Raw genomic sequence first — 229,438 nt, 5'->3', positions numbered from 1 at the left:
TGGCTGTGCAACAAATCCCGCTCGGCGGCATCGGGGTTGCTGAACAGCATCACCTCGGCATCCAGACGTTCTACCGACTGCAGCGCCCCGTTGGCCAGTTGAAAGCTTCTGATCATCGGCCGTTCACCAGGCCTGGCCGCGACGTTTCAGTTCCAGGCGACGGACGAACTCTTCCAGTACCAGCGAATACAAATCGTCCTGCAAGTACGCATCTTCAATGCCGGCGTCCATGTTCGGGTTGTCGTTGACTTCGATCACCACCACCTTGTCGCCAGACTGCTTGAGGTCCACGCCGTAGAGGCCGTCGCCGATCAGGTTGGCGGTTTTCACGGCCAGGTCCACCACGGCGCGCGGGGCTTCATGGACCGCCAGGGTGCGGCATTCGCCGTTGATGTCCTGGCCCTTGGCCTTGTGGTTGTAGATTTGCCAATGGCCCTTGGACATGAAGTATTGGCAGGCGAAGATCGGTTTGCGGTTGAGTACGCCGATGCGCCAGTCGTATTCGGTGTAGAAAAATTCCTGAGCCAGCAACAGCACCGAGTGTTCGAACAGTTCGGCGGTCGCTTCAAGCAAGGCTTGCTGGCTTTCGACCTTGATCACGCCCCGGGAAAAACAGCCGTCGGGGATCTTCAGCACCAAGGGAAAGCCCAGGCGTTCGCCGACCCTTTCGAAATCTTCCGGTCGTTCCTTGTAGAGGATTTCGGTGGCGGGCATGCCGAGTTGATGGCTCTTGAGCAGGTCAGTCAGGTAGACCTTATTGGTACAGCGCAGGATCGACGCCGGGTCGTCCATCACCACCAACCCTTCGCTCTCGGCTTTTTTGGCAAATCGATAGGTGTGGTTGTCGACGCTTGTGGTCTCGCGGATCAGCAGGCCGTCGTATTCGGCAATTCGTGCGTAGTCCTTGCGCTCGATCAGCTCGACGTCAATGCCCAAGGTCTTGCCGACGCGCACGAAATTATCCAGTGCCTTCGCGTTGGAGGGCGGCAAAGCTTCTTGCGGGTCATGCAGGATAGCCAGGTCATAACGGGCCAGCCGTCGGGAGCGCGGCACACGCCAGATCTTGCGACTGAAACTGTCCAGGGAGTTGGCGAATTGATCTTCCTGATCTTCGCGCAACTTATGCAAGGCCCCGGACTTAATGCCTTCGATGTGCCAACCATTTGTTCGGCGGAACTCAACTAACAAGATCGGACATGGAAACACTTCAAACAACTGACGCGCCAGGTCCTGCAAGGGTTCTATATTGGTTTTGCCGAAGTACAACGTCAGGGTAAAGCCTTCGGTGTCGCTGTAGAGGTGGTTGCTGAGGGCTTTTTCCAGCGGTTTATCCAGGTCATCGAGGGCCAGGCCGTACAGGGATTTCTTGGTCAGCTCACTGATGGTCCGCACCGACGGAATGACCTTGTGTCCCCGCGCTTCAGCCAACAACGAGCAGTAATAGCCGTGCCCCAGGTACTTGTAGCTGCGGCACAGGTTGATCACCTGGACCCGCTTGCCCTGTTCGTTGTCCCGCGTCTGCTCGAGGTATTCCTGGGCGGTGACGATGTCCTCGCTGGGGAAATACGAGGCCCAGTCTTCCTTGCGTTCGACGATGATAATCAACTGACTTGAAGTTCTGCCTGCGTCATTTAAATAAGTTGCTGCCGGCAAAGTTTGCTCGGATACTTCGCGCCAATGACCTTGTACCGCTGACATAGTGATTGATCCGTTGGAGAACAAGACCTTTCCTATTAAGCACGAACTTTTTCGAAAGTCCCGTTTCGTTGCGCAACTTTTACGGCGGTCATATGAACACTGTCTTTCGCTTGGCGGTAGTTGACGACTTACCCGCACTGCTGGAACTCGAACAGCAATGTTTCACCACGGACCGGCTCAACAGTCGCAGCTTTCTGTGGATGATCACTCGGGCGCACGGGCAGCTGTTGGTGGCCCAGCATGGAGAGCAATTGGTTGGTTATGCGGTGGTGCTGTTTCACCGGGGCACTTCACTGGCGCGGCTTTACTCGATTGCGATTGCGGCCGAGGTGCGCGGCAGCGGACTGGGTAAACAGTTGCTCGAACGCATCGAATCCTGCGCCCTTGAACATGATTGCGCCTACTTGCGGCTTGAAGTGCGGATCGACAACCCCGCGGCGATTGCCTTGTATGAGCGCAATGGTTACCGGCGTTTCGCGCTGATCCATGATTATTACCAGGACCATGCCGATGCGCTGCGCCTGGAAAAGCGCATTCTTGAACACCGTGATTCGCGCAACATCCAGGTCCCGTGGTACCGGCAGACCACCGATTTCACCTGCGGCCCGGCCTGCCTGTTGATGGCCATGGGGGCGCTGCAAGGTGATCGATGCCTGGAGCGTCGCGAAGAACTGCAAATCTGGCGTGAGGCGACGACGGTGTTCATGACCGCAGGCCATGGCGGCTGCAGCCCTCAAGGCCTGGCGCTGGCGGCATGGCGCCGGGGTTTTCGGGTGCGTCTGCAACTGAGCATGGAAGGGCCGCTGTTTCTCGATGGCGTGCGCGATGAGCATAAAAAAGACGTAATGCGTTTGGTGCACGACGAATTCACCACGCAGCTACTCGAGACGGATGTGGAACGAGTGATCGGCGGCCCGCTGAACCTCCCTCGGCTACTGGACGATGGCGGACAACCGCTGGTGCTGATCAGCAGCTATCGGCTGACCCGCTCCAAGGCGCCGCATTGGGTGATCGTCACCGATTGCGATGACGAATTTGTCTACCTGCACGATCCGGATGTGGACCACAGCCAACATCGCCAGCCGATGGACTGCCAGCATTTGCCGGTCAGCCACGGGGAGTTCGACAAGATGTGCAGCTTTGGCCGGGGCAAGTTGCGGGCAGCGGTGATTATCTACTGCCGAAAATAGACCTGTGGCGAGGGAGCTTGCTCCCGCTGGGTGCGAAGCGCCCCATTCAAGCGACTGCTCCGCAGTCGGACGGGAGCAAGCTCCCTCGCCACAAAATCCCCAGAGAGGTCGAATCGGGTTACTTCAGGCCGATTTTGTACAGCCCGCCGTCGTCCTCATCGGTCAGCACATACAAGTAGCCATCCGGCCCCTGTCGCACATCGCGGATGCGTTTGTTGAGTTCGCCGAGCAAGCGCTCTTCGTGAACCACTTTGTCGCCATCAAACTGTAAGCGGATCAACTCCTGACTCACCAGCGCACCAATGAACACGTTGTGCTGCCAGACCTTGAAGCGATCAGCGTCGTAGAACGCCATGCCGCTTAGGCCGGGGGACTTTTCCCAGACATGGTGCGGCCCCACGGTGCCTTCAGCGGTCTTGCCCATGGCTTCCGGGATCGGTTGGCCGGAATAGTTGATGCCGTGGGTCGCCAGCGGCCAGCCGTAATTCTTGCCGCGTTCGATGATGTTGATTTCATCCCCTCCCTGCGGGCCATGCTCGTTTTCCCAGAGCACGCCAGTCCATGGATTGAGCGCCGCGCCTTGTGGATTGCGCTGACCATAGGACCAGATTTCCGGGCGCACGCCGGACTGACCGACAAAGGGGTTGTCGTCCGGCACCTTGCCGTCAGGGTAGATCCGCACGACCTTGCCTTGCAGCTTGTCGAGGTCCTGAGCCGTCGGCCGATCGTTGTTTTCGCCCAAGGTGATAAACAGGTAGCCGTCTCGATCAAACACCAAGCGTGAGCCGAAGTGGTTGCTGACCGACAGCTTGGGCTCCTGGCGGAAAATCACTTTGAAGTCCTTGAGGGTTTTCAGATCCTCGGACAATTGGCCTCGCCCGACCGCCGTGCCGGCCTTATCGCCCGAACCACCGCCCTCGGCGTAAGCCAGATAAACCGTGCGGTCCTGCTTGAAGTCGGGCGACAGCACCACGTCCAGCAAGCCGCCCTGCCCCTTGGCCCAGACCTTTGGCACGCCATTGATGGGTGCCGAAAGCTTGCCATCGTAATCGACCACCCGCAGGTTGCCGGGCCGTTCGGTGACCAGCATGCCCTTGCGATCGGGCAGGAACGCCAGCGACCACGGATGCTCCAGCCCCTTGGCAACTTGCCAGACCTCAAGGGTGCCCTGCTCGCTTTTCATATCCTGGGGCGGTGCCGCAAGAACGGGTGCCGTGGCGCAGATCAGTGCGCTGGCGCAGAAGGTGGCCAAGAGGGTTTTACGCAACATGCACGATTCCTTTTGTCGTTCGAATGGCTGGCAAGAACGCTGTCCTGCCGTTCAACGGTTGTTGGTGTCTGCATCTCGATGAGGCGGATTGGGAATGAACTTGGGCGGGCTGGCGGGAGCGGTTCGGTCCTGGGGATAGCGATTGCCGATGCCGCCGTTATCAAGGGTCGGTGGACGGGGCACCGGGACAGTATTTGGCCCGCGAATGACCGGGGCTGCGGGTTGTGTGCCTTGCATGCTATTGGGATTGGCCCGGCGGATAGGGCTGTTGTAGGGGTTACTGGAATTGCCCGTGGGGCTCTGGGCCAGCAGCATTAACGAAGGTGGCGATGCCTGGGCCAGCTGACTCATCAGGCCACTGAATGCCAGTACGGTGCAGGCGAGCACGAATCTGTTCATGGGAGGCCTCTGGGCCAGCGTGGATAGAATCTTCGATAGCACGCTACGCCCGGGGTTCGGATTTGTTAACTAAAACCTCTTTCATAAGATGTAACACCAGTTGACGGCCCAGCAGGACCGGGCCGCAGCCCGCTGAAACTTTTGCGCCGCGCGGCGGGTCACCTGATCACATCACTCGCGAGTAGACGACCATGGCACGGGCAATCTGGAAAGGCGCAATCAGTTTCGGGCTGGTGCATATCCCTGTGGCGCTGGTTTCGGCGACGTCTTCTCAAGGGGTGGATTTCGACTGGCTCGACAGTCGCAGCATGGACCCGGTGGGTTACAAGCGCGTCAACAAGGTCACCGGCAAGGAAGTCACCAAGGAGCACATCGTCAAAGGTGTGCAGTACGAAAAAGGCCGTTACGTGGTGCTCAGCGAGGAGGAAATCAAGTCGGCGCACCCGTTGTCCACGCAGACCATCGACATCTTTTCCTTTGTCGACGCCGAACAGATCCCCCTGCAAAACATCGACACGCCCTACTACCTGGCGCCGGATAAACGCGGTGGCAAGGTCTATGCGCTGTTGCGCGAAACCCTCAGCAAAACCAATAAAGTCGCCCTCGCCCACGTTGTACTGCATACCCGCCAGCACCTGGCGGCGCTGATGCCGCTGGAATCGGCGATGGTGCTGGTAATGCTGCGTTGGCCGGCGGAAGTGCGCAGTCTGGATACTCTGGAGTTAGGCACTGAAGTGACCAAACCCGAACTGGCCAAGGGCGAACTCGATATGGCCAAACGTCTGGTGCAGGACATGAGCGCAGACTGGAAACCTGAGGATTACCGCGACAGTTTTGAAGACAAGATCATGGCGCTGGTCGAGAGGAAGGCGAACGAAGGCAAGATCGAGGATGTGGAAACGGCGACGGGTGAAGAGGAACGCAAGACGGCTGATGTGATTGATTTGACTGAGTTGCTTAAACGTAGTCTGGGTGGCAAGAGTGCCGGCAAGGCCAAACCGGCGGCGAACAAAAAAGCCACGAAGACGTCTCGTGGCTGATTGTTGTATTTGCAGTGAGTCTAACGGCCCCTTCGCGAGCAAGCCCGCTCCCACATTAGATCGCGGTCTACTGTGGGAGCGGGCTTGCTCGCGAAGGGACCATACGCTGCAACACACCATTCAGATCAATACAAAGACCGCCAGCAACCCACCAAAAATCGCCCACTTCTCAAGGTAGTAAAGTTTGCGATTACGCTTCTTCAGCGCCTTGCCCCGCAGCCGAATCGAGTAGATTTTGGCAAACAGGCGGTTAATACCACCGGTCTTGTCCCCCGCATCATTCGGCGCGCCCGCCGCTGACATCACGTTACGGCTGAACCAGCCATTGAACGCCGCCGCCCAGCGATACTTCATCGGCCGCTCGACGTCGCAGAACAGAATGATGCGGTTCTGCTGGGTGGTGTTTTCGGCATAGTGAATGAAGGTCTCGTCGAACATCACCGCTTCACCGTCGCGCCAGTGGTAGTTCTCACCATCAACGTTAATGTAGCAACCGGCATCGTTGGGCGTTTCCAGGCCCAGGTGATAACGGTAAGAGCCGGCGTAGGGGTCGCGGTGGCGGACCAGTTTGGAACCCGGTGGCAACTCGGCGAACATCGCGGCTTTGATCGACCCGATGCTTTGCACCAACTCAGTGGTGCGCGGGCAGAGTTTCGTTGCCGAAGGATGGCTGTCGCCGTACCACTTCAGATAGAAACGCTTCCACCCGGTCTTGAAAAATGAATTGAAACCGACGTCATCGTATTGGTTCGAGCGCTTGATCTCCCCGGCCCGGAGCAGGTTCTGGCCTTCCTCGCGAATTTCTTCCCAATGCGCCTGCAACGGACTCAGGTCCGGGAAATCGGCCGGATCGAGATAAGGCTTGTTGGGGATTTTCGAGAACAGATAAAGGAAGCAATTGATCGGCGCCAGAAAAGACGAGTGATCGCTCAGTTGGCGGCCCAACTTGTGGCGCACCCGCCCACGCAGGTGGACGTAGGCAATGGATACAACGTAAATAGCGGCAATGATCAGTTTCACAGAAATCGTCACACGTCAGAAATGAACAAACTGCGTCCCCCGCCCACCCAGCGGCCCAGGGATTTTGCACAGCGTCTGAATACGAAAAAGCGGTCCAGGTGGCGCGTCCTTGAGCCTCTGATGAGGGTCGGCGTCAGGTGAAAAGTGGCATATTAGTCTCATTTTGTAACCAATAGTTAACCTTCAAATGTGAAAATCTGTCCGTTGATGCCACCAAAGCGCCCGTGCGGCCTCAACGCCCTATCGTTTAAAGAGCCAGACCAGTACAATCGCCGCCAAACATTACGCGCCCCCCTTGGTTGATGACGGGAATGAACCCCGTCTCAGCGCACTTCGACTCGGGCCAAGCGCTCCAACTGCTGCTGTCCACTTATTGCCAGATGGACCTTCCGCTTCTGACCGGGATGCATTTCCCGTGGTTCGGATACCGGAAACGGGTACTGAATCGGTACTGCCGCAACCCTAGCTACTCTGAATGCTTCGCAGGAAAAACCTTTGATCTCTACAGCTAACATCACGATGCAGTTCGGCGCCAAGCCGCTATTCGAAAACGTTTCGGTCAAATTCGCCGCGGGCAACCGCTACGGTCTGATCGGCGCCAACGGTTGCGGCAAGTCGACCTTCATGAAAATCCTCGGTGGCGACCTTGAGCCGTCCGGCGGCCAGGTCATGCTCGAACCGAACGTGCGTCTGGGTAAATTGCGCCAGGACCAGTTCGCCTACGAAGAATTCACCGTCATCGATACCGTGATCATGGGTCACGAAGAGCTGTGGAAGGTTAAAGCCGAGCGCGACCGTATCTACTCGCTGCCGGAAATGACTGAAGAAGACGGCATGGCCGTGGCCGAACTGGAAACCGAGTTCGCCGAAATGGACGGCTACACCGCCGAATCCCGTGCCGGTGAATTGCTGCTGGGCCTGGGTATCGGCATCGAGCAGCACTTCGGCCCGATGAGCGAAGTGTCCCCGGGCTGGAAACTGCGCGTATTGCTGGCTCAAGCGCTGTTCTCCGATCCTGAAGTGCTGTTGCTCGACGAACCGACCAACCACCTGGACATCAACACCATCCGCTGGCTGGAAAACATTCTGACCCAGCGCTCCAGCCTGATGATCATCATCTCTCACGACCGTCACTTCCTGAACAGCGTGTGCACTCACATGGCTGACCTCGATTACGGCGAGTTGCGTCTGTTCCCGGGCAACTACGACGAGTACATGACCGTGGCGACCCAGTCCCGCGAGCAACTGCTGTCGGACAACGCTAAGAAGAAAGCGCAGATTTCCGAGCTGCAATCGTTCGTCAGCCGCTTCTCGGCCAACGCCTCGAAAGCCAAGCAGGCTACTTCCCGCGCCAAGGCGATCGACAAGATCCAGCTGGCCGAGGTCAAGCCTTCGAGCCGTGTGAGCCCGTTCATCCGCTTCGAACAAACCAAGAAGCTGCACCGCCAGGCGGTCATCGTCGAGCGCATGGCCAAAGGCTTCGACGGCAAGCCGCTGTTCAAGGACTTCAGCTTCCAGGTTGAAGCTGGCGAACGCGTCGCGATCATCGGCCCGAACGGTATCGGTAAAACCACCCTGCTGCGCACCCTGGTCAACGAACTGACCCCGGATGCCGGCACCGTGAAGTGGACCGACGCCGCAGAACTGGGCTACTACGCCCAGGACCACGCGCACGACTTCGAAGACGACTGCAACCTGTTCGACTGGATGGGCCAGTGGACCCAGGGCGGCGAGCAAATCGTTCGCGGCACCCTCGGCCGCATGCTGTTCTCCAACGACGAGATCCTCAAGTCGGTCAAGGTCATCTCCGGTGGTGAGCAAGGTCGCATGCTGTTCGGCAAGCTGATCCTGCAAAAGCCGAACGTGCTGATCATGGACGAACCGACCAACCACTTGGACATGGAATCCATCGAGGCGCTGAACCTGGCGCTGGAAAACTACCCGGGCACGCTGATCTTCGTCAGCCACGACCGCGAGTTCGTATCGTCCCTGGCCACCCGCATCATCGAGTTGAGCCCTAGCGGCGTGATCGACTTCAGCGGTACTTATGATGACTACCTGCGTAGCCAGGGCGTTGTGTTCTAAGCGTTCGCTATAAATGAAAAGCCCTGTCCTTGTGACGGGGCTTTTTGCATTTCAGGGTTGTAGGAATGCGTTGGTACTGAGGGCCTCTTCGCGAGCAAGCCCGCTCCCACAGGGGACGCATTTCAAGGTGGGAGCGGGCTTGCTCGCGAAGAGGCCCTCAATAGCACAGCAAAATTCGAGGCCCGATATAGTTAGCCTGCTTCCTTTTATTTCCCACCCAAGCCATGATGCAGCTCTCCCACCGCCGCCCGCGAACGAGCCGTCATGTCTGTGCAGCAACTGCCAACGCAAAGCTCCATGGCGATCACCCAGCAGATCGTCTCCATCGTTTTCTATACGTTTATTGCCTTCCTTTGCATCGGCCTGCCGATTGCGGTGATACCTGGCTATGTCCATGAACAGCTGGGTTTCAGCGCGATCATCGCCGGGCTGACCATTGGCTCCCAATACCTGGCCACCCTGCTCAGCCGCCCCATGGCCGGGCGAATGTCAGACACCATCGGCACCAAACGGGCGATTGTTTACGGCCTGTCGGGGATTGTGCTGAGCGGTATGCTGACGTTGATTTCAACCTTGCTGCAAAGCTTTCCACTGCTGAGCCTGTTGATCCTGATCGCCGGACGCTTGTTGCTCGGCATCGCCCAGGGCTTGATTGGCGTGGGCACGATCAGTTGGTGCATGGGCCAGGTCGGTGCGGAGCACACCGCGCGCTCGATTTCGTGGAACGGCATTGCTTCCTATGGCGCCATTGCGATCGGCGCGCCGCTGGGCGTGGTGATGGTCGCCGAGTACGGTTTTGCCAGCCTGGGGATCGCGCTGTCACTGCTGGCCCTGGCCGCCTTGTTGCTGATCCGCAATAAACCCTCGGTGCCGGTGATTCGCGGCGAACGCCTGCCGTTCTGGGCGGTGTTCGGACGCATCGCGCCATTCGGTGCCAGCCTGAGCCTGGCCTCCATCGGTTACGGCACCCTGACGACCTTTATCACCTTGTATTACGTCAGCCGTGGCTGGAGCGGCGCGGCCTATTGTCTGACGGTTTTCGGGATCTGCTTTATTTTGTCGCGCTTGGTGTTTATCTCAGCGATCAGCCGTTTCGGCGGTTTCACCTCGGCGATTGCCTGCATGAGCATTGAAACGGTGGGCCTGGTGATGCTGTGGCTCGCACCCTCCACCGCCTATGCGCTGATCGGCGCGGGCCTGGCCGGTTTCGGCCTGTCGCTGGTGTATCCGGCGCTGGGGGTTGAAGCGATCAAGCAAGTGCCCAACTCCAGTCGTGGCGCAGGTTTGAGTGCTTATGCGGTGTTCTTCGATCTGGCACTGGCGATTGCCGGGCCGTTGATGGGCGCGGTGGCGTTGAACCTGGGGTATTCGTGGATTTTCTTTAGTGCGGCGCTGTTGTCGGTGACCGGGCTCGGCTTGACCTTGCTACTCAAACGCCGCGCAATGGCCTAATCGGGCGCTATCTCTGTAGCAGCTGCCGAGCCTGCGAGGCTGCGTTCGACTGCGCAGCAGTCGTAGAATCTGCACCTACATTTTGTCTGAAACACCGCGAAGCTCGATTTCACGACTGCTGCGCAGTCGAACGCAGCCTCGCAGGCTCGACAGCTGCTACACAGATGGGTGGCGATTACTGATCCGCGGTCTGCATCCCGGCCCGAGTCGGCTTTCCCAGTGCATGCGAGAAGAACCGCCCGGCTTCGGACACCATGTTGCGATGGATGTCTTCGCGGTCGACGCCGTCGGCATCGGTGCACAGCGCCGGCATGGCGGCGATCTGCTCTTCGTTGCACGGCGCCATGAACACGAAGTGCCCTGCCCCCGCCAGCAATTTGAAGTCCGGTGCGATTGGCAGTTTGCGCGCCAGGGCGGCGGCATTTTTGTCGAACGCCACCAGTTTGTCGCCATCGCCGCTGTAGAGCAGCACTGGCACATGTACGTCAGCCAGGGTGTGGCGGCCGAATTTCAGGCTCAGCGGCGCCATCAGCAGCAAGGCATGCACGCGCGGGTCCGCCACGGGTTGCAAGTCATCACGGTCGACAATCAGCTCGCCTTGGGTGTTGCAGGCATCGCGGTCGTCCGGGCGTTCCTGGCAGTAACGGCGCAGACGATCCAGGTCAGGCGTTGCGCCGGACAGGATCAACGCGGTCTCGCCACCCGCCGAATAACCGATCACGCCGACCTGGTCGGCATTGACGAAAGGCGCGAGCATGCGATCGCCCAGGGTCGCGGTAATGGCCTCGGAAATCTGGATGGGCCGGCCGTAAAGGTTACTCAACGTACCAAGACGGCTGTGGTCTTTGGAGTTGTCACCGGGATGGATCACCGCGACCACCACAAACCCTTTGCGCGCCAGCGAGGTGGCGAGGTCGTGCAGCGCCAGAGGGGTTCCGGTGTTGCCGTGAGACAGCATCAGCATCGGGAAACGGCCCATGGCGACGCGGGTGTCCTCGCCTGCCTCGACTGTGTAACCCTCGATTTTGCTGGTATGTTCCCGGTCGCTCGAGGGATAGAACGCGATGGCGCGCATCGGCTGCAAATCCAAGGGGTCGAGAAAACTCATCTCATGGAAGCCGACGCTCCAGTGAGGATGCGGCGCAGGCGCGGCGTGCACTGAATTCAGGCTGCTGAGCAGGCATATCAGAAACGTTGCACAAAGACGCACCATGGGATGCCCCACCTTGTCACTGAACCGGAGTCGGTAACCCTCGACTGCATAACCCGGGCCACAATCTGTAATGACCAGAAACAAAAAACTCCGTATCTGGCACTTGCGTGATCAGAATACAGAGTTTTTGGGGTGGTGCTTGAGCTGTTTGAGCTCTTTACGCAAGTCTTACGCGGCGGCGAACAGTTGCTCGCTGATTTGCGTGTGAGCATCGCTCATGGCTTTGGTGCGCACTTCGTCACCGTAGGCCAGGCCATGGGCGCGAACAAACTCAATGTCGGTAATGCCGATGAAGCCGAACAGCACCTTCAAGTACTCTTCGTGCGCAACGCCAGTCGCCTGACCGGCATGCAGACCGCCGGACGTCGAGACGATCACGACTTTCTTGCCACCGCACAGGCCTTCAGGGCCGGCTTCGGTGTAGCGGAAGGTTTGACCGGCAACGGCGATGCGGTCGATCCAGGCTTTGAGTTGGGTCGGAATGGTGAAGTTGTACATCGGCGCTGCAATAACAACGGCGTCGGCGGCGAGGAATTCGGCCAGGGTGGTGGCGCTCAGTTCGGCTTCGTGCTGTTGCGCGGCGTTGCGCAGTTCAGCGGTGGTGCCGGCGGCAACCAGGGTGGTGGCGGAGAAATGGCTGATGGCATCGGCGGCCAGGTCGCGGTAGGTCACCACCGCGGTTGGCTCAGCGGCTTGCCAGGCTTTGACGACTTCGCTACTCAGCAGACGGGAAGCCGAGTTGTCACCAAGAATGCTCGAATCGATATGCAACAGTTTCATAAGGGATCTCCAGGTGAGGATCGCCACCGGGCGATCTGATGGGGATGATCCTACAGATGAAACCAATAGCTGATTAGCCCGCAACAATGCGATAGTTCGTCCCACTGATAGAACAATCGGATTTCCAATCATGCAAGACCTCAACGACCTCTACTATTTCGCCAAGGTGGTCGAAGCCGGCGGCTTCGCCGCAGCCGGGCGTTTGCTGGGAATTCCCAAGTCCCGGTTGTCGCGACGCATTGCCGAGCTGGAAGAACGCCTCGGCGCACGCCTGCTGCAACGTACCACCCGGCAGCTCAAGTTGACGGCGGTGGGTGAACGTTACCTGCGGCACTGTCAGGCGATGCTGCTGGAAGCCGAGATGGCCGATGAAGCCGTGGCCAGTATGTCCAGCGAACCCCGAGGACGCTTGCGGGTGTCCTGCCCCGTCGGGCTGGCCCACGAAATGCTGCCGACGGTGATCAGTCGATTCCTCGAAAAACACCCCCAGGTACAACTGGAAGTCATGCTGCTCAATCGCCGGGTCGACCTGGTGACCGAAGGCGTCGATGTCGCCCTGCGTGTCCGTGAGTTGGGCGATGAAGATCCGCTGCTGGTGACCCGTCGCTTGCGCCAGGCGCAGATGGCGATGGTCGCCAGCCCGGCCTTCCTGCACGGCCGTGAGATCAACCATCCCGAAGACCTGAAAACCTTGCCGGTGCTCGGCGCGCTGGAAGCCGACCGCATGGTGCACATTCGCATGCTCGATCAGCAGGGCAAAAGCTACGACTTGAGCCTGGAAGCTCGATTGGGCATCGACGATTTCATCGTGCGCAAGGCCTGCACGCTCGCCGGCCAGGGGTTCACCATGCTGCCGATGATGTATTGCGAACAGGAACTGGAAAATGGTTCGCTGGTGCAGCTACTGCCCGACTGGTCGTTGCCTGGCGGCTGGCTGCAAGCGGTCTACCCTCATCGGCGCGGGGTGATGCCGGCCGTGCGGGCCTGGATCGACCATCTGATCGAATCATTCAATGCCTGTGGGGACCGATTGATATGAAGGCTGGACGCATGAGCGAAGAGGACGTCGCGCAATTCTGTCTCGCGCTGCCCGGTGCGCGGGAAGACTACAAATGGGGAGGCGTTCGAGTGTTTTCGATTGCCGGAAACAAGATGTTCGCCTTGCAGAACCTGCGCGGCGACTCCTTGGCGTTCAAGGTCGACAAGGATCTGTTTCTCGGGCATTGCGACCGCCCGGGCATTCACCCGGCGCCGTACCTGGCGCGGGCTCAGTGGATCATCATGCAAACGCCCTACCCGCTGGGCCCCGAGGAACTGCAGGCGTTGCTGAAACGTTCCCACCAATTGGTGGTGAGCAAGCTACCCAAGCGCACCCAGGTCAGCTTGCTGCTTTAAAATCCTTTCTTTTAGAACAATGCAAACAGATGGGCGCCGAGGAACAGCTGGTCGATCCAGAACACCTGGTGCATCAGCACAATGAGCCAGAACACCAGCTGAAACGAGACCTTGCGGGTCTTGTGCCGAAACACTTGCTGGGCCAGCAAGGCACCCGGCCAACCGCCCGCCAGCTCCACCGCGTGCAACACGTTCTCCGGTGTCCGCCAGCTGTCGGCGCGAGCCTTGCGCTTGTCGCTCCAGTACAGAAAGAACGCCAGCACGCTGACGATACCGTAGGCCGCAAGCGGAATCAGCGATACCCCCTGCAGCCACAACGACATCGAGCCCGTCAGCGGCAGCGCGCACAGGATCGCCAACACCAGCAGTTTCAGCCGAGGATGCTGGACCCGCTCGCCCCCAGACCTGCGTCCGGGGTTGTTGCGCGCGCTGGAGTCATTCATGGGCGTGCGGCGGCCCAATCGACCCAACCGAACTGCCAGGTGGCCAGGATGAACAGGCCGAACGCGATGCGATACCAGGCGAACGCCGCGTAGCTGTGAGTGCCGATGAACACCAGCAAGCCTCTGACGGCAATCATCGCGAAGATGAACGCGGTGACGAACCCGATCGCGAACACCGGAAGATCAGCCGGCACGAACAGGTCGCGGTATTTGTAGCCTGAATACACCGCCGCACCGACCATGGTCGGCATCGCCAGGAAGAACGAGAACTCGGTGGCCGTCTTGCGCGACAGCCCGAACAACAAGCCGCCAATGATGGTCGAGCCAGAACGCGAGGTCCCGGGAATCATGGCCAGGCACTGGGCGAAACCGACTTTCAAGGCGTCTTTCCAGGTGATTTCGTCGACCGTGTGGGCATGCACTTCGTGCTGACGCTGCTCCGCCCACAACATCACGACCCCACCCACGACCAAGGCCGTGGCTACGGTGATCGGGTTGAACAGGTATTCGTGGATCAGATCGGCAAAAATCACCCCCAACACCACTGCGGGCAGGAAAGCGATCAACAGGTTTGCGGTAAAACGCCGGGCGTTTGGTTGTGTCGGCAAGCCGACGACCACGTCGAAGATCTTGCGGCGAAACTCCCACACCACCGCAAGGATCGCCCCGAGCTGGATAATGATATTGAAGGCCATGGCGCGCTCGCCACCAAAGTTGAGCAAGTCCGCCACAATGATTTGGTGGCCGGTACTGGAAATGGGCAAAAACTCCGTCAGCCCTTCTACAACGCCTAGAATCAATGCCTGCAAGGCGGTCCAAAGTTCCATCAATCCCCCAAAGGCGATGCGCCAAGGCATGCCCCATTAGTTTTTTTTAAGCGTTCATCGCGCCAAGCGTAGCTGAAGTCCCGCGCGCAAAGGATCCAGACGGAGCGGTAAAAATTCCGTGAAAAATCAACTTGGATTCAGGTTTTTCCGCGCGGGGCCGAAATCCTATCAGACAAGCCCGGATAACGCTGCCGCGTAATGAGACTTGGGTCGCATATGCCCGACCGGCAAAGCATGGTTGGATGCTGGCAATCGTTTATTACAAGAAAAAGAAATCGGAGTGACAGCGTTATGAACAGCTTGCGCAGTGTGTCGATCAGCCGACGCTTGTGGCTCATCTTGGTCGTGTCGGTGGTGATGTTACTGACTTTGGGCGTGTTGATGCTCAAGCAGACCCATAGCGACCTTTACCAAGCAAAAGCCCAGAAAACCCAGCACGTGGTGCAGACCGCCAGCGGCATTCTGACTTACTACCACGGCCTGGAAACCGCCGGCACGCTCACCCGCGATGCCGCTCAGAAGCAGGCCCTGACCACCGTGCGCGGGCTGCGTTATGACCAGAACGACTATTTCTGGATCAACGATCTGACGCCAGTGATGGTGATGCACCCCGCCAACCCAAAACTCGATGGGCAGAACCTCTCGGCAATCCGCGACCCGGACGGTTTTGCACTGTTCAACGAAATGGTGGCCGTCGCCAAGGCGAAAGGCGCTGGCACGGTCAACTACCGCTGGCCTAAGCCGGGCGCCAGCGACCCGGTCGGAAAAACCTCCTACGTCAAATTGTTCGAACCTTGGGGCTGGGTGATCGGCTCCGGCGTGTACATCGATGACATGCAGGCCGAGTTCTATGGCCAGGTCTGGAAAGCGTCTTTTGTCGGCCTGGTGATTGCGCTGATCATGGCGTTGCTGGTGATCATGATCGCTCGCAGCATCGTGCGTCCGCTGCAGGCCACGGTGAACGCCATGGCCAATATCGCCAGCGGTGAAAGCGACCTGACCCGCAACCTCGACACCCATGGCCAGGATGAAGTCACTCAGTTGGCCCGGCATTTCAATGCCTTTACCGCCAAACTGCGCCTGGTCATCAGTGAGTTGCAAGTGTCCGCCAGTGCCCTGGGACAGTCGTCCAGAGAACTGGGCAACGACGCCACCCAGGCCCAGCAACGCAGTCAGCAACAGTCCCAGCAAATGGAGCTGGTGGCGACCGCGATCAACGAAGTGACTTATGGCGTGCAGGACGTGGCCAAGAATGCCGAGCATGCGGCCAGCGAAATGCGCGATGCCGAATCCCAGGCGCAGCAGGGGCAGATCAACATTGATGGCAGCTTGCAGCAGATCGACAAACTGTCCGGCACCATCGATCAAGCCGTGGAAGTGATTCGCACCCTGGCGGCTGAAAGCACCCAGATTGGCAGTGTCCTGGAGGTGATCCGCTCCATCGCCGAGCAAACCAACCTGCTGGCCCTCAACGCCGCCATCGAGGCCGCCCGTGCGGGTGAGCAAGGTCGAGGCTTTGCGGTGGTGGCCGATGAAGTGCGCCTGTTGGCCCAGCGTACCCAGAAGTCCACGGCGGAAATCCAGTCGATGATCGAACGCCTGCAAACGCACTCCGAAGCGGCGGTCAAAGTGATCGGCGACAGCAGCCGAGCCTCGCAACTGACCATCGAACAGGCCGGTCTGGCCGGCGCCAGCCTGAATGCAATCGGCCAGGCGCTGCGCAACCTCAACGGGCTGAACGCATCGATCGCCAGTGCGACCCTGCAACAAGCCCATGTGGTGGAAGACATCAATCAGAACGTCACCCAGGCCGCGGGGTTATCCCACAGCACCGCGCTGGCAGCGGAGCAGTCGAGCGTGGCCAGTGTGCGGCTCAAGGATTTGAGCGAGCAGTTGAACGGCCTGCTCAAACAGTTCCGGGTGTAACAACGCCCTTGTAGCAGCTGCCGAGCAGCGCGAGGCTGCGTTCGGCGACGCAGTCGTCGTAAACCCTGCGAACGCGGTTTTACTGGTAAACCGCGGGGGCTGATTTCACGACGACTGCGTCGCCGAACGCAGCCTCACGCTGCTCGGCAGCTGCTACAGACCGCGTGAGCCGGTTCTACTTGGCGTCGCCTGCCGGTACAATCCGCCACCCTCTTTCGTTTTCCCCAAGGAACCTCCATGTCCGGGCTTGAACTGTTTGCCGCCACCCTCGGCGTGATTGCCGTCTGGTTGACGGTCAAACAGAACCCTTGGTGCTGGCCCATCGGCCTGGTCATGGTGCTGCTTTATAGCTGGATCTTTTTTGAAGTGAAGCTGTATTCGGACATGCTCCTGCAAGTGATCTACGCCGCTCTGCAGCTCTACGGCTGGTGGCAATGGACCCGCGCGGGTGAGGCGAATACCGGCCGGCAGGTCAGCCGGCTCGATGGGAAATCGATAGCATTGGGCCTTGCGGCCGGCGCCCTCGGCAGTCTGCTGCTGGGCGCCGCCATGGCGCACTGGACAGATGCCGCCCAGCCGTGGCTTGACGCCGCGCTGACCGGGTTCAGCCTTGTGGCGCAGTTATGGATGGCGCAAAAACGCGTGCAATGCTGGCCGTTGTGGATCGCCGTCGATGTGATTTTCGTCGGGCTGTTCATTTATAAAGACATGTACTTGACCGCCGCCCTCTATGCACTGTTCCTGCTGCTGGCCGTTCAAGGTTGGCGTGAATGGCGCGCCGACCCGGCCTTGCGCGCATGAAGGTGCTGGTGCTCGCGGGCCCGGAATCCAGCGGTAAAAGCTGGCTTTCAGGCGAGATTCACGCCAATTTTGGCGGCATATTGGTCGGTGAGTACGTTCGGCACTTTATCGAAAGCGAAGCCCGCGAAACCCGCTACGATGACATTTCAGCGATTGCGCATGGCCAGCTGACCTGGGAAGACGAAGCACGTGCCAGGCAACCGTCACTGCTGATTCTCGATACGCACCTCTTGAGTAATATCCTTTGGAGTTGCACCTTGTTTGGCGCTTGCCCGACATGGATAGAGCAAGCATTGCTGGCACGGCACTACGACCTGCATTTGCTGCTGAGCCCTGAAACTGTGCCTTGGCATGACGACGGGCAGCGTTGCCAACCGCAACTGGCAGAGCCAGGCGTTTTTCCAGGCCAGCCGTGAATGGCTTGACCTGCACCGCCAACCTTGTCAGGTATTGCAAGGTGACTGGAAACAGCGCAAGGACGCGGCATTCGAAGCAGTGACGCGCTTGCTCAACGCCTGACCCGCAGAACCCGCCCTGCCGCAACTGTCCACTCCTGAAACACCCATTCCTGCGCAAACCCGCGTGCTAAAGCACCCCGAGTGTTCCAGCCAGAAAGTGTTAAGCCACTGATACAACCAGCCTTCAACGCCCCTGACGAGCAATGCCGCCCGCATCGGCCGCGCTTTGGCGTGGCTCTGTCTCAGTGGCGTTACAAAATTTTTTTGACTACCTCGACAATTAAATCCAACCCACTGTTTATAAAAGAAAACCAGAAAGCGGCACACCTTCTGCTCTCTACCTCGCAACGCTGATAAGGGCCAGCGTTCACTTACAGAAGGAATTGCCGCCGTGGGGAAATTTGATAAGCGCATCTTTAGCTTCCTGCTGATCGGATGCGCACTGGGCTCAAGTGTCTGCCTGCCTGTACAGGCTGAAAACGGCATCATTCTTATCAAACGTGATGTCCAACCGCGCAACGCAACTATTCCACCGTTGATTCCCGACCCTAACCCCACGACCGTCAACGCCAACCCGTCCAGACAAATCCTCCAGCAAACAAACGAATTGAGCGACGGCGACTTTGCCAACGTTGCCAGTGGTGCAGGCATCAACCGCCTGGTCACTCAGAACACCAACAACCTGGGCGGCAACATCAGCAACCAGAGCCAACTTTCCAACCTCCCTGCCGGACGTTCGGGAAATGCGGGCAACGGTATTGCCAATATGGTCAATTCAAACGTCCAGCAAGGCCTGGGTGCTCTGAAAATCATGACGGGAGACCGTTAAGATGAATCGTTCGCTGCTGATGATCGCTATGTTTTGCAGTGCATCGACCTTTGCCCAACCTCCCGTCATCAACAACGCCAGCATCGACGGTTCGGGCATGCAGTACCAAGGCAACCTCACAGTCAACCAGGCGGCGGGCGATTTTCAGCAACAGGCCAACGCCCGGGCGATCGCCATTGGTACCAACGCCAGTGCGACCACTCAGATTCGCCAGCGTTTGCACACACAAGTCGACCCCAGAATTGATGCCCAGTCCAACATACAGGGCGACTCCTTCAGCCACGGCAACGGCGTACTGGGTGTCAACCAGAGCACGGGCGCGAGCAACCAGCAAGCCAACGCACTGCGTATCAGCATCAGTACGCAGCCGCAAAGTATCGACGACAGCGTCCTCATGCAACAGAACGTGGCGCTGCTCAACAACTCCGATCCAACTGACTCTGCACCAGGCTTTCGCCAGGTCACTACCAGTGACCAGGCTTTCACCGGTAGCCGTGGGGTGATCCAGTTGAATCAGAGCGCCGGGGTGGGAAACCGAACGGCCAACACCCTGAGCGTACGGGTCGCGGATTGACCCAAAAAGGTAGGAAACAACACTTAACCTAAAATAAGTACGGAGAATCACCATGAAACCTTCGATGGCACTAAAGCCTCTGGTTTTCGCAATTGCTGCGGTCATGGCTGTTGCTGTACAAGCTGGGCAAAACGATCGGCGTGGCAACCACAATGGTCATCACAACGGCGGCCAACAAACCCCTCCTGCAAGAATGGTCCCAATCAACGCGACTGCCAATGCGAACGACCGGCAGAACAGTACCGGCAATAGCATCTGGAATGAAGGGACAGAAAACTCGGCCGAGATGAGCAGTTCGGCCGCAGGCGCGAGCGGCAACGTCGGCGTCAACGTGGCGGCCGGTGCCGGCAACCAGCAAGACAACGCCGCCGCCATCGCCAACGCAGCCTCTGACAACGCCGCGATCGACAACAGCTTTGTGTTCGGCATGGCCACTGCCACCGCTGACGTGAGGCAAGTCAGCAACAATAACCGCGTCGACAACTTTGGCACGACCAACTCTGCCGTGATGAGCGGATCCGGCGGCGGCAGCAGCGGCAACATGGGTATCAACATTGCTGGCGGCGATCTGAACCAGCAGAAAAACACCATGGCAATTGCCAACGCCAACGCACCACTGGGTAACGCAACCGCCACCGCGTCCGCCGTTCAAAACGGTCCTGGCCTGGTTGTGAACAACAACGCTGATCGGACTTATCGTGTGGATACCATCACCGTTACCAATACGGCGAGCGGCAGTTTCTCTAAAGATAAGTCGTTTGAAGCGAGCGGCAGTCAAAGCGCTTCTTCCAGCTGGAACAAAGCCGGTTCCAAAAGCTATGACGCCAGCGGTTCAAAAAGCGTTGATATAAGCGGTTCTCACAGCAGTAATGCGAGCGGTTCCAACAGCAGCAATGCCAGCGGTTCCAACAGCAGCAGTGCAAGCGGTTCTTCGAGTGCTTCGTTGAATGCTTCGTTGAACGCTACGTTGGACGCTACTGCGGCGGCTTCCAACTCCTCTACCGTCAATAATGGCTGGGGCGACCGCACTCGCAGCAGTTCTTCCGACGCATCGTTTAACGCATCGCTCGACGCAACGCTTGATGCATCGATAGACAAGTCGTATGACAGATCGCACGAATCCTCGTACGACAAATCGCGCGATTCTTCCTACGACAGGTCTCGCGATTCGTCGTTCGAAAAATCCTACGACAAGTCGTACACGAAGTCGTCTGACTCCTCGTACGAAAAATCGGGCAGTAAATCGTCCGAGTCTGAGTACGCAAAAGCGAAAAGCTACAGTGAAAGCAGCTCTTATGATTTGAGCAACACCTACTCTTATCAAGTGCTGACTCCAACTGGCTGGGCCAACCCTGTGACCAACACTGCAACCCTGAGCGGTTCGGTGAATGGCGGCAGTGGCAACCTGGGCGTCAACGTGGCGGCTGGTGTGGGTAACCAACAAAGCAACTCGTTGGCCATCTCCAACCAATCGTTCTAAATGCTGTCTCTGGAGGCCCCCTTACGGGGGCCTTTTTCAACACCACCAGAGGGCGTCCCACCATGCGCATTATCGCCTTGGCAGTTTTGCTTTGCGTGGCCAGCGTGATCGAGGCTGCACAAATGCCGCTGTCCATCCTTCCGGGCGGCGCGTTGGTGTACAAGCCGATCCAGAGCGTTCGCGAGCGCAAATTCGCCGACCTGGTACAACAGAAAACCGACTTCAGTTGCGGCGCTGCTGCGCTGGCGACCATCTTGCGCCAAGCCTATTGGCTGGACGTGAATGAAGAACAGATCATCGAAGGCATGCTGGCTAACTCCGATCAAGACCTTGTCCGTGTCCAGGGCTTCTCCATGCTCGACATGAAGCGTTACGTGGAAAGCATCGGCATGCGAGCCCGAGGCTATCGGGTAGCACCGGAAACGTTGAGTGACATCAGAATTCCGGTGGTGGTCCTCATGGATATCCGTGGCTACAAACACTTTGTGGTCATGCAAAGAGTCCATCAGGGCTGGGTCTACATCGGAGATCCGGTACTCGGCCATAAACGTTACAAAGTCGACGATTTCATCAAAGGCTGGAACGGCATCATCTTTGCCGTCATTGGCCAGGGCTACGACAAAACCAATGCGTTGCTCGACCCGCCCATGCCGCTGACCGCCAGGAACCGCGTCAATGCCTTCAGCCCGGTGCAAGACGCAGAGTTGATGGATTTTGGATTCATCCAAAGCGACTTCTTCTAATAACAAGGGAGCACGACGCTCCGGGAGCATCTTATGAAGACTCCAATCTGGCTGGCCGTGGTCTGCCTGGCCGCCAGCCTGCCGACCCAGGCGCAGACGTTCAAACCCATTGAACTTAAGGATCAGGAGTTGGCAACCCTGCGTGGCCGCTATGTCATGCCGGGACGGATCATCAGTTTCGGCATTGCCATGACCAGCACTTGGCAAAATGCCAATGGTGAAGTGATCGGGGCAACGTCCTCGATGCAAATTCAACAATCGACTATCAAGCCGCAGTTCTATGTGTCGATGATCGATGAAAAAGGTAATGGATCAACGCGTTCGCAAGGCTCCAGTACGGGCACCGGTACCGTCACTGGCGGCAGCGGCCTCAATACCACCGAAGGCGTCACTCAAGTCGTGCGGGCTGCCGGCGACAACAATACGGCCTACAACAACGTTGATATCAACGTCACAAAGGCCAACCAGGCGCCAGCAACGCAACAGCAGGGCCAGGCACTGGCCTCAGGCTCGACGCTGGTCGGCGCCAATGGCGCGGGCTCGCTCAGCGTTTCCTCGACCGGTACGGGTGTGCAATTCAACATCGTCGCCAACAACAACCAGGGCAGTACCGTACAACGCCTGGCCCAGGGTGGGCTGATGCAGAATACGACGTTGCTCGGCAGCAGCAACCAGGTCCGCAACGTCACGTCCTTCAATGTCGTGTTGCGTGACAACGTGCCGACAGCGGGATCGGTGAGCGGCAATCTGGACCAGCTCAAAGGTCTTCGCACTCTCGGATTCTGATCTACGCTCAGTCTCATCAGATGTAGTCAGAAGGGACGGCTAACCAATGCAACGATCTTTAACGTTCAGAGCTTTCGTATGTTTGAGTAGCCTGGCCCCGGCCACAATGCTATACGCAGCACCGGACCCCCAGGTCGAAATCCTAAAACAAGAACTCATGGAGTTGAAACAGCGTTACGAAGCACAACAGAACGCGCTGATGGTACTTGAGCAACGCGTTCGCCAAGTCGAAGAAGCACCGGCGACACCAGCTCCCAAACGCCTGACCAAATCCCCCGCAGAACCGACCAGGGGTGGCCAGGCCGTGGCCGCTGGTGCGCCGGGAACCACAGGCAGTTCATATGGCCAATCGCTCAAGGACGATTCGGAGCCTGCGCAAAGCGTTTCCAACCTGTATGACGAAGCCAGCGGTTTCTTCGGTGGCGGCAAGTTCAGCGTCGAAACCGGCCTGACCTACACGCACTACGATACCCGCGCCTTAACGCTCAACGGCTTCCTTGCACTGGACTCGATTTTTCTCGGCAACATCAACCTCGACCGCATCAAGGCCGACAACTGGACCCTGGACCTGACCGCCCGCTACAACGTGGCACAGCGCTGGCAGTTCGACATTAACGTCCCCGTGGTCTATCGCGAATCGACGTATTCCTCCGGTGGCGCTGGTGGCGCAGGCCCGGTGACGTCTGACGCAACCGTTACTCGCGACCCGACCATCGGCGATGTGAACGTTGGCGTTGCCTACAAGTTTCTGGATGAGTCGGCCAACCTGCCCGACGCGGTCGCAACTCTGCGCGTCAAGGCACCGACCGGGGATGACCCTTACGGCATCAAACTGGTCGAAGATCCGAACAACGACAACCTCGCGGTACCCGAGGACTTGCCTACCGGCAATGGTGTTTGGTCGATCACACCGGGCATCTCGCTGGTCAAGACCTTCGACCCTGCCGTGCTGTTCGGCAGCCTGTCCTACACCTACAACGTGCAGGACTCTTTCAGCGACATCAGCCCTCAGGTCGGCTCCAAGGTGAAAGGGGACGTGAAGCTGGGCGATTCCTGGCAGATCGGCGCCGGCATTGCCTTCGCGCTGAACGAGAAGATGAGTATGTCGTTCTCGTTCACCGATCAGTTCGCCCGCAAGAGCAAGATCAGGCCGGACGGTGGTGATTGGCAGTCGATATCCAACAGTGATTACAACTCGGCCAACTTCAACATCGGCATGACCCTGGCCGCCACCGATAACCTGACGATCGTTCCCAACCTGGCCATCGGCCTGACCGACGACTCGCCAGACTTTTCCTTCAGCCTGAAATTCCCGTACTACTTCTGATCCACAACAACAAAGCCCCGCTGCGACTTCAATCCCAGCGGGGCTTTGTGTATGTGTGTGTTGAACAGCAAAAGATCGCAGCCTCGTTTCACTCGACAGCTCCTACAGGATGAACGCATTCCAATGTAGGAGCTGTCGAGTGAAACGAGGCTGCGAGCTTTTAACCTTGCGTCTAACGGATCTGATGCTTGTGCAACAAACGGTAGAAGGTCGGCCTGGATATCCCCAGCACCTTGGCGGCATTGCTCAAATTATCGCTGTGGCGGTTGAGTACATCGCACAAGGCTTGGCGCTCAGCGCGGGTCTTGTAGTCTTCCAGCGTGCCCATCGGCGCGGGAATGGTGTGCTGGCTGATCAGCCCAAGGTCTCGCGCTTCGATCTGCCGGCCTTCGGCCAGTACCAGCCCGCGACGTACCCGGTTGGCCAACTCGCGAACATTGCCTGGCCAGTCATGCTTGCCCATGGCAATCAAGGCATCGTCGCTGAAGCTGCGGGGGCGTCGGCCGGTTTCATGGCTGTAGAAGTGGGAAAAGTGGTTGGCCAACATCGATAAGTCACCATGGCGCTCACGCAGGGGCGCGGTGACGACTTGCAGTACATTGAGGCGGTAGTACAAATCCTCACGAAAGCTTTTTTTCTCAACCGCAGCTTCAAGGTCGACGTGAGTCGCCGCCAACACCCGCACGTCCACCGGAATCGGCTGGCTGCCGCCGACATGCTCGATGTGTTTTTCCTGCAGGAAACGCAGCAGATTGGCTTGCAACTCGAGTGGCAGGTCACCGATCTCATCGAGAAACAGTGTGCCGCCATTCGCCGCCTCGATTCGACCGACCTTGCGTTGGTGGGCGCCGGTAAAGGCACCTTTCTCGTGGCCGAACAGCTCGGACTGGATCAAGTGTTCGGGAATTGCCCCGCAATTGATCGCCACGAAAGGTTTGCTGTGACGCTGGGATTGTCGATGGAGCGTGCGGGCGACCAGTTCTTTACCAGTGCCGCTTTCACCACGAATCAATACCGGAGACTCCGTGGGCGCCAGCTTGCTCAGTAATTTGCGCAGCTCGCGAATCGGCTTGCTGTCGCCAAGCAGCTCGTGCTCAGGCTGATCGATATGAATCGTGCCCTGCCCACGCAGGCGCGCCATGCCGAACGCCCGGCCCAGCGTGACTTGCACCCGGGAGACGTCAAACGGCAAGGTATGGAAGTCAAAAAACCATTCGCAAACAAAATCCCCGACATTTTGCAGGCGCAGGACTTCCTGGTTGAGTACGGCGATCCACTCGGTACCGCTGCGGCTGATCAGTTCTTTGACGGCTTCCGGGCGTTCCAGATGAAAGGGTTGTAATCGCAGAAGGCCAACGTCGCACGTCCGGTCGGCGGCGTTCTCCAGGGAACAGCTGTCAACATCCCAGCCCACAGAGCGAAGACCCGGCAACAGACGATGGCAGTCGTCACAGGGATCAACTACTAACAGACGTCGTAACGCAGGCGTTTCGATCATGACTGTTCCTTGACGCCAAACTTTAGGAAATAGTATTAAAAACAGTCGTTTGGCGGATCTGGCTGTAACATTAGCAAGAATTTGACGCACCCTTGTACCGTTTGATTATAGGGACGTCGCGTTATTAGTTATAAGAACAAGTTTGTTAGTTACCTAACGAATTCAACCTTTCATTCAGCGTTCAAAAATCGACCCTGCACTGAGTATATGAAAGAAAGTTGAAATTTCTTTTGATTGTGTGTGACCTGACCCCCGGTTGAGGGCATCAGTACAAGTAACCAGCCGAACGGTAAGCCCAACCGACGGCCTGTCACTTGATTGGGCATATAGAGAGAAGATCCCATGACCGCCCCGCTCCGTATCAACGAAGCTCTTTTGATTGCCAACCGCGCATTCCAACCTTTTCAATGCGTGGCCTGGGCCCCACAAGACGGCAATGGCGAACTCTGCCTGACCATCATCGACCGCACCATTACCCACATCGGCCGCGCACAGATTCCGTGCAGTGCCTACACAGACCCGACGCAACTTGAACTTCGACTGGAGCAAGCTCGCGCCGAATTGAGCGAGGAAGGTTACACGCTGCAATCGTGGTCGATGCCGCACTAAGGACGTTGGCGGATGACTTAAGTGTCATCCGCCTGTTCTCCTTTATTTTATCGGACTCCTTTCGGTAGTCACTGCGCCCCCCCATTCCAACTTGACCTCCACGAATTACTTGGCAGGCTTGTCAGTGGTTCGAAAAGACACTGTTCTGGCACAAAGCGACCCTCCACCTGTTACTTGTGACAGTTGTGCAATCGAGCGTTCAGGGATTGAATATTTGCACACGCAGTTGCCCACCCGGCCCCCGGGTTCCGGTCAGCTCGCAAGGAGATGCGCGCATGCCCCACCAGACTGCTTTTGCCCGACCTGCAGCGCAGTACTCGGCGGGCCACCTCGATAAAACCTTCGCCTCCAATGGCAAAACCCAGGTGTATTTCGCCGGCAGTACGTCGAGCATCGCCAACGGCGTGGCGATCGATTCGAGCGGTCGCGTACTGGTGGCGGCGAAAGTCGGCACTCGAAGCGGCCATTGCTTTGGCCTGGCTCGCTTGCTTGAAGACGGTTCGGCAGACCTGGCATTCGGCACTCATGGCAGCGTCATCGGGCAATTTCAACGCGGTCATGAGGCCATGGCGGGTAAAGTCCTCATATTGGACGACGGGAACATCCTGGTCGCCGGCTTGCACTATGAAGACGCTCACCGAACGCTGCCGGCCTTGGCGCTGTTCGACGCGCAAGGTCACCCGGTGAGGGACTTTGGCGACAACGGATACTGCGTCATACGCCTGCCGGGGAATCTGTCGCAGGGCGTGCGCGACGCCTGGCTCCCTCCCGGCGTGCCGGGGGCCGAAGTCTGCGACGTCCAGGTACAGGCTGACGGCCGAATCCTGCTGCTGGCCAATCACCCTTTCGAACTGGCCGATCACGTGGGCCTGCTAATTCGCCTCACCGACACTGGCGAGCTCGATACCTCCTTCAACGGCCGCGGCTTTGTCATGGTCAGGCATTTGCTGATGAACACCTGGCTCAGCAGCCTGATGGTGCAGCGGGATGGTCGGATAATGGTCGGCGGATCGATCAACTTCCCTGAGGAAGGCTTGCTGGCGCGCTACCTCCCCGACGGCAGCCTGGATGACCACTTCGCCGTGGATGGTTTCATGACCTTCAATGTCTCGGGTCACAGCGCTCAGGTCAGCCAGATCGTCGAGCAGCAAAATGGCGATTGGCATTGTTTTGGCAGCAGCCGCGACCCGATGCATTGCCTGGCGCTGACACTGCACAGCAACGGTCGCCCGAACGCTCATTGCAACGGGGGCCAGCCACACCTGCTGAAAATCGGCCGCAGCGGCTGCCAGTGGAACGCCGCCCAACTCCAGCCGGACGGTCGCGTGCTGGCGGTTGGCGCCACGATTGGCGGCGTCGAAACCGACTTTCTGCTGGCCCGGTATTTACCTGGCGGACAACTCGATCCTGGCTTTGCCGAGGGCACTTGCTGGGTTCGCACCCGTCTGGGCCGCAGCCTGGACACAGCCACGTCAGTGGCCGTTCAGGCGGATGGAGGCATTGTCGTAGGCGGTTATTCGCTGGACGGCAACTACCGGGCGGTTGTGGTCCGCTATCTCGGTTAGGCCAACGACTTTTCCCACACTTGATCTTCCCTTCGGCTTACGGCAAGTTGCGCGCTTCTTAATACAAGGAGTAGCCGATGTCCGGTTCAATGGCCCAGGCTTTCACGCACAACTTTCTAGGCCACTCACCCCGCTGGTACAAGGCGAGCATTGTCGGCTTCCTGATTCTCAACGCCCTGGTGTTGTGGACAGTCGGTCCGGTGGCGGCCGGTTGGCTGCTGGTGCTGGAGTTCATCTTCACCCTGGCCATGGCGCTCAAATGTTATCCGCTGATGCCGGGCGGGTTGCTGCTGATTGAAGCGCTACTGCTGAAAATGACCACGCCCCAGGCACTCTATAACGAACTGGTACACAACTTTCCGGTCATCCTGCTGCTGATGTTCATGGTGGCGGGCATCTACTTCATGAAAGACCTGCTGCTGTTTCTGTTCTCGCGCCTATTGCTGGGGGTTCGTTCCAAGCCTCTGCTGGCCTTAATGTTCTGCTTTCTCTCGGCGTTCCTGTCGGCGTTCCTCGATGCTCTGACGGTGACGGCGGTGATCATCAGTGCCGCCGTAGGCTTTTATTCGGTGTATCACCGCGTCGCCTCGGGCAATGATCCGCGTCAGGACAGTGAGTTCAGTGATGACCAGCACCTGCCCAAACTGCACCATGACGACCTCGAACAGTTCCGTGCTTTCCTGCGCAGCCTGCTGATGCACGGCGCCGTGGGCACGGCATTGGGCGGCGTCTGCACGCTGGTCGGCGAGCCGCAGAACCTGTTGATCGGCCATGAAATGGGCTGGCACTTCGCCGAGTTTTTCCTGAAAGTTGCCCCGGTGTCGCTGCCGGTGCTGGCAGCGGGCCTGGTGACGTGCGTGCTGCTGGAGAAACTGCGCTGGTTCGGTTACGGCACGCTGCTGCCGGACAACGTGCGCGCGGTGCTGTCCAACTATGCGGCCGAAGACAACGCTGAACGCACTGCACGCCAACGCGCAGCCTTGCTGGTGCAAGGCGCCGCGGCGTTGATCCTGATTGCAGGGCTGGCGCTTCATATCGCTGAAGTCGGCCTGATCGGCTTGATGGTAATCGTGCTGATCACTTCCTTCACCGGCATTACCGACGAGCACCGCATCGGCAACGCGTTCAAGGACGCCATGCCATTCACAGCGTTGCTGGTGGTGTTTTTTGCGGTGGTGGCGGTTATTCACGATCAGCAGCTGTTCACGCCGCTGATCCAGTGGGTGCTGGCGCTGCCGGCAGATCAGCAGCCGGGCATGTTGTTCATTGCCAACGGTTTGCTGTCGGCCATCAGCGATAACGTGTTTGTGGCGACCATTTACATCACCGAAGTGAAACAGGCGTTCATCTCCGGGCACATGAGCCGTGAGCACTTCGAAACGCTGGCCATTGCGATCAATACCGGCACTAACCTGCCGAGCGTGGCGACGCCTAATGGCCAGGCGGCGTTTCTGTTTTTGCTGACGTCGGCGATTGCGCCGCTGATTCGCCTGTCGTATGGGCGGATGGTGTGGATGGCGTTGCCGTATACGGTGGTAATGGGTGTGCTGGGTTGGTACGCCGTCAGTTTCTGGCTTTGAGTTAGCAGGTTTGACGCCTACGCGGGCAAGCCGCGCTCCTACAGGTCAGCGGTGGATCTGTAGGAGCGAGGCTTGCCCGCGAAGAACGATAACGCGGTTTAACCCGCGTTGAGGATATACCGCTCGATCGCCTGGGCCGCGCCGTCTTCGGTATTGGGACCTGTCATCACGTCGGCCTGGCGCTTCACCGCCTCTTCCGCCTGCCCCATGGCAATCGACAACCCGGCACGATGAAACATCGCCGGGTCATTGCCGCCATCGCCCATCGCGGCAGTCTGCTCCAGCGGCACACCCAGAAACTCCGCCAGTGTCGCCAGTGCGGCGCCCTTGTTGGCCTGCATCGCCGTCACGTCCAGATACACCGGTTGCGACCGAGAGACTTGTGCCTGGCCTTCCACTTTCGGCAGCAACTGCGCTTCCAGTTCGATCAACAGTTGCGTGTTGTTGCTGGTGGCGACGATCTTGTCGATGCGCGTCAGGTACGGCTCGAAACTCTCGACCACCACCGGCGGATAGCCGAGGCCGTGCTGCTCGCGCGGGACCATCGGCCCGTTCGGGTCCTTCAGCAACCAGTCACCGCCACTGAATACCCAGATTTCAACCTCCGGCTGATCGGCAAACAGCGCCAACGCCGTCAGCGCAGCCGTGGCCGGCAAATAATGCGCGACCAGCAAGCTGCCGTCCGGATGGACGATCGTGCCGCCATTGAATGCCGCCGTCGGCAGGTCGACACCGAGGGCTTCGATCTGCTGCAGCATGGCTTTCGGTGGACGCCCAGTAGCCAGGCTGAACAGCACGCCAGCCTCACGTAACGAACGGACAGCCTCGATGGTGCGCTGACTGAGGCTGTGATCGGGCAGCAGCAACGTGCCGTCCATGTCGCTCAATAGAAAACGGATGGGTTGTGGCGTGACGTCACTCATCCGAGGCTGTGCCAGACGCGACCGTCGCGGACCAGCAGTTCATCAGCCGCCTGCGGGCCGTTCTCGCCCGCCGGATAGCGCTGCACGCTCGCGTCCTGCTGCCATGCGTCGAGGAATGGCTGCACGGCGCGCCAGCCGTTCTCGATGTTGTCGGCGCGCTGGAACAGCGTCTGATCACCGGTCAGGCAATCGTAGATCAGCGTTTCGTAGCCGGTGGACGGCTGCATCTCAAAGAAATCCTTGTAGGCAAAACCCAATTCGATGTTGGCCATTTTCAGGGCCGGCCCGGGCCGCTTGGCCAACAGGTCGAACCACATGCCTTCGTTGGGCTGAATCTGAATCCGCAGGTAGGTCGGTTGCAGCTCATCGACCTCGGTATCGCGGAACTGCGCGTAGGGTGCAGGCTTGAAGCAGATGACGATCTCGGTGTCACGCACGCTCATGCGCTTGCCGGTGCGCAGGTAGAACGGCACGCCGACCCAGCGCCAGTTGTCGATCATGACTTTGAGCGCGACATAGGTTTCGGTGTTGCTGTCGGGCGCGACGTTGGCTTCCTCGCGATAACCCGCCAAGGATTTGCCATTGAGTTCGCCGGCCGCGTATTGGCCACGCACCGAGTTGGCCCGCGCCTCCTCCGTGGACCACGGACGTATCGCGCCGACCACTTTGGCTTTCTCGCCACGGACCGCGTCAGCACCAAAGGCTGCCGGCGGTTCCATCGCCACCATCGCCAGCAACTGGAACAGGTGATTGGGCACCATGTCCCGCAAGGCGCCGGTGTGTTCATAAAAACTGCCACGGGTTTCTACGCCGACGGTTTCGGCGGCGGTGATCTGTACGTGGTCGATGTAATGGTTGTTCCAGAACGCTTCGAACAGGCTGTTGGAGAACCGGCTGATCAAAATGTTCTGCACGGTTTCCTTGCCCAGGTAGTGATCGATCCGGTAGATCTGGTTTTCCGACATGACCTTGAGCAAACAGGCGTTCAACGCTTCAGCGGTGTGCAGGTCGGAGCCGAACGGTTTTTCGATCACCACCCTTCTGAACGCTTCGGGCGTCTCTTGCAGCAAGCCGGCGGCGCCGAGGCGGCGCACCACTTCACTGAAGAACCGTGGCGCGGTGGCCAGATAGAACACCGCGTTGCCCGTGCCGCTGGCGGCGATTTTCGCCGCCAGCGCCTGATAAGTGCTGTCGTCCAGGAAATCGCCTTGGACGTAGCTGATGCCTTTGGCCAGTTTGGCCCACAGCGTCGGGTCAAGGGCTTCGTCGCCCTTGCCGACTTTGCTGGCCGCTTCGGTGCGGATGAAATCTTCGAGCTTCTGCGCAAAGGCTTCATCACTGATGGCGTTGTGGTCAACACCGATGATCCGCAGTCCATCGCCAAGCAGACCGTCGCGACTCAGGTTGTACAGCGCCGGCATCAGCAAGCGCTTGACCAGGTCACCATGGGCACCGAACAAAAACAGCGTGGTCGGCGGTGCGGGTTCTGCCTTGGATTTATTGCGGATCAGACGGGTCATTTTTTCGAAGTCTCCACATGGCCGCCGAAGCCGAAGCGCTGGGCCGAGAGAATTTTGTCGCCAAAGGTGCCTTGGCCGCGCGAACGGTAGCGCGAGAACAGCGAGTTCGACAGCACCGGTACGGGCACCGATTGCTCCATGGCGGCTTCGATGGTCCAGCGGCCTTCACCGCTGTCAGCCACTGCACCTTCGTACCCGTCGAGTTTCGGATCGCTGGCCAGTGCGTCGGCGGTCAGGTCGAGCAACCACGACGACACAACGCTGCCACGGCGCCAGACTTCGGCGATGTCGGCCACGTTCAGGTCAAAACGCTGATCTTCCGGCAGGTTGGTGCTGGCCTTGGTCTTGAGGATGTCGAAGCCTTCGGCGAAGGCCTGCATCATTCCGTACTCGATGCCGTTGTGGATCATCTTCACGAAATGGCCAGAGCCTGCAGGGCCGGCGTGGATGTAACCGCGCTCGGCGCGATCATCTTCCGACTTGCGGTCCTTGGTGCGCGGGATATCGCCCATGCCAGGGGCCAGGCTGTCGAACAGCGGGTCAAGGCGTTTCACCACCTCGGCTTCGCCGCCGATCATCATGCAGTACCCGCGCTCCAGGCCCCAGACGCCGCCGGACGTGCCGACGTCGATGTAGTGCAGGCCTTTCTCCGACAGGGTTTTCGCCCGGCGGATGTCGTCCTTATAGAAGGTGTTGCCGCCGTCGATGATGGTGTCGCCGGCTTCGAGCAAGGTGCTCAGGGTGTCGATGGTGTCTTCGGTCGGTGCGCCGGCCGGCAGCATGACCCACACCGCACGTGGCTTGGCCAGGCCTGCGACCAGCGCCGGCAGGTCGATGACGCCCTTGGCGCCTTCTGCGGCCAAGGTGTCGACGAAGGCGGTATTACGGTCGTAAACAACGGTGGTATGCCCGTTGAGCATCAGGCGACGCGCAATATTTCCGCCCATGCGGCCCAGTCCAATAATCCCGAGTTGCATGTGCTGATGCTCCCTACTACAAATAATGTGTGTCAAAGGTTATAGCCCAACGCGACTAATGTGGGTTAGTCCAGAGCGTTGGCGTGAAGTTTCCGGGCATTGTGCCCGATCCTGACTGATAACGTCGAAAATCGAACCCAAGACACAACGACCATGAAAAATAAAAAAGTTCCCTTCGGGGGCAAAAGAAATCAAAATCGGCGCCGATAGTAATTCAGCACCCGATGTCGGGGCGGTTTTACAGTTGATGCACGCCATTTGCGAGGTGAGCAATGGGCACAGTACAAGCAGCACGGCCAGCACAAACCCTTTACGTCACGATCCGTCGTGATGAATTGCGCCAGTTGAAAGAAGAGCGCGACCTGTTGAAGCAGGAGCTCGCGCAGCTGCGCTTACTCACACAAAGCTCTTCGGCTCAGCCCTTGCCCGTCACTGCGCGCGCGCCTCACGCCTGATCTCTACGCTTGATTCGGAAACAGCCCCCTGCTGTTTCCGACACCGCCTCCCCGCCTTGCCGTTTGCGGCAACTCACAAAGTTTTCACATCGAAGTGTTGATACTCCGGCTCATTATGGCCGCTCGGTATCCGCGCGGCTTTCGTTCGTCGGCAACATGGAAGACTCCCGACGGGTCGACGTGATTTCCTGGCTGGAGCGATGAATGACTGTGTTTAAACGCAGCACTACGACTGCGAAAGGTTTCGATTGGGCAGGATTTCTCTGGTTGTTCCTGTTCTTCTGGTATTTTTCCGGCATTACCCAACTGCTGATCCAACTGACGGGCACCTCGGGTTTCACCGGGTTCCGCCAGGCCTTTGTAATGAGCGCCATCTGGCTCGCGCCGATGCTGCTGTTCCCTAAACAGACACGCGTCATGGCCGCGTTGATCGGCGTGGTGCTGTGGGCCTGTTCGATGGCCAGCCTGGGTTACTTCTTCATCTATCAGCAGGAATTCTCCCAAAGCGTCATCTTCATCATGTTCGAATCGAACATCTCTGAAGCGGGCGAGTACATGACCCAGTATTTCGCCTGGTGGATGGTGGCGGCGTTCCTCGCCCACACCCTGTTCGCGTATTTCCTGTGGACGCGCTTGCGCCCGGTGTACATGCCCCGCGGTCGAGCGCTGGTTGCCGCCACCGCCATTCTGGTGGCCGTGGTCGGTTACCCGCTGATCAAGCAGACCGCGCGCACCGGCAGCCTGGCCGGTGGCTTCGAGAAATTCGAAACCCGCATCGAGCCGGCGGTGCCTTGGCAGATGGCGGTGGCGTATCACCGTTACCTCGACACCCTGGCCGGCATGCAAGACATGCTCGACAGCGCGAGCAAGATTCCACCGCTCAAGAACCTCAAGGACACGATGGCCAACCAGCCGGCGACCCTGGTGCTGGTGATCGGCGAGTCCACCAACCGTCAGCGCATGAGCCTCTACGGCTACCCGCGTGAAACCACGCCGGAACTGGACAAGCTCAAGGATCAGATGGCGGTCTTCGACAACGTCATCACCCCGCGCCCTTACACCATCGAGGCGTTGCAGCAGGTGCTGACTTTCGCCGACGAAGAAAACCCGGACCTTTACCTGTCCACGCCGTCCCTGGTCAGCATGATGAAACAGGCGGGTTACAAGACCTTCTGGATCACCAACCAGCAAACCATGACCAAGCGCAACACCATGCTCACGACGTTCTCCGAACAGGCCGACGAGCAGGTGTACCTGAACAACAACCGCAACCAGAACGCCGCGCAGTACGACGGCGACGTCATCGCGCCGTTCAACAAGGCCCTGGCAGACGCCGCGCCGCGCAAGCTGATCGTGGTGCATTTGCTCGGTACGCACATGAGCTATCAGTACCGGTACCCGCCGACCTTCAACAAGTTCACCGATCGCAAGGGTGTACCGGACGGCGTGCGTGATGACCAGGTGCCGACGTACAACAGCTATGACAACGCCGTGCTGTACAACGACTTCGTGGTGTCGAGCCTGATCAAGGACTATGCGAAGTCCGATCCGAACGGCTTCCTGATGTACCTTTCGGACCACGGCGAAGATGTCTTCGACTCCGCGGGCCACAGCACGCTGGGGCGCAACGAAGCTAAGCCGACGGCGCCGATGTACACCATTCCGTTCATGGCCTGGGCTTCGCCGAAATGGCGTGAAACCCATGATTGGAGTTTTGCCGGTGACCTGGGGCGGCCTTACAGCAGCTCGCACCTGATCCACACCTGGGCTGACTTGGCGGGCCTGAGTTTCGATGAACTGGACCGCAGCAAGAGTCTGGTCAGCGACAGCTTCACGCCGCGTCCGCTGATGATCGGCAATCCGTATGAGCGTCAGTCGCGTCCGCTGATCGACTTCAGCCTGATGAAACCGAAAAGCACGCCGACCGATCCTGCAGTCGCACAGAAATGATGTCCTGAGAGACCGGCTCCGATCTTTCAATACGGAGAGGAACTTGTGGGAGCGAGCTGTGGCGAGGGGATTTATCGAAACGTCGCACCGCCCCGCTGGGTGGCGCAGCCGCCCCAAAATCCTGGGCCTGCTTCGCAGTCCAGCGGGGATGTATCCCCTCGCCACAGCTCACTCCCACAGGGGATTGCGCCAGCCCGCTGTTCCCGCACGCTAGCTCCCCGAAACATCTTAAAATAACAATAATTCTCGTTTAGACCTAAATCCCCCCTCCACCCTTCGTCTTTGAACAAACGGAATTTTTCCCTCGAAGACAAGGAGTCGGCTGCGATGTTCGCGCCTATCACCCGTTCCATGACCTTTACCTTGGGCCTATGCAGTGCTGCCCTGAGCCCCGACCTGCTGGCTGAAACCGTCCCGGATCAAGAACCGAGCCGCACCCTTGAACTGGGCGCCACCAACGTGACCGCCCAGGGCTTGGGCAGCACCACCGAAAACACCGAGTCGTACACCACCGGTGCCATGAGCACCGCGACGCGGCTGAACCTGTCGATCAAGGAAACGCCGCAATCGGTGTCCGTGGTCACGCGCCAGCAAATGGACGATTTCAAACTCGGCACGCTCTCCGAAGCCATGAGCCAGACCACCGGCGTGGTGGTTCAGCACAACGACTCGGACCGCGTCAGCTATTCGTCCCGCGGTTACTCGATCAACAATTTCCAGATCGACGGGATGCTCAACACCTTCAGCTACATGAAGTCCGATTCCGACACCATCATCTACGACCGTATCGAAGTGGTTCGCGGCGCGACGGGCCTGACCACGGGCGCCGGCGATCCTTCTGCGACGATCAACATGGTGCGCAAACGACCGACCGCACAATGGGCGGCCCAGACCGGTGTCAGCGGCGGCAGCTATGACGATTACTACAGTTATGTCGACGTCGGCGGACCACTGGCCTTCGACGGGCGCCTTCGCGCTCGCGGTGTGCTGGCCTATCGCGACAGCGGTTCCTACCGAGACAAATACGAGCTGCAACGGGAAGTCGGCTACGGGATTGTCGAAGCCGACCTGACCGACGACACCGTGCTGGCCGTGGGTTACGACTATCAGGACAAGCAGGTGCAAGGCACCTCCTGGGGCACCGTGCCCTACTGGAATGCTGACGGCAGCAAAGCCAACCTCGGACGCTCCACCAACATGGCCACACCGTGGAGCTCCTGGCCGCTGAAGGACAAGACCGCGTTTGCCACGCTGGACCAGCAACTGGGCGCCGGCTGGCACCTCAAGGCGGCCTACACCCACCGCGAGAGTGACACCGACGGCAAGATCTACTACGGCGGTGGCGGCTTCCCCGAGGCGGATCGCAGCGGCATGACAGCCAACGTCAGCCACATGGTTGGCACGCAAAAAATGAAGGCCTATGACTTCAACGTGTCGGGGCCTTATTCGCTGTTCGGGCGTGAGCACGAAATGATGATCGGCTATGGCGAAGCCGAACGCGGCGAAGACAACCCTTACACCATTGACGGCGCACGGTCGCCGGATTACGAGAAAGTCCCCGACTGGAAGTACATGGGCGGCATTCCCAAATTCCCGGACACCGTCACCGGCCTGAAAGGCTCCGATGAAAGCACCCGGCAAAAGGCCGGTTACCTGGCCACGCGCTTGACCCTGACCGACGACCTGCACGCGGTACTCGGCAGTCGCTACGGCAGCTGGGAGATCTCGAAAAACACCTACAAATACGACAGCAACCTGCAACGGACCGGTGTCGAAGCCATCAGCCAGCAGCACAACGACATCTGGACGCCGTATGCCGGGCTGCTTTACGACCTCACGCCTGAATACACCGTGTACGTCAGCTACACCGATATTTTCAAGCCACAGGACGACCGCGACAGCAATCGCAAATACCTCGAACCGGTGGTCGGCAGCAACTATGAACTGGGGCTCAAGGGCAGCCTGCTGGAAGAGCGACTTAACCTCGCCACCGCGGTGTTCTGGAGCAAGCAGGACAACGTCGCCGAACGCGACGACTCGGTGCCACCGGACCCGGTCACCGGTGAAGAGTTCTTCAAATCAGGGGGTAAAGGCAACAAGGTCCAGGGCTTCGAAGCCGAGGTCTCCGGCGAGGTCATGGCAGGCTGGAACATGACGGCCGGCTACACCTACACCCACTCGGCCAATGGCGAGAAGCAGCGCAACAACACCGCCCAGCCGTTGAACATGTTCCGCTTCTCCACGGCTTATCGCTTGCCCGGCGACTGGCAGGCACTGACCGTGGGCGGCGCCGTGAACTGGCAAAGCGATGTCTACCGCGCCGCCAGACGCCCGGTCGGCCGTGGCGCCGATGGCGAGATCATCACCGCCAGCACCAACATCCGCCAGGAGGCGTACACCGTGGTCAAGCTGATGTCGCGGTATGAGTTCGACAAGCACCTGTCCGCTTCTCTGAACGTCGACAACCTGTTCGACAAAAAGTATTACGACAACGTCGGGTTCTATAACGGCGTCTATTGGGGCGACCCTCGCACAGTCACGCTGAGCCTGGACTGGAAGCTCTGACGCGGTTAATTCCCAATTGACGGAATCGGCGGATAATGGCTCGGCAACATTGCTTCATGGACGAAAGAGCACCCTATATCCGTAGTGGGAGGCACACCATGAAACGTACCGCGTTGATCCTCGCCAGTCTGATGATGTTCGGTTCGACCGCAGCCTTTGCCGAAGGCGGCGCCGAGCGAATGAGGTATTACTTCGAAACCCTGCACCTCAAACAACAGCAAGCTAACGGCATCGAAACCAGGACTATTGAACTAAGGGTTCCGAACGATCAAACCGCACAAGTGACCGAAACCTATCGGCCGAAATAAACGATGGCAAACGGGCGTCCGGACGGACGCCCTTTTTTATGCCTGTTCGATAGGGTTCACGCGCCCAGCAGCACACCGCAAATCCCGCCCAGCAGCACCAGCAACCATGGCGGGCATCGCCAGAACAGCAGCGCCATCAATGCCAGAAACGCCAACAGAACATCCAGCGGGCTGAGGATCGAAGTGGTCCACAATGGCTGATACAACGCGGCCAACAATAACCCGACCACCCCGGCATTCACCCCGGACAGCGCCGCTTGCACCCGGCCATTACCGCGCAAGCGCTGCCAGAACGGCAGGACGCCGATCACCAACAGCAGCGACGGCAGGAAAATCGCCAAGACGCCCACCAGCGCACCACTCCAGCCGCTGATGGACGCACCGAGAAAAGCCGCAAACGTGAACAGCGGCCCCGGCATCGCTTGCGCGGCGGCGTAACCGGCGAGAAACACGTCATTGCCCAGCAATCCCGTGCTCACCACCTGACTTTGCAACAGCGGCAATACGACATGACCGCCGCCGAACACTAGCGCCCCCGTGCGGTAGAAGCTGTCGAACAAGCGGGTCAGCGAGTCCGGCCAGTGATGCGCGATTAGCGGTAAACCCAGCAGCAAAGCCACGAACAATCCAATCGCCAGCCAGCTTGCCCGTCGACTGACCCGAATCGACAGGCCCTCCCTTTGCGCTGCATTTGTGTTGTTCAGCAAAGCCAGGCCGATCACCGCGGCCACGACCATCACCGTCAACTGCCCGCCAGTCGTTGGCCAGAGCAACACCCCGGCAGTCGCCACCAGCATGATGCCCACTTGCACCGGACCTCGGCATAACGTGCGGGCCATTCCCCACACGGCCTGGGCAACCACGGCGACGGCGACAATTTTCAGCCCGTGAATCAAACCTGCCGGCAACGCCCAGCCACCGTGGGAGATGCCCAATGCCAGCAGCGTCAGGATCAGCGCCGAGGGCAAGGTAAACCCTACCCACGCCGCCAATGCCCCCGAATAGCCGGCACGGGACAAACCCAGCGCCATGCCCACCTGACTGCTCGCCGGGCCCGGCAAAAACTGGCACAGGGCAATCAATTCGGCGTAAGCGGCTTCGCTCAACCAGCGCCGACGCGCCACGAACTCGCTACGAAAATAGCCCAGATGCGCGACAGGACCGCCAAACGAGGTCAGCCCCAGGCGCAGGAAGATCAGGAAAATCACCCACGGTTTGTCTGTTGTCACGGGTGCCCTGCCCTGCGCGTCATCGAGGCTGTTCATGTGGCGTTAAAGGTCCTTGGTCCAGAACAGCATTCGGCCATGGGCCGGGTCGAACATGCCGGGGGCAAATCCGAACTTGCCATAAGACGCCTGCGCGACGGCATTGCCCTCGAGGACTTCCAGAGTGATCTTGCAGCAGCCGCGTTGACGGGCAATATCTTCAACCTTTTGCAGCATTTTCTGACTCAGCCCCAGACCGCGAAACTTGGGCACCACCGACACATCGTGCACGTTGACCAGCGGCCGACAGGCAAACGTCGAGAAACCTTCAAAGCAATTGACCAGCCCGGCCGGCGCGCCCCCGACAAACGCCAGTACGCTGAACGCATGAGGACGCTTGGCCAGTTCCCCCGGCAGTTGTCGCAGGATGTCTTCGGGCAATGGCTGCCCGCCGCCCATCGGGTCTTCGGCGTAGGCATTGAGCACCACACCGATCGCCTCGGCATGCAGCGCATTGGTGTAGCTGGCCTGAAGTACCAGAATTTCTGCGGATTCCATTCCCATCGTCAACGTCCCGTCAAGTTGTCTCGGCGCGTCGCTCGCGCCGGGAGGTCGACGGACATTATCGCGAGGCGCAATCGGCGACAACCCGAACCTCTCTCAAACACCCCAAATCAGCGTTTCGGTCCAGCCCAATTCAGCAAAATCCCCGGCCCTCAGGTGCGATTCACCAACGCAGAAAAACTCGTCCAGTTGCGGCGGCTTGACCGAGGTGTCGCTGAGCATCGCGTGAACCTGACCGCGATGATGAATCTGGTGCTCGAACAGATGCGACAGCAGGCGCAAACGGCTGTCATGTTGCGGCGTGTCCCGGGCAATGGTCACGATTCGCCCCAGGTCGGCGTCGCGCAATTGTTCGCAGTAGGCAATCAGGCGACGGTCGACATGCGCTTGTTCACGTTGCAGGTCGGCGGCCGCCGCGAACGGTACGTCCTCGGTGAAAAACACATAACAATCAGGATGCGGATCGTCCCCGCGCAGTTCCCGCTCCAGCGCATCCACGTAAAACCAGTCGCAGGTCAGGATGTGGTTGAGGGTGGCGATGAGGCTGGGAAAGAAGCTTACTCGCGGTGCTGCCAGTTCCGCCGGGCTCAACTGATTCCAGGCTTTGGCGAGTCGGTAATTGGCCCAGGCATTCTGATACGCCATGGTCAGCAAATGATGAGACAGGGGCTGATTCATGTTCGCGGCTCCCGACAATTAGGCTTCGGCGAAACGTTGCAGCTGCATTTCCTGTAAACGGCTTAACGTGCGGCGGAACGGGAATTCCAGGTAACCCTCGGTGTACAACGCCGTCATCGGCACCTGCGCTTCGAGGTACAGCGGCACCTTGCGGTCGTAGCACTCGTCCACCAGCGCAATGAAACGCCGGACACCGTCGTCATGCACCGACAATTGCGGCAGCTCGCGATCACCGGCGGCGACCCGTTCGGCACCGTCTTCCGTGCCTCGGGCGATGCGTCCTTCGCGTTTCTGTGCGCTCAAATTTGGCACGTCGCTCAACAGAATAGCGCTGAAGGTGTCGCACAGCGCCATGAAGTCCATCGCGGCGAACGGTTGCTCGCACAGGTCGGCATAGCGACACCAGAGTACTGTCGAACTGGCCTGCACCACATTGATCGAGCGGAAACCGACCGTGATCGGATCGCTGGACGTGGGCTGGCCTGCGGTCAACGCGTTGAACACTTCAGCGAGCGCGCTGGGCTGCCCGGGCGCCGCTACCCAATACCGTTGCAGACCCGCCCCGGGATGCAGGCGATGGTCTTCGCCGCCGTCCACCGCGATTACTTGCATGTGCTTTTTGATCGCCTCGATGGCGGGCACGAAGCGGTCGCGGTTGAAGCCATCGGCGTACAGCTGGTCCGGCGGTTGATTGGAGGTGCAGACCACCACCACGCCCTGCTCGAACATCACCTGAAACAAACGCCCGAGAATGATCGCGTCACCGATGTCGTTGACGAACAACTCATCGAAACACAGCACCCGCACTTCGTGGCTCAACTCACGGGCCAGCGCCTGCAACGGGTCGGCAGTGCCGGTCAGCTGGAACGAGCGCTGATGCACCCAACCCATAAAGTGGTGAAAGTGTTGGCGTCGGGCCGGGACCTTGAGGTTTTGGTAGAACTGATCCATCAACCAGGTCTTGCCCCGTCCGACCGGGCCCCAGAGGTAAACGCCAGTGATCGGCGTGCGCCCTTCATGCAAGGCTTCGTGGCATTTTTGCAGCGCCCACACGGCATGTTCCTGGGCTTCGTCCTGGACGAAGCCCTTCTGTTCGATGGCGTGTTGCCAGGCGCTTAAGGGAGAGTCGACATTCATGCGCGAGAGTATACGTTTTCCTGTAGCAGCTGGCGGAGCCTGCGTTCGGCTGCGCAGCAATCGTAAATCCTGCGCCCTCGGATTATCTGATAGACCGCAGTGCCTGAATTCACGGCTGCTGCGCAGCCGAACGCAGGCTTTGCCAGCTGCTACAGGATCGCGTTCGGTTTACAGAGAGATGTCCAGTCGGGCGATCTTGCCCTGCTCGTTGAGGCGGAACATGTAGCGCAGTTCCAGCGGACTGCCGGGAAAGGTTCCGGAAATCAGGTTGTGCACCAGCACTTTGCCGGTGCGCAATTGAACGTCGAGCACTTCGACCCGTGGTTCATACCGTTGCGCGGTGTCTTGCATCCATTGGGCGATGGCTTGCGTGCCGATCCGGTGCTGGCCCTCATCGAACACGTTGGCATCCTCGGCAAAAAAGCTGCCGACCCGCGAGGTGTCGCGGGCGTTGGCGGCTGCAATGTAGGCGGCGATGGCGGGCGCCAGTGAAGAGGCTGGATTGGACATGGGTGCGGCTCCTTGTTGATTGATTCTGGAGCCATGCTAGAACAGGTCTGTGTCAGTTCTTGTCAGGAGTGAAACGCCCGGCTTCATCCAGTTGCATGTGCTTGCGCCAGGTACGCAACAGGTCGCTGCGCCGCCCCGGATAGCGCTCGCCCTGCTCATGGGCGGCGGAGATGCGGTCGGTGCGAAAGGTGCGGTAGGCACTGCGTAACTCACACCAGGCGACAATGATCCGCACCTCATTGAGAAAACCCAGCGCCAGTGGCCAGATCAGCCGCTGACTGGGCACCTGCTGAGCGTCCGCATAATCGATGTTCAGCTTGGACTGATCGCGGATGGCCTGGCGAAACACGTTCAACGGCACGGCATTTTGCGGATATCCATAGCCGCGCGGGCCAGGCAGCACCGTCGGGTTGCGCAAGGCATCCTGAGCTTCAGGCGCCAACACGGCAGCAATCTTGGCCAGGGCATCGGCCGCCGCTTTGCTCAAGACCTCGTCGCCACGCTGATCGACGTATCGCAATCCGAGCACGATGGCTTCGGTTTCGTCGGCATTGAGCATCAAGGGCGGCAGGAACAATCCGCTGCGCAACACGTAACCGACACCGGCTTCGCCGAAGATCGGTGCGCCCAGCGCCGTCAACTCGGCGATGTCGCGGTACAGCGTGCGTTCGGAAATCTGCAATTCACCGGCGAGCGTCGCGGCCGTGGCCGGACGACTTTTGCCTCGCAGCACTTGCAGCAACGTGAGTAAACGAGTGGTACGCGACACGATCGGCAGGCTCTTTCCTGAAAAGTCGTCGGAGCTTAGCAGAGGCTGCTGTCAGAAACTGGCAGGAGCTCATTGCCCGGCGGTCGGCCCTTTTGCCCTGAATGGAAAAGCGTCTTGACGGACAATATTACTCGCATCATATTAAATACATGTTGCTAGACATTTAAATCACCCCCGGCGTCGTTCTTTAGGAGTTACCTCATGCATTACAAAGTCTTCGGCCGCAAAACCGGCTTGCGGGTTTCGGAATTGGCGCTGGGCGCCGGTAACTTCGGCACTGGCTGGGGGCATGGCGCCGAGCGTGACGAAGCCAAGCGCATTTTCGACGGTTACCTGGAAGCCGGCGGCAACTTTATCGACACCGCCAACGGTTATCAGGCCGGCCAGTCGGAAGCCATGCTCAGCGAATTCATCGCGCCGGAACGCGATCGCCTGGTCATCGCCACCAAATACACCATGGGCACCACACCGGCCGCAGGCATTTCCCACACCGGCAACAACCGCAAGAACATGGTCCGCGCCGTGGAAGAAAGCCTTAAACGGCTCAACACCGATCACATCGACCTGTTTTGGGCGCACATCAGTGACGGCGTGACGCCGATGGAAGAGATCCTGCGTGGCTTCGACGACCTGGTGCGTGCCGGCAAGATTCACTACGCCGGGCTGTCGAACTTCCCGGCCTGGCGCATTGCTCGCGCCGATGTCTTGGCCGAAGTCCTTGGCTTTGCGCCGATTGCAGCGATTCAGGCCGAATACAGCCTGGCCGAACGCACCGCCGAACGTGAGTTGTTGCCGATGGCCGAAGCGCTCGGGCTGGCGGCTACGATTTGGTCGCCGTTGGGTGGCGGGTTTCTCACGGGCAAGTACCGCAGCAATGATGACAATAACCGCGCCGCTAAACTCGGCATGCTGATCCACACCGAGAAAAGCGCCCACGAAACAGCCCTGCTCGACACCTTGCTCGCGGTGGCGGCAGAGCTTAACGCCACGCCGACCCACGTGGCCATTGCCTGGCTGCGGGAGAAGGCCACGCGTTCGACGACGGCGCTGATTCCGATTCTCGGTTCGCGGACTCGTGAGCAACTGGATGCGACATTGGGCGCGTTGACCGTGCAATTGAGCCCGGATCAATTGTCGCGGCTTGATGGGGTCAGCGACGTGCCGAAGGGTGTGCCACATGAAACGATTGCCGGTTCGGCGGCGCGGTTTACCGGCGGTGAAACCCTCGACCTGCCAATCATTCCTGTGGCCTGAAAAAGCTTCGCGGGCAAGCCTCGCTCCTACAGAATTGCGGCGAACACAAAGTCTGTGAACGCCACAAATCTGTAGGAGCGAGGCTTGCCCGCGAAGACGTCTTACCGGTCTATTTTGTGCCTGGCCGCATACAGGCACAGCATCTCCATCGCCAATGTCGCCGCTGCCAGTGAGGTAATGTCCGCGTGGTCGTAGGCCGGCGCCACTTCCACCACGTCCATCCCCACCAGATTGATCCCGCGCAACCCGCCGAGAATCTCCAGCGCCTGCACCGTGCTCAAACCACCACACACCGGCGTTCCGGTGCCCGGTGCAAACGCCGGGTCGAGGCAATCGATATCGAACGTCAGGTACACCGGGTTATCCCCCACCCGCGCACGGATCGCCTCGACAATCGCCTCACACCCTTGCCGATGCACCTGCCGCGCATCCAGCACCGCAAAGCCCTGGTGATCATCATTGGTGGTGCGCAAACCGATCTGCACCGAACGTGCCGGATCCACCAGGCCTTCCTTGGCCGCGTGCCAGAACATCGTCCCGTGGTCGACGCGCTTGCCCTCTTCGTCCGGCCAAGTGTCGCTGTGGGCGTCGAAGTGAATCAGCGACAGCGGACCATGTTTGCGCGCATGGGCCTTGAGCAGCGGGTAACTGATGAAATGGTCACCGCCGAACGTCAGCATCGCGCAACCGCCGTTCAGGATGTGCTCGGCGTGGGCCTCGATGCTTTCCGGCACCGAGTGCGGCGAGCCGTAATCGAAGGCGCAATCACCGTAGTCAATGACCGCCAGATGATCGAACGGGTCAAACGTCCATGGCCAGTGACGTTCCCAGGCGATGCCGGTCGACGCAGCGCGAATGCCGCGCGGGCCGAAACGCGCGCCGGGGCGGTTGCTGGTGGCGGTGTCGAACGGCACACCGCTGACCACTACGTCGACGCCGCGCAAATCACGGCTGTAGCGACGACGCATGAAACTGGTGATACCGGCGTAGGTACTTTCGGCGGCAGTACCAAAGAGGCTGTCGCGGGTCATGGCCTGATCGTTTTGCATCGGGACGTCCATGGTGATCTCCTATTATTTATTGGCGGCTACGGAAAGTGGTCCACAGGCGAGTGCGCGAGCGCATGTCCTTGAGGCTCATGCTGCGGTCGGCGTACAGCCGTTCGCGGGTGTCGGCCAGGGGGTAGATGTCCGGGTCGGTCCGCACGGCTTCGTCCACCAGCGGCGTCGCTGCCTGGTTGGCCGTGGCAAAGAACAGCGTGTTGGTCAGCGCCGCCACGGATTCGGGGCGCAACATGAATTCGATGAACGCCCGAGCTGCCTCGGGGTGCGGCGCGTCCTTGGGAATCGCCAGGTTGTCCTGCCAGACCAGCGTGCCTTCCTTCGGAATCCGGTAGGCCACCTCGAACGGTTTGTTGGCCTTGCGCGCCTGATCAGCGGCCATGCTGGCGTCGCCGTTGTAGGTCAAGGCCAGGCACACGCTGCCATTGGCCAGGTCGCTGATCTGCCGCCCGGTGGCGACGTACAGCACATTGGGCTGCAGCTGATGCAACAACGCCTCGGCGGCTGTCAGATCTGCCTTGTCGGTGCTGTAGGGATCTTTACCGAGATAGTGCAACGCCAGGCCAATCACTTCCTGTGGTGAGTCGAGAATCGCAATCCCGCAGTCCTTCAGCTTGCTGGCGTATTGCGGCTTGAACAGCAGATCAAGGCTGTTGAGCGGCGCATCCGGCAAACGTTTTTGCACCGCTTCGACGTTAAGCCCCAACCCCAGCGTGCCCCAGGTATAGGGCACGCCATAACGATTGCCGGGGTCGACGGCCGCCAGTTTTTCCAGCAGGTCCGGATCGAGGTTGGCGTAGCCCTTGAGCCCTTCGTGAGGAATTTCCTTCAGCGCACCGGCCGCCAGCCCACGGGCCAACACGCTGGAGGACGGCACCACCACGTCATAACCGCTGCCGCCGGTGAGCAGTTTGGTTTCCAGCACTTCCGAAGAATCGAACGTGTCGTAACGCACGTGGATGCCGGTTTCCTTTTCGAAGCGCTGCAAGGTTTCAGGCGCCACGTAATCGGCCCAACTATAGAGGTTGAGGGTCTTCTCCTCAGCCTGGGCCGACGCGGCCATGGCGAGAAACAGCGCGGGTAAACACAGCTTGGATAGAGGAGCCATGACAAACACCTGACCAGAGGAAGTGGTTGCAGCGTGCGCGCTCGGATACATTGGCGAAATATCAAGTTTGTTAACCTGACTTTATTGCGGAGTAATGTTTGATGCTTGGTCAACTCCACGACCTCGACCTGCAACTGCTGCGCTTGTTTGTCCGCGTGGTCGAGTGCGGCGGTTTCAGCGCGGCGCAAGGTGAATTGGGTTTGAGCCAGTCGAGCATCAGCCAGCAAATGGCCAAACTCGAAACCCGGCTCGGCTATCGCTTGTGCAGTCGCGGCAAGGGTGGATTCCGGATCACGCCCAAGGGCGAACAGTTGCTGAGCGCAACGCGCGGGCTGTTTGAATCCATCGAAGCGTTCCGTCATCAATCCAACGGCGTGGCGGGTCGCTTGATCGGTGAAGTGCGTCTGGGCTTGTCGGAAGCCCTTGATCAATCGGTGCTGAAAAAAGTCGCCGATGCGATCCGGCGGTTTCGCGAGCGGGACGAATCGGTGCGCATCGAGTTGATGAGCGCCATGCCCGGCGACATGGAACGCTTGCTCCTGCAACAACGGCTGGACCTGGCGATCGGCTATTTCTCCCAAGTGCAAAGCGCGTTTGACTACCGCGAACTGTTTACCGAAACCCAACACTTGTATTGCGCCCCCGGGCATCCGCTGTTCACCGACGATGCGCCAGACGATCGGGCGTTGCAGGCGTGCGACCGGGTCGATCATCCCTATCGTTTTCTGCGCAGTGACGAGCCGTTTCAAGGCAAATTATGTTCGGCACGGTCCGAGCAGGTCGAAGGCACCCTCGCCTTCATCCTGTCCGGCAAGCATGTCGGCTATTTACCCGAACACTTTGCCCGCAGCTGGGAAGACAAAGACTTGCTGCGCGCCGTGCGCCGGGATGACATGAGTTTTGATGTGGCGTTTCATCTGGCGCGTCATCGCGCCCAGGTGCCGGGGGATGCACAGAAAGCCTTTGAAGAGGATCTGCTCGCCGCGTTTGCATGAAAACGCACGGACCTGTGGCGAGGGAGCTTGCTCCCGCTGGGCCGCGAAGCGGACCCCAAATCGGCTGACGCGGTGTTGAGTCTGTATTGCGACTGCTGCGCGGCCGAGCGGGAGCAAGCTCCCTCGCCACATCTCCGTGCGTATCGTTTGCCCTCGGTGCGCGCTGCTGGCATCCTGCGCCTCCATTTTTTGACCTGGCCCCTGGCGCTTTCCTCGTGACCTCATCCGAACACGCAAAACCCCAGCCCCGCTCCGATCTGATCTACGGCCTTAACGATCGCCCACACCTTAGCGCCACGGTCTTCGCCGCCCTGCAACATGTACTGGCCAGTTTTGTCGGCATCATCACGCCCACCCTGATCATGGGCGGTGCCCTTGGCCTGCAAAGCGAAATCCCGTACCTGATCAGCATGGCGCTGTTTGTCTCGGGCCTGGGCACGTTTGTTCAGGCGCGTCGGTTTGGCCCGATCGGTTCCGGCCTGTTGTGCCTGCAAGGCACCAGTTTCTCGTTCATCAGCGTGATTCTCAGCGCCGGGTTCATGGTCAAGGCCCGGGGTGGCGGCACCGATGAAATCCTCTCGACGATCTTCGGTGTGTGCTTTTTCGCCGCGTTTATCGAGGTGGTGTTGAGCCAGTTCATCGGCAAGCTGCGGATGCTGATCACCCCCGTGGTGACCGGCACCATCATTACCCTCATGGGCCTGTCGCTGATCAAAGTCGCCATGACCGACATCGCTGGCGGCTTCGGCGCAGCGGACCTTGGCGCGGCCAGTCATCTGGCGTTGGCGGCTCTGGTGCTCGGCACGATTGTGGTGTTGAACCGGGTCGATGTGCCGTTCTTGCGCCTCGGCGCGATTGTCATCGGCCTGACCCTCGGTTATGTCGTGGCGTGGTTGATGGGCGATGTCAATTTCGCCAGCCTGCCTGACGTACCGCTGATGAGCGTGCCGGTGCCGTTCAAGTACGGCTTCAATTTCGATTGGGTGGCGTTTGTGCCGGTGGCCGTGATTTTCCTGGTGTCGCCGCTGGAAGCCGCCGGGGACCTGACCGCCAACTCGATGATTTCCCGGCAACCGGTCAAGGGGCCGATCTACATCCGCCGGATCAAGTCCGGCCTGCTGGCTGATGGCCTCAACTCAGCCATGGCGGCGGTGTTCAACAGCATGCCGATGGTGACCTTTGCACAAAACAACGGCGTGATTCAGCTCACCGGCGTGGCCAGCCGCTACGTGGCTTTTTTCATTGCGGGCCTGCTGGTGCTGCTGGGGTTGTTCCCGATGATCGGCGCGGTGCTGCAATTGATGCCCAAACCGGTGCTCGGCGGCGCAGAGCTGGTGATGTTCGGCACCGTGGCGGTGGCCGGCATCAAGATCCTCGCCGAAGCCGGTCTGCATCGGCGCAACATGCTGATCGTGGCAATTTCCATCGGCATGGGGCTGGGGGTCGCAGCGGTGCCGGAAGTGCTGCGCGAGCTGCCAAAGGCGCTGCACAACATCTTCGAATCACCGATTACCGTCGGTGCGTTGTGCGCTATCGTGCTGAACATCTTCCTGCCCGAGGAGTTCATCGAGCTGGAAGAGGATGATTTCGATCCGGAAGCTTCGATCTTGCAGGTCATGGAAAACCCCGATGTCCCGGCCAAGGGTGAACCTGCACGGCCTGCGGCGGTCGCACACAGTTGAACCGCTAGAAAGGCTCGAGGGCTGAGCCGGTGGCGGGTCAGCCCTTTTCTTTATGAGAGCGTTTACATGCGCAGCGTCCACGCCATCATCCTTTCCCTGCTGTTGCTCTCCCTGAGCGCCTGCGCCCTCTTCCCCCATCGCGACCCGTTGAACATCAATGTCGTCGGGATCGAGCCGCTGCAAAGCCAGGACATGGAAGTGCGCTTTGCCGTGAAAATCCGCGTGCAGAACCCCAACGAAACGGCGATCGACTACAGCGGCGTGGCGCTGGATCTGGAGGTCAATGGCCAACCGCTGGCGTCCGGTGTCAGCGATCAGTCGGGCACGATTGCACGCTTTTCCGAAACCGTGCTGAGCGTGCCGGTGAGCGTTTCGGCGTTCTCGGTATTACGCCAGACCCTGGGGCTGAGCCAGACACAAACGCTGAACAACCTGCCTTACGTGCTGCGCGGCAAATTGGCCGGCGGCTTGTTTGGCACGATGCGTTTCGTGGACACCGGCAAACTGAGCTTGCCGGGGACAGCCGGAACTCGGTAGTACCGACAATGAGTATCCCCTGTAGGAGCGAGCCTGCTCGCGAAGACGGAGTGTCAGTCAATACATGTGTTTTCTGACACACCGCATTCGCGAGCAGGCTCGCTCCTACAGGGGTGATGCTGTTCAACCAGTGACGGTTATGCAGTGAAGCGAACGCCAGGCCTGGCGCGTTCATCGACGGTCAGCTCGAACACATCCGGGCGCGCGTAGTGACCGACGACATCGAAGTCATACCGCGCGCGGACCAAATCGTCGGTGTCTATTTCAGCGGTGAGCAACCCGACCCCGTCACGCAACGGACCCGCCAGAATGTCACCCATGGGCCCGACGATCACACTGCCGCCCGCAATCAGCGGCCGATCCGCCGGCCAGTTGGCGATCTCCACGCCCAAGGCTTGCGGTGAGTCCTGAACCTGGCAAGCGCTGACCACAAAACAACGGCCTTCATGGGCGATGTGGCGCATGCTGACCTGCCACATCTCCCGCTCGTCCACCGTCGGCGCGCACCAGACCTCGATGCCTTTGGCGTACATCGCAGTGCGCAGCAGCGGCATCATGTTTTCCCAGCACACCAGCGCGCCAATCCGCCCGACCTGGCTGTCGATCACCGGCAACGTCGAGCCATCGCCCTTGCCCCAGATCAATCGCTCGGTGCCGGTCGGCATCAGTTTGCGGTGTTTGGCGACCAGCCCGGCCTGCGGATCAAACAACAGCGCCGTGCAATGCAACGTGCTCCCGGCGCGCTCAATGACGCCGATCACCAGGTTGGCCCCGGTGCGGGCCGACAATCCGGCCAGTGCTTCAGTTTCGGCGCCGGGCACGTCGATGGCGTTGGCAAAATACCGGGCAAACGCTTCACGGCCTGCTGGCAACCGGTAGCCCAGTTGAGTGCCAAACGCCTCGCCCTTGGGGTAACCACCCAACAACGCTTCCGGCATGACCACCAGCGCGGCACCGGATTCGATAATCGCGTTTTCCCACGCAAGAATCTGTTCAAGGGTTTCGGCCTTGCCGCCGGGCGAGGCGCCGATTTGCAACGCTGCAACAATAGACTTGGGCATGGCGGTCACTCCGAAAGCAATGAGGTGTTGCTCATTCTGATGCGTCACCGGATCATGAATAAAGCCCGATTCACTGCTGAATGATATGAGCCAAATGAATATCACCACCGTTGACCTCAACCTGCTCAAAGTCTTCGAAGCGCTGCATGAAGAGTCCAGCGCCAGCCGTGCGGCGTTGCGCCTGGGCGTGACGCAATCGGCCGTCAGCGCGGCACTGCGGCGGCTGCGCGAGTTGTACGGCGATCAATTGTTCGTGCGCACCGGCCGTGGCCTGGCCCCGACGCTCAAGGCCAATCAGTTGAAACCGGTGGTGAGCGATGCGCTGAACAAATGCCGTCAGAGCCTGGCAATGGTCGATCCGGCGGCCAATCATTACGACGGACGTTCGGTCACGGTGGGTTTGTCGGATGATTTCGAGGTGGCCTACGGTCGGCGATTGATCGAAGCCATTGCGCGCAGTGCGCCGAAATTGCGCCTGATCTTTCGGCAAACCCACAGCCAGATCGTCGCCCAGGCATTGATGGAGCGCAGCATTGATCTGGCGATCACCGCGGGCGGGTTCAGCGAGCGGTTGCTCAGTCGCCAGGTGCTGGGTGAAGGCGGTTATCTGTGCCTGGTGGACCCACTTAGCCTGGCCCCAGGGCAACAGACCCACACGCTTGGGGAGTTCGTCGCCCGCGAGCACATCCTGGTGTCATCCGGCGGTTTCATCGGGATCACCGATGAGGGGCTGGCGGCGCTGGGACTGAGTCGGCGAGTGTGTGCCTCGACGACGCACTTTGCGGCGTTGCCACACTTGCTCAAGGGCAGTCAGGCGGTGGCGACCATTCCGGCCCACGCTGCTCAAAGCATTGCGGCGCTCTGCGGTCTGGCGCTGCTGCCCTGCCCTTTGGCGTTACCGCGCTACCCGATCGAACTGGGCTGGCGCACCAGCACGCAGCTCGATCCGGTGGTGTTGAAAGTACGCGAAGCCATTGTCGCAAGTTTTTCCTGAGGCGGGCCTTACTTGGCGGCCATCAAACGGTTCACTTCGCTGCGCACCATGTTGGCGAATTCCGGGGGCGACATACCATCGAGTTCGGCGCGGACCCATTCAGCCCATTTGCCTTTGCGCTTGGCACGCTCGCCAAACAACCGCGCGGCTTCGCCCTTGGATTTGCCAAGGTTGCTTTGCCAGAGGTCGAACAGACGGGATTTCTCATCTTCAAGCGCGGCGCGCTCAGCCAGGGGTTTGTCGGCCAGATTGAAGCTCATGGGAGTTACCTGCTGCGTAAAATAGGCGACATCTTACACTGTAGGACGAAATGTCCGACTCGGGATTTTTCCTCGGCGTACAGTCAATGCGCAAATTCGCTGCAACTTTTTCAGTCGCCGCAGACTCCATTGTTCACTGCCCATTTACCTGCAAGGAGTACCCAATGGCCCGGAAAACTGCCGCACAAGTTGCCGAAGACCAGATCAAGGATCAGGCATTCAGCGAACTTCAAGCCCTGATCGAAGAGTCGGAAAAACTGCTCAAAAGCAGCGCTTCACTGGTGGGTGAGGAAGCAGAGACCCTTCGCGGGCAAATCGCCCAGAAACTTCAGCAGGCCCGGGACTCGGTCAGCAGTGTGCGTGACCGCACCAAACCGGTGGTCGACGCGACCGAGACCTACATCGGTGGCCATCCATGGCAAACCGTGGCCATCTCAGCCGGGTTCGGCCTGGTGGTCGGGTTGTTGCTGGGCCGCCGTTAAACAGAATAACATCGAACCTGTAGGAGCCAGGCTTGCCGGCGAAGGCGTATTTGAAATCGTCTTCGCCGGAAAGCCTGGCGCCTACAAAAAATCGTTTCAGAGCCCTGCCAGTTCTCGCAGGTTTTCCAGCGTCTGCGCATTCAGCTGGATGCCTTGAGCGTTGGACTGAGCTCGCTGGTGATGACGTCGATCACCCGGCAGGCGCTTGAGCCCCACGCCGTGCATCTGACGGACCAGTTCCTGGCTGCGTTCGGCGAAATTCTGCCCGGCCGCCTTGCTCGGGTCGATCACGATCAACAGTTGGCCGGTCCACGGTGTTTTGGCCCCGGGATGATTCTTCCAATCGAACTCGAAGGAAAAATTGCCGCCGGTCAGGGCCGCTGCCAACAGCTCTACCATCATCGACAACGCTGAACCCTTGTGCCCACCAAACGGCAGCAATGCGCCACCCTCAAGGATCGCCTTCGGGTCCTGGGTCGGCTGGCCAAGGCTGTCCACGCCCATGCCCGCCGGCAAGCGTTCACCTTTTTGCGCGGCAATCTGCACATCGCCATGGGCAATGGCGCTGGTCGCCAGGTCAAAGACAATCGGATCACCGTCAGCCCGGGGCGCGGCGAAGGCAATCGGGTTAGTGCCGAACAGCGGCCGATCGGCGCCGTGGGGCACCACGCACGTCATGCTGTTCACTACGCTCAACGCCACTAGCCCTTCATAGGCAAACGGCTCGACATCCGGCCACAGTGCCGCGAAATGATGGGAATTGCGGATCGCCAGCACCGCAATCCCGGCGCTGCGGGCTTTTTCCACCAGCAGAGCCCGGGCGGCCGCAAGCGCGGGTTGGGCAAAACCGTTAGCCGCGTCGACCCGGACAAACCCCGAGGCAACGTCCTCGACCACGGGCACGGCCTGGCCATTGACCCAACCGCTCTTGAGTGTCGAGACATAACCTGGAATACGAAACACGCCATGGCTGTGGGCGCCATCGCGTTCAGCGCCGGCGCAGTTCAGCGCCAGGGTCTTGGCGACATCGGCGGAGGTACCGTGACGCAGGAAAATTTGCTCAAGCAATACAACGAGCGCGTCGAAATCGAGCGATGGGGTGGTCGAACTGACGGCCACTTCGGGCGTTGCGGTCATCTGAAGCTCCAGTTTTATTATTGAATACGGGCACCAGGGGAAACGAGGTTGCTCGGCAACCAACAGCAGACGTCGATTAAGCGCTGTTTTACCGGCGTTCTGTCAAGTCTCGAGCGCCTGTTCCGCTCAAGCAATATGTACCGCACCGAAGCACTCCGCTGACCTTAGTGTTTTTCCTCAACCAATAGCCTGCGATGGCCGCTGATTGCAGCCAATGAGGAAAAACCATGACTGAACCCGTAGAGCCCTATTTTTTCGAAGAAGCAGAACGCGCAGCCAATGCCAGGCAACGCGGCGAGCGCGAAAACGCGCTGAACTTCACCCTCGATGACCTTAAATGGTTGAAGCACGTCTATCTGGCCACCAACGCTGCCCGTATCGCGCAAAAAGATTCCATGCACGTCTGCCAACTGTTGCTGAAGGTGACGGGCAAAACGGATATTCCATTGGCCGGCGCCTTTGCCATGAGTCGGCCCAATGAGGGAGAGGTCACGCTCTACACACCGTGGAAGGGCTTGATCAAGTTGGCGGACATGGCCAGCCTCAAAAGCAAACTCAAACAATGGCTGGTGCAGGCCGATGGCAAGCGCGAGCTATTGCGCTTTCTCTCCATCGAACAACGCAGTGCTCTTCCCGTCGCCACCGCGCCCGACATTGCCACGAAAGACATCGAAGGCGCGGTGTTCCAGGACCAGCAACTGACCCTCGATAACAATCAGGAACAGAACATCAAGGCGATGAAGGCTGAGCTGCTGAAGACGCCAACCCTGCAATCGATGCTGGACGACACCCTCAAGCACGCGTTGCACAAGGCATTCCCCACGCTGGACCAGCGCCTGACCCGGCTCAAGAGTTTCGTGAAGACAATTTCCGCCTTCGACGGCAACGAAGACCTGCACACGATTTCCTCGATCCCCCTGAGCGATGCACTTCTGCACGTTTACCTGACCAATCAGTGGCCAGCCGGCGATTCAAGGGTCTTCGCCAATCCCGAGCACAGCGTGAGCAGCGACGCGGATAACCGGGCGTGGGCAAGCGCGGTGAAAGAAATCGCGCAGAGCTTCACGCCGCATTTGCACAGCCTGCTCGCCTTGTTCTGGAACACGCCCATGAGCACAGGCCTCTCCCGCTTGGCGTTTTTCACCGAGGGTTTGCGGGACACCTTTCACCTGAAGCTCCTGCTCCAGCGCCAGAACGGCATTTTAACCACGCAGGAATACCTGCGACTGATGAACGTCAGCCTCCCGCCTGACGCGCACGATCAACTTCGCATCGAGAAAATACGGGTGACCGGCCCCTTCAAGCATTTTGCGGAGCTGGCCTCGATCTTGATGATCGGGGGCACCAACACCCTGAGCTTTCTGTACTCCCCTTCCCGAGGCATCGAAGCGACGAGCAATCTGCCGGAGGTCAAGAAAATCGTGCTGGAAATGATGAAAACCGAAGGGCATGAAGACACCTTGCTCAATTTCATGTCGCTGGATGAACGCGCCACCTTTCTTGCATTGGAGCCGGTTGAGCGCCTGATTGATGGCAAACCGGTGATCGGCCCGGTGTTCAAACAGTTGATGGCCGACATCGTTGGCAAGCAACGGGACAACCTGTCCCATGCGCTGAGCCGCTTGCGCGAAAGTGAAGGTACGCTCGACCCCCATGCCTTGCTCGACAGCGCATTGGATATCCGGGGATTGATCGATCACCGTCTTCTCGCTCCCGACCCTTCAGGGCGCTGGAGTACACGCGTGGATCGGCGCGGCGGCGCGCAACCAGCCATCGTGCGCGCCGAGTCGGCCAAAGAGGAGCTGTCGCTGCTCAACTCCGTCGAGCAGGCGCTCGATCAACTCCTGGAAAAACACCCGGGCATCTCCACGGCAACTCGCACGATCGCGGACGCGGAGCGCGTCCTTGGGTCCTCAGTGGCGAGTTTGCAATCGACATTTACTCACACGCTGTCAACCGCATTGCGCAGTGAACTGAAGCTGCGGGCCGTGTCGCGCACGTTGGGTACGACGGAACAGGCGATCATCAAAACCGTGCTCGATAGCCCGATACACCTGCAAAGAGCGGCATTGAACGGTTTTTTGCCGGATGTATTTTCCCTGGCGCTGAAAGCCGGCGAGGCGACGGAGCCGTTGAAACTGGCCAGTTGTTTTGTGCTGACTGAACGAGGCGGCCTGGACCCTGTGCATTCGGGCAAGGCGATTTTGTGGACACCCGCGTTGGGCTTTGAAGCCTTCAAGGGGTTGACGCCGTTGCTGACCGAATTCGGTGAACGCCTTGCCGACGTCAACCATCGCTCAATGCTGCTGGAGAACCTTGGCCGCACCGAGCGTTTGCCTGGCCAGACTTACACGCTGGCGCCGCTGCAGCGGGTCTACGGGCACTTCCTTGATTATCTGCAAAAGCCGTATGTGCACCTGGACCAGGCGTGCCTGACCGATGCGCTGGCAACAAAGCTCTCCGCGACGCCTCTGACCAGCCTCCTGGATCTCGTTTCGCTGCGTAAGCCAATGACAGGGCTCGACCGTGCCATCGACATAGCGCGGTCACTGACGACCCGACAAAAGCTGCCAGCATGGCTGGCCCACGCGTCCGTGAAAGACCTGATAGTGCACGCCGAACTGCTTCAGCAATACCTCGACAACGTTAAAGACGACCAGGATTACCTGACCGGCATACGGTCACTGCAACGCACGGCACACCATGAACTTGAAAAACAACTCAAGGCAGACACCTTCAACATCGACCCAGACAACGTCCAGGTGCAAATCAGTGCGCGCCCGACATCAGCGGCCCGCACTCAAACACTGACCGACTTTGCCTTGACTCACCTCAAGCAGCTGGATCAGCTCCATTTCAAACTGGTATCGCTTGATAGCACCGTGATTCCCGAGGGCATGGACGAACGCTACATCAAAGATCTGATACGAGACCTCAATCCGGGTGAGCATCAGCAGAAAATAGTGAGCGAGGCCCTGGCTGACACCCCGGGGAACGCAGACCGCAGGAGGCGCTTCTACACACAATTGCCCTGGCAGTTGATGCACTACGCCCACGCGGAAAAACTGCAGGAGCGTCTGAGCGACACCGGGTTTGATCTGATCCGGCAAGTCATGGACATGCCTGACGCCCTCGCCCGTGCAGCGGTCGACGGTGCCCTCGCGTTCATCCGCCCGCTTGAGTTCCTCGGTATCAAGCTGGGCCAATCGATCAAAGTGCCCGGTGTCTATCTGATCGGCTCGACGACGGATCACACCGCCCCCCAGGTGCTGATTGCGCCTCACAGCCCCCTGCACGGAGTGAAAGAATATGAAAATGAAGCCCAACTGCTCACAGAACTGAAGACCCGCGGACCGTTGCTCGACTGGTTACTCCTGAATCTGCAGAACCCTGACCGGACGCTGCTGGAAACCCGGATGGCGACCACCCATCAACGCGTTGCCAGAGCCTCGTCGTCGAGCACCACCACGCTGGCCTCCAATCCGATCAAGGGGAACCTGTTCAAACACCTGCTAAATGACAACGCCGCCTTGCTGGGCCGTTTGCTCGGTTGCCAGTCCGATGACCGAAAACAGAGCGAATGGGCAACCATCAAGCAGGTGCTGGGCGAAGACCTGCACGAAGCCTGGTCGTTTTTCATGGGCAAACTCGCCTACCCGGAAACGGTGTGGCGCAGTTACCGCGACATCAAACAATCCGCCGAAGACCTTCAAACCCATAAATGGGGCGCCGCCATAAAAGCGTTCATCAGCGGCATGGCCGAACTCTCCACACTGCGCCAAACACTGGGGGATCAAACCCTGCTGTCTTCGACACCCGCCCCGCCGGCGCCGGAAAACCCCGATAACCGGCTCAAATGGCAGGACATCGATGTCACCGGCCCCGAGCGCACGAAACTCAAGCGCCACGAAAGCATCAATGTCGACCTGGGTTCGCTGACATCAGACGCAACGCTTGGGCTTTACACCCACCCGTCGACAAAACAGCACTACGGGCCGGTTGAAGGAAAGGTGTTTCCGGTCATCAAGCGCGGCAACCACTGGCGCATCGGCGACACACACACGCTGGGCCCTCGTCTGCGCCAGAACGAATCGAAGCAATGGCTGCTTGATGAGCGAGAGGCGCTTCGCTTCAGTCTGTTCGGACGATTGAAGACCGCAAGATCGGTTTTTGAAGGCATGAACGTCGATGCCGTAGGCATGTCGCGTATCCGTCGACTGTTTCCGCAGAAGGCCCGTCAGATTAACGAAGCGCTGGACCTGGCAACGACCTATGCCTGGAACAGCTATCGAAACCTGCAACTGCTCAAGTCCTCCGACGACACCGTCACGCCCGTGCACCAACTCATCATGGCTTTCCTCGGTGTGCAGCTCGTGCTGCCCGCCCATGTCGAGCAGATTGAAAAAGTCATCGGCGACGTTTTCGCAGCACTGCTGGAGCCATCACTGAGAAAACCGAAGTCCAGCCGATTTGCCGTCGGCAGGGTGACCGAAGGCGCACAAAACACATTTGCCTTCATCGTGGCGAGAGACACAAACCGAAGAATTCACCTTGCAGAAAAATTCTTCAATCCCCAATTCGACCACTACCGCCAACACCTGACCGACACGGCCTTCCCTATCCACACCCATGCCCGAGCAGTGACCTTGATTCATGAGCTGTCGCACATGGCCTGTAAAACCGAGGACATTTCTTATCTCGATCCCGGCAGACCGTTCACCGACTTGATCGGAACAGCCACTCCGCTCGCCACTGAACTCAAAAGCGCCTTGTCCGACATGCAGAAAACGGCACTTTCGATCCAGACCCCGTATACCCGGCTGTTCATGACCCTGGATCCTGATACCGGTGCGTGGGAAGATCCGGGCAGTACTTCTTTTGAAGAATCCGATCGGGTAAAGGACCATATTCTGGCGTTGACCGGCGCAGAAAACCTGAGCGGAGCCCGCGAAACGTTCAAGAAAAACCCACTGATCAGGCTGGACGTACAGTTGAGTAACGCCGACAGCGTGGCCTGGCTGGTCAGTCATTTGGGCCGTGAACTGCACGTCAGCACGCCCTGACGTCAAAAATAATTCTCATTTGATGGTTAATTGCCATGACGGCTGTTCTCGCAGACTTCCCCTCAAGGTTAGAATGCACGAAATCAGGATGAGTCAATGACCGACAATTCTCTCTCGCAAGCCGAATATGACGCCATCACCGATGCCGCTGCGCACTGGTGCATGCGTCTGCACGCCGTCGACTGCACCGCCGAAGAGCGGATCGCCTTCGAACATTGGCGTGATGTTCATCCGCTGCATGCGTTCGAGTACGAAGCCATGCTGGAGATCTGGGAAGTCGCGGGGGATTTGCCGCGTCCCGAAGCCGTCACATCGGTGGCTCGCTTCAAACCGGCCACGCCTTGGCGCACGGTCGGCATCGCCGCCGCCGTGTGCGCCCTGGCGTTGCCGCTGGCGGCTTACAGTGGCTGGAACATGGGCTGGCTACCGAATTCGTATCAGCATTTCGAAGCGAGTGACACGGTCCGCCAGGTCACCCTGAGCGATGGCAGCCAGGTGGAACTGAACCTGGGCAGCGAGCTGACCTTCAGCAACTACAAGGATCAGCGCCGGGTCACGCTGGAGAAAGGCGAGGCCTTCTTCAGCGTCAGCCACGACCTGGCTCATCCTTTTATTGTCAGGGCTGCGGACGGCAGGATTCGCGTCACCGGGACCAAATTCAACGTCTGGATGTATGAGGATCAGGTACGAGTGAACCTGATTGAAGGCTCGGTGCTGGTCAGCAGCAACAATGACCTTTCGGGTGATGGCTTGCGCCTGGAACCGGCGATGCAGGCGCGCTATAAACATGGCGACTTCACCCCGCAAATCAATCAGACCTACCCCAACGACAATGCCTTGGCCTGGCGCAGTGGCAAACTGGTGCTCGATGATCTGGCTCTGAACGACGCCCTGCCGTTGATCAACCGTTACCTGAGCAAACCGATCATGGTCGCTGATCACAGCACCGGCTCGATTCGTGTGGGCGGCATCTACAACATCAAGGAACTGAACAACCTGGTGGCTTCCCTGCCCAAGGTGCTGCCGGTCTACCTGACCCGTAACAAGGAAGGTAATACGGTGCTCAATTCGATCCCGCAACAAACCCCTAAAAGCTGAAAAGGCCGCACCCCTCAAGGGGATGCGGCCTTCTTTATTGCTTGAACCGCCCTCTTCTTACTGAGCGGCCACCTTCCCGGCTTTTTCATCCTGCTCGCGGATCGTCTGCGCCTGGTACTGTGGATCTGCCGTGATCTGCTGCTCGGTAAACGGCAACAGGCTCAGTTGCTTCTTCGAAAAGGCAACGGTCTGATCCCGTGAATACTTCGACGTCGGGTCGCTGGACAATGAGAACGCCAGCAGCCCCTGGGCGTGCGGCCCTTTGTCATCAAAGGTCACCACTTGCAAATAGCTGGTGCCGCTGATGACTTCGAGTTTGCCATCACTTCTCGGCACACTCTGGATGGCGTTGTACACGCCCAGCGTGCCTGGCCCGCCATGGATCGGTGTCTGTTGGCCGCCGCTGCTGACCACCTGAATATCGCCCCAGCGGCTGTCGTCCTTGAGCCGCAGTTTTTTGACCTGTTCCACCGACGCCAGCATCGCCTCGCGAATCGCTTTGGTGGCCTGCGGATTGTCGAGCGCCAAGCCACGGGGCGTGTGCTGCGGATCTTTCGGATCGAACGCCACTCGCCAGATGTCCGGGACTTGCTGCAACGGCTCCATCACGTTCTGGAAGTGTACAAACCCGAGCCCGCTGTCCAGATTCGCACTGCGGTCCCACACCTTGAGACTGGCACACAACGGTGCGAGCGTTGCCGCATCGGCGCCCAGATCGCTGGCGCAAAACTGCAGCAAGTCCGGCATCACCTGCCCGGCCTGGTAAACCTGATCGTCCATCACCATCCGTTGCAGATCCGCCGCCGAGACCGGGCCGGACTTGCTCAGCGTGCTCAAGCGGTCCAGGGCGAACCGCGAGCGCAGCCCCAGCGGCTGGCCTTCCTGGCTGATCAGGGGCGAGAAACCGGTGAGCGGTTGCGCCGGGTTGGCCATCCACGCTGAATCGTTGGAGTGTTGTACGTAGTCTTTACGCAGCAGTTGCGGCAACTTGTCCGCCGCATAAATACCTTTTTGCGCCGCGTTCGGGTCGATGTCCCAGGCACAGGCGCTGTTGGAACCGTCGAGCACGATCATCTGCAACCCGACGCGCGGATCGCTGCACTTGGCCAGTTTGTCGGCACTGACGTTCGGCACCACCGACAGGTTCATGTACAGCGTCTGCCCCTGACTATCCACCGCCAAGGTGTTGACCCACGGGATGCCCTGAAGCGTGTGCACCGAGGCCTGCAAATCCTTGAGGCTGGTGGCCTGATTCATGGCGAACCACTGCTGCAACACCCGGTCATTTTCCAGGTTGGCATCGCGCAGGCTGTAGGCGTACTGATTGTCCCAGTCGAGTTTGCCGGGCCACTGCACGATCGGACCGAACTGCGAGCTGTAGACCACATGGGACACTGCTTGGGTCTGGCCGTCGGGCTGTTTCACGTTCACCGTCACGGTCTGCTTGTTCATCGGCAGCGACTGGCCGTCGAGCAGATAACGGGTCGAATCCTTGGGATCAAGTTGCAGGCGATACAGGGTGAAGTGCTTGGACGTGTCCACCGTATGGGTCCACGCCAGGTGCTGGTTGAAACCGATATTGATCATCGGCAGCCCCGGCAACGCCGCGCCCATCACATCCAGCTTGCCGGGAATGGTCAGGTGCATCTGGTAGAAGCGCATCCCGCCGAGCCACGGGAAATGCGGGTTGGCCAGCAGCATGCCGCGACCATTGAACGAACGCTCGCTGCCGACTGCCACTGCATTGCTGCCACGATCCAGCGCGAACCGCTGCATGCGCGTGGCCGCCAGTTGAAACGACGACCCTTCGCCCACTGCCTGAGCAACGGCCTTGGGTGGCGCAGCCCCCGCCAGCGCTTCGGCGAACTGCCCTACTCCACCTTCGACTAACAGGCGGCGGGTCAACTTGACCAGGTCCTGCGAGGTGATGTCACGTACCCATTCACCCTGGCACTGCTGCGGCAAACCTTGTGCACGGCGCTCGGCCAGCGCGCGGTTGTACCCGGCGACATAACCTTCGACCAGATCACGCACTGGCGGGGTTTGCGCCTTCCAGAACCCGGCAACGGCTTCAGGGGTATTGAGCCAGGTGAAAAACAGGTCGCTGACCTGATTTTCGCGTTCCTCGACCGTCAACTGGTCCGGGCCGAAATAGCGTGAGCGCTCGCCATTGACGGTGACAATCTCATTGGCCAGCAAGCACAGGTTGTCCTGAGCGTAGGCGTAACCGATGCCATAGCCGAGCCCACGCTCGTTTTCGGCACGAATATGCGGCACACCAAAACTGGTGCGGCGAATGTCGGCGCTGGCCTGCTCCGGCGCACTGCGTGCATTTGCCGCAAGACTCAGTCCCACCAACATGCCCGCAAGGCTCAACCTGGTTAATTGCCTGGAAATAATCACGCTCGCTCCTGATCGAAAAGACAAACACCCTGCGTCAAACACGCATCGCGCCTTCCCCTAGGAACGAAACCCACAACAAAAATTTAGGCCGCAAAAGGCACTTTATCCCGCCTTCTCACAGGGCGATGACATGACGGTGACGAATTTTCTACATTCGAGCCTTCATTATTTGCGGTGCTCATACGTCTTATTGAATGAGAGCACCCATCACATTTCCTGGCCGGCTCGGAAAAGGAGTTTTTGCATGTACAACTCGCAACTGCCAATGGACGGTAGTCACGCGCCAAAAGGCTCAGCCATGGGCTCTGGTGTTTTCAGTCAACGAGGCGAGCGCAATGGCAACGAGCGGATCAGATTGCTGCTCAAGAGCTATGGTCTGCGAACCAGCCTGATTCGCCTCAAGGTTATCGACGCCTTGCTGACCGCCGCCGAAAGTGAGCGCAGCCTGGGTGTTCGCGGCGTGCACAGCCATTTGCTGGACCTGGATATTCCCCTGTCCTTCCTCAGTGTGCGAGAAGTGTTGAAACGCCTGTGCAGTGAAGGCGTGATCACGCTCAATGCGGACAAAAGCTACAGCCTGCATCCGCACGCTGTAACCCTGCTTCACCGCGACTGATCAGCTCCAGGTGCGTCGTTCAAGGCTTGACCTTGCGACGCATCACGCCATTGATCACCACCACGATCACCGCCACGCCGATGGCGATGTACTGAAACAGCTTCTCACTGATGACGCCTGCGTTTTGCAGATACGAAAGGCCGAACATGATCCCCAATACCACCAGGGAGATCAGAATCGAGTATTTCAAACGTTGCGACTGAGTCATTGCGAATTCCTGAACCTGAAAAATGTGTCCGGTTTGTATCCAAAAGCATGCCAAGCCCCTACCTTTGTGCGGGAATTGGACGCTGCAAACGGGGTCTCATGTTACAGCCGATGAAGAGATTTGGCTTTATTGCGGCGATAACCATGAGGATCTTCAAATGTTCCGTCGAATCACACGGTTGATTCCCTTGCTCGCGCTGCTGACGCTGAGCGGCTGCATCGTTTTCCCCCACGGCGGCTGGCACGGCGACCACCATTATGATCGCGGCGGACCGGGTTATTACCAGCATCGATAACGTATGACGCGTAAGTAATTGAACATCCACTTGTAGGAAAACGCATATCCCGTTCACGACTTAACCAATGCCCGCCCCGTCGCGGGCATTTTTCGTACATACACTTTCACTTATTTTTTACTGCCCGTACCCCATCGAAACCTGACGAAAACTATTGAAGCTTTCAGTCTTAATAGACCGTTTGAGGTATTCATACTTGCTTGATTAAGCTTGGCGCATCGCAATAAGACCCGCTATTTAACTTCACGAAGAAGAACAGGGATGCCATGCACCAACCGCTCATAAACATCAGCCCCTATCAGGTATTAGGCTTTTGCCTTGCCATCACTTTTTTTGAACTTCTGACGTATATGGCCAGCGACATGATCATGCCGGCCATGTTGACCGTCACTCATGATTTGAATGCCAGCGGAAGACATGTCCCCTACGCCTTCAATCTCTATCTGGCGGGCGGCATACTTCTGCAATGGCTTATTGGTCCGCTGTCGGATCAGTTCGGTCGCCGGCCGATGTTGCTCATGGGTTGTGCGGTATTCTCCCTGGCCTGTGCCGCCATGTTCAGCGTGCAAAGCATCTATGCGTTCAACGGCTTGCGGCTGATTCAGGGCATGGGGCTGGGGTTTGTCATCGCGGTCAGCTATCCAGCCTTGCAAGAAGTGTTCTGCGAAGCCGACGCGGTAAAAATCATGGCGTTGCTGGGCAACGTTGCATTGCTCTCTCCACTGCTGGGGCCGCTGCTCGGCAGTCTGCTGCTGGAATGGCTCACCTGGCGGGAGCTGTTTTTACTGCTGGGCATTAGCGGTCTGTTGGTGTGGCTCGGGCTTTACCTGTTCATGCCGGAAACCGTGGGCACCTTGCGTCATGACGGCCAGCGACTGGCGGCGGTGCCGTTCGAATGGCGCGGCACCGTGCGCCGTTATGCCGCGTTGCTCGGCAACCCGCGATTCCTCAGCGCCTCTGTCGCGCTGGGGGTCATGAGCCTGCCATTGATTGCCTGGATCGGGCTGGCGCCGCTCCTGCTGATTCACAATCAGGGGCTTTCACCCTTGCAGTACGGCCTGTGGCAGATCCCGGTGTTTGCGGCCGTCATTCTCGGCAACCTGATACTCAATCGATTGATCGCCGACACTGAATTGCCGCAACTGATTCGATACGCGTTGTGGCCATTTTGCGGTGGGCTCATCGCCTTGCTCGCCAGCAGTTTCTACGGTGCGCCCACGCCTTTGCTGATCAGCGTCCTGGCCCTTTACGCCATTGGCCTTGGCATGAGCAACGCCGCACTGTACCGGCTTGCGCTGTTTTCAAGCGACGACAGCAAAGGCCTGGTCTCAGCCATGATCGGCATGATTTCAATCGCTGTCATGGGCGGTGGCGGCTCACTGATTGCGGCGGCTGGCGCCGGTGAAAGCCACGAATCCTTCGCCCTGATGGCGGGTATCGCAGGGCTCATGTGCCTGCTGCCCCTGCGCCTGTTTCTGCGGCGCTCCCACCTCCCGCTTGCTGCCTGACTCCACCCGATAGGTCCATTGATGATCCATTTACCCCACACCGATGCGCTTTGCGCGTTAACGCAACCCTATTGCCTGGATTCCGTGCCTGAAGGCCTGTTCGACAGGGCCATGGGGGAAATCAGCCTGTTTCATTGTCAGCACACGCCTGGCTACGAGCGCTGGCTCAACAGCAACGGGCTCGTCGCACAAGACCTGGAGACGCTGGATGACTGGTCAAGACTGCCACCGATTTTCGCTCACTATTTCAAACGTCACCCGTTGTTCGGCTCCACAGGTGAAGGTGCGCTGGAACTGACATCGTCCGGCACCAGCGGCCAGAAAAGTCGCCTGCGTTATGACCAACGCAGCATGGCCGCCGCCCAAGGCATGGTGAGCCACATTTTTCGCCATTACGGCTGGGACACTCCGGACAGTCCCTGCAACTACTTGCTGCTGAGCTATGAACCCAAGGCTGCGATCACCTTGGGCACCGCCTACACCGACCAGTTTCTGTGCAGCTATGCGCCGGTCAACCGCATCGCCTATGGATTACGCCTGACGGGCAACGGTCACGCGTTCGATGTGTTTGGGGTGATCCGCGCCTTGCAGGAATTCGCCGAAGAAGGTTTTCCGGTGCGAATTCTCGGCTTCCCGGCGTTCCTCTCCCACGCGTTGCAGCACATGGAAGACACCGGCGTCGCGAATCTCAAGCTACCGGTCGAGTCACTGGTGTTTCTCGGGGGCGGTTGGAAAACCCAGGCCGCACAGGAAATTCCTTTGTCGCAACTGTATGAACGCATCCACCGTCAATTGGGCATCGATCTATCCCGCTGCCGGGACGGTTACGGCGCTGTCGAGCATGCCGTGCCCTACATCCAGTGTGCCCGGCAGCATTTCCATGTGCCGGTTTACTCGAAGGTCTTCGTGCGCAATCCGTCCGATTTCTCTGTCCAGCCCTACGGCCGACGCGGCTTGCTGGAGTTCGTGTCGCCGTACATTTCTTCCAGTCCTGCGCACGCCGTGGTCATGGGGGACCTGGCAACGCTGCACCCCGGTGCCAGCTGCGGATGCGGCTTGCAGACTGACTGGTTTGAACTGCATGGACGCGCCGGTACGACCGCCAGCCGAAGCTGCGCAATGGCCGCGTCTGAACTGATTGGAGGAGCCTGATATGTACTTGATCAATGGTGAACTGCGAGACGATGTCACTCTCGAGACAGCCCTCGAGCAACTGCACCCACAATTGCCACGGCTGCTGAATGCACCGATCGACAGCGACACCGTCATCGACGCAGCGGCCCGATTTGCCCTGCAATTACAAGCTGGCAGGCTGGAGGTGCCCCTCGACAACGATCAACGATTGGGGCTTGTGGACTTCTGCCAGCGCAGCAACCTCATCACCAAACTTGAACGTGAGCTGGGTGTGCAGCCGCGTTCGTTGCGGCGTATCGATTACCGGCAAGCCTGTTTTGAAAGCTGGCATCCGCTGGGGCTGGTGGTACACATCACGCCGGGCAATGCGCCGATGCTCGCGTTCTGCGCGGTCCTGGAAAGCCTGTTGGCCGGCAACATCAACTGGTTGCGCCCCAGTTCCAGCGATGAAGGATTGACCGCCCGGTTACTCGCGGCGCTGGTGCATTGCGACACCAGTGGCAAGCTGACTGATTACATCGCGGTGCTGCCGGTCAGCACGGCTCAGATAGCGCAACTTTGCACCCGCGCAGATGGCGTCGCCGCTTGGGGCGGTGAACAAGCACTCAAGGCGATTCGTCAGCAGATCCCGGCCGGGTGTCGCTGGATCGATTGGGGCCACAGGATCAGCTTCGCCTACCTGTCGCCCGACGCGGCGAGTGCGTCGACGCTGGACTCTTTGGTGGATGAAGTGTGCAGTCTGGATCAACAAGCGTGTTCCAGCCCGCAATGGCTGTTGGTGGACAGCAACGATCCGGCGGTTTTGCTGGACCTGGGTGAACGTCTGGCCGAAGCCTTTACACGTCGCGCCTCACATTGGCCGGCGCTGGTTCCTACAGACCAGGAGGCTTCGGAAATCACCACCCGCACCGCCATGGCGAGGCTGGAACACAGCTTTGCACAGCAGACCGGTCAAGTCTGGACCGGCCCGGGATGGCGCGTCATCTGGGATCACCACCAGACGCTCGCGCCCTCGCCGCTGTTTCGTACACTGCTGCTCAAACCGGTGCCGCAACACCTGATCACCGAGACGCTATTGCCTTGGCGCACCGTCCTGCAAAGCTGCGCGTTGATGTGTTCTCCAGCGCAGACACCCGGGCTGGTGCGCACACTGGTCAATGCCGGCGTCACGCGTATTGCCCCGTGCGGGCTGATTCATGACGGCTACCCCGGGGAACCCCATGACGGCGTCTACGCGCTGTCGCGCTTCAGTCGCCGCCTCTCGGTGAGTCTGTCGCCTGAGGCAGTGCCTGGCCGGGCAACGCTCGACGCGCTGCCAACCGCTGCGGATACATGCCATGAGCCGATCATGGACAAAAACACCTTCATGACCCAGCCGATCAACGCCATGGCACAGCTGTTTTTCCGCTCTGGGGGAAGCAGTGGCACGCCGGCCCTGGCGGGGTTCAGCTATCAGGACTTTCAACGGCAGATGCGCGCGGCGGCTGACGGCCTGTTCGCCGCCGGTCTCGACCCGTCAACGGATCGGGTGATGAACCTGTTTTACGGCGGCAGCCTGTATGGGGGCTTCTCCAGCTTCACCAAGGTCCTGGAATTGATGGGCGTTACGCATTTCCCCATGGGGGCGCCGCACGATGATGACTTCAGCGAAATGGCCCGAATGATCGTGGATCATCGCGTCACCGTGCTAATCGGCATGCCGAGTACGTTGCATCGCTTGTTTTCCAACGAACAGAGCCAGCTTCGCGCGTACTCGGGCATCAGCAAAGTGTTCCTCGGCGGTGAGCACCCGGGCCAGGCCAGCCTGCGCCTGATGGAAAGCTGCGGAGTCTCGACGATTCGCTCCGCGATTTATGGTTCGGTGGACGCCGGCCCGCTGGGGCATGCCTGCACGGCAACGGCAGACGGCATCTTTCATTTGATGTGCGATACCCAGCATCTGGAAATCGTGCATCTCGAACACGATTTCCCGGTGCAAGCCAATGAGATCGGCCGGCTGCTGTTCACCTCCCGGGCCCGGCAAGGCCAGGCCGTGCGCCGGTATGACGTTGGAGACACCGGTCGCTGGATAACCGGAGCCTGCCCTTGCGGGCTCGACTCGCCGCGATTCGAATTGCTGCAGCGCCACGGCAAGTTGATACGGATGGGCACGGAATTCATTTCACCGTCGTCGCTGCGGGACAGCCTCGGCCTGCCTGTTCAATTTGTGCTGGACCACGCCTGTGATGGCAGCGAGCGGCTGAAGGTTTTAGTGAACCTGGAGGCCGAAAAGGCTTATGAAAAGTTATTGACCCACGCCGCACTGACCAATGCCGTGAACGCCGCGCTTATCACGGTAGAAGTTCACGAGTGTGCTGAATCCCGATTCACTAGAAACAAACACAGCGGAAAAATACCATTGGTTATCGACAACAGAAAATAAACATATCGATAGTCTTCAAACCGTAGAAACACCTGATAAAAAAGAGAACCCAGTGAACACAACTTATTCGCTTGAACAACTCTTGCCTTACATAAGGCAACACTCAAACTTCTATCGCAAACTCCTGCAACGCTTACCGGCCGAAGGTATTACTTTAAAAGACCTGCCGCTGACCAACGCGGCCGACTATTGGGCTGACAGTAACGACCTGACTGAATGGCCCGTGCTGACGGGCCAGATCAATAACGGATTGGTGTTCAAGACCGGGGGATCGACCAGCCACGGCAAACTGTCGGTTTACTCCCAGAATGAATGGCAAACGCTGGTCAGTACCTTTGGAGCCAGTATTTCCTCTCAACTGGAGAACGGCGACCGCGTCGCCAACCTGTTCTTTTCAGGCGATCTCTATGCCAGCTTTCTGTTCATTCACGACTCGTTGGCGCACGTCAACCGGTCCATCTGTGAGTTTCCGTTCACCGGCGAAGTCAGCATGGATGTCCTGGCGGATGCGCTGGATCAACACCGGATCAACGTGCTGGTCGGCGTACCCGCGCAGTTGCTGCGCTTTGCAGCTTACCTGGCCCAGCATCGACGAGTGCTGTGTGGGGTTGATACGTTGCTGTACGGAGGCGAAAGCCTGTTCGGCCAGCAGTTGGCCATCCTTACGCAGGTATTTCCCAACGTGCGCATCGCCTCAATCGGCTACGCCAGTGTCGATGCGGGCTTGATCGGAGCCACCTGCCGAGACTGTGCCCTGGGAGAGCATCGGGTGTTTGAACCCCAAACCGTGCTGGAAATCGTCGATGAACTGACCGGTGAAGTCATCGAAGAGTGCGATCGCACCGGATTGTTGGTGGTGACCAACCTGACACGCCGTCTCATGCCACTGCTGCGCTATCCCGTAGGCGACCGCGCCTGCTGGCGTGAGCCGGGCACAACCCCGATGCGCAAATTCGCCCTCAAGGGACGTAGTGCCCATAGTCAGCGGGTTCGTGTGGGGTCGGCGTCGTTGTTGATCGATGAAATGCTGCAAATCGTCCAGCGCGTTGCGGGCACCGACCAATGGCAATTGCGCATCGAACATGACGGATACAAGGACATCGTCAGTGTTAAATGGGTGCCTGACGCTAACGCCGTGGCCACCGCACCGCTATGCCAGGCGCTGTATAAAGCGCTTGTGGCCCATTACCCTGAGCTCGAGCATCTGAATCGCGAAGGGCTGCTGGAGTTGCGAGTGCTGTCCTGCGCCGTTACCGACCTGAAGCTGCACCCGCGCTCTGGCAAACAGATGCGGGTCCTGGATTTGCGCACTTATGACGCGCAATCGCCGGAGACTGCGTGATGTCTCATCTTATTTTTCGTCGCTACCGCCCTTCCGACGCCCGCGCCGTGAGCCAGTTGTTTCGCGAGGTTTATGGCGATCATTACGTTCAACCGGATGTTTACCTGCCGCACATGATCAGCCAGCACACCGCCGACGGCCGCTGGAAGTCGATGCTGGCGGTGGATGATGTGCGCGTTCTGGGGCATGCCGCGTTGTGCCATGAATCGTCCTCGCAGAACGCGGAACTGGCCCTCAGCGTGGTGCATCCCGCCGCGCAGGGGCAAAGTATCGCTACCCGCCTGGGCCGGGAGTTACTGTTGCAGGCCGGGCCACTGGGCTTCAACAGCGTCTTGATCAAGCAAGTGACCCACCATCCGTACACGCAACGCATGGCCGCAAATATCGGCTTCCACAGCACGGGGGTGCTGCCCGACTACGTTCCTTCGCCCTTCGCCGAACCGCACCCGGAAACCATTGTGATGGGTTGCCACGTTGTCGAAGGGCATGCGCGCCCTCTCCCCGACATTCCCTGGCCCGAACGCTACCGGGGGTTTATGCAGCACCTGAGTTGGCTGTTTGGAACCCATCCGGAAATGGCCACACAACCGTCGATACCCTTGCAGATCAAGCAACACCATCACCGCTTCGACATGGTCATTCACCGCTTGACCAAACGTCTGCTCGAGCAGATCCGGCAATTGCCCGGTCACTGGATGATCTCTGCCCAACTTGCGTTGTCGCGAGACTTCGCCGAGGACTTGCGCAGTTTGACGACGCTTGGCTTCACCTTCACCGGGTTGATGCCCGCTCCCGGCAGTCATGGATGGTTCGCCCTGTTTCATCGAGGGGTGCGGCCTCGGTCTCTCAATCTGCATTGCCCCTACATGCAACAGTTGCACGACGACTTGCAGCGAAACACCGAAGTACTGGGCAACGCTCGCTCAGCCGCTTGAGTCTTTTCGGTAAAACTCATTGCCCGGCTGCGCGCAAAGCTCCACCAGCCAGTCGACAAATACCCTCACCCGCCGGGACAACTGGCGGTGTGGGGGATAGAGCGCCGTCAGCGGCATCCCGGGGGGCGGCGTCGCTTTCAATACTTCGCACAAACGCCCTTCCTTCAATTGGCGGGCGACGTGGTAGTACGGCGTCTGGATCAGTCCGTAACCCGCCTCACAAGCGGCCAGGTAACCGTCGGCACTGTTGACGGACACGTGCTTGGGCAGATCGATCAGTTGGACCTGCCCGTCGACCACGCACTCCAGCCCGTAGCGCTTACCGGTGGTGCTGGAGAAATACTCCACCATTTGATGGCTCTCAAGGTCAGCCAGATTTTGCGGGGTTCCATGACGCGCCAAGTATTCGGCGCTGGCGCAGGTGATCTGGTCGAGCATGACCAGCGGCCGCGCCACCAGTGAATCATCCAGCGCCGCCCCCCCGCGCAGCACACAATCGACGCCTTCACGAATCAGGTCGACAGGTCGGTCATTCAAACCGATATCCAGTTCGATCAACGGATAGCGGCGGGTGAACTGCGGCAATGCCGGGATCACGATCAAACGCCCGATCCCGGACGGCATGTCCACTCGCAGCAGGCCTTTGGGGTTGTGGCGGGCGGCGGAAAACACCGCTTCGGTTTCCTCCAGATCGGCCAGCAACCGCACGCAACGTGGGTAATAGGCTGCGCCGTCGAGGGTCAGGCTGATCTGCCGCGTGGTCCGTTGCAGCAGTTGCACGCCAAGGTGAGCATCAAGTTGCTTGATCAGGATGGTCACCGAAGCGCGGGGCAATTGCAGGCTGTCCGCCGCTTTGGCAAAGCCGCCCAGTTCGACGATTCGGGTGAACACGCGCATGGCGTTAAAACGGTCCATTGTTAGGCGTTCCGGTTAATTATTTAGAAATTGCAAACAGTGATAGCAGTTTTAGCCGGTTTATCTTGGTTCTGTCGAGGTCAACACTAGGGCTTACACCACAGGGAGTTGATTTCATGCAAACACGTCAATTGGGCAAAAACGGTCCGCAGGTTTCTGCCATCGGTCTGGGCTGCATGGGCATGACCGATTTCTATACGACCGGTGTCGATACCCGCGAAGCCACCGCCACCCTGCATCGGGCGCTGGAGTTGGGGATCAACCTGCTCGACACTGCTGACATGTACGGTCCGCACACCAATGAAGAGCTGATCGGCAAGGCCATCGTCGGCAAGCGCAATCAGGTGTTCCTGGCCAGTAAATTCGGCATCGTCCGCGATCCGTCCAACCCCGGCGCCCGGGGCGTCAACGGCCGACCGGAGTACATTCGCGCGTCTATCGACGGCACGCTCAAGCGCCTGGGCGTTGAAACACTGGACTTGTATTACCAGCACCGGATCGATCCGCAGGTGGCCATCGAGGAAACCGTCGGCGCCATGGCCGAGTTGGTCAAAGCCGGCAAGGTGCGTTACCTGGGGCTGAGTGAGGCATCAGTGGCCACGCTGGAACGGGCGCACAAGGTTCATCCGATCAGCGCCCTGCAAAGTGAGTATTCGCTGTGGAGCCGCGACCAGGAAGAGAACGGTTGCCTGGCCGCGTGCCAGCGTCTGGGCATTGCCTTCGTCCCTTACAGCCCATTGGGTCGGGGCTTTCTGACGGGTGCACTGAAAAGCCCGGATGACTTTGCCGCCGACGATTACCGTCGCTTCAGCCCGCGCTTTGAAGGGGAAAATTTCGCGAAAAATCTGTTACTGGTGCAGCAGGTACAAGCCTTGGCAGCCGACAAAGGTGTGACGGCGGGCCAATTGGCGTTGGCCTGGGTGTTGACGCAAGGTGACTACCTGATCCCGATTCCTGGGACCAAACAGCGTAAATACCTTGAAGAGAACGTTGCTGCACTGGAGGTCAAGCTGAGCCGCGACGAATTGCACACCCTGGAAGCGATCTTCCCGGCCAATGCGACCGCAGGCTTGCGTTACCCGGAGGAAGTCATGAAGTTGCTTGACCGGTAACCGAAGCCGGCCCACTCGGGACGTGAGTGGGCCAGCTAAAAACGTCAGGCCTTGGCGTTGACGCCCTTGTCGGTAGGCACCGACGTGCCATTGCCCTTGCCGTAAGTGTGCAGGTTCTGCAGAACGTAAATCGCCGTCTTGTATTCCGGGATCAGCCCTATGGCGTACTTGTCGCCCTTGATGCTGTTGTTCTGGATGGTGTCGAGTTGCGTGGCGAAATACTCCAGCGCATTGAATTTTGCATCCGGGTCGTTCTGCACCCCGAACCGGTTAAATTTGTCACCGGCATTCATCAGTGTCATCGCCGTAATATCGGAAATCAGACCTCGACCTCTGAGGAAGGCACTGAGATTGCCCAATTGTTTGGCCGAGACATTTTCCGGATCGAAACCTTTTACGTTTCGGTGGATTTTCTGCTCATCCATTTTCGCAGTATTAAGCGCGTTTGGATTGGTCCCCACCAGTGCCAGCATCTGCTTGACCCTGGCGCTGTGGGTGACAGGTTTGCCCCCGCCCGTATCCTGAACCAGCAACCCTGCCTTGGGCGTCCAGGCCCCTGTATAGCCGATAGTCATGAATGAACTCCCGACTGCGTGACCATAAAAAATTCCTTGTTTAGTCCAGTTTTAGAGCGGGCAAGTATCAGCGTGGCAACTAGCCATACCAACAATTATTTCCAGTTTTTACAATTTTTGTACATATTAGATACAAAGCACCAAGTGCCTTGTTTCATGGGTCTACACAGACTTTTTAAAAGTGGTCTAGACAACTAATCAGCCTCTTTGTACGTCTTGGTTAGTTTATTTGTATCAACATCGACACTGTTCGCCCCCTGACCGCTCGTCACCCCGCCCCTTTCTAGCACGCCAGTACCTAAAGCTCGCCCCTTGCAAGCCGATAGCTCTTCGAAGCGCCGATTTTCATACAGAAAAACCACAATAAGAACGCTGCACAAGGACCGGTACCATGCCCGCATTCCGCACCATCCAGGCTCGCTACACGCTGTTTCTGGTCCTGTTCATCCTGCTGTTATTCGTCCTGACAGTCGTCGGCATCAGCCAGTTGGTCGCCCCCAAGCTTCGTCACACCGAAGAACAGGTGGCCCTCAACCGCATCGCCGAAGTGGCCGAGCAAATTCAGGGCGAACTGAACAAGGTTCAGGCGCAACAGCGCAGCATCACCCAGACCATTCCGTTGCTCGACAGCGCCGCCATCGACACGGTGCTGCCAGGCCTGGTCGATCAGTACGGCGAGTTGAAAGTGTTCGGTGGCGGTATCTGGCCGTTACCCGGCCAGCGTGAGGCCGGACGCAACAAATTCAGCACCTTCTGGCACCGCGACGCCTCGGGCAAGCTGGCGGTCAATACGTTCTGGAACAGCGATGCCGCCCCCAACTATTACGACCAGACCTGGTACAAGGGCGGCATGCAAACCCCGCGCGGCCAATGCGCCTGGGCGCCAGCCTATAAAGATGACGCCAGCGCCGAGCCACGGACCAACTGCGCCATGGCCATTCAGAAAAATGGCGCGGCGTATGGCGTCTCGACCATCGACGTGACGCTGGGCTTCTTCAATGACTTGATCGCGCGCAAGGAAAAAGACCTCGGCGCCGAAATGCTGATCGTTGAAGCCGACGGCAAGATCATCAGCAACAGCTCGCGGATCAGTGGGCCGATCGTGCTGAAGAACATCAGTGAACTGGCCGGCAACTCGCCATTCGCCAGTCAAGTGAAGGCCGGCCTGCAAAACCGTGATCAGTCGCAGCGGGTCGAGTTCGACAACAACGGTGAAGCCAACACCTTCTTCATGCGCCCGATCGAAGGCACACCGTGGTTCCTCGCCACGGCCCTTCCGACCAAGCTGATCACCGCCCAGCGTGACGATGTGCTCAGCACACTGAGCCTGCTGCAAATCCCGATGGTGATCCTGCTGGTGTTGCTGCAGATCTACGCGATTCGCCAATTGATTCAGCGGATGAAAATCCTCAAAGCCAACATCGACGCCCTGTCCGCGGGCGATGCCGACCTGACCAAGCGCATCACCATCCGCGCCGAAGACGAACTGGGCGCCATCGGGCACTCGGTCAACGCCTTCATCATTTACTTGCAGAACATGATCGGCGAAGTCACCCAGGCCACCGGCGCCATGGCATCCAGCCTGGACAACCTGCAACGGACCTCCGCCCACACCAGCCAGATTCTGGTGCGTCATGCGTCTGAAACCGATCAGACGGTCACGGCGATCACCGAGATGAGTTCGACCGCCGAAAGCGTCGCACAGAACGCCGCCGAAACGGCGGCCTTCACCCAGCGCGCCAACGAGAACGCCGACCGTTCACGGGTCGTGGTCGGTGAAGCGTCCAGCAGCGTGATCGCCCTGATCGATGAAGTGGCAAGCGCCACCCATAAGGTCGAAAGCATGCAGGAGGATGCGCAACGCATCACCGAGATTCTCGGGGTGATTGGCGCCATTGCCGGGCAAACCAACTTGCTGGCGCTCAACGCCGCGATCGAAGCGGCCCGGGCCGGTGAGCAAGGTCGCGGTTTCGCGGTCGTCGCCGATGAAGTCCGCGCCCTCGCCGCCCGCACGCAAGCCAGCACTTCGCAAATCAATGAAATGCTCAAGCGCCTGACCCAAGGCGTGAGTTCGTCAGTGACCGCCATGGAAAATACCCAGGCCAGTTGCCAGTCTGCCGCCGATGCCACGGCGCGGGTCAACACGGGCCTGGATGAAATGGCCGGCTCGGTCAGCCACATCAACAGCCTGAGCACGCAGATCGCCACCGCCGCCGAGCAGCAAAGTGCGGTGACCGAAGAGATCAACCGCAGCATGGTGCAGATCCGCCACATGGTGGATGAACTGGTGAAAAGCGGCCAGGCCAGCGAGCTCAATACCCAGCAACTGCTGCAAGCCAATGCGCGTGTCAGCTCGATCATGGGGCGGTTCAAGGTTCGTTGACTGTTGCTGAATGACACAAACTCCCTGTGGCCGGGGAGTTTGGTCTGGTGAGGAGCTTTTGTGGCGAGGGGACTTGCCCCGTTCGGCCGCGCAGCAGTCGTCGATTGTTATGGGGCCGCTTCGCAGCCCAACGGGGGCAAGCCCCCTCGCCACAATGGTTCAGCGTTGGCAGTATTACTTCGAAACAATCTCTTGCCTAGACGTTAGCTAAACTGGTCAAAATGCATCTTTTTTTGGCCACAATCCAGAGACGAGCCCCCCATGCGAACCCACCTGCGTCTGGTCGCCCTGAGCGCCCTATTCATCTCTTCCCTGGCACAGGCCGCCGACCTGGTCCCGATCGAAGTCCACCGTGACGCCAACTGCGGTTGCTGCAAAAAATGGATCAGCCACCTGGAGGCCAACGGCTTCAAGGTTGAAGACCGCGTCGAATCCAACATGAGTGAATTCAAGCAACAGCACGGCGTGCCGCCGCGCCTGGCGTCCTGTCACACCGGTCTGATCAACGGCAAGTTCGTCGAAGGCCATGTTCCAGCAGATCAAGTCCTGGCCTTGAGCAAACGCGATGACTTGCTGGGTGTCGCGGCGCCGGGCATGCCCATGGGTTCGCCCGGCATGGAAATGGACGGCATGAGCGATGCCTATCAAGTGATCGGCCTGAAAAAGGACGGCACTGACGTGGTGGTGGCGGACTACCCGGCCCATTGATCGGCGGCGCCTACATCGGGCTGTTTTTCGCGGCATTCGGTGCCGCGACCCTGCTGCCGTTGCAATCCGAAGCACTGCTCGTCGGGCTGTTGCTCAGCGAGCAGTATTGGCTATGGTTGCTGCTGGCCGTCGCAACGCTGGGCAACGTCCTCGGTTCAGTGGTGAATTGGTGGCTTGGCTGTCGCATCGAGCGGTTTCGCGACCGGCGCTGGTTTCCGGTCAGCCCGCGCCATCTGGAACAGGCCCGAAAACACTATCAACGCTATGGTCATTGGTCATTGCTGCTGAGTTGGGTGCCGATCATCGGTGACCCGCTGACGCTGGTGGCCGGCGTCATGCGCGAGCCGCTGGGGCGGTTTTTGCTGATCGTGACCCTCGCCAAAGGTGCCCGTTATGGCGTGCTGGCCCTGGCAACGCTGGGCTGGATCGGTTGAACGATCGGCGGCGGCGATTGCCTGTGTTTAATGTCGCCCTAATCATGTCGATCCAGCATCGGCGGGTTTCCTATGGAGTTCACCCATGTCCCTTGCCCTTTCCCGTTGGCTGTCCTGCCTGTTTCTGACCGCTGCACTGCCTGTTCTGGCGCATGCCGAAGGCCCGGAATACGGACCGGAACTCCAAGGGTTCGAGTACCCCTACACGGTCAAGCACTTCGCGTTCGAGTCCCAGGGCAAATCCCTGCAGATGGGTTACATGGACGTCGCCGCCCACGGCAAGGCCAACGGGCGCAGCGTGGTGTTGATGCACGGCAAAAACTTCTGCGGCGCCACCTGGGACAGTTCGATCAAAGCCCTGAGCGAAGCCGGTTACCGGGTCATCGCGCCGGACCAGATCGGTTTCTGCACCTCCAGTAAACCAGACAACTATCAGTACACGTTCCAGCAACTGGCGACCAATACCCAGCAACTGCTCAAAGCCCTTGGCATCCAGAAGTCCAGCGTGCTCGGGCACTCCACCGGCGGCATGCTTGCCACGCGCTATGCGCTGCAATACCCCGATCAGGTCGAGCAACTGGCGCTGGTCAATCCCATTGGCCTGGAAGACTGGAAAGCCCTCGGCGTGCCGTATCGCACTGTCGATCAATGGTACGAGCGCGAACTGAAGCTCAGCGCCGACGGCATCCGCACCTATGAACGCAACACCTATTACGGTGGCCGCTGGAAGCCTGAATTTGATCGCTGGGTCGATATGCTTGCCGGCCTGAACAAAGGCCCGGGGCACACGCAAGTGGCCTGGAACTCGGCGTTGATCTACGACATGATCTTCACCCAGCCGGTGTATTACGAATTCAAGGACCTGAAGATGCCGACGCTGTTGCTGATCGGCACGTCCGACACCACGGTCATCGGCAGTGACATTGCCTCCCCGGAGGTCAAGGCGAAGCTCGGTCATTACGACGTGCTCGGCAAGCAAGTGGCAAAACTGATTCCGCAGTCCACACTGGTTGAATTTCCCGGCATGGGTCACGCGCCGCAGATGGAAGAACCGGCGAAATTCCACCAGGCATTGCTCGACTGGCTGAACAAAACCAATCCAGTGCGTTAATGAGGTAGCTGATGGCGGTGCAGATTGCGGTAATCGATGATTGGCAGGACGTGGCCCGTGACGTGGTCGACTGGTCCGTGCTGGGCAGCCTCGGCGAGGTGAGTTTTATCCATGACTACCCCGCCGACAACGCAACCCTGGCTGAACGCCTGGGCAAATTCGAAGTGATCTGCGTGATGCGCGAACGCACTCGCTTCGATGAAGACCTCCTGCGCCAGTTGCCAACACTCAAACTGCTGGTCACCGGCGGCATGCGCAATGCTGCGCTGGACCTCAAGGCCGCCACGGCATTGGGCATCCAGGTCAGTGGTACCGACAGCTACAAACACGCCGCTCCGGAACTGACCTGGGCGTTGATTATGGCGTCGACGCGTAACCTCGTGGTCGAAGCCAATGCCTTGCGCGCCGGGAAATGGCAGCAAGGCCTGGGTGGCGACTTGCACGGCAAGACGCTGGCAATCCTCGGCCTTGGCAGCATCGGCAAACGTGTCGCGCAGTTTGGTCAGGTGTTCGGGATGCGGGTGATCGCGTGGAGCGAAAACCTGACAGCTGAACGTGCCGCTGAAGTGGGCGTGACCTATGTCAGCAAGCAGGAACTGTTCGAGCAGGCCGATGTGCTGTCGGTTCATCTGGTGCTCAGTGATCGCAGCCGGGGGCTGGTCGACGCCCGGGCGCTGGACTGGATGAAACCCTCGGCGCTGCTGGTCAACACCGCCCGCGGGCCGATTGTCGATGAAGCTGCGCTGATCAAGGCGTTGCAGAAGAACCGGCTTGCGGGGGCGGCGCTGGATGTGTTCGACGTGGAGCCATTGCCGGTGAATCATCCGTTCAGAACGCTGGACAATGTGTTGGCGACGCCGCATGTCGGGTATGTCAGTCAACAGAACTACCATCAGTTCTTTTCACAGATGATCGAGAACATTCAAGCGTGGTCGGCGGGTGAGCCGATTCGTCTTCTGAGCTAGGACCGCAGCGCCGTTCTCGCACTCGATCGATATTGATCTGTTAGTCAATACTGAACGCGAAAACCACGTATCCTCTGCGCCCGTTTCACGTCCAACCTCGCGAGGGCAGTTTGTCTAAAGGTATCGCTTTATCGGTCTCGGCCTCAGTGCTGTTTGCCGTCATGTATTACTACACCTCGCTGCTCACGCCCTTGAGCGGCGTGGAGATTTTCGGCTGGCGCATGCTGCTGACTGTGCCGTGCATGACCGTGTTCATGGTGGTTTCCGGCGAATGGAAACGAGTGCTCGAGATTTTTCGGCGCATCGCCGGGAATCGGAAACTGATCGCCGGCCTGATCGCCTCCTCGGCCTTGCTCGGCGTGCAGCTTTGGCTGTTCATGTGGGCGCCGCTCAACGGCTACAGCCTGGATGTGTCGCTCGGCTATTTCCTGTTGCCGCTGACCATGGTGCTGACCGGGCGGATCGCCTATGGCGAGCGCCTCTCGTATCTGCAAAAAATCGCCGTGGTGCTGGCCTGCCTCGGTGTGATCAACGAGGTGTATCAGGTCGGGGGTTTTTCCTGGGCAACCTTGCTGGTCTGCATCGGCTATCCCCTGTATTTCATCCTGCGCAAGCGCCTGGCCGCCGACAACCTTGGTGGTTTATGGCTGGACATGGCGTTGACGCTGCCGGTGGCGTTCTGGTTTGTGCAGAGTGGCGAACAGGGTTTCGGCGTGTTTGATCAACACCCGTGGTTGTCGCTGCTGATCCCGATACTCGGGGTGATCAGCGCGTCGGCGCTGGTGGTCTACATCATCGCCAGCCGGTTGTTGCCGTTCAGTCTGTTCGGGCTGTTGAGTTATGTAGAACCGGTGTTGCTGCTGGGCGTTGCGTTGCTGCTTGGGGAAAGCATCAAGCCCGGGGAGTGGCTGACCTACATTCCGATCTGGCTGGCGGTGGTGGTGCTGGTGTTTGAAGGGTTCAAACACCTGGTTCGGCATCGCAAACCTTAAGCCCCACACAAAACCAAATGTAGGAGTGAGCCTGCTCGCGATAGCGCCTTCACATTCAACATCAATGTTGACTGAAAGGTAGCTATCGCGAGCAGGCTCACTCCTACAGGTTTAGCGGTGTAGCGGCTTACTCGGTAGCGAGTACGCCACGACGAACCTGATCCCGCTCGATAGATTCGAACAGTGCCTTGAAGTTGCCTTCGCCGAAACCATCGTCGCCTTTACGCTGGATGAATTCGAAGAATACCGGGCCCATTAGGGTTTCCGAGAAAATCTGCAGCAGCAGACGCTTGTCGCCCGACTCGGACGAACCGTCCAGCAGAATCCCCCGCGATTGCAGTTGATCGACCGGCTCGCCGTGGTTCGGCAGGCGGCCTTCGAGCATTTCGTAGTAGGTTTCCGGTGGCGCGGTCATGAAGCGCATACCGATGCTTTTCAGGTGATCCCAGGTCTTGATCAGGTCATCGCTGAGGAAGGCCACGTGCTGGATGCCCTCACCGTTGAACTGCATCAGGAACTCTTCGATCTGCCCGGCGCCCTTGGACGATTCTTCGTTCAGCGGGATACGGATCATGCCGTCCGGGGCGGTCATGGCCTTGGAGGTCAGGCCGGTGTATTCGCCCTTGATGTCGAAGTAACGGATCTCACGGAAGTTGAACAGCTTCTCGTAGAAGTTGGCCCAGTACGCCATGCGACCGCGATACACGTTGTGGGTCAGGTGATCAATGATTTTCAGACCGGCGCCGACCGGATTGCGGTCAACACCTTCGATGAACACGAAATCGATGTCGTAGATGGAGCTGCCTTCACCAAAACGGTCGATCAGGTACAGCGGTGCGCCACCGATGCCTTTGATCGCCGGCAGGTTCAGTTCCATCGGGCCGGTTTCGATGTGGATCGGCTGGGCACCGATTTCCAGCGCACGCTTGTAGGCCAGTTGCGAATCCTTGACGCGGAACGCCATGCCGCACACCGACGGGCCGTGCTCGGCCGCGAAGTACGAAGCAACACTGTGCGGTTCGTTGTTGAGGATCAGGTTGATCTGGCCCTGGCGATACAGGTGCACATCTTTTGAACGGTGGGTCGCGACCTTGGTGAAGCCCATGATCTCGAAGATCGGCTCCAGGGTGTTCGGGGTCGGCGATGCGAGCTCGATGAACTCAAAGCCCATCAGGCCCATTGGGTTTTCGTATAAATCTGCCATTTTGGCGCCTCATCATTTTTTAGAATTAACGGATCGTTAGTTGCTAAGAATGCTGAAGCCGGCGGGTGGCGCGCAGGAGATGCCCCGCACGCTGCGGGCGAGGAAGTCACCGTAGATCAATTGAAACCCAAAACTTTTCATTGTCGACCCAAGGCTGATGCGGGCGAGGCTTCTGCTGACAGAAGACGATTATTATTGTATGCGTAACCCGATTCTACACAGCGTAAATAGGTTTGTCCGCCTTCTGTATCAAATCCCCTTTTTCCCTGCTCGCGCAAGGGGTTTGTTGCACAGGTAAATCCCTGAAAGAATCAGCCCTCCTCCCAGGCACATCACCAGCGTCAACTGCTCGTCCAACAACAACGCGCCGAGGATCACCGCGGTCAGCGGATTCAGGGCAATAAACACCCCCGAACGCGTTGCCCCGATGCGGCGAATGCCATCGTAATAACCGATGTAGGCCAGCGCCGAGCCCAATACGCCCAGGTACATCAGGCTCAACCATTGCTGCGGACCGAGACTGATGAGCGCGCTGACACTCAGTTCACCCCGTACTGCACTGGTCACCCACAGCATCAGCGTGCCGAGCAGAATCGAATACGTCACGGTCTGCACCGGCCCCAGCGAGTGATTCAGCTCTTTGGAGAATAACGAGTAAATACCCCAGCCGAGCACGCAGCCGAAAATCAGCAGGTCGCCGACCCAGGCGTCGGCATTGTCGGCCAGCAGCTGCGGATTTCGACTGACGATCACCAGACTCGCCCCGACGATGCACACCGCAATTCCGATAACCTTTGCCCGACTCAAGCGCTCCTTGAACAGCAGCCACGACGCCAGTCCGATCACGGCGGGGTTCAGCGCCACAATCAATGACGCACGCGATGCATTGATGTAATGCAGTCCATAAAAGAAGCACAAGTTGTAGAAGAAAATGCCGAAGAACCCCAGCAGCGCCAGTTGCAGCCACTGCCTGGCGCTCGGTTTCGCCAGTGGCACGCGGGCCAGCAGAAAAAACAGCAGCAATGCCACGCTGGCCAGAAGGAATCTCAGGCTGGCGGCGAACAATGGGCTGAGGCTGTCCGCGAGAAACCGGCCGGCCACAAACGTCCCGCCCCAGATCATGGTGACAGCAGCGAGTTTCAGGTAAACCGGCACGTCCGAAGAGGTTGTTTGCGCATAAGCAGTCATAAGGCGTCAGGGCTTCAATCCAGAAAAGATGACGTATCATTCGACTAATGCATGATCATCGTAAAATGAGTAAAGACTCATGACCCTGACACAACTCGAGATTTTCTCGCTGGTCGCCGAACTGCGAGGTTTCACGGCGGCGGCCAACCGGCTGGGGATTACCCAATCGGCGGTGTCTCACGCCCTGAAGTCGCTGGAACAGGAATTGGGTGTCGAGTTATTCCGGCGCCATCAGTCACAAGTCGAACCGAGCGACATCGGTCTACAGCTCTTATCGCGCGCCCGGGCAATGCTCGGGCTGGCCAACACCTTGCGCCAGGAAGCGGCCGATGCTCGCGGGATGAAGCGTGGCACCCTGCGCATCGGCTCGTTCGGCCCGACCTCGTCGATCAAACTGCTGCCACAGATCCTGCAGCACTACCGCGCCACTCACCCCGGTATCGAAGTGCACATCGACGAAGGTCCGGACCGGCAGATTATCCAGTGGCTGGAAGAGCGACGAATCGATATCGGCTTCGTGGTGCTGCCTGAAGAACGCTTCGATACCTTCACGCTGATCGAAGACCGGATGGTCGCGCTGCTGCCCTCCGATCATCTGCTGGCGGGTCGCGACAGCTTGAGCCTGAGCGACTTGTGTCACGACCCGTTCGTGCTGACCGAAGCCGGGTCTTCGGAGCTGGTTTCACGGCTGTTCAGTGCGGCCCGGCTGACACCGAACATCCGTTATCGCTGCTCGCAGTTGCTCAGCACCCTCGACACCGTAGGCCGTGGTGACGCCGTGACCGTGGTCGCCGAAGGCTCATTGCCCGACGACAACGACAGCCGCTATGTGAAAAAACCGCTGTCACCCGCCGTCAATCGGCAGGTCGGTCTGGCAGTGCTCGACCAGCGTCAATCGTCGCCCGCAACGCTGGCGTTTATCCAGCTGGCTACAAGCCTTGATTATCGTTGAGCGGCATAAGTATCAACGGCCATCTATCATGCCCACTACCTGAACTCTTTTTGGGAGGCGTGCCGTTGTCCTCCCAGCATTTGAGAGCCGTATCCCATCGTCACAGGCTTTGCGAATGCCACTGAACGCCAAGACACACAAACGCGGCAAACGAATGACTGTAACCCTTCTGAGCGGGGTGCTCCCGGTGCTGCTGGGGAGCGTCATTCTCTATATGCAGGCTGAGCGCACACTCCAGCAAAGCACCGCGCTGACGGCCGAAGAAGCCATCCGCCAATTTGAATTGATGCTCGACAATAACGCCCAGGCCGCGCGGGAACTGCTGCCGCTGGCCGGCCAAAGCTGCAATGACGTCAAATTGGCCCTGCGCGAACAGGTCACTCGCGGTCCATTCGTGCGCGCGACAAATCTGGTGTGGGACGACAGCATCTATTGCAGTTCTTTGTTCGGTGACTACCAGAAAAAGCTCAGTGCCGGCGACTACTCCAAAGGCCGGTTGCTACTGATGAAAGGCAACCTGGTCACGCCTGACACAGCAGTATTAGTGTATCGAGTCGGTGAAGGAAAACAGGGAGCTTTGAGTACGCTGGACGGTTATCACCTGAGCAACGTGCTGCGCATGATTGGTCGCAAGACGATCCTGTTGCTGCAAGTCGGTCCCAACTGGTTATCCGCCGACGGCAAGGTTCACGAAGATGCCCTGCCCGTCCCGCCCGTGGCCGAAAGCAAACTGACGTCCACGCGCTATGCCTTTACGGTCGCGGCCGGTTTCCCCGAGGGTGAAACCTGGCGCTACATGAGCAGTGAATACCCGTCGCTGTTCAGTTTGCTGATCTTCTTCGGCGTGGTCTCGGGCGCAATCGGACATGTCCTGCAAATGCGCTCGTCGTCCCCCAGCCATGAAATGCAGCGCGCACTGGAGGCCGCCGAGTTCATTCCGTATTTTCAGCCCGTGGTGCACGGCGATACCAAAACGTGGTCCGGGGCCGAGGTGTTGATGCGCTGGAATCATCCAAAGGAAGGCCTGGTGCGCCCGGACCTGTTCATTCCTTTTGCCGAGCATTCCGGGTTGATCGTGCCGATGACCCGCGCCCTGATGCGGCAGACCTCTGCGCTGTTGGCGCCTGCCGCTGCCTCGTTCGACGGACCGTTTCACATCGGCATCAACATCACCGCCAGCCATTGCAAGGACCTGGACCTGGTCCAGGACTGCCGGGAGTTTCTCAGTGCCTTCGCGCCCGGTGCCATCCACCTGGTGCTGGAGTTGACCGAGCGTGAACTGATCGAGCCGACGGCCATCACGCACCAATTGTTCGAGCAGCTCCACGCCTTGGGCGTGATGATCGCTATCGATGACTTTGGCACGGGTCACTCAAGCCTCGGTTACCTGCGCCAGTTCAATGTGGACTTCCTGAAAATCGATCAGAGCTTTGTCGCTATGATCGGCGTTGACGCACTTTCCCGGCACATTCTGGACAGCATTATCGAACTCTCGGCCAAGCTTGATCTGGGGATCGTGGCTGAAGGCGTGGAAACCGAGGAGCAAAGTGACTATCTGGCTGCCCAGGGTGTGAACTTCCTGCAAGGTTATTTATTTGGTCGACCGATGCCCGGCGCAGAGTTCATTAATGCATTAAGGCACCATTAACCAGCGGTTTTAAGCGCCGAGGCAACGAAGCGGCGCACCAAATTGAATCAAAAGACTACTGTAGTTACATGAAGAAAAAGACAGGATTTACTCTTGGCCAATTAACTACTACAATTTTTCATGCCTGTGCACAATTGGCAGGTGAGCCACTATCACCGAGTCGCTTCAAGGCTCTTGGCTTATAGCTTTGTTTGCGGTTGGTATCAGCCAAACACACTATTGGAGTAATGAATTTGTCCAGACTCGCTGAATTTCGTGCCGCTGAAAAGGCCCTTCAAGAACAGCTCAAGCAGCTGGAATCGCTGAAGAATGATGCCGGGCTCAAGAAAGAAATCGAATTCGAAGAAAAGCTCCAGGGGCTGATGAAAACCTACGGCAAAAGCCTACGCGACATCATCGCCATCCTCGATCCGAACCCGGCAAAATCCGGTCTGTCGGCAGCAGCCCCTAAAACCCGCCGCGCTCGCGTGGTCAAGGTTTATCACAACCCACACACTGGTGAACTGATTGAAACCAAGGGCGGCAACCACCGTGGCCTGAAAGCCTGGAAGGAACAGTACGGTGCCGCTACCGTAGATTCCTGGCTGCGAGGCTAAGCACTCGCGGTGATAAAACAAGCCCTGCCAACGCAGGGCTTTTTTATGGACGACCTCTAAATTCTAAATGCGACGAGGAGCGTCGTTTAATTCGCTACTTGTCGACTAAACTTTATGCTTAATCCGTTTGGGTATCTAAAGATTTCAGATCGCGCTGAAATCTGCAGTCACGCAAACCCTCATCTAAAGTTTCAAGCTGTTACGAGCCGCCGCAATTTCATCCTCACTTGCCTTATAAGCCTCAGCCTGCCCCGCGTAGGAAAAAACATAAGCCTTATCGGCGTCCACCGCCGCGACCAATGTTTGCGACAGCACATGTCGACCATTCTGTGTAATCGTGCAGGTAGTTTCCAATCCTGATAAGCGGCTCAAGGTCGCCGGATGAATTTTGTTGCAGACACTTTGATAGCCGCCTTGAAAAAAGTCCTTCTGCACCGACTTGCGCATCTCCAGCAACACGCCCTCCAGATTGACCTGATGACCGCTTTCTACTTGAGTCATGGTCAACTCCATCACCATTACCGGCGTGCCACCCTGGTCGACTTTCACCGCGCGCTGCCGGGATACCCCTGGTTTGGCATCATCTTGCGGAACGGCTTCGACCTCCCAGCCATTCGGCCAGGTCACCACCGGTGCATCAGCATGGGCGCTGGTAACAACTGACAGCAGACAGAACAGCAGGAAAGTCGATTTACAGAATCGGATCATTGCAATGAGCACTCACGGATTGAACCGTAAAGTCTGAGCCTCACCCGCCCGTCAGGCAATAGCCCACTCTTTGCGTTTGGTGATGTCCCAGCCCTTGCGTATCATTGTCGCCATTCGTTAGCCCCACTTATTTTCCGGAGGGCCCATGAGCCTGCACGAATTGAACACTTTCCCCGGCGTGACTGCTCAACCTGACACCGCCACCCAGAAGTTCGTCTTCAACCACACCATGCTGCGGGTCAAGGACATCACCAAGTCCCTGGATTTCTACACGCGCATCCTGGGTTTCTCGCTGGTGGAAAAACGCGACTTCCCGGAAGCTGAATTCAGTCTGTATTTTCTGGCGCTGGTGGATAAAAACCAGATTCCGGCCGATGCTGCCGCCCGTACCGAATGGATGAAATCGATCCCTGGCATTCTCGAACTGACCCACAACCACGGCACCGAAAACGACGCGGATTTCGCCTATCACAACGGCAACACCGACCCGCGCGGCTTCGGCCATATCTGCATCTCCGTGCCGGACATCCGTGCGGCTTGCGAACGTTTCGAAGCGTTGGGCTGCGATTTCCAGAAGCGCCTGAACGACGGGCGCATGAAGAGCCTGGCGTTCATCAAGGACCCGGATGCTTACTGGGTTGAAATCATTCAGCCAGCTCCGCTCTAACTCCACCACTAATCCCCCTTGTGGGAGCGAGCCTGCTCGCGATGGTTTCGGTACATTCAAAATGGATGTGACTGACCGTCCGCTATCGCGAGCAGGCTCGCTCCCACACTGGGAATGTGTGAAGCACAAAAAACCCCATGATCGCTCATGGGGTTTTTGTGTTTTCAGCGTTGGCGTTTAAGCCGGCGCGGAGGTGCGGATCAGGTGATCGAATGCGCTCAGCGAAGCCTTGGCGCCCTCGCCTACTGCAATCACGATCTGCTTGTACGGCACGGTGGTGACGTCACCGGCAGCGAACACGCCCGGCATCGACGTTTCACCCCGGGCATCGACGATGATCTCGCCGCGAGGCGACAGCTCGATGGTGCCTTTGAGCCAATCGGTGTTGGGCAGCAAACCGATCTGCACGAAGATCCCTTCCAGCTCTACGTTACGCAGCTCATCAGACTGACGATCCTTGTAGCGCAGGCCATTGACCTTCTGACCGTCGCCCAACACTTCAGTGGTTTGCGCACTGGCGATCACGGTGACGTTCGGCAGGCTGTGCAACTTGCGTTGCAAGACCGCATCGGCGCGCAACTGCACGTCGAACTCCAGCAGCGTGACGTGGGACACGATGCCCGCCAGATCGATGGCCGCTTCGACGCCGGAGTTGCCACCGCCAATCACCGCCACGCGCTTGCCTTTGAACAGCGGGCCGTCACAGTGCGGGCAGTACGCCACGCCTTTGTTGCGGTATTGCTGCTCGCCCGGGACGTTCATTTCACGCCACCGCGCACCGGTCGCGAGGATCACGGTTTTGGCTTTCAGGGTCGCGCCGCTGGCGAAGTGAATCTCGTGAAGCTCGCCGCGCTTGCCCGGCACCAATTTGTCGGCGCGCTGCAGGTTCATGATGTCGACGTCGTATTGCTTGACGTGTTCTTCCAGCGCCACCGCCAGTTTCGGGCCTTCGGTTTCCTGCACGGAGATGAAGTTCTCGATGGCCATGGTGTCGAGCACCTGCCCACCAAAACGTTCAGCTGCCACACCGGTGCGAATGCCTTTACGAGCAGCGTAGATCGCTGCCGAAGCACCGGCCGGGCCACCACCGACGACCAATACGTCAAAAGCTTCCTTGGCGCTGATTTTCTCGGCTTGACGCTCGATGCCGCTGGTGTCGATCTTGGCGAGGATTTCTTCAAGGCCCATGCGGCCCTGGCCGAAGTTCACGCCGTTAAGGTAAATGCTTGGCACGGCCATGATCTGACGATCATCGACTTCGGCCTGGAACAACGCGCCGTCGATGGCGACGTGGCGGATGTTCGGGTTCAGCACCGCCATCAGGTTCAGCGCCTGGACTACGTCCGGGCAGTTCTGGCAGGACAGCGAGAAGTACGTCTCGAAGCTGAACTCGCCCTTGAGAGAACGGATCTGTTCGATCACTTCAGCACTGGCCTTCGAAGGGTGGCCGCCCACTTGCAGCAGGGCCAGCACCAACGAAGTGAATTCATGGCCCATCGGGATGCCAGCAAAACGCAGGCTGATAGCGGCACCCGGGCGGTTGATCGAGAACGATGGTTTACGTGCATCGTCACCTTTATCGAGCAACGTAATCTGGTTGGAAAGACTGGCAACGTCTTTGAGTAACGCGAGCATTTCCTGGGATTTCGCACCGTCGTCGAGGGAGGCAATGATCTCGATCGGCTGGGTGACCCGTTCCAGGTATGACTTCAACTGGGCTTTAAGATTGGCGTCCAACATACGGGCGATTTCCTTTTTGAATTCGTAAAAAAAACGCCCGAGCGAATCTCGCCCGGGCGTTTTTGAGGGCGGTTGCAGCTTACTGAGGTGCGGAAACCCGCCCTGATGATGCTTTCACAGACTTAGATCTTGCCGACCAGGTCCAGGGACGGAGCCAGAGTGGCCTCGCCTTCTTTCCACTTGGCTGGGCACACCTGGCCTGGGTGAGCAGCGACGTACTGGGCAGCCTTGATTTTGCGCAGCAGCTCGGAAGCGTCACGGCCAACGCCGCCATCGTTCAGTTCAACGATTTTGATCTGGCCTTCTGGGTTGATCACGAAGGTGCCACGGTCTGCCAGGCCAGCGTCTTCAATCAGCACGTCGAAGTTGCGGGAGATCGCGTGAGTCGGGTCGCCGATCATGGTGTACTGGATTTTGCCGATGGCTGGCGAAGTGTTGTGCCAGGCAGCGTGGGCAAAGTGGGTGTCGGTGGAAACGCTGTAGATCTCGACGCCCAGTTTCTGGAACGCGTCGTAGTTGTCAGCCAGGTCTTCCAGTTCGGTCGGGCAAACGAAGGTGAAGTCGGCCGGGTAGAAGAACACGACAGACCACTTGCCTTTCAGATCAGCGTCCGACACTTTTACGAAGTCGCCATTTTTGAAGGCGTCAGCTTTGAACGGTTTAACTTGGCTGTTGATGATAGGCATCGATGACTCTCCGTCAGGGTTGAAAAGTTTGGTTGAGAAGTTGATGGGGTGAATCCTACCCACTCGATCGCCGCCTGGCTCATTGGCAAAGCTCATGCTGCTGATTGGTTTTCGCTATTAGCGGACAGTATTAATAGAAGAAAACGTTATCTAGCGCGCCAAAGGCTTTTCAGCGACTCGGGCCATCCCGAGAAACGGGCTCACTTCAACATAGCGCATGGCAGACTTCACATCCTTCCAACCCACATAACTCATCAACGATTTCAGGTCCCAACCACTCTGATGAGCCCAACTGGCAAAACCGCGTCGCAGGGAATGGCTGGTGTAGTGGTCGGCCGAAATGCCGGCACGTTCCAGGGCCTGGCGCAGCAAAGGGATCACGCTATTGGCATGCAATCCCTCCTCGCTTAAATGACCCCAGCGGTCGATTCCGCGAAACACCGGCCCACGGACCAGCGCAGCTTCCGTGATCCATTGGATGTAGGCGTTCACCGGGCAGAGGCGCTGCAGGGCGGGAGTCTGGTAAGTCTTGCCGAGGTTCTCGCGATCGCTCTTGCTGCGTGGCAGGTAGAGGGTGATGCCCGAGCCGGCGCTCGCCTGCACGTGTTCGATCTGCACGCGACACAACTCATCGCTGCGAAAGCCACGCCAGAAGCCCAGCAAGATGAGCGCAGTGTCACGTCTGGCGCGAAGCAATCCCGGCTGATCGTTTTTCTCCCTGGCTGTTTGCGCCTCCTGCTCCAGCCACGCAACCACTTGCTCCAGATGCTGCAGTTGCAATGGCTCGGCCTGTTTCTCCTGGGCCGGGTGCAGCGCACGGATGCCCTTGAAGACCTTGCGCACCACCGGCGACTTGGTGGGATCGGCGAAACCCTGGCTGTTATGCCACTGCGCCAGCGCTGACAAACGCAGCTTCAGCGTATTGATCGCCAGCACGCCCGCATGGGCCACCAGGTAACGCGCCACGCTGTCACTCGTCGCAGGCAGGAAACCACCCCAATTGACTTCGAAATGCTCGATGGCCGCCCGGTAGCTGCGACGCGTGTTGTCGCGGGTGGCGGCTTGCAGGTAGCGATCCAGATCGGTCATGGGCTTATCTCTCGAAAATGTACCGCTTTGGTGAAGTAAAACCTGTAACACGGCGTATCACGCGGGGTAATACCAGTATATCCCGCATCAACAATTTACATTTTTTATCTTCCTATTCATGATGGTACACTGCGTACTTTTGTGGCATGTACCACAGTACGAAATCGTAGGAGAACACATGGCTCGTGGCGGCGTAAATAAAGCGGTAGTGCAGGCGGCACGTTTGGCAATCCTTGCCCGTGGCGAAAACCCCAGCATCGATGCAGTACGGATCGAGATGGGCAATACCGGCTCAAAAACCACCATTCACCGCTATCTGAAGGAGCTGGATGACGGCAGCGAACGCGCCGAAGCGCCTTCAGAACCCATTGATGACGAGCTGGCAGGCTTGGTCTCGCGTCTGGCGCAGCGCCTCAAGGAGCAAGCGCAAGAACCCATCGACCAGGCACGTGCGCAGTTCGATCAGCAACGAAAGGCGCTGGAAATCCAGCTGACCGAAGCCCGGCAAGCCAACACTGAACTGCACCAGCAATACGAGATTCAAAGCCTGGCACTCACCCAGGAGTCCGAAGCGCTGCAAGAAACTCGCTCCATCCTGCAAGCCGAGCAAACCCGCAACGCCGGACTGAACCAGGCATTGGCCGATTTCGAATTACGCTTGCAAGACAAGGATGAGCAGATACGCTCACTGGAAGAAAAGCACCTGCACGCGCGCGATGCCCTGGAACACTACCGCAACGCAGTCAAAGAACAACGCGAGCAGGAGCACAGCCGCCACGAAGGTCAGGTGCAGCAGATTCAGATGGAATTGCGCCAGGCCCAGCAAAGCGCATTGGTTCGTCAGGACGAAATCACTCAATTGCACCGCGACAACGAGCGCTTGCTCACCGAAAACCGTGGAACACTGCGTGAACTGGGACTATTGCAAGAGCAACTCAAACACACCCACAGCCGCCAGGATCAACTGCTGGAGCAGGTCAACCGCATCGACAGCGAACGCACCCTCCTCCAGGAGCGTTTACGTGCCGCGCTGCTGGAAAGTCAGTCGCTCAAGCAAAGCGTCGACGAGCAGTCGCAGTTAAACAAAGCGCTGGAAATCGATTTGCTCAAGACTCAGGCGAACCTCGATGAAAGCCTGCGCCTGGCCGCTGTCATTGCAACAGCGCCAGACGCATCAGAGAGCGAAAAGAACGATTAACCGGCTACCGGTGTGCGCATGGTGACGAACTCTTCGGCGGCTGTAGGATGCACGCCGATGGTTTCGTCGAAATCGCGCTTGGTCGCGCCAGCCTTCAAGGCAATCGCCAGGCCCTGAACGATCTCACCGGCATCCGGCCCGACCATGTGGCAACCCAAAACCTTGTCGGTCTTCGCATCAACCACGAGCTTCATCAGCGTGCGCTCCTGGCACTCGGTCAGGGTCAGCTTCATCGGGCGGAAACGGCTTTCGAAAATCTGCACCTCGTGGCCAGCTTCGCGCGCCTCTTCCTCGCTCAAACCGACAGTGCCAATGTTCGGCAGGCTGAACACGGCAGTCGGGATCATCTTGTAATCCACCGGACGATATTGCTCCGGCTTGAACAAGCGGCGCGCCACTGCCATACCTTCAGCCAGAGCGACGGGGGTCAGTTGGACACGGCCGATCACATCGCCAAGCGCCAGGATCGACGGCTCCGCAGTCTGATACTGATCATCGACCTCGACGAAACCTTTCTTGTCGAGTTTGACGCCGGTGTTTTCCAGCCCGAGGTTGTCAAGCATCGGCCGGCGCCCGGTGGCGTAGAACACACAATCCGCCTCCAGTTCGCGACCGTCCTTGAGTGTCACCTTCAAGCTGCCATCGGACTGTTTGTCGATACGCTCAATGTCGGCGTTAAATTGCAGGTTCATGCCGCGCTTGGTCAGCTCTTCCTGCAAATGCTTGCGCACCGCACCGTCGAAGCCGCGCAGGAACAGTTCGCCGCGATACAACAGCGTGGTGTCGGCGCCCAGCCCGTGAAAGATCCCGGCGAACTCGACAGCGATGTAACCGCCGCCCACCACCAGAACGCGCTTGGGCAGCTCTTTGAGGAAGAACGCCTGGTTGGAACTGATCGCGTGTTCATGCCCCGGAATCTCCGGAATCTGCGGCCAGCCGCCGGTAGCAATCAGGATGTTCTTGGCTGTGTGGCGCTCGCCATTGATTTCGACCGTGTTCGGGTCGACGATTTTGGCGTGGCCTTCATGCAAGGTCACACCGCTGTTGACCAGCAAGTTGCGGTAAATGCCATTCAGGCGATTGATCTCGCGATCCTTGTTGGCAATCAGCGTTGCCCAATCAAACTTCGCCTCACCCAACGTCCAGCCAAAGCCGGAAGACTGCTCGAAGTCTTCGGCGAAGTGCGCGCCGTAGACCAGCAACTTCTTCGGCACGCAGCCGACGTTCACGCACGTACCACCCAGGTAACGGCTTTCAGCCACAGCCACTTTCGCGCCAAAACCGGCAGCGAAACGCGCAGCCCGTACACCGCCGGAACCGGCGCCAATTACATAAAGGTCAAAATCGTAGGCCATTTTCAATCTCCTCGGCAGGCAACCAGCATACCCGCAGACGCTTATTGAGCAAGCTTCTGCCGTTATACAGATGGACAACACCAACCGTTCGAGCCTTACGCTTTCGATCAATGACATTCTGCCGGCTGAGCTTTTGGTAACCGCAACGTGCGCCAGGCGATGAGAATCGCCATGAACGCCAGGCCGAAAGCGACCCACGAAACCAACGCAATTCCACCTTCAAATGCACCTCCTGCCTGCTGCATCAACTGTTGTGCCTGATCACCCGCCAGACCTGACGCCACATGATGAGCACCAGACAGCGTCTCACTTGCCAGCGTCGTCTGAATGTCGCTCAAAAACGTCGGAAGCTGCAGGCCTGCGCGGTAGTAGGCCGTGACCAGACCGCCAAGCACGGTCGTTCCCAGCACCACGCCTACTTCATAAGCGGTTTCACTGATGGCGGAAGCAGCGCCCGCCTTTGCCGGTGGTGCTGCCGACAAGATCACGTCATTGGAAACCGTCGCGATAGCGCCTACTCCGATGTTCAGCAACGCGAACGCCGCTACCAACACCGCGAGGCTGCTGCCCATGCTGGCCACCAGCAAAAACGCCGCGCCGGCAAAGGCCATCAGAACCGGTATCAACACATGCACGGGTACCCGCTGCGCGACCGGCACGACCGCCATCCCGACCACGATAGCCATGATTTGCCCCGGCACCAACGCCAGACTCGCACTCAAGGGCGACATCTGAAGGACAATCTGCAAGAACTGCGTGGTGAAGAAAACGAAGCCGACGAGGAACGCAAGACTTATCAGGTTGATCAGAACAGACCCGCTGAAGGTGCCGTTGCGAAACAGGGTCATGTCCATCAGGGGTACAGGAAGACGCAACTGCCGCCGAACGAACATCCAGCCCGCCAATGCACCGACCACAAAGGTGCCCAGCATGACCCCGTCAACACCCTCACTGGCGCCATGTTTGATACCGTAAACGATGCCACCCAGTGCGACCATCGACTGGAGAATGCTGATCGGATCCAGTGGACCCGACGCATCACGCTCCGACTCCGGGAGCAATAACGGCCCCAACACCAACAACGGAATCAGGACTGGAACCGCCAACAGAAAAATCGCGCCCCAATCAAAGAACTGCAGCAACACCCCGCCCACCAAAGGCCCGAGTGCCGAGCCGACCGTCAACGTCGTTGCCCAGATCGCGACTGCTACTCTGCGTTCTTCTCGATCCTCGAACACCGAACGTATCAACGCCAACGTTGAGGGCATCAGCATCGCCCCGAAAATCCCCATACAAGCTCGCCCGACAATCAGTTGAGTGGCTGTATCGGAATATGCGGTTAGCACCGACACAATGGCAAAACCCAAGGACCCAGCCAGCAACAACTTACGATGACCAACTCGATCTCCCAGGCTACCCATCGACACCAGCACTCCCGCCAATACCAGCGAATACGCATCGATCATCCACAACTGCTGACTAGCACTCGGACGCAGGGCCTCAGCAATCTTTGGTAACGCGAATCCAAGCACCGTGTTGTCAACGGTTACCAGCAAGACGGGCAGCATCAGCACGCTTAGGCCTAACCAGCGTTTTGATCTTGCTCCGCTATGAATCGCCGCATCTATCGTCATTAGCCCAACTCCCTGTTACCAGCGAAAAATTCACGAAGCGTTCAACAATGCTGCGCGGACTAACCCTTGAACACTCCCTTGCCAAGGTTTAGTCAGTTTCATTAATGACAATGCGTAATCGATCGGGCAACAGGAAAAGTATTTCCTGGCGGAAATGATTTGCTTTTAAGCGATCAAAAAAAACCCCGAACAAGTCGGGGTTTTTCCAATAGAAGTGAGTCAAACGCTATCAGTAAGCCTTGCCAGTCTTGTAGAAGTTCTCGAAGCAGAAGTTGGTCGCGTCGATGTAGCCTTCAGCACCACCGCAGTCGAAACGCTTGCCTTTGAACTTGTAGGCCATGACGCAGCCGTTCTGGGCTTGCTTCATCAGGGCGTCGGTGATCTGGATCTCACCACCTTTGCCTGGCTCGGTTTGTTCGATCAGGTCGAAGATGTCCGGGGTCAGGATGTAACGACCGATGATCGCCAGGTTCGACGGTGCATCTTCAGGTTTTGGCTTCTCGACCATGCTGTGAACACGGTAGATGTCGTCGCGAATCATCTCGCCGGCAATCACGCCGTACTTGTGAGTTTCTTGCGGGTCGACTTCCTGGATGGCAACGATCGAGCAGCGGAACTGCTTGTACAGCTTGACCATCTGGGTCAGGACGCCGTCGCCTTCGAGGTTGACGCACAAGTCATCCGCCAGCACCACGGCGAACGGTTCGTCGCCGATCAGTGGGCGACCGGTCAGAATCGCGTGGCCCAGGCCTTTCATTTCGGTCTGGCGCGTGTACGAGAACGAGCAGTTGTCGAGCAGCTTGCGGATACCGACCAGGTATTTCTCTTTGTCGGTGCCTTTGATCTGGTTTTCCAGCTCGTAGCTGATGTCGAAGTGGTCTTCCAGGGCGCGTTTGCCGCGACCGGTGACGATGGAGATTTCAGTCAAACCAGCGTCCAGTGCTTCTTCGACGCCGTACTGGATCAGTGGCTTGTTTACCACCGGCAGCATTTCTTTGGGCATGGCTTTAGTCGCTGGCAGGAAGCGAGTACCGTAACCGGCTGCTGGGAACAAGCATTTCTTGATCATATAAGTCCTTGAAAGGGCTGTGTGTACGAGTTTCGGCGCAGTCTAATCAGGCGGCGTGCACCTTACAATGCCCCGCGCTGGCTAACCGATGCCATCATAGAGAAATATTCCCGCGGATAGTTCCATCCGCATTTTCACGCGGTCAAATCAGCGTAGCTCAAAGAGGCCGACAAACTGGACCACCATACGCTTATCGCCCCCCAATGCGAGCATTTGCCGGTATCATGGCGACTTTGAACCAGTGAACGAGACAGACTAGATGACCGTAGCAAAAATCATCAACGGGTACACGGTCGACAAAGGAAAAGATGGCCAGTGGCACATTACCGCCGCAAATGGCGAAGATGTTTCCGGGCCGTTACCCAGCGAAGCGATGGCGATTGAAGTGGCGTCGGTGCTCGACTACACCCCCCCCGCGCCGAAGCGACGCGGCAAGAGTCAGGACTGATCTCCTGCGGCATTCGCAGAGCCCTGCCATCCAGCAGGGCTTTTTTGTGGCCGGGTGCAAACAAGTGGCCATTCGCTATAACCTTTTGATGCCAGCGCTGTCACAGCGCTTAGCCCCATCATCCTGACGACGACAACGACATGACTAAATTTTTGCCCCTGATTGCGATCCTGGCTTTGACCGGTTGCGCCACTTCCGAAACGACTTACCTGAACAACGGCGAGCAAGGTCTGGCAATCGACTGCTCCGGCGAAGCCAATTCCTGGGCCACCTGTTACGAAAAAGCCGATGCCTCTTGTGCGGGCACCGGCTACCGGATCGTCGGTACCGACGGAACGCCTTCCACCAAGGAAAGCGACAAGACCCTGGGTGTCGATGTCGGTAACTTCAAGAACCGCAGCGTCGTGGTGGTCTGCAAGTAAGGCGCCCTGCCCTACATGTGAATTTCGGCGAATTTGATCCCGAGGCTGCGCACAGTCTCGATCAAATCGTCGAGACGGCCAAACGATTCGACCTCATCATTATCATCCACCAGGAAATAACTGCGCCCGGCGCTTTTCTTGAAAAACACGATCCACTCCCCGGGGTTCGCCGGATTTTGAATGACGTGGGTGGCAGAGATCAGTCCCTCTGCATGGCGTTCCCGTATCTGCTCTCGCTTCATGCTCGGCTCCAGAAATGACAATGCCGCCAAAGCATCGCTTTGACGGCATCAGTATCGACAGTGACCAGTCTATCAGCCAGAAATACACGCATTGGCGGCTTTCTGAACGTCCTTTGGACGCACCGGCACATTGGACATACGCTCGTGCAGCTTAATACCGCTGCCACCCGAGCGGTCTTCTATGTCGAATACGGCTGCCGGGGCCGACGAAAATTTCGCCGGCACGATGACGCGCATCCCGTCCTTGGTTGACTCCAGTTGCAGGGCGCCACGACTGTCGGCCAGTTTTTCAACCAGGCATTGCGCGTATTCATTGGGCTTTTTGCCTGAGATGACGTTCATGGTTGGCAGCGTCTGGTTGATTTCCGAAACACTCGCACAGCCACTCACTACCAATGCCAACGGCAAGACCCACACACCCCACTTCATACAAAACCTCCGATAAAGACCCTCCGACAGCACAAATGCTGATTTTCTCCGAGGCTCGCAGCGTTTATCGCTCATTAAATTCCGAATAACTGTTTTTAATTGTCAAAGCGAACCTCGACGACCGGATAATAACCTGTTCGGGCTGATAAACTGCGCCAATCGCCCATGCTATCGTTTTGATTTTGTAGAAAAAGCCCTTCTGGAGGCGCCTCATGAAATTTATCCACCAGCGCGAGCACCTCAACGAAGACGACATCGTCGTCATCCAGTGCTCCCAAACATGCAACATCCGCTTGATGAACGACGCCAACTTCCGCAGCTTCAAGAACGGCGGCCGTCACACTTATCACGGCGGTGCGTTCGATACTTTCCCGGCCCGGATTACAGCGCCGAGCACCGGTTTCTGGAACATCACCATCGACACGGTCAACCGCCGGCCGATCAGCGTGACCCGCAAACCGACCCTGACACACTCGATCAAGATCATCCGTCGTTCCAGCACGAAACTGAGCTGAGCCACGTTCCCACACGAATAAAAGCAGGTATGACCGTGGCCCAAACGACCAAGTACGTCATCAAATACAAACTCAACGGCGAACGCCGCTTCGAATTTGCCCAGCTCGAAAAAGGCACTGAAGAAGAAGCCAAGGCCGCGCTGGACGCCATTCATGGTTCGAGCGAAGACGTCATCAGCGACATCGCCGTCAGCAAAGCGCTGTAGCCCGACCCGGCACCCGGAGCGACAACAAGGACGTCATGCTCCGCGCCCGTTTTGAATTCGACCGCAAACGCCGGAGTGTTCACTCCCTTGGCGCTCCCTAGACTGGCCACCTCGACCTTTGGTTAAGGAGTCAGAACATGTCTACTTCCCCGATTCGCTATCTCAGCGGCACTTCCAGCCTTGGCGTCTTGTTGCTGGCGTTCAGCACCGAGGGCCTGTGCGCATTGCTACTCGGCGACGACTTGATCACGCTCGAACGCGATCTGGCGCGGCGTTTCCCTGCCCCGCCACCCCCGCAGCGCGATGAGGGTTTGATGCCAGCCCTGGAGCAAACCCTGCGCCACCTCGAAGACCCACACACCGCACTCAATCTCTCGCTGCACCTGAGCGGCAGCGTATTTCAACGGCGAGTCTGGGAAGTCCTGCGGCAAATCCCTGTCGGCGAAACCGCCAGCTACCGTTATATCGCCCAATGCCTCGGTCAGCCCAGCGCTTGTCGGGCGGTGGCGAACGCCTGTGGAGCCAACCCGGTGGCCGTTATCGTGCCTTGCCATCGGGTGTTGCGCCAGGACGGCAGTCTTGGTGGTTATCGCTGGGGACTGGAGCGCAAACGGCAATTGCTCGATCGTGAGGCTCAACGATGATCGAGCAAACCCTCGATGCGCTGGACTGGGCAACCCTGGAGCAACAGCTCGATCGGGATGGCTGCGCCGTCATCAGGTCGGTGCTGAGTGTGGAGGCCTGCGACGAGGTCAGCGGCCTCTACGCCCAGTCAATGCCCTTTCGCTCTCAAGTGATCATGGCGCGTCACGGTTTTGGCCGTGGCGAATACAAGTATTTCAACTACCCCTTGCCGGACACGGTCGCCCGCTTGCGCAGTGCGCTCTACCCTCGACTGGTGCCGATCGCCAATCGCTGGTACGAATGCATGGACCTGGCGACCCGTTTCCCAGGAACCCACGAAGCATTTCTGCAACGCTGCCATGCCGCCGGTCAGGAGCGCCCGACTCCGTTGTTGCTGCAATATGGCCCGCAGGACTACAACTGTTTGCATCAGGACCTGTACGGCGAACATGTGTTCCCGCTGCAGGTGGCGATTCTTCTGTCAGAACCGGACGAAGATTTTACCGGCGGCGAGTTTGTGCTGACCGAACAACGCCCGCGTATGCAGTCACGCCCGCAGGTGATCGGCCTGAAGAAAGGCGATGGTGTGATCTTTGCCGTGAGCCAACGCCCGGTCAAAGGCATTCGCGGCTATTACCGAGTGACGATGCGTCACGGCGTGAGTCGCCTGCACAGTGGAAAACGGCATACCCTTGGAATCATCTTTCACGATGCGTTATGACCCCATGAGCCCGACCACCTTCGATCTGTTTGCCGATGCCGAACCCGAGCAGGAGCCCAGGCGCGAGCAGATCGGTGAACAGTCCTGCGTCCTGCGCGGCTTTGCCCTGCCCCGGCTGGAGCAGTTGCTGCCGGCACTGGAAGCGGTTCTCGCGGCCGCACCGTTCCGGCAGATGGTCACGCCCGGCGGCTTTACTATGTCGGTGGCCTTGAGCAGTTGCGGCACCTGGGGTTGGACCACTGACCGCAGCGGTTATCAGTACACGCGCAATGACCCACAGACCGGACAACCCTGGCCCGAGATGCCTGACGTGTTTTTCGAATTGGCACAAGCGGCGGCACGGGAAGCGGGGTTTGCAGATTTTATCCCTGATTCCTGCCTGATCAACCGCTATGTTCCCGGCGCCAAGATGTCATTGCACCAGGACAAGAACGAAGGTTCCTACGCCGCACCGATCGTGTCGGTGTCATTGGGACTGTCTGCCATGTTCCTGTTCGGCGGGTTTGAACGTAGCGATAAAAGCCAGCGCATACCGTTGCTGCACGGCGATATCGTGGTCTGGGGCGGCGTCGATCGTTTGCGTTATCACGGCGTCTTGCCGATCAAGGACGGCCATCACCCGCGACTGGGCGAGCAACGGATCAACTTCACCTTTCGCACTGCCGGATGACACCCTCGAATTCAACCGCAAGACTCGGAGTGCGGCGGCGTTGCGGGCTGGTTAATCTGAAAAAAACGGGTCAACGGACATGAAGCCATGACAACTCATTCGACAAACATTGCCGCCGAGGACGATCCTCGCTGGGCCGCCGTCGTTGCACGGGATCCCGCTGCCGACGGGCAGTTTGTCTATGCCGTGAAAACCACCGGAATCTATTGCCGCCCCAGCAGCCTGGCGCGCTTGCCGAAACCGCAGAATGTCGAATTTTTCGACACGGCGGAACAAGCCCGGGCGGCGGGTTATCGTCCGAGCAAACGGGCCACAAAAGATCAAAGCGACGTCGCCGCACAACACGCGGCAACCGTAGCTGCCGCCTGCCGCCACATCGAATCCGCCGAAAATCCGCCTGCGCTAAATGAACTGGCGCAGGCAGCAGGCCTGAGCAGCTTCCACTTCCATCGCGTATTCAAAGCGGTGACTGGGCTGACACCCAAGGGGTACGCCACAGCCCATCGCTCTCGCAAGGTTCGCGAATGCCTGGCCGACGGCGGCTCGGTGACCGATGCCCTGTATGACGCCGGTTTCAACTCCAACAGTCGCTTCTATGAGTCGGCGGACCAGTTGCTGGGCATGAAGCCCGGTGATTACCGCGCGGCGGGCCAGAACAACGACATCCGTTTTGCCGTTGGCCAGTGTTCCCTGGGGGCGATCCTGGTGGCGCAAAGTGAACGCGGCGTTTGCGCGATTCTGTTGGGGGATGATCCGCATCAACTGGTCTGCGATCTACAGGACAAGTTTCGGCGTGCCAATCTGATAGGCGCCGATCACGCGTTCGAGCAGTTGATTGCCAAGGTTGTCGGTTTTATCGAAGCCCCGGCGATTGGTCTGGACTTGCCGCTGGACGTGCGCGGCACCGCTTTTCAAGAGCGGGTCTGGCAGGCGTTGCGGGAGATTCCTGCGGGCGGCACCGCCAGCTACGCCGATATCGCTCAACGTATCGGCGCCCCCAAATCCGTGCGCGCCGTGGCACAGGCCTGCGGCGCGAACAGTATTGCAGTGGCGATCCCGTGCCACCGCGTGGTGCGCAGCGACGGCAACCTCTCAGGCTATCGCTGGGGTGTCGAGCGCAAGCGTCAGTTGCTTGAACGCGAGACCCTGTAATCAGCGATTCACATCGACCACCACCCGCCCGCGCAATTGCCCGGCGAGCAAGCGCGGCGCGGCGTCGATGGCTTCGCTCAAGCCGATTTCATGGCTGATCAGTGGCAGCAACGCAAAGTCCAGGTCCTTGGCCAGCCGATTCCAGGCTTCCACCCGCTTGGCTTTGGGCTGGGTCACGCTGTTGATCCCGGCCAGTGTCACGCCACGCAAAATGAACGGCGCGACGGAGGCCGGAAAGTCCATGCCTTGTGCCAGACCGCAGGCGGCGACTGTGCCGTTGGCCTTGGTGCTGGCACAGGCGTTGGCCAGCGTGTGGCTGCCGACTGAGTCAATCACCGCCGCCCAGCGCTCCTTGGCCAGCGGTTTGCCCGGCTCGGACAGCGTCGCGCGATCAATGATCTCGCTGGCACCCAGTTGCTTGAGGTAATCGTGTTCGGAGGTGCGGCCCGTGGACGCTACGACTTTATAGCCAAGCTTGCTCAGCAGCGCGATGGCGAAACTGCCCACGCCACCGTTGGCACCGGTGACCAGCACTTCGCCCTGCTCAGGCGTTACACCGTTATGTTCCAGCGCCAGGATGCACAGCATCGCCGTGTAACCGGCCGTGCCGATTGCCATGGCTTGAGCCGCGGTGAATTCCTTGGGTAGCGCAATCAGCCAGTCGCCCTTCAGGCGTGCTTTTTGCGCCAATCCGCCCCAGTGCCCTTCGCCGACGCCCCAACCATTGAGCAGGACCTGGTCACCGACCTTATAGTCCGGATGATCACTGACTTCGACCGTACCGGCCAGATCGATCCCCGGCACCATCGGGAATTTCCTGACCACCGGGCTGCTGCCGGTGATCGCCAGGCCATCCTTGAAGTTCAGTGTGCTGTACGCCACGCGCACCGTCACATCGCCTTCGGGCAGTTGATCGTCATTGATCTCTTGCAGTGTGGCCCGGTAACCACTGTCGTCTTTGTCGATCAAAATGCCTTTGAACATCATTGCCTCTCAATGGAATCAATCCGGTTGTGGGGGCATTGAAATACCACAAAGAAACATCTCGCCGTACAAGACTTTAGCCAAACGAACGAAGCGCCGAGCGTTTCCATGACGTGCGGCTATCATTTTTTTTTGGTTCTCCACGGATTACCGGAAAACGTCCCGGATACAAAAGTCGACTGGCCCTGCGTCAGCCATTGCTGGTAAAAAACCGGTTCTACCCGTCGGAGAATCATTGAAATGAGCCAATGGCCAGACACCCGCATTCTTGACCTGCTCGGCATTGAACTGCCGATCATCCAGGCTCCCATGGCCGGCGCTACCGGCTCGGCCATGGTCATCGCCGCGAGTAACGCCGGCGGCCTGGGTTCGATGCCCGCAGCACTGCTGAGCATCGAGCAGTTGCGCGAAGAGGTGAAAGCGATCCGCCAACATAGCCAGCGACCGTTCAACATTAACTATTTTTGCCACCAGACGCCGGCCGCCGATGAGCCGCGGGCTCGGGACTGGAAGCATTTGCTGGAACCGTACTATCGAGAACTGGGCGTCGATTTCGAAGCGCCCACACCGGTATCCAATCGCGCGCCTTTTGATAACGCCGCTTGCGAAGTGCTCGAAGAATTCCGCCCCGAAGTCGTGAGTTTTCACTTCGGCCTGCCGGAAAAATCGCTGCTTGATCGTGTAAAAGCCACCGGGGCGAAAATTCTCTCATCGGCGACCACGGTCGAAGAAGCCATCTGGCTGGAACAACATGGCTGCGACGCGATCATCGCCATGGGATACGAGGCAGGCGGACATCGTGGGATGTTCCTCAGCGATGACTTGAGTAGCCAGGTGGGCACATTCGCCCTCGTGCCTCAGGTCGTCGATGCAGTGAAAGTGCCAGTGATTGCAGCGGGCGGGATCAGTGATGCGCGGGGGGTGGCGGCAGCTTTTCTGCTGGGCGCTTCGGCGGTGCAGGTGGGGACGGCTTACCTGTTCACGCCGGAAGCCAAGGTCAGCGCGTCTCACCACAAGGCGTTGCGCACGGCCAAGGAAAGCGAGACGGCGATGACCAATCTTTTCACCGGCCGCCCGGCACGAGGAATCCTCAATCGGGTGATGCGCGAACTCGGGCCAATGAGCGATAAAGCCCCGGCATTCCCTTTGGCCGGTGGTGCATTGATGCCGTTGCGGGCGAAGGGTGAAGCGGATTTCAGCAATCTCTGGGCTGGGCAGGCATTCACGCTGGGCATTGAAATGAGCACGGCGGAGCTGACTCGGCGTTTGGCGGAGGAAGGTTTGGCCAAGTTGCTTCGTCGGTAAGGCACGCTGTTGTAGCAGCAGCCTTGTGGCGAGCAATCTCAGTACCGACACATTCCGTTTACAGGCATTTCGCTATATATTCCGATATATAGCGTTTCATCCCCTCATTGCATTTGCCTGTCACGGAGCCGTTTCATGACCCTGCGTGCCTCACGTTTTGCCCCGACCTGCCTCGCAAGCCTGCTCGCCGTCTTCGCTTTCGGTTCCGCCCAGGCGGACGAAGTCCAGGTGGCCGTCGCCGCCAACTTCACCGCGCCGATCCAGGCCATCGCCGCCGATTTCGAAAAAGACACCGGACACAAACTGGTCACCTCCTTCGGTGCAACCGGCCAGTTCTACACCCAGATCAAGAATGGCGCGCCGTTCGAAGTGTTCCTCTCGGCCGACGACACCACCCCGCAAAAACTCGAAGCTGAAGGCGACACCGTCAAGGGTTCGCGCTTCACCTACGCCATCGGCACGCTCGCACTGTGGTCAGCCAAGGAGGGTTACGTCGATGCCAAGGGCGAAGTGCTGAAAAAGAACGAATACAAGCACCTCTCCCTCGCCAACCCGAAATCTGCGCCCTATGGCCTGGCAGCCACTCAGGTGCTGGCCAAACTGGGCCTGACTGACAAGGTCAAGGGCAAGATCGTTGAAGGCCAGAACATCACCCAGGCCTATCAGTTCGTTTCCACCGGCAATGCTGAACTGGGCTTCGTGGCCTTGTCGCAGATCTACAAAGACGGCAAAGTCACCGGCGGTTCGGCCTGGATCGTTCCGGCCGACATGCACGACCCGATCAAACAAGACGCGGTGATCCTCAACAAGGGCAAGGACAACCCGGCCGCCAAGGCGCTGGTTGACTACCTCAAGGGGCCGAAAGCCGCCGCCGTTATCAAGTCCTACGGTTATCAACTCTAAATGACGCTGACGAGTGCCGATTTTTCCGCCATCTGGCTGACCCTGAAACTGGCGTCCCTGACGACGGTTATCCTGTTGATCATCGGCACTCCGATTGCGTTATGGCTGTCGCGTACCCGCTCGTGGTTGCGCGGCCCGGTCGGGGCGATCGTCGCCCTGCCTCTGGTCCTGCCGCCCACGGTGATTGGCTTTTATTTGTTGTTGGCGCTCGGCCCTAACGGCTTTGTCGGCCAATTCACCCAGTCACTGGGGCTCGGCACGCTCACCTTCAGTTTTGCGGGTTTGGTGATCGGTTCGGTGCTGTACTCGATGCCGTTTGTTGTCCAGCCGTTGCAAAACGCCTTTTCCGCCATTGGCACTCGCCCACTGGAAGTGGCCGCCACCTTGCGCGCCAATCCCTGGGATACCTTTTTCAGCGTGATTCTGCCGCTGGCCAGGCCCGGCTTCATCACCGCGGCCATTCTCGGTTTCGCCCACACCGTCGGCGAGTTCGGTGTGGTGCTGATGATCGGCGGCAACATTCCAGACAAGACCCGCGTGGTCTCGGTGCAGATCTACGATCACGTGGAAGCCATGGAATATGCCCAGGCCCATTGGCTGGCCGGGGCGATGCTGGTGTTCTCCTTTGCCGTGTTGCTGGCGCTCTATTCCAGCCGTAAAACCAAAATGGGCTGGAGCTGATCGATGATTCATACGCGCCTGAAACTGCGTTATTCGGGATTCGCCCTTGAGGTGGATCTGCAATTGCCCGGCCGCGGGGTGACGGCACTTTACGGTCATTCCGGTTCAGGCAAGACCACGTGCCTGCGCTGTATGGCCGGTCTGGAGCAGGCCGAACAGGGCTTTATTCAGGTCAACGATGAAGTCTGGCAGGACAGTGACAAGAAGATTTTCGTACCGCCGCATAAACGTGCGCTGGGGTATGTTTTTCAGGAGGCCAGCCTGTTTCCTCACCTCTCGGTGCTGGCCAATCTGGAGTTCGGGCTCAAGCGCATCCCCAAGCGGCAACGCCGGGTCGACATGGCGCATGCCACTGAATTGCTGGGCATTGGTCATCTGTTGGACCGCCATCCGCAGCACCTTTCCGGCGGCGAACGGCAACGAATCGGCATCGCTCGTGCGCTGCTCACCAGCCCGAAACTGTTGCTGATGGACGAGCCGTTGGCGGCGCTGGATAGCCAGCGCAAAAACGAAATCCTGCCTTACCTGCAACGCCTGCACGATGAGCTCGATATCCCGGTGCTGTACGTCAGCCACTCACAGGATGAGGTCGCCCGACTGGCCGACCACCTCGTCCTGCTCAGCGACGGCAAGGCGCTGGCCAGCGGACCTATCGGCGAAACCCTGGCGCGTCTCGATTTGCCCCTGGCGCTGGGCGACGATGCGGGCGTGGTGATTGAAGGCCATGTCAGCGCCTATGACCCGCACTATCAGTTGCTGACGCTGCAACTGCCCAATACCGACCTGAGCATTCGGGTGACGCACGCTCCGATGACCCAAGGCCAGGCACTGCGTTGCAAGGTCCAGGCACGGGATGTCAGCCTGAGTCTGCAAGGCGACGAGCACAGCAGCATCCTCAATCGCTTGCCGGTCACGGTGATCAGTGAAATCGGCGCCGATAACGCCGCCCACGTGCTGATCCGACTAAATGCTGCCGGCACGCCGCTGCTGGCACGCATCACCCGCTACTCCCGGGACCAACTGGGCGTGCACCCCGGCCAGCAACTCTGGGCGCAGATCAAAGCGGTGGCCGTGCTGGCGTAAATTCGTCGGCACCACGGCGACCGAGCGTGGTCAATGGCTGTACAGGCCCCCTGACTTCGTCGCCAAGGATTTCTTGCCATGTCCGATACCACGCTGCCCGATGTGCTGCCACCCGACCTGCACTATGTCGATGACACGCAGCCTGGAATCACCCGCAAACTCTTGCGTGGCAAATTCTGCTACTTCGATCCCGCAGGCCAGCGCATTACCGATCCTGACGAAATCAAACGCCTCAACGCCCTTGCCGTGCCGCCGGCCTATACCAATGTGTGGATCTGCGCCGACCCACGTGGCCATTTGCAAGCCACCGGACGTGACGCTCGCGGTCGCAAGCAATACCGTTATCACGCGCGTTGGCGCGAAGTGCGCGATGCCGACAAATACTCGCGCCTGCGGGACTTTGGCCTGGCGCTGCCGAAACTGCGCAAACAGCTTGAAGCACTGCTGGACGCTCCGGGTTTCAGCCGAGATAAAGTCATGGCCACCGTGATTACTTTGCTCGATGCGACGCTGATCCGGGTCGGCAACACGCAGTACGCCCGGGAAAATCGCTCCTATGGCCTGACCACCCTGCGCAGCCGTCACGTCGAGGTCAACGGCAGCGCGATCCTGTTCCAGTTTCGCGGCAAGAGTGGTGTCGAGCACCAGATCACCGTGAAAGACCGACGCCTGGCGCGCATCATCAAGCGCTGCCTGGAGATTCCCGGGCAAGACCTCTTCCAATACCTGGACGAAAATGGCGAGCGACACACCGTCAGCTCCTCAGACGTCAATGCCTACCTGCAAACTCTCACCGGCGCCGACTTCACGGCCAAGGATTACCGCACTTGGGCAGGTAGCGCTCTGGCGTTGTCGGTGTTGCGCGAGTTGCAGTGGGAGCCTGAGTCGGACGCGAAACGGCATGTGGTGGAGATGGTCAAGAACGTTGCCAGGCAACTCGGCAACACCCCGGCGGTGTGCCGCAAGTGCTACATCCACCCGGCTGTGCTCGAAGGTTTTATGCTTGGCGCATTGGCCGAACTGCCTCGGCCGAGGCTGCGAAAAGGCCTCAGGGCGGAGGAAGTCGGACTGGCCATGTTTCTGGAGAAGATGATCGCGGCGGCCGAACCGACGAACTGACTGGCCATTTTTTGCACGATCACAAAGAACTTCTATAGTTGATGTGGACATGAATCAGCTGCGGTGACGCCATGGAAGACATTTTCGTTGTGAAGCGATGCAACAAGATCATCATTCATGGCCGTCGAGCCGGAGAAACCGGCCACCCGCCACCCGACGCGGAAGTCTGGTTTCGAATTGCCGATACCCGCACTCTTGGTTTCATCGGTGATGGCTTCGATCTTGAAGAAGAAGCCCAACGTGAATGCCAGCTGCTCAATGCCAGGTCACAAGTGACGGCCCGACAAGCCTGAAGTCCGGGTCTATACTGAAAACAGCTGACGGACCAGCGACCCCATCGGCAGAAAGCTCGCACCCAGCGGGCTTTTTGCTGCTATTTGTCAGGTTTCTTGAACGGAGGTGTTTGCCATGTCCGAAAAAGAGTCCATCACCACCCTGCTTACCCTGCTCGACTCCCGTCAGGCTCGACTTGCCGCAGCCTGCAAGGAGATTGCCGACTGGGTAGATCATCAAGGAGGGCATCCGACAGCCCTCAGAATTCGTGACCGCCTGAACGACATTGAAAAAGACGCGCCACTGATTCGAAACACCCTGTCTTCGTTAAAACCGGTCGAACCGCCTCTTCCTCGGTTCAGATGATTCGATCTGGACCCGCGATTCGCGAACAGGGCCTGATTCAGGACGCATGAACGGTGACTTCATCGTCGCCGTACCCGTGCCTGTCTGATAATTCTGCGCTTCACACCCCACCCGGCCTGGCGCTGGGCTTTTTTTTGCGACCCTCTTTTCACGTAACGTTCACAACACACGCCTTACAGTGAGCTACTCCTTTGAAGTAATCCCCTGGTCTGCCCGCATGCAGACCTTTTTTTTGCCCGTCGGACAGCCAACGAACGTCGTCGTTAGCTGGAGGTCAAACGATCACACGTCGCGAAGGAGACGCTCCATGGTCACTCACTTCAAAGTCAGCGGGCATCTGGCCTGCGGTCACAAAGGCAGTAATCTCACATCAACCAGCGAATTGACCCGCGTAAAGTGCAGAAGCTGCCGAAACACGGACGCGTTCAAGGACGCGCGCAAAGCCGAACGCAACGCAGCACGCCGTGCTGCACGCAAGGCCAAAGTCACTCACACCGCCAATGACTGGCGAGCAGCCTGGGTAGAACGGCTTACCGCCATGGCCGGGTTGCAACGGTTACCCCGTGGTTTTACCGGCCAGCCTTTTGTTTAGAGGGCTGACTCGATAGCTGGGTCGACTTTGCTCGACCCAGTCCTGTCGATGACTCGGGCGTATTCATGCTCGCGGGCTCCATGATTTCAGCGAGCGACATACGCTTGAACGCTTCAAACAACCGCCGCCCCTCTTCAGGCTCACACGAAATGGCCAGGCGCATGGTCGCCTCACCCAGCTGCCAGATCAGAAAAGCAGAATCAGCAACCCGCCGCGCATCGCTGCCTGGAAACACCCGCAGCATCGCATCGGCCAGCAAGCCGCCCGCCACACGACTCTCCTCCAACTCCAACGCCAGCAGTTGCTTGTCTGCCTGCATGCCTGACCAGATATCACGCATCGCAGGTTCGGCCTGAACGATCTCGTAATACTGATCCAGCAGGTCCGAATAGGCATCCGCCAACCCTTGCGCATCCTGCACCGTCAACAGCGCCTCTTCGATACAACGACGGCTTGCGGCGTTATAGCGCTCGGCTAGCGTGCGAATGACCGAGCTTTTGTCAGGGAAGTACTGATAAAGCGACCCGATCGAGATCTCGGAGCGTTCGGCGATTTCGCTCATTTTTACCTGGTCGCTGCCCTTGGTCGCGATCAGTTGAGTCGCCACCGCCAGGATTCGCTCCTGCCGCTCGCGACTGCGTTGTTGCGTGGGATTGCGGCGGGTCGGCTCTGCAACAGATTGCTCGAGCCCGGAGGCGGCCTTCTTTCGCACTGGCGTGATTCCTGATCAATAACATGACAAGCACTCACCTTAGCACCACCCACGAACGCCCCCAAGTGGTTGCATCCGTATGTCGGATTCCTCTCTAACGTTGGTTGACGGCAAAACATGAGCGATTATCATCTTTTTAACGTGAGCATCACTCACATTAACCCGATGGAGTTGAACGCGATGAAAACCACTCAAGAAACCTTCCTGGTTCTCGGTGCGACCGGCAAAACAGGGCGCAGGATTACCCAGCATCTCAAAGCAGGGGGATTGGCCGTGCGCCTCGGTTCTCGCGAGGCGAATCCACCCTTCGACTGGGAAGACCGGACGACCTGGGATGCAGCACTTGATGGCGTTCACGCTGTTTACATTTCTTATCAACCGGACCTCGCCGTCCCTGGCGCCCTCGAGACAGTCCAGGCGTTTACCGACCAGGCCGTCAAAAGCGGCGTTGGCAAACTGGTTCTGCTGTCCGGGCGCGGGGAGGTTGAAGCGGAGCAAGCCGAAAGCGTCATAAAGAACAGCGGGGTCGACTGGACGATCCTTCGGGCCAGTTGGTTCTTCCAGAACTTCAGCGAGGCGCATTTTCTGGAGCCCATTCTTGAAGGAGAACTGGCCCTCCCCGTCGGCAATATCGCGGAACCCTTCGTCGATGTGGAGGACATTGCCGAAATTGCTGTCAAGGCGCTGACCCAACCGGGGCACTCACGCCAACTCTATGAGTTGACCGGGCCACGGGCACTGACTTTTGCCCAAGCGGTCGATGAGATCGCTCAAGGGACCGGGCGCGAGATCAGTTTCATCGCCGTACCGCCGGATGCCTATCGTCAGGCCCTGGAACAGGCACAACTTCCAGCCGGGTTGATCAACCTGGTGCTGTACCTCTTCACGACGGTACTCGACGGTCGCAACACTCCACTGGCCGATGGCGTTCAGCGCGCACTTGGCCGACCCGCGCGCGACTTTAGCGATTACGTTCGGCGCACCGCTGCTACGGGAGTCTGGCAGAACCAGGTTTGAGGTCGGCGAGGTTCTTCTGTCAAAAATTGCGAAGCAGAAACGACAAAGGCCTGCGTGAGTGTCCTCATGCAGGCCTTTGATAGATATGGTGCCCGAAGCCGGAATCGAACCGGCACGCCCTTACGAGCGGGGGATTTTAAGTCCCATGCGTCTACCAGTTTCGCCATTCGGGCGGTAGCGCGGTGAAGTTGTCTGGCTTGTGCAACAGAGGACGAAATATATACATCCCGTCCCGGTGAAGCAAGTTCGCAGATACCCTTTTCAAGACAAAATCTTGCAAGGCTGCGCAAATAAAAAAGCTCCGTAAATCATAGATCTACGGAGCTTGTTTATAGTGGAGGCCGAGGTCGGAATCGAACCGGCGTAGGTGGATTTGCAATCCACTGCATAACCATTTTGCTACTCGGCCTCAAACATTTGCTGTCATGTAGCGCGACATCAAATGCGTACAAACTTGGAGCGGGAAACGAGACTCGAACTCGCGACCCCGACCTTGGCAAGGTCGTGCTCTACCAACTGAGCTATTCCCGCGTCTTGGTGTGGCGCATTCTATAGAATCCAGAAGCCCCGTCAACCCTTTGATTCAAAAAAGTTTTATTTCTTTTCCACGTCGGTCTTCAGATGCGGCCAGGCAGCCCGCAGGTATTGGACCATGGACCACAATGTCAGGCCGGCAGACACCAACAGCAAGGCATAACCGATCAAGACCCAGAAGGTGAAGTCCGAGGGATTGGCCAGCAGGATCACCAGCGCCAGCATTTGCGCGGCGGTTTTCCATTTGCCCAGGTTCGACACGGCGACGTGAGCGCGTGCACCCAGCTCGGCCATCCATTCACGCAGTGCCGAGACGACTATCTCGCGACCGATGATGACCGCAGCGGGCAGCGTGAGCCAAAGGTTGCCGTGCTCTTGCACCAGCAGCACCAGCGCAACGGCCACCATCAATTTGTCCGCTACGGGATCAAGGAAAGCCCCGAACGGTGTACTTTGTTCCAGACGACGGGCCAGATAACCGTCCAGCCAGTCTGTGGCGGCGGCAAATGCGAAGACCGAGGCGGAGGCCAGGTAGCTCCATTGGTAAGGCAGGTAGAACAGTAAAATGAAGATTGGGATGAGCAGGACGCGTAGAACGGTAATCAGATTAGGGATATTCATCGGCACAACTGGCTACGAGGTGAGGTGGCATTCTACTCGCTGTGCAGATTTGCATAAATCAACTCTGCGAGCTTTTTACTGATCCCGGGTGCTTTGGCGATCTCTTCGATGCTGGCACGAGATAGCTCCTGCAATCCACCAAAATGTTTCAACAAATCGCGACGGCGTGTCGGCCCGACGCCTGCAACACCCTCAAGCGTCGATGTGCGCCGGGTTTTGCCACGGCGCGCACGGTGCCCGGTAATGGCGAAACGGTGGGCTTCATCGCGTATCTGTTGAATCAGATGCAGCGCGGGGGAATCACCGCGCAAGGTAAATTCGTGGGCCGCGTCGTTGAGGTACAGGGTTTCAAAGCCGGCCTTGCGCGTCGCGCCCTTGGCCACGCCCAGCAGAATCAGATCAGGCACCGCCAGCTCATTGAGCACGTCGCGGGCCATCGACAGCTGACCCTTGCCACCGTCCACCAACAGGATGTCCGGCAGCTTGCCCTCACCATCTTTCAGTTTGCTGAAGCGCCGCGTCAGGGCCTGATGCATGGCCGCATAGTCGTCGCCCGGGGTGACGCCTTCGATGTTATAACGACGATAGTCGGACTTGATCGGGCCTTCCGGACCGAACACCACGCACGACGCAACGGTGGCTTCGCCGCTGGAGTGGCTGATGTCGTAGCACTCAAGTCGCTGTGGCGGCTCGTCCAGGTTCAACACTTCTGCCAGTGCATCGAAACGCGCGGCGACGTGTTGACGGTTGGCCAGCCTCGCGCCCAACGCCTGCTCGGCATTGGTGACCGCCAATTGTTGCCAGCGCGCTCGCGTACCGCGCACCCGGTGGCTGATGGTCAACTCGCGACCGCGCAGCTCTTCGATGGCCGCAATCAGGGTCGGAAAGTCTTCGTGAACGACGTTGACGATCAGTTCGCTCGGCAGGTCGCGCTCAGGACTGGTAATGAAGTAGTGGCCGAGAAAGGCAGCCATGACCTCGGAAACGTCTTCGTCGATGCCGACCTGAGGGAAGAAGTTCTTGCTGCCCAGCACCCGCCCACCGCGCACGCTGATCAAGTGAACGCAGGCGCCGCCCGGATTGACGAATGCAGCGATCACATCGATATCACCGGTGCCCCCTTCCATGCTTTGCTGATCCTGAACCCGACGCAGCAGTGAAATCTGGTCACGCAACTCGGCGGCGCGCTCGAACTCGAGGTTGATCGCCGCTTCTTCCATGCCCGCGGACAACTCGTCCGTCAGCGCATTGCTGCGGCCTTCAAGGAACATGACCGAATGACGAACGTCCTCGGCATACACCTCAGGCTCCACCAGCCCGACGCACGGGGCCTTGCAGCGCTTGATCTGGTATTGCAGACAAGGGCGCGTGCGGTTCTTGTAATAGCTGTCTTCGCACTGGCGAACAAAAAACGTTTTTTGCAGCAGACTCAGGCTTTCACGAATGGCGCCCGCGCTGGGATACGGACCGAAATACTTGCCCTTGGCCTTTTTCGCACCACGATGGATGCTCAGGCGAGGGAACTGGCCATCCGAGAGAAAGACGTAAGGGTAGGATTTGTCGTCGCGCAGCAGGATGTTATACGGCGGACGCCACTCCTTGATCAGCGTCTGTTCAAGCAGCAAGGCTTCCGTTTCGTTGGCCGTGATGGTGGTCTCGACCTGGGCAATGCGGGCGACCAACGCAGCTGTCTTGGGCGCGAGACCGGATTTACGGAAGTAGCTCGACAGGCGATTTTTTAGATTCTTGGCCTTGCCGACATACAGCAGGCGAGCATCGCTGTCGAACATGCGGTAGACGCCGGGGCGCCCACTGACGGTCGACAGAAAAGCGCCTGGATCGAAGGCTTCGGTCATTTCAGAGGCTGGCATCGACCATGCCGTGACGCACCGCCAACAGCGTCAACTCGACATCACTGCTGATCGAGAGCTTCTCGAAAATGCGGTAACGGTAAGTGTTGACCGTTTTTGGCGACAGGCAGAGCTTGTCGGAAATGATCTGGACTTTCTGACAGCCGACAATCATTAATGCGATCTGGATCTCGCGTTCCGACAGAGCGTCGAAGGGCGAATCGTTGGTCGGCTGAAAAGACTTGATTGCCAGTTGCTGTGCAATCTGCGGGCTGATGTAGCGTTGCCCGGCAAACACCAGGCGAATGGCCTGGACCATTTCTGGCAACCCGGCGCCCTTGGTCAGATAACCCGCGGCACCGGCCTGCAGCAGCCGCGTAGGAAACGGATCTTCCTCACACACGGTGACCGCGACGACTTTGATATCCGGATGACTGCGCAATAACTTGCGCGTGGCTTCAAGACCGCCGATCCCGGGCATCTTGACATCCATCAGCACCACATCGGGTTTCAACTCACGCGCTTTAAGCAGGGATTCCTCCCCCGACTCAGCCTGGCCGACTACTTGCAGGCCATCGATGTCAGCCAGCATTCGTGTAATGCCTGTACGAACGAGATCATGGTCATCGACTACTAGCACCCTAATCAAGCAGACACCTCGCGATATGGTCTTATTGGGTTGCCGGACACCTTAGCAAAAAGCGACTGGCAGACCTAGCGGCAAGCACTATATAAAAAGTTTCAATACATCTTGAAAGGCTTGGCGCCAGCGTGTTTCAGCGATGGAGCTCATCGACATCGCGCTGCATTCTCAGGAAACACTCGTCTTGGCCGACTACCCTCAGCCCTTTTCTCTCGTACAGCGCTTTGGCCGGATTCGTTTCAAAAACTGTCAGGCGTAAGGCCGGACGCCGTTCCTTGCACGCCATGGCGAATACCTGATCGATCGCCCAGGAACCGGCACCCCGCCCCTGAAACGCTTCCAGCACGTGCAACTCGCGGATATAAAGGGCTTTTGCATCACGACTCAGGCTCACATAGCCCTGCAAGACATCGTCACGAAAGATCAACCAGTTCTCACGCCCCGCCCAGGCAACATCAAAGGCTTCGTCCTGCCATAACAGATCATGCCGAATGTAATAGCCGAGCATGGTTCGGCAGGTCAGGTCGCGCGCGAAATCCAGATCCTGGGAGGTTGCCGGACGCAATTCGAACCCCATCAAGCCTCCACGACCGTCACTACGTGCCCCCTCCAACGGTCAGCGTCTCGGCGCGCAACGACCAACAGACTTCCCGTGCCGGGTGCCGCTGCAATCAGCGAACCGTCCGACGCCCAGATCGCACTGCGCCCTGCCGACACCCAGCCACCGGTCGCACCGCCATGGTTTGCCATTAAAACGGTCATCGAATGGGTACCGGCATAACCTTGCAAGATTTCGGTATCCGGCGCGTAACCGTTTTCGGTGATGAGTACGCCTGCGGCATAAAGGTCAGCGCCTTGTTCCGCCGCCGCTGCCGCGTGACTGGCGTGACAAAAATCCGCGCACACCGCCAACGCGACTGTGTCGGTACCGATCTTCAACGTCGAACCACCCGTTCCCGGCGCAAACGCCACCTCCTCGCCCGGATGCAAATGCTGTTTGCTGTACACCCCGAGCGAACCATCGGCGCGCAGGACCAACGCACCGATCAGAACCGGCGAATCATCCGACAGACGAATCGGCATTCCGACCACACTTGTCACACCCACTTCCCGCGCGAAATCCCGCAGCGGTTTCAGCACCTCGGCATTCGGGTCAATTGCCAGCTCAGCCGCCAGCCCTCGCTCGTACCCGGTCAGCGACAATTCGGGAAAAATGAGCAACTGGACGCCCTGCTCCGCGGCAACCAGCATGAAACGCCGATGCCAGGCCATATTGGCGGCGAGATCACCCGCGATGGAGATCGACTGTGCAGCGGCGATGGTCAGTGTCGTCATGTTTCGTCCTTGTGAGGTGACAGGTTGGGCGGAACACGAAGTGTGTCATAAACCCTGATGCGCTCAAGCGATAGAAAACGCCGCCGGGGCTCGATAGCATTTTCTGATTGAAACCGCGCACCGGCCTCTAGTAAGCTCGGCTCATCCATCGGAGACAGACCATGTTCAACGCCCTCTCACAGCTTCGTACCGCCAGCGCCTCGCGCTCGGTTGCGGCTGCCCGGGCGACTGACGTTTGTGCTCCGGTCAGCTTTTATTTTGGGTATTGGTTTAGCCACTGGCGCGCCTGATACCCACACGGCGCCCACTTTAAACGGGTCGCCACCAGAGAATTCTCAACCCCCGGTCGGCTTCCCGACCGGGGGTTTTGTTTTTTCAGCCCCGGATTTTTTAGCGACACACCAGACAACCAGAGGATTCACGAAATGAACTACGCCACTTATTACCGTTACGACAGTTTTACCGCCTGGCGATTTAGCAGCCTCCGCTCGGGACAGCCTGCCGCCTCCGATCGGTCACCCACAGGTGGCAAGCACACACACGCAGCCAATCCGGCCAATTGTCGAACACCCCAGTAGGGCCGAGCGCGCGGGAACGAACCCGCCGCCAGCCCAGGAAGCCTGAATATGAACTCGTCCGTCTCTGCTCTGCCGCTGTCCACCTTGAGTCCCGCCAATGAAGCGCTGACCCTGCGTCTGCCCAGCTCGTTGCAACTCAAGCAGCAACTGCCCCTCAACAACGCCCTGACCCGACAAGTCGCCGCCCACCGTGACGCGGTCCGCGCGATCCTCAACGGTGAAGATTCCCGTCTGCTGGTCATCGTCGGCCCTTGCTCGATTCACGATCCACAGTCCGCCCTCGAATACGCGACCAACCTCGCTCGCCTCGCCGCCGAAGTCAGCGACGAGATGCTGTTGGTAATGCGCGCCTACGTCGAAAAACCCCGCACAACGGTCGGCTGGAAAGGCCTGGCCTACGACCCGCGGCTTGACGGCAGCGATGACATGGCCGGCGGTTTGACGCTGTCGCGTGAACTGATGCGCGAAATGCTGCGCCTCGGTTTGCCGATTGCCACCGAGCTGTTGCAACCGATGGCGGCCGGCTACTTCGACGACCTGCTGAGCTGGGTTGCCATCGGAGCCCGCACCACCGAGTCACAAATCCATCGGGAAATGGCCAGCGGCCTGGGCATGCCGGTCGGCTTCAAGAACGGCACCGATGGCGGCGTGGCCGTTGCCAGCGACGCCATGCGCTCGGCCGCCCACCCGCATCGCCATTTCGGCGTCGACAGCCAGGGACATCCAGCGGTCATTCAAACCCCAGGCAATCTTGACACCCATCTGGTATTGCGCGGCGGTCATCGCGGACCGAACTATGATCGCGACAGCGTCGCTCAGGTGAACAACGACTTGACCCGACTCAAGATCCCGGCACGGATCATGGTCGACTGCAGTCACGCCAACAGCGGCAAAGACCCGGCCCGCCAGCCAGCCGTGTTCAACGATGTACTTGAGCAACGCCTTCAAGGTGATCGATCGCTTATCGGCATGATGATCGAGAGCCATTTGTTCGAAGGCTGCCAGCCATTGAGTCCATCGCTGCGCTACGGCGTATCGGTAACAGATGGCTGCCTTGGCTGGGCCGCAACCGAACAACTGTTGCGCCAGGCCGCCGACCGGCTTCGGGCACAAAACAGCGTTCAACACCCGGCATAACCACTGCCGACCTTCCAGCCCTCGAATGAGGGCTGGGCGTCTGAAAAGCGAATCAGTTGACAGGTAAACGGCGTAAGTACAGTAGGCCGTTGCATTGATGCGCCTCACAAACGACAAAAAGATGTCCAAATATTCCGAACCGGACCTCACGCTCTTTCGGACTTTCCTACGTTTTCTATACCTTTTTCATCAGCTTACAGCGGATTCCTCATACATCGCCGAGCAGCTGGTGTGCTTTAGAGTGAGCCCATATTCACATCTCTGAACCACAGCGAAAAAGGAATGAACATGCTACGGAATGCAACCACCCAGTATCCAATCCTGCTGATCCACGGGCTCTTCGGCTTTGATCGCATTGGCAAAGTCGAACTTTTCCATGACGTCAAGCAGGCCCTCAGAAGTGCCGGCGCAAGAGTATTTATCCCCCACCTCTCGGCTACCCAAAGCAACGAGGTGCGTGGCGACCAACTGTTGGCACAGATCGAACGGGTGCTGGAAGGAACCGGCGCCCAACAGGTCAACCTGATCGGTCACAGTCAGGGTGCCCTCGCGGCACGTTACGCAGCCGCCATCGCGCCGGAGATCGTCGCGTCGGTGACCTCGGTCAGCGGCCCGAACCACGGCTCGGAACTGGCCGACTTCCTGCGCAAGGCCCTCACGCCAGGACGACTACCGGAACACGTCGCGGCAACGGTTGCGACGCTGTTTGCTGATTTCCTGTCGCTGCTCAGCGGCCACCAGACATTGCCGCAAAATGCCATCGCCGCGCTGAATGCGTTGACCACTGAAGGCGTGGGTGCTTTCAACGACAAATACCCGCAAGGACTGCCGAAAACCTGGGGTGGCAAGGGCCGTGAACTGGTTAACGGCGTGCGTTATTACTCCTGGAGCGGAACATTGCAGGGTGACCTTCTCGATAAAGGGCTGGAGGCGGTCAGTCCGCTGCACGGTTTCCTCCAGGCCTTCTCCCGCTACTTCACCACCGAGGCGGAACAGAATGACGGCATGGTTGGCCGCTATAGCTCCCATTTAGGCAAAGTTATCCGTTCCGACTATCCGCTGGATCATCTGGACAGCCTCAGTCAAACCGCCGGCCCGCTGCGCAAGGGCATCGACCCGATTGCCTTGTATGTGCAGCACGCCGAGCGCCTGAGAAATGCCGGCCTATAATTCGTCCGGAACTTTGACGAGAAATAGGCCACTGAATCCGGTAGGCTCCGCACTTTACTGAACATTGAAAGGAGAATTTTTTCATGGCTAAAGCCACTGCCCGTCACATCCTGGTTGCCTCGGAAGCCAAGTGCAACGAACTCAAAGCGCAGATCGAAGGCGGCGCTGATTTCGCCGAAGTTGCCAAAGCCAACTCCACTTGCCCGTCCAGCCGTCAGGGCGGTGACCTGGGTTCGTTCGGTCCAGGCCAGATGGTCAAGGAGTTCGACGCCGTCGTCTTCAGCGCACCGATCAACGTGGTGCAAGGCCCGGTCAAGACCCAATTTGGTTATCACCTGCTGGAAGTGACCAGCCGTCAGGACTGATCAACGCTCTGATATTCTGCACAGCGGCCCGCCTTTTGGTGGGCCGTTGTGTTTCGGATATGTAATACGGCTGGCGAGGGACGCGCCGCTAGCGTACAAATTGCGGTTATCGACCACCCGGCTCTAAGGCTGACAATGCGACTGGCTTTCCCCACTTTGTTGTTCACTGCCGTGGCCCTGCTATTGGGTGCTGCCGGTGTGAATGCAGCACCGCAACATGCGTTGACCGTGTACGGCGAACCGGCGAAGTACCAAGCCGGCTTCAGTCATTTCGCCTACGCCAACCCGCGAGCCCCCAAGGGCGGCACGATGCGTCGCTCGGCCATCGAAATCGGGCATTTCGACCATATATTGCCGTACATCGACAAAGGCATTGGCGTCACGCAGATCGACGGCTTGCTCTACTCGCCCCTGGCCCAGCGTTCGCTGGACGAACCCTTTACCGTGTACGGCCTGGTGGCACAGAAAATGGAGCGCTCCGACGACGGTATGTCGCTGCGCTTCTACTTGAACCCGAAGGCACGTTTCGCCGACGGCACACCGATTACCGCCCAGGACGTGCGCTACACCTTCGACCTGTTGATGACCCAGGGCAGCCTGCGCTATCGCACCCAGTTCGCCGACGTCAAAGGCGTCGAAGTCGAAGCACCGCTAACGGTCCGGTTCGACTTCAAAAGCAACGAAAACCGCACCCTGCCCCTCGACATCGCCACTTTGCCGGTATTTCCCGAACACTGGTGGAAGACCCGCGACTTCGCCAATGGCGGTGGTTATGAGGCGCCATTGGGCAGCGGCCCTTACAAGGTGGGCAAAGTCGATTCCGGTCGCAGCATCACCTTCGAGCGCAACGCCACCTGGTGGGGCAAGGATTTGCCGGTCAGCCGCGGCCTCTACAACTTCGATCATTTCAGCATTGAGTACTTCGGCGATACCGACGTCGCACGCCAGGTCCTGCGTGGCGGCGCCTACGACTACAACCGCGAATTCTCCGCGACCGGTTACTCCATCGGCTACGAAAGCCCGGCCCTGAGCGACGGCCGCCTGCAAAAAGCGCATCTGGCCACAGAAGCCCCGCAATCGGCCCAGGGTTTTGTCTTCAACCTGCAAAACCCGATGTTCCAGGACCGCCGAGTGCGCCAGGCCCTGGCCATGCTCTGGGATTTCGAGTGGAGCAATCGGCAGATGATGCGCAACCTCTACATCCGCCAGCAGAGCTTCTTTTCCAACAGCGACCTCGCCGCTCGCCACCTGCCGGATGCCGGCGAACTGGCGATTCTCGAACCGCTGCGCGGGCAAATTCCCGACGAGGTCTTCACCCACGTCTTCGAAGCGCCGAAAACCGATGGCAGCGGCGTGATTCGCGACAAACAACTGCAAGCGCTGGGCTTGCTCGAGCAGGCCGGCTGGAAACCCGATGGCGACCATTTGGTCAATGCCGAAGGCACGCCGCTGAGTTTCACCTTCCTGGTCAGCCAGAACGGCATGGACCGGTTGCTGCTGCCTTACAAGCGAACCTTGAAACAGATCGGCATCGACCTGAATATTCGCCGCATCGACTCGTCCCAGTACGTGAATCGCCTGATGAGCCGCGATTACGACATGATCGTCACCGGCTACCCGGTCACTACTTCACCCGGTGGCGAGCTGTTCAACTACTTTGGTTCGACCTCAGCTCACGATCCCGGCGCCAACAACTACATGGTGCTGAAGAACCCGGCGGTCGACACCCTGATCAACGGGCTGGTCCGCGCCGACACCCAGCCGCAAATGCTGCGTTACGCCCACGCACTCGACCGGGTGCTGCAATGGAACTACTACTGGATTCCCAACTATTACCCGCCGGGCACTTCAACGGTGTGGTGGAACCGGTTCGGCATGCCCAACGAGCAGGCCAGCAATGACGAAGCCATCGAAAGCTGGTGGGAAGTGAGCACCACGCCACTGACCAACCAGCAGATGACAGCCGAAAAAATCCGCCGAGGCACACCCGGAGGGCCGCATTGATGTGGGCTTATATACTGCGGCGCCTGCTGCTGATCATCCCGACGCTGGTGATCATTCTTCTGGTCAACTTCATCATCGTCCAGGCCGCGCCCGGCGGTCCGGTGGAACAGGCCATCGCGCACTTGCAAGGCATCGGCGGCGCGAGTGTCGGCGGCGGCTCTGGCGAAACCCTGTCCGGCACGTCCCGGGCCAGTCGCGGCCTCGACCCGCAATTGATCAAGGACATCGAAAAGCAGTACGGCTTTGACAAGCCGGCACCCGAACGCCTGTGGCTGATGCTCACCAGCTACGCGCGCCTGGACTTCGGCAAGAGCTTCTTCCGCGGCGCGACCGTCACCGACCTGATCCTGGAAAAAATGCCGGTGACCATTTCCCTCGGGCTCTGGGCGACGCTGATCACGTACCTGGTGTCGATCCCGCTGGGCATCCGCAAGGCCGTGCATCATGGCAGCCATTTCGACATCTGGAGCAGCACGGCAATCATCATCGGTTACGCGATGCCGGCGTTCCTGTTCGCGATGTTCCTGATCGTGGTCTTCGCCGGTGGCACCTCGCTGAACTGGTTCCCGGTGCGCGGGCTGGTTTCGGACAACTTCGAATCGCTGTCGACCGTGGGCAAGATCGCCGACTACTTCTGGCACCTGGTGTTGCCGGTGACGGCGCTGGTGATTGGAGGTTTCGCCACCCTGACGATCCTCACCAAAAACTCGTTCCTCAATGAAATCACGCGCCAGTACGTGGTCACCGCGCGGGCCAAAGGCTTGAGCGAACGACGCGTGCTGTACGGCCATGTGTTCCGCAATGCGATGTTGCTGGTGGTGTCGGGGATTCCCCAGGCGTTCATCAGCGTGTTCTTCGCCGGCTCGCTGCTGATCGAGGTGATTTTCTCCCTCGATGGCCTGGGGCGCATGAGCTATGAGGCTGCCGTGTCGCGAGATTATCCGGTGGTGTTCGGCTCGCTGTTTATCTTCACGCTGTTCGGGCTTTTGATAAAACTGATCGGCGACCTCTGCTACACCCTGGTCGACCCGCGTATCGACTTCGCCGCGAGGAACGCCTGATGTTCAAGCTCTCGCCATTAGGCCGTCGCCGCTTTGAACGCTTCAAGAAAAACCGCCGGGGCTGGTGGTCGCTGTGGCTGTTCATCGGTCTGTTTTTGCTGACGTTAGGCGGCGAGTTGATCGCCAACGACAAACCGCTGATGGTCAGTTATCAGGGCCAGTGGTACTTCCCGGTATTCAAGCGCCACACCGAGCAGGAGTTTGGCGGGCAACTGCCGTTTCAGGCTGATTATCGCAGCGACTATGTGCAGAAGCTGATTCACAAGGACGGCGGCTGGATGCTGTTCCCACCGATTCCGTTCAGCGATGACACGCCCAACTATGAACTCAATAAACCGGCACCGAGCCCGCCCTCGAGTGTCAATTGGCTAGGCACCGACGACCAGTCCCGGGACGTCATGGCCCGGGTGATTTTCGGTGCACGGGTGTCGATCCTGTTTGCGTTGATGCTGACCTTTGTCAGTGCGCTGATCGGCATCGCCGCCGGCGCCCTGCAAGGCTATTACGGCGGCTGGGTCGACCTGTTGGGTCAACGCTTGCTGGAGGTCTGGTCCGGGCTGCCGGTGCTGTACTTGCTGATCATTCTGTCGGGGTTCGTCGAGCCGAATTTCTGGTGGCTGCTGGGGATCATGGCGCTGTTTTCCTGGCTGGCGCTGGTCGACGTGGTGCGCGCCGAGTTCCTGCGCGGGCGCAATCTGGAATACGTCAAAGCCGCCCGAGCGCTGGGCCTCTCGGATCGTAAAGTGATTGTCCGGCACATTCTGCCCAACGCCATGAACGCGACCTTGAGCTACCTGCCGTTCATTCTCACCGGCGCGATTTCCACCCTTACAGCGCTGGATTTCCTCGGTTTCGGCATGCCGGCGGGCAGCGCATCGCTGGGCGAGTTGATCGGCCAGGGCAAGCAGAACCTGCAAGCGCCGTGGCTGGGACTGACAGCATTTTTCACTTTGGCGCTGATTCTTTCCTTATTGGTTTTTATCGGCGAGGCGTTGCGCGATGCGTTTGATCCGCGCTTTTGAGCCGTGCTCTTGAGCCGTGCTCTTGAGCCTCGATCGTAAAATGGGACAGCTGATATGAGTACCAACCTGATCGAAATCCGTGACCTCAGCGTGGCCTTCAATGGCCAGACGGTGGTGCGCAACCTGTGCCTGGACATCCACCCCGGCGAATGCCTGGCGTTAGTGGGCGAGTCGGGCTCCGGCAAATCGGTGACGGCCCACTCGATCCTGCAACTGCTGCCCGAGACCGGCACCCAGACCACGGGCAGCATTCGCTATCGCGGCAAGGAACTGCTCGGCGCCCCGCCCCAGGTGTTGCGTGAGTTGCGCGGCAACCGGATCGCGATGATCTTTCAGGAACCGATGACCTCGCTCAATCCGTTGCACAGCATCGAAAAGCAGATCGGCGAAACCCTGCTGGTGCACAAGGGCCTGACGGGCAAAGCGGCGCAAGCGCGGATACTGGAGTTGCTGCATCTGGTCGGGATCCAGAAGCCCAAGGAGCGGCTCAAGGCTTACCCCCATCAACTGTCCGGCGGCCAGCGGCAACGGGTGATGATCGCCATGGCTCTGGCCTGCGAGCCACAGTTGCTGATTGCCGACGAACCCACCACGGCGCTGGACGTGACGGTACAGCGCAAAATTCTGATTCTGCTCAAGTCCTTGCAACAGCGGCTCGGCATGTCGCTGCTGCTGATCAGTCATGACCTTAATCTGGTGCGCAGCATCGCTCAGCGCGTGTGCGTGATGAAGGCCGGGGAAATCGTCGAAGAGGCCACGTGCGAAACGATCTTCACCGAACCGAAACATCCCTACAGTTGTTTGCTGCTGAACGCCGAACCGGAAGGCGGAGCCCTGCCCCGGGACGAGCGCGAGAACGTGCTGGAAGTGGACAACCTGCGTGTGCAGTTTGCCCTCGGTGGCGGCTTGTTCCAGCGCAAGACGTACCTGAACGCGGTGGACGGCATCAGCCTCAACATTCAGCGCGGTAAAACCCTGGGCATCGTTGGCGAGTCCGGCTCGGGCAAGTCGACGCTGGGCCAGGCGATCCTGCGCTTGCTCGACTCCGAAGGCAGCATTCGCTTCCAGGGCGAAGCGCTTGACGGTCTGACGCAAAAGCAGCTGCGGCCCTGGCGCAAGAAAATGCAGGTGGTGTTTCAGGACCCCTTCGGCAGCCTCAGCCCGCGCATGTCCGTGGCGCAGATCATCAGTGAAGGGCTGGAAGTGCATAGCCAGCTGACGGCGCAAGAGTGCAAGGCCGAAGTGATTCGCGCGCTGGAAGAAGTCGGCCTCGACCCGCAAAGCCGCGATCGCTATCCCCACGAGTTCTCCGGCGGACAACGTCAGCGCATCGCGATTGCCCGGGCGCTGGTGCTGAAACCGGCGCTGATTCTGCTCGACGAACCGACCTCGGCACTGGATCGCACCGTGCAAAAACAAGTGGTCGCCCTGCTCCGCCAGCTTCAGGAAAAACACGGCCTGACCTACCTGTTCATCAGCCACGACCTGGCGGTGGTACGTGCCCTGGCCCACGACCTGATCGTGATCAAGGACGGCAAAGTGGTGGAAAGCGGTGCCAGCCACGACGTATTCGATTCGCCGCAGCATCCGTACACCAAAGAGCTGTTGGCGGCGGCGCATCCGCGGTAGGCATAATCGCGGCCATCGCGGGCAAGCCTCGCTCCTACAGGTTTTGTGGTTACCGTTGAATTTGTGGCTCGACGCAAACCCTGTAGGAGCGAGGCTTGCCCGCGAAGAGGCCCGCCAAGACAACACACATTCTGGACATGAAACCCATGAACACCACCGAAAGCCTCAAGGACTACCAGCGCGTTCGCCTGCTGGCGATCCGTTCGCTGTTCGAAATCATCGAGCAGTCCAGCGAAGGCACGGTGATTGTCGACCGCGATGCGAACATCGTCTGGATGAACGAGCGCTATGCCCGACGCTTCGGTCTGGAGTCCGCCGAAGGGGCCATCGGCAAAGCCTGCGAAAGCGTGATACCGGGCAGCTTGTTACGTGAGGTGGTTCGCACCGGCCGCCCGATCTTGCTGGACATGCAGGACACGCCAAAAGAACCGTTGGTGGTCATGCGCTTGCCGATCCACGACGACGCTGGCGCCGTGATCGGCGCCATTGGTTTTGCGCTGTTCGACGAACTGCACAGCCTGTCACCGATGCTCAAACGTTACCTGAGCATGCAGGAGGAACTGGCCTCCACCCGCTCGTTGCTGCGGTCGCGGCAAACCAAATACAACTTCGCCCACTTCATCGGCACCAGCGCCGCCAGCCTGGAAGTCAAACGCCGCGCCCGGCGCAGTGCCAGTGCCGAGTCACCGGTGCTGTTGCTCGGCGAAACCGGCACCGGCAAGGAGCTGCTGGCCCAGGCGATCCACGGTGCATCGCCACGTGCGCACAAAGCCTTCGTCAGCATCAACAGCGCGGCGATTCCCGAGTCGTTGCTGGAAGCCGAATTTTTCGGCACAGCGCCGGGCGCCTTCACCGGCGCCGATCGCAAGGGCCGGGCCGGCAAGTTGCAGATCGCCCAGGGCGGCACGCTGTTTCTCGACGAAATCGGCGACATGCCGCTGCCGCTGCAAAGCAAGTTGCTGCGCGTGTTGCAGGAAAAGGAATTCGAGCCGGTCGGTTCCAATGAAGTCGTCCAGAGTGATGTGCGAGTGATTGCAGCCACCTCCACCGATCTGGAAGCGGCGATCAAGCGCGGCGAATTTCGCGCCGATTTGTATTACCGCCTCAACGTGCTGCCGATCAACGTGCCGCCCCTGCGCGATCGTCTTGATGACTTGCCAGCGCTCAGTGAAGCGATCCTTGAGGAACTGCGCAGCCAGCATGAGTTGAACACCGAAGCCTTGGATCTGCTGGGGCAGCATGCCTGGCCGGGGAATATCCGCGAACTGCGCAATGTGCTGGAACGCGCGGCGCTGCTCAGTGACGACCTGGTGCTGAATGGAGGGGACATCCGCGCGGCAATCGGGACGTTTACGCCGGTGGAGCGTGTGGCGCCGAGTGTCATTGAGGCGGTCGCGCATGAGACGTTCAGTGAGGCGCGGGAGCGGTTTGACCGGCAGCTGATTGAATCTGCCTTGGCGCAATGCGGGGGCAAGGTGATTGACGCGGCGGCGCGGCTGGGGCTGGGGCGGTCGACTTTGTATAAGAAGATGGTGGCGTTGGGGATTGTTGAGTCTCCATAAGGAGACATGCATCTCCATTGGTAGACAGGACCTCTTCGCGGGCAAGCCTCGCTCCTACGGGGCACGGGCGCTTCCATTTGCGGGCCCGACCAAAAACCTGTAGGAGCGAGGCTTGCCCGCGAAGGCATCCGCACGGGCGGAAAAAATCTCAGATTAGAGACAAATCATTCAACATCACCTTACCAAAAAATAAATATCCTTATATTTCAATACGTTGCATTCATGGCACGAATCTCGCTAAAGCCCTCTCCCACAAAAGATCCACCCTACAAAAATAACAATCCAGGAGACACACCATGAGTGTGATCATTGCCTTGGCAGCCCTCACGCTGCTGATGCTGGCTGCTTACCGTGGCTACAGCGTTATTCTCTTCGCCCCGATTGCCGCCCTCGGCGCCGTCTTGCTCACCGACCCTTCCGCCGTCGCCCCTGCTTTCACTGGGGTGTTCATGGAGAAAATGGTCGGCTTCATCAAACTGTATTTCCCGGTGTTCCTGCTCGGCGCGGTGTTCGGCAAGCTGATCGAGCTGTCGGGTTTCTCGCGCTCCATCGTCGCGGCAGCGATTCGGCTGCTCGGCACCCGCCAGGCCATGCTGGTGATCGTGCTGGTCTGCGCCCTGCTGACTTACGGCGGCGTGTCACTGTTTGTGGTGGTGTTCGCGGTCTATCCGTTTGCCGCTGAAATGTTCCGCCAGAGCAACATCCCCAAGCGGCTGATCCCGGCGACCATCGCCCTCGGCGCCTTCTCGTTCACCATGGACGCCCTGCCCGGCACCCCGCAGATCCAGAACATCATCCCCAGCACCTTCTTCAACACCACCGCGTGGGCGGCGCCGTGGCTGGGTGTGATCGGCGCGATCTTCGTGTTCAGCGCCGGCATGCTGTTTCTCCAGCGCCAGCGCAACAAGGCTCAGGCCGCCGGTGAAGGTTATGGCACCGAACTGCGCAACGAGCCTGAAACCGCGCCCGACATCAAACTGCCGAACCCGTGGATCGCCCTGTCGCCGCTGCTGGCCGTCGGCATCATGAACCTACTGTTTACCCAGTGGATTCCGCAGTGGTACGGCAAGACCCACAGCCTCGCGCTGCCGGGCATGGCCGCCCCGGTCACCACCGAAATCGCCAAGCTCACGGCGATCTGGGCGGTTCAGGCGGCCTTGCTGGTGGGCATCATCATGGTGCTGGTGTTCGGCTTCAAGGCGATTCGCGGCAAGTTGGCTGAAGGCAGTCGCAGCGCGGTCGGCGGCTCGTTGCTGGCCGCGATGAACACTGCGTCGGAATACGGCTTTGGTGCTGTGATCGCTTCCTTGCCGGGCTTCCTGGTATTGGCCGACTGGCTCAAGAGCATTCCCAATCCGCTGGTCAACGAAGCGATTACCGTAACCCTGCTGGCCGGCATCACCGGGTCGGCGTCGGGCGGCATGAGCATTGCGCTGGCAGCCATGGCCAATGACTTCATCGCTGCGGCCCACGCTGCCAACATCCCGCTGGAAGTGCTGCACCGGGTGGCCTCGATGGCCAGTGGCGGCATGGACACCCTGCCGCACAACGGCGCGGTGATTACCCTGCTGGCGGTCACCGGCCTGACCCACCGTGAAGCCTACAAAGACATTTTCTGTATTACGCTGATCAAGACCCTGGCGGTCTTTGTGGTGATCGGTACTTTCTACGCCACTGGCATTGTGTGAGGTATACATGACGACTCTTTCGGGCAAGACCGCACTGGTCACCGGCTCCACCAGCGGCATTGGCCTGGGCATTGCCCTGAGCCTGGCCAAGGCTGGCGCCAATCTGATCCTCAACGGTTTCGGCGATGCGTCCAAGGTGATTGCCGAGGTCGAGCAATTCGGCGGCAAGGTCGGCCATCATCCGGCCGATGTCAGCGACCCGGCGCAGATCGCCGACATGGTTGCCTACGCCGAGCGTGAATTCGGCGGCGTCGACATCCTGGTCAACAACGCCGGAATCCAGCACGTGGCGCCGGTCGAAGCGTTCCCGGTAGAACGTTGGGACTCGATCATTGCGATCAACCTGTCCTCGGCGTTCCACAGCACCCGCTTGAGCCTGCCGGGCATGCGCGCCAAAGGTTGGGGACGGATCATCAACATCGCCTCGGTGCACGGCCAGGTGGGCTCGGTGGGTAAAGCCGCCTACGTCGCGGCCAAACATGGCGTGATCGGTTTGACCAAAGTCGTCGGGCTGGAAACAGCGACAACGAATGTGACCTGCAACGCCATTTGCCCGGGCTGGGTGTTGACGCCGCTGGTGCAGAAGCAGATTGATGATCGCATCGCGACCGGGATCGAGCCGCAACAGGCGCAGCATGATTTGCTGGCGGAGAAGCAGCCGTCGCTGGAGTTCGTCACACCGCCCCAATTGGGTGAACTGGTGTTGTTCTTGTGCAGTGAGGCCGGAAGCCAGGTGCGCGGCGCGGCGTGGAATATTGATGGTGGGTGGTTGGCGCAGTAATCAGTCAACACCCCCCTGTTATGATCGTTCCCACGCTCTGCGTGGGAATGCAGCCCGGGACGCTCTGCGTCCAAAGAGCCGAACGCGGAGCGTCCGTTGAGGCATTCCCACGCGGAGCGTGGGAACGAGAGAGGCAAGCCATGTCCGACACCCTCTGGCAACCCAGCGCCGAGCGCATCAGTAATACCCGCATGGAGGCCTTCCGGCGCTTCATCGTAAAGCGGCACAACATCCACCTCGACGACTACCCCGCCCTGCACCAATTCTCCATCGACAGGCGCGAAGCCTTTTGGCAGGCGATCGTCGACTTCTTCGACATCCGTTTCCACGACCAACCAGACGCGGTACTGGTGGAAGGCCCGCAAATGCCCAGCGCCGAGTGGTTCCCAGGCGCCACCCTGAATTTCGCCGAGCACTTGCTGCGCCGTCGCGACGATGCCGTGGCGGTAATTGCCATTGGCGAGAACGGCCAGCGTGAACACCTGACCTGGGTCGAACTTGCCGAGCATGTCGCCGGTTTTCAGAACAGCTTGATCGCCGCCGGTGTCGGCCTCGGCGACCGTGTCGCCGCGTGCATGCCCAACACCTGGCAAACCCTGGTGGCCATGCTCGGCACCACCAGCCTGGGGGCGATCTGGTCCTGTTCATCACCGGACTTCGGCACCCAGGGCGTCATTGACCGTTTCGGCCAGATCGAACCGAAAGTGCTCATCACCTGCGCCGGTTATCGCTATGCCGGCAAGGACATCGACCAGACCGCCAAGGTCAATGAAATCCTCGAACGCCTGCCGTCCTTGCAGCAGTTGATCGTGGTGCCATATGCCCGGCCACAGGCACACATCGAGCATTTCCACACCCGGGCCAACGTGACGCTTTGGGATGATTTCTACGACATCGGCGGCGAGCCGGATTTCGTCCCCGTGCCTTTCGCCCATCCGCTGTACATCCTCTATTCCAGCGGCACCACTGGCGTGCCGAAATGCATCGTCCACAGCACCGGCGGCGTGTTGCTGCAACACGTCAAGGAACACGGGCTGCATTGCGACCTCGGCCCCGACGATCGGCTGTTTTACTACACCACCTGCGGCTGGATGATGTGGAACTGGCTGGTCTCGGCCCTGGCCGTGGGCAGCGCGGTGGTGCTGTACGACGGCTCGCCGTTCCATCCGGATCCCCACCGCTTGATCGACCTGATCGACGATGAACGCATCAGCGTCTTCGGTACGAGCCCAAAATTCCTCGCGACCTTGGAAACCCATGGTGTCAAACCACGCGAGAGCCATGACCTGAGCAGCCTGAAAACCCTGCTCTGCACCGGTTCAGCGTTGTCACCACAGAGTTACGACTACGTTTATCGCGACCTCAAGAGCGACCTGTGCCTGGCCTCGATGTCCGGCGGTACCGACATCGTTTCGTGCTTTGTGAACAGCAATCCTTTTGAGCGAGTGCGTCGCGGCGAAATCCAGGGCAAGAGCCTGGGCATGGCGGTTGAAGTCTGGAGCGACGACGGCAAGCCTGTGATCGGCGAGAAAGGTGAACTGGTGTGCACCCGGCACTTCCCGGCCATGCCCATCGGTTTCTGGAACGACCCTCTGCAGGAAAAGCTGCGCGCTGCGTATTTCAGTCAGTTCCCCGGCGTCTGGGCCCAGGGCGATTACGCCGAACAACTGCCCCACGGCGCGATGATGATCCACGGCCGCTCGGACGCAGTGCTCAACCCCGGCGGCGTTCGCATCGGCACGGCGGAAATCTATCGTCAGGTGGAGAAGGTCCAGCAGGTGCTGGACAGCGTGGCCATTGGTCAGCAATGGCAGGATGACGTGCGGGTGGTGCTGTTCGTGAAATTGCGCGACGGCGTCGAACTGGATGAGGCCTTGCAGCAGCAGATCCGCCAGGTCATCCGCGCCAACACCACGCCGCGGCATGTACCGGCGAAGATCGTCGCGGTGACCGATATTCCACGGACCATCAGCGGCAAGGTCGTTGAGCTGGCGGTGAGGAACGTGGTGCATGGACAGAAGGTGAAGAACACCGATGCGCTGGCCAATCCCGAGGCGCTGGAGCAATTTCGGGATCGGCCGGAACTCGCTTTTTAAACGGTTCTATTGAACGCTCGTGCCAGGCCTGCCAGTGCCAGAGGCAGGCCTCTGCGCAGGCACGGAATGGTTCAACGTGATCCGCACCGGATCGACGATCGCGCTATCGGGATTTGCTTCCAGTGTGTTCCGCAGGAGCGACATGTTGCGGTCAAACCCGGCCTCGTCGGTGTGCAACTGGCTCAGCAGCGAAGTGACCACCGCCAGTGAGTCGGCGTTTTCAAAGGCTTTGGAACTGGCGTGACGGGCATTGCCTTCATCTGTCACCGCAAGCCGGCCGGAGGCCAGGTTCAGCAGCGACGCCACGTCCAGCGACTGTCCACCGCCGACGTTGCCAGCGTCGCGGGCATAGGCGACATCACCGATCTGCGCAGGCCCGTGAAACAGCTCATGGATCAAGTCGTCTGCGACGACTTCATGGTTGAATCCCAGGCCAATGAAGTGCCGGTTGAGATTGGACGTATAGATTTCAATGAACTTCGCGTCGGATTGCCCGGCTGCACCTTTCCACTGTTGGTAAGCGCTCGTGTCGAAAGCGGCAATGTGGTGGGTGTCCTTAAGTGGATCAAGGATGAAGTTACTGATGGAAACGCCCGCAAAGTCGGCCCTGACCGCTCTCAAATAGTTCAACAACTGATTGATTGCATCGTTCGAGTCGCTTCCCATCAGCAGTCTGGCAACCAGATTGCGCTGCGACTCAAAGTCACGATGGGTCAAGGCATTGATCGCGTTTTCGATTTTCGTCCGGGCCCGCGGCAGACTTTCTTCGATGAACTGCCGGGTATAACTGACAGGCAATGTCTTGGTAGATCGCGGCAAGCGGACAGGAGCCACATAGGCAAAGTTGTCGAGTTTTGGTCCCCAGGCTTTGCCCAGACGGTCGAGGGCATACCATTGAAAATTGTTGCGGGCCGCCACCACCGTGAGTTTCTCGCCGATTGCACCACGGGGTCGCCAGGTACCCTGTCCGGCGTTGACGTTACTGGCTGCGCGGACCAGGTCATAGGATTTGTGGCTGCCATGGAGTCTGCCCAACTGGGACTTTGCCAGTCCGAGAAGCTCTTCAGTCTGCCTGCTGAACCGTAACGTGCCCTTGTGGATGAGTTTCCCGGCACCATAAAACACCGTTGGCACATCATCCACGGGGTTGAACAGGGAAACGGACGTCACAAACGCCAGTTTGGTCAGGCGGGCGCCTTTGGACGACAAGGAGATCGCCTTCGACGAGATGCTCAGCGCTTTGGCGCCAGCCCCCACAAATGCGCCGCCCAAAGCCATAGCGTCCATGACGCAACCGTAGATCCCGTCAACGACCTTATTGTGTTCTCCAGAAGACAAATCCTCGATGCACTTCTTGAACGGAACCACCAGATTCACGATGTAATCTGCAGTCTCTTCGCCATTTTTGCGTTCTGTTTCAAGTGCTGTCGGCACCGTGGCCATTAACTCGATTTCGTCAAATGTGCGCAACGGATGATTGTTCACAACGAACTCGGCAATTCGCAGCAGCTGCGGATTACCGAAATTACGGTAGTTACTCTGCTGCCGCGCCGTCACAGACGCTGGTGCGGTGAGCTCACCCAGTTTTTCAATAATCCCCATGGTGGTGCTGGCGTCATTTTCAGCGAAAACGCCGCTAGTGAATTCAACAACCGAAAGAGGCAACAATTCGGGAGTCGCAGGTCGCAGGGGCGCATTCAGCTCCCCGTTAAAATCCATTCGGGCGGCAGTCCGCAATTTGCCCGTTGAGGTTATCAGCGAGGCCAGCGTGGTGTTTTTCCGTAATTCACCCCGCAAGGTAAACAACTCATAACATGCAACCGCATTGCCGTGGGCAGCGAACATTACAATGCCAAAACGCCCCTTCACAGCATCGTTACTTTGCTGGGTTTCGTAAGTCGTTGAAATGGGCACCGGCGATAGTGAGAAGTAAGACTCGGTTCTGATCGCTGGAAGACGAACGGTAAAAAAGGTGATCTTACCTTTTAGAAAAATCTCCAGATCATGGGCAAGCATGTGTGAAAGGGCCAACTTCACATTGGTCGCCAGCGCTTTATTCAAATTACCGAGATAATCCCGTAACAGGCGATGGTATTCGACATTGTTGGCCGGCAGGCTCCGTAACCTTGGAAAGCGGCTATAAAGGCTGGTGACGGAGGGATCGTAGTGAGTGGGTCTTTTTTGATTGGTCACACCAGCCAACAAATCAGGCGTTCTGGAAATAACGTTGCCGGGAAAGACCGCGCGGAAATCCCACTGGCCAACCGCGAGATCGGCCGACATGTGCAAGCCGACCATCGACATGGGATTGGGGGATGCATAAAGGCCGGGGTGTTGATAAAGCACTTTGTCGTCCAGGAAATGACACTCCGGCACCGCTCCTTTCAACGCTTCGCGCGCGATGGTTTCGCGGTTGGGCATGGGGATGGAATAGACGTTCGCCAGATGGGTGAAGTTCTCCGCGTATGCCTGGAACGCCGTGATTGCCCGCTCGGTGGTTTCCTTTGCCGCTTGAGTAAGCTCGCTTGCGCTGATAACGCCATTCAATAGCGCCCAGTCAACGATCGGATCGATCATTGCCAACTCCCGCAGTCGGGACAGCGGTTCGCTGACAGGCTCCAGTTCGATATAAGCCATGATCTGCGCATACGTCAGCACACGCGACGCACCTTTCCTGACCGCTTCCGCCAGAGCAACGCCATGGCAAAAGGTGACCCAGGCAACCGAGCCCATCGTCATCGATGCTGGCACGCCCTTGACCAGAAATTCCGGCGCGATGTCCGCCAGCAGCAGATGACACGCCAGCGGCGCCGCGGCAGGATCAACCCAGCCTTTGGTATAGAGAAAGGCCTGCAACTGCTCGCGCACCATGGCCGGCGACCGCTCAACGTTGCTCGGCGCATATAAAGCGAACCCGGCGATACGCTTTCGGTCTTGGGTGCTACCCAGAGACGGATAAAGATCCAGCAACAGGCTGGTTACCAGCAGTTGCTCAAGATCTTGTGAAGAGACGTCTTGCCCGGATTGCGCGCCGAACCAGGCCGACTCCTCCAGGAGTTTCCTGGCACAGGCTTGGGCCACCGGATGCTTGATCAACTGAACAATCCGTTCAGCGGCATTATCGTGCGTCGCAATGACGCGCCCCGTTTCGCGGAACAACTTATCCAGCAGTTTGGTGTTTTTGGCGACACGCTGGGTGACCTGCCGAATGGCGTCGCGCTGCTCAACCGACAAGACGGCTAACGACGGATCATCCGTAACAAGCTGCCCCCAATAGTTACCCAACTCATCAACCTCAGGATCGAACTCGAAAAGCGCGATCAGGTTTTTTGTTTCGCTGGCATTCCTTGGAACCGTCAGGCCATGAAACTTCATCCATTGGTCCACATCGACGAAATCTTCGCTATAAATGTAACCACCGGCTTGTTTGGCAATATCACCTATCACCAGAAGCTTCTGACAATAGTGGGACTCCTGGACGATATTCACGTCGACGACGTCCCACACTAACCGGTCTTTTCGGAATATCTCAAGCCCGCCGGTTTCGTTGATACGGGTCGCTGCCATGTTCTCGGGGCGGTGGCGACGGAGTTCGTCCATCACGACCGTGTAGTTGGCCAGGTTATTCCATGCCACTCGACCCGGCATATGGACTTCATACAGCGAAGAACCTTTCGCCAGCTCAAACTCGTAGCCTTGCCAATGGTAGGGCCCTTCGTCCTCTTGATCCTCGAAGACACTTTGCAATAAGCGCACAACCACCTGCCGCTCAGCCGCATCAGCCTTTAACCAAAGATGTTGAACTTCGGAAACCGCCCCGGACAACTGATAGTCTTTATATTTAAACTTAGAAGACACCTAACAACCTTATGAAATTAGTTAACTGATTAGTTCAACGAAGGTGAATCCTGACTCATCGAAGAATAACTAAACAGTAAAAAGTCATAAGGCAATATTTCATAACCACTCACACTAACAACACAATCAATCCATCAATCCATCAATCCCCAGTCTCCACTCGGCGCATTAACGGTCGAAGCCCCTGTACCATAAAGTTTAAGACGCAATTTCAGATTGCTCAGCGAGTCCGCATGCTTTAGCGCCTCCTCCTCACTGATTGCGCCTTCCACCACTAGTGCATACAGTGCGCCATCAAACGTCTGCATACCGAACTCAGCAGACTTTTCCATGATGTTTTTAAGTTCGTCCAGTTCATTGCGTCTAATCAAGTCAGCAACCGTCGCTGTTCCCAACATCACTTCCACTGCCGCCCTGCGCTGACCGTCGCGGGTACGCACCAGTCGTTGGGAAACAAACGCTTTCAGATTGTTGCTCAAGTCATGCAGCAACTGCATCCGCCGCTCTTCGGGAAAGAAATTGATGATGCGGTCCAGCGCCTGATGGGCGTTGTGCGCGTGCAACGTAGAGATCACCAGATGACCGGTATCGGCAAATGCCAGCGCATGCTCCATGGTTTCGCGGTCGCGAATTTCACCGATCAGCACCACGTCCGGGGCCTGGCGCAGGGTATTTTTCAATGCTGCATGAAAACTGCGGGTATCAACGCCGACCTCGCGCTGGTTGATGATCGACTGCTTGTGCCGATGGATGTACTCGATCGGGTCTTCGATGGTGACGATGTGGCCAGTGCTGTGCCGGTTGCGATAATCGATCAACGCCGCGAGGGAGGTAGACTTGCCGCAATCGGTGGCACCGACGAACAGTATCAATCCTTGTTTGAGCATCACGGTTTCGAGCAGCACCGCCGGTAGTTTGAGGTCTTCGAAACGCGGGATGTCGAGCTTGATGTTGCGTGCCACGATTGACACATCGTTGCGTTGCTTGAAGATGTTGACCCGAAAGCGACCGACACCCGCCAAGGAGATCGCCAGGTTCATCTCCAACTCCCGGTCGAACTCCAGGCGCTGTTCGGCGTCCATGATGGACTTGGCAATCGCCGCAACGTCTCCCGGTTTGAACGGCTGATCGGTCAACGGCTTGAGCACGCCGTCGAACCGTGCGCTGGGTGGCGCGCCGGTGGAGAGATAGAGATCGGATCCGTTCCGGTCAGCCAGTATCTGCAACAGTGCATCGATTTCCATGGCAAAAAGCACCCGCGAAGCATTCAATGAAAAAACAATGACCCATGGCGGGTCATCCAGCGTCTACCGCCCTGCAAGGATAGTAGACGCCGCCACACCGACTTAAGCGCAGGACAATTTGATGAACGCATCACCGACGGGCAGCGATGCCCAGGCCCTGATCGCCAGACTGGACTGGACACGCACCCCGCTGGGCGCTGCCAGTACCTGGCCACAGAGCCTGCGTACCGCGGTCGACATCGTGATTCATTCACCGATGCCGATGCTGTTGCTCTGGGGGCCGCAGCTCACGCAGATCTACAACGACGGCTTCGCCCTCCTCGCCGGCAGCAAACATCCACACGCTTTCGGACAACCGACGCACCAGATCTGGCCAGAACTCCAGGACTTTACCGACCCCATTTACAGCGCCGTCCTACAAGGCCAGGTGCGAACCTACAGCGAACAACGCTTCAACTTGCAGCGCGACGAAGGTGATTCCGACTTCTGGCTGGACCTGACCTACAGTCCGATCCGCGATGAAAACGCTCAGGTCGCCGGCATTCTGGTCACTGCCATCGAAACCAACGAACGCCGCCGCATCGCACTGGAACTCGAACAGCGGTCGGCCGCCAGCCTCAAGGCCCAGCACGAAACCGAACAGCGTCTGCAATTGGCTCTGGCGGCCACCGACGCCGTCGGCACCTGGGATTGGGACATCGGCGAAGACCGCTTCATCGCCGACGCGCGCTTCGCCGAACTGCACAACATCGACCCGCTGCTCGCCAGTCAGTTGCCCATCAGCGCCTACCTCCAGGCCGTGCACCCGGAAGATCGCGCAATGGTCGCCCGCAGCATTAAATATTCCATCACCCACGGCACCGAATACGCCGAGGAATATCGCCTGCTGCAACCCAGCGGTCACCTGCGCTGGGTGTTTGCACGCGGTCGCTGCTACAAGGACCACCATGGCCGGCCGATCCGGTTCCTTGGGGCTGCCCTGGATTTGACCGAACGCAAACTCACCGAGCAAGCCCTGCGCCAGAGCCAGACCGAGCTGCAGCTGATCATCAACGCCATGCCGATCCTGATCAGTTACGTCGACCGCAAAGAGCGGTTTCGCCTGAACAACGCCGCTTATCTGGACTGGTATGGCCTGACACCGCAGGAACTCTACGGCCGCACCATTCGTGAAGTGTTGGGCGAGGACGCCTATGCCCTGCGTGCCGAGCACATTGCCGAGGCGCTGACTGGCAAGCCGTCCTGTTTCAGCATTGATGCTCCCCACCGGGATGGCAGCACGCGGCATGCGCTGATGAACTACCTGCCACGTCACGGCCCGGATGGCGCGGTGAATGGTTTCTACATCTTCGTGATCGACGAAACCGAGCGCAAACAGACGGAAGAGGCGCTGCGCAATCTCAACGATACCCTTGAGGAACGGGTCGCCGCCCGTACCCAGCAACTGGCCGAAGCCAACCAACGGCTGCAAAACGAGATGTGCGAGCGCGAACGCGCGGAAGATGCCTTGCGCCACGCACAGAAAATGGAAGCGGTCGGGCAGCTTACCGGCGGCATCGCCCACGACTTCAACAACATGCTGACCGGGATTATCGGCAGTCTCGACCTGATGCAGCGCTATATCGCTGACGGGCGAACCGCCGAGATTGGCCGATTCACCGAAGCAGCGGTGTCCTCGGCCAATCGTGCTGCGGCCCTGACCCATCGCCTGTTGGCATTCTCCCGGCGTCAGTCGCTGGATCGCAGGCCGCTGAACGCTAATGATCTGGTGCACTCACTGGAAGATTTGCTCAGCCGCACCAAGGGCGAACACATCGAGCTCAAGCTGCTGCTGGCCGACGAGGTCTGGCCGGTGAGCACCGACGTCAGCCAACTGGAAAACGCGCTGCTCAACCTCGTCATCAACGCCCGGGATGCCATGCCCGATGGTGGCGAGTTGCTGATTGAAACCGCTAACGTGCACCTCGACGGCAGCGACATCACCACATTGGAATCGGTCAAGGCCGGGGATTACGTGAAGATTGCCGTCAGCGACAACGGCAGCGGCATGACACCGTCGGTATTGGCCAAGGCCTTCGACCCGTTTTTCACCACCAAGCCCATCGGCCAGGGCACTGGCTTGGGTTTGTCGATGATTTACGGATTCGCCCAGCAGTCGGGCGGGCATGTCAGCCTGTTCAGTTTGCCGGGCAAGGGCACCAGCGTGCGCTTGTACTTACCGCGGTTGCACACAACAGAACCGCAAAACGTCTTGCTGCCGTTGACCGGTGCGGCGCCGGCGGCGATTGCCGGTGAAACCGTGGTGCTGGTAGAGGATGACCCGGCTGTACGGATGCTCGTGCTCGACCTGCTCAACGAGCTGGGTTACCACGCCCACGAAGCCGAAGACGCGAAGACCGCCCTGCCCTTGCTGGAGTCGGACCTGCGGGTCGATCTGCTGGTGACTGATGTGGGCCTGCCGGGCATGAACGGCCGACAACTGGCGGAGATCGCTCGTCAGTACCGCCCCGAACTCAAGGTCCTGTTCATGACCGGTTATGCGGAGAAAGCCGCCGAACGCCAGGGTTTCCTGGAAGAAGGCATGGACATGGTCGCCAAACCGTTTTCCATCGACCTGTTGGCCAACAAGATTCGCACGATGATCGGCCAACCGGAGTGAGTTGAGGCATAATCGCGCGCCCCCGCTGGCACCAACATAGCCACCACCGTTGCAAGGTATGCCCCCATGAAAGCTCAAGCCCGCCATATTCTGGTGAAAACCTCGGAAGAAGCCGAGCAGCTCAAGCAACGCATCGCCAAGGGCGAAGCCTTTGATGTGCTGGCCAAAAAGTACTCCACCTGCCCGTCCGGCAAACGCGGCGGCGACCTGGGTGAAGTGCGGCCCGGGCAAATGGTCGGGGTCATCGATGCAGTGATCTTCAAAAAACCGCTGCGGGTGGTGCATGGGCCGATCAAGAGCAAGTTCGGGTATCACCTGGTGCAGGTGTTTTACCGGGACTGATGGGTTTGGCTTGAAGGCCCTGTGGCGAGGGAGCTTGCTCCCGCTGGGCTTCGTAGCGGCCCCAATTTACGGATGCTGCGCCCCCGAACGGGAGCAAGCTCCCTCGCCACAAAAGCTTATTTCAATCTTTGGGGATCAGCGCTCCGGGCACTTGAATCACCCGACTCGCCAACCGATGCCCCGCTTCAGCGGCCTCAACCGCACTCCCGCCCTTGAGCCGACTGGCCAGATACGCCGCGCTGAACGAATCCCCCGCCGCCGTGGTGTCCACCACCCGTTCGACCTTCTGCGCGGGCACCTCGAACGACTCGCCATCACAGCGAATCAGACACGCCTCGGCACCACGCTTGAGCACCACTTCGGGGGTGCCGATCTGCTCGTAAGCGGCAAACACCGTCTCGCAATCGGAAAAATGAAACAACGCTTGCTCGTCATCGACCGTCAACAACGCCAGGTCAACATAGGGCAAGACGCTGCGATAAGCCGCCCGCGCCTCTTCGACTGTCGCCCACAAGCGTGGCCGGTAGTTGTTGTCGAACACAATCCGCGCATCCCGCTGCCGGGCCTCAATCAGGGTTTCCAGCAACTTCTCTCGACCTTGCGCGCCGAGCACCGCCAGGGTGATGCCGCTGAAATACAGCACGTCGTAATCCGGCAGCGCCGCCAGGATCGGCGCGGCGGCCGGGGTCGTGAAGCAATCGCGCACGGCCGCTTCGTTGCGCCAATAGAGGAAACGTCGCTCGCCGGCAGCGTCGGTCTGGATGCAGTACAAACCGGGCAGTCGACCAGGCAGGCGCTGGACCATGCCCAACCCGATGTTTTCGTCGGCCCAGGTCTGGCACATGGCATCGCTGAAACTGTCGTCGCCCAGCGCGGTGACGTAATCGACGACGCCGCTCGTGCCGAGTTCCCGGGACAGGTAGACCGCGGTGTTCAACGTATCGCCGCCGAAGCTCTGTTGCAGCGTGCCATCGGCGCGCTGTTGCAACTCGATCATGCACTCGCCGATCAGGGCGATGCGCGGGGTGTTGGGGCCGAGGGTGTTGATGGTGTTCATTGTTTTTGTCGTCTCTGGTGTAGCGATGTTGTCTGGGAGCCCGTTATCGCCAGCAAGCCGGCTCCTACAATGGAATGCGTTTCCCCTGTAGGAGCCGGCTTGCTGGCGAAGGCCGCACCTCGGTCTCTCAACCTTTAGAAACAGGTTTCCATGGTTTCGATGACGTTCATCTGCTCATCCACCAGACACCCCGTGCGCCACTTGTCGAACGTCAGGCACGGGTGCGAAGTGCCGAACGAAATGATGTCGCCCACGCGCAACTCAACCCCCGGTGCCACAGTCATGAACGCGTGCTGGTCCATCACCGCCGTCACTTTGCAGGCGCTGACATCGTCGCCGGTGGCAGGCACCACGCCGGCCTTGTAACGTAGCAGCGGCACCGGCAAACCGGCGTCGTAAGCCACGTCGCGTTTACCCAGGGCGATCACCGCGAAACCTGGCTCCGGCAACGACTGCACATGCGCCCAGACTTCCAGCGCCGGGCGCAGGCCCTCGTGCAGATCGCTGCGGCGTTCAAGCACGCAGCATTGCGCTTCTTTGTAGATGCCATGGTCGTGAGCCACGTAGCTGCCCGGGCGCAACACGCTGAGGAAACGTCCAGCCGCGTTCTGCGCTTCGAAGGACTCAGCGATCAAGTCGTACCAGGCTGACCCCGACGCGGTGATGATCGGCTTGGGAATGGCGAATGCGCCGCTGTCCTGCAACTGCACAGCCAGGCGCACCAGAGAGGCGGCGAATTCACGAATGCCCGTGACCGCATGATCACCGTGGATCACGCCTTCGTAGCCTTCGATGCCGGTCAGCGCCAGCGCCGGTTGGGCGTTGATGGCTTTGGCCAGCGCGATCACTTCCTCTTCACTGCGGCAACCGCAACGACCGCCGACCACGCCGTACTCGATCATCACGTTCAGGCGCACACCGCGCGAGGCGAAATACGCGCCCAGGTCAGCGACGTTGTCCGGGTGATCGACCATGCAATGGAAGTCGAACGTCGGGTCCGCCAGCAAATCGGCGATCAGCGTCATGTTCGGTGTACCGACCAATTGGTTGGCCATCAGCACCCGACGCACGCCATGGGCATAGGCCGCGCGGGTTTGCGTGGCGCTGGCCAGGGTGATGCCCCAGGCGCCGGCGTCCAGTTGGCGACGGAACAGCGCAGGCGTCATGCTGGTTTTGCCGTGGGGCGCGAGTTCGGCGCCGCTGTTGCTGACAAACGCCTGCATCCAGCGAATGTTGTGCTCCAGCGCTTCGCGGTGCAGCACCAGCGCCGGCAGGCTGACGTCGCGTACCAGGCTGGCGCCGGTCTGGGCAAAGCCCTTTTCCACGGCGGCGGTATTTTGGGCAGAAGACATGGTCGAACTCCTCACATTCACGGCTGCAGACAGCCGCTGTTATTCGTTGATACGCCGGGCCAGGCTATTGGCGCTTTCGATCAGCACCCGGCGATAGTCGTTGTAATTGTTCTTGGCGTCGTCCCGAGGGGCGACGATGCACAGGGTCGCAATGGCCACGCCACTCGGGTCTTTGACCGGGGCGGCGAAGCAATGGGTGAAGGTGTCGGCGACGCTATCGAAAGAGAAAAAGCCATCGATACCGGCCTGACGGATTTCCTTGAGAAACTGCTCCAGCGGCAGGCGTTCGCCGTCGGGCAGGATGAAGTCGTCGTGGTCGATAAGGTCGATGATCTCCTGATCACTCAGGTGCGCCAGCAGCAGGCGCCCGGACGCGGTCCAGGGGATTGGGGCGTTCTCGCCGATGTCCGAGGAAATACGGAAATGCCGCTCGCCCTCTTTCATCAGCGCCACGGTGTATTTGCGCCCGTTGAGCAGGCACATCTGCGCGGTTTCATGGGTCTGGCTGACGATTTCCTGCAAGGCGTGATCGGCCTCGCGGGTCAGGTCGAAATGGCGCAAATGCGCTTGCCCGAGAAAGTACAGCTGACGGCCGAGGTAGACGTGACCGTCCTTGCCCACGGGTTCGAGAATGCGTCGTTCCAGCAGGGAAGCAACCAGTTCGTAAATCGTGGATTTCGGGCTGTCGATGCCGCTGGCGATTTCATTCGGGCGCAGCGGTTTACCGACTTCCTTGAGGAAATCGAGGATGTCGAACGCCCGGTCGAGACCGCGTGCCCGGCGCTTGATGGTGTCTTCGGTCATGTCAGTGGTTCCCATAAAAGTGCCGGGAGTTTAACCAGAGTGCGGTGGCGACTGTTAGGCCGCCATCTCTGGCAGGTCAGCTCCCACATTAGATTGCGTTCCCCTGTGGGAGCTGGCCTGCCAGCGATGGGCGCGCCGCGGTTCAGGCCTTTTTCTTGTACGCGATGCAGTCGATCTCGACCTTGCAGTCGACCATCATGTTCGCCTGCACGCAGGCCCGGGCCGGTGCGTGCTCGCTTTTGAAGTACTCGGAGAAGACCTTGTTGAAACTGGTGAAATCCCGCGGATCCTCCAGCCACACGCCAGCACGCACCACGTCTTCGAGGCCATAACCGGCCTCTTCGAGAATAGCGATCAGGTTCTTCATGGTCTGGTGAGTCTGCTCGACGATGCCACCGGTAATGATCTCGCCGTCCACCGCCGGCACCTGCCCGGAAACGTGCAGCCAGCCATCGGCTTCAACGGCTCGGGCGAAAGGGCGAGGCTGACCGCCAGCGGCGGTGCTGCCGGTGCCGTAACGAGTAATGCTCATGAGTGTTTCTCCTGATTGAAAATGGAAATTTTAAAACCGCGTGTTCTTGAGAAATTCAGCCAGACGCGGCGATTGCGGGCGTTCGAACAGTTCCTTGGGAGGCCCCTGCTCTTCGATCCGCCCCTGATTCATGAAAACGATCTTGTCCGATACCTCGAAGGCAAAACGCATCTCGTGGGTGACCAGCAACATGGTCATGCCCTCATCGGCCAGGCCCTTGATCACGTTTAGCACTTCGCCGACCAGTTCCGGGTCGAGGGCCGAGGTGACTTCGTCAAACAGCATCAGGCTCGGGTTCATCGCAATTGCCCGGGCAATCGCCACACGCTGTTGCTGACCGCCGGACAACTGGCCGGGGTAGTGATCGCGGCGTTCCAGCAAGCCAACCCGCTCCAGCCATTTTTCCGCCAGTGCCACGGCTTCGTCCTTGTGCAATTTTTTTACCTTGAGCAAGCCGAGGGTGACGTTTTGCAATGCGGTCAGGTGCGGGAACAGGTTGAACTGCTGGAACGCCATGCCGGTCATTGCCCGGTGCCGGGCGATGACTTTTTCCGGGTGACGCACACGCTTGCCGTTGACCTCGTCATAACCGATGGACTCTCCATCGAGCACAATCTGCCCGCCCTGGAATTCTTCGAGCATGTTCACGCAACGCAGCAGCGTAGTCTTGCCCGAGCCGCTGGAGCCGATCAGTGTGACCACGTTGCCGCGCTGCATGCTCAGGTCGACGCCTTTCAGCACTTCAAGCTTGCCGTACTGTTTGTGCAGGCCGCGAATGTCCAGCAGGGCCTGGTTTTGTGTCGAAACTTGAGGTTGAGTCATGGCAAGGCCACCCGCTTTTCAATGTGCCGGCCGAGTAATTCGATGGCGTAGTTGATGACGAAAAACAGAAATCCGGCGAACAGGTAAAACTCGAGGGTCATGAAGGTGCGGGCGATGATCTGCTGCGTGCTGAGCAGCAATTCCGCCACACCAATGACCGACAGCAAGGTCGAGGCCTTGACGATTTCGGTCGACGAGTTGACCCAGGTCGGCAGGATCTGCCGTAACGCCTGGGGCAACAACACGTAGCCGAGGGATTGATAAAACGTCAGGCCGATGGCCTTGCTCGCTTCCATCTGGCCACTGGGCAACGCTTGCAGAGCGCCGCGCACAATCTCCGCCACGTGGGAGCCGCAGAACAGCGTCAGCCCCAAGGCGCCGGCCTGAAACGCGCTGATCTGCCAACCCACCGCGGGCGCCATGTAGAAGCAGGCCAGCACCAACACAAACACCGGCGTGCCGCGAATAATGTCCACGTAAAACCGGAACGGCGCGCGCATCCAGAACTTGCCGTACGTCAACACCAGACCGGCGACAATGCCGACCATCGTGCCCAGCAAAATCGCCAGGGCCGAGACCTGCACACTGGTCAAAAAGCCCTGCCACAGAACTTCCCGCGCCACCCACAACTCATGCAACCAACTTGGGGATTCGTACATGGGGGCCTCCTATCGGCGGATCGCCAGACGCTGCTCGAGGTAACGCAGCATCATGGCAATGAGGTAACAGGCCGCCACATAGAGCGCAGTGGTCACCAGCCAGGTTTCGATCACCCGGTAGCTCTCGACATTGATCTTGCGCGCGTAATAGGTCAGCTCCGGCACCGCAATCGCGGCGGCCAGCGAGGTGTCCTTGAACAGCGAAATGAAGTTGTTCGACAAGGCCGGCAGCACATTGCGCAGCATCACCGGCACGGTGACGTAGGCCTTGACCTGCCACTCGCCGAGACCAATCGCCAACCCGGCTTCACGCTGGCCCTTGGGAATGCTCAACAAGCCGCCACGGAACACTTCAGTCAGGTACGCCCCCGCATACAGCGACAGGGTGATGATGAACGACGGGATCTTGTCCAGACGGATCCCCAGGCTCGGCAAGGCGAAATAGATCAACAGAATCAACACCAGAATCGGCGTATTACGGATCACCGTTACGTACACCGACGCCAGCCCCCGCAATGCGCGGTGCTTTGACAGCAAAGCAAACGCCATCATCAGGCCGATCACGCAACCGATGGCGATCGACACCAGCGCCAGCTCAAGGCCCAGAGCGAGCCCCGCCAGCAAGGTGTCGAAATCGCGCCACACGGCGGCAAAGTTCAACTGATAGTTCATGGTCAGCAGTACCTTGAACGGGGCGCGTCATCAGCGCCCCGCTCTCACGGGATCATTTGAATTCGACAGGGAAACCGATGGCCGGGGTCGGCAGGTCTACGCCGAACCATTGCTTGAAGGACGCCGCGTAAGTCGGGAACTCAACGCCGGTCATGGCTTCATGCAGGGTGGTATTGACGAAGTTCAGCCAGTCCTGATCGCCGCGTTTGACCGCGCAGGCGTAAGTCTGCGGGCTCCAGGCGTAGGCCGGGCTGCGATAGCGGCCAGGGTTCTGCACCATCAGGTATTTCACCGACGATTGATCGGTGGCGGCGGCGTCGGCACGGCCGGAGTTCACGGCCTGATACATCAGATCAACGCTGTCGTACTGATCGACCTTGGCCTTGGGCAAGGCTTGATGCACCAGCTCTTCGGCGTACACGTTCTGCAGCACCGCCACGGTCACGCTGTCATTGGCGGCCTTGAGGTCGTCGATTTCCTTGTACTTGCTGCTGGCCGGCAGCAGCAGGCCAACGCCTTCGCGGTAGTACGGCAGCGTGAACGCCACTTGCTGGGCCCGGCTGGCGGTCACGGTGATGAACTGGCAACTGATGTCGACCTTGTCAGTCAGCAGGTTGGGAATCCGCGCATCGGAGGACTGCACCACGAACTCAACCTTGGCCGGGTCGTTGAACAACCCCTTGGCGATCATGCGCCCGATGTCGATATCAAAACCCTGCAACTTGCCATCCGCTCCCTGGAAGTGCCACGGCGCATTGGTACTGCCCGTGCCCACAATCAGTTTCCCACGGGCCAGCACGCTATCGAGCTTGCTGTCCGCCGCCTGGGCGACGCCCATGGCAGCAGCCGAAGCTGCGACAAGAAAAATACACGCTTTAAACAAGGAAGGTCGGCGATGCATGGCAAGCACTCCAGGGTGATGTTTATTCCGTTATACCGGACATTGGTATGTAACAGCGGAATAGACAGCAGAAAGTGTGCCACAGGTTGTGAGCGGAATGTTGGGGAGATTGAAAAGTGATTTGAATCAAATGGATGGGTGAACGTTAAACATTGACGTTACGAAACGCACAGGGGAATGAACGCTACCGTTGGCTACAACGGTTCGGGTACTTGCACCACATTCGTCGTGAGGCGATTCAAATTGGAGAAGTGTGGTACCTGTAATTTCTGACAGTAGACTCACCCGCCTCCGCGCCTTTAACGTCGACAGACGCTCAATGCACAGAGAAAAAAGGAGGTTTCAATGCGCTCGGTAAACGCCCTCAAACAGCTGGCTCCGGTCTATCGCAAAGCCCTGAAAACCTGGCGCCCAGTGATTTTGTACTTCGGCAGCCAGCACTGTCCGGCCTGCGAAATGGCCGGGCCGATCTTCCGTCAGATTGCCGAGGCCTATCGGCATCAAGCGCACGTCTACATGCTGAACACCGATGAATCGCCTCGGCATCTGTGCGTCACCGGGACTCCGACCGTGCTGTTTTATAAAGACGGGAAACTGGTGAAGAAGCTCAAGGGGATTGGGACTGAACAAACGTTGAAAGAGGATTTCGCCAGGCACATTGGCAAGGTGAAACCGGCAAGGGTGAAGCGTAAACCGACGCATGATCTTGCTTGGTTGCGGCAGACCTTCCGCAGGCTGTGCACGGTGCCTCGCGCCACTGAGCGGTTTAATCGTCGGGTTAGCTGTTAGGTTGGGGCATTTGTGAGGTTTGGTAGATTACTTTCGCGAGCAGGCTCGCTCCCACAGGGATCTTGTGAACACTGAAGATTCAATGTGGGAGTGAGCCTGCTCCGGGCGGCGTTCCGACGAAAGTTTTTCCCTTAGCGATTTTTCACTTGCTCGATGTACCGAGCCACCGCCGCCGACTTCTCGAACCGCCGATGAATCAACGACAACCACGACGTCGCCTCGCAGCCCTTGATCGTGCGGTACACCACGCCGGGCAACCCGACATGCCCGACCACCGACTTCGGCACGACCGCAACGCCCTGCCCCAGCGAAACCAGCGCGATCACCGCCACCAGCCCACCCGGCTGTGCGCCCAGTTTCGGTGCAAACCCGCCGTCGGCGGCGACTTGCAAAGTGCCGCTGATTTGCTCCGGCAAAATGAACGTCTCGTTTTGCAAATGCTCCGGAGCAATCTCCGGCAGTCGGCACAACCAGGACTCGGAAGACAGCGCCAGCACAAAGCCTTCTGAGTCCAGACGAATAGCCTCCAGGCCGTCGGGCAGGGTCATCGGTGAACGGACATAACCCACATCGAATCGCCCCTCGACCACCATGGTCGGCAATGACGCCATGGGGCTTTCCCGCACATTCAGGCTGACGTCCGGGCACTCACGACTGAAGGCCTGCACCTGTTTTTGCAGCAACCCCGAGTACACCGCCGACGCCACGTAACCGAGTTCGATATGACCAATATCCCCACGTCCGGCCCGCTGTGCATTTTGCTGAGCGAATTCGAACTGTCGCACCGTCGCCTCGGCCTCGATCATTAGCGCGGCACCGGCCTCGGTCAGGCTGACTTCACGTGTCTGGCGCACGAACAGTCGCGTGCCGAGCTCGTTCTCCATGTCCTGGATCTGTCGAGTCAAGGTCGGCGGTGCGATACCGAGCTGCTCGGCGGCGCGAGTGAAATTGCCTTGCCGGGCAACGGCCAGGAAATAGCGGAAATGCCGTATGTCCATGGGTGTATTAGCTCAAAGGTAATGAAGACCCGATGCCTGGCTAACAAAGCCGATAATCGGCCGCGATAAGCTCATTGGCAATCACAGTAGAGAGCCAACGCCATGTCCGTCAAACCCCTTTTCGCCGCCGCAGCCAACGATCTTGCCCAAAAGGCAATCACGTCATGAGCCGGGTTAGTCCACGCCTGACACTGCTGACGGCCTCCGGCGTGTGCTCGCTGATCGTGCTCGACACCAACATCGTCGCCGTCACCCTGCCGACCATCGCACGGGACCTGGGCGCAAACTTTGCCGACATTGAATGGGTGGTCAGCGCGTACATGCTGGCGTTCGCGGCCTTGTTGCTGCCAGCCGGCAGCATCGCTGACCGTTTTGGCCGGCAGAAAACCCTGCTCTGGGGGCTGGGGATTTTCATCCTTGCCTCCATTGGTTGCGGCGCGGCGCCCACGGCGTTGTTCCTAGACATCGCGCGGGCGGTCAAGGGCGTCGGCGCGGCATTATTGCTGACGTCGGCCCTCGCCTCCATCGGCCACACCTTTCACGATGAAGTCGAACGGGCTAAGGCCTGGGCGTTCTGGGGCGCGTGCATGGGCGTAGCGATGACCGCCGCACCGACGGTCGGCGGGGTAATCACCGAATACATCGGTTGGCGCTGGATCTTCTACCTCAACCTACCGGTGGGCGCGTTTTTGATGATCATGGTATGGCGCGCCGTGCCGGAATCCAGGGACACCCAATCGGCGCGCCTCGATCCCTGGGGCAGCCTGGCATTCAGTGCGAGTTTGCTGTGCCTGATCTGGGGTTTGATCGAAGCCAACCGGATCGGCTGGAGCAACCCACTCACCTACGCCCGGCTCATCGGTGGCGCACTGCTGTTGGGGTTGTTTGTGCTGATTGAGCGGATGCAGCAGCGGCCAATGGTCGACCTGCAATTGTTCAAGCATCCGCGTTTCATCGGCGCCCTGCTCGGCATGTTTGCCTATGCCGGTTGCGCCCAGGTGATGATGACGCTGCTGCCGTTCTACTTGCAAAACGGCCTGGGCTTCTCGGCCATCGCGTCGGGGCTGGGAATGTTGCCGTTTGCCGTGACCATGCTGATTTGCCCGCGAATCGGTGCGCGGCTCGCCCATCGATATGCCCCGGCCACGCTCATGGCGGCGGGTTTGACCCTGGTCGGTAGCGGCAACCTGCTCAGCGCCTGGGCCGTCAGCAGCGGCGGCTACCTGCCCTTCGCGCTGGCCATTGCTGTGACGGGCGCCGGTGCCGGCCTGCTCAATGGCGACACGCAGAAAAACATCATGGCCTGCGTCCCCCGCGAGCGCACCGGCATGGCCTCGGGCATGAGCACCACCATGCGTTTCAGCGCGATCGTGCTGGCCATCGGTGTCTTTGGTGCGTTGCTGTCCAGCCATACCGAACTGTTGTTGCGCACCGGCCTGTCGACGCAGGGCACGCAATGGCTCGGCCAGACCCAAGGCATTGCATCACGGGTGGTCGCCGGTGACATGACGGCGGCGATGAACCTGCTGCCGGAAACCGCGCGTGCGTTGGTCGAGCCACTGGCGCGTCAGGCCTTCGTCGGCGGCTTCAGCCTGCTGCTTCTGGTCGCCGGTTTGCTGGCTTTGCTGGGGGCACTGGTGGTCGGCACGCTGATGCGCAATCCGATCCCGGCACCGAAAAGTTTTTCCCTGAGCCTGGAATAAACCCCAACGGGGCTCGTCGTACTGCCACTGAAATCGTTCAGTAGCCACTACGAGAGCCCCATCATGAAACGCATTCTGTCCGCCCTGTTTCTCATCAGTCTGAGCGGTGTTGCAGCGGCCGCTTCCGTCGACAATTCCAGCACGCCGAAAGTCGAGGACTACAAGTATTCGACGCCGCTCCATATCGCCAAAGTGCTCAACATGACTCGCGACGATGGTTGCGGCCCCCTGCCGCGGGAGATGACCTACATTGATACTGCGGGCACCACCCACGTCCTGCGCTACCAGGCCTTTGGCGAAAACTGTCTCGGGCAGAACTAATGCTTGATCGACGCCAGCACCCGCTCGGCATTCTCACCGCAGGCCATTCCTTCGGGCCGTGCCTGGATGTTTTCGATCAACCCCAGCAGCTGCGCCTTGCTCTGCGCCAGGTGCAGTTGCATCGCTTCGATCTGTTCGACTTTGCGCCCCAGGCTCGCCACCAGTTCATCGTGCTTGAACTCGCCTGTCACCGTGTCCGGCAACAATAACTTCAGCTCTTCGAGGCTGAACCCGGCCTGCTGTGCGCACTGGATGATCTTCAGGGTTTGCAGGACTTGTGGCGGGTAACGTCGATAGCCGTTGGCCAGGCGTTCCACTTGCCGGATCAGGCCTTGAGCCTCATAAAAGCGAATGCGCGATGCATTCAACCCGCTCAATTGCGCCAATTCACCAATCTTCATCCCGGCCTCATCTGCCTGCTTGACATTAAAGTTAACTTTAAGCTTAGCCTCTCTGCATTACTGATGAGGAGTCAAGCATGTCGCCCTTTCAAACGCTGAATTTGCCCAACGGCCAGACCCTCGGCAATCGCATCGCCAAAGCCGCGATGGAAGAGAACCTCGCGGATACCGGACAAGCGCCATCCAGCGCACTGTTTCAGCTATATCAAGCCTGGGCCGAGGGCGAAGCGGGTCTGCTGCTGACCGGCAACGTGATGATCGATCGCCGCGCCATGACCGGCCCCGCAGGCGTGGTGCTGGAAGACGAGCGACATCTTGAGCAGTTCCGTCAGTGGGCCACCATCGGCCGCTCCGGTGGCGCGCATTTCTGGGTGCAGCTCAATCATCCCGGCCGCCAGACCATGGCCAACCTCGGCCAGCAAGCCTGGGCGCCGTCGGCCGTGGCGCTGGATCTGGGTTCGTTCTCCAAGCTGTTTGCCGAACCCAAACCGATGTCGGAAAGCGATATCGCCGAGGTCATCCAACGCTTTGCCACCAGTGCTGCACTGGCGGAAAAAGCCGGTTTCACGGGTGTGCAGATTCATGCGGCGCACGGTTACCTGATCAGCCAGTTTCTCTCGCCATTGACCAACCGTCGTAATGATCGTTGGGGGGGCTTACTGGAGAATCGCGCCCGGCTGTTGCTGGCCGTGGTCAGTGCTGTTCGCCAAGCCGTATCGCCACAGTTTTGTGTCGCGGTAAAACTCAATTCCGCAGACTTCCAGCGCGGCGGGTTCGACGCCGACGACGCCCGGCAAGTGATCCAGTGGCTCAACGCTCAACAGATCGACTTGCTGGAACTCTCCGGGGGCAGCTACGAAGCGCCGGCCATGCAAGGCGAAGCCCGCGACGGCAGAACCTTGGCCCGGGAGGCGTACTTTCTGGAAATGGCCGGCGAACTGGCCAGCGTTGCGAGCATGCCAGTGATGGTGACAGGCGGGATCCGACGCCTGGCCATCGTCGAACAGGTGCTCGACAGCGGCATCGCCATGGCCGGCATTGGCACGGCGCTGGCCATCGAACCGCAGCTGGTCAAACGCTGGCGCGAAGGCCAGAACAGCCACCCGCAATTGCCGCCGATCCGCTGGAAGCGCAAACCGCTGGCCGCCCTGGCGAGCATGGCCGTGGTCAAGTTCCAACTGCATCGCCTGAGCCGCGGGCGCAAGACCCGGCCACAGATTTGGGCGATATGGGCGTTGATTCTTGATCAGCTGTACATCGCCCGGCGCACGCGTCAGTACCGGCAGGCGATGGGCAAGTAATCTCAAATCAGGGTGAGTCATGGTTGCCGCAGCGTTGTCCTCTTTTAACCCCCGAGGACAATTCATTGATCACTGGAGCACCCCATGGCGAAAATCACCCTTGCCCGGCAACTGGCAACCACCCTTGAACAGGCCGGCGTGAAACGCATCTGGGGCTTGACGGGCGACAGCCTGAACGGCCTGACCGAAGCCCTGCGGACCATGGACAGCATCGAGTGGATGCACGTGCGTCACGAGGAAGTTGCGGCGTTCGCTGCGGGTGCCGAAGCGGCGGTCACCGGGGGACTGGCGGTGTGCGCTGGCAGCTGTGGTCCCGGCAATCTGCACTTGATCAACGGGCTCTTTGACTGCCACAAAAACCATGTACCCGTGTTGGCCATCGCCGCGCAGATTCCGTCCTCGGAAGTGGGCCTCAATTACTTTCAGGAGACCCACCCCCAGGAACTGTTCAAGGAATGCAGCCACTTCATCGAGCTGGTCAGCAACCCGGCGCAGATGCCACAGGTGCTGCACCGGGCGATGCGAAGTGCAATCCTCAATCGCGGTGTCGCAGTGGTGGTGATTCCAGGCGATGTGGCGCTGCAGGAAGTCGAAGACAACCTCAAGCCCTGGCCGGCGCTGTCGAAACCTCGCACCCTCCCCGCGCCTCACGACCTGGATCGGCTGGTCGAATTGCTCAATCAAAGCAAAGCTGTAACGTTGATGTGCGGCGCCGGCTGCGCGGGGGCTCACGATCAGGTGGTGGCGTTGGCCGACGCGCTCGGTGCGCCAGTGGTGCATGCGTTGCGCGGCAAGGAGCACGTGGAGTGGGACAATCCGTTCGACGTCGGTATGACCGGGCTGATCGGTTTCAGCTCTGGTTATCATGCGATGCTCAACTGCGACACGCTGGTGATGCTCGGGACTGACTTTCCCTATCGGCAGTTCTACCCAACCGACGCCACCGTCATTCAGATCGACCATGACCCGCAAGCCCTCGGGCGGCGCGCCACGCTGGATTTGGGCATCACCGCCGACGTCGGCGAAACCCTCGCCGCGTTGCTGCCGCGCCTGCCTTATCGTGGCGACCGGAGCTTTCTCGAGTCATCCCTCAAGCACTATCAAAAGGCCCGCCAAGGGCTGGATGACCTGGCTCAGCCGTCGGCGTCGGGCCGGCCGATTCATCCGCAGTACCTCACTCGCCTGCTCAGTGAGCTGGCCGATGACGATGCAATCTTCACCGCCGACGTGGGCACGCCGACCGTTTGGGCCGCACGCTATTTGAAAATGAACGGCAAGCGTCGACTGCTCGGCTCGTTCAATCACGGCTCCATGGCGAACGCGATGCCCCAGGCCATTGGCGCGCAAGCGGCGTTTCCCGGGCGACAGGTGATTTCGCTGTCCGGCGATGGCGGTTTCAGCATGTTGATGGGGGATTTCATCTCGCTGGCGCAACTGAAGCTGCCGGTGAAAATCATCGTCTACGACAATGCCTCGCTCGGGTTCGTGGCGATGGAAATGAAATCCAGCGGGCTTCTGGATACCGGCACCGACCTGCACAATCCGGACTTCGCGGCGATGGCCAATGCCATGGGGATTCTGGGGATACGTGTCGAGGAATCCGAAGCGCTGGAATCGGCCTTGCGCCGGGCGCTGGCGCATGACGGGCCGGTGCTGGTGGACGTGGTGACCGCGACCCAGGAACTGGCGATGCCACCGACGATCAAGCTGGAGCAGGCCAAAGGGTTCAGTTTGTACATGCTCAAAGCGGTGATGAGCGGGCGTGGGGATGAGGTGATTGAGTTGGCGCGCACGAATTGGTTTCGCTGACGCGCCTGAACCGAGTCGCCCCTTTCGCGAGCAAGCCCGCTCCCACACTGGATCTCTGGCGTTCACAAAATCCTGTGGGAGCGAGCTTGCTCGCGATGGGGCCAGTGAAGTCAGTGATTTACTGCCCGGAAAAACGCAATCTCGACAGCATCCGCAAATTCCCCTCGACATAATAATCACCGGTCCAGCTGTCATCCGCCGCCAACGGCTGGACCTGCTTGAGCGCCAGTTTTTTCGCGTAATAGCGAAACCGGTAATGCTCATAAAACCGCAGCAATTCCAGACCATAACGATCGGCCAAATCGGTATCGCCGCGGATGATCAGGTAGTTTTCGTCATTGCTGTTACTGGCCGCCGCACTGAGGTTATGACTGCCGCTGATGATCGTTGGCGTATCGCTGGTGAAATCCGTGACGATGGCTTTGGTGTGCACCAGCAGGTTGCCTTTCTGGCCTTCCTTGCTTTCCATGAGCCAACCTTCCAGGCCGGTATTGAGCAGCGCCACCGTGGTGAATTCGGCGCTGCGGTCGGCATGAAACCCGGTGATTTTGCTCGCGGAGTTTTGCAGGCCGTAGCGCAAGATGTCGTCGTGGGGCTGGCCGAGCAACGCGTTGAGGATGGCATCGGGCAAGGTGAACGCGGTGACGAACAGCAGGTCTTTTTTTGCCGCATTGATGATGTCGACGAACTCATGCAGGTCGTCCTGACCCGAGCGCGGTGAGAATCCGGCGAACAAAGGTTGGGTCGGGTCCATCGGGTTGTGTTCGGTAATCCACTGCCGCGTAGCACCGACATCCTCTGGAGTGCTCCAGACCTGCTCGAACGTTTGCAGATAACGGGCACCGACCTGAGCATCGTCCAGCACATGCACCACGTTGGCCTGACGGTAAATGCCGTTGGGGGTGAAGTTGGTGCTGCCGCAGAGCACCGCTTCAGGCTGACGCAGACCCGCTGCATCGAGCCGGCTCAGGACCATGAACTTGTTGTGGAAAATGCTGTGGGTGACGCGCCCGCGCTTGTTTGCCGCCGGGATCTTTTCCAGGCTGGCCTCGTTCATGGCGGTGGTGTCTTCACCCGGTTGCGCGTGATACAGAACACGAACGTGCACGCCGCGCGCCTGCGCCGCGTTCACCGCCTCGACAATCACCGGCAACTGATACTCGTAGATGGCGACATCCAGTGCCCACTCGCTGCCGACGGCACGTTCGATAAAACCCAGCAAGCGGCCGAGCAGTCCATTTTCCAGCCATTGGCGCGGGGCATCGGGCCAGGCTTCGAGGGGCAATCTTTCCTTGCCGCTGAGGAGCGCGTCGAGCTCGGGAAACTTGCGCTGGAATGCCTGGCTGGCGGCCACTGCGCGGTTGAAATTGACACTTTGGTTGCCAGGGTGGCCGTCGTCGGAAGTGACCGTCACCTCCAGGAACTCACCCAGTTGCGGCGCATCGGCGCTGCCGTAAGCCAGATAGACCCGGTATTGAATCGTCAGCCCCGGATTGACCGCGTAATCGGCCCAGCGGAATTTCTGTAACGGCGCGATATTGCTCGGGGTGGCGTGGAATTGCGGAAAGGTATGGGACTTGCCCGGGAACGTCAGGCTATTGAACAAAAACAGCCAGGGTTTATTGCCCTGCTGCTTTTCGATGGAAAAACCCAGCAGGCCTTTGCGACGGGGTTCGGCCAGATCCATGGCCAACAGCACGCCGTTGGTGCCGGCGTAGGCTTTGACGCGGAAATCGTTCTGAGGGTTAACGGCAAGTACGCGCATGATTCATTCCTTTGATCGAATGGCTCTCAGAGCATAGGGCAGCGATCTCGAATTGCATGATTATCCGGAATCGAGGTGATGCCATCGCGAGCAGGCTCGCTCCCACAGGGGTTTTGTGAACCCAAGGAGACTCAATGTGGGAGCGAGCCTGCTCGCGATGGGGGCCTTGCAAACAACATAGCCCTTAGCCTGAAATCAGCTCATCAATGTGCCGATAATCCGCTTGCAGCGCTGCCGCCATCTGTCTGGCCCGACCTAGCCGAATCGGCCCGCGCTCGATATCAATCAATAACCCCGGGCAATCCAGCACCGGTAACCCCGGCCATTCCTTCAATCGCCCATCGGTCAGCAGCAACAGCCTTTGCCGTTCCGCGGGAAAGCGTTTTTGCCGTACCGCCAGCCAACGCCCCGCTTCGCCCAGCGCCGCCAGCAGCGGCGTACCGCCGCCCGCGCCCAGGCCATCAAGCCAGTCGCGCAGCCCCGCCGAAGCCTTCAAGCCTTGCACCTGCCACTTCGGCACATTGCCGCTGGCAGTCAGCAAGGCCAGGCGAGCGCGTTGGCGATACGCATCGTCGAACACCTGCGCGAGCAAACCCTTGGCATCGCTCAACGCCTGATGACGGCGGGTCGAGGCCGATGCGTCGACGATCACCAGCCACAGTTCATGCGAGGAACGCGTGCGCAGGTGGAACAGGACATCTTTGTACTGACGAGGTCGGCCGTTGAGCAAAGTGCCGGGCCAGTTGATCGAGCCACTGCGTGCGGCGTGGCGCTTGCCCTGTTTACCGTTAGCCAGCCGGCCTGCGCGGGTTCTGGCATCCGCCCCCGCGTCAGATCGAGGGCGAATGCCTAGGGCTTTTTTGGCCAGCTCGGCACTTCACGGCGGGCGCCGACCGGCAGCGCCTGAGCGGGCATTTCGCCCCATTGGCCCTGGCCTTCGCTTGGGTTGGAAGATTGCGCCGAGGGCGACTGATTGTGTTGCGGCGCTGGTGGCGATTGCTGGCGACGACGATGACGCAGGGCAAACTCGGCGACGGCGTCGATGTCTTCCTCTCCGATGGCGCTCGCCCCTCGCCATGCGGCGTGGGCACGGGCCGCGCGCAACCAGACCAGATCGGCGCGCAGGCCATCGACCCCGGCAGCAAAACAGCGCTCGGTAATCTGCGCCAGTGCTTCATCATCCAGGGGGATGCTCGCCAATGCGCCGCGCGCTTTCTGGCAACGTTCACGCAGGAACTGCTGCTGGCTTTCCCACTCGACGCAGAAACCCTGGGGATCGCTGTCGAAATCCAGGCGCCGGCGAATGATCTGGCCACGTTCGGCCGGTACGGTGTGACCACTGAGGGCGACGTTCAGGCCAAAACGGTCGAGCAGTTGCGGACGCAGCTCGCCCTCTTCCGGGTTCATGGTGCCGATCAGTACGAACTTCGCCGAATGCCGATGGGAAATGCCGTCGCGCTCGATCAGGTTGGTGCCACTGGCGGCCACGTCGAGCAACAGGTCAACGAGGTGATCGGGCAGCAGATTGACTTCATCGACGTACAGCACACCGCCGTCGGCCTTGGCCAATACGCCGGGGGAAAATTGCGCGCGGCCTTCGCTCAGGGCGGCGTCGAGATCGAGGGTGCCGACCAGCCGTTCTTCGGTGGCTCCGAGGGGCAAGGTGACGAATTGACCGCTGGCCAGCAAGTCCGCCAGGCCTCGGGCGAGGGTCGACTTGGCCATGCCGCGCGGGCCTTCGATCAGCACGCCGCCGATCTTGGGATCGATGGCGGTCAAGTAGAGCGCGAGCTTCAGATCGTCGGCGCCGACCACGGCGGAGAGCGGGAAATGTGGGGTGTCGGTCATCTTCAATACTCGGTCATGGTCCGTAACAGCGATCTCAAGAACACACTCAAAACCTGTGGCGAGGGAGCTTGCTCCCGTTCGGCTGCGAAGCAGCCGTAGATACTGACACTAAGGTATGCCTGACAAAATGTGCATTCAGGTTTTTGGGCTGCTGCGCAGCCCAGCGGGAGCAAGCTCCCTCGCCACAGGTCCATTTCAGCTGTCTTCTTCTATATCCAGCAACAGGTTTTCCAGCGCCTCACGATACGCGCCCGGTTCCTGCCACATCCCCCGCTGCTGCGCTTCGAGCATGCGCTCGGTCATGTCGCGCAGCGCATGCGGATTATGCTCACGCACAAAATCCCGGGTTGCCGGATCGAGCAAATACGCATCCGCCAACAACGCATATTGATGATCGTCGATCAGCCGGGTCGTGGCGTCGAATGCGAACAGGTTATCGACCGTCGCGGCCAATTCGAACGCGCCTTTATAGCCGTGACGCTTCACGCCGTCGATCCACTTCGGATTCGCCGCCCGGGAGCGGATCACCCGGTTCAGCTCTTCCTTCAAGGTACGGATCTTAGGCAAGTCCGGCTGACTGTGGTCGCCGTGGTAACTGGCCGCCGCTTCGCCACTGAGGCTTTCCACGGCGGCGAGCATGCCGCCCTGGAATTGGTAATAGTCATTGGAATCGAGCAGGTCATGCTCGCGATTGTCCTGGTTTTGCAGCACCGCCTGAACCTGGCTCAGGCGCTGGGCGAATTGTTCGCGGGCGGCGGTGCCTTCATCGGACCCGCCGTAAGCGTAGCCGCCCCAGTTCAGGTAAACCTCGGCCAGATCTTCGCGGCTTTGCCACAGACGACCGTCGATGGCGCCCTGCACGCCGGCGCCATAAGCACCAGGTTTGGCACCGAAGATGCGCCAACCAGCCTGACGCCTCGCCGCGTCTTCATCCAGCCCCGACTGGAGCAACGCTTCACGCTCGGCGCGCACTTTGGCGGCCAGCGGGTTGAGGTCGTCCGGTTCGTCCAGCGCGGCGACCGCTTGCACGGCGGCGTCGAACAGGCGGATCAGATTGGCGAAGGCATCGCGGAAGAATCCGGACACGCGCAAGGTCACATCCACACGCGGACGGTCGAGCAAGCTCAGCGGCAGGATTTCAAAGTCATCGACCCGCTGACTGCCAGTGGCCCAGACCGGACGCACACCCATCAACGCCATGGCCTGGGCAATGTCGTCGCCGCCGGTGCGCATGGTCGCGGTGCCCCAGACGGACAGGCCGAGCTGGCGCAGGTGATCGCCGTGGTCTTGCAGATGCCGTTCGAGAATCAGATTGGCCGACTGGAAACCGATGCGCCACGCCGTGGTGGTCGGCAGGTTGCGCACGTCCACCGAGTAAAAATTTCGCCCGGTCGGCAGCACGTCCAGACGACCGCGACTCGGCGCGCCGCTGGGGCCGGCCGGGACGAAGCGGCCGCTCAAGGCATCGAGCAGACCGCGCATTTCTGCCGGACCGCAGGCGTCCAGACGCGGGGCGACGACTTCGCACAGGCTGTCGAGGATGGCGCTCACTTCAGACCAACGTGCCTCCTGTGGGAGCAGGCATTTGTGGCGAGGGAGCTTGTCGGAATGCCGCATCATCCCGCTGGACTGCGCAGCAGTCCCATTTTCTGGGTCCGCTTCGCGAACCAACGGGAGCAAGCTCCCTCGCCACAGAGCCTCGTTCCCACGGGGTTCGGCGTCGGTATTCAGAGTTTGCGCGATGAGTTGAGCGGCGAACAGTTCCAGACGCTCGCGGGTATCGCCCGCCGTGCGCCAGGCCTCATCGTTAAGCGATTGCAGTTCCACAGGACGCGGCCCGATCCACGGCTCGGCCAGCGCACAATCCAGCGGATCAAACCCCAGTTCGAACGCCTTGGCCAACGCCCGCAGCAGGCTGGATTGCGCCCCGCGACCGTCGCCACGGGGAATGCGCAACAAGGCCAACAACGTGTCGATGCGCAAGCGGCCGGTCGGCGACTCGCCGAAGATGTGCAGGCCATCGCGGATCTGCGACTCTTTCAGGTCGCACAAGTACGTGTCCAGCCGTGGCAACCAGATCGCCGCATCGGCGTCGCTGTTGAGCTTGTCGTCCAGTTGCAGTTCACGGTCGATGTGCGTCTCGCGCACCAGTTGCAGGATGTCGCGCTGCAATTCACGGGCACGGCGCGGATCGAGCAACTGTGCTTCGTAATACTCGTCGGCCAGCAACTCGAGGTTGCGCAGCGGACCGTAGGTTTCGGCGCGGGTCAGCGGCGGCATCAGGTGGTCGATGATCACCGCTTGCGTGCGACGCTTGGCCTGGGCGCCCTCGCCCGGGTCGTTGACGATAAACGGATAGATGTTCGGCAGCGGCCCGAGCAGCGCGTCCGGCCAGCAATTTTCTGACAGCCCGACGCCCTTGCCCGGCAGCCATTCGAGGTTGCCGTGCTTGCCGACGTGGATGACGCCGTGGGCGCCATAGGTGTTGCGCAGCCAGAAGTAGAACGCCAGGTAGCCGTGAGTTGGCACCAGGTCCGGGTCGTGATACACCGCGCTCGGATCGACCTGATACCCCCGCGCCGGCTGAATGCCGACGAAGGTCAGGCCAAAGCGCAACCCGGCGATCATCATGCGTCCGTCACGGCACATCGGATCGCTTTCGGGCGTGCCCCAGCGCTCCAGCACCGCTTGCTGATTGGCTTCGGGCAATCGGTTGAACATCAGCCGATAGTCGTCCATTGCCAAACTTTGCGCGCAGGGACGCTGATCAATGGTGTCGAGGTCGTTGCTGACACCGCCGAGCAATTGTTGAATCAACGCAGTGCCGCTGTCCGGCAACTCGTCGGGCAACGGATATCCTTCAGTGTGCAGCGCCCGCAGGATGTTCAGCGCGGCGGCCGGGGTATCGAGGCCCACGCCATTGCCAATGCGCCCATCGCGGGTCGGGTAGTTGGCGAGGATCAGCGCGATGCGTTTTTCGCTATTCGGCACTCGCGCCAGGTCGATCCAGCGCCGCGCCAGCTCGGCGACGAAATCCATGCGCTCCGGTTGTGCTCGATAGCACACCACGTCCGACTGACTGCGCTCGCTGCGCCACGCCAGGTCCTTGAAGCTGATCGGCCGGCTGATGATCCGTCCGTCCAGTTCCGGCAGCGCGATGTGCATCGCCAGATCACGCGGGCCGAGGCCCTGTTCACTGGCAAGCCAGCCCGGCTCGTTGTCCTGGGCGCAGATCGCCTGGATCACCGGAATGTTGCGTCGAAACGGCCGCAGATGCGGCGCTTCGGGGCTGGATTGAGCGAAACCGGTGGTGTTGAGGATCACCCCCGCCTCGACTTCGTCCAGCAGGTCCTCGACCACCGTCAGGCAGCCGGGCTCTTTCAGACTGGCCAGCGCAATCGGCAACGGATTTAAACCCGCCGCCTGCAAACGCTGGCAGAAAACATCGATGAACGCGGTGTTCGCCGCCTGTAAATGCGAGCGATAAAACAGCACCGCCGCCACCGGTTGACCGGCCTGCCAATCGGCTTGCCAATCGTTAAGGTCAGCGGGGCTCTTTTGCGGGTGGTAAATCGCCGTGCGCGGCAAGGTTTGCGGCTCGGCCCAGGCGTAATCGCGATCCAGCCAGCGATTGGCCAGGCAGCGGAAAAAATCCAGGGCATTGGCCATGCCGCCCTGCCGCAAAAACTGCCAGAGCCGGTCGCGGTCGTCGGCGGTCACGGTGCTCAGGTCACTGAGTTCCGGGTCCGGCCGGTCATCCCCCGGTACCAGAATCAGTTGCACACCGCGCTGGGACAGCTCCACCAGACGTTCGACCCCGTAACGCCAATAGGCGATGCCGCCGTGCAGCGAAATCAGAATCACCTTGGCATGGCGCAGCACTTCGTCGACATACAGGTCGACCGATGCGTGATTCTGCACCTGCATCGGATTGGCCAGGCGCACGCTCGGGTAATCGTCCGGCAGTTGCTGCGCCGCTTCGGCAAGCAGCGCCAGGCTGGAATCGCCGCTGCACAGGATCACCAGCTCGGCAGGGGTTTGTCCAAGGTCGGCAATGTTGTCATCCGACACGAAACCGCCGGGCTGGGTCCTGAGCAGGTGCATGGCTTAAACGCTGAGCGCGGCGCGCAATTGCGCTTCAAGCAAAGCGGCGTCCAGTTCCTGGCCGATCAGCACCAGGCGCGTGGTGCGCGCTTCACCGGCGCCCCACTGACGGTCGAAATGCTTGTCGAAACGCGTGCCCACGCCCTGAATCAGCAGGCGCATCGGTTTGTTCGGAATCGCCGCGAAACCTTTGACCCGCAGAATGCCGTGCTGGACCACCAGTTGGGTCAGCGCGTCCAGCAGCAGGCTTTCGTCGGCTTGGGGCAGTTCGATGGAGATGGAATCGAAGGCGTCGTGATCGTGATCGTCTTCGCCTTCATGGTGGTGATCGTGATGGCTGTGCCGGCTGTCGATGTGTTCTTCGGAACCGGCGCCGAGGCCGATCAACACATCCAGTGGCACGCGGCCGCTGCTGGCTTCGATGACTTTGACGGCTGGCGGCAGTTCTTCGGCGACTTCCAGGCGCACACGGGCCAGGTCTTCCGGGCTGATCAGGTCGGCCTTGTTGAGGATCACCAGGTCGGCGCTGGCCAGTTGGTCGGCGAACAGCTCGTGCAGCGGCGATTCGTGGTCCAGGTTCGGGTCGAGTTTGCGCTGGGCGTCGACCTGATCCGGGAAAGCCGCGAAAGTGCCGGCGGCAACGGCTGGGCTGTCGACCACGGTGATGACCGCGTCAACGGTGCAGGCGCTGCGGATTTCCGGCCACTGGAAGGCTTGAACCAGCGGCTTTGGCAGGGCCAGGCCCGAGGTTTCGATCAGGATGTGGTCGAGGTCGCCGCGACGGGCGACGAGTTCGCGCATCACCGGGAAGAATTCTTCCTGGACGGTGCAGCACAGGCAACCGTTGGCCAGTTCGTAGACGCGACCGTTGGCTTCTTCTTCGGTGCAACCGATGGAGCATTGTTTGAGGATTTCGCCGTCAATGCCCAGCTCGCCGAACTCGTTGACGATCACCGCGATGCGGCGGCCCTGCGCGTTGTCGAGCATGTGCCGCAGCAAGGTGGTTTTACCCGAGCCGAGGAAGCCGGTAACGATGGTGACGGGGAGTTTGGCCAGTGTTTTCATCGGATGCCCTTTGGCAAGGTGGCGGGCATACGGGACGACAATCGCTGCGACGGATGCGCGCGCGGAAGAGTTCGCCACCGGATCACCCCGCCCGGTTGTAGTGAGAATCTGTGTCGAGGCAGGTCTCCTGGCTGACGGTGTGCCGGGCTTGAGGGCCTGGCATTCACTGCGCCTTCCCGCGAACCCGCTGAACAGGGTTTGCAGTGGCGTGGCAGCGAACATCACCGTTCACAGTTGCGGGGGCAGCCGCGGCATCGACCGCGTTCCCTTCTTAGCTTCGGCAAATGCCGAAGAACCTCGAAAGCGCAAGGCTACGCATGGTGTGGGGGCGGGTCAATGTCTTGTGGTGCCCTCACCGGCCCCTTCGCGGGCAAGCCTCGCTCCTACAGGATGGCGGTGCTTTTGTAGGAGCGAGGCTTGCCCGCGAAGAATTCACCTCGGCATCGAAATGAGAACCCATGCCAATTGACGCCAAACCCCCGCCCATGCTCTCCTACACGCCTTGTTACGGGTGCCCTTCACAGGGTGAAACGGGAAACCGGTGAATCATGTGCTTTACTCAAAGCCATGTCAGTCCGGTGCTGCCCCCGCAACGGTAAGCGAGCGAAGCGTCAGATCCACTGTGCCAGCAGTTCGGCATGGGAAGGTGATGCTTGCAGGTTCAGGCGCAAGCCTTGGCCCCTCGTGAGCCCGGAGACCGGCCCGCAACACAAAGTGACCTTTACGTCACCGAATAACAAACCCGCGGTGGGCGGGCGCTGTTTGAACCTCTGCGCGCCCGACTCGCAGGGGTCTTCCATGCGCTCTATTCACCCACTGACAGACCAGAGGGAAGCGCCATGTCGATCATCAGCAGCACCGGCCACAGCACCGCCAGCACCACCACGACCCTGAGCCAACGCCTGACCACCGCCGTATGCGCGTCGATCCTCGGTGCGTGCCTCGTGTATTTCGCCGGTTTCTCGCACATCGAAGCGGTGCACAATGCCGCGCACGATACCCGTCACAGTTCAGCCTTCCCGTGCCATTGAGACCTGCCGACATGATCAAGCGTATTGCGCAAACCGCAGGTTTCAGCGGGCTGCTGGCCGCCCTGTTGCTGACCCTGCTGCAAAGTTTCTGGGTCTCTCCGCTGATTCTGCAGGCCGAAACCTACGAAAAATCCGAGCCGGCCGCTGTTGAAGTTCACGAACACGCCGCCGGTGTCGCCGCTCACACTCACGACGCCGAAGCCTGGGAGCCGGAAGACGGCTGGCAGCGTGTGCTGTCGACCACGGGCGGCAACCTGGTGGTCGCCGTCGGTTTCGCCCTGATGCTCGCCGGTCTCTACACCTTGCGTGCACCGACCAAAACCTCCCAAGGCTTGCTTTGGGGCCTGGCCGGTTACGCGACCTTCGTGCTGGCGCCGACCCTCGGCCTGCCGCCTGAACTGCCGGGCACTGCCGCGGCTGATCTGGCCCAACGGCAACTCTGGTGGATCGGCACGGCCGCGTCCACGGCGGTCGGCATCGCGCTGATCGTGTTCAGTCGTCACTGGCTGATGAAGATCCTCGGCGTGGCGATTCTCGCCGTTCCGCACGTGATCGGCGCGCCGCAACCGGAAGTGCACTCAATGCTCGCTCCGGAAGCGCTGGAAGCGCAGTTCAAAATCGCATCGCAGCTGACCAACGTCGCGTTCTGGCTGGCCCTGGGCCTGATCAGCGCCTGGTTGTTTTGCCGCAAAAGCGATGGCCAATACCACGCATGATTGTTACTCGCACAGCGCCGACTTTAGTCGTCGGCCTGGGCTGCCAGCGCGGCTGCCCTGCCAGTACGCTGCGGGCGTTACTCGATCAGGCGTTACAGGCTCATAAAATCGGACTTCACCAGATCAACGCCCTGGCCAGTATCGACCTGAAGCGCGATGAACCTGGCCTGGTCGAACTCGCCGCACAACTCGCGTTGCCGCTGATGTATTTCAGCAGCGAGCAATTGGAAGGTTACAAACCGCAACTCAGCCATCATTCGGACATCGCGTTCGAACGCACTGGCTGCTACGGCGTGGCGGAAAGTGCCGCCCTGGCCCTCGCCGAACAACTGGCCCAGGCACCGGCGAAACTGCTGATTCCGCGACAAAAATATGCCCAGGCCACCCTGGCGTTGGCTTGCGTTGCGTAAGATCCCCGATAATCCCCGCCTTCGATCATGAGCAATCTTCATCTGAAGCCTTGCCCAAGCCCTTTTTCTGACAGACTCTTTATTCAAAGGAACGGACGATGACCGTCTACTTCATTGGCGCAGGTCCCGGCGACCCGGAACTGATCACCGTCAAAGGCCAACGGCTGATTCGCAGTTGCCCGGTGATCATCTATGCCGGCTCTTTGGTGCCCGCCGCCGTGCTTGAAGGCCATTGCGCCGAGCAGGTGGTCAACAGTGCCGAATTGCACCTGGAGCAGATCATCGAACTGATCAAAACTGCCCATGCCAACGGCCAGGACGTGGCGCGGGTGCATTCGGGTGATCCGAGTCTGTACGGGGCGATTGGTGAGCAGATTCGCTATTTGCGCGAACTCGACATTCCATTTGAAATCATCCCGGGCGTGACGGCGACTGCCGCGTGTGCAGCGTTGTTGGGGGCTGAACTGACGCTGCCGGACGTTTCACAAAGCGTGATTCTGACCCGCTACGCCGACAAAACCGTGATGCCGGCCGGTGAAGAACTGGGGAGCCTGGCCCAGCACGGGGCGACCATGGCGATTCATTTGGGGGTCAATCATCTGGAGAAGATTCTGGCGGAGTTGCTGCCGCATTACGGCGCAGACTGCCCGATCGCGGTGATTCACCGGGCGACGTGGCCGGACCAGGATTGGGTGGTGGGAACGATTGAAGACATTGCCGGGAAGGTTGCAGCGAAGGGTTTTCGGCGCACGGCGCTGATTCTGGTGGGTCGGGTGTTGGGCAGTGATCAGTTCAGCGAGTCGTCGCTGTATCGCGCCGGGCATGCGCATCTCTACAGGCCCTGAGCCAAGCACAACTCTGTGATAAGGGGGGCTTCCTGTGGCGAGGGGATTTAGCGAAACGTCGCCACAGGTTATCGATCACCCATAAAAAAACGGCGCTCACGGGGCGCCGCTTTTTTTAGTCTGCAGCAAACACCTTACTCAGTAGTAGGCGTTTTCTTTCTGCGTATGGTCCGTCACATCGCGTACACCCTTGAGCTCGGGAATGCGCTCAAGCAAGGTGCGCTCGATGCCTTCGCGAAGGGTGACGTCGGCCTGGCCGCAGCCCTGGCAACCACCGCCGAACTTCAGTACGGCGATGCCGTCTTCGACCACATCGATCAGGCTGACCTGGCCGCCGTGGCTGGCCAGCCCCGGGTTGATCTCAGTTTGCAGGTAGTAGTTGATGCGCTCGTTGACCGGACTGTCAGCGTTGACCATCGGGACTTTGGCGTTGGGCGCCTTGATCGTCAGCTGGCCACCCATGCGGTCGGTGGCGTAGTCGACGACCGCGTCATCCAGGAAAGCTTCGCTGAATGAGTCGATGTAAGCGGTGAAGCTTTTGAGCCCCAACGCGGTGTCTTCAGGTTTCTCTTCGCCCGGCTTGCAGTAGGCAATGCAGGTTTCGGCGTACTGGGTGCCAGGCTGGGTGATAAAGACGCGGATGCCAATACCCGGGGTGTTCTGCTTGGAGAGCAGATCAGCCAGATAATCGTGGGCGGCGTCGGTGATGGTAATAGCGGTCATGGAAACTCCTCGCAGGCTTGGGCGCAGTTTACGCCAATCATCGCGCCGTACAAAGTCCTAGTATTTTTGTCGGGAAAGAGCCGGAACAGCGTTGTTTGCCGATTCGCCGTCGATCCGCTCTTTAAGCCACCGATAGCTGCATTTTTCTACATATTCGTAACTTGCCCAGGAAGCCACGCCGATGGTCAACGCGCAAAAGGCGAACATCACGTAGGGATTCACCCCATAACGCTGTGCGACAAACCCGCCGACAGACAGCACCAGCACGTGCATCAGGTAAACCGAGTAGGAACAATCGCCAAGCACCTTGAACACACGGGTGTTCTCGAAAAAGCGTTCCAGCGCCATGCACGCCATCACCAACACCGCACCGGGCACGCCCCAGGCCAGGAAGCGTGGCTGCGGTGCCAGGTTATAAATCGCCAGCAACGCGCCGCCAATCCCCAGCAAGGGCAGCCAGAAACCGGGTTTGATCCAGCCGCGCCGGTAGATCATGCCGATGGCGATCCCCAGCAGAAACTCATAAACAATGTCCGAGCGGTAGAACTCGCTGATCCAGCCATATCCGGTCCACGCCTGGCACACCGCAAACAGCAACGCCGCGACGATCAGCAGCCGAACTTGCAAGCGGAACAGCAATGCCCAGGCAAACAGCACGTAGAACAGCATTTCGTAATTCAGCGTCCAGCCGACATTGAGGGTCGGATAGATCCCGTAGCCACTGGGATTTTCCGTAGGAATAAACAACAGCGACAGCAGGAAATGTGGCCAGTCCACCGTCTGATCCGGCAACACAGGCTGTGCGAACACGACCACCAGCGCCATCAGCACCGTGTACAGCCAGTACGCCGGCACGATGCGAAACAGTCGGTACAAGAGAAACCGCGCGGGCGGCAGCGATTTACCTTCGGTGGACAGGAAGATCACCAGGCCACTGATGACGAAGAAGATATCAACGCCCACCGCGCCCTTGTCGATGAACATCTGCCCCACCGGGCCACGGGCCTTGAAGTCGAAGAAAATCTGCATGAAGTGGTGGCAGACCACCGTCCAGGCCGCAACGGCGCGCAGTGCCTGTACTGAAATCAACATCAGCGCTCCTCCCGACCGCAAACCCAAAACCACTACACATCCCTGTAGGAGCGAAGCTTGCTCGCGAAGAGGCCGGTACATTCAACATCATTGTTGGCCGTCGATTGCCTTCGCGAGCAAGCTTCGCTCCTACAGGGGAATAGCGGTGCCTATTGAGTCCGACACCGGCCAGCAGTCAAAGGTCGATCAAAGATTCTCGTACCGGTTCATGTCCAGCACGCCCTCTTCCACCGGCTCGGTTTCGTGGAGGTAGCGACTCAGGTCGTGGAAGTAAAACCAGAACTGCGGATGGCTGCGGCGAATGCCCCAGCGTTCGACGATTTTCTCGAAGCGGTGCGCGTCCTTGGCGTTTTCCATCGCGTCGACAAAATCAGGCACCTGGTCGGCGGGAATATTGAACATGAAGTTCGGGTAGCTGCTGAGCACACCCGGGAAAATCGTCAAGGTATCGAGCCCCGGCTGATAGCGCAGCGATTCACCGAGCAGGAAGGCCACATTGCTGTGGGCCCGGTTGCGCAGCAGGCTGTAGACCTCGCGCTTGCCGCTCGCCGTCGCGATGCGCAGCATGGTCGCTTCCGGCAACTGATCGATGACCCTCAAACCGGCCGCAGGGCGTGAAGTCAAGCGACTCAACGCCTGCTCGGCGCTCTGCAACGCCGGGTCGATGTTCGGTCGCGAGCAGTACGCGCCATCGCAACGGTTGATCGGATCGGGCCTTGCATCGAGCTCGCCGTAACGGGCCAGCAGTTGCGTCGCGAAGTCACGCTTGGGGTCCTTCTCATCCAGTTTCAGGGCCGTCGGCTTGTCATTGTCGATGGCCTCGTAATCCGCCCACATCTTGAACTGGCCACCGTTCTGGTACCAATCATCGAGGTAATCATCCCGCGAATTGGCCGGCATCAGGCGCAGGAAATTCTGCTCCGCGCCGTTGCGGATCAGGTCGAAGTACAGGCGTGTCTGGGCCTGGTGAGACACGTTGCCGAACACGTCGAAGTTGACCACCAACTGATAATACGTGCGTTCCAGCAGCGGATAGTCGAACAGCCAGATGGTTTGCGGCACTTCACCGATCAGGCCCTTGTTCACCGACGCGCTGTCGAAATGCCGAAAGATACTCAGCAGCGCGTTGTCGTTGCCCGCCCACAGGGTCGACCAGCTTGGCGCCGGCAGATCGGCGTAATTGTCCCGGCGTAGCGCTTCGTACTCGTTGCGCTTGTCGCGGTAGTCATGCCACAGGCCCAGGACGCTGCCGACGTCGTCGTTTTGCCCCGGCATCGCCAACAACGGCGTGGCTTGACCGCGGTAGTTCGGGTCGGTGATGTAGAGGTCGTGTTCCGGCGCCTGGAACAACGCCCAGAAGTTGTCACGAATCACGTCCGTGGCGATCTGGCCACGGCAGACCGGGCCGCGAATGAAGGTGCGGACGAAGTATTCGGCGTTATCGAGCATGAACTGATAACGCGCCTGAGCCGGGATCGCTTCAAACGTGCTGAACGGGTTGGCCCGGCGTTCTGGTCCGTATCCCGGCAAGGCATCGACCTGCCAGTTGCCGCTGTAAAAAAGGCTTTTGATCCGCGCCATCTTCGCCGCGCTCAGCGGATAGGTGATGTGGGTCTTGTGCACGATCACGCCCTGCACCGGCCACAAACGGTAATAAATCCGGGTGCCCGGATCGTCATTCGGGCGGCGAGTGTCGATCAGGTCGATCGGCTGTCCGGTCGGGGTGCGCGAACGCACCCATTGGAAGAAATGCCCGGGTTCACCGTCCTTGAAGTAAATATGGGCGATAAACCAATGCTCGAACAACCAGCGGCCGACCAGACTTTGCCGGGCGCCCGGGGCGTTGAGCAGGTTTTCCCACTGCACCACCTGCAAGGCTTCCCTCGCGCTCGGGACGAGGCCTTGCTCATCGATGGGCGCACCAGAGGCCAGCCAGCGCTGGAGCGTCTGGTATTGCTGGTCGGTCAGGCCGGTGACCGCCAGCGGCATGCCTTCTTTCGGGTGGGTACTGGCGTAGCCGTCGAACTCCGCCGGCATGGCGCACATGTTTTCCCGGTTCAGGCCCAGGACGATGTCTTCCGGCAACTTGGCGTTGGGTTGTATCGGGGTTGTGTGACCCAGCTCCAGCATTCGCGCCATCAATGCCGCCTGGCTGCCTTGGGCGTCGAGTACCGAATAGAAGCCCTTCTGCTGCCAGGCACGCTTGCCAAAGGCGTCATAAAACAACCGGGTCGGCGCCGCGGCCTGGCTGCGTTCGCCGTCGTAGACCGGAGTTTGGGTCGCGCCACGCGCCACCCCTTCACCGCTGCCCAGATTGAGCTGACAGGCGGAGTCGTAGCAGGCATGGCAGGCCACGCACTTTTCGGTGAAGATCGGTTGAATGTCACGCGTGTAGGAAATCACCGGACCCTGCGCAACGGCATCCCAGCTTATAAGCAGCATCAAAATGCTGGTGATGACGCGATACGACATGTCCCTGGTCCCGATCCTGAAAATCGCCGCGATTCTACCGTTCCGGCCCTCGCACCAACATGAGCGATATTCATGCAAATCCGGGACATGCTCTAAAAGCGCACAGGTTTGCTATTATCCCGGCCCTTCGTCATGGTCTTTCCGAGTAGTCCCAATGTCCGATCGCAGTGTTCGCCTTCAAGCTCTCAAGCACGCCCTCAAAGAGCGCATTCTGATTCTCGATGGCGGTATGGGCACGATGATCCAGAGCTACAAGCTCGAAGAGAAGGATTATCGCGGAAAACGCTTCGCTGACTGGCCAAGTGACGTCAAAGGTAACAACGACCTCTTGGTGTTGACGCGCCCGGACGTGATCGGCTCCATCGAGAAAGCCTACCTGGATGCCGGCGCCGACATTCTGGAAACCAACACGTTCAACGCCACTCAGGTTTCCCTGGCCGATTACGGCATGCAAGGCCTAGCCTACGAGTTAAACGTAGAAGGCGCACGCCTGGCACGCAAGGTGGCCGACGCCAAGACCCTGGAAACGCCGGACAAGCCGCGCTTCGTCGCTGGCGTGATCGGGCCGACCAGCCGCACCTGCTCGCTGTCGCCGGACGTGAACAACCCCGGCTACCGCAACGTGACCTTCGATGAATTGGTGGAAAACTACACCGAGGCCACCAAAGGCCTGATCGAAGGCGGCGCCGACCTGATCCTGATCGAAACCATTTTCGACACGCTGAACGCCAAAGCCGCGATCTTCGCCGTACAAGGTGTGTTTGAAGAGTTGGGTATCGAACTGCCGATCATGATTTCCGGCACCATCACCGACGCCTCCGGCCGTACCCTGTCCGGCCAGACCACCGAAGCATTCTGGAACTCGGTAGCCCACGCCAAGCCGATCTCGGTCGGCCTGAACTGTGCCCTCGGCGCCAGCGAATTGCGCCCGTACCTGGAAGAACTGTCGAACAAGGCCGGCACCCACGTTTCGGCGCACCCGAACGCCGGCCTGCCGAACGAATTCGGCGAGTACGACGAACTGCCGTCGGAAACCGCCAAGGTCATCGAAGAATTCGCCCAGAGCGGTTTCCTCAACATCGTTGGCGGCTGCTGCGGCACCACGCCGGGCCACATCGAAGCCATCGCCAAAGCCGTGGCCGGTTATGCGCCACGTGTCATTCCGGAAATCCCGAAGGCTTGCCGCCTCTCGGGCCTGGAGCCGTTCACCATCGATCGCAGCTCGCTGTTCGTCAACGTTGGCGAGCGCACCAACATCACCGGTTCCGCCAAATTCGCCCGTCTGATCCGTGAAGACAACTACACCGAAGCGCTGGAAGTGGCCCTGCAACAGGTTGAAGCGGGCGCCCAGATCATCGACATCAACATGGACGAAGGGATGCTCGATTCGAAGAAGGCCATGGTGACCTTCCTCAATCTGATCGCCGGTGAACCGGACATCTCCCGTGTGCCGATCATGATCGACTCCTCGAAGTGGGAAGTGATCGAAGCCGGCCTCAAGTGCATCCAGGGCAAGGGCATCGTCAACTCGATCAGCATGAAAGAAGGCGTCGAGCAGTTCATTCACCACGCCAAACTGTGCAAGCGCTATGGCGCCGCCATGGTCGTGATGGCGTTTGACGAAGCCGGCCAGGCCGACACTGAAGCGCGCAAGAAAGAGATCTGCAAACGCTCCTACGACATTCTGGTCAACGAAGTCGGTTTCCCGCCGGAAGACATCATCTTCGACCCGAACATCTTCGCCGTGGCCACCGGCATCGAAGAACACAACAACTACGCTGTGGACTTCATCAACGCCTGCGCCTACATCCGCGACGAACTGCCATTCGCGCTGACCTCGGGTGGCGTGTCCAACGTGTCGTTCTCGTTCCGCGGCAACAACCCGGTGCGTGAGGCGATCCACTCGGTGTTCCTGCTGTATGCGATCCGCAACGGCCTGACCATGGGTATCGTCAACGCCGGGCAGCTGGAGATCTACGACCAGATCCCGGCGGAACTGCGCGATGCCGTGGAAGACGTGGTGCTCAACCGCACGCCGAACGGCACTGACGCCCTCCTCGCCATCGCCGACAAGTACAAGGGCGACGGCAGCGTCAAGGAAGCCGAGACCGAAGAGTGGCGCAACTGGGACGTCAACAAGCGTCTGGAGCATGCGCTGGTCAAGGGCATCACCACGCACATCGTGGAAGACACCGAAGAATCGCGCCAGTCGTTCTCGCGTCCGATCGAAGTGATCGAAGGCCCGCTGATGTCCGGCATGAACATCGTCGGCGACCTGTTCGGTGCCGGCAAAATGTTCCTGCCGCAGGTGGTGAAATCCGCCCGCGTGATGAAACAGGCTGTCGCTCACCTGATTCCGTTCATCGAGCTGGAAAAAGGCGACAAGCCGGAAGCCAAGGGCAAGATCCTGATGGCTACGGTGAAGGGCGACGTGCACGACATCGGCAAGAACATCGTCGGCGTGGTGCTGGGCTGTAACGGCTACGACATCGTCGACCTCGGCGTGATGGTCCCGGCGGAGAAAATCCTGCAAGTGGCCAAGGAGCAGAAGTGCGACATCATCGGCCTGTCCGGTCTGATCACACCGTCGCTGGATGAAATGGTCCACGTGGCCCGCGAAATGCAGCGTCAGGATTTCCATCTGCCGCTGATGATCGGTGGCGCGACCACCTCCAAGGCGCACACGGCGGTGAAGATCGAGCCGAAGTACAGCAATGATGCGGTGATCTACGTCACCGACGCCTCCCGCGCCGTGGGCGTGGCGACGCAGTTGCTGTCCAAGGAATTGAAGCCGGCGTTCGTCGAGAAGACCCGCCTGGAGTACATCGATGTTCGCGAGCGCACTGCCAACCGCAGCGCCCGCACCGAACGCCTGAGCTACCCGGCCGCCATTGCCAAGAAGCCGCAGTTCGACTGGAGCACTTACGAGCCGGTCAAACCGACGTTTACCGGTTCCCGCGTGCTGGACAATATCGATTTGAAGGTGCTGGCCGAATACATCGACTGGACGCCGTTCTTTATCTCCTGGGACCTGGCCGGCAAGTTCCCGCGCATCCTCACTGATGAAGTGGTCGGTGAAGCCGCCACCTCGCTGTACGCCGATGCCCAGGAAATGCTCGCCAAACTGATCGACGAGAAACTCATCAGCGCCCGTGCGGTGTTTGGCTTCTGGCCGGCCAACCAGGTGCGCGAGGATGACATCGAAGTCTACGGCGATGACGGCAAGCCGATTGCCAAACTGCATCACTTGCGTCAGCAGATCATCAAGACCGACGGCAAGCCGAACTTCTCCCTCGCCGACTTCGTCGCGCCGAAGGACTGCGAAATCACCGATTACGTGGGTGGTTTCATCACCACCGCCGGGATCGGCGCCGAAGAAGTGGCCAAGGCTTATCAAGACGCTGGCGATGATTACAACTCGATCATGGTCAAGGCACTGGCCGACAGACTGGCCGAGGCCTGCGCCGAGTGGCTGCACCAACAGGTCCGTAAGGAACACTGGGGTTACGCCAAGGACGAGACGCTCGACAACGAGGCGCTGATCAAAGAGCAATACACCGGCATCCGCCCTGCCCCGGGCTACCCGGCCTGCCCTGATCACACCGAGAAAAGCACCCTGTTTGCCTTGCTCGACCCCGAAGCCCGCGAGATGCAGGCCGGCCGCAGCGGCGTGTTCCTCACCGAGCACTACGCTATGTTCCCGGCAGCAGCGGTCAGCGGCTGGTACTTCGCTCACCCGCAGGCGCAATACTTTGCAGTGGGCAAGATCGACAAGGACCAGGTGCAGAGCTACACGTCCCGTAAAGGCCAGGAACTGAGCGTGACCGAACGGTGGCTGGCGCCTAACCTCGGGTACGACAACTAACCAAGCCTCCTGGCCACAACACCGTGGCCAAAGAAGATCCCCTGTGGGAGTGAGCCTGCTCGCGATGGCGGTGCAACAGTCAACTAAGAAGTCGACTGTTATGCCCCCTTCGCGAGCAAGCTCGCTCCCACAGGATTCGTGTGCATTGTCTATGCTTGCCTGACACACATTCATGACGAGGGATTTATGGACGATCCAGTCGACAACAAACCACCGACGTTCTGGCAAATGCTGCACAGCATCATGGCGGCGGCGTTCGGGGTGCAGAGCGGGAAGAACCGGGCGCGGGATTTCACCCACGGCAAGCCGAGTCATTTCGTGATTCTGGGGATTCTGTTCACGGCGGTGTTTGCATTAACGCTGTTCGGCATCGTGCAGTTGGTGGTGCACCTGGCGGGGCGTTAGCGCATCAGGGTTTGCAGGCTGAACGGGTAGCGATAAGACGTCGGCCGCCCCTTGGCCGACAGACGACGGAAGTTCACCCCGTAATTCGGTGATGCGCCCATGGCCAACAATCGTTTGGCCTGGGCCTTGTTGATCAGTTGCAGTAACGGAATCAGCCGGTCGCGCCCGCCGTACTGGTCCAGATCCACGCCCCGCTCCAAGTCATGCAATTCCACCAGCGCCCAACCGCCCAACGTGAAATGCCCGCCCAACAACACGTTCAGGCGACCGTCAACCATCGCCTGCAGTGCCGAGGGCGATGTGTTCACCGCGCTGAACAAGGCATCTTTGCCGGGCACGCCACCCGCCTCCGAATACGCTTGCATCGCGCCAAACGCCATTTCGTCATTGGCAGACCACACCAACGAGACTTTCGGGTAACGTCGGAACAGCAATTTGGCCTGTTCATAGGCCCGGTCCCGGTTCCAGCCGCCGTAAACCAGTTGGCGCAAACGTACTTCCGGGTGCTCGGCCAAGGCGCGCAGCATGCCTTGTTCGCGCAGTTGCGACGACGGCGTGATCTTCAGGCCGGAAAACGCCAGTAATTCGATGATCTGACCGGGCGCCACGGGTGGATGCTGGCGAATCAGCTCCTTGAGCATCAGGTAGCCGCCCTCTTCATCGTTCGGCACCAGGCTGCCCAATCGATCAGCGCGCTCCCCCAGCAGGCTCAGCTGATTGGGCGTCAGCGCAGCGTTGACCGTAAACAGCTTGACCCCACTGCCTTGAGCCAGGCGCAGGATTTGCGGAGCGACATATTGTTCGTTGACGAACACCAGATAATCCGGCCGCTGAGGGCCTTGCAGCGCCAGGCGGGCTTGTGCCACGGTGAGTTCGGGCATGCGTTGGGAATAGAGAATGCGCAGATCAATGCCCAGATCCTTGGCGGCCGCCTGCATGAATTGCGAATAGCTGATCCAGAAGGCCTCATCCGTCTTTCCCGGATTGAGAAACAACACCGACTCTGCATGCGCGACAGGACCGTAAGCCGCGCCAAGCATCAGCAGGAAGGTGTAGACAAACTTCAACATTTACGTCCGAGCCCCCGGAAATTTCGCCGCGCATTATAGCCAGCGAAGACCCGGCGAACGGCGTTTATTCCGGTTTTCCTCCGACAATCGTCGGAACCGGGCCCGGACGGGGTCGGTTATTGATGACTGACCCAATATACGGCGGTGCCCACGACCAGGATGATCAGGAACAGAATCGCCCAAGCATCGACCGTGCTATCAGGTTTTGTCGCTTTGGTAGGGTTGCTCATTGCATCGCCTCTTGTCGGTTTTATCGGTGATTGCATAAAGACTCGACCACAGTAAAGACGACGATTGCCCTCACGACAAATACGGGTTTATCAATAACAGATCTTGTTAGTCGTTTTGGTTCTTTACATATACTCAAACATCACTTTTGCGCATAACTGCAAACTGGTATCTTGCCCCGGCTCCGTAGGGAGTGCGCGGCCGTGCGCGCAGAATTGCCGAGGCAGCATCGGAGACCTCCAGGCGAAAAAACGCAACGGGATCCGACCGGCCCAAGCCTGAGAACAGGACTTATATGTACGTATACGACGAGTACGATCAGCGGATCATCGAGGACCGCGTCAAGCAGTTCCGTGATCAGACCCGACGCTATCTGGCAGGCGAGCTGAGCGAAGAAGAATTCCGCCCCCTGCGCCTGCAAAACGGGCTCTATATCCAACGCTTCGCGCCGATGTTGCGGGTGGCGGTGCCTTATGGCCAGCTCACTTCGCGCCAGACGCGGATGATGGCCAAGATTGCCCGCGACTATGACAAAGGCTACGCCCACATCAGTACCCGGCAGAACGTGCAGTTCAACTGGCCGGCGCTGGAAGACATCCCGGACATCCTGGAAGAACTGGCGACCGTGCAGATGCACGCGATCCAGACCAGCGGCAACTGTCTGCGCAACGTCACCACCGACCAGTTCGCCGGTGTCGCCGCCGATGAGCTGATTGACCCGCGCCCTTGGTGTGAGATCGTTCGTCAGTGGACCACGTTCCACCCTGAATTCGCCTACCTGCCGCGCAAATTCAAGATTGCCATCAACGGTTCGACCTCTGACCGTGCGGCCATCGAAGTCCATGACATCGGCCTTGAGCCGGTGCACAACGCTGCCGGCGAACTCGGCTTCCGCGTGCTGGTGGGCGGTGGACTCGGCCGTACACCGGTGGTGGGCGCGTTCATCAATGAATTCCTGCCGTGGCAAGACCTGTTGAGCTACCTCGACGCCATCCTGCGGGTCTACAACCGCTATGGCCGTCGTGACAACAAGTACAAGGCGCGGATCAAGATTCTGGTCAAGGCCCTGACGCCTGAAGTCTTCGCGCAGAAAGTCGACGCGGAAATGGAGCACCTTCGCGGTGGCCAGACCACGCTGACCGAGGCTGAAGTGCACCGTGTCGCCAAACACTTCGTCGACCCGGACTACAAGGCCCTGGACAACCAGGCGGCCGAACTGGTCGAGCTCGACAAAGAACACCCGGGCTTCGCCCGCTGGCGCACCCGCAATACCCTGGCCCACAAGAAGCCGGGCTATGTGGCGGTGACCCTGTCCCTGAAGCCGACCGGTGTTGCACCGGGCGACATCACCGACAAGCAGCTCGACGCGGTGGCCGACCTGGCCGATCGTTACAGCTTCGGTCAACTGCGCACCTCCCACGAGCAGAACATCATTCTGGCCGACGTTGAACAGTCCCAACTGTTCGCGATGTGGGGTGAGTTGCGCGAGCAAGGTTTCGCCACGCCGAACATCGGCTTGCTGACCGACATCATCTGCTGCCCTGGCGGTGATTTCTGCTCGCTGGCCAACGCCAAGTCGATCCCGATCGCCGAGTCGATCCAGCGTCGTTTCGAAGACCTGGACTACCTGTTCGACATCGGCGAGCTGGACCTGAACATCTCCGGCTGCATGAATGCCTGTGGTCACCACCACGTCGGCCACATCGGCATCCTCGGGGTGGACAAGAAAGGTGAAGAGTTCTACCAGGTCTCCCTCGGTGGCAGCGCGAGCCGCGACGCCAGCCTGGGCAAGATCCTCGGCCCGTCCTTCGCCCAGGAAGCCATGCCTGACGTGATCGAGAAACTGATCGACGTGTACATCGAACAACGTACCGAAGACGAGCGTTTCATCGACACCTATCAGCGTATTGGTATCGACCTCTTCAAGGAGCGCGTCTATGCAGCGAATCATTAAGAACAACGAAGTCGTCGACGAAACCTGGCACTTGTTGCCCAAGGACTTCAACATCGACGAGATCAGCAACTGTGACGACCTGATCGTCCCGTTGCAGCTGTGGCGCGAGCACAGTCGTATGCTCAAGGCCCGCGATGGCGGTCTGGGCGTGTGGCTGGATGCCGATGAAGAAGCCGAGGAAATCGGTGACGACGTCGATCAGTTCAAGGTGATCGCGCTGAATTTCCCAGCCTTCACCGACGGTCGCAACTACTCCAATGCGCGCCTGCTGCGTGACCGCTATGGCTTCAAAGGCGAATTGCGGGCGATCGGCGATGTGCTGCGCGACCAACTGTTCTACCTGCATCGCTGCGGTTTCGACGCCTTTGCATTGCGCGCCGATAAAGACCCCTACGAAGCCCTGGAAAGTCTCAAGGACTTCTCGGTGACCTATCAGGCCGCCACCGACGAACCGCTGCCGCTATTCCGTCGCCGCTGATATCGGCAAAACCTTGAGCCCCGCCTGGGGCTCAAGGCACTCTCCTTCCCTTAGAAACCGGCACGCGCCTCCAGCGCCCTGAATGCCGCCATTGGGTAATCGAAGCGCCCGCTGCCGCTACTTATTCGACCCCATGTTTCGTCCGTAGCATCGGCCTCTTGCATCAATCGCCAGACACGGGCCTGAAGTGACAGGTAGCTGACCCGAAAGTCGGCTGTCAGGCTCAGCCGGTCTATGACGGCTAAAAACCGTGTGCCGGAGGGTTTACCTGCCAATCGCTGCCACAGGGCTTGCCGGGACTGTTGCAACGCTTCGTCGCAGTCGCGCAACCACACCGTCGGCGAACCATAATCTGCGCTCGGAGCGCTCAACCACAGATTGACGCCCGTCTGTTCACGATGACTGATCAACCGGTGCAGCGTGTCCTCGTCCGTCAACGGATTGCCCCATAGCAGCACGCAGTCGTCCGCCACCGCCTGATTGATGACCGCGGGCGGAACCCGGGTAATACGGTTGTCGCGCAAATCCAGCATCGTCAGGTACGGCTCATCCTTGATCCCGACCGGGCAGCGGCTTATCCCGGTGTTCCTCAGGTTGAGCTTGCACAAGTTGTTCATGCCCAGCACCACCGGCGGTACGCCCAACGGGTTGTCGCTCAGGTCGAGCGTTTGCAGGTGGGTCAGATCACTCAACTGTGAAGCGGCCCGCTCAGTGAACACCAACTCCGTGGCTCGCAGATTGAGTGAGAGCAGTTGAGGCAATTGGCCGATGACAGGTGGCAAGGCGCGCCCTGCGTCGCCTCCCACGAAGAAAGGACGCAAGTCGACACCTTCCAGATTCAACACTTCAAGGTTTGGAAAGCTCTCCAGGAACCCGTTCAAACTGTCGTGCTCGGTCAGGTGAAAACCTTGCATCGACAATTCGATGACATCGTTGAACCTGGCATTCAGCGTGGGTAACCGGTGATAGTCCTCGAAAGCCAGGTCCAGCCTGACACCGCGCAGTTGTCCGTCGGCAAAGACACGATCCTGCAGCGGCCCGCGTTTTTGCCAAATGGCGACAAGCTCCTCGGCGAGCTCTGTCCTGACACCTCTCTCCTGTTGCAGGGCGGCGTGCACCAGGTGGGCATTGTGCACGGCGATTTGCGCAGGGCTCATCCCCTCCGCCTCTTCATCCCCCAAGGCCACGAAGGGGATGTCCATGTCGGCAATGTCTTGCGCGGCTTGATCGACCCAATCGGTCAAGTCGACGTTGAGCTGTTGCAGTTGCAGATTCAGCTGGTCGATATAGGCCTGCACCCTGCCCTCCGCGAGCAGCAACACCTGATCAATGCCCGCGTCGTTGATATTCGGATAAATGTCCTTGATCTGCAACTTGATCGCTTGCAGCTTCAGGGCGTCACCCTGAGGGGTCGTCGGGTAGCCCCCGCCGCGCAGCCCCTGTGGCTCGAAGGTCATGCCTCTGTCCAGCCTTTGCAGACCGAGCAGGGTTTCAGCACGGGGCAATGCCCGATCGCTCAGTTTGAGCCGCAACGCGCTGGCCTGATCTGCTGACGAGAGGTGCAACGCCGAGCGTTCCTCGTCCGTCAGCACGCCAAGGAGCGCGTCGTAGAAATCCGTTTGCCGGCCTTGGCGCAGGTAACGGTTTCCCACCTTGATGACGTTTCGGTAGTGAGAGGTGTCAAGGGGGCCGCAACGGTCAATAACCCGGCCAGTGGACGAACCGTCGAGTACCTCGATTCGCAGGTCTTTTGGCCAGCCAGGCAGATTGTTCAGAGAGTGCAATGCGAGGGTGTCCGTTTCGGCGTTCGCGACCGAGCGCAGATAGAAGCCTTCATAGGCTCGATCGAGCCGTACATGCTGTTGGTATTGCCGCGCCTTGCCGTCAAGACGTGCGAATAGTTGACGTGCCTGCGCAATATCGGGCGCCTGCTGGATGTCCACCCCATAACGGTCGAGCAGTTGCTCAATGGCGATTGTCGGCAAGTCGGGATATTGCTGCTGAAACAGCCGGACCCACTCATGCTCCGACCCTTGAAGTACCGCATAACGCTGGCTGAATTGCGCAGTATCCCCGGCCTGACCGAGATCCTGATCGATCTTGAAACGGCTGATCGTGTCTGCCAGTAAAGGGGTCGGTGGCCGCCCCGTCTGCATCAACCGCAGCATGTCGTCGTCGACCGCGCTGACCTTGGCGATCTGCGCCAGGACCTCATCGCTGAAGGAGGCCACCGAGGGGCCAATTCCACGGATCAGCTCGATGCGGTGGCTCAAGGGCGTCGGCGCAACGGCCGGTTCCGACGCAGGACGGGCGTCCGGCTCTCCTGGTTCAACGTCAGGCTCGCGGACGCGCTCCGCCATGCTATCGGCCTCGACAGCGTCCCCCTTCAGCGCCGACTCGGCACCCAGCATCGGCAACGCATTAAGCAAGCCAAACACCGTGCGCGTCCGGCCTTCCGAGCGTTGGCCCGGCGTTTTTCCGTTGACCGCCTGATTCAAACCATATCCGGCGTCAATGAGCCCGGCCAATGCCAGCAACCCCTCGCCGCCGGGGACAAACAAGGCGAGCGGGCCGAACCGGTTGACCCATTGCACAACGGGTTCGACGACAGCGCTCAACTGATCCCGGTTGACCTGCGCATCGTCCCGGATGGCCTGGATCTCTGACTGTGCGGCCTGCTTCATCGTCAGTACCAAGCGGGCAAAAGGATCGGTCGCGACGTTTGGATCGTCGTAGCCGATGTATTCGTTCGGGTCCCAGTAGCCGTCGTTGTTAAAGAAGCCGGCGTTGTTGCCCAGCCAGTGCTTTGCCGGATAAAGCGCCATGCCATCCAGCGCCGTCAGGACACCGGCGTGAAACGTTCCATCCTCGCGATCGTCTTCAGCAAAGTGACGGGCCAGCGCCTGCCGTGCCTCGCTGGACTTGCCCTGTGTGACAACCCATTGGTGCAGTTGCGCGGTATCGGCGAATTCATGCAGCGGGGAAGAATTGCCGGGGATGTACACCAGCAGGCGGGCACTGGCGGTGTCACGAAAGACCCAGATATCGGTCGCGGTGTAGCGGTAGAGTTTCAGAAGGCCGAACTTGACGGTTGAAGGCACGCGAGTTGGTGCTTGCAGTTGCTCCAGGGTCAGCGTTTCCCAAGGCTGATCGGCGGGCAGACCTGACGCCCGCATCGCAAGTGCCAGACCTTTTTGCGTCAGGCGTTGTTCATGTCGCTGCAACCAGGCCGCCATAACGAACGCCGCTTTGACCGACGTTCTCAATGCGTAAGGCCTGGACGCCACCAGCACAGCGTCGGCTGGCCATGCCTGATCGAGAGACGCTTGATACAGGTCCTTCAATTCCAGCTCCCAGACCCACTTCTTGAAGTCGGCGGGCCGGAGATTGATCTGCGTCAGCGGCCCATACACTTGCGGGGTGGTTTGACGGTAGATGCCTTCATAGGTCCGGTGATTGCCGCTGCCGTGATCGGCGAATTCATCGACGTGCTCGACGATCCGCACCGTCGGCCCGACGTCCGGCGGCGTGTACAGGCCGAACGCCGTCTCGGCAAAACGCCCGTCACCCACGGTCTGATAGTTGGACAACAGCGCTTGCAGCAACGACCGGGAACTCGCTACTCGCCCCTGCTCGATACCGTTCTCGGCAGGATGGCCCTTGTAGTGGTAATCGAGCGTGACCAGCTGGGCTGTCTGCGGGTCGATGTCCGCGCCCCACTTTTCCATGATCAAGCGTTTGCCAAACTGGCCAGGGGATTGTGGCAAGGCGAGATCCACGGCGGCTTTGAGCTCGGTGCGCATTTGCAGAAACGGCGCGGGATGGGGGCCGGCAACACTATCGTCGGGTTCATTCATGGTGCATTCCATTGCAGTCATTTCGGGACCATCACCCTACCCGGCCTGAGTCCAGTCGGATGCCGGAGCGATCGACGATAGCCCTGGGAAAGTTCGCTATTCTCCCGTGGACTTTTCTGAAGGCAAAAAAAACCGTGGATATCCACGGTTTCATTTTTTTGCTCGGCGTAGAAAATTACCAGAAGCGTTGCTGAGTCAACCGGCTCCACCAGTTCAGCAAGACGCGATCGACCGACCCACTGGCCGCCATGCCGATGCGCTCTTGCAGGCTTTTGCGTTCGGCGTAATGCAAGTGGTACAGCTCGGACTTCTTCGCCCGTTCAGCGAGGTATTCGTCGCTGGTCTTGAGTTCGTCCACCAGTTGCTTGTCCAGCGCGGCGATGCCGAGCCAGATTTCACCGGTGGCAACTTCGTCGATGGCCAGTTGCGGGCGATAACGCGAGACGAAGTTCTTGAACAGCTGGTGCGTGATGTCCAGGTCTTCCTGAAACTTCTCGCGACCTTTCTCGGTGTTTTCGCCAAACACAGTCAAGGTGCGCTTGTATTCGCCAGCGGTCAGGACTTCGAAGTCGATGTCATGTTTTTTCAGCAAGCGATTGACGTTGGGCAACTGCGCCACGACGCCGATCGAGCCCAGAATCGCGAACGGGGCGCTGATGATCTTCTCGCCGATGCACGCCATCATGTAGCCACCGCTGGCCGCGACCTTGTCGATGCAGATGGTCAACGGCACGCCGGCATCGCGGATTCGCGCCAGTTGCGAGGAAGCCAGGCCGTAGCTGTGAACCATGCCGCCGCCGCTTTCCAGACGCAGTACCACTTCGTCTTTGGGCGTCGCCAACGTCAACAGCGCAGTGATCTCGTGGCGCAGGCTTTCAGTGGCCGACGCCTTGATGTCGCCGTCGAAATCCAGCACGAACACCCGCGGCTTGGCCTCGGGCTTTTTCTTTTGCTTTTTGTCGGTTTTAGCCTGGGACTTGCGCAAGGCCTTGAGCTGGTCCTTGTCGAGCAAGGTTTGCTCCAGGCGTTCGCGCAGCTCTTTGTAGAAATCATTCAGCTTGCTGACTTGTAACTGGCCGGCCGACTTGCGCCGACCTTTGCTGCGCAGCGCCGCGAAACTGGCCAGGACCACCAGAATGGCGATTACCAGTGTCACGGTCTTGGCCAGGAAACTGGCGTACTCGGACAAAAACTCCACAGTGACTCCTTCAAAACGATGCGCGGCTCAAAACACGCGCGGGACAACGCCAGCATACCCATGCTCCGCCTCGGCGGCCAGCCGTGAAACCTCTGGCAACAGGCCTGTAACGGGCATTTCAAACAAGCGTATGTTTTTTCATTGACAGCTCACCGCCATCCTCATAACCTCGCCAAACCTTCAACGTACCGGGATGACGCGGACGTGGGCAGTATTTATCTGATTCGACATGGCCAGGCCTCCTTTGGTGCAGACGACTATGACGTCCTGTCGCCGACCGGTGTTCGCCAGGCAGAAATCCTCGGCCAGCACCTCGCCGAACTGGGTGTCAGCTTCGACCGCTGCCTCTCGGGCGACTTGCGCCGCCAGCAACACACAGCCACCAGCGCGCTGGAACAGTTCGCTGCCGTGGGCCTGCCGGTGCCGACCCTGGAAACCGATTCCGCCTTCAACGAATTCGACGCCGACGCGGTGATCCGCGCGCTGCTGCCGGCCATGCTGGAAGATGAGCCCGAAGCCCTGGACATCCTGCGCAACGCCGCGCAAAACCGTGCCGAATTCCAGCGCATCTTCGCCCTGATCATCGAGCGCTGGCTCGCCGGCACCTATGACACGCCGGGGCTGGAAAGCTGGCTGGGTTTTGTCGAACGCGTGCAGGCCGGTCTTCATCGCATTCTCGAAAGCGCCGACAACACCCAGAAAATCGCCGTGTTCACCTCCGGCGGCACCATCACTGCCCTGCTCCACCTCATTACTCAGATGCCGGCAAGGCAGGCATTTGAACTGAACTGGCAAATCGTCAACACCTCGCTCAACCTGCTGAAGTTTCGCGGTCGCGAGGTGGCACTGTCTTCTTTCAACGGTCATGCGCACTTGCAACTGTTGAAGGCACCGGAACTCATCACGTTTCGTTGAGTCCGGACTATTGTGACCCTGGCTGTAATCACCCAGCTCTATTTACCCAAGAAAGGATCGAACCATGACCTCCGTAGCTGATGCCGTACAAGCAATGAAAGCCAAGTTCAACCCAGCCGCTGCTGCCGGTCTGGACCTGGTATTCGGTTTCCGCATCGACGAAGAAAAGAACTTTTCGCTGATCGTTAAAGACGGCACTTGCGACCTGCAAGAAGGCGTGAATCCAGACGCGCAAGTGACCCTGGTCATGGACGCTGAAACCCTGGAAGGCATCGTCGACGGTTCGACCGACGGCATGCAAGCGTTCATGGGCGGCAAACTGCGCGCTGAAGGCGACATGATGCTGGCCATGAAACTGTCCGAGCTGTTCCCGAGCTAAGACAGCGGCTCCCGGTCTTCGGGAGCGCGCCTAGCTACAAACGAATCCCGCCCTCGAGGCGGGATTCGTCGTTTTCCGCCCTCGGAAAACGGCTATCTGTGGATTTGCCGTCTATATTCCTTCTGGCCGCATGCGTCAGACATCGGCTGTTTGCCCCCGATCAATTTGTGCGGAGCACTGCCATGAGCCCACCTGACGAGCACGACGGTTTCAATCGCCGACGTGTACTGCAAGGCCTTTCGGCAGGCGCCGTCGGTGCCTGGATCAGTCCTCTCATCGCAGGGAGTAAAACCATGCCCGATACCCCGGCCGACCTCATTCTGTACAACGGACGCTTGCACACCGTCGATCGCAAGAAACCCCAGGCCAGCGCCGTCGCGATCAAGGACGGACGCTTCGTGGTGGTCGGCAGCGACGCCCAGGCCATGGCCCTGCAGGGTCCCGGCACACAAATCATCGACCTGCATGGCCGCACGGTGATTCCCGGACTCAACGACTCGCACCTGCACTTGATCCGCGGCGGGTTGAATTACAACCTTGAACTGCGCTGGGAAGGCGTGCCATCACTGGTCGACGCCCTGCGCATGCTCAAGGATCAGGCCGATCGCACGCCCACGCCGCAATGGGTGCGGGTGGTCGGTGGCTGGAACGAATTCCAGTTTGCCGAGAAGCGTCTGCCAACGATTGATGAACTGAACAAAGCCGCACCGGACACCCCGGTATTCGTGCTGCACCTCTACGACCGCGCCCTGCTCAACCGCGCCGCGCTGAAAGTGGTCGGTTATACCCGCGACACACCGAACCCGCCGGGCGGAGAAATCCAGCGGGATGCCAACGGTGATCCCACCGGCATGCTGATCGCCCGCCCGAACGCCATGATTCTCTACTCGACCCTGGCCAAGGGACCGAAGTTGCCGCTGGAATATCAGGTCAACTCGACCCGCCAGTTCATGCGCGAACTCAATCGCCTCGGCGTGACCAGCGCCATCGATGCTGGCGGCGGTTATCAGAATTACCCGGACGACTATCAGGTCATCCAGCAACTGGCCAAAGACCAACAACTCACCGTGCGTATCGCCTACAACCTGTTCACGCAAAAACCCAAAGAAGAGCTGACCGACTTCAAAAACTGGACCAGCACCTCCCATTACGGTCAGGGCGATGATTTTCTACGGCATAACGGCGCCGGGGAAATGCTGGTGTTTTCGGCGGCAGACTTCGAAGACTTCCTCGAACCACGCCCGGACTTGCCGCAAACCATGGAACAGGAGTTGGAACCGGTGGTGCGCCATCTGGTGGAACAGCGCTGGCCATTCCGTCTGCATGCCACCTACAACGAATCCATCAGCCGCATGCTCGACGTGTTCGAGAAGGTTAATCGCGACATTCCGTTCGACGGTTTGCCATGGTTTTTCGATCATGCGGAAACCATCACCCCGCAGAACATCGAGCGGGTCAAAGCCTTGGGCGGCGGCATCGCCATCCAGGATCGCATGGCTTTCCAAGGCGAATACTTCGTCGACCGCTATGGTGCCAAAGCCGCCGAACACACGCCGCCGATTGCGCGGATGCTCGCCGAAGGCATTCCGGTCGGTGCCGGCACCGATGCCACGCGGGTGTCCAGCTACAACCCCTGGACGTCGATGTATTGGCTGGTCAGCGGCCGCACCGTTGGTGGACTGGAGCTGTACCCGCAAGGCTTGAGCCGCGATACGGCACTGGAACTCTTCACCCACGGCAGCGCCTGGTTTTCTTCCGAACAAGGCAAGAAAGGCCAGATCAAAGTCGGGCAACTGGCAGATCTGATTGCACTGTCGGCGGACTACTTCCACATCGACGATGAAGCGATCAAATGGATCGAGTCGGTGCTGACCATTGTCGACGGCAAGATCGTCTACGGCAGTGTCGAATTCGAGAAACTCGGGCCGCCGCCGATTCCTGTGGTGCCCGAGTGGTCGCCCGTCGCCAAGGTGCCGGGCCACTGGAAGCCCTTGGCGCCACTGACGGCGCAGGTGCATCAATGTGTCGGTGCCTGTGCGGTGCATGCGCACAGCCATGAGCGGGCGCGATTGTCGTCAGCGCCGGTCAGCGACTTTCAGGGGTTTTGGGGCGCGTTTGGCTGTTCGTGTTTTGCGTTTTGAACAAAGACTTCGCCAACACCGCCGATCACTGTGGGAGCGGGCTTGCTCGCGAAAGCGGCGTGTCATTCAATATTGATGTCGACTGACACTCAGCCTTCGCGAGCAAGCCCGCTCCCACAGGGGGGGCTGCGTTGGGCGGGAAATCAGGGTTGTAGCAACAACGCAATCAGCGCGCTCCATCCCGTCTGATGGCTGGCTCCCAATCCGCGTCCGGTTTCCCCATGAAAATACTCATGGAACAGCACCAGGTCGCGGCTGGCGGGGTCCGCCTGCAAATGCGGATACGCCGCCATTGACGGCCGATTGCCTTCTTCATCGCGAAGCACAAGCCGGGTCAGTCGTTGGCTCAAGCTGTCGGCCACCTCTTCCAGTGATGCCAGAAACCCTGACCCCGTCGGGTATTCCACTGAAAAATTCTGATCGTAGTAGCGATGAAACTCGCGCAGGGACTCGATCAGCATGTAGTTGATCGGCATCCACACCGGTCCGCGCCAATTGGAGTTGCCGCCGTACAGGCGCGATTCCGATTCTGCCGGTTCGTAATGGGCACAGAGTCGTTCGCCATTGATTTGCAGGCCGAATGGCTGTTCGGCGAAGGCTTTGGACAGTGAACGAATGCCGAACCCGGAGAGGAATTCGCTTTCATCGAGCATGCGTTTGAGCAGGTTCTTGGTCCGTTCGCCCCGCAACAGCGCCAGCAGCATCCGGTTGCCTTCCCCAGGTTCGGTCCAGCGTGACACCAGGCTGGCGAGGTCCGGGCGGTGACGCATGAAACCGAGCAGTCGCTCACGCAAGCCGGGCAACCCTTCATGCTCGTGCTGCTCCAAAACCTGCACGGCGAACAGCGGCATCAGGCCAACGATCGAACGTAAGCGCAGCGGTTCATTCACACCATCGGGGCGATGCAGGACGTCGTAGAAGAACTGATCCTGTTCGTCCCACAAGCCTTCGGCATCGGAGTCGACCCGGTTGATGGCCCCGGCGATGTAGAGAAAGTGTTCGAAGAACTTCACCGCAATATCGACGTACACCGCGTTACGCTTGGCCAGTTCCAAAGCGATGCGCATCAGGTCCAGCGCATAGGCGGCGACCCACGCCGTACCGTCGGCCTGGTCGAGCTGATAGCCGGGCGGCAACAGCGCCGAGCGGTCGAACAGCGCAATGTTGTCCAGCCCCAGAAAACCGCCCTGGAACAGGTTGCGGCCTTCGGCGTCCTTGCGATTGACCCACCAGGAAAAATTCAGCAGCAGTTTGTGGAAAATCCGCTCGAGGAAATCCATGTCCCCGGTTCCGGTCAGCGCCTTGTCCTGCTGATACACCCTCCAACAGGCCCAGGCATGCACCGGCGGGTTGGCGTCGTCGAAACGCCACTCGTAGGCCGGCAACTGGCCGTTGGGGTGCATGAAGCGGTCTTTGACCAGCAGCAACAATTGATGCTTGGCAAACCCGGGATCAATCAGCGCCAAAGCCACTGCCTGAAAGCCCAGGTCCCACGAGGCGTACCACGGATACTCCCAGGTGTCTGGCATGGAAACGATGTCGAAATTCGACAGGTGGCGCCAATGGGTATTGCGAATATGCGCACGGCCGGGTGGTGGCGAAGGTTGAGCCGGATCGCCGTCGAGCCACTGATTGACGTCGAAGTAATACAGCTGTTTCGACCAGAGCAATCCGGCCAGCGCTTGACGCTGAACGTTGCGCGCATCCGCATCGCCGATGCCGGATTGCAGGGCCGCGTAAAAATCATCGGCTTCGCTGCGACGCCGTTCGAACAGGGCTTTGGCGTTGACCCGAACCGCACCGGTCGGCGCAAAACGCAAGTATATGCATCGGCTTTGGCCGGCTTCAAAATCCAGGGTGAAGTGCGCCACCACCCGGGTTCCAGCGTCAAGGCGGATCGCACCGTTGTCGCCTGCGACCAGAAAATCATTGATGCCGTCCTTGAATGGCCCCTTCGCCGCCACGCCATCGAGTTTGGGGAAGTTGCTTTCGTTGTTGCAGAACAGCCATTGGCAGTCTTCTTCGCCCCAGGCGCTGACCTGCCGGTCGGGGAGTTGTGGGTGTCGGGCCAGGACCTCATCGCCGTTCAGCGTGAGGCTCGGGAGCGGCCCGTCCGCCGTCCAGCTCCAGGTGTTGCGCGCCCAGAGCTGCGGCAACACGTGGAGGCGTCCCGGCTGATCGGATCGGTTATGCACGGTGACGCGCATGAAAAGATCATCGGCCGCGTGTTTGGCGTACTCCACGGCCACATCAAAATAACGGTTGTCCTCGAATACGCCGGTGTCGAGGATTTCGTACTCGGCGTCCGCCAGTCCACGGCGGGCGTTTTCAGCCACGAGGTCGGCGTAGGGAAATTCGGCCTGCGGGTATTTGTAGAGCATGCGCATGTAGGCATGGCTTGGCACGCCATCGACGTAGAAATACAGCTCTTTGACGTCCTCGCCGTGATTGCCCTCGGCGTTGTTCAAGCCAAACAGGCGCTCTTTGAGAATCGGGTCGCGCTCGTTCCACAGGCCCAGCCCCAGGCACCAGTGCTGAGCCTTGTCGCAAAACCCGGCAAGCCCGTCCTCGCCCCATCGATAGGCTCGGCTGCGGGCATGGTCATGGGGAAAATAACGCCAGGCATCGCCATCGGCGCTGTAGTCCTCACGTACCGTGCCCCATTGGCGTTCGCTCAAGTAAGGCCCCCATGCGCGCCAGGCCTCGGCGTCGCGGCCGGTCAGGCGTTTGCCTTCAACCGTATCAAGGATGTTTGCTGCGTGCTTTGCCGTCATGGGGGGCGCCGTTGGGCTAGAGACGGTTGCAGTGTAGTGCTTCGGCACGCCACACAACTGAACAGACCCTGTAGCAGGCTCGCTCCCACAGGGGCTTCGCCAGCTGCTACATCAGCCCGCACCGGCAGGATCCGTTTACAATGCCCACACCTCCCGCACCGGCCGCCCCATGGACATCGATCTCGCTCGCACCTTTCTGGAAATTGTCCGCCACGGCAGTCTTGCCGCCGCCGCTGAAAAACTCCACGTCACCCAGACCGCAATCACGGCGCGTGTGCAAAAACTCGAGAGCCAGCTGGGCAGCACGTTGTTTGTGCGCAACCGTGCAGGGGCGCGGCTGACGCCCAATGGCGAGGCCTTTGTGGTGTACGCCAATCAACTGGTCGAGACCTGGGAAGCCGCGCGTCGGGACTTGCCGTTGCCAGACGGTTACCGCGATGTGTTGCATATTGGCGGCGAGGTCAGTCTGTGCAATCCGCTGATGCTCAGTTGGGCCGGTGAACTGCGCGAGAAGATTCCCAGCCACGCCCTGCGCATGGAAATCCGCGACGGCGAGAACCTGTTGCGCCAACTGGAACTGGGGGTGCTGGACGCGGCGCTGGTCTATCAGCCCGAATATTGGCCGCGCCTGCAAGTCGAGCAGATCCTCGAAGAAAAGCTCATCCTGGTACGCCTCGCCGGGCGGCCCGATCCTTATGTGTATATCGACTGGGGTCCGGACTTCCGCCGCCAGCACGATGCCGCCCTGCCGGAAAAAGCCAAGGCCGCCCTGAGCTTCAACCTCGGCCCCCTGGCCCTGCAATACATTCTGGAGAATGGCGGCAGCGGCTACTTCCGTACACGCGTGGTGCAGAGCTACCTCGAAAGCGGCGTGCTGGAGTCCGTGCCCAAAGCTCCGGAATTCAGTTACCCGACGTACCTGGTTTACTCGCGCGATCGCGACTCGGCGACCCTGCAACGGGCCTTCGATTTATTGCGTGAAGTGATCAAGACCGACGACGACTGGTCCCAGCGCTGGAATCCGCTGACCTGAATACACCGGATCATGGCGCTTAAGTCATCCAGGTTTGCTCAAGCTTGCGCGGGCAGATCAGCTAATCTGCTGGTTATAACAATAAGCAGAGGTGAACGCAGTGAGGCAGACCACCCAGGCATTTCGCGACCGCTATCGCGCTGACATCCATCCGCGCTACAACCCATGGCTGCACGGGGCCTTTGTGCTGCTGTTCGGCGTGCTGGCCATCGGTGGATTCTGGAGCACCGTGCATCAGGTCCGGCCGCTGGAATGGCTGACGGTGCCGTTGACGCTGTTGTTCTTCAACTTCGGCGTGTACCTGGTGCATCGGCACTTGGGGCATCACAAAAAGAGCTTTGCGCGGATGTTCTACGCCCGCCATGCCGGCGACCATCACAGCTTTTTCGCTCCCGGCCACATGACCTACGACAACGCCCGGGACTGGCGGGTGATTCTGTTTCCCGCCTGGCTGATCGTGGTGCACACCGTGGTCTTCACCCTGCCCGTCTGGTGGCTGCTCAAGCAGGTCGATGCCAACGTCGCCGGATTGTTTGGCGGCTGTCTGGTCCTCGGGTACCTGATGTACGAGGTGTTTCATGCCTGCGAGCATTTACCGCCGGACAACCCGGTCACACGTCTGCCGTGGATCCGCCAGATGCGCCGCTTGCATGAACTGCATCACCGCCGCGAGCTGATGCAGGAACGCAACTTCAATATCGTGTTTCCGCTGATGGACTACCTGTTCGGCACCCTGTACTGGGAGCCGGAGCCTGCCCCCCTGCCCCTGACGAGAACGACCATGACCCGCATGCAGCACCAGATCGCTATCGCTGGAAACCCGATTGACGTGCTCGCCTATGCCAGCACCGTCACCCGTTGGCCGGAGTGGCATCCGTCGTCCCTGAAGGTCGAGGGCCAAGGTGGGCCGCTGCATGCCGGCCAGCGGTTCGAGGAGGACATCCTTGCCGGTGGCCGCACGGGGCATTTGAGCTGGGAGGTCAACGAATACCTGCCGGGACGCCGCTGGAGCGCCGGCGCGCGCGGTGATCACGGGTTGTCGCTGGTCGTGACCTACGAATGCGAGGCGCAAGGCGAAGGCACACGTTTTGTGCGGACCCTGGAGTATCAGTTCTCGGGCCTGGCGATGCGCATCACCAATCGATTGCTGCTCAAGCGACGTATCGAGCGTGAATCCGCAGCGTCGATGCTCGCGTTGCGCGAAATGGCGCAGAAAAACCTGACCCCCGCAGGAGTCAGCGTGTGAGAAGAACCTTCAGGTTTCGCCATCTGCTGTTGCTGCTGATCATTGTCCTGGGTGCTTTTCTGCTGTTGTTCCCCACCAAGGTTCGGCCGGTGGCCTGGACTCCGCCGCCGGCGCCCTCTCTCACCAGCGGGGTGTATGCCGACAACCAGCGGCTCAAAGGGGTGGAGCGTGTCGGCCCGGCGGACATCGAAGGGCCCGAGGCGCTGTTGTTGGAAGATAACGTGCTCATCACCGGGCTGCACGACGGCCGGCTGATCCGTACCAGCCTCGACGGCAAGGACACCAAAGTGCTGGCCGATACTGGCGGCCGGCCTCTGGGCCTGGCGAGGCACCCGAACGGACTGCTGGTGATCGCTGACGGCGTCAAAGGGTTGCTTTCCCTGGATGCCCAGGGCCGGTTGATCGCGCTGTCCACCGAGGCGGGCGGCGTGCCCTTCGGGTTTACCGATGACGTGGCCATCGACAAATCCGGGCACTACGCCTATTTCAGCGACGCCTCGAGCCGCTGGGGCTACGGTAAAGACGGCGAGGCGATCATCGAGCACGGAGGCGACGGCCGTTTGTTGCGCTATGACTTCCAGACCGGCAAGACCACGGTGTTGCTGGACACGCTGGAGTTTGCCAACGGCGTGACGCTAGGGCCGGACGACAGCTTTGTGCTGGTCAACGAAACCGGCGCTTACCGCATCACCCGCTTCTGGTTGAGCGGGCCGAAGGCCGGAACCCACGAGGTGTTCATCGATAATCTGCCGGGGCTGCCGGACAACCTCGCGTTCAATGGCCGCGACCGCTTCTGGGTGGCGCTCTACGCACCGCGCAATGCGCTGCTCGACGCCACGGCACCGCACCCGTTCGTGCGCAAAATGATTGTTCGGGCATTGACGGTACTGCCCAAACCCATGGATAAGCGCGCCTTTGCACTGGGTCTGGACCTGGACGGCAAGGTGATTGCCAACCTGCAGGATGCGAGCATGGGTAATTACTCGCCGATCACGACGGTGCGCGAGTATGGGGACTGGTTGTACCTGGGGTCACTGAAGGCAACAAACATGGCGCGCCTACCCCTGACCACCGCCCTCCAGAAATAACCCCAAAACCTGTGGGAGCGAGCCTGCTCGCGATGGCGGTCTGACATTCAACATTGATATTGACTGGCAGGACCTCATCGCGAGCAGGCTCGCTCCTACAGGGGGTATGTGGTGGTTTTGCCTAGCGGGGGTCCATATCGTTATCGCGCACGGCGTTGTCCGTCTCTTCAAGCACCCGCTCAGGGTCCATCGCGGTGGTGTCGACTTCATCCAGCGGGCGCACACCTTCGTTGTTCGGCAATTCGTCGATACCCGGCTCGTCTTCGGGGTTGACCGTCGTGCGGCCGGGGCTTAGCGGTTCGGGATGGGTCGGGATGGGGTCGTACCCGCCCTGCTCTTCACTTGGAAATTTGGGCTCGTTCATAAGGCACCTCGCAACGAGTCGAAAAGGTCGGACTCTGATCTTTCGAGGTGCCGGTATTGATCACCGTTCCAATTTTTCAGTCACCGGTTGTCGGTGGCCGGGTTCGGTGCGTCAGGAAGACGCCTGGAGTTGTTTGACAATCTTGTCCTTGACCTGCACGCGCGTCTCCTTGAGCTTCTTCAGTGCGTCATCGCTGGGCGCATCCGATTGTGCGGTTTCAGCCTTTACTACCTCGGCGTCCGCTTGCGAATACTTGTTGATCAGTGAATCCAGTAACGGATCCTTGGAGCGTTTTTGCTGGATATCTTCCTTTGAAAGTTTCAGGTCCTGATAAAGGTCGTGTGGCACCGGCATGGAACACCTCCGTTTGTTGATCGGCAGCAAACGCGATCGATTGCGTTCGCCAACTATCAGAATGGCCTTGGTTGGCTGGTTCTGTCGACCGCCTATCAGACCAGCGGTGTCCGTTCGTCGTCCTGGCGCAAACCCGATAAAACCTTTGATCGAGCGCCTGCCTCCATTGAATAACGATCACCACGATCGCTGACCCGAAACCTGTGTGGAGAATGACCAATGGACGGATTCACCCTGCGCCACCTCGCCCTGGCAGTCGCCTTGAGCACCAGCATGTGCACAGCTGCTTTTGCCGCCACTTCCAATGACTTTGTCGACAACGCAGCCGCAGGTGGCATTGCGGAAATCGAGACCAGCCGACTGGCGCTGGAAAAAAGCTCATCGGCCGACATCAAGGCATTCGCCAACATGATGATCACCGATCATTCCAAGGCCAATGATGAACTGGCGGCCCTGGCGAAAAAGAATGACATCGAGGTGCCGGACGAGACGACGCTGGTCAAACAGGCCAAGGAAAAAATCCTCGACATGCGTGACGAGTCCTTCGACGCGGCCTATGCCAATAATCAGGTGAAGGCCCACGAAGACACGATCAAGCTGTTCGAAAAACAGGCCAATACGGTGACGGACGACAAAGTCAAAGGCGCCACCGAGCTGAAAGGCTTCGCGCAAAAAATGCTACCGGCACTGGAAAAACACCTGGAAATGGCGAAAAAGCTCCAAGCGGCCCACCCCAGCAAATAACCCGTAAAAAGAAGGCCGCATCGATTGATGCGGCCTTTTTGCATGCTGGCTGAACTAGCCGCCATCGGTATCGATGTCGGCATCCGTGTCATCGCCGGGTTTTGGCCGGTCCGGATTCGGTTTGAAACCGGGGCTAAACTCATTGTCATTGTCGGTGTGTTGATTCTTCTGATCCACCGCCGCATCGGCGCTTGGCGAGCCGGTGGATTGGCTCTGAAGCTGCTCCGCTGGCGCGCCCTCACCCGGCGTCTGCGGGTCGATCGCCGGGTCGTTGCGGTCGACCGGCGCCCCCGATTGATTCTGCTGTTGTGTCGATTGGTCTTTCATACGCACCTCGCTCATGACGGCCAGCCCGCGATTCAAACAGCCGGGGCCTTGAAGGTTCGAAGCCATCCCGGGACAGGGGTTCAATCCAATGGGTGGCCTATCGCCGTCGACGGCTGTGCCGGGCTGGCGCGAAGGCTTGCCGATCCTGTTCATGACCGGCTACGCGGAGAACGCGATCAACCGTCAGGTGTTTCTCGGTGATGGCATGGAGATGCTGATCAAGCCGTTTCAGATCAATGAGCTGCTGGACAAGGTCCGGCGCACGATCGATTGCGCCTGACACCGATCCTGTAGGAGCGAGGCTTGCCCGCGAAGAACGATAACCGGTTATGTCTGATTGACCGCGGCGCCCAATTCGCAGGCAAGCCTCGCTCCTACTAGTTAAGGGTCCGGGCGAGGAACGGTGCCGTCCGGCTCTTCTTGCTCCTGGCCACTTTCTGCGGCGTGCCGGCAACGACAATCTTCCCGCCCTGATCCCCCGCCCCCGGCCCGATATCAATCACCCAGTCACTCTGCGCAACCACGCGCATTTCATGCTCCACCACAATCACCGTGTGCCCCGCCACGACTAGCGTATTCAGCTGCTCGAGCAGCCGGTCAACGTCCCGTGGATGCAAACCGGTGGTGGGTTCGTCGAGCACATACAACGTCGCCCCACGCTGGTTGCGTTGCAGCTCGGTCGCCAATTTGATGCGCTGGGCTTCGCCACCCGAGAGCTCCGTGGCTGGCTGACCAAGGCGCAGATAACCTAGGCCAATATCGCGCAGCACTTCCAGAGAACGGCGAATGCCCGGTTGCTCGGCGAACACCTCGACCGCTTCGTCCACCGTCAATTGCAACACTTGCGCAATGTTCAAACCTTGCCAGATGATCGCCAGCGTCTCGGGGTTGTAGCGAGCGCCGTGGCAGGTCGGGCACGGTGCATAGACACTGGGCATGAACAGCAACTCAACGCTGACAAACCCCTCACCTTCGCAGGTCGGGCAACGGCCCTTGGCGACGTTGAAGGAGAACTGCCCGGCGTCGTAGCCCTCGGCCTGCGCCTGGGGGGTGGCGGCGTACAGTTTGCGCACGTTGTCGAACAGCCCGGTGTAGGTCGCCAGGTTCGAACGCGGCGTGCGGCCGATGGGTTTCTGATCGACCTGCACCAGGCGCTTGATCGATTCCAGCCCGGCCGTGACCTGACCGCCGCTGACTTGCGGCGCATCGTCCTCAAGGCTCAGCTCTTCAGACTCGTTACCGTTGGCAGCACGCCCCAGATGCGCACCCACCAATTCCAGCAAGGCCTGACTGACCAGGCTTGATTTGCCGGAACCGGAGACGCCGGTCACCGAGGTAAAACACCCCAAGGGAAACTCGACGCTGAGGTCGTTCAGGTTATTGCGCGTGATGCCTTCCAGGCGCAGCCAATCGCTCGGCTTGCGACCGGTTCTGGCTTCAGTGACCTGCTCGGCGAAGAGGTAGGCACGGGTCTGGGAGTCCTTGACCTCGGCCAGTCCTTGGGGCGGACCGCTGTAGAGGATCCGACCGCCGTGCTCGCCCGCCGACGGGCCGACATCGATCAGCCAGTCAGCACGGCGCATGGTTTCCAGGTCGTGCTCAACCACAAACAGGGTGTTGCCGGCAGCCTTCAAGCGTTGCAGCGCTTCGAACAGCGCTTCACCATCGGCCGGATGCAGGCCGGCCGACGGTTCATCCAGCACGTAGATCACGCCGAACAACTGCGAACCCAATTGAGTGGCCAGGCGCAGCCGCTGCAACTCGCCGGACGACAGCGTCGGCGTGCTGCGGTCCAGGGCCAGATAACCAAGACCCAGATCGGTCAGGGTGCTGACCCGCTCCAGCAAATCCTGAGCGATCCGTTGCGCGGCCAGGCGTTTCTCCACCGAGAGGTTAGGCGTATGCCGCACGTCCGGCGCGCTGACATGGCCGCTGGCGCCGTGGGCCACGCGCTGTTCGCGGGCCTCGCGGGTCTGGCGGTGAGTCAACACCTCGCCCGCCTCATCGGCCTGTTCAAGGTAGCTGTGCGCCGCCACCGGTTTCAGCACCTCGGCCACTTGCAGTAACGGCATCTGCGACAGCTCGCCGATGTCGTAGCCGGCAAAGGTCACCGACAACGCCTCGCGCTTGAGCCGTTTGCCGTCGCACAACGGGCACGGGCTGCCGAGCATGAATTGTGCGACGCGCTTCTTCATCAGCGCACTTTGCGAGTGGCTGAACGTGTGCAGGATGTAGCGTCGGGCGCCGGTGAAGGTGCCCTGGTAGCTGGGCTCCATTTTGCGTTTGAGCGCCACTTTGGTTTCTTCCGGGGTGAGCCCGGCATACACCGGCACAGTCGGTGTTTCCTCGGTGAAGAGGATCCAGTCACGCTGCTTTTTCGGCAGCTCGCGCCAGGGTTTGTCGACGTCGTAGCCCATCGTCACCAGAATGTCGCGCAGGTTCTGCCCTTGCCACGCCGTGGGCCAGGACGCCACCGCCCGTTGGCGGATGGTCAGGCTCGGGTCAGGGACCATCAAGGCTTCGGTGACTTCATACACCCGGCCCAGGCCGTGGCATTCGGGGCAGGCGCCCTGAGGCGTGTTGGGCGAGAAGTCCTCGGCGTACAGCATCGGCTGCCCCGGCGGATAGCTGCCGGCCCGGGAGTACAGCATGCGGATCAGGCTCGACAGCGTCGTCACGCTGCCCACCGAAGACCGCGTACTCGGCGTGCCGCGCTGTTGTTGCAGGGCCACGGCCGGTGGCAGGCCTTCGATGGAATCCACATCCGGCACACCGACCTGATCGATCAGCCGCCGCGCGTAGGGCGCCACGGATTCGAAATAGCGGCGCTGCGCCTCGGCGTACAGCGTGGAAAACGCCAGCGACGACTTGCCCGAACCCGAGACGCCGGTGAACACCACCAGGGCATCTCGTGGAATGTCGACGTCAATGTTCTTGAGGTTGTGTTCCCGGGCACCGCGTACCCTGACCATGCCGGAAGGAGGATTGGAGGTGCGCGTTGAAGACATCGTGAGCCCTTGAATAAATAACTGAAATAAACAACTCCCCTGTGGGAGCAGGCCCTGTGGTCAGCCGCTCAGGACCGTGTGGATCATGTGTGTCAGTGCTTCGGGCCCGTAAGGTTTGCTCAGCAGATGGGTATCGGGGCTGAGCTGGTGATTGCGCGAAATGATGTCCCGGGTGTGGCCGGAGGTAAACAGCACCGCCACCGGGGGATTTTGCACCTTGGCCCAGGCTGCCAGGTCCGAGCTTTTGATCAGTCCGGGCATGACCACATCGGTGAAGATCAGGTTCACCGCCACGCCATCCAGCAACATCTGCATCGCCTGGTCGCCGTTGGCCGCGGTCAGGACCTGATAGCCCTCCTCGCTCAGCAACTCCACCGCCGAGCTGCGCACCGCTTCGTTGTCCTCGACCACCAGAATGGTTTCGTGCCCGCCCCGTTGCGGTGAATCCCGCAGCGTTGTTTCACTGGGCAACGCACGCATGCTGCGCGGAAAGTAAAGCTGTACCCGAGTGCCCTGCCCGACGACGCTGGAAATCTCGATGTGCCCGCCGCTCTGTTTGACGAAACCGAACACCATGCTCAGTCCCAATCCCGTGCCCTGACCGTCGGCCTTGGTGGTGAAAAACGGCTCGAACGCCTGCCCCAGCACTTCGGGCGACATTCCGGCGCCGGTATCGGCCACCGCGACACGCACATAATCGCCCGCTGCGATGCCCTTGCCGGCGCAGAATTTACGATCGAGCGCCACATTCCCGGCATTCAGCTCAATGGTCCCTTCGCCCTGCATGGCGTCACGGGCATTGATCGCCAGGTTGAGAATGGCGTTTTCCAACTGGTTGCGATCGACGTTGATGTACCAAGGTTCTTGCGGCACCTGCACATCGATCTGGATGGTTTCCCCCAGCGCCCGTTGCAACAGCTCACCCAGCCCTTCGAATATCTGTTGTGGGTCGCACACCGCCGGCGACAACGGTTGGCGGCGGGCAAACGCGAGCAATTGCGAAGACAGTTTGGCGCCGCGCTCGACGGCCGCAATCGACGCACTGACCCGGCGCTGCACGTTCGCGTTGTCCGGCTCACTCCGCGCCAGCAAGTGCAGGTTACCGGCGATCACCTGCAGCAAGTTATTGAAGTCGTGGGCCACGCCGCCGGTGAGACCGCCGATGGCTTCGAGCTTCTGCGATTGACGCAGTTGCTCTTCAGCCGCCAGCCGCGCATCGACTTCGTCGGCCACGCGTTGCTCCAGGTTGCGGGTGAATTTGAGCAAGGATTCTTCGGCCATCTTGCGTTCGTGAATATCGATCAACACGCCAGGAAAGCGGAAGGGTTCGCCCTGCTCGTTGAACTCGCAGCACCCACTGGCCTGCACCCACAAATAGCTGCCGTCAGGGCGCAAGACCCGGTACTCGGCATTAAAGGCCTCGCCGGTTGCCACTGACTGATTGACCTGCTCCTGGACCCAACTGCGGTCGTCGGGGTGAATCTGCGCTTCAGCAATGTCGGTGGGCAGGTCGGCGAGGTTCTGCTCGGCAGGGTAGGAAAAAGTCCGGGCGAAACGCTCGTCGCCGGACAACACATTGCCCTTGATGTCCCAGACGAACGAGCCAAGCAAAGCCCCGGCATTGAGCGCCAGGCGCACCCGTTCATTGTCGGCGCGATAAGCGTCTTCGGCTTCCTGGCGCCGGCGTTCGGAAATCACATGTTCAGTGGTGTCGACGACCATTGCCATGACCCCGGCGGGGAACCCTTCATCATCGGCGACAGGGCTGTAATAGAGGTCCAGCCAGACGTCTTCAGGGACCCCGTCGCGCAGCAATTCCAGCTGTTTATTGCGATAGGACAAAGTGCCGCCTGCCAGGCACGTATCGACCACATGTCGATTGAACTCGGCCACTTCCGGCCAACCCAGCTCGACCGGGGAGCCCAGCAGATATGGATGGCGGCCACCGGCAAACGTCGAGTAGGCATCGTTATAGATCATGTAGCCCTCGCGCCCCCAGAGCATCACCATCGGCAGTGGCGACGCGAGCATCAGCCGCACCGAGCTGCACAGACTGGCGGGCCAGGTGTCGATGTTTCCAAGCTCGGTCTGGCTCCAGTCGAACGCGCGGATGCGCCCGGCCATTTCACCGTTCCAGCCGGCACACCCGTGGCTATCAGATAGAAACTGCATCGACTGGCTCTGTGTCCCTGTGAGTGGCTGACATGCGGAATCGCTGTGCGAGGACGGCGCGGGCCCGTTTGTTTCGAGCATCGCCGACGCCAATGGTTTCATATGAGGTTAGCCGATTCTTGATCTTCGGATTTGTTGTGGACTTGCCTGACAAAGAACCCTGTAGCAGCTGAGCCTGCGGGGACCTCTGTGGTGAGGGGGCTTGTCGGAACGCCGCATCGCCCTGTTCGGCTGAGAAGCAGTCGTGAAAATCGGTGCACGCGGTGCCATTTGCTCCCGGCTTCGACGAGTTGACGGCGGCGGGGCTGACAGCGATTACCGGCACCAGGGTCAAATGCCCGCGCATCGGCGAGGCGCCGGTGGCGGTGGCGGTGGCGTGTCGGCGGATGATGGCGCTGTCCATCGGGCAGTCGCGGGAGATTATCTTCGGGGAAGTGTTGATGGCGCAGGTGCGGGACGAATTGATCGACCCGAAAACCTTGTACATCGATCAGCTAGGGCTGGATGCGATCGGGCGCATGGGTGGGCATGGTTATGCGCGGACCCGGGATTATTTCGATTTGCCGACGCGGTCATTGCAGGCATGGACGGATGCGCCTGGAGGCGGGAAGCGGTTTTGGCCTGCCACCAAATAAACTAAAATCACCTAATACTGTGGCGAGGGAGCTTGCTCCCGCTGGGCTGCGTAGCAGCCCCAAAATCTGTCAGCGCGTTTCTTCAAATAGATCGCGTCTTCAGTTTGACGACTGCTGCGCAGCCGAGCGGGAGCAAGCTCCCTCGCCACAGGAGGCACTTCACTACAGGAGCTTCCTTAGCTGATCGTTCCTACGCTCTGCGTGGGAACGATCTCACTAGGTTCAGTCAGTACCGTATTTCGGCGAACGCGGTCCGTACAGCAACCCCGCCGGTTGCCCGGCCGACAGCAGTCGCGCACTGGCCACACCGGCAATCGGGTGACCGGCGTCGGTGGCGCTGTTGATCACTTGCTTGACCGCTGCCGTAATCAGCATGCCAACCAAACCACCGCCACCGTTGTTGCCGCCCTCTTCGCTCGAAGCCCGGGCCGAGCCGGTCCAGAGGGTGGTGCCGCTCTTGAGGTCCACCAGCTTCGCGGTGGCGGTCACCACGGTTTCGCTGCTGATGATCATGTAGCGCGTGCCGTAGTCCGTCACGGTGATGTACAACGCCGCATCGGCACCGAAGATTTCCTGCAGCTTGTTGGCCGGTGCCTGGTGAATGTCCGCCGGTGTGGTCAGGCCATTCTGGCGGAATGTCTCATCGACCAGGGTGATCGGCAGCACGTAGTAACCGGCTTCCGCCAACGGATACGTAACCTGCGACAACATGCTGTAGGACGCCTTGACGTCCGGCGAGTTGTTCAGCGGCGGTAGCACCAGAATGGTTTTCGGACGGGCTTGCTTGTACGCCGAATAGTCCACGGTCTTGGGGCTGACGCAGCCACCGAGCACAGCCAGCGCCAGCAACCCGGCCAACAGTTTCAATGAGCGCGCGATCATTGGGTGTCTCCGGTCTTGGCGTTTTTAAGCAGAAAATCCATGTACGGCGTCGACTCGGGAAACAGGGTTTTCTCGGTCCTGAACTGCTGCACCATTTGATCGTCCTTACCCATGCTCAGGTACAACAGACCCAAGTGAGCGTGGTAGCCAGGCGGCGGCGTCTTGCCGGTGGACTTGATCTTCTGCAGGTCGCGCTCCAGCGCTTCGGCCTGAGCTTCCTTGGGTTCTTCACCCTTGAAGTACTCGTAGACTTCCGGCTGGTAGCTTTCCCACTGGTAAAGGGTTTTCGGGCCGGCGCAACCGGCCAACAGGCCGCTGACCAGCAATGTCGACGCCATCAGCGCCCACGACACATACGTCTTGAACATGCTTGTACCGCTCCTTGTCATCAACCTTGATCAGTTACCCGGTTTCCATGCCCCGGCGTTCATCCCGTCCACCAGGCGATTGATCGCCTCGCGCATGGCCAGGTCGAGCACTTTGCCGTTGAGGGTCGAATCGTAGGCAGCGGTGCCACCGAAGCCGATGACTTCACGGTTGGACAAGGCGTACTCGCCCGCGCCCTGAGTCGAATAAACCACTTCGGAAGTGCTGATGTTGACGATGTTCAGGTTGACCTTGGCGTAGGCCACCTGGGTCTTGGCGCGACCGAGAATGCCGAACAGCTGGTGGTCGCCGGTTTCTTTGCGGCCGAACTCGGTGACATCACCGGTGACCACAAAGTCGGCACCCTTGAGGCGCTGAGACTGGCCCTTGATCGCGGCTTCCTGCTGGATCTCGCCCATGTTGTCGCGGTCCAGCACGCTGAAGCGGTTGGTTTGCTGCAAGTGAGTGATCAGGATGGTCTTGGCCTGACCGCCGAGGCGATCCACGCCGTCGGAGAAGATCCCGCGCATGTAGCTCGAACGGTTGTCGAACTTGCCGACCGCCATGGGTACACGAACACCGGCATACGCCACGCTGGCGCTTTCTACTTTTGCGACCGGCAAGGCGCGCGAGCTTTCGGTCGCACACCCGGCCATCGCGCCGAAAAGGGCAATCGCTGCCGCCGATACCAACATCCGAGAGATCATTCTCACTGTGCATTCCTTCTGAAAAAACGGTTATCCCGGCACGGCCATAGCCAACCGCTGCGGGTTGCAGCGGCGAAAAAGCGAGGGGGAATCAAATCGATAATCGACGTGCGGGACGTCGGCGGCCGGCATTATGCCAAAGTGCCATCACTGAGAACAGTGTTTAATTTTTATTGGCGTCAGTGATTTGGCAACACACGTCCCTGTAGCAGCTGTCGAGTGAAACGAGGCTGCGATCTTTGACTTTTCTTTTTAAAAACAAGATCAAAAAATCGCAGCCTCGTTTCACTCGACAACTGCTACAGAGGGTGTTGTATAGGCACAGATCAGCGGAAATCCCGGCTACGCACGCTGATGCCGTCCAGCAAGGGGCTCAGGTCGCTCAACCGTCCGGCAATCAGGTGCCGCACCTCGCCTTCCTTTTCCCAGCGGCCATCGACCTTGAGCAATTGCGAGCCGACAAGGACCTTTCGCTGCCGGTCGGCGAGGTCGCGCCAGACGATGACGTTGATGTTGCCGAACTCGTCTTCCAGGGTGACGAAGGTCACGCCACTGGCCGTGCCTGGCCGTTGCCGGCCGGTGACCAGCCCGGCGACGCTGACCGGTCGCCCGTGTTCGACCTCCATCAGTTCTTTCGAGCTGCGGCAACGTCGGGCTTTCAACTCCGCGCGCAGCAACGCCAGCGGATGCGGACCGAGGGTGGTGCCGACACTGTTGTAGTCGGCCAGCAAGTCCTCGCCCACCGTCGGTTTGGGCAGATAGATCGCAGGTTCTTCCTGACTCGGCAGGCCGGCAAACAAACCGAGTTGTTTCTGCACCCCCGCCACTTCCCAGCGCGCCCGATGCCGGTCACCGGCCAGGCCACGCAGCGCGCCGGCATCGGCCAGTTGCTCCTGGGCACGGGCATCGAGTCGCGCGCGCTCGCCCAGGTCGGCGATGTCGACAAATACCCCCCTCGCCCTCGCCGCCTCGATGCGCCGGGCATCGTCCTCGCGAAAGCCCTTGATCATCCGCAGCCCCATGCGAATCGCCGGCTGCGCGCCGGTGATCGGTTCGAGGCTGCAATCCCAGTCGCTGGCGCGCACGTCAACCGGGCGAATCTGCAAATGATGCCGGCGCGCGTCCTGCAGAATCTGGTCCGGGCTGTAGAAACCCATGGGCCAGCTGTTGATCAGCGCACAGGCGAAGGCCGCCGGCTCGTGGCATTTCAACCAGCAACTGGCGTAGGTCAGCAAGGCGAAACTGGCGGCGTGGGACTCGGGAAAACCATAACTGCCGAAGCCTTTGATCTGTTCGAAGATCTGCGCGGCGAACTCGGCCGTGTAGCCGTTTTTCTTCATCCCGGCGGCCAACCGGTCCTTGTGCGGTTCCAGTCCGCCGTGGCGTTTCCAGGCGGCCATGGAGCGACGTAACTGATCAGCCTCGCCGGGGCTGTAGTCGGCGGCGACAATCGCAATCTGCATCACCTGTTCCTGAAACAGCGGCACGCCCAGGGTGCGCTTGAGCACGACTTCCAGTGCCGGGGACGGATAAACCTCGGGTTCCTCCTTGTTTCGCCGTCGCAGGTACGGATGCACCATCCCGCCCTGGATCGGCCCAGGACGGACGATCGCCACCTCGATCACCAGGTCATAAAAGGTCCGGGGCTTGAGCCTCGGCAGCATCGACATCTGTGCCCGGGATTCGATCTGGAACACGCCGATGGTGTCGGCGCGGCCGATCATGTCGTAGGTTGGCGAGTCTTCGGCCGGGATCGTCGCCAGGCTCAAGTCCAGATGGCGATGACGGCGCAGCAGATCAAAACAGCGGCGAATCGCGCTGAGCATGCCCAAGGCCAGAATATCCACCTTGAGCAATCCGACCGCATCGAGATCGTCCTTGTCCCACTGGATGATGGTGCGCTCGGCCATGGCGGCGTTTTCCACCGGCACCAGGCTGTCCAGCGGCTGCTCGGAAATCACGAAGCCGCCGGGGTGCTGGGACAGGTGGCGAGGGAAGCCAATCAGTTGCCCGGTCAAGCTCAGCACCCGGCGCAGCACCGGGCTTTCGGGGTCAAAGCCGCCTTCAAGCAGGCGCTCCACGGGCGGTGTTGCATCGCTCCAGTGGCCACAGCAATCGGCCAGGGCGTTGATCTGATCCGGTGGCAAACCCAGGGCCTTGGCCACATCGCGCACCGCGCCGGCCGCGTGATAAGTGCTGACCACCGCCGTGAGCGCGGCGCGGGTCCGACCATAACGCTGGAACACGTACTGCAAGACCTCCTCGCGGCGTTCGTGTTCGAAATCGACGTCGATGTCCGGTGGTTCATTGCGCTCTTTGGAGAGAAAGCGTTCGAACAACAGCGTGGTGCGATCCGGATCGATTTCCGTGATGCCCAAGGCAAAACACACCGCCGAGTTCGCGGCAGAACCCCGGCCCTGACAGAGGATTTCCTGCTCACGGGCGAACCGCACAATGTCGTGCACCGTGAGGAAGTAGCTTTCATAGCCCAGCTCGGCGATCAGCTCCAGCTCCTTGTCGATCTGCGCCAGCACTTTGGCTTGCGGACCGTCTGGCCAGCGCCACGCGATCCCTTCATCGGTCAGATGCCGCAGCCAGGACGTGGCCGTCTGACCTTCTGGCACCAGCTCGCGGGGATACTGGTAACGCAACTGGCCGAGGTCGAAGGTGCAACGCCGGGCAATGGTCAGCGTTTCATCGAGCAACGCTTGCGGGTAGATCGATTGCAGGGCATCGAGGCTGCGCACATGCCGCTCGCCGTTCGGATGCAGCCGCAACCCGGCCTCGGCCACCGGCAAGTGATGACGGATCGCGGTCATGGTGTCCTGCAAGGCGCGCCGTCCACGGGTGTGCATGTGCACATCGCCGCTGGCCACCGCTGGAATCCGCAGCTCCCGCGCCAGGGTCAGCAGGGCGTCCAGTCGCCGGGTGTCGTCTTGCCCGCGATGCAACTGCACCGCCAGCCACAGGCCATCGGTGAACGTCTGCTTGAGCCAGTGGCCGCTGGCAAAATCATCGACCGCGTCCGGCACCCACAACGCCAGCAACCCCGGCATCGGCGCGCTGAAGTCCTCGCGCAGTACTTGGTACTGGCCTTTCTGCGTGCGGCGCCGTGCTCGGGTAATCAGCCGGCACAGGGTCTGATAACCCTCAAGGTTTTCCACCAGCAACACCAGTTTCGGGCCGTTCTCGATGCGCATTTCGCTGCCTATGATCAGCGAAAGCTCCACGGATTTGGCCGCTTGCCAGGCGCGGACGATACCGGCCAGGGTGCATTCATCGGTGATCGCCAGTGCTTGATAGCCGTGCTTTTTCGCCCGCTGAAACAGTTCAAGGGCACTGGAAGCACCGCGCTGGAAACTGAAGTTCGACAGGCAGTGCAGCTCCGCATACTCGACGCTCATGCGAACCAGCCTTGCAGCCACAGCGGGCCGCCCTCACCCACCGCACGGTAGGCCCAGCCCTGCTGGCCGGAACGGGTTTCGATCAGGTAGTAATCGCGGCGCACGTCGTCGCCGTCCCACCAGCCGGACTCGATGCGCTCCGGCCCCATGAGGATCCGTGTCGAGCCTTCGTGTACAGCCTGCGGTTCCGTCAGCAACCAGCCCGGACGCTGCACGCCCGCCAACGCCGCGCAGAGTTGGCTGTCGTCCCGTGCCTGCCACGCGCACTCTGGCCGGTGATCGGCCTGGAAACGCAAGCCGTGCACCGCGTCATCCCCAAGCCGTGCACGCAAGCGTTCGCGCAGTTGCTCCCAGGGCAAGGATTGCTGCGGACGGTCGTCGAACAGTTCCTGACGCTGTGGGACAAAGCTGGGCAGGTCTTCGGCGCGCAGCCGGAAACCGCGCACCGGGGCCTCGACCTGCACCTGTTCCAGCCGTCCCCGGGCCAGTTCGAAGAGCATCGCCGGATCGCGCTCGGCGCTGAGCAAGCCGACCTTGATCACCGTGTCCGGCAAGCCGGCGTGCTCCAGGTGCAAGTCGAAACGCTGCACGCCACTGTCCCGACCGCAGAGGAAGGCCGACAGATCGCCGGTCAGCCGACGCAATGGAAACAGCAGCGCCTGATGGGATTGCACATCGAAGTTGAGCTCGATGCGCACATCAAACCGGTCCGGCGGCAGGTAGAACGCCAGCGCCAGCCGCCGCTCGCCGAACAGCGCATCCAGGTGCTTGAGCACTTGCGCCTCGAAACGTCGCGCCAGGCTGTTGCGCGGCAACGCCTGAACCTGGCTCAAGGTGCGCAACCCCATGCGCGACAACGCCGTGGCCACCGCCGGCTCCAAGGCAATCCGGTCAACCGGCAATTGCCCCAGGTGATAGCGCAAGGCTTGATCGTCCGGCACCACCAGTCCGTCATACATATTGGCCAACACCCGCGCAGCCACCGGGTTGGGCGCGGCGACGATCCGATGCCGAAAGCCCAGTTCGCCGAGTTCAGCGCGCAACCGCGCCTCGAACTGCGGCCACGGCCCGAACAACCCCAGGCTGGATTCGATTTCAAACACCACGGCACGCGGGTAATGCACGCTGACCTGAGAGCTGAATCGATAGGCCCACGCCGCCAGGAACTGTTGCCAGTGCTCGATCTCAGCGACGTCGTATTCGGCCGTGACAAAACCTTTGCTCAAGGCTTGCGCGGCGGTCATCGACTGCCCCGGGCGCAAGCCCAGCGCCCGCGCCGAAGCGTTGACCGCTTGCAACACCCGACGCTGTGCCGGGCCGGTCAGCAGCGCCAACGGTTCATCGGGATCGGGGCGCTGACGCAGTACCGCGTCCAGCGCCAATTGCGGGAAGAGAATGCACACCCAACGCATGGCAACCTCAATGCCCCACGGAAAAGGCAATCGGCGCCGACCGCGCCAACCCGCCACGACACTTGAGCACACGCAATTGTGCAGGCCGGGCATCGATGGCGATGCGCAGTGCGGCTGGCGAAGGGTTGATGGCTTCGTTGATCGAGCGATAGGCGAACGCCAGGGTCGAGCCGGTTTCGGCCGCCACCTGCAAGCGCCGCAGCGCCCGGTCATCGGCCTTGCGCGGCCAGCACAGCACCGCGCCGCAACTGCCCGAACGCAGGCATTGTTCCGCCGCCCACAGCGCATCGCGCTCGCTGGCCTGGATGATCGACAACTGGCGCAGATCGACCCCGGCGTTCTGCCAGGCCTGGGGATACGGCACGTAAGGCGGCGCCACCAGCACAATGCGTTCGCCCGCCGCCGACAGCCGCGCCAGGGCCGGCCACACCAGCTGCAACTCGCCAACGCCCTGCCCGGCCAGGAGGATTTCAGTCAATGCCGCTTCCGGCCAGCCGCCGGTAGGCAACGCCGCGTCCAGCGCGGCATGCCCGGTGGGTTGCGGGCTGACAGCCGGTGGCGCAGGCCGGCCCTTCCAGACCTGGCCGCCATTGAACAGCGTGTCTAACGCAACGACGGCGCCCATCACCCTTGCCTCACCAGACCGCAGAACACCCCTTCGATGGCCAGGTCCTGATTGGCCTCGACGATGATCGGCTGATAGGCCGGGTTGCGTGGCAACAACCGGACAACGTCGCCGACCCGTTCGAAACGCTTGATGGTGACTTCGCCATCGAGCCGCGCCACCACGATCTGGCCGTTTAGCGCTTCGGGATTGCGGTGCACGCCCACCAGGTCGCCGTCGAGAATGCCGTCCTCGATCATCGAATCACCCTGGACCCGCAGCATGTAGTCCGGCACCCGCGAAAAGATCGACGGGTCGAGCAGCAAGCGGCTGTGCACTTCGGCATCAGCGCCGATGGGCGTCCCCGCCGCGACCCGCCCGAGTACCGGGATGTCCAGCAACTCGGGCCGCGCCGGTTGCCCGAGCAAACGGATGCCCCGGGCCTGGTTGGGGTTGACCTCGATAAAACCGGCCTCGGTCAGCGCCAGCACATGCTTGCGCGCCACGCTGCGGGAGGCGAAACCAAATGCCTCGCTGATTTCAGCGAGGCTCGGGGGCTGACCGTGCTCCGCGATTCGATCGCGAATGAAGGTCAGGATGGCAGTACGTCGGGGCGTTAAAGTCGTCATGGAGTACATTTGTACTCTTTCGGCATTTTCCTGGCAAGGACCGCCAGTCAGCTCAAGCCACGCGACGCCAGAAACCCTGCGATGTAATCGATGAAAGCCAGCACTTTGGCGGTTGCCCGCCGATGACTGGGGTACACCGCCAGGATGTACGAACCGAAGCTGTCGGGATCAATGGCGTAATCGGCCATCACCCGCACCAGCCGGCCATCGGCGATGTACGGCGCGGCACTCCACAGCGGCGTGTGCAGAACGCCGCGTCCGGCCAGTGCGTTGGCCAGCAGCAGGTCGTAGTTGTCGCTGCGCAATCGCGGCGACTGCGGTTGCGGCAGGCTCAATCTTTGCCCGCCGCGCTCGGCCCACCAGAATTCGCGGCTGAGCAACGGATGACGGTAGAGCAGCCATTCGTGGTCATCGAGGGTGTCCGGCGTGACCGGCAACCCCTTGCGCGCCAGATAATCAGGGCTGGCGCACAACGCCAGCCGATTGCTGCCGACGACGCGAGCAATCAACCCCGGCAAATCGTCATGACCCTCGCGCAATGCCAGGTCGTAGCCGCTTTCCAGCAGGTTGACGAACTCATCGCACAGGTCCACTTGCAGGTTGATCTGCGGGTATTGCTCCAGGAAACCACCGCACACCTGATCGAGAAAAGCCTGCCCATACGCCAGCGGCGCGGTGATCTTCAGGTTGCCGCGCAGGCCATGCTGCAACTGCTCGATTTCCTCGCCGGCCTCGTCCAGCCGCTGCAGGACCTGGCGCGCGGTTTCCAGATACAGACGCCCCGATTCGGTCAGCAAAATCCGTCGGGGGCTGCGCTCGAACAACCGGGCGCCGAGCTCCGCTTCCAGGTGATTGACCGCTTTGGTCAAGGCTGACGGAGTCTTGCCCAGATGCTCGGCGGCGCGACTGAAACTGCCGAGTTGCGCCGTGACCACGAACATTTTCAATGCACCCAACTTGTCCATATTTTTTCCATTCAGGCAAAAACGTTTTTCGTGAGCGAGGCGTTCTGCTGGCCATGACAAGCCACTAATCTGGCCATCAGACGCAATAACAAGGAAACATTCAATGAAAAGATTCATCCCGAATCTATTGATGGCCGCCGTCAGTTTTGCCTCGATGGAAGCCATGGCAGCGGCCGATCTAGTGCTGATCAATGGCAAGATTTTCACTGCCGACCGCGCCCATCCGAAGGTGCAAGCGTTGGCAGTGCAGGACGGCAAAGTGCTGCAAGTCGGCAGCGATGCGCAGATCAAGGCCCTGATCGCGTCAGGCACCAAAGTCGTTGACCTCGGCGGAAAAGCCCTGATGCCTGGCCTGATCGACAGTCATTCCCACGCCATATTCGGCGGTCTGGAAATGGCCTCGGCCAATATGAAAGACGAGGTGGTCGACCTCGACGAACTGGAAAAACGCCTGAAAGCCTGGCGCGATGACGGCAAAGCCAGGCATGGCGATGTGCTGGGCGTGGCCGGAATGAGTTCGGCTTATTGGGCCCAGGCCGAAGCTTTCGGCAAGAAATTCAACAGTGGCGAGTGGGCCAAGGTGCCCGTGGTGTTCACCGGCAGCGATCACCACACCGCGTGGGCCAACAACGTGATGCTGGAGCGCGCGGGCATTGATGCCGCGCTGCTGAAGAAACTGCCGGAGGCGGAAAAAGACACCATCGGCAAACTCGCCGATGGCAGTCCCAACGGTTTCCTGGTGGACGCCGGCTGGGATCGCGTCGCCTCAAAGATGCCGGTGCCAAGCCCCGCCGACATGTTGAAAGCCGCGCAATCCGCCGTGCGCTACAACAACAGCCTGGGCATCACCGCGTGGATGGACCCCGCCGCCAACGCCGCGCCCGGCGAGCCGGTGTTCGCGCTCAAACCCACGGAGAACACCGTCGGCGTCCTGCCGGTGTACAAAGCGCTGGCCGAAAGTGGCGGCATGAGCGCCCACGTCGCCGCGTTGCTGGTGGCCAATCCGAAAAGCGTGCCGGCCGATCTCGACACCCTGGACAAGGTCCGCCAGCAGTTCCAGGGCATCCCGAACCTGACCTTGCCCGGGGTCAAGATCTTCGCCGACGGCGTGATCGAATACCCGGCGCAGAGCGCGGCGATGATTGATCCGTACAGCAACTCGCACAAACAGGGTGAACTGCTGATCGATCCGAAGCACTTTGGCGAATTGGTCAGCGCCATCGATCAGCGCGGCTGGCTGGTGCACATCCACGCCATCGGCGACCGTGCGGTGCGTGAATCGCTGAACGGCATCGCCCAGGCGCGCAAGGATCGTCAGAGCGGCGTAACTCACTCGATCACCCACTTGCAAATGGTCAATCCAAAAGAGTTTGCGCGGTTCAAACCGCTCAACGTCATCGCCTCGATGCAACTGCTGTGGGCCAGTGCCGACGAGTACACCCTGGACATGATCAAGCCGTATGTCAGTGCGCTCGCCTTCCGTTATCAATACCCGGCGCACTCGCTGCTTGAACAAGGTGCGACCATCGCCGGCGCCAGTGACTGGGCGGTGTCTTCGCCGAATCCGTGGAACGCCATGGCCCAGGCCATCACCCGGGAAGGTCCGCTGGGCGTGCTGAATGCCGATGAGCGCATTGACCGCGAAACGATGTTCTACGCCTACACCCTGAACGCTGCGCGCACCATTGGGCTGGAGAAGCAGATCGGTTCGTTGAGCCCCGGCAAGCAAGCCGATTTCATCGTGCTGGACCGCGACGTGTTCAACGTCGACAACAAAGCCCTGCATGACACCCAGGTGCTGCAAACCTGGTTCGCCGGTCGCGAAGTCTACGCACCGACGCTCTAAGAAAATCATCTGTAACCACTGCCCGCACCCCGCGTTTGTCGCCGGGGTTCGGCGCAGCCTTGCCGTAAAAAATCTGCCCATAACAATCACAATAACGGGACGCACCCCATGAAAGCTTTCACCCTGTTCGCCCTCGGTTCCTTGAGCCTTCTTCCCTTGAGCAGCCAGGCGCTGCCCTTGAATGACGACTTCGCTCTGCTGGTCGACCTGACCCTGGCCAGCGACTACCGCACCCGGGGCATTTCGCAAACCCAGAACGATCCTGCGGTGCAGGCCGGTTTGACCCTGGCGCACAGCAGCGGCCTGTACCTCGGCGCATGGAGTTCAAACGTCGATTTCGGCGGCGGTTTGAAGACCCGACAGGAAGTCGATTACTACGCCGGTTGGCTCTGGCAGGCGACCGATGCCGTCAGCCTGGACCTCGGCTATCTCAAATACGCTTACCCCAGGGAAAGTCAGTTTAACCAGGGCGAGACCTACGCAATCCTCAGTGCTTATGGCGTGAAGCTGGCGGCCTATTACTCCGCCGATGCACCGGGCATCGACAGCAAGCAGAGCTCGCTGTACAGCTACGTTGGCTATGAAACCGAGTTGCCTTACGACACCGGTCTGAAACTGCGATACGGCAACATGGATTTCAAGGACCCGCACCTGTACTCGATGTCGGGCCATGCCGAAGACTCGTACCGCGAATGGGAAGTCAAACTGTCCCACGAACTGGCCGGTGTGATGCTGGGCTTGAGTTATATCGACACTGACCTGTCGAAGAGCCAGTGCACCAGCAACTGGGGCTTCGACGATGTGTGCAGCGCCACGGTGGTCGCAAGCATCAGCAAATCCTTCTGACCCCCACAAATCCTGTAGGAGCGAGGCTTGCCCGCGAAGGCGTCGTGTCAGCCAACGTTGATGTCGTCTGGCACACCGCCTTCGCGGGCAAGCCTCGCTCCTACAGGGCTGAGAGGTAGGGCCATGGGTAGATTCCGCGCTCATGGCCGTCGCTGAAGATCAGTTGCAGGCCGTAACCTTGTTGGTTGAGTTCGATCACTCGGATGCGCTTATCGACTTTCACCGTCAGCCCCTGCAACCGAAACGCCCGGCACTGCGAACATGGGCACTGCCGGCGCAACTCAACATGATCCAGCAACTGCTCGCGCCCGTCCGGCCAGTTCAATCGCAGTTGCTGTTTACTCTGGGAATTACCAATCGCCAGCGGGTTCATAGCAGCTGGCTCAAGGCGATGCGCACGGCTTTGCGCACTTCCGGGTCACCGTCGTCCTTAGCAGCCTGCAAGGGTGCGATGGCGCCTTTATCGTTCAGTTCGCCGAGGGCCAGCGCGGCTTCCTTGCGCAGGTTGCTGATGCGGTGGCCGAGGGTCTCGATCAGCGCGTCGAGGGCCGGGACGTAACGTAAACGGCCGAGGCTGCGGGTGGCGCGCAGGCGGACTTGCCAGTAATCGTCGCTCAAGGCGTCGACCAGGGCGGCACCGGCGTCAACGTGACCGACCTTGCCCAAGGTCGTCGCGGCTTCTTCGCGCACTTGCCAGGCTTGGTCTTGCAGGGCCTGGCGCAGCGCCGGCAGCACTTGCACATCGGAGGCCAGACCGAGGGCGCCGGTGGCGGCGCGGCGGACTTCGGTATCCGGGTCGTCGCTGGCCAATTTCGCAAGGGCCGGCAAGGCATCGAGCTGTTTGAGCCAGCCAAGGACGCCGACGGCTTCGCGACGAACACCGGCGTCCTCATCGTTCAAGGCGTCTGAAGCAGCCGCGGCGGCATCGGGAAAACGCAACTCGCGCAAGGCCCTGAACGCGGCGATGCGCACGCTGATGTCGGCATGCCCGGTCCACGGCAGAATCACCCTCCCCGCAGCATCGCTCTTGAGCAGGCTGAGGCTTTGCGCGGCGGCGGCCTGCACCGCCGAGGATGGATCAGTCAGGGCCTGGCACAACGCTTCGACCACCGGCTCGTCCTCCCACGCTTCAAGCAATCGCGCGGCTTCGGCGCGGACCTCTTCGGTCGGGTCTTCTGCCAGGCGATTGACCAGCCACAGCAAACCGTCCGGCTCTTCGAGGTCGGCCAGTTCGATCAAGGCAATTCTGCGCACGCCTGGATCTTCATCGGTAAGGCGCGGTTGCAGGGCAAGAATGTCATCGTTGTCGGTTACATCGAATAGAGAGGTCATAGGGCAAATCGCGGCAGTTTGTTTTCAGGAGGAAGTCCGAGAGGGTTCAGGCGCGGTAACTGCCGACCGTCTTCGTGACGCAGTAATTCGAGGCAATGGCGTTTCAAGCGTGAGAACTCGTGGCTCGTCATCAGTTCGGTGGTGCGTGGCCGGGGGAAGTCGAGGTGCAGGTCTTCGATGATTCGACCGGGGCGCGAGCTCATGACCAGCAGGCGATCGGCGAGGAACAGCGCTTCGTCGATGTCGTGGGTGACGAACACCACGGTGGTGCGAATCCGCGTCCAGATGTCCAGCAGCAGTTCCTGCATGTTCAGCCGGGTCAGCGCATCGAGGGCACCGAAGGGTTCGTCCATCAGTAACAGACGCGGGCGATTGATCAGCACCCGGGCGATCTCAACTCGTTGTTGCATGCCGCCGGAGAGCTGGTCGGGCCAACGGTCGGCGAAGCCTTCCAGCCCCACCAGCGCGAGGATTTCATCGGCGGCCTGGTGGCGCTCGGTTTTGTCGATACCGCGCATTTTCAGGCCGAAGGCGACGTTGTCGCGCACGGTGCGCCAAGGGAACAGAGTGTGGTGTTGGAAGACCATGCCGCGCTGGGGCGATGGACCTGAAACCTGCGCGCCGTCGACTTTCAATGTTCCGGTATACGACTGCAGATGCCCGGCCAATGCGCCGAGCAAGGTCGATTTGCCGCACCCGGACGGCCCGAGGATGCAGACGAATTGCCCCGGTTCGATCTGGCAATCGAGGCCTTGCACGGCCTCGAAGGCCTGCTGGCCTTCGCCGAGGACGATGGACAGTTGGCGGATGTCGATCCGCCCTTCAGGGGTTTGCATCACGCTCATCAGGCTTTTCCTCGTGGCCGGTGCCACGGCGTGAACAGCCCGCCGAGACGTTTGATCAGCAGGCTGCTGACCATCCCGAGTACGCCGATCAGCAACATGCCGACGACGATGTCGGCGTAGTTCTGGATGGTGTAGGACTCCCAGGTGTAATAGCCGATGCCGTATTGACCGGAGATCATTTCTGCGGTCACCAGGCAGAACCACGAAGTGCCCATGCCGATGGCGAGGCCAGTGATGATGCTGGGCGCAGCGCCTGGCAGGATCACCTCCAGCAGAATCGCCCGGCGCCCTGCCCCGAGGCTTTTGGCCGAGGCAATCAGGCGTGGGTCGACGCCTTCGACGCCGTGCACGGTGTTGAGCAGGATCGGGAACAGCGCGCCGGTGAAGGTGATAAAGACCATCGACAGTTCCGAGGAGGGGAACATCAGGATGGCCAAAGGGATCCAGGCGACTGCGGGGATTGGGCGCAGGACTTCCAGGGGTGACAGCAATAAATCTTCGGCCCATTTCGAACGGCCGACGGCCAGGCCCAAAGCGATGCCGATGATCAACGCTGCCAGGTAACCGGCGAAAACCCGGCTCAGGCTGCTGCTCAAGTGTTGGGCAAGCTTGCCGGAATCGCCGAGGCCCAGTGCGGCTTCGATCACCGCCAGTGGCGTCGGGACATTGGCGAAGGTCACCAGGCCGAGGTTCCAGTGGTGGCTGGCGGCGAACTGCCAGAACAGGAGGCAGAGCAGCAGTGAGGCGGCTCTTGGGATCCAGCGTGTTATGGATCGGGACATAGATCTTCCTCTCAACCGAGTTCACTGTGGGAGCAAGCCCTCTCCCATAGGCGATCTCCGGTGAATCTGGTATTTGCATTCAACTTCGATCCCTTGTGGGAGCGAGCCTGCTCGCGATGGCGGTGGGTCAGTCGACATTGGGGTTGAATGTCAGTCCGCCATCGCGAGCAGGCTCGCTCCCACAGGGGGATTGCGGTGTTTAAGGGGTTAGCGAACGGCAACGGCCTGGGTGGTGGCATCGGTGAAGTCGAGGACTTTGCCGCCCTGAGCCGTGGCGAATTGTTGGGCCTGGCCTTTGAGCAGGAATGCGCTGAGGCGGCCCTTGGCATCGCTGGCGAACCACGCCTGATCCGCCAACAACTTGATCCCGCTGTCACTCGCCTGGGCATACACGGCGCGGATGTTTTTACCTTCCGACTTCAAACCGGCCAACGCAGTGAACGCCGACTCCGCCGACGCGTACTGCCGGACTTTCGGTTCACCCCGCACCCAGATTTCCGCGACATGGCTGAAGTCGGTGATGGCTTTACCGCTCAACGCATCCACCGCTTTGAGCGGCGTCTGCCCGTAGTTGGCCAGTTGCGCGGTGTAATCCAGGTTCGACGCCTTGAACGCGGCACGGATGTATTGGTCATCGATAAAGGTATTGAGGTCGAGACCGCGATCCGCCTTTTTCAACAGCTTGAGGGTGTCGATGGCAGTACCGACGGCCTGACGGTATTCGGGCTTCCAGCTCAGGTCGCGGGTTTGCACGCCCAGCGGGCCATGAAACAGGTAATTGACCTCGGCATCGACGCCGGTGACCTTGGCGATCAGCTCGCTGTACTTCTCCGGCTCAGCGGCCAGTAACTGGTTGGCTTCGATGCTTGCGCGCAGGTAAGCGACGACGATTTCCGGGTACTTTTTCGCGTAGCTCTGATCGACCAGTGCGCCATGAAAAGTCGGTGCGCCGGCCTGGGAACCGTCATAGATCTTGCGGGCGAAACCACGGCTGGGGAACAGTTCGGCGAACGGCACAAAGTCAGCGTGGGCGTCGATTTTTCCGGCCTGCAATGCCGAGCCGGCGACTTCCGGTGGCTGGGCGACGATGTTCACGTCTTTGAGCGGATCCCAGCCTTGCGCCGCCACGGCCCGCAACAACATGCCATGAGCCGTCGAGGCGAACGGCACGGAAATGGTCTTGCCCTTGAGCTCCGCCAATGACTGCACGCCCGACGCGCTCGGCACCACGATGCCATTGCCGCTGCCCTTGATGCTGCCCGACAGCACGCTGATGAACAGGCTGTGTTTGCCGGCGGTTTCGAACGCCACACCGTTGAACGAACCGGGGAAGTCGGCCATGGCGCCGAAGTCGAGTTTACCGGCGACCATCTCGTTGGTCAGGGGCGCGCCACTGGTGAAGTTCTTCCACTCGACTTCGTATTGGGCGTCCTTGTACTGGCCGTCGTGGGGCAGGTATTTGTCCAGCAGGCCAAGCTCGCGAATCAACAGACCGCCGGCGGCGCAGTTGATCGTGGTGTCCTGGGTGCCGATGGCAATGCGGATGGTTTCGGCCGAGGCCGACAGGGTGAATGAAGCCAGTACCAGACCGGCAAATGCGGCACGCAGCAATGTTGGCAAAGACATGGTGAATCCCCTCGAATCATTTATAGGATGTTCGTCTCCGCCACGATCAGGGCGTGGTGGGAAACGAGGGGTGTTGGGTGAATCCAGCGTCCGGTGTTTCCGGATGGCTTTGGGTTGTCTGGGCGGGCCTCATCGCTGGCAGGCCAGCTCCCACAAGGTTCTCTGCTGCCAGCGAAATCTGTGTCCCACTGCAAATCCCTGTGGGAGCTGGCCTGCCAGCGATGGCGTCCCGTCAGTCAACGCAACAGGTACGGGATTTCGACTTTCACGGCCCCGGTCGGGCAGTCCTTTTCACACGGCATGCAGTACCAGCATTCGTCAAACGCCATGTAGGCCTTTTGCGTGGCCGGGTTGATTGCCAGCAGGTCCATCGGGCAGACGTCGACGCACACGGTGCAGCCTTTGTGGGCGATGCAAAGGTCCTCGTCGACCGTGACCGGCGCGTTGGAGCGGAAGAAGATTTCCTGGGGTTGGTAGGCCATTTTTCGGTCTCTCTTTCTGTGGTGCTCAGGCAGCAAAGGCGCCGACCCGCAGTCGGTCGTAGGCCTGCATTTCTTCGGCGTCGAGCGGGATGATGTAAGGCTCGACGGCTTTCTTGAAACTGGTCATCTGGCCGTCGTCACCCTTTTTCAGATGGCAATGGCAGAACCAGTCGCTGTCGTTGCGTTGCGGATGATCGACCCGATAGTGGTAAAGCCCCCAGCGACTTTCAGCGCGAAACAAGGACGCGCGGGCGGCCATTTCGGCGCAGTCGCGGATCATGCTGACTTCCATGGCGCGCATCAGTTCGTGGGCGTTGTGGGCCTTGATCTGATCGAGATCGCGCTGGATATCGCTGAAGCGTTGCAGGCCGATTTGCATCTTCTTGGTCACTTTCGGCGGTTGCAGGTAGTCGTTCACAAAACGCCGCAGCTTGTATTCCACTTGCGCGGGCGGCAGGCCGTGTTCGCGATCCAGTGGCGCGTAGACCCTCAGTTTTTCCGTTTCGATCTGCCGGGCATCGACCGCTGAAAACTCGCGTCCGGCGACAAAATCCGCCGCGTTGGTGCCGGCAAACCAGCCATAAGTGAACGCGCCGAGCATGTAGTTGTGCGGCACGGCGGCCATGTCACCGGCCGAGTACAAGCCCTTGACCGAAGTCTCGGCCTTCTCGTTGACCCACACGCCGGACGCCGAGTGACCGCTGCAAAAACCGATTTCCGAGATGTGCATCTCGACCATCTGCGTGCGGTAGTCGGTGCCGCGATTGGCGTGGAACTGGCCGCGGCTGGGGCGTTCGTTGCTGTGCAGGATCTCTTCGATGTTCTGGATGGTTTCCTCGGCCAGGTGATCGAGTTTGAGGAACACCGGGCCGTTGCCGCTTTCGAGTTCCTGGTGGAACTCCCACATCATCTGCCCGCTCCAGTAATCACACTCGATGAAGCGCTCGCCCTTGTTGTTGGCGGTGTAGCCGCCCAACGGGCCGGTGACGTAAGCGCAGGCCGGGCCGTTGTAATCCTTGATCAACGGGTTGATCTGGAAGCATTCGAGGTTCGCCAGTTCGGCGCCAGCGTGATAGGCCATCGCGTAGCCGTCGCCGGCGTTGGTCGGGTTTTCATAGGTGCCCATCAGGTAACCGGATGACGGCAGGCCCAGACGTCCGGCCGCGCCGCAACACAGAATTACGGCTTTGGCCTTGATCACATGGAAATCGGCGGTTCGGCAGTCGAAACCCATCACGCCGTTGACCGCGCCCTCTTCGTCCGTCAGCAATCGCGTGCAAACCAGCCGATTGGTGATGCTGACCCGCGCCCGCTTCAACTGGCGGTACAACACTTTCTTGATGTCGTGCCCCTCCGGCATCGGCAGCACGTAGGCGCCCATGTGGTGGACCTTTTTCACCGCGTAGTCGCCGGTTTCGTCCTTCTCGAACTTCACGCCCCAGCGGTCCAGCTGCTCGATGGTTTCGAAGCTGTGAGTCGCGTAGGCATAGACGGCGGCCTGATTGACGATGCCGTCGTTGGCGATGGTGATTTCCTTGGTGTATTGCTCCGGTGTCGAGTGGCCGGGAATGATCGCGTTGTTCAGGCCGTCCATGCCCATGCTGATCGCACCGCTGCGCTTGACGTTGGCCTTGTCGATCAGCAACACGCGCAGATCACGGTTGCGTTCCTTGGCCTTGATCGCTGCCATCGGGCCAGCGGTGCCGCCGCCGATCACGACGATGTCGTATTCCTGTTCAAGCGTGTTTCGCGTCATGCCTGCGCCCCTTTTTGCCGGTCGATCCGCAAGCGGTACTGGAAGGCATCGCCGCGGTAGTAAAGGTGTTCGAAGTCCACGGGCAGGCCTGCGGCATCGTGGGTCAGGCGCTCGATGCGCATGATCGGCGAACCGGCTTCGACGTTCAGCGCCTGGGTCAGGTCGCTGTCGGCCAGCACGGCGTCGATGGCCAGATCGGCATGACCGAGGGCCAGGCCGCAGTCGTTTTCGAGGATCAGAAAAATGTCGCGGGTGACCAGGTCAGCCTTCTCCAGCCGTTCGCCGATGGCCTTGGGCAGGTAGGTGATTTCCAGGGAGATCGGCTCGCGGTTGATCAGCCGCACGCGCTTGATCTGCGCCACGGTCTCGCCTTCGGCCACCTGCAATCGCTCGGCAACGAGCTTGTCGGCCGGGATGAATTTGAAGCTGCGCAGGCGGTTGATCACCTCGTAGCCGCGACCGGTCATGGACTCGGCCAGGCCTTGCAGGGTGCTGACGTTCTGAAAGGTTTTCGGCTTGGCGACGAAGGTGCCCTTGCCGTGAATCTTGAAGATCAGCCCTTCCTTTTGCAGATCGCCCAGGGCCTGGCGCACGGTGATGCGGCTGACTTTAAACAGCGCGCCGAGTTCGCTTTCGGAGGGCATCTGACTGTCTTGCGGGTATTCGCCGTCGAGGATGCGGGCGCGCAGCACATCGCGCAGTTGCGTGTGCAGCGGGATGCTGCTGAGGGATAGAACGTTATCGGTCATGGCAGATCACTTGTTATAACGAGTTATGACGTGATCTTAGAGAAGCCGCGCGGGCATTGAGAAATACTGATTAAGCATAAGGTTAGATTAACCAGACAACCGCGGACTCTGTAGCAGCTGCCGAGCAGCGCGAGGCTGCGAAGCAGTCGCAAATCCTGCATGCAGGGCGCACCTGACACACCGCGTTGTCTGATTTCACGACGGCTTCGCCGCCGAACGCAGCCTCGCGCTGCTCGGCAGCTGCTACAACTGATTCGGTTTCAGCAGTGAGATTGCCTGGCTTCAGCCGCGCTTGAGGATCTGGTCCATCACCCAGTCGGTTTTCAGCGCGTGTTCGGCCATCGCCGGATGCTGCGCCTCGCCCCGGATATGCGCGTTCATGCCCAGCACGTGATGCCACTGGATGTGCTCGTGATGGTCGATGTGCAGGCTGAGATGTTCATCCGCCTCAAGCTGCACAGGGTGCTCATCGAACACCGAAAAACTGATCCGGCCCTGGCTGCCGATCAACTCGACCCGATCTTCGCGCCGGTCGGCGACGAAATTCCAGCAGCCCATGCCCAGGGCTCCCGAAGCAAACCGCCAACTGGCGCTGACGGCGTCTTCGGCGGCATACAAACCGGCCTGCCGCGCAGTGAAACCGGCGACCTCAACGATGTCCCCGAGCAAATACTGAAACAGATCGAAGCCATGACTGGCCAGGTCAGCAAAGTAGCCGCCGCCGGCAATCAGCGGGTCAGTGCGCCAATTGTTGGCGCCCCCCAGATCGTTCGGCGAAGGCGTCTTGGTCAGCGTCCAGGACAGATGCCGCACCTCGCCGATTCGCCCCTCCTCCAGCCATTGCCGCACTTGCGCGAAGCGCGGCAGCGAGCGCCGGTAATAGGAAACGAACAGGTGCAATCCAGCGTCGGCAAAGACCTTTTGCATCTCGCGGCTTTGCCCGGCATTCAGCGACATCGGTTTTTCGACGCAGCAATGTTTGCCGGCGGCGGCGACCTGCAAGCTATAGGCGTGGTGACTGTCGGGTGGTGTGGCGATGTACACCGCGTCCACCTCGGGATCATTGATCAGCGCTTGCGCGTCGGTGTAGACCCGGGCGATGCCGTGGCGGGCGGCGTAGTCGGTCACCGCGTCCAGACGCCGCCCCATCACCGCCACCAGCGCCGAACCGGGGACCTTGTAAAAGGCCGGCCCGCTCTTGCGTTCGGCGACACTGCCACAACCGATCATGCCCCAGCGCACTACGTCCATGTTCTCTCCTTGATCCTTAGCCGATGCGCAACGCGCGCAGGTCCAGATGACCGTCCTTGAGTGGCGGGCACCAGTAGTAACCGCCGGTAATCGGGCGGCTGATGCGGTACAAACCGTCGGTGATGCCGTCTTCCAGTCCGCTCATGCGTCGCAGTTGGGCTTCGAAGGCGTCGAGGGAAAAACCGAACGCGAGGAACATCAGGCCGGCGCGATCCCCTTCGATCCACGGCATCGAGCGACGGACCACGAACGCTTCGGGGGCGAAGCTTTCCTGGGCGGTGCGTTTGACGTGGGCGGAAATCGGCGCGTCATCAAGTTCTTCGTTATCGCTCAAGCGACGGCCCATGATGTTGTCCTTTTCCTGGGACGGCATCGCGTGGAAGCCTTTCAGATCATGCTGCCACTGCTGGATCGCCGCGAAGCTGCCACCGACCAGGCCATCAGCGCCCTCGCCCAACAACGCGGCGGCCACGGCGGCTTCGTCGTGCGGGTTTTCGGTACCGTCTTCGTAGCCGGTCAGGTCGTGGCCAGTCATGTGGCGGAAGGTTTCGTTCATCTGCACCAGGCGCAGGGCCGGTGCCAGCGCGGCTTCGATGGCGTTGCTGCGATTGAGCAATTCACCGCGGTCGTCGCCGTGCAGCCAGCACCAGAGCGCGTGCTGGGTCGACGGGTTGTCGACGCCAACGCCGGTCAGCGCCGGAAACGGTCGCAAGCCATCGATCTGCGCGTGCAGCGCCTTGACCAGGGATTCACCAAAGCCGACCACCGCCGATTTCCCGTCCACCCGTTGCATCAAATTGTCGAGCGCGGCCGGCAATGCTTCGGCGGATTCGAGGGCGAAGAACATATGACGGGCTTGAGGCGGAACGGGGGTGGCGAGAATGCCCGGCTGGTAGTAACTCATATGAACTCCTTGAAAAAGAGCGCGGAGTTTAACCGGGGATGAGCCTTTGTGTGCACTCCTGTAGCAGCTGCCGAGCAGCGCGAGGCTGCGTTCGGCTGCGCAGCAGTCGTAAATCCTGTGCTTACGGTTTTCCTGACACACCGCAGTGCCTGGTTTCACGACTGCTGCGCAGCCGAACGCAGCCTCGCGAAGCTAGGCAGCTGCTACGAAGGATGGTCAGCGCATGTTCGGTCAGGCGGCGGCGCAAGGTGCGGCTACTCATGTTCGGGTCGGCGGCGATCTTCTTGATGTGACTGCCCTCGGTCGTGCGGCCCCAGCAGACGCAGGTATTCGCTGAGCAGCGCCGCGCAGACGCCGCCCACCAACGCCAAACAGAGGCTAGGCTTTTCAGAGACTCGACTGTCCCGCACGGTTGTCCTCTCGCGGGTAACACCTTTTTTATTGCGATCTGGCACAGGTCAACACTAAGGTACCGACGCGGGTGGGGTTGAGGGCATTGGGGGCCAACAAGGGGGGCATCTGAGGCCATGACCGAAGGTGGCTGCACTTCCACGATCGAAAACCCTGAACCGCCGAACGATGAGATGAGTCATGACAAGCGAGGCCGAGGTCTGCTAAAACGATTCATCAGTTCATCACACAATCCAGACGGGGTAGCGACATGACCACAGCACATATCCTTGGCAACCTGTTTCCCGACTCAAGTGACATCCCGGAAAAATACCGCCTCGACGGCCAGACCGAGCAGCGTGAATACCTGGTCGACGGCGAACTGAAAACCTGGTCCGGCCCCCTCGCCCAAGTCCGCAGCCCGGTGTACCTGACCGGCAAAAATGGCGACGAACAAGTGATCCTCGGCAGCACGCCGCTGCTCGACGCAGAAACCGCATTGACCGCGCTGGACGCCGCCGTCCGCGCCTATGACCGGGGCCAGGGTCTGTGGCCGACCATGCGCGTGGCCGAACGCATCCAGCACGTCGAAACGTTTCTGGGCCACATGCGCGAACAGCGTGAGGCGGTGGTCAAGCTGCTGATGTGGGAGATCGGCAAGAACCTCAAGGACTCGGAGAAAGAGTTCGACCGCACCTGCGATTACATCGTCGACACCATCAACGCCCTCAAGGAACTCGACCGTCGCTCCAGCCGCTTCGAGCTGGAACAGGACACCCTCGGGCAGATCCGCCGCGTTCCACTGGGTGTCGCCCTGTGCATGGGCCCTTACAACTACCCGCTGAACGAAACCTTCACCACGCTGATTCCGGCGCTGATCATGGGCAACACCGTGGTGTTCAAACCGGCCAAGCTGGGTGTGCTGTTGATACGGCCGCTGCTGGAAGCCTTCCGCGACAGTTTCCCGGCCGGGGTGATCAACGTGATCTACGGCAGCGGACGCGAGACCGTCAGTGCACTGATGGCCAGCGGCAAGATCGATATCTTTGCGTTTATCGGCACCAACAAAGCCGCCAGCGACCTGAAAAAACTCCACCCCAAACCTCACCGTTTGCGCGCAGCACTGGGCCTGGATGCGAAGAACCCGGGCATTGTGTTGCCGGAAGTCGATCTGGACAACGCGGTGAACGAAGCGGTAACCGGCTCGCTGTCGTTCAACGGTCAGCGTTGCACCGCCCTGAAAATCCTTTTCGTCCATGAAGACGTGGTCGAGTCGTTCATCGAGAAATTCAACGCCAAACTGGCCACTCTGAAACCGGGTATGCCATGGGAAAGCGGAGTAGCGCTGACCCCACTGCCGGAAGCGAGCAAGGTCGATTACCTGCACTCGCTGGTCGCGGACGCGGTCAGCAAAGGCGCCAAGGTCGTCAATCCAAATGGCGGTGAATCGCGAGCGTCGTTCTTCTACCCGGCGGTGCTGTTCCCGGTGACGCCGCAGATGCGCGTCTACCAGGAAGAACAATTCGGCCCGGTGGTGCCGATCGTGCCTTACAAGCATCTCGACACGGTGATTGACTACGTCCTGGAATCGGACTTCGGCCAGCAATTGAGTATCTTCGGCACCAACCCGGTTGCGGTCGGTCGACTGGTGGACACCTTTGCCAACCAGGTCGGCCGGATCAACCTTAACGCCCAGTGCCAACGCGGGCCTGACACCTATCCGTTCAATGGCCGCAAGAACTCCGCCGAAGGCACATTGTCGGTGCATGATGCGCTGCGGGTGTTTTCGATCAGGACGCTGGTGGCGACCAAGTTCCAGGAATCCAACAAGGAACTCATCAGCGAGATCATCAGCGGACGCAGTTCGAGTTTCCTGACCACCGATTACATCTTCTGAGGACACCGAGCCTGAACACGTTCAGAGCCCATCGACTGCCACCGCTGCTGCGCCGGTTACTGCGTCCGTTGCTGGACCCGTATCGGCGCTATCGCCACGCCAAGCTGATCCACGCGGTCCGCGTGTCGCTCGGCTTGCTGGCATCGATCATGCTGACCACCGGCATCAACCTGCCCCACGGTGAGTGGGCGTCGGTGACGATGCTGGTGGTGATCGGCGGTTTGCAGCACCACGGCAACATCGGCAAAAAAGCCGCGGAGCGCGCCATCGGTACGTTGATCGGCGCCGCTATCGGCCTGCTGCTGGTGGCGCAACAGGCCTGGCTCGGGATGCCTTGGCTGACCTATTTTGTGATGTCGGTGGTGTGCGGGTTTTTCTCGTATCACGCCATCGGCAAGGGCGGTTACACCGCTCTGCTGGCGGGGATCACGGTGTTTATTGTCGCCGGGCATGGCGACAACCCGATCTCCGACGGGCTGTGGCGCGCTGTGGACATTCTGATTGGCGTGGCCCTGGCCCTGGCCTTTTCTTTCGCCCTGCCGTCGTATGCGGTTTTTTCCTGGCGCTATAACCTGGCCAACTCGCTGCGCGATTGCGCGACGATTTACGGACGCATCATCGATGGTCAGTCCGTCTCCGATGACGAACACCTGAAGCTGATGAATCGCCTGAACGCGGCGATGGTGCAATTGCGCTCGCTGATGCCGTCGGTGTCCAAGGAAGTGAAGATTTCCATGACCGAACTCGATGCGATTCAGCGTCATTTGCGCATGTGCGTCAGCACCCTGGAGATCCTTGGCAACACCCGGCCGGATGCAAAGGATCGCGACGCCGTGGCGCATCTGCGGTCGAGTTTTAAAGCCGAGCACCGGCAGATTCGTGTGCAGCTGATCGGCATGGCCCGGGCGCTGAAAACCAGCGCAGCGCAGCGGCTCAGTCGCCCCATCGATTTGCCGGTTGATTCAAGTCTTGAAGCACCGGCCTACAACCCGTTGGGCTATCAATTGTTGATACGCCAGTTCGCTTCGAACATCGACGAGATGCGCCAGCGACTGGCGAAGACCGCGCCGCGCTGGAACATCTAACGCACGCTTATTGAGTCACTGCCCGACGAGACTTCAAGCCCCAGCCCTGCTGCATGCCTGCGGCGGCCAGCAGAATCGCGGCAACGCCGATCCACTGCAGCGGCTCCAGGCGATGACCGAAGGCAAACCAGTCAACGAAAATCGCCGCAATCGGGTAGATGAACGACAGCGTACCGGTCAATGTCGTCGGCAGTTTTTGAATCGCGCCGTACAGCAGCACATACATCACGCCGGTGTGGACGATGCCCAGCGTCACCAGGCTGGCCCAGGCGCTGGGTGCTTGCGGCAACGCCGAAAAGTGCGCAAAAGGTGCGAGCAACAGCACCCCGGTGCTGACCTGGACCAGGGCAATCAAATGCGGTGGCGTGCCGGTCAGGTGTTTGATGATCAATGCTGCAATCGCGTAGAGAAACGCAGCCCCCAAGGCCAGACCGATTCCCATCAGGTAATCGTTGCCCCCTGCGCCCTGCTCGCCATGAGCGCTGACAATGGCCAGCATCCCGAGAAACGAAATACCCAGCCAGAACAGCTTTTGCAGGGTGATTTTCTCGCCCAGAAACAGCGCCGCCAACCCGACTAGCATGAACGGTTGAACGTTATAAACCGCCGTGCCAATGGCAATCGAGGCACGGGAGTAAGAGGCGAACAACAGCACCCAGTTGCCGACAATTGCAACCCCGCTGAGCACCGCCAGCAGGAAGGTGGTGCGGGTCAGAATGCCCGGGCGCAGGAAGCCGAATGCCGCGCAGATCAACAACAGCGTGCCCGCGCCGAACACGCACCGCCAGAACACCACGTCCAGCACGGGCTGCCCGGACACCAGCACGAACCAACCGATGGTCCCGGAAATCAGCATGGCGGCGGTCATTTCGAATGAACCGCGACGTATGTTTTTGTCCATCATCAGACTCCTGTGATTGAGGCCAAATTATGACAATCCGTCCAAGGGCATCTCCAGCGCAAAAAGCAGGCTAAACTCGGCTTCTGCCTTTTTTATCAAGGCGTATTCTGTCAACTGCCTAACAGGGGATTTGCCATGACCGACGACATCGACCAAGTGCTCATCACCGCATTAATGGACGACTCACGCCGCTCGCTCAAGGCATTGGCGCAGATCAGCGGCCTGTCCTCCCCCAGCGTTGCCGAACGCCTGCGCCGACTCGAAGAGCGTGGCGTGCTCAAGGGCTACACCGTCGAAATCGACCCCAAGTGCTTCGGTTATCAACTCCAGGCCATCGTGCGGATCCGCCCGTTGCCGGGCCAGTTGCAGGAAGTCGAACGGCAGATTCAGGCCATCCCTGAATTCACCGAGTGCGACAAAGTCACCGGCGATGACTGCTTCATCGCCCGGCTGCATGTGCGCTCGATGGAGCAACTGGACACCCTGCTTGATCGCCTAAACACCCACGCCGAAACCAACACCGCCATCGTCAAGAAGACTCCGGTCAAACGCCGCTTGCCACCGATGGCGTGAGTGCGATTTAGATTCGAAACGCGTAAATTGACTGTTTTCCGGCGAAGGATTGGCGGTATGAAATTTCAGGTGATTTTACTCGCGGTGGTTATGCTGGCGGGTTGCGGCACGGTTCAAACAGTTGTGCGCGGTGATGAAGTGGCGGCGAAGAGTCTCAAGGATCAGAAAAGCTACTGCGGTGCGGTTCCCCGAATCTACAGCGGCGTGACCTATGATTTCTGCATGCTCAATGCGCCCCTGGAAAAAGGACGGGATGCGCAGGTGCATGACAATGCTCCGGCCATTGTGCTGATCGACGTGGTTCTGTCCGGCGCGCTCGATACCTTGCTCCTGCCCTATACCCTCTACCGTCAGCAGGCCGATGGCAGCATTCTTGTTGACTGACCCCGAATTTCAGTCAATAAAAAACCCGCCTAGGCGGGTTTTTTACTTAAAGCCTGCGATCAATCATCGCGACTCATGATGCCGAACAGCTGCAACAAGCTGACGAACAGGTTGTAGATCGATACATACAGGCTGATGGTCGCCATGATGTAGTTACGCTCGCCGCCGTGAATGATGGCGCTGGTCTGGAACAGAATGCAGACCGAGGAGAACAGCACGAAACCTGCGCTGATCGCCAGTTGCAGGCCGCTGATCTGAAAGAAGAAGCTCGCCAGCGTCGCACCCAGCAGCACGAAGAAGCCTGCTGTGATGAAACCACCGAGGAAACTCATGTCCTTGCGGGTAATCAGCACGTAAGCCGACAAACCACCGAACACCAGCGCGGTCATTGCGAAAGCCGAACTGACGACTTCAGCACCGCCCTGCATGCCCAGGTAGCGGTTGAGGATCGGGCCGAGCAGAAAACCCATGAAACCAGTCAGGGCAAATGCCGACACCAGGCCCCAGGCCGAGTCACGGAGCTTGTTGGTGAGGAAGAAAAGCCCGTAGAAGCCGATCAGCACCACGAAAATATTCGGGTAGCCAACACGCATCTGCTGAGCAACGAACGCCATCACGCCGCTGAATGCGAGGGTGAGAGCGAGCAAGCCGTATGTGTTGCGCAGGACGCGGCTAACCTCTAGCTGCTCAGCCTGCACGCTGTTATTAACTGCGTAATCCTGTTCGCGCATGGCGACACTCCTGTTGGTTTGAAACGTTCAGTCGCAAAGATCATAACAGACGCTCTGTAACAAGCCATGCAGAGAGTTTGACAGTGTGTTTCATTCAGGTATTATGGCGCCCGCAACGCAAACGGAGGTGTGGCCGAGTGGTTTAAGGCAACGGTCTTGAAAACCGTCGACTGTAACAGGTCCATGAGTTCGAATCCCATCGCCTCCGCCATATTTGTACCGATAGAGCCCTGATTATTCAGGGCTTTTTCGTTTCTGGCTTTTGATGAAACGCCTACAGCCCATACTGCAGCCCTTGAGGTGTAAGTTTGGCCAGATGTCGGAGGTTAAGAATGCACGAGGGCTCCCTTGCGCTTGGCAAGATAAGTAACGGTAAGCCAGCCAGAAGCCAACGCCAGCAGCAACGCACACGTCGACAGAATCCCGCCTACCCAATTGGGTGCGGCATAACCGACCCCTTGGGCGATCACCCAACCGCTCAGCCAGGCGCCGATCGCGTTGCCTAGATTGAACAACCCGATGTTCACGGATGCGGCCAGGTTGGGCGCACCGGCAGCACACGCCTTGTCCATCACCAGGCGCTGAATCGGCGACACACTGGCAAAGCCAAAACCGGCCATCAGAAACACGCACAAGGCTGACGCAACGCGGCTTTCCACGACGATGAAAAACGCGAACAGTACCAACGCCTGTCCCGCCAAGGTCACGTACAACAAGGGCATCAAGGCGCGGTCGGCGCGCGCCAGGACACTATCTGTCCCAGCCAGGTGCCGGCTGGCGTGCCGATCAGATTCGCCAGCGTCAGACCGCGGAACATGAAGGCAATGGCGCTGATGCGGCGGTTAGGTGCCACCAACTCTTAAGCGAGGATCGAGCCGATGCCGATGAAGGCGCCGTGAGTCAGCGAAGTGACGACTCAACCGGTCAGGGCCCAGGCAAATGTCGGAGCGAGCGCGGTCAATAAATTGCCCACGATGAATGCTGGTACAGACACTGCGCGACGTGGAGGCCCGGGGCTTGGTCACGCGGTACGTTCACACCGTCGTGCCGCCCAAAGTGGAATACGAACTCACGCCCCAGGGTAAAACCTTCGCCGAAGCCGTTGAAATGCTCTCTCGCTGGGGGGAGGAACATCAGCAAGCACTGGACGACCTTGAAGCGAACTTGGCCGGTGCTCAGGTAAACCTCGACCCTTCGTTGGAAGAAAGTTGAAAGGCCGCCTTCTCATCAGGGTGGAAGGCAGCCCGGCAGATTTATTCCGACGCGTCCTGGCTGAACTGGATACCGGCATTGCCGCCGGTTTGGATGAACAGATCGACGAAGCCGGGGACGGTCTCGCTGCGGTTCCAATCGCGCTGAAGCTCGCAGAACAGGCCCATGGTGGAGATTAGCTTGCCGCCCGCTTGTTCGATGCGGCGCAATGCCGCTTCGTGTCCGGCTCCCGAAGTAGCGCCGGACGCGTCGACAATCGCGTAAACCTCATAACCGGCGGCAAGGGCGTCTAGTGCAGGAAACAGTAAGCAGGCATCCGACCATAGCCCAGCCATGATCAGCTTCTTGCGACCGGTCTGCTTGACCGCTTGAACAAATTCGACATCTTCCCAGCTGTTGATATTGATGTCCCTGGAGCCTGATATCCAGCGCATTGTGCTCCTCGACGGCCCGTCGGTGCTTGGCGAGACGCGGTTCGCAGGTGTCGCCTTCTGAGCGCACTACTCTTATGGAAGTCGGAGGGGATTATGGAGCGCTTACCATCCAACACCCCTCCCCTGAAAACGGCCGTGTCAATTTTCAGAAAAGGCCTAGTGATGAGGGTTTCATCTTCAAGGCTCAACCGGCAGAACCAGCGATAAGCCAAGCTCAAATGGGCCTTTTCGCACAACCGCCGTTCTGAGCAAATACCGTAGCAATAGCCCACGATCAGCATACGAATCAGCAGTTCAGGATCAATCGGGCTGTAGACATCGGTGAGGTGAAGGCGCAACTGGCTCAGATCGAGACACTGATCAATGCTGCGCAGAAGGGCAAGGAGCAATCAATAGTTGGCGCAAACCCAGCAGGCACTCCGTACCAATCTCCGGATACTTATTTCGAGACAAAACAAAACCCCTACCTGCATACGCAGATAGGGGTTTCGGAATTTAATCTTGACGATGACCTACTCTCACATGGGGAAACCCCACACTACCATCGGCGATGCATCGTTTCACTGCTGAGTTCGGGATGGGATCAGGTGGTTCCAATGCTCTATGGTCGTCAAGAAATTCGGTAGCCAGGTCGTTCTCCTTACGGATTACGCTCCAGCGAATGGGTATGTGATAGATCTCGGTGTTTTGTGAGTTTTTCGAACTTTCGGTTCGTTTCGTCTTCACACACCGCAATCTGGTGCTCTTTCGCTTTTCAGCTCAAAGCTTGCAAATTGCTTGGGTGTTATATGGTCAAGCCTCACGGGCAATTAGTATTGGTTAGCTCAACGCCTCACAGCGCTTACACACCCAACCTATCAACGTCGTAGTCTTCGACGGCCCTTCAGGGGACTCAAGGTCCCAGTGAGATCTCATCTTGAGGCTAGTTTCCCGCTTAGATGCTTTCAGCGGTTATCTATTCCGAACATAGCTACCCGGCAATGCCACTGGCGTGACAACCGGAACACCAGAGGTTCGTCCACTCCGGTCCTCTCGTACTAGGAGCAGCCCCTCTCAAATCTCAAACGTCCACGGCAGATAGGGACCGAACTGTCTCACGACGTTCTAAACCCAGCTCGCGTACCACTTTAAATGGCGAACAGCCATACCCTTGGGACCGGCTTCAGCCCCAGGATGTGATGAGCCGACATCGAGGTGCCAAACACCGCCGTCGATATGAACTCTTGGGCGGTATCAGCCTGTTATCCCCGGAGTACCTTTTATCCGTTGAGCGATGGCCCTTCCATACAGAACCACCGGATCACTAAGACCTACTTTCGTACCTGCTCGACGTGTCTGTCTCGCAGTCAAGCGCGCTTTTGCCTTTATACTCTACGACCGATTTCCGACCGGTCTGAGCGCACCTTCGTACTCCTCCGTTACTCTTTAGGAGGAGACCGCCCCAGTCAAACTACCCACCATACACTGTCCTCGATCCGGATAACGGACCTGAGTTAGAACCTCAAAGTTGCCAGGGTGGTATTTCAAGGTTGGCTCCACGCGAACTGGCGTCCACGCTTCAAAGCCTCCCACCTATCCTACACAAGCAAATTCAAAGTCCAGTGCAAAGCTATAGTAAAGGTTCACGGGGTCTTTCCGTCTAGCCGCGGATACACTGCATCTTCACAGCGATTTCAATTTCACTGAGTCTCGGGTGGAGACAGCGCCGCCATCGTTACGCCATTCGTGCAGGTCGGAACTTACCCGACAAGGAATTTCGCTACCTTAGGACCGTTATAGTTACGGCCGCCGTTTACCGGGGCTTCGATCAAGAGCTTCGCGTTAGCTAACCCCATCAATTAACCTTCCGGCACCGGGCAGGCGTCACACCCTATACGTCCACTTTCGTGTTTGCAGAGTGCTGTGTTTTTAATAAACAGTCGCAGCGGCCTGGTATCTTCGACCGGCATGAGCTTACGGAGCAAGTCCTTCACCCTCACCGGCGCACCTTCTCCCGAAGTTACGGTGCCATTTTGCCTAGTTCCTTCACCCGAGTTCTCTCAAGCGCCTTGGTATTCTCTACCCAACCACCTGTGTCGGTTTGGGGTACGGTTCCTGGTTACCTGAAGCTTAGAAGCTTTTCTTGGAAGCATGGCATCAACCACTTCGTGTTCTAAAAGAACACTCGTCATCAGCTCTCGGCCTTAGAATCCCGGATTTACCTAAGATTCCAGCCTACCACCTTAAACTTGGACAACCAACGCCAAGCTGGCCTAGCCTTCTCCGTCCCTCCATCGCAATAACCAGAAGTACAGGAATAT

At 59.6% G+C, this 229,438-nt stretch carries 202 protein-coding genes, 4 tRNA genes, 2 rRNA genes, 6 pseudogenes and 2 riboswitches (2 of these 216 running past the window's edge); of the genes and pseudogenes, 111 read left to right on the top strand and 103 right to left on the bottom strand.

Annotated elements, in window-relative coordinates:
• Window positions 1-116: the 5' end (the start) of a magnesium transporter CorA family protein gene (locus ACA068_RS14765; RefSeq protein WP_497310465.1), read on the bottom strand. 808 nt of this gene lie to the left of the window's left edge; only the first 116 of its 924 coding nucleotides appear in the window; the start codon lies at window positions 114-116; its stop codon lies beyond the left edge, outside the window.
• 7 nt (window positions 117-123) lie between these two features.
• A complete protein-coding gene (locus tag ACA068_RS14760; RefSeq protein ID WP_497310464.1) occupies window positions 124-1,698 on the bottom strand; it encodes a RimK family ATP-grasp domain-containing protein in 1,575 nt (524 codons plus the stop codon).
• Window positions 1,699-1,790: 92 nt separating this feature from the next.
• Here ACA068_RS14760 and rimI point away from each other — a divergent pair, with 92 nt between their 5' ends.
• Window positions 1,791-2,888, top strand: coding sequence for a ribosomal protein S18-alanine N-acetyltransferase (rimI, locus tag ACA068_RS14755; RefSeq protein ID WP_497310463.1), 1,098 nt, complete (start codon window positions 1,791-1,793; stop codon window positions 2,886-2,888).
• Window positions 2,889-3,006: 118 nt separating this feature from the next.
• Here the strand turns inward: rimI and ACA068_RS14750 are convergent, their stop codons facing one another.
• Window positions 3,007-4,158 carry a PQQ-dependent sugar dehydrogenase gene (locus tag ACA068_RS14750; RefSeq protein ID WP_497310462.1) on the bottom strand — a complete coding sequence of 384 codons (1,152 nt, stop codon included), beginning with the start codon at window positions 4,156-4,158 and terminating at the stop codon, window positions 3,007-3,009.
• Between the two features lie 51 nt (window positions 4,159-4,209).
• The gene (locus ACA068_RS14745) at window positions 4,210-4,557 is read right to left on the bottom strand and encodes a hypothetical protein (RefSeq protein ID WP_497310461.1); all 348 of its coding nucleotides are present in this window, start codon (window positions 4,555-4,557) and stop codon (window positions 4,210-4,212) included.
• Between the two features lie 191 nt (window positions 4,558-4,748).
• On the opposite strand from ACA068_RS14745, the gene ku reads away from it, so the two are divergent.
• On the top strand, window positions 4,749-5,597 hold the full coding sequence (ku, locus tag ACA068_RS14740; RefSeq protein ID WP_497310460.1) for a non-homologous end joining protein Ku: 849 nt from the start codon (window positions 4,749-4,751) through the stop codon (window positions 5,595-5,597).
• A 120-nt stretch (window positions 5,598-5,717) separates the two neighbouring features.
• Here the strand turns inward: ku and lpxO are convergent, their stop codons facing one another.
• A complete protein-coding gene (gene lpxO / locus ACA068_RS14735) occupies window positions 5,718-6,617 on the bottom strand; it encodes a lipid A hydroxylase LpxO (RefSeq protein WP_497310459.1) in 900 nt (299 codons plus the stop codon).
• A gap of 495 nt (window positions 6,618-7,112) precedes the next feature.
• On the opposite strand from lpxO, the gene ACA068_RS14730 reads away from it, so the two are divergent.
• Window positions 7,113-8,702: an ABC-F family ATPase gene (locus tag ACA068_RS14730; protein ID WP_140668786.1), complete on the top strand. Its 1,590-nt coding sequence runs from the start codon at window positions 7,113-7,115 to the stop codon at window positions 8,700-8,702.
• 264 nt (window positions 8,703-8,966) lie between these two features.
• Window positions 8,967-10,154, top strand: a complete 1,188-nt coding sequence (locus tag ACA068_RS14725) for an MFS transporter (RefSeq protein ID WP_497310458.1) — start codon at window positions 8,967-8,969, stop codon at window positions 10,152-10,154.
• A 175-nt stretch (window positions 10,155-10,329) separates the two neighbouring features.
• Here ACA068_RS14725 and ACA068_RS14720 read toward each other — a convergent pair whose 3' ends face one another.
• Complete coding sequence (locus ACA068_RS14720) at window positions 10,330-11,367, bottom strand: alpha/beta hydrolase family protein (protein WP_497298975.1); 1,038 nt, start codon at window positions 11,365-11,367, stop codon at window positions 10,330-10,332.
• A gap of 168 nt (window positions 11,368-11,535) precedes the next feature.
• Window positions 11,536-12,147, bottom strand: coding sequence for an FMN-dependent NADH-azoreductase (locus ACA068_RS14715; protein ID WP_077747806.1), 612 nt, complete (start codon window positions 12,145-12,147; stop codon window positions 11,536-11,538).
• A gap of 130 nt (window positions 12,148-12,277) precedes the next feature.
• Here ACA068_RS14715 and ACA068_RS14710 point away from each other — a divergent pair, with 130 nt between their 5' ends.
• Both ACA068_RS14710 and ACA068_RS14705 read left to right on the top strand, forming a co-directional pair.
• A complete protein-coding gene (locus tag ACA068_RS14710) occupies window positions 12,278-13,186 on the top strand; it encodes a LysR substrate-binding domain-containing protein (RefSeq protein WP_109630931.1) in 909 nt (302 codons plus the stop codon).
• Window positions 13,183-13,542 carry an MmcQ/YjbR family DNA-binding protein gene (locus ACA068_RS14705; RefSeq protein WP_497310457.1) on the top strand — a complete coding sequence of 120 codons (360 nt, stop codon included), beginning with the start codon at window positions 13,183-13,185 and terminating at the stop codon, window positions 13,540-13,542. Before ACA068_RS14710 ends, ACA068_RS14705 begins: the two co-directional genes overlap by 4 nt.
• Window positions 13,543-13,553: 11 nt before the next feature.
• On the opposite strand, the gene ACA068_RS14700 is transcribed toward ACA068_RS14705, so the two are convergent.
• Together ACA068_RS14700 and ACA068_RS14695 are read right to left on the bottom strand one after the other, a co-directional pair.
• Complete coding sequence (locus ACA068_RS14700; RefSeq protein ID WP_497310456.1) at window positions 13,554-13,985, bottom strand: DUF1294 domain-containing protein; 432 nt, start codon at window positions 13,983-13,985, stop codon at window positions 13,554-13,556.
• A complete protein-coding gene (locus ACA068_RS14695; protein WP_497310455.1) occupies window positions 13,982-14,812 on the bottom strand; it encodes an undecaprenyl-diphosphate phosphatase in 831 nt (276 codons plus the stop codon). The genes ACA068_RS14700 and ACA068_RS14695 overlap by 4 nt, the downstream gene beginning before the upstream one ends.
• Window positions 14,813-15,103: 291 nt before the next feature.
• Here ACA068_RS14695 and ACA068_RS14690 point away from each other — a divergent pair, with 291 nt between their 5' ends.
• The 9 genes and pseudogenes from ACA068_RS14690 (at window position 15,104) to fapF (ending at window position 23,736) form a co-directional block, all read left to right on the top strand.
• The gene (locus ACA068_RS14690) at window positions 15,104-16,738 is read left to right on the top strand and encodes a methyl-accepting chemotaxis protein (protein WP_497310454.1); all 1,635 of its coding nucleotides are present in this window, start codon (window positions 15,104-15,106) and stop codon (window positions 16,736-16,738) included.
• Between the two features lie 237 nt (window positions 16,739-16,975).
• The gene (pnuC, locus tag ACA068_RS14685) at window positions 16,976-17,539 is read left to right on the top strand and encodes a nicotinamide riboside transporter PnuC (RefSeq protein WP_497310453.1); all 564 of its coding nucleotides are present in this window, start codon (window positions 16,976-16,978) and stop codon (window positions 17,537-17,539) included.
• A pseudogene (locus tag ACA068_RS14680) lies at window positions 17,536-18,058 on the top strand (AAA family ATPase). The gene pnuC and the pseudogene ACA068_RS14680 overlap by 4 nt, the downstream one beginning before the upstream one ends.
• Window positions 18,059-18,388: 330 nt before the next feature.
• Window positions 18,389-18,826, top strand: a complete 438-nt coding sequence (gene fapA / locus ACA068_RS14675) for a functional amyloid chaperone FapA (RefSeq protein ID WP_497310452.1) — start codon at window positions 18,389-18,391, stop codon at window positions 18,824-18,826.
• Window position 18,827: 1 nt separating this feature from the next.
• Complete coding sequence (gene fapB / locus ACA068_RS14670; protein WP_497310451.1) at window positions 18,828-19,400, top strand: fibril amyloid subunit FapB; 573 nt, start codon at window positions 18,828-18,830, stop codon at window positions 19,398-19,400.
• A gap of 52 nt (window positions 19,401-19,452) precedes the next feature.
• Entirely contained in the window at window positions 19,453-20,880 is a 1,428-nt protein-coding gene (gene fapC / locus ACA068_RS14665; protein ID WP_497310450.1) for an amyloid-like fimbrin subunit FapC, read from the top strand.
• A 62-nt stretch (window positions 20,881-20,942) separates the two neighbouring features.
• The gene (gene fapD / locus ACA068_RS14660) at window positions 20,943-21,623 is read left to right on the top strand and encodes a fibril amyloid maturation endopeptidase FapD (RefSeq protein WP_497310449.1); all 681 of its coding nucleotides are present in this window, start codon (window positions 20,943-20,945) and stop codon (window positions 21,621-21,623) included.
• A 33-nt stretch (window positions 21,624-21,656) separates the two neighbouring features.
• A complete protein-coding gene (fapE, locus tag ACA068_RS14655; protein WP_497310448.1) occupies window positions 21,657-22,409 on the top strand; it encodes a fibril amyloid subunit FapE in 753 nt (250 codons plus the stop codon).
• Between the two features lie 46 nt (window positions 22,410-22,455).
• Window positions 22,456-23,736: a fibril amyloid transporter FapF gene (gene fapF, locus ACA068_RS14650; protein WP_497310447.1), complete on the top strand. Its 1,281-nt coding sequence runs from the start codon at window positions 22,456-22,458 to the stop codon at window positions 23,734-23,736.
• A gap of 172 nt (window positions 23,737-23,908) precedes the next feature.
• Here the strand turns inward: fapF and ACA068_RS14645 are convergent, their stop codons facing one another.
• Window positions 23,909-25,234, bottom strand: coding sequence for a sigma-54 dependent transcriptional regulator (locus ACA068_RS14645; protein ID WP_497310446.1), 1,326 nt, complete (start codon window positions 25,232-25,234; stop codon window positions 23,909-23,911).
• A 342-nt stretch (window positions 25,235-25,576) separates the two neighbouring features.
• On the opposite strand from ACA068_RS14645, the gene ACA068_RS14640 reads away from it, so the two are divergent.
• From ACA068_RS14640 to nhaB, 3 genes are all read left to right on the top strand, one after another.
• Window positions 25,577-25,843, top strand: a complete 267-nt coding sequence (locus ACA068_RS14640; protein ID WP_497310445.1) for a hypothetical protein — start codon at window positions 25,577-25,579, stop codon at window positions 25,841-25,843.
• Window positions 25,844-26,118: 275 nt separating this feature from the next.
• The gene (locus tag ACA068_RS14635) at window positions 26,119-27,408 is read left to right on the top strand and encodes an NHL repeat-containing protein (RefSeq protein WP_497310444.1); all 1,290 of its coding nucleotides are present in this window, start codon (window positions 26,119-26,121) and stop codon (window positions 27,406-27,408) included.
• A 77-nt stretch (window positions 27,409-27,485) separates the two neighbouring features.
• Entirely contained in the window at window positions 27,486-28,988 is a 1,503-nt protein-coding gene (nhaB, locus tag ACA068_RS14630; RefSeq protein WP_497310443.1) for a sodium/proton antiporter NhaB, read from the top strand.
• 98 nt (window positions 28,989-29,086) lie between these two features.
• Here nhaB and ACA068_RS14625 read toward each other — a convergent pair whose 3' ends face one another.
• From ACA068_RS14625 to gnd, 3 genes are read right to left on the bottom strand one after another with little or no spacing between them, the layout of a single operon-like run.
• Entirely contained in the window at window positions 29,087-29,911 is an 825-nt protein-coding gene (locus tag ACA068_RS14625; protein WP_497310442.1) for an HAD family hydrolase, read from the bottom strand.
• Window positions 29,908-31,431, bottom strand: coding sequence for a glucose-6-phosphate dehydrogenase (gene zwf / locus ACA068_RS14620; protein WP_497310441.1), 1,524 nt, complete (start codon window positions 31,429-31,431; stop codon window positions 29,908-29,910). Before zwf ends, ACA068_RS14625 begins: the two co-directional genes overlap by 4 nt.
• Window positions 31,428-32,408, bottom strand: coding sequence for a phosphogluconate dehydrogenase (NAD(+)-dependent, decarboxylating) (gene gnd, locus ACA068_RS14615; RefSeq protein ID WP_497310440.1), 981 nt, complete (start codon window positions 32,406-32,408; stop codon window positions 31,428-31,430). Before gnd ends, zwf begins: the two co-directional genes overlap by 4 nt.
• Before the next feature lie 272 nt (window positions 32,409-32,680).
• On the opposite strand from gnd, the gene ACA068_RS14610 reads away from it, so the two are divergent.
• From ACA068_RS14610 to ACA068_RS14595, 4 genes are all read left to right on the top strand, one after another.
• On the top strand, window positions 32,681-32,863 hold the full coding sequence (locus tag ACA068_RS14610; RefSeq protein WP_077747795.1) for a DUF6026 family protein: 183 nt from the start codon (window positions 32,681-32,683) through the stop codon (window positions 32,861-32,863).
• A 204-nt stretch (window positions 32,864-33,067) separates the two neighbouring features.
• Complete coding sequence (locus ACA068_RS14605; protein WP_497310439.1) at window positions 33,068-34,813, top strand: phosphoethanolamine transferase CptA; 1,746 nt, start codon at window positions 33,068-33,070, stop codon at window positions 34,811-34,813.
• A 327-nt stretch (window positions 34,814-35,140) separates the two neighbouring features.
• A complete protein-coding gene (locus ACA068_RS14600; RefSeq protein WP_497310438.1) occupies window positions 35,141-37,378 on the top strand; it encodes a TonB-dependent siderophore receptor in 2,238 nt (745 codons plus the stop codon).
• A gap of 98 nt (window positions 37,379-37,476) precedes the next feature.
• Window positions 37,477-37,686 carry a hypothetical protein gene (locus tag ACA068_RS14595; protein ID WP_094467355.1) on the top strand — a complete coding sequence of 70 codons (210 nt, stop codon included), beginning with the start codon at window positions 37,477-37,479 and terminating at the stop codon, window positions 37,684-37,686.
• 56 nt (window positions 37,687-37,742) lie between these two features.
• Here ACA068_RS14595 and chrA read toward each other — a convergent pair whose 3' ends face one another.
• The 6 genes from chrA to ACA068_RS14565 all read right to left on the bottom strand — a co-directional run bounded on the left by chrA (window position 37,743) and on the right by ACA068_RS14565 (window position 42,549).
• Window positions 37,743-38,951 (bottom strand): chromate efflux transporter, encoded by a 1,209-nt coding sequence (gene chrA / locus ACA068_RS14590; protein WP_497310437.1) that lies wholly within the window; start codon window positions 38,949-38,951, stop codon window positions 37,743-37,745.
• Window positions 38,952-38,957: 6 nt separating this feature from the next.
• Window positions 38,958-39,449, bottom strand: coding sequence for a GNAT family N-acetyltransferase (locus ACA068_RS14585; protein WP_497310597.1), 492 nt, complete (start codon window positions 39,447-39,449; stop codon window positions 38,958-38,960).
• Between the two features lie 102 nt (window positions 39,450-39,551).
• Window positions 39,552-40,133: a DinB family protein gene (locus tag ACA068_RS14580; RefSeq protein WP_497310436.1), complete on the bottom strand. Its 582-nt coding sequence runs from the start codon at window positions 40,131-40,133 to the stop codon at window positions 39,552-39,554.
• An 18-nt stretch (window positions 40,134-40,151) separates the two neighbouring features.
• Window positions 40,152-41,270, bottom strand: a complete 1,119-nt coding sequence (zapE, locus tag ACA068_RS14575; RefSeq protein ID WP_497310435.1) for a cell division protein ZapE — start codon at window positions 41,268-41,270, stop codon at window positions 40,152-40,154.
• A gap of 168 nt (window positions 41,271-41,438) precedes the next feature.
• Window positions 41,439-41,780, bottom strand: a complete 342-nt coding sequence (locus ACA068_RS14570; RefSeq protein ID WP_131058650.1) for a nuclear transport factor 2 family protein — start codon at window positions 41,778-41,780, stop codon at window positions 41,439-41,441.
• Between the two features lie 52 nt (window positions 41,781-41,832).
• Window positions 41,833-42,549, bottom strand: a complete 717-nt coding sequence (locus tag ACA068_RS14565) for a helix-turn-helix transcriptional regulator (protein WP_497310434.1) — start codon at window positions 42,547-42,549, stop codon at window positions 41,833-41,835.
• 201 nt (window positions 42,550-42,750) lie between these two features.
• Between ACA068_RS14565 and ACA068_RS14560 the strand changes: the two genes are divergently transcribed.
• On the top strand, window positions 42,751-43,803 hold the full coding sequence (locus tag ACA068_RS14560) for an aldo/keto reductase (RefSeq protein WP_497310433.1): 1,053 nt from the start codon (window positions 42,751-42,753) through the stop codon (window positions 43,801-43,803).
• A gap of 101 nt (window positions 43,804-43,904) precedes the next feature.
• On the opposite strand, the gene speB is transcribed toward ACA068_RS14560, so the two are convergent.
• On the bottom strand, window positions 43,905-44,864 hold the full coding sequence (gene speB / locus ACA068_RS14555; protein WP_497310432.1) for an agmatinase: 960 nt from the start codon (window positions 44,862-44,864) through the stop codon (window positions 43,905-43,907).
• A 16-nt stretch (window positions 44,865-44,880) separates the two neighbouring features.
• A complete protein-coding gene (locus tag ACA068_RS14550) occupies window positions 44,881-45,972 on the bottom strand; it encodes a polyamine ABC transporter substrate-binding protein (RefSeq protein WP_497310431.1) in 1,092 nt (363 codons plus the stop codon).
• 101 nt (window positions 45,973-46,073) lie between these two features.
• On the opposite strand from ACA068_RS14550, the gene ACA068_RS14545 reads away from it, so the two are divergent.
• The 3 genes from ACA068_RS14545 to ACA068_RS14535 all read left to right on the top strand — a co-directional run bounded on the left by ACA068_RS14545 (window position 46,074) and on the right by ACA068_RS14535 (window position 49,186).
• Window positions 46,074-46,967 (top strand): LysR family transcriptional regulator, encoded by an 894-nt coding sequence (locus tag ACA068_RS14545; RefSeq protein ID WP_497310430.1) that lies wholly within the window; start codon window positions 46,074-46,076, stop codon window positions 46,965-46,967.
• Window positions 46,968-47,182: 215 nt separating this feature from the next.
• Window positions 47,183-48,649: a nucleobase:cation symporter-2 family protein gene (locus tag ACA068_RS14540; RefSeq protein WP_497310429.1), complete on the top strand. Its 1,467-nt coding sequence runs from the start codon at window positions 47,183-47,185 to the stop codon at window positions 48,647-48,649.
• A gap of 66 nt (window positions 48,650-48,715) precedes the next feature.
• A complete protein-coding gene (locus ACA068_RS14535; RefSeq protein ID WP_497310428.1) occupies window positions 48,716-49,186 on the top strand; it encodes an LEA/WHy family protein in 471 nt (156 codons plus the stop codon).
• A gap of 137 nt (window positions 49,187-49,323) precedes the next feature.
• On the opposite strand, the gene ACA068_RS14530 is transcribed toward ACA068_RS14535, so the two are convergent.
• Window positions 49,324-50,247, bottom strand: a complete 924-nt coding sequence (locus ACA068_RS14530) for a carbon-nitrogen hydrolase family protein (RefSeq protein ID WP_497310427.1) — start codon at window positions 50,245-50,247, stop codon at window positions 49,324-49,326.
• A gap of 85 nt (window positions 50,248-50,332) precedes the next feature.
• On the opposite strand from ACA068_RS14530, the gene ACA068_RS14525 reads away from it, so the two are divergent.
• Window positions 50,333-51,241 (top strand): LysR family transcriptional regulator, encoded by a 909-nt coding sequence (locus ACA068_RS14525; protein ID WP_497310426.1) that lies wholly within the window; start codon window positions 50,333-50,335, stop codon window positions 51,239-51,241.
• A gap of 8 nt (window positions 51,242-51,249) precedes the next feature.
• Here the strand turns inward: ACA068_RS14525 and ACA068_RS14520 are convergent, their stop codons facing one another.
• On the bottom strand, window positions 51,250-51,501 hold the full coding sequence (locus tag ACA068_RS14520; RefSeq protein WP_008155229.1) for a hypothetical protein: 252 nt from the start codon (window positions 51,499-51,501) through the stop codon (window positions 51,250-51,252).
• Window positions 51,502-51,665: 164 nt separating this feature from the next.
• Here ACA068_RS14520 and ACA068_RS14515 point away from each other — a divergent pair, with 164 nt between their 5' ends.
• Window positions 51,666-51,983: an ElaB/YgaM/YqjD family protein gene (locus tag ACA068_RS14515; RefSeq protein ID WP_497310425.1), complete on the top strand. Its 318-nt coding sequence runs from the start codon at window positions 51,666-51,668 to the stop codon at window positions 51,981-51,983.
• Between the two features lie 96 nt (window positions 51,984-52,079).
• Here ACA068_RS14515 and ACA068_RS14510 read toward each other — a convergent pair whose 3' ends face one another.
• Window positions 52,080-53,120 carry an Ldh family oxidoreductase gene (locus ACA068_RS14510; protein ID WP_497310424.1) on the bottom strand — a complete coding sequence of 347 codons (1,041 nt, stop codon included), beginning with the start codon at window positions 53,118-53,120 and terminating at the stop codon, window positions 52,080-52,082.
• A gap of 227 nt (window positions 53,121-53,347) precedes the next feature.
• On the opposite strand from ACA068_RS14510, the gene ACA068_RS14505 reads away from it, so the two are divergent.
• Together ACA068_RS14505 and ACA068_RS14500 are read left to right on the top strand one after the other, a co-directional pair.
• Window positions 53,348-58,183 (top strand): dermonecrotic toxin domain-containing protein, encoded by a 4,836-nt coding sequence (locus ACA068_RS14505; RefSeq protein WP_497310423.1) that lies wholly within the window; start codon window positions 53,348-53,350, stop codon window positions 58,181-58,183.
• A gap of 96 nt (window positions 58,184-58,279) precedes the next feature.
• Window positions 58,280-59,281: a FecR family protein gene (locus ACA068_RS14500; RefSeq protein ID WP_497310422.1), complete on the top strand. Its 1,002-nt coding sequence runs from the start codon at window positions 58,280-58,282 to the stop codon at window positions 59,279-59,281.
• A gap of 57 nt (window positions 59,282-59,338) precedes the next feature.
• Here ACA068_RS14500 and pvdQ read toward each other — a convergent pair whose 3' ends face one another.
• Window positions 59,339-61,684 carry a bifunctional acylase PvdQ gene (gene pvdQ, locus ACA068_RS14495; RefSeq protein WP_497310421.1) on the bottom strand — a complete coding sequence of 782 codons (2,346 nt, stop codon included), beginning with the start codon at window positions 61,682-61,684 and terminating at the stop codon, window positions 59,339-59,341.
• Between the two features lie 244 nt (window positions 61,685-61,928).
• Between pvdQ and ACA068_RS14490 the strand changes: the two genes are divergently transcribed.
• Window positions 61,929-62,300, top strand: coding sequence for a fe2+ zn2+ uptake regulation protein (locus ACA068_RS14490; RefSeq protein WP_497310420.1), 372 nt, complete (start codon window positions 61,929-61,931; stop codon window positions 62,298-62,300).
• Window positions 62,301-62,319: 19 nt separating this feature from the next.
• On the opposite strand, the gene ACA068_RS14485 is transcribed toward ACA068_RS14490, so the two are convergent.
• Window positions 62,320-62,508, bottom strand: a complete 189-nt coding sequence (locus ACA068_RS14485; RefSeq protein ID WP_008024801.1) for a hypothetical protein — start codon at window positions 62,506-62,508, stop codon at window positions 62,320-62,322.
• Window positions 62,509-62,665: 157 nt separating this feature from the next.
• On the opposite strand from ACA068_RS14485, the gene ACA068_RS14480 reads away from it, so the two are divergent.
• The 6 genes from ACA068_RS14480 (at window position 62,666) to ACA068_RS14455 (ending at window position 70,144) form a co-directional block, all read left to right on the top strand.
• A complete protein-coding gene (locus ACA068_RS14480; RefSeq protein ID WP_176457653.1) occupies window positions 62,666-62,803 on the top strand; it encodes a hypothetical protein in 138 nt (45 codons plus the stop codon).
• Window positions 62,804-63,069: 266 nt separating this feature from the next.
• Entirely contained in the window at window positions 63,070-64,311 is a 1,242-nt protein-coding gene (locus ACA068_RS14475) for an MFS transporter (RefSeq protein ID WP_497310419.1), read from the top strand.
• A 21-nt stretch (window positions 64,312-64,332) separates the two neighbouring features.
• On the top strand, window positions 64,333-65,463 hold the full coding sequence (locus ACA068_RS14470) for a LuxE/PaaK family acyltransferase (RefSeq protein WP_497310418.1): 1,131 nt from the start codon (window positions 64,333-64,335) through the stop codon (window positions 65,461-65,463).
• A 1-nt stretch (window position 65,464) separates the two neighbouring features.
• Complete coding sequence (locus tag ACA068_RS14465) at window positions 65,465-67,867, top strand: aldehyde dehydrogenase family protein (RefSeq protein ID WP_497310417.1); 2,403 nt, start codon at window positions 65,465-65,467, stop codon at window positions 67,865-67,867.
• A 52-nt stretch (window positions 67,868-67,919) separates the two neighbouring features.
• Entirely contained in the window at window positions 67,920-69,209 is a 1,290-nt protein-coding gene (locus tag ACA068_RS14460) for a phenylacetate--CoA ligase family protein (RefSeq protein ID WP_497310416.1), read from the top strand.
• Entirely contained in the window at window positions 69,209-70,144 is a 936-nt protein-coding gene (locus ACA068_RS14455) for a GNAT family N-acetyltransferase (protein ID WP_497310415.1), read from the top strand. Before ACA068_RS14460 ends, ACA068_RS14455 begins: the two co-directional genes overlap by 1 nt.
• Here the strand turns inward: ACA068_RS14455 and ACA068_RS14450 are convergent.
• Window positions 70,133-71,059: a LysR family transcriptional regulator gene (locus tag ACA068_RS14450; protein WP_497310414.1), complete on the bottom strand. Its 927-nt coding sequence runs from the start codon at window positions 71,057-71,059 to the stop codon at window positions 70,133-70,135. The two genes, ACA068_RS14455 and ACA068_RS14450, sit on opposite strands and share 12 nt — an antisense overlap.
• A gap of 116 nt (window positions 71,060-71,175) precedes the next feature.
• On the opposite strand from ACA068_RS14450, the gene ACA068_RS14445 reads away from it, so the two are divergent.
• Window positions 71,176-72,171 (top strand): aldo/keto reductase, encoded by a 996-nt coding sequence (locus ACA068_RS14445; RefSeq protein ID WP_497310413.1) that lies wholly within the window; start codon window positions 71,176-71,178, stop codon window positions 72,169-72,171.
• 44 nt (window positions 72,172-72,215) lie between these two features.
• On the opposite strand, the gene ACA068_RS14440 is transcribed toward ACA068_RS14445, so the two are convergent.
• Window positions 72,216-72,746, bottom strand: coding sequence for a hypothetical protein (locus ACA068_RS14440; protein WP_497310412.1), 531 nt, complete (start codon window positions 72,744-72,746; stop codon window positions 72,216-72,218).
• A gap of 391 nt (window positions 72,747-73,137) precedes the next feature.
• Here ACA068_RS14440 and ACA068_RS14435 point away from each other — a divergent pair.
• The 7 genes and pseudogenes from ACA068_RS14435 to rarD form a co-directional block, all read left to right on the top strand.
• A pseudogene (locus tag ACA068_RS14435) lies at window positions 73,138-74,265 on the top strand (HAMP domain-containing protein); the annotation flags it as partial.
• A gap of 339 nt (window positions 74,266-74,604) precedes the next feature.
• Window positions 74,605-75,129: pseudogene (locus ACA068_RS14430) on the top strand (methyl-accepting chemotaxis protein); the annotation flags it as partial.
• A 261-nt stretch (window positions 75,130-75,390) separates the two neighbouring features.
• A complete protein-coding gene (locus ACA068_RS14425; protein ID WP_497310411.1) occupies window positions 75,391-75,837 on the top strand; it encodes a DUF411 domain-containing protein in 447 nt (148 codons plus the stop codon).
• Complete coding sequence (locus ACA068_RS14420; protein ID WP_077747751.1) at window positions 75,837-76,271, top strand: YqaA family protein; 435 nt, start codon at window positions 75,837-75,839, stop codon at window positions 76,269-76,271. Before ACA068_RS14425 ends, ACA068_RS14420 begins: the two co-directional genes overlap by 1 nt.
• A gap of 85 nt (window positions 76,272-76,356) precedes the next feature.
• Window positions 76,357-77,382, top strand: coding sequence for an alpha/beta fold hydrolase (locus ACA068_RS14415; RefSeq protein ID WP_497310410.1), 1,026 nt, complete (start codon window positions 76,357-76,359; stop codon window positions 77,380-77,382).
• Between the two features lie 11 nt (window positions 77,383-77,393).
• A complete protein-coding gene (locus ACA068_RS14410; RefSeq protein WP_497310409.1) occupies window positions 77,394-78,347 on the top strand; it encodes a D-2-hydroxyacid dehydrogenase family protein in 954 nt (317 codons plus the stop codon).
• Between the two features lie 110 nt (window positions 78,348-78,457).
• A complete protein-coding gene (gene rarD / locus ACA068_RS14405; RefSeq protein ID WP_497310408.1) occupies window positions 78,458-79,339 on the top strand; it encodes an EamA family transporter RarD in 882 nt (293 codons plus the stop codon).
• A 127-nt stretch (window positions 79,340-79,466) separates the two neighbouring features.
• On the opposite strand, the gene hppD is transcribed toward rarD, so the two are convergent.
• Complete coding sequence (gene hppD / locus ACA068_RS14400) at window positions 79,467-80,543, bottom strand: 4-hydroxyphenylpyruvate dioxygenase (RefSeq protein ID WP_219093983.1); 1,077 nt, start codon at window positions 80,541-80,543, stop codon at window positions 79,467-79,469.
• A gap of 249 nt (window positions 80,544-80,792) precedes the next feature.
• The gene (locus tag ACA068_RS14395; protein ID WP_497310407.1) at window positions 80,793-81,731 is read right to left on the bottom strand and encodes a DMT family transporter; all 939 of its coding nucleotides are present in this window, start codon (window positions 81,729-81,731) and stop codon (window positions 80,793-80,795) included.
• A gap of 79 nt (window positions 81,732-81,810) precedes the next feature.
• On the opposite strand from ACA068_RS14395, the gene ACA068_RS14390 reads away from it, so the two are divergent.
• The 3 genes from ACA068_RS14390 to ACA068_RS14380 all read left to right on the top strand — a co-directional run bounded on the left by ACA068_RS14390 (window position 81,811) and on the right by ACA068_RS14380 (window position 84,927).
• Complete coding sequence (locus ACA068_RS14390) at window positions 81,811-82,683, top strand: LysR family transcriptional regulator (protein WP_497310406.1); 873 nt, start codon at window positions 81,811-81,813, stop codon at window positions 82,681-82,683.
• A gap of 115 nt (window positions 82,684-82,798) precedes the next feature.
• Window positions 82,799-84,331: an EAL domain-containing protein gene (locus ACA068_RS14385; protein WP_497310405.1), complete on the top strand. Its 1,533-nt coding sequence runs from the start codon at window positions 82,799-82,801 to the stop codon at window positions 84,329-84,331.
• A gap of 233 nt (window positions 84,332-84,564) precedes the next feature.
• A complete protein-coding gene (locus ACA068_RS14380; protein ID WP_497310404.1) occupies window positions 84,565-84,927 on the top strand; it encodes a histone-like nucleoid-structuring protein, MvaT/MvaU family in 363 nt (120 codons plus the stop codon).
• A gap of 183 nt (window positions 84,928-85,110) precedes the next feature.
• Here the strand turns inward: ACA068_RS14380 and ACA068_RS14375 are convergent, their stop codons facing one another.
• Entirely contained in the window at window positions 85,111-85,635 is a 525-nt protein-coding gene (locus ACA068_RS14375) for a DUF4946 domain-containing protein (RefSeq protein WP_497310596.1), read from the bottom strand.
• Between the two features lie 145 nt (window positions 85,636-85,780).
• On the opposite strand from ACA068_RS14375, the gene gloA reads away from it, so the two are divergent.
• Window positions 85,781-86,302: a lactoylglutathione lyase gene (gloA, locus tag ACA068_RS14370; RefSeq protein WP_219093979.1), complete on the top strand. Its 522-nt coding sequence runs from the start codon at window positions 85,781-85,783 to the stop codon at window positions 86,300-86,302.
• Between the two features lie 177 nt (window positions 86,303-86,479).
• On the opposite strand, the gene ahpF is transcribed toward gloA, so the two are convergent.
• The 3 genes from ahpF to ACA068_RS14355 all read right to left on the bottom strand — a co-directional run bounded on the left by ahpF (window position 86,480) and on the right by ACA068_RS14355 (window position 89,817).
• Window positions 86,480-88,042, bottom strand: coding sequence for an alkyl hydroperoxide reductase subunit F (ahpF, locus tag ACA068_RS14365; RefSeq protein ID WP_497310403.1), 1,563 nt, complete (start codon window positions 88,040-88,042; stop codon window positions 86,480-86,482).
• Window positions 88,043-88,164: 122 nt separating this feature from the next.
• Window positions 88,165-88,728 carry an alkyl hydroperoxide reductase subunit C gene (ahpC, locus tag ACA068_RS14360; protein WP_010460707.1) on the bottom strand — a complete coding sequence of 188 codons (564 nt, stop codon included), beginning with the start codon at window positions 88,726-88,728 and terminating at the stop codon, window positions 88,165-88,167.
• Window positions 88,729-88,878: 150 nt separating this feature from the next.
• Window positions 88,879-89,817, bottom strand: a complete 939-nt coding sequence (locus ACA068_RS14355) for a site-specific integrase (RefSeq protein ID WP_497310402.1) — start codon at window positions 89,815-89,817, stop codon at window positions 88,879-88,881.
• A 178-nt stretch (window positions 89,818-89,995) separates the two neighbouring features.
• Here ACA068_RS14355 and ACA068_RS14350 point away from each other — a divergent pair, with 178 nt between their 5' ends.
• Window positions 89,996-91,015, top strand: a complete 1,020-nt coding sequence (locus ACA068_RS14350; RefSeq protein WP_497310401.1) for a DNA-binding protein — start codon at window positions 89,996-89,998, stop codon at window positions 91,013-91,015.
• Here ACA068_RS14350 and gorA read toward each other — a convergent pair.
• The 3 genes from gorA to galU all read right to left on the bottom strand — a co-directional run bounded on the left by gorA (window position 91,012) and on the right by galU (window position 95,073).
• Window positions 91,012-92,370, bottom strand: coding sequence for a glutathione-disulfide reductase (gorA, locus tag ACA068_RS14345; protein WP_497298919.1), 1,359 nt, complete (start codon window positions 92,368-92,370; stop codon window positions 91,012-91,014). The two genes, ACA068_RS14350 and gorA, sit on opposite strands and share 4 nt — an antisense overlap.
• A gap of 107 nt (window positions 92,371-92,477) precedes the next feature.
• A complete protein-coding gene (locus ACA068_RS14340; protein WP_497310400.1) occupies window positions 92,478-94,004 on the bottom strand; it encodes an MFS transporter in 1,527 nt (508 codons plus the stop codon).
• 229 nt (window positions 94,005-94,233) lie between these two features.
• Window positions 94,234-95,073, bottom strand: coding sequence for a UTP--glucose-1-phosphate uridylyltransferase GalU (gene galU, locus ACA068_RS14335; RefSeq protein ID WP_010460715.1), 840 nt, complete (start codon window positions 95,071-95,073; stop codon window positions 94,234-94,236).
• 259 nt (window positions 95,074-95,332) lie between these two features.
• On the opposite strand from galU, the gene ACA068_RS14330 reads away from it, so the two are divergent.
• The gene (locus tag ACA068_RS14330; RefSeq protein ID WP_094467303.1) at window positions 95,333-95,521 is read left to right on the top strand and encodes a hypothetical protein; all 189 of its coding nucleotides are present in this window, start codon (window positions 95,333-95,335) and stop codon (window positions 95,519-95,521) included.
• A 140-nt stretch (window positions 95,522-95,661) separates the two neighbouring features.
• Window positions 95,662-95,943: a hypothetical protein gene (locus ACA068_RS14325; RefSeq protein WP_497310399.1), complete on the top strand. Its 282-nt coding sequence runs from the start codon at window positions 95,662-95,664 to the stop codon at window positions 95,941-95,943.
• A gap of 11 nt (window positions 95,944-95,954) precedes the next feature.
• Here the strand turns inward: ACA068_RS14325 and ACA068_RS14320 are convergent, their stop codons facing one another.
• Together ACA068_RS14320 and ACA068_RS14315 are read right to left on the bottom strand one after the other, a co-directional pair.
• Window positions 95,955-96,185, bottom strand: coding sequence for a hypothetical protein (locus tag ACA068_RS14320; RefSeq protein ID WP_497310398.1), 231 nt, complete (start codon window positions 96,183-96,185; stop codon window positions 95,955-95,957).
• Window positions 96,186-96,257: 72 nt separating this feature from the next.
• A complete protein-coding gene (locus ACA068_RS14315) occupies window positions 96,258-96,614 on the bottom strand; it encodes a hypothetical protein (protein ID WP_497310397.1) in 357 nt (118 codons plus the stop codon).
• Window positions 96,615-96,826: 212 nt separating this feature from the next.
• Between ACA068_RS14315 and ACA068_RS14310 the strand changes: the two genes are divergently transcribed.
• From ACA068_RS14310 to ada, 6 genes are all read left to right on the top strand, one after another.
• Window positions 96,827-97,129, top strand: coding sequence for a DUF1883 domain-containing protein (locus tag ACA068_RS14310; protein ID WP_007946189.1), 303 nt, complete (start codon window positions 96,827-96,829; stop codon window positions 97,127-97,129).
• 29 nt (window positions 97,130-97,158) lie between these two features.
• Window positions 97,159-97,335, top strand: coding sequence for a hypothetical protein (locus ACA068_RS14305; protein WP_094467298.1), 177 nt, complete (start codon window positions 97,159-97,161; stop codon window positions 97,333-97,335).
• Window positions 97,336-97,472: 137 nt separating this feature from the next.
• Window positions 97,473-97,979, top strand: coding sequence for a methylated-DNA--[protein]-cysteine S-methyltransferase (locus tag ACA068_RS14300; protein ID WP_497310396.1), 507 nt, complete (start codon window positions 97,473-97,475; stop codon window positions 97,977-97,979).
• On the top strand, window positions 97,976-98,680 hold the full coding sequence (locus ACA068_RS14295) for a 2OG-Fe(II) oxygenase (protein WP_497310395.1): 705 nt from the start codon (window positions 97,976-97,978) through the stop codon (window positions 98,678-98,680). The genes ACA068_RS14300 and ACA068_RS14295 overlap by 4 nt, the downstream gene beginning before the upstream one ends.
• Window positions 98,670-99,350 (top strand): DNA oxidative demethylase AlkB, encoded by a 681-nt coding sequence (gene alkB / locus ACA068_RS14290; RefSeq protein ID WP_497310394.1) that lies wholly within the window; start codon window positions 98,670-98,672, stop codon window positions 99,348-99,350. Before ACA068_RS14295 ends, alkB begins: the two co-directional genes overlap by 11 nt.
• Window positions 99,351-99,437: 87 nt before the next feature.
• Entirely contained in the window at window positions 99,438-100,502 is a 1,065-nt protein-coding gene (ada, locus tag ACA068_RS14285) for a bifunctional DNA-binding transcriptional regulator/O6-methylguanine-DNA methyltransferase Ada (RefSeq protein WP_497310393.1), read from the top strand.
• On the opposite strand, the gene acuI is transcribed toward ada, so the two are convergent.
• Window positions 100,503-101,486 (bottom strand): acrylyl-CoA reductase (NADPH), encoded by a 984-nt coding sequence (acuI, locus tag ACA068_RS14280; protein WP_497310392.1) that lies wholly within the window; start codon window positions 101,484-101,486, stop codon window positions 100,503-100,505.
• Between the two features lie 240 nt (window positions 101,487-101,726).
• On the opposite strand from acuI, the gene ACA068_RS14275 reads away from it, so the two are divergent.
• The 8 genes from ACA068_RS14275 (at window position 101,727) to ACA068_RS14240 (ending at window position 107,808) form a co-directional block, all read left to right on the top strand.
• Window positions 101,727-102,791: an NAD(P)H-dependent flavin oxidoreductase gene (locus tag ACA068_RS14275; protein WP_497310391.1), complete on the top strand. Its 1,065-nt coding sequence runs from the start codon at window positions 101,727-101,729 to the stop codon at window positions 102,789-102,791.
• 135 nt (window positions 102,792-102,926) lie between these two features.
• Window positions 102,927-103,694: a molybdate ABC transporter substrate-binding protein gene (modA, locus tag ACA068_RS14270; RefSeq protein ID WP_497310390.1), complete on the top strand. Its 768-nt coding sequence runs from the start codon at window positions 102,927-102,929 to the stop codon at window positions 103,692-103,694.
• Window positions 103,695-104,375 carry a molybdate ABC transporter permease subunit gene (gene modB / locus ACA068_RS14265; protein ID WP_497310389.1) on the top strand — a complete coding sequence of 227 codons (681 nt, stop codon included), beginning with the start codon at window positions 103,695-103,697 and terminating at the stop codon, window positions 104,373-104,375. It abuts the gene before it with no gap.
• Between the two features lie 3 nt (window positions 104,376-104,378).
• A complete protein-coding gene (gene modC, locus ACA068_RS14260) occupies window positions 104,379-105,458 on the top strand; it encodes a molybdenum ABC transporter ATP-binding protein (protein ID WP_497310388.1) in 1,080 nt (359 codons plus the stop codon).
• A gap of 78 nt (window positions 105,459-105,536) precedes the next feature.
• Window positions 105,537-106,577, top strand: coding sequence for a DNA topoisomerase IB (locus ACA068_RS14255; protein ID WP_497310387.1), 1,041 nt, complete (start codon window positions 105,537-105,539; stop codon window positions 106,575-106,577).
• Window positions 106,578-106,648: 71 nt separating this feature from the next.
• The gene (locus ACA068_RS14250; RefSeq protein ID WP_497310386.1) at window positions 106,649-106,870 is read left to right on the top strand and encodes a hypothetical protein; all 222 of its coding nucleotides are present in this window, start codon (window positions 106,649-106,651) and stop codon (window positions 106,868-106,870) included.
• 115 nt (window positions 106,871-106,985) lie between these two features.
• Window positions 106,986-107,216: a hypothetical protein gene (locus ACA068_RS14245; RefSeq protein ID WP_150629883.1), complete on the top strand. Its 231-nt coding sequence runs from the start codon at window positions 106,986-106,988 to the stop codon at window positions 107,214-107,216.
• A gap of 307 nt (window positions 107,217-107,523) precedes the next feature.
• Window positions 107,524-107,808 carry a hypothetical protein gene (locus ACA068_RS14240; RefSeq protein WP_497310385.1) on the top strand — a complete coding sequence of 95 codons (285 nt, stop codon included), beginning with the start codon at window positions 107,524-107,526 and terminating at the stop codon, window positions 107,806-107,808.
• Here ACA068_RS14240 and ACA068_RS14235 read toward each other — a convergent pair.
• Window positions 107,786-108,520 (bottom strand): TetR/AcrR family transcriptional regulator, encoded by a 735-nt coding sequence (locus ACA068_RS14235; protein ID WP_497310384.1) that lies wholly within the window; start codon window positions 108,518-108,520, stop codon window positions 107,786-107,788. The genes ACA068_RS14240 and ACA068_RS14235 overlap by 23 nt on opposite strands.
• Window positions 108,521-108,700: 180 nt before the next feature.
• Between ACA068_RS14235 and ACA068_RS14230 the strand changes: the two genes are divergently transcribed.
• A complete protein-coding gene (locus tag ACA068_RS14230) occupies window positions 108,701-109,537 on the top strand; it encodes an NAD(P)H-binding protein (protein WP_497310595.1) in 837 nt (278 codons plus the stop codon).
• Window positions 109,538-109,623: 86 nt separating this feature from the next.
• Here the strand turns inward: ACA068_RS14230 and ACA068_RS14225 are convergent.
• From ACA068_RS14225 to ACA068_RS14190, 8 genes are all read right to left on the bottom strand, one after another.
• Window positions 109,624-109,710 (bottom strand) — tRNA-Leu (locus ACA068_RS14225).
• Between the two features lie 162 nt (window positions 109,711-109,872).
• Window positions 109,873-109,946 (bottom strand) — tRNA-Cys (locus tag ACA068_RS14220).
• Window positions 109,947-109,992: 46 nt separating this feature from the next.
• Window positions 109,993-110,068, bottom strand: a tRNA-Gly gene (locus tag ACA068_RS14215).
• 63 nt (window positions 110,069-110,131) lie between these two features.
• Window positions 110,132-110,692, bottom strand: coding sequence for a CDP-diacylglycerol--glycerol-3-phosphate 3-phosphatidyltransferase (pgsA, locus tag ACA068_RS14210; RefSeq protein WP_109632018.1), 561 nt, complete (start codon window positions 110,690-110,692; stop codon window positions 110,132-110,134).
• 32 nt (window positions 110,693-110,724) lie between these two features.
• A complete protein-coding gene (gene uvrC / locus ACA068_RS14205) occupies window positions 110,725-112,548 on the bottom strand; it encodes an excinuclease ABC subunit UvrC (protein ID WP_497310594.1) in 1,824 nt (607 codons plus the stop codon).
• 1 nt (window position 112,549) lies between these two features.
• Complete coding sequence (gene gacA / locus ACA068_RS14200; protein ID WP_008015884.1) at window positions 112,550-113,191, bottom strand: response regulator transcription factor GacA; 642 nt, start codon at window positions 113,189-113,191, stop codon at window positions 112,550-112,552.
• Between the two features lie 127 nt (window positions 113,192-113,318).
• Window positions 113,319-113,762 (bottom strand): GNAT family N-acetyltransferase, encoded by a 444-nt coding sequence (locus ACA068_RS14195; RefSeq protein ID WP_497310383.1) that lies wholly within the window; start codon window positions 113,760-113,762, stop codon window positions 113,319-113,321.
• Window positions 113,762-114,520, bottom strand: a complete 759-nt coding sequence (locus ACA068_RS14190) for a carbon-nitrogen hydrolase family protein (RefSeq protein WP_497310382.1) — start codon at window positions 114,518-114,520, stop codon at window positions 113,762-113,764. The genes ACA068_RS14195 and ACA068_RS14190 overlap by 1 nt, the downstream gene beginning before the upstream one ends.
• Before the next feature lie 626 nt (window positions 114,521-115,146).
• Here ACA068_RS14190 and ACA068_RS14185 point away from each other — a divergent pair.
• The 11 genes from ACA068_RS14185 (at window position 115,147) to ACA068_RS14135 (ending at window position 129,613) form a co-directional block, all read left to right on the top strand.
• A complete protein-coding gene (locus tag ACA068_RS14185) occupies window positions 115,147-116,235 on the top strand; it encodes a 3-deoxy-7-phosphoheptulonate synthase (protein WP_497310381.1) in 1,089 nt (362 codons plus the stop codon).
• Between the two features lie 288 nt (window positions 116,236-116,523).
• A complete protein-coding gene (locus ACA068_RS14180; RefSeq protein WP_497310380.1) occupies window positions 116,524-117,405 on the top strand; it encodes an esterase/lipase family protein in 882 nt (293 codons plus the stop codon).
• An 83-nt stretch (window positions 117,406-117,488) separates the two neighbouring features.
• The gene (locus ACA068_RS14175) at window positions 117,489-117,770 is read left to right on the top strand and encodes a peptidylprolyl isomerase (protein ID WP_046048458.1); all 282 of its coding nucleotides are present in this window, start codon (window positions 117,489-117,491) and stop codon (window positions 117,768-117,770) included.
• Window positions 117,771-117,905: 135 nt separating this feature from the next.
• Entirely contained in the window at window positions 117,906-119,774 is a 1,869-nt protein-coding gene (locus ACA068_RS14170) for an extracellular solute-binding protein (RefSeq protein ID WP_497310379.1), read from the top strand.
• A complete protein-coding gene (locus tag ACA068_RS14165) occupies window positions 119,774-120,835 on the top strand; it encodes a microcin C ABC transporter permease YejB (protein WP_497310378.1) in 1,062 nt (353 codons plus the stop codon). The genes ACA068_RS14170 and ACA068_RS14165 overlap by 1 nt, the downstream gene beginning before the upstream one ends.
• Window positions 120,835-121,857, top strand: coding sequence for an ABC transporter permease (locus tag ACA068_RS14160; RefSeq protein WP_497310377.1), 1,023 nt, complete (start codon window positions 120,835-120,837; stop codon window positions 121,855-121,857). The genes ACA068_RS14165 and ACA068_RS14160 overlap by 1 nt, the downstream gene beginning before the upstream one ends.
• A 54-nt stretch (window positions 121,858-121,911) precedes the next feature.
• The gene (locus ACA068_RS14155; RefSeq protein ID WP_497310376.1) at window positions 121,912-123,486 is read left to right on the top strand and encodes an ABC transporter ATP-binding protein; all 1,575 of its coding nucleotides are present in this window, start codon (window positions 121,912-121,914) and stop codon (window positions 123,484-123,486) included.
• 146 nt (window positions 123,487-123,632) lie between these two features.
• The gene (locus ACA068_RS14150; RefSeq protein ID WP_497310375.1) at window positions 123,633-125,048 is read left to right on the top strand and encodes a sigma-54 interaction domain-containing protein; all 1,416 of its coding nucleotides are present in this window, start codon (window positions 123,633-123,635) and stop codon (window positions 125,046-125,048) included.
• Window positions 125,049-125,344: 296 nt separating this feature from the next.
• On the top strand, window positions 125,345-126,736 hold the full coding sequence (locus ACA068_RS14145) for a GntP family permease (RefSeq protein ID WP_497310374.1): 1,392 nt from the start codon (window positions 125,345-125,347) through the stop codon (window positions 126,734-126,736).
• 7 nt (window positions 126,737-126,743) lie between these two features.
• Window positions 126,744-127,517 (top strand): 3-hydroxybutyrate dehydrogenase, encoded by a 774-nt coding sequence (locus ACA068_RS14140; protein ID WP_497310373.1) that lies wholly within the window; start codon window positions 126,744-126,746, stop codon window positions 127,515-127,517.
• 140 nt (window positions 127,518-127,657) lie between these two features.
• Window positions 127,658-129,613 (top strand): acetoacetate--CoA ligase, encoded by a 1,956-nt coding sequence (locus ACA068_RS14135; protein WP_497310372.1) that lies wholly within the window; start codon window positions 127,658-127,660, stop codon window positions 129,611-129,613.
• 6 nt (window positions 129,614-129,619) lie between these two features.
• On the opposite strand, the gene ACA068_RS14130 is transcribed toward ACA068_RS14135, so the two are convergent.
• Window positions 129,620-133,471 carry a hypothetical protein gene (locus tag ACA068_RS14130; RefSeq protein WP_497310371.1) on the bottom strand — a complete coding sequence of 1,284 codons (3,852 nt, stop codon included), beginning with the start codon at window positions 133,469-133,471 and terminating at the stop codon, window positions 129,620-129,622.
• 134 nt (window positions 133,472-133,605) lie between these two features.
• Window positions 133,606-134,715, bottom strand: coding sequence for a PilT/PilU family type 4a pilus ATPase (locus ACA068_RS14125; protein WP_497310370.1), 1,110 nt, complete (start codon window positions 134,713-134,715; stop codon window positions 133,606-133,608).
• Window positions 134,716-134,836: 121 nt separating this feature from the next.
• On the opposite strand from ACA068_RS14125, the gene ACA068_RS14120 reads away from it, so the two are divergent.
• Window positions 134,837-137,374 carry a hybrid sensor histidine kinase/response regulator gene (locus ACA068_RS14120; RefSeq protein WP_497310369.1) on the top strand — a complete coding sequence of 846 codons (2,538 nt, stop codon included), beginning with the start codon at window positions 134,837-134,839 and terminating at the stop codon, window positions 137,372-137,374.
• Between the two features lie 66 nt (window positions 137,375-137,440).
• Entirely contained in the window at window positions 137,441-137,716 is a 276-nt protein-coding gene (locus ACA068_RS14115) for a peptidylprolyl isomerase (RefSeq protein WP_007898282.1), read from the top strand.
• A gap of 121 nt (window positions 137,717-137,837) precedes the next feature.
• Here ACA068_RS14115 and ACA068_RS14110 read toward each other — a convergent pair whose 3' ends face one another.
• The 8 genes from ACA068_RS14110 to ACA068_RS14075 form a co-directional block, all read right to left on the bottom strand.
• A complete protein-coding gene (locus tag ACA068_RS14110; protein ID WP_497310368.1) occupies window positions 137,838-138,773 on the bottom strand; it encodes a sugar kinase in 936 nt (311 codons plus the stop codon).
• A gap of 134 nt (window positions 138,774-138,907) precedes the next feature.
• Window positions 138,908-140,125 (bottom strand): amino acid deaminase, encoded by a 1,218-nt coding sequence (locus ACA068_RS14105; RefSeq protein ID WP_497310367.1) that lies wholly within the window; start codon window positions 140,123-140,125, stop codon window positions 138,908-138,910.
• A 39-nt stretch (window positions 140,126-140,164) separates the two neighbouring features.
• Entirely contained in the window at window positions 140,165-140,929 is a 765-nt protein-coding gene (locus tag ACA068_RS14100; protein ID WP_497310366.1) for an IclR family transcriptional regulator, read from the bottom strand.
• 142 nt (window positions 140,930-141,071) lie between these two features.
• Window positions 141,072-141,461 carry a RidA family protein gene (locus ACA068_RS14095; RefSeq protein ID WP_497293752.1) on the bottom strand — a complete coding sequence of 130 codons (390 nt, stop codon included), beginning with the start codon at window positions 141,459-141,461 and terminating at the stop codon, window positions 141,072-141,074.
• Between the two features lie 30 nt (window positions 141,462-141,491).
• Window positions 141,492-142,283 carry an amino acid ABC transporter ATP-binding protein gene (locus tag ACA068_RS14090; RefSeq protein WP_497310365.1) on the bottom strand — a complete coding sequence of 264 codons (792 nt, stop codon included), beginning with the start codon at window positions 142,281-142,283 and terminating at the stop codon, window positions 141,492-141,494.
• Window positions 142,280-142,942, bottom strand: coding sequence for an amino acid ABC transporter permease (locus tag ACA068_RS14085; protein ID WP_497310364.1), 663 nt, complete (start codon window positions 142,940-142,942; stop codon window positions 142,280-142,282). Before ACA068_RS14085 ends, ACA068_RS14090 begins: the two co-directional genes overlap by 4 nt.
• A gap of 9 nt (window positions 142,943-142,951) precedes the next feature.
• Complete coding sequence (locus tag ACA068_RS14080) at window positions 142,952-143,614, bottom strand: amino acid ABC transporter permease (protein ID WP_497310363.1); 663 nt, start codon at window positions 143,612-143,614, stop codon at window positions 142,952-142,954.
• A gap of 52 nt (window positions 143,615-143,666) precedes the next feature.
• A complete protein-coding gene (locus ACA068_RS14075; RefSeq protein WP_497310362.1) occupies window positions 143,667-144,515 on the bottom strand; it encodes a transporter substrate-binding protein in 849 nt (282 codons plus the stop codon).
• A gap of 345 nt (window positions 144,516-144,860) precedes the next feature.
• Between ACA068_RS14075 and ACA068_RS14070 the strand changes: the two genes are divergently transcribed.
• Window positions 144,861-145,304, top strand: a complete 444-nt coding sequence (locus tag ACA068_RS14070; protein WP_497310361.1) for a thioredoxin family protein — start codon at window positions 144,861-144,863, stop codon at window positions 145,302-145,304.
• A gap of 131 nt (window positions 145,305-145,435) precedes the next feature.
• On the opposite strand, the gene ACA068_RS14065 is transcribed toward ACA068_RS14070, so the two are convergent.
• The gene (locus tag ACA068_RS14065) at window positions 145,436-146,302 is read right to left on the bottom strand and encodes a LysR family transcriptional regulator (protein WP_497310360.1); all 867 of its coding nucleotides are present in this window, start codon (window positions 146,300-146,302) and stop codon (window positions 145,436-145,438) included.
• Between the two features lie 164 nt (window positions 146,303-146,466).
• Between ACA068_RS14065 and ACA068_RS14060 the strand changes: the two genes are divergently transcribed.
• Together ACA068_RS14060 and ACA068_RS14055 are read left to right on the top strand one after the other, a co-directional pair.
• Entirely contained in the window at window positions 146,467-148,005 is a 1,539-nt protein-coding gene (locus tag ACA068_RS14060) for an MFS transporter (protein ID WP_497310359.1), read from the top strand.
• Window positions 148,006-148,068: 63 nt separating this feature from the next.
• Window positions 148,069-148,326 (top strand): DUF2790 domain-containing protein, encoded by a 258-nt coding sequence (locus ACA068_RS14055; RefSeq protein WP_497310358.1) that lies wholly within the window; start codon window positions 148,069-148,071, stop codon window positions 148,324-148,326.
• Here ACA068_RS14055 and ACA068_RS14050 read toward each other — a convergent pair.
• Entirely contained in the window at window positions 148,323-148,727 is a 405-nt protein-coding gene (locus ACA068_RS14050; RefSeq protein WP_403098155.1) for a MerR family transcriptional regulator, read from the bottom strand. The two genes, ACA068_RS14055 and ACA068_RS14050, sit on opposite strands and share 4 nt — an antisense overlap.
• A gap of 77 nt (window positions 148,728-148,804) precedes the next feature.
• Here ACA068_RS14050 and ACA068_RS14045 point away from each other — a divergent pair, with 77 nt between their 5' ends.
• Both ACA068_RS14045 and poxB read left to right on the top strand, forming a co-directional pair.
• Window positions 148,805-150,028, top strand: coding sequence for an NADH:flavin oxidoreductase/NADH oxidase family protein (locus ACA068_RS14045; protein WP_497310357.1), 1,224 nt, complete (start codon window positions 148,805-148,807; stop codon window positions 150,026-150,028).
• Between the two features lie 84 nt (window positions 150,029-150,112).
• Window positions 150,113-151,837, top strand: coding sequence for a ubiquinone-dependent pyruvate dehydrogenase (gene poxB / locus ACA068_RS14040; protein WP_497310356.1), 1,725 nt, complete (start codon window positions 150,113-150,115; stop codon window positions 151,835-151,837).
• Between the two features lie 118 nt (window positions 151,838-151,955).
• Here poxB and ACA068_RS14035 read toward each other — a convergent pair whose 3' ends face one another.
• From ACA068_RS14035 to cobW, 5 genes are all read right to left on the bottom strand, one after another.
• On the bottom strand, window positions 151,956-153,602 hold the full coding sequence (locus ACA068_RS14035) for a phospholipase D-like domain-containing protein (protein ID WP_497310355.1): 1,647 nt from the start codon (window positions 153,600-153,602) through the stop codon (window positions 151,956-151,958).
• Between the two features lie 184 nt (window positions 153,603-153,786).
• Window positions 153,787-154,332 carry a vWA domain-containing protein gene (locus ACA068_RS14030; RefSeq protein ID WP_497310354.1) on the bottom strand — a complete coding sequence of 182 codons (546 nt, stop codon included), beginning with the start codon at window positions 154,330-154,332 and terminating at the stop codon, window positions 153,787-153,789.
• A gap of 119 nt (window positions 154,333-154,451) precedes the next feature.
• The gene (locus tag ACA068_RS14025; RefSeq protein ID WP_497310353.1) at window positions 154,452-155,450 is read right to left on the bottom strand and encodes a magnesium chelatase ATPase subunit I; all 999 of its coding nucleotides are present in this window, start codon (window positions 155,448-155,450) and stop codon (window positions 154,452-154,454) included.
• 195 nt (window positions 155,451-155,645) lie between these two features.
• The gene (gene cobN / locus ACA068_RS14020; protein ID WP_497310352.1) at window positions 155,646-159,554 is read right to left on the bottom strand and encodes a cobaltochelatase subunit CobN; all 3,909 of its coding nucleotides are present in this window, start codon (window positions 159,552-159,554) and stop codon (window positions 155,646-155,648) included.
• 3 nt (window positions 159,555-159,557) lie between these two features.
• Complete coding sequence (gene cobW / locus ACA068_RS14015) at window positions 159,558-160,619, bottom strand: cobalamin biosynthesis protein CobW (RefSeq protein WP_497310351.1); 1,062 nt, start codon at window positions 160,617-160,619, stop codon at window positions 159,558-159,560.
• 100 nt (window positions 160,620-160,719) lie between these two features.
• Window positions 160,720-160,934: riboswitch (cobalamin riboswitch) on the bottom strand.
• 177 nt (window positions 160,935-161,111) lie between these two features.
• Window positions 161,112-161,339: riboswitch (cobalamin riboswitch) on the top strand.
• 119 nt (window positions 161,340-161,458) lie between these two features.
• Here cobW and ACA068_RS14010 point away from each other — a divergent pair.
• The 4 genes from ACA068_RS14010 to cobM all read left to right on the top strand — a co-directional run bounded on the left by ACA068_RS14010 (window position 161,459) and on the right by cobM (window position 163,621).
• Entirely contained in the window at window positions 161,459-161,650 is a 192-nt protein-coding gene (locus ACA068_RS14010) for a CbtB domain-containing protein (RefSeq protein WP_497310350.1), read from the top strand.
• A gap of 11 nt (window positions 161,651-161,661) precedes the next feature.
• Window positions 161,662-162,366, top strand: coding sequence for a CbtA family protein (locus tag ACA068_RS14005; protein ID WP_497310349.1), 705 nt, complete (start codon window positions 161,662-161,664; stop codon window positions 162,364-162,366).
• On the top strand, window positions 162,363-162,776 hold the full coding sequence (locus ACA068_RS14000) for a cobalamin biosynthesis protein (protein WP_497310348.1): 414 nt from the start codon (window positions 162,363-162,365) through the stop codon (window positions 162,774-162,776). The genes ACA068_RS14005 and ACA068_RS14000 overlap by 4 nt, the downstream gene beginning before the upstream one ends.
• Before the next feature lie 98 nt (window positions 162,777-162,874).
• Window positions 162,875-163,621 carry a precorrin-4 C(11)-methyltransferase gene (gene cobM, locus ACA068_RS13995; protein ID WP_497310347.1) on the top strand — a complete coding sequence of 249 codons (747 nt, stop codon included), beginning with the start codon at window positions 162,875-162,877 and terminating at the stop codon, window positions 163,619-163,621.
• 138 nt (window positions 163,622-163,759) lie between these two features.
• Here cobM and nfuA read toward each other — a convergent pair whose 3' ends face one another.
• From nfuA to ACA068_RS13980, 3 genes are all read right to left on the bottom strand, one after another.
• Window positions 163,760-164,344 carry a Fe-S biogenesis protein NfuA gene (nfuA, locus tag ACA068_RS13990; protein ID WP_007898222.1) on the bottom strand — a complete coding sequence of 195 codons (585 nt, stop codon included), beginning with the start codon at window positions 164,342-164,344 and terminating at the stop codon, window positions 163,760-163,762.
• A 57-nt stretch (window positions 164,345-164,401) separates the two neighbouring features.
• Complete coding sequence (locus ACA068_RS13985; protein WP_497310346.1) at window positions 164,402-165,436, bottom strand: acyltransferase family protein; 1,035 nt, start codon at window positions 165,434-165,436, stop codon at window positions 164,402-164,404.
• A 186-nt stretch (window positions 165,437-165,622) separates the two neighbouring features.
• Window positions 165,623-167,908, bottom strand: coding sequence for a fatty acid cis/trans isomerase (locus ACA068_RS13980; protein ID WP_497310345.1), 2,286 nt, complete (start codon window positions 167,906-167,908; stop codon window positions 165,623-165,625).
• A gap of 154 nt (window positions 167,909-168,062) precedes the next feature.
• Between ACA068_RS13980 and metH the strand changes: the two genes are divergently transcribed.
• Together metH and ACA068_RS13970 are read left to right on the top strand one after the other, a co-directional pair.
• A complete protein-coding gene (gene metH / locus ACA068_RS13975; protein WP_497310344.1) occupies window positions 168,063-171,773 on the top strand; it encodes a methionine synthase in 3,711 nt (1,236 codons plus the stop codon).
• Between the two features lie 186 nt (window positions 171,774-171,959).
• Window positions 171,960-172,178 (top strand): DUF2970 domain-containing protein, encoded by a 219-nt coding sequence (locus ACA068_RS13970; protein ID WP_497310343.1) that lies wholly within the window; start codon window positions 171,960-171,962, stop codon window positions 172,176-172,178.
• On the opposite strand, the gene ACA068_RS13965 is transcribed toward ACA068_RS13970, so the two are convergent.
• The gene (locus ACA068_RS13965; RefSeq protein WP_497310342.1) at window positions 172,175-173,248 is read right to left on the bottom strand and encodes an ABC transporter substrate-binding protein; all 1,074 of its coding nucleotides are present in this window, start codon (window positions 173,246-173,248) and stop codon (window positions 172,175-172,177) included. The two genes, ACA068_RS13970 and ACA068_RS13965, sit on opposite strands and share 4 nt — an antisense overlap.
• 523 nt (window positions 173,249-173,771) lie before the next feature.
• On the opposite strand from ACA068_RS13965, the gene ACA068_RS13960 reads away from it, so the two are divergent.
• Both ACA068_RS13960 and ACA068_RS13955 read left to right on the top strand, forming a co-directional pair.
• Window positions 173,772-175,430, top strand: a complete 1,659-nt coding sequence (locus ACA068_RS13960) for a nitrite/sulfite reductase (protein WP_497310341.1) — start codon at window positions 173,772-173,774, stop codon at window positions 175,428-175,430.
• The gene (locus ACA068_RS13955) at window positions 175,414-175,908 is read left to right on the top strand and encodes a DUF934 domain-containing protein (RefSeq protein ID WP_497310340.1); all 495 of its coding nucleotides are present in this window, start codon (window positions 175,414-175,416) and stop codon (window positions 175,906-175,908) included. Before ACA068_RS13960 ends, ACA068_RS13955 begins: the two co-directional genes overlap by 17 nt.
• A 50-nt stretch (window positions 175,909-175,958) precedes the next feature.
• Here ACA068_RS13955 and ACA068_RS13950 read toward each other — a convergent pair whose 3' ends face one another.
• Together ACA068_RS13950 and sohB are read right to left on the bottom strand one after the other, a co-directional pair.
• Window positions 175,959-179,765 carry a dermonecrotic toxin domain-containing protein gene (locus ACA068_RS13950; RefSeq protein ID WP_497310339.1) on the bottom strand — a complete coding sequence of 1,269 codons (3,807 nt, stop codon included), beginning with the start codon at window positions 179,763-179,765 and terminating at the stop codon, window positions 175,959-175,961.
• A gap of 175 nt (window positions 179,766-179,940) precedes the next feature.
• Window positions 179,941-180,963: a protease SohB gene (gene sohB, locus ACA068_RS13945; RefSeq protein WP_497310338.1), complete on the bottom strand. Its 1,023-nt coding sequence runs from the start codon at window positions 180,961-180,963 to the stop codon at window positions 179,941-179,943.
• 204 nt (window positions 180,964-181,167) lie between these two features.
• Between sohB and ACA068_RS13940 the strand changes: the two genes are divergently transcribed.
• From ACA068_RS13940 to ACA068_RS13930, 3 genes are all read left to right on the top strand, one after another.
• The gene (locus ACA068_RS13940; protein WP_497310337.1) at window positions 181,168-181,878 is read left to right on the top strand and encodes a histidine phosphatase family protein; all 711 of its coding nucleotides are present in this window, start codon (window positions 181,168-181,170) and stop codon (window positions 181,876-181,878) included.
• A 64-nt stretch (window positions 181,879-181,942) separates the two neighbouring features.
• A complete protein-coding gene (locus ACA068_RS13935; RefSeq protein ID WP_403098197.1) occupies window positions 181,943-182,257 on the top strand; it encodes an SCP2 sterol-binding domain-containing protein in 315 nt (104 codons plus the stop codon).
• A gap of 293 nt (window positions 182,258-182,550) precedes the next feature.
• Window positions 182,551-184,398: an amidohydrolase gene (locus tag ACA068_RS13930; RefSeq protein WP_497310593.1), complete on the top strand. Its 1,848-nt coding sequence runs from the start codon at window positions 182,551-182,553 to the stop codon at window positions 184,396-184,398.
• Window positions 184,399-184,541: 143 nt separating this feature from the next.
• On the opposite strand, the gene ACA068_RS13925 is transcribed toward ACA068_RS13930, so the two are convergent.
• On the bottom strand, window positions 184,542-187,172 hold the full coding sequence (locus ACA068_RS13925) for an MGH1-like glycoside hydrolase domain-containing protein (protein WP_497310336.1): 2,631 nt from the start codon (window positions 187,170-187,172) through the stop codon (window positions 184,542-184,544).
• Between the two features lie 169 nt (window positions 187,173-187,341).
• Between ACA068_RS13925 and ACA068_RS13920 the strand changes: the two genes are divergently transcribed.
• The 3 genes from ACA068_RS13920 to ACA068_RS13910 all read left to right on the top strand — a co-directional run bounded on the left by ACA068_RS13920 (window position 187,342) and on the right by ACA068_RS13910 (window position 190,539).
• Window positions 187,342-188,205 carry a LysR family transcriptional regulator gene (locus ACA068_RS13920; protein WP_497310335.1) on the top strand — a complete coding sequence of 288 codons (864 nt, stop codon included), beginning with the start codon at window positions 187,342-187,344 and terminating at the stop codon, window positions 188,203-188,205.
• 100 nt (window positions 188,206-188,305) lie between these two features.
• Window positions 188,306-189,451: a sterol desaturase/SRPBCC family protein gene (locus ACA068_RS13915; RefSeq protein WP_497310334.1), complete on the top strand. Its 1,146-nt coding sequence runs from the start codon at window positions 188,306-188,308 to the stop codon at window positions 189,449-189,451.
• Complete coding sequence (locus ACA068_RS13910) at window positions 189,448-190,539, top strand: SMP-30/gluconolactonase/LRE family protein (protein WP_497310333.1); 1,092 nt, start codon at window positions 189,448-189,450, stop codon at window positions 190,537-190,539. The genes ACA068_RS13915 and ACA068_RS13910 overlap by 4 nt, the downstream gene beginning before the upstream one ends.
• A 121-nt stretch (window positions 190,540-190,660) precedes the next feature.
• On the opposite strand, the gene ACA068_RS13905 is transcribed toward ACA068_RS13910, so the two are convergent.
• Window positions 190,661-190,903, bottom strand: coding sequence for a hypothetical protein (locus tag ACA068_RS13905; RefSeq protein ID WP_497310332.1), 243 nt, complete (start codon window positions 190,901-190,903; stop codon window positions 190,661-190,663).
• Between the two features lie 111 nt (window positions 190,904-191,014).
• On the bottom strand, window positions 191,015-191,257 hold the full coding sequence (locus ACA068_RS13900; RefSeq protein WP_497310331.1) for a DUF465 domain-containing protein: 243 nt from the start codon (window positions 191,255-191,257) through the stop codon (window positions 191,015-191,017).
• Between the two features lie 219 nt (window positions 191,258-191,476).
• Here ACA068_RS13900 and ACA068_RS13895 point away from each other — a divergent pair, with 219 nt between their 5' ends.
• A complete protein-coding gene (locus ACA068_RS13895) occupies window positions 191,477-192,001 on the top strand; it encodes a DUF4142 domain-containing protein (RefSeq protein WP_497310330.1) in 525 nt (174 codons plus the stop codon).
• Window positions 192,002-192,055: 54 nt separating this feature from the next.
• On the opposite strand, the gene ACA068_RS13890 is transcribed toward ACA068_RS13895, so the two are convergent.
• The gene (locus ACA068_RS13890; protein WP_497310329.1) at window positions 192,056-192,328 is read right to left on the bottom strand and encodes a hypothetical protein; all 273 of its coding nucleotides are present in this window, start codon (window positions 192,326-192,328) and stop codon (window positions 192,056-192,058) included.
• An 88-nt stretch (window positions 192,329-192,416) separates the two neighbouring features.
• Here ACA068_RS13890 and ACA068_RS13885 point away from each other — a divergent pair, with 88 nt between their 5' ends.
• Window positions 192,417-192,608: a hypothetical protein gene (locus ACA068_RS13885; protein ID WP_497310691.1), complete on the top strand. Its 192-nt coding sequence runs from the start codon at window positions 192,417-192,419 to the stop codon at window positions 192,606-192,608.
• A gap of 97 nt (window positions 192,609-192,705) precedes the next feature.
• On the opposite strand, the gene uvrA is transcribed toward ACA068_RS13885, so the two are convergent.
• Window positions 192,706-195,336, bottom strand: coding sequence for an excinuclease ABC subunit UvrA (uvrA, locus tag ACA068_RS13880; RefSeq protein ID WP_497310328.1), 2,631 nt, complete (start codon window positions 195,334-195,336; stop codon window positions 192,706-192,708).
• A 60-nt stretch (window positions 195,337-195,396) separates the two neighbouring features.
• Entirely contained in the window at window positions 195,397-197,508 is a 2,112-nt protein-coding gene (locus ACA068_RS13875; RefSeq protein ID WP_497310327.1) for a hybrid sensor histidine kinase/response regulator, read from the bottom strand.
• Window positions 197,509-197,759: 251 nt separating this feature from the next.
• On the opposite strand from ACA068_RS13875, the pseudogene ACA068_RS13870 reads away from it, so the two are divergent.
• Window positions 197,760-198,143, top strand: a pseudogene (locus tag ACA068_RS13870) (flavin reductase family protein); the annotation flags it as partial.
• 222 nt (window positions 198,144-198,365) lie between these two features.
• On the opposite strand, the gene ACA068_RS13865 reads toward ACA068_RS13870, so the two are convergent.
• The 8 genes from ACA068_RS13865 to ACA068_RS13830 form a co-directional block, all read right to left on the bottom strand.
• Window positions 198,366-199,025 carry a DUF799 domain-containing protein gene (locus ACA068_RS13865; protein WP_497310326.1) on the bottom strand — a complete coding sequence of 220 codons (660 nt, stop codon included), beginning with the start codon at window positions 199,023-199,025 and terminating at the stop codon, window positions 198,366-198,368.
• The gene (locus tag ACA068_RS13860) at window positions 199,022-199,363 is read right to left on the bottom strand and encodes a DUF4810 domain-containing protein (protein ID WP_370654478.1); all 342 of its coding nucleotides are present in this window, start codon (window positions 199,361-199,363) and stop codon (window positions 199,022-199,024) included. The genes ACA068_RS13865 and ACA068_RS13860 overlap by 4 nt, the downstream gene beginning before the upstream one ends.
• A gap of 60 nt (window positions 199,364-199,423) precedes the next feature.
• A complete protein-coding gene (locus ACA068_RS13855) occupies window positions 199,424-200,098 on the bottom strand; it encodes a CsgG/HfaB family protein (protein WP_497310592.1) in 675 nt (224 codons plus the stop codon).
• A 326-nt stretch (window positions 200,099-200,424) separates the two neighbouring features.
• Window positions 200,425-203,523, bottom strand: a complete 3,099-nt coding sequence (locus ACA068_RS13850) for an error-prone DNA polymerase (protein ID WP_497310325.1) — start codon at window positions 203,521-203,523, stop codon at window positions 200,425-200,427.
• Window positions 203,499-204,914 carry a Y-family DNA polymerase gene (locus ACA068_RS13845; protein ID WP_497310324.1) on the bottom strand — a complete coding sequence of 472 codons (1,416 nt, stop codon included), beginning with the start codon at window positions 204,912-204,914 and terminating at the stop codon, window positions 203,499-203,501. The genes ACA068_RS13850 and ACA068_RS13845 overlap by 25 nt, the downstream gene beginning before the upstream one ends.
• A gap of 7 nt (window positions 204,915-204,921) precedes the next feature.
• The gene (gene imuA / locus ACA068_RS13840; RefSeq protein ID WP_497310323.1) at window positions 204,922-205,539 is read right to left on the bottom strand and encodes a translesion DNA synthesis-associated protein ImuA; all 618 of its coding nucleotides are present in this window, start codon (window positions 205,537-205,539) and stop codon (window positions 204,922-204,924) included.
• The gene (gene lexA, locus ACA068_RS13835) at window positions 205,539-206,156 is read right to left on the bottom strand and encodes a transcriptional repressor LexA (RefSeq protein WP_497310322.1); all 618 of its coding nucleotides are present in this window, start codon (window positions 206,154-206,156) and stop codon (window positions 205,539-205,541) included. The genes imuA and lexA overlap by 1 nt, the downstream gene beginning before the upstream one ends.
• Window positions 206,157-206,194: 38 nt before the next feature.
• Entirely contained in the window at window positions 206,195-207,112 is a 918-nt protein-coding gene (locus ACA068_RS13830) for a LysR family transcriptional regulator (protein WP_497310321.1), read from the bottom strand.
• A gap of 103 nt (window positions 207,113-207,215) precedes the next feature.
• Here ACA068_RS13830 and ACA068_RS13825 point away from each other — a divergent pair, with 103 nt between their 5' ends.
• Together ACA068_RS13825 and ACA068_RS13820 are read left to right on the top strand one after the other, a co-directional pair.
• The gene (locus ACA068_RS13825) at window positions 207,216-208,958 is read left to right on the top strand and encodes an amidohydrolase (protein WP_497310320.1); all 1,743 of its coding nucleotides are present in this window, start codon (window positions 207,216-207,218) and stop codon (window positions 208,956-208,958) included.
• Between the two features lie 108 nt (window positions 208,959-209,066).
• Window positions 209,067-209,804 (top strand): TorF family putative porin, encoded by a 738-nt coding sequence (locus ACA068_RS13820; protein ID WP_497310319.1) that lies wholly within the window; start codon window positions 209,067-209,069, stop codon window positions 209,802-209,804.
• 100 nt (window positions 209,805-209,904) lie between these two features.
• Here the strand turns inward: ACA068_RS13820 and ACA068_RS13815 are convergent, their stop codons facing one another.
• From ACA068_RS13815 to ACA068_RS13770, 10 genes are all read right to left on the bottom strand, one after another.
• Window positions 209,905-210,177: a DUF971 domain-containing protein gene (locus ACA068_RS13815; RefSeq protein WP_497310318.1), complete on the bottom strand. Its 273-nt coding sequence runs from the start codon at window positions 210,175-210,177 to the stop codon at window positions 209,905-209,907.
• Window positions 210,174-211,136 (bottom strand): HEAT repeat domain-containing protein, encoded by a 963-nt coding sequence (locus ACA068_RS13810; RefSeq protein ID WP_497310317.1) that lies wholly within the window; start codon window positions 211,134-211,136, stop codon window positions 210,174-210,176. Before ACA068_RS13810 ends, ACA068_RS13815 begins: the two co-directional genes overlap by 4 nt.
• Window positions 211,133-211,981 (bottom strand): ABC transporter ATP-binding protein, encoded by an 849-nt coding sequence (locus ACA068_RS13805; RefSeq protein ID WP_497310316.1) that lies wholly within the window; start codon window positions 211,979-211,981, stop codon window positions 211,133-211,135. Before ACA068_RS13805 ends, ACA068_RS13810 begins: the two co-directional genes overlap by 4 nt.
• On the bottom strand, window positions 211,981-212,763 hold the full coding sequence (locus tag ACA068_RS13800) for an ABC transporter permease (protein ID WP_497310315.1): 783 nt from the start codon (window positions 212,761-212,763) through the stop codon (window positions 211,981-211,983). The genes ACA068_RS13805 and ACA068_RS13800 overlap by 1 nt, the downstream gene beginning before the upstream one ends.
• 207 nt (window positions 212,764-212,970) lie before the next feature.
• Window positions 212,971-214,389, bottom strand: coding sequence for an ABC transporter substrate-binding protein (locus tag ACA068_RS13795; RefSeq protein ID WP_497310314.1), 1,419 nt, complete (start codon window positions 214,387-214,389; stop codon window positions 212,971-212,973).
• 236 nt (window positions 214,390-214,625) lie between these two features.
• The gene (locus ACA068_RS13790; RefSeq protein WP_007946457.1) at window positions 214,626-214,871 is read right to left on the bottom strand and encodes a 4Fe-4S dicluster domain-containing protein; all 246 of its coding nucleotides are present in this window, start codon (window positions 214,869-214,871) and stop codon (window positions 214,626-214,628) included.
• Between the two features lie 25 nt (window positions 214,872-214,896).
• Window positions 214,897-216,627, bottom strand: a complete 1,731-nt coding sequence (locus ACA068_RS13785; protein ID WP_497310313.1) for a fumarate reductase/succinate dehydrogenase flavoprotein subunit — start codon at window positions 216,625-216,627, stop codon at window positions 214,897-214,899.
• Window positions 216,624-217,376 (bottom strand): GntR family transcriptional regulator, encoded by a 753-nt coding sequence (locus ACA068_RS13780; RefSeq protein WP_497310312.1) that lies wholly within the window; start codon window positions 217,374-217,376, stop codon window positions 216,624-216,626. Before ACA068_RS13780 ends, ACA068_RS13785 begins: the two co-directional genes overlap by 4 nt.
• A gap of 282 nt (window positions 217,377-217,658) precedes the next feature.
• Window positions 217,659-218,627, bottom strand: a complete 969-nt coding sequence (locus ACA068_RS13775) for a Gfo/Idh/MocA family protein (RefSeq protein WP_497310311.1) — start codon at window positions 218,625-218,627, stop codon at window positions 217,659-217,661.
• Between the two features lie 16 nt (window positions 218,628-218,643).
• Window positions 218,644-219,531 (bottom strand): Dyp-type peroxidase, encoded by an 888-nt coding sequence (locus tag ACA068_RS13770; protein WP_497310310.1) that lies wholly within the window; start codon window positions 219,529-219,531, stop codon window positions 218,644-218,646.
• Between the two features lie 661 nt (window positions 219,532-220,192).
• Here ACA068_RS13770 and ACA068_RS13765 point away from each other — a divergent pair.
• Window positions 220,193-221,818 (top strand): NADP-dependent glyceraldehyde-3-phosphate dehydrogenase, encoded by a 1,626-nt coding sequence (locus ACA068_RS13765; protein ID WP_497310309.1) that lies wholly within the window; start codon window positions 220,193-220,195, stop codon window positions 221,816-221,818.
• A gap of 68 nt (window positions 221,819-221,886) precedes the next feature.
• Window positions 221,887-222,903, top strand: coding sequence for an FUSC family protein (locus tag ACA068_RS13760; protein WP_497310308.1), 1,017 nt, complete (start codon window positions 221,887-221,889; stop codon window positions 222,901-222,903).
• Between the two features lie 7 nt (window positions 222,904-222,910).
• Here ACA068_RS13760 and ACA068_RS13755 read toward each other — a convergent pair whose 3' ends face one another.
• Window positions 222,911-223,804 carry a DMT family transporter gene (locus ACA068_RS13755; RefSeq protein ID WP_497310307.1) on the bottom strand — a complete coding sequence of 298 codons (894 nt, stop codon included), beginning with the start codon at window positions 223,802-223,804 and terminating at the stop codon, window positions 222,911-222,913.
• A 135-nt stretch (window positions 223,805-223,939) separates the two neighbouring features.
• On the opposite strand from ACA068_RS13755, the gene ACA068_RS13750 reads away from it, so the two are divergent.
• Window positions 223,940-224,377: an Lrp/AsnC family transcriptional regulator gene (locus ACA068_RS13750; RefSeq protein WP_010461024.1), complete on the top strand. Its 438-nt coding sequence runs from the start codon at window positions 223,940-223,942 to the stop codon at window positions 224,375-224,377.
• A 57-nt stretch (window positions 224,378-224,434) separates the two neighbouring features.
• Window positions 224,435-224,761, top strand: a complete 327-nt coding sequence (locus ACA068_RS13745; RefSeq protein ID WP_497310306.1) for a YceK/YidQ family lipoprotein — start codon at window positions 224,435-224,437, stop codon at window positions 224,759-224,761.
• 59 nt (window positions 224,762-224,820) lie between these two features.
• Here the strand turns inward: ACA068_RS13745 and ACA068_RS13740 are convergent, their stop codons facing one another.
• Window positions 224,821-225,492: a Bax inhibitor-1/YccA family protein gene (locus ACA068_RS13740; protein ID WP_008006561.1), complete on the bottom strand. Its 672-nt coding sequence runs from the start codon at window positions 225,490-225,492 to the stop codon at window positions 224,821-224,823.
• Between the two features lie 123 nt (window positions 225,493-225,615).
• On the opposite strand from ACA068_RS13740, the gene ACA068_RS13735 reads away from it, so the two are divergent.
• Window positions 225,616-225,703, top strand: a tRNA-Ser gene (locus ACA068_RS13735).
• Window positions 225,704-225,818: 115 nt separating this feature from the next.
• Here ACA068_RS13735 and ACA068_RS13730 read toward each other — a convergent pair.
• Window positions 225,819-226,214, bottom strand: a complete 396-nt coding sequence (locus tag ACA068_RS13730) for a hypothetical protein (RefSeq protein WP_497310305.1) — start codon at window positions 226,212-226,214, stop codon at window positions 225,819-225,821.
• Window positions 226,215-226,470: 256 nt separating this feature from the next.
• On the opposite strand from ACA068_RS13730, the gene ACA068_RS13725 reads away from it, so the two are divergent.
• A complete protein-coding gene (locus ACA068_RS13725; protein ID WP_497310304.1) occupies window positions 226,471-226,704 on the top strand; it encodes a winged helix-turn-helix transcriptional regulator in 234 nt (77 codons plus the stop codon).
• Window positions 226,705-226,745: 41 nt separating this feature from the next.
• Here the strand turns inward: ACA068_RS13725 and ACA068_RS13720 are convergent.
• Window positions 226,746-227,108, bottom strand: a pseudogene (locus tag ACA068_RS13720) (isochorismatase family protein); the annotation flags it as partial.
• A gap of 1 nt (window position 227,109) precedes the next feature.
• Between ACA068_RS13720 and ACA068_RS13715 the strand changes: the two are divergent.
• Window positions 227,110-227,199 (top strand): TetR family C-terminal domain-containing protein, encoded by a 90-nt coding sequence (locus ACA068_RS13715; protein ID WP_497310303.1) that lies wholly within the window; start codon window positions 227,110-227,112, stop codon window positions 227,197-227,199.
• A gap of 109 nt (window positions 227,200-227,308) precedes the next feature.
• On the opposite strand, the pseudogene ACA068_RS13710 reads toward ACA068_RS13715, so the two are convergent.
• The 3 genes and pseudogenes from ACA068_RS13710 to ACA068_RS13700 form a co-directional block, all read right to left on the bottom strand.
• Window positions 227,309-227,515: pseudogene (locus tag ACA068_RS13710) on the bottom strand (transposase); the annotation flags it as partial.
• Between the two features lie 122 nt (window positions 227,516-227,637).
• A 5S ribosomal RNA gene (rrf, locus tag ACA068_RS13705) occupies window positions 227,638-227,753 on the bottom strand.
• A 173-nt stretch (window positions 227,754-227,926) separates the two neighbouring features.
• Window positions 227,927-229,438 (bottom strand): 23S ribosomal RNA (locus ACA068_RS13700) (it continues 1,380 nt past the right edge of the window).

The organism is Pseudomonas sp. LBUM1660 (genome assembly GCF_059695935.1).
The sequence above is the reverse complement of the archived record's forward strand: the minus strand, read 5'-3'. Positions and strand labels throughout refer to the sequence as shown.

What these genes read in the sequence shown, in the direction of transcription:
- ACA068_RS14760 (WP_497310464.1), bottom strand. Translation starts at nt 1,698, where the DNA reads ATGTCAGCGGTACAAGGTCATTGGCGCGAAGTATCCGAGCAAACTTTG.
- rimI (WP_497310463.1), top strand. Translation starts at nt 1,791, where the DNA reads ATGAACACTGTCTTTCGCTTGGCGGTAGTTGACGACTTACCCGCACTG.
- ACA068_RS14750 (WP_497310462.1), bottom strand. Translation starts at nt 4,158, where the DNA reads ATGTTGCGTAAAACCCTCTTGGCCACCTTCTGCGCCAGCGCACTGATC.
- ACA068_RS14745 (WP_497310461.1), bottom strand. Translation starts at nt 4,557, where the DNA reads ATGAACAGATTCGTGCTCGCCTGCACCGTACTGGCATTCAGTGGCCTG.
- ku (WP_497310460.1), top strand. Translation starts at nt 4,749, where the DNA reads ATGGCACGGGCAATCTGGAAAGGCGCAATCAGTTTCGGGCTGGTGCAT.
- ACA068_RS14725 (WP_497310458.1), top strand. Translation starts at nt 8,967, where the DNA reads ATGTCTGTGCAGCAACTGCCAACGCAAAGCTCCATGGCGATCACCCAG.
- ACA068_RS14720 (WP_497298975.1), bottom strand. Translation starts at nt 11,367, where the DNA reads ATGGTGCGTCTTTGTGCAACGTTTCTGATATGCCTGCTCAGCAGCCTG.
- ACA068_RS14715 (WP_077747806.1), bottom strand. Translation starts at nt 12,147, where the DNA reads ATGAAACTGTTGCATATCGATTCGAGCATTCTTGGTGACAACTCGGCT.
- ACA068_RS14710 (WP_109630931.1), top strand. Translation starts at nt 12,278, where the DNA reads ATGCAAGACCTCAACGACCTCTACTATTTCGCCAAGGTGGTCGAAGCC.
- ACA068_RS14705 (WP_497310457.1), top strand. Translation starts at nt 13,183, where the DNA reads ATGAAGGCTGGACGCATGAGCGAAGAGGACGTCGCGCAATTCTGTCTC.
- ACA068_RS14700 (WP_497310456.1), bottom strand. Translation starts at nt 13,985, where the DNA reads ATGAATGACTCCAGCGCGCGCAACAACCCCGGACGCAGGTCTGGGGGC.
- ACA068_RS14695 (WP_497310455.1), bottom strand. Translation starts at nt 14,812, where the DNA reads ATGGAACTTTGGACCGCCTTGCAGGCATTGATTCTAGGCGTTGTAGAA.
- ACA068_RS14690 (WP_497310454.1), top strand. Translation starts at nt 15,104, where the DNA reads ATGAACAGCTTGCGCAGTGTGTCGATCAGCCGACGCTTGTGGCTCATC.
- pnuC (WP_497310453.1), top strand. Translation starts at nt 16,976, where the DNA reads ATGTCCGGGCTTGAACTGTTTGCCGCCACCCTCGGCGTGATTGCCGTC.
- fapB (WP_497310451.1), top strand. Translation starts at nt 18,828, where the DNA reads ATGAATCGTTCGCTGCTGATGATCGCTATGTTTTGCAGTGCATCGACC.
- fapC (WP_497310450.1), top strand. Translation starts at nt 19,453, where the DNA reads ATGAAACCTTCGATGGCACTAAAGCCTCTGGTTTTCGCAATTGCTGCG.
- fapD (WP_497310449.1), top strand. Translation starts at nt 20,943, where the DNA reads ATGCGCATTATCGCCTTGGCAGTTTTGCTTTGCGTGGCCAGCGTGATC.
- fapE (WP_497310448.1), top strand. Translation starts at nt 21,657, where the DNA reads ATGAAGACTCCAATCTGGCTGGCCGTGGTCTGCCTGGCCGCCAGCCTG.
- fapF (WP_497310447.1), top strand. Translation starts at nt 22,456, where the DNA reads ATGCAACGATCTTTAACGTTCAGAGCTTTCGTATGTTTGAGTAGCCTG.
- ACA068_RS14645 (WP_497310446.1), bottom strand. Translation starts at nt 25,234, where the DNA reads ATGATCGAAACGCCTGCGTTACGACGTCTGTTAGTAGTTGATCCCTGT.
- ACA068_RS14640 (WP_497310445.1), top strand. Translation starts at nt 25,577, where the DNA reads ATGACCGCCCCGCTCCGTATCAACGAAGCTCTTTTGATTGCCAACCGC.
- ACA068_RS14635 (WP_497310444.1), top strand. Translation starts at nt 26,119, where the DNA reads ATGCCCCACCAGACTGCTTTTGCCCGACCTGCAGCGCAGTACTCGGCG.
- nhaB (WP_497310443.1), top strand. Translation starts at nt 27,486, where the DNA reads ATGTCCGGTTCAATGGCCCAGGCTTTCACGCACAACTTTCTAGGCCAC.
- ACA068_RS14625 (WP_497310442.1), bottom strand. Translation starts at nt 29,911, where the DNA reads ATGAGTGACGTCACGCCACAACCCATCCGTTTTCTATTGAGCGACATG.
- zwf (WP_497310441.1), bottom strand. Translation starts at nt 31,431, where the DNA reads ATGACCCGTCTGATCCGCAATAAATCCAAGGCAGAACCCGCACCGCCG.
- gnd (WP_497310440.1), bottom strand. Translation starts at nt 32,408, where the DNA reads ATGCAACTCGGGATTATTGGACTGGGCCGCATGGGCGGAAATATTGCG.
- ACA068_RS14610 (WP_077747795.1), top strand. Translation starts at nt 32,681, where the DNA reads ATGGGCACAGTACAAGCAGCACGGCCAGCACAAACCCTTTACGTCACG.
- ACA068_RS14605 (WP_497310439.1), top strand. Translation starts at nt 33,068, where the DNA reads ATGACTGTGTTTAAACGCAGCACTACGACTGCGAAAGGTTTCGATTGG.
- ACA068_RS14600 (WP_497310438.1), top strand. Translation starts at nt 35,141, where the DNA reads ATGTTCGCGCCTATCACCCGTTCCATGACCTTTACCTTGGGCCTATGC.
- ACA068_RS14595 (WP_094467355.1), top strand. Translation starts at nt 37,477, where the DNA reads ATGAAACGTACCGCGTTGATCCTCGCCAGTCTGATGATGTTCGGTTCG.
- chrA (WP_497310437.1), bottom strand. Translation starts at nt 38,951, where the DNA reads ATGAACAGCCTCGATGACGCGCAGGGCAGGGCACCCGTGACAACAGAC.
- ACA068_RS14585 (WP_497310597.1), bottom strand. Translation starts at nt 39,449, where the DNA reads ATGGAATCCGCAGAAATTCTGGTACTTCAGGCCAGCTACACCAATGCG.
- ACA068_RS14580 (WP_497310436.1), bottom strand. Translation starts at nt 40,133, where the DNA reads ATGAATCAGCCCCTGTCTCATCATTTGCTGACCATGGCGTATCAGAAT.
- zapE (WP_497310435.1), bottom strand. Translation starts at nt 41,270, where the DNA reads ATGAATGTCGACTCTCCCTTAAGCGCCTGGCAACACGCCATCGAACAG.
- ACA068_RS14570 (WP_131058650.1), bottom strand. Translation starts at nt 41,780, where the DNA reads ATGTCCAATCCAGCCTCTTCACTGGCGCCCGCCATCGCCGCCTACATT.
- ACA068_RS14560 (WP_497310433.1), top strand. Translation starts at nt 42,751, where the DNA reads ATGCATTACAAAGTCTTCGGCCGCAAAACCGGCTTGCGGGTTTCGGAA.
- speB (WP_497310432.1), bottom strand. Translation starts at nt 44,864, where the DNA reads ATGGACGTCCCGATGCAAAACGATCAGGCCATGACCCGCGACAGCCTC.
- ACA068_RS14550 (WP_497310431.1), bottom strand. Translation starts at nt 45,972, where the DNA reads ATGGCTCCTCTATCCAAGCTGTGTTTACCCGCGCTGTTTCTCGCCATG.
- ACA068_RS14545 (WP_497310430.1), top strand. Translation starts at nt 46,074, where the DNA reads ATGCTTGGTCAACTCCACGACCTCGACCTGCAACTGCTGCGCTTGTTT.
- ACA068_RS14535 (WP_497310428.1), top strand. Translation starts at nt 48,716, where the DNA reads ATGCGCAGCGTCCACGCCATCATCCTTTCCCTGCTGTTGCTCTCCCTG.
- ACA068_RS14530 (WP_497310427.1), bottom strand. Translation starts at nt 50,247, where the DNA reads ATGCCCAAGTCTATTGTTGCAGCGTTGCAAATCGGCGCCTCGCCCGGC.
- ACA068_RS14525 (WP_497310426.1), top strand. Translation starts at nt 50,333, where the DNA reads ATGAGCCAAATGAATATCACCACCGTTGACCTCAACCTGCTCAAAGTC.
- ACA068_RS14520 (WP_008155229.1), bottom strand. Translation starts at nt 51,501, where the DNA reads ATGAGCTTCAATCTGGCCGACAAACCCCTGGCTGAGCGCGCCGCGCTT.
- ACA068_RS14515 (WP_497310425.1), top strand. Translation starts at nt 51,666, where the DNA reads ATGGCCCGGAAAACTGCCGCACAAGTTGCCGAAGACCAGATCAAGGAT.
- ACA068_RS14510 (WP_497310424.1), bottom strand. Translation starts at nt 53,120, where the DNA reads ATGACCGCAACGCCCGAAGTGGCCGTCAGTTCGACCACCCCATCGCTC.
- ACA068_RS14505 (WP_497310423.1), top strand. Translation starts at nt 53,348, where the DNA reads ATGACTGAACCCGTAGAGCCCTATTTTTTCGAAGAAGCAGAACGCGCA.
- ACA068_RS14500 (WP_497310422.1), top strand. Translation starts at nt 58,280, where the DNA reads ATGACCGACAATTCTCTCTCGCAAGCCGAATATGACGCCATCACCGAT.
- ACA068_RS14490 (WP_497310420.1), top strand. Translation starts at nt 61,929, where the DNA reads ATGTACAACTCGCAACTGCCAATGGACGGTAGTCACGCGCCAAAAGGC.
- ACA068_RS14485 (WP_008024801.1), bottom strand. Translation starts at nt 62,508, where the DNA reads ATGACTCAGTCGCAACGTTTGAAATACTCGATTCTGATCTCCCTGGTG.
- ACA068_RS14480 (WP_176457653.1), top strand. Translation starts at nt 62,666, where the DNA reads ATGTTCCGTCGAATCACACGGTTGATTCCCTTGCTCGCGCTGCTGACG.
- ACA068_RS14475 (WP_497310419.1), top strand. Translation starts at nt 63,070, where the DNA reads ATGCACCAACCGCTCATAAACATCAGCCCCTATCAGGTATTAGGCTTT.
- ACA068_RS14470 (WP_497310418.1), top strand. Translation starts at nt 64,333, where the DNA reads ATGATCCATTTACCCCACACCGATGCGCTTTGCGCGTTAACGCAACCC.
- ACA068_RS14465 (WP_497310417.1), top strand. Translation starts at nt 65,465, where the DNA reads ATGTACTTGATCAATGGTGAACTGCGAGACGATGTCACTCTCGAGACA.
- ACA068_RS14455 (WP_497310415.1), top strand. Translation starts at nt 69,209, where the DNA reads ATGTCTCATCTTATTTTTCGTCGCTACCGCCCTTCCGACGCCCGCGCC.
- ACA068_RS14450 (WP_497310414.1), bottom strand. Translation starts at nt 71,059, where the DNA reads ATGGACCGTTTTAACGCCATGCGCGTGTTCACCCGAATCGTCGAACTG.
- ACA068_RS14445 (WP_497310413.1), top strand. Translation starts at nt 71,176, where the DNA reads ATGCAAACACGTCAATTGGGCAAAAACGGTCCGCAGGTTTCTGCCATC.
- ACA068_RS14440 (WP_497310412.1), bottom strand. Translation starts at nt 72,746, where the DNA reads ATGACTATCGGCTATACAGGGGCCTGGACGCCCAAGGCAGGGTTGCTG.
- ACA068_RS14425 (WP_497310411.1), top strand. Translation starts at nt 75,391, where the DNA reads ATGCGAACCCACCTGCGTCTGGTCGCCCTGAGCGCCCTATTCATCTCT.
- ACA068_RS14415 (WP_497310410.1), top strand. Translation starts at nt 76,357, where the DNA reads ATGTCCCTTGCCCTTTCCCGTTGGCTGTCCTGCCTGTTTCTGACCGCT.
- ACA068_RS14410 (WP_497310409.1), top strand. Translation starts at nt 77,394, where the DNA reads ATGGCGGTGCAGATTGCGGTAATCGATGATTGGCAGGACGTGGCCCGT.
- hppD (WP_219093983.1), bottom strand. Translation starts at nt 80,543, where the DNA reads ATGGCAGATTTATACGAAAACCCAATGGGCCTGATGGGCTTTGAGTTC.
- ACA068_RS14395 (WP_497310407.1), bottom strand. Translation starts at nt 81,731, where the DNA reads ATGACTGCTTATGCGCAAACAACCTCTTCGGACGTGCCGGTTTACCTG.
- ACA068_RS14390 (WP_497310406.1), top strand. Translation starts at nt 81,811, where the DNA reads ATGACCCTGACACAACTCGAGATTTTCTCGCTGGTCGCCGAACTGCGA.
- ACA068_RS14385 (WP_497310405.1), top strand. Translation starts at nt 82,799, where the DNA reads ATGCCACTGAACGCCAAGACACACAAACGCGGCAAACGAATGACTGTA.
- ACA068_RS14375 (WP_497310596.1), bottom strand. Translation starts at nt 85,635, where the DNA reads ATGATCCGATTCTGTAAATCGACTTTCCTGCTGTTCTGTCTGCTGTCA.
- gloA (WP_219093979.1), top strand. Translation starts at nt 85,781, where the DNA reads ATGAGCCTGCACGAATTGAACACTTTCCCCGGCGTGACTGCTCAACCT.
- ahpF (WP_497310403.1), bottom strand. Translation starts at nt 88,042, where the DNA reads ATGTTGGACGCCAATCTTAAAGCCCAGTTGAAGTCATACCTGGAACGG.
- ahpC (WP_010460707.1), bottom strand. Translation starts at nt 88,728, where the DNA reads ATGCCTATCATCAACAGCCAAGTTAAACCGTTCAAAGCTGACGCCTTC.
- ACA068_RS14355 (WP_497310402.1), bottom strand. Translation starts at nt 89,817, where the DNA reads ATGACCGATCTGGATCGCTACCTGCAAGCCGCCACCCGCGACAACACG.
- ACA068_RS14350 (WP_497310401.1), top strand. Translation starts at nt 89,996, where the DNA reads ATGGCTCGTGGCGGCGTAAATAAAGCGGTAGTGCAGGCGGCACGTTTG.
- gorA (WP_497298919.1), bottom strand. Translation starts at nt 92,370, where the DNA reads ATGGCCTACGATTTTGACCTTTATGTAATTGGCGCCGGTTCCGGCGGT.
- ACA068_RS14340 (WP_497310400.1), bottom strand. Translation starts at nt 94,004, where the DNA reads ATGACGATAGATGCGGCGATTCATAGCGGAGCAAGATCAAAACGCTGG.
- galU (WP_010460715.1), bottom strand. Translation starts at nt 95,073, where the DNA reads ATGATCAAGAAATGCTTGTTCCCAGCAGCCGGTTACGGTACTCGCTTC.
- ACA068_RS14330 (WP_094467303.1), top strand. Translation starts at nt 95,333, where the DNA reads ATGACCGTAGCAAAAATCATCAACGGGTACACGGTCGACAAAGGAAAA.
- ACA068_RS14325 (WP_497310399.1), top strand. Translation starts at nt 95,662, where the DNA reads ATGACTAAATTTTTGCCCCTGATTGCGATCCTGGCTTTGACCGGTTGC.
- ACA068_RS14320 (WP_497310398.1), bottom strand. Translation starts at nt 96,185, where the DNA reads ATGAAGCGAGAGCAGATACGGGAACGCCATGCAGAGGGACTGATCTCT.
- ACA068_RS14315 (WP_497310397.1), bottom strand. Translation starts at nt 96,614, where the DNA reads ATGAAGTGGGGTGTGTGGGTCTTGCCGTTGGCATTGGTAGTGAGTGGC.
- ACA068_RS14310 (WP_007946189.1), top strand. Translation starts at nt 96,827, where the DNA reads ATGAAATTTATCCACCAGCGCGAGCACCTCAACGAAGACGACATCGTC.
- ACA068_RS14305 (WP_094467298.1), top strand. Translation starts at nt 97,159, where the DNA reads ATGACCGTGGCCCAAACGACCAAGTACGTCATCAAATACAAACTCAAC.
- ACA068_RS14300 (WP_497310396.1), top strand. Translation starts at nt 97,473, where the DNA reads ATGTCTACTTCCCCGATTCGCTATCTCAGCGGCACTTCCAGCCTTGGC.
- ACA068_RS14295 (WP_497310395.1), top strand. Translation starts at nt 97,976, where the DNA reads ATGATCGAGCAAACCCTCGATGCGCTGGACTGGGCAACCCTGGAGCAA.
- alkB (WP_497310394.1), top strand. Translation starts at nt 98,670, where the DNA reads ATGCGTTATGACCCCATGAGCCCGACCACCTTCGATCTGTTTGCCGAT.
- ada (WP_497310393.1), top strand. Translation starts at nt 99,438, where the DNA reads ATGACAACTCATTCGACAAACATTGCCGCCGAGGACGATCCTCGCTGG.
- acuI (WP_497310392.1), bottom strand. Translation starts at nt 101,486, where the DNA reads ATGTTCAAAGGCATTTTGATCGACAAAGACGACAGTGGTTACCGGGCC.
- ACA068_RS14275 (WP_497310391.1), top strand. Translation starts at nt 101,727, where the DNA reads ATGAGCCAATGGCCAGACACCCGCATTCTTGACCTGCTCGGCATTGAA.
- modA (WP_497310390.1), top strand. Translation starts at nt 102,927, where the DNA reads ATGACCCTGCGTGCCTCACGTTTTGCCCCGACCTGCCTCGCAAGCCTG.
- modB (WP_497310389.1), top strand. Translation starts at nt 103,695, where the DNA reads ATGACGCTGACGAGTGCCGATTTTTCCGCCATCTGGCTGACCCTGAAA.
- modC (WP_497310388.1), top strand. Translation starts at nt 104,379, where the DNA reads ATGATTCATACGCGCCTGAAACTGCGTTATTCGGGATTCGCCCTTGAG.
- ACA068_RS14255 (WP_497310387.1), top strand. Translation starts at nt 105,537, where the DNA reads ATGTCCGATACCACGCTGCCCGATGTGCTGCCACCCGACCTGCACTAT.
- ACA068_RS14250 (WP_497310386.1), top strand. Translation starts at nt 106,649, where the DNA reads ATGGAAGACATTTTCGTTGTGAAGCGATGCAACAAGATCATCATTCAT.
- ACA068_RS14245 (WP_150629883.1), top strand. Translation starts at nt 106,986, where the DNA reads ATGTCCGAAAAAGAGTCCATCACCACCCTGCTTACCCTGCTCGACTCC.
- ACA068_RS14240 (WP_497310385.1), top strand. Translation starts at nt 107,524, where the DNA reads ATGGTCACTCACTTCAAAGTCAGCGGGCATCTGGCCTGCGGTCACAAA.
- ACA068_RS14230 (WP_497310595.1), top strand. Translation starts at nt 108,701, where the DNA reads ATGAAAACCACTCAAGAAACCTTCCTGGTTCTCGGTGCGACCGGCAAA.
- pgsA (WP_109632018.1), bottom strand. Translation starts at nt 110,692, where the DNA reads ATGAATATCCCTAATCTGATTACCGTTCTACGCGTCCTGCTCATCCCA.
- uvrC (WP_497310594.1), bottom strand. Translation starts at nt 112,548, where the DNA reads ATGACCGAAGCCTTCGATCCAGGCGCTTTTCTGTCGACCGTCAGTGGG.
- ACA068_RS14195 (WP_497310383.1), bottom strand. Translation starts at nt 113,762, where the DNA reads ATGGGGTTCGAATTGCGTCCGGCAACCTCCCAGGATCTGGATTTCGCG.
- ACA068_RS14190 (WP_497310382.1), bottom strand. Translation starts at nt 114,520, where the DNA reads ATGACGACACTGACCATCGCCGCTGCACAGTCGATCTCCATCGCGGGT.
- ACA068_RS14185 (WP_497310381.1), top strand. Translation starts at nt 115,147, where the DNA reads ATGAACTCGTCCGTCTCTGCTCTGCCGCTGTCCACCTTGAGTCCCGCC.
- ACA068_RS14180 (WP_497310380.1), top strand. Translation starts at nt 116,524, where the DNA reads ATGCTACGGAATGCAACCACCCAGTATCCAATCCTGCTGATCCACGGG.
- ACA068_RS14175 (WP_046048458.1), top strand. Translation starts at nt 117,489, where the DNA reads ATGGCTAAAGCCACTGCCCGTCACATCCTGGTTGCCTCGGAAGCCAAG.
- ACA068_RS14170 (WP_497310379.1), top strand. Translation starts at nt 117,906, where the DNA reads ATGCGACTGGCTTTCCCCACTTTGTTGTTCACTGCCGTGGCCCTGCTA.
- ACA068_RS14165 (WP_497310378.1), top strand. Translation starts at nt 119,774, where the DNA reads ATGTGGGCTTATATACTGCGGCGCCTGCTGCTGATCATCCCGACGCTG.
- ACA068_RS14160 (WP_497310377.1), top strand. Translation starts at nt 120,835, where the DNA reads ATGTTCAAGCTCTCGCCATTAGGCCGTCGCCGCTTTGAACGCTTCAAG.
- ACA068_RS14155 (WP_497310376.1), top strand. Translation starts at nt 121,912, where the DNA reads ATGAGTACCAACCTGATCGAAATCCGTGACCTCAGCGTGGCCTTCAAT.
- ACA068_RS14150 (WP_497310375.1), top strand. Translation starts at nt 123,633, where the DNA reads ATGAACACCACCGAAAGCCTCAAGGACTACCAGCGCGTTCGCCTGCTG.
- ACA068_RS14145 (WP_497310374.1), top strand. Translation starts at nt 125,345, where the DNA reads ATGAGTGTGATCATTGCCTTGGCAGCCCTCACGCTGCTGATGCTGGCT.
- ACA068_RS14140 (WP_497310373.1), top strand. Translation starts at nt 126,744, where the DNA reads ATGACGACTCTTTCGGGCAAGACCGCACTGGTCACCGGCTCCACCAGC.
- ACA068_RS14135 (WP_497310372.1), top strand. Translation starts at nt 127,658, where the DNA reads ATGTCCGACACCCTCTGGCAACCCAGCGCCGAGCGCATCAGTAATACC.
- ACA068_RS14125 (WP_497310370.1), bottom strand. Translation starts at nt 134,715, where the DNA reads ATGGAAATCGATGCACTGTTGCAGATACTGGCTGACCGGAACGGATCC.
- ACA068_RS14120 (WP_497310369.1), top strand. Translation starts at nt 134,837, where the DNA reads ATGAACGCATCACCGACGGGCAGCGATGCCCAGGCCCTGATCGCCAGA.
- ACA068_RS14115 (WP_007898282.1), top strand. Translation starts at nt 137,441, where the DNA reads ATGAAAGCTCAAGCCCGCCATATTCTGGTGAAAACCTCGGAAGAAGCC.
- ACA068_RS14110 (WP_497310368.1), bottom strand. Translation starts at nt 138,773, where the DNA reads ATGAACACCATCAACACCCTCGGCCCCAACACCCCGCGCATCGCCCTG.
- ACA068_RS14105 (WP_497310367.1), bottom strand. Translation starts at nt 140,125, where the DNA reads ATGTCTTCTGCCCAAAATACCGCCGCCGTGGAAAAGGGCTTTGCCCAG.
- ACA068_RS14100 (WP_497310366.1), bottom strand. Translation starts at nt 140,929, where the DNA reads ATGACCGAAGACACCATCAAGCGCCGGGCACGCGGTCTCGACCGGGCG.
- ACA068_RS14095 (WP_497293752.1), bottom strand. Translation starts at nt 141,461, where the DNA reads ATGAGCATTACTCGTTACGGCACCGGCAGCACCGCCGCTGGCGGTCAG.
- ACA068_RS14090 (WP_497310365.1), bottom strand. Translation starts at nt 142,283, where the DNA reads ATGACTCAACCTCAAGTTTCGACACAAAACCAGGCCCTGCTGGACATT.
- ACA068_RS14085 (WP_497310364.1), bottom strand. Translation starts at nt 142,942, where the DNA reads ATGTACGAATCCCCAAGTTGGTTGCATGAGTTGTGGGTGGCGCGGGAA.
- ACA068_RS14080 (WP_497310363.1), bottom strand. Translation starts at nt 143,614, where the DNA reads ATGAACTATCAGTTGAACTTTGCCGCCGTGTGGCGCGATTTCGACACC.
- ACA068_RS14075 (WP_497310362.1), bottom strand. Translation starts at nt 144,515, where the DNA reads ATGCATCGCCGACCTTCCTTGTTTAAAGCGTGTATTTTTCTTGTCGCA.
- ACA068_RS14070 (WP_497310361.1), top strand. Translation starts at nt 144,861, where the DNA reads ATGCGCTCGGTAAACGCCCTCAAACAGCTGGCTCCGGTCTATCGCAAA.
- ACA068_RS14065 (WP_497310360.1), bottom strand. Translation starts at nt 146,302, where the DNA reads ATGGACATACGGCATTTCCGCTATTTCCTGGCCGTTGCCCGGCAAGGC.
- ACA068_RS14060 (WP_497310359.1), top strand. Translation starts at nt 146,467, where the DNA reads ATGAGCCGGGTTAGTCCACGCCTGACACTGCTGACGGCCTCCGGCGTG.
- ACA068_RS14055 (WP_497310358.1), top strand. Translation starts at nt 148,069, where the DNA reads ATGAAACGCATTCTGTCCGCCCTGTTTCTCATCAGTCTGAGCGGTGTT.
- ACA068_RS14050 (WP_403098155.1), bottom strand. Translation starts at nt 148,727, where the DNA reads ATGAAGATTGGTGAATTGGCGCAATTGAGCGGGTTGAATGCATCGCGC.
- ACA068_RS14045 (WP_497310357.1), top strand. Translation starts at nt 148,805, where the DNA reads ATGTCGCCCTTTCAAACGCTGAATTTGCCCAACGGCCAGACCCTCGGC.
- poxB (WP_497310356.1), top strand. Translation starts at nt 150,113, where the DNA reads ATGGCGAAAATCACCCTTGCCCGGCAACTGGCAACCACCCTTGAACAG.
- ACA068_RS14035 (WP_497310355.1), bottom strand. Translation starts at nt 153,602, where the DNA reads ATGCGCGTACTTGCCGTTAACCCTCAGAACGATTTCCGCGTCAAAGCC.
- ACA068_RS14025 (WP_497310353.1), bottom strand. Translation starts at nt 155,450, where the DNA reads ATGACCGACACCCCACATTTCCCGCTCTCCGCCGTGGTCGGCGCCGAC.
- cobN (WP_497310352.1), bottom strand. Translation starts at nt 159,554, where the DNA reads ATGCACCTGCTCAGGACCCAGCCCGGCGGTTTCGTGTCGGATGACAAC.
- cobW (WP_497310351.1), bottom strand. Translation starts at nt 160,619, where the DNA reads ATGAAAACACTGGCCAAACTCCCCGTCACCATCGTTACCGGCTTCCTC.
- ACA068_RS14010 (WP_497310350.1), top strand. Translation starts at nt 161,459, where the DNA reads ATGTCGATCATCAGCAGCACCGGCCACAGCACCGCCAGCACCACCACG.
- ACA068_RS14005 (WP_497310349.1), top strand. Translation starts at nt 161,662, where the DNA reads ATGATCAAGCGTATTGCGCAAACCGCAGGTTTCAGCGGGCTGCTGGCC.
- ACA068_RS14000 (WP_497310348.1), top strand. Translation starts at nt 162,363, where the DNA reads ATGATTGTTACTCGCACAGCGCCGACTTTAGTCGTCGGCCTGGGCTGC.
- cobM (WP_497310347.1), top strand. Translation starts at nt 162,875, where the DNA reads ATGACCGTCTACTTCATTGGCGCAGGTCCCGGCGACCCGGAACTGATC.
- nfuA (WP_007898222.1), bottom strand. Translation starts at nt 164,344, where the DNA reads ATGACCGCTATTACCATCACCGACGCCGCCCACGATTATCTGGCTGAT.
- ACA068_RS13985 (WP_497310346.1), bottom strand. Translation starts at nt 165,436, where the DNA reads ATGTTGATTTCAGTACAGGCACTGCGCGCCGTTGCGGCCTGGACGGTG.
- ACA068_RS13980 (WP_497310345.1), bottom strand. Translation starts at nt 167,908, where the DNA reads ATGTCGTATCGCGTCATCACCAGCATTTTGATGCTGCTTATAAGCTGG.
- metH (WP_497310344.1), top strand. Translation starts at nt 168,063, where the DNA reads ATGTCCGATCGCAGTGTTCGCCTTCAAGCTCTCAAGCACGCCCTCAAA.
- ACA068_RS13970 (WP_497310343.1), top strand. Translation starts at nt 171,960, where the DNA reads ATGGACGATCCAGTCGACAACAAACCACCGACGTTCTGGCAAATGCTG.
- ACA068_RS13965 (WP_497310342.1), bottom strand. Translation starts at nt 173,248, where the DNA reads ATGTTGAAGTTTGTCTACACCTTCCTGCTGATGCTTGGCGCGGCTTAC.
- ACA068_RS13960 (WP_497310341.1), top strand. Translation starts at nt 173,772, where the DNA reads ATGTACGTATACGACGAGTACGATCAGCGGATCATCGAGGACCGCGTC.
- ACA068_RS13955 (WP_497310340.1), top strand. Translation starts at nt 175,414, where the DNA reads ATGCAGCGAATCATTAAGAACAACGAAGTCGTCGACGAAACCTGGCAC.
- ACA068_RS13950 (WP_497310339.1), bottom strand. Translation starts at nt 179,765, where the DNA reads ATGAATGAACCCGACGATAGTGTTGCCGGCCCCCATCCCGCGCCGTTT.
- ACA068_RS13935 (WP_403098197.1), top strand. Translation starts at nt 181,943, where the DNA reads ATGACCTCCGTAGCTGATGCCGTACAAGCAATGAAAGCCAAGTTCAAC.
- ACA068_RS13930 (WP_497310593.1), top strand. Translation starts at nt 182,551, where the DNA reads ATGCCCGATACCCCGGCCGACCTCATTCTGTACAACGGACGCTTGCAC.
- ACA068_RS13925 (WP_497310336.1), bottom strand. Translation starts at nt 187,172, where the DNA reads ATGACGGCAAAGCACGCAGCAAACATCCTTGATACGGTTGAAGGCAAA.
- ACA068_RS13920 (WP_497310335.1), top strand. Translation starts at nt 187,342, where the DNA reads ATGGACATCGATCTCGCTCGCACCTTTCTGGAAATTGTCCGCCACGGC.
- ACA068_RS13905 (WP_497310332.1), bottom strand. Translation starts at nt 190,903, where the DNA reads ATGAACGAGCCCAAATTTCCAAGTGAAGAGCAGGGCGGGTACGACCCC.
- ACA068_RS13900 (WP_497310331.1), bottom strand. Translation starts at nt 191,257, where the DNA reads ATGCCGGTGCCACACGACCTTTATCAGGACCTGAAACTTTCAAAGGAA.
- ACA068_RS13895 (WP_497310330.1), top strand. Translation starts at nt 191,477, where the DNA reads ATGGACGGATTCACCCTGCGCCACCTCGCCCTGGCAGTCGCCTTGAGC.
- ACA068_RS13890 (WP_497310329.1), bottom strand. Translation starts at nt 192,328, where the DNA reads ATGAAAGACCAATCGACACAACAGCAGAATCAATCGGGGGCGCCGGTC.
- ACA068_RS13885 (WP_497310691.1), top strand. Translation starts at nt 192,417, where the DNA reads ATGGGTGGCCTATCGCCGTCGACGGCTGTGCCGGGCTGGCGCGAAGGC.
- uvrA (WP_497310328.1), bottom strand. Translation starts at nt 195,336, where the DNA reads ATGTCTTCAACGCGCACCTCCAATCCTCCTTCCGGCATGGTCAGGGTA.
- ACA068_RS13875 (WP_497310327.1), bottom strand. Translation starts at nt 197,508, where the DNA reads ATGCAGTTTCTATCTGATAGCCACGGGTGTGCCGGCTGGAACGGTGAA.
- ACA068_RS13865 (WP_497310326.1), bottom strand. Translation starts at nt 199,025, where the DNA reads ATGATCGCGCGCTCATTGAAACTGTTGGCCGGGTTGCTGGCGCTGGCT.
- ACA068_RS13860 (WP_370654478.1), bottom strand. Translation starts at nt 199,363, where the DNA reads ATGGCGTCGACATTGCTGGTCAGCGGCCTGTTGGCCGGTTGCGCCGGC.
- ACA068_RS13855 (WP_497310592.1), bottom strand. Translation starts at nt 200,098, where the DNA reads ATGATCTCTCGGATGTTGGTATCGGCGGCAGCGATTGCCCTTTTCGGC.
- ACA068_RS13845 (WP_497310324.1), bottom strand. Translation starts at nt 204,914, where the DNA reads ATGCGTTGGGTGTGCATTCTCTTCCCGCAATTGGCGCTGGACGCGGTA.
- imuA (WP_497310323.1), bottom strand. Translation starts at nt 205,539, where the DNA reads ATGGGCGCCGTCGTTGCGTTAGACACGCTGTTCAATGGCGGCCAGGTC.
- lexA (WP_497310322.1), bottom strand. Translation starts at nt 206,156, where the DNA reads ATGTACTCCATGACGACTTTAACGCCCCGACGTACTGCCATCCTGACC.
- ACA068_RS13830 (WP_497310321.1), bottom strand. Translation starts at nt 207,112, where the DNA reads ATGGACAAGTTGGGTGCATTGAAAATGTTCGTGGTCACGGCGCAACTC.
- ACA068_RS13825 (WP_497310320.1), top strand. Translation starts at nt 207,216, where the DNA reads ATGAAAAGATTCATCCCGAATCTATTGATGGCCGCCGTCAGTTTTGCC.
- ACA068_RS13820 (WP_497310319.1), top strand. Translation starts at nt 209,067, where the DNA reads ATGAAAGCTTTCACCCTGTTCGCCCTCGGTTCCTTGAGCCTTCTTCCC.
- ACA068_RS13815 (WP_497310318.1), bottom strand. Translation starts at nt 210,177, where the DNA reads ATGAACCCGCTGGCGATTGGTAATTCCCAGAGTAAACAGCAACTGCGA.
- ACA068_RS13810 (WP_497310317.1), bottom strand. Translation starts at nt 211,136, where the DNA reads ATGACCTCTCTATTCGATGTAACCGACAACGATGACATTCTTGCCCTG.
- ACA068_RS13805 (WP_497310316.1), bottom strand. Translation starts at nt 211,981, where the DNA reads ATGAGCGTGATGCAAACCCCTGAAGGGCGGATCGACATCCGCCAACTG.
- ACA068_RS13800 (WP_497310315.1), bottom strand. Translation starts at nt 212,763, where the DNA reads ATGTCCCGATCCATAACACGCTGGATCCCAAGAGCCGCCTCACTGCTG.
- ACA068_RS13795 (WP_497310314.1), bottom strand. Translation starts at nt 214,389, where the DNA reads ATGTCTTTGCCAACATTGCTGCGTGCCGCATTTGCCGGTCTGGTACTG.
- ACA068_RS13790 (WP_007946457.1), bottom strand. Translation starts at nt 214,871, where the DNA reads ATGGCCTACCAACCCCAGGAAATCTTCTTCCGCTCCAACGCGCCGGTC.
- ACA068_RS13785 (WP_497310313.1), bottom strand. Translation starts at nt 216,627, where the DNA reads ATGACGCGAAACACGCTTGAACAGGAATACGACATCGTCGTGATCGGC.
- ACA068_RS13780 (WP_497310312.1), bottom strand. Translation starts at nt 217,376, where the DNA reads ATGACCGATAACGTTCTATCCCTCAGCAGCATCCCGCTGCACACGCAA.
- ACA068_RS13775 (WP_497310311.1), bottom strand. Translation starts at nt 218,627, where the DNA reads ATGGACGTAGTGCGCTGGGGCATGATCGGTTGTGGCAGTGTCGCCGAA.
- ACA068_RS13770 (WP_497310310.1), bottom strand. Translation starts at nt 219,531, where the DNA reads ATGAGTTACTACCAGCCGGGCATTCTCGCCACCCCCGTTCCGCCTCAA.
- ACA068_RS13765 (WP_497310309.1), top strand. Translation starts at nt 220,193, where the DNA reads ATGACCACAGCACATATCCTTGGCAACCTGTTTCCCGACTCAAGTGAC.
- ACA068_RS13755 (WP_497310307.1), bottom strand. Translation starts at nt 223,804, where the DNA reads ATGGACAAAAACATACGTCGCGGTTCATTCGAAATGACCGCCGCCATG.
- ACA068_RS13750 (WP_010461024.1), top strand. Translation starts at nt 223,940, where the DNA reads ATGACCGACGACATCGACCAAGTGCTCATCACCGCATTAATGGACGAC.
- ACA068_RS13745 (WP_497310306.1), top strand. Translation starts at nt 224,435, where the DNA reads ATGAAATTTCAGGTGATTTTACTCGCGGTGGTTATGCTGGCGGGTTGC.
- ACA068_RS13740 (WP_008006561.1), bottom strand. Translation starts at nt 225,492, where the DNA reads ATGCGCGAACAGGATTACGCAGTTAATAACAGCGTGCAGGCTGAGCAG.
- ACA068_RS13730 (WP_497310305.1), bottom strand. Translation starts at nt 226,214, where the DNA reads ATGCCCTTGTTGTACGTGACCTTGGCGGGACAGGCGTTGGTACTGTTC.
- ACA068_RS13725 (WP_497310304.1), top strand. Translation starts at nt 226,471, where the DNA reads ATGCTGGTACAGACACTGCGCGACGTGGAGGCCCGGGGCTTGGTCACG.
- ACA068_RS13715 (WP_497310303.1), top strand. Translation starts at nt 227,110, where the DNA reads ATGTCCCTGGAGCCTGATATCCAGCGCATTGTGCTCCTCGACGGCCCG.